The organism is Vulcanisaeta sp. JCM 16161 (assembly GCF_001316285.1).
On record NZ_BBDO01000004.1, the window covers coordinates 1 to 222,213 of the forward strand.

General features: G+C 46.1%; 268 protein-coding genes, 6 tRNA genes and 56 pseudogenes (1 of these 330 only partly in view). 186 read left to right on the plus strand and 144 right to left on the minus strand.

The features are described from left to right. From JCM16161_RS15865 to JCM16161_RS05460, 8 genes and pseudogenes are all read right to left on the minus strand, one after another. Nucleotides 1–503: pseudogene (locus JCM16161_RS15865) on the minus strand (replication factor C large subunit); the annotation flags it as partial. Between the two features lie 48 nt (nt 504–551). Then, nucleotides 552–869 carry an AAA family ATPase gene (locus JCM16161_RS15870; RefSeq protein ID WP_243669601.1) on the minus strand — a complete coding sequence of 106 codons (318 nt, stop codon included), beginning with the start codon at nt 867–869 and terminating at the stop codon, nt 552–554. Further along, nucleotides 841–1,008: a hypothetical protein gene (locus JCM16161_RS15875; RefSeq protein WP_243669602.1), complete on the minus strand. Its 168-nt coding sequence runs from the start codon at nt 1,006–1,008 to the stop codon at nt 841–843. The genes JCM16161_RS15870 and JCM16161_RS15875 overlap by 29 nt, the downstream gene beginning before the upstream one ends. A 6-nt stretch (nt 1,009–1,014) precedes the next feature. Next, nucleotides 1,015–2,035, minus strand: a pseudogene (locus tag JCM16161_RS05440) (replication factor C small subunit). Nucleotides 2,036–2,243: 208 nt separating this feature from the next. Then, entirely contained in the window at nt 2,244–2,915 is a 672-nt protein-coding gene (locus tag JCM16161_RS05445) for a 30S ribosomal protein S7 (RefSeq protein WP_243669603.1), read from the minus strand. Nucleotides 2,916–2,993: 78 nt separating this feature from the next. Continuing rightward, nucleotides 2,994–4,156: pseudogene (locus JCM16161_RS05450) on the minus strand (RtcB family protein); the annotation flags it as partial. Between the two features lie 62 nt (nt 4,157–4,218). Further along, on the minus strand, nt 4,219–4,407 hold the full coding sequence (locus JCM16161_RS05455; RefSeq protein WP_054855234.1) for a hypothetical protein: 189 nt from the start codon (nt 4,405–4,407) through the stop codon (nt 4,219–4,221). After that, the gene (locus JCM16161_RS05460) at nt 4,404–5,861 is read right to left on the minus strand and encodes an RtcB family protein (RefSeq protein ID WP_243669604.1); all 1,458 of its coding nucleotides are present in this window, start codon (nt 5,859–5,861) and stop codon (nt 4,404–4,406) included. The genes JCM16161_RS05455 and JCM16161_RS05460 overlap by 4 nt, the downstream gene beginning before the upstream one ends. Nucleotides 5,862–6,076: 215 nt before the next feature. On the opposite strand from JCM16161_RS05460, the gene JCM16161_RS05465 reads away from it, so the two are divergent. The 9 genes and pseudogenes from JCM16161_RS05465 to JCM16161_RS05500 all read left to right on the plus strand — a co-directional run bounded on the left by JCM16161_RS05465 (nt 6,077) and on the right by JCM16161_RS05500 (nt 12,947). Further along, nucleotides 6,077–6,622 (plus strand): hypothetical protein, encoded by a 546-nt coding sequence (locus JCM16161_RS05465; RefSeq protein WP_243669605.1) that lies wholly within the window; start codon nt 6,077–6,079, stop codon nt 6,620–6,622. Next, entirely contained in the window at nt 6,597–7,265 is a 669-nt protein-coding gene (locus JCM16161_RS05470) for a hypothetical protein (protein WP_054855237.1), read from the plus strand. Before JCM16161_RS05465 ends, JCM16161_RS05470 begins: the two co-directional genes overlap by 26 nt. 160 nt (nt 7,266–7,425) lie before the next feature. Next, nucleotides 7,426–7,869, plus strand: a complete 444-nt coding sequence (locus tag JCM16161_RS05475) for a hypothetical protein (RefSeq protein ID WP_054855238.1) — start codon at nt 7,426–7,428, stop codon at nt 7,867–7,869. After that, entirely contained in the window at nt 7,866–8,582 is a 717-nt protein-coding gene (locus JCM16161_RS05480; protein WP_054855239.1) for a hypothetical protein, read from the plus strand. Before JCM16161_RS05475 ends, JCM16161_RS05480 begins: the two co-directional genes overlap by 4 nt. An 80-nt stretch (nt 8,583–8,662) precedes the next feature. Continuing rightward, the gene (locus JCM16161_RS05485; protein WP_054855240.1) at nt 8,663–9,097 is read left to right on the plus strand and encodes a hypothetical protein; all 435 of its coding nucleotides are present in this window, start codon (nt 8,663–8,665) and stop codon (nt 9,095–9,097) included. Nucleotides 9,098–9,282: 185 nt separating this feature from the next. Beyond that, a pseudogene (gene gatE, locus JCM16161_RS05490) lies at nt 9,283–10,916 on the plus strand (Glu-tRNA(Gln) amidotransferase subunit GatE); the annotation flags it as partial. 95 nt (nt 10,917–11,011) lie between these two features. Beyond that, entirely contained in the window at nt 11,012–11,152 is a 141-nt protein-coding gene (locus JCM16161_RS15880) for a hypothetical protein (protein WP_243669607.1), read from the plus strand. Between the two features lie 242 nt (nt 11,153–11,394). Next, nucleotides 11,395–12,448: pseudogene (locus JCM16161_RS05495) on the plus strand (acetyl-CoA C-acetyltransferase). 64 nt (nt 12,449–12,512) lie between these two features. Then, the gene (locus tag JCM16161_RS05500; protein WP_054855241.1) at nt 12,513–12,947 is read left to right on the plus strand and encodes a helix-turn-helix domain-containing protein; all 435 of its coding nucleotides are present in this window, start codon (nt 12,513–12,515) and stop codon (nt 12,945–12,947) included. A 42-nt stretch (nt 12,948–12,989) separates the two neighbouring features. Here JCM16161_RS05500 and JCM16161_RS05505 read toward each other — a convergent pair whose 3' ends face one another. Further along, nucleotides 12,990–13,853 carry a KaiC domain-containing protein gene (locus JCM16161_RS05505; protein WP_054855242.1) on the minus strand — a complete coding sequence of 288 codons (864 nt, stop codon included), beginning with the start codon at nt 13,851–13,853 and terminating at the stop codon, nt 12,990–12,992. 87 nt (nt 13,854–13,940) lie between these two features. On the opposite strand from JCM16161_RS05505, the gene JCM16161_RS05510 reads away from it, so the two are divergent. Together JCM16161_RS05510 and sixA are read left to right on the plus strand one after the other, a co-directional pair. Continuing rightward, a tRNA-Gly gene (locus JCM16161_RS05510) sits at nt 13,941–14,017 on the plus strand. 88 nt (nt 14,018–14,105) lie between these two features. Continuing rightward, nucleotides 14,106–14,567, plus strand: coding sequence for a phosphohistidine phosphatase SixA (gene sixA, locus JCM16161_RS05515; RefSeq protein WP_054855243.1), 462 nt, complete (start codon nt 14,106–14,108; stop codon nt 14,565–14,567). Here the strand turns inward: sixA and JCM16161_RS15885 are convergent. Further along, nucleotides 14,564–14,764 carry a DUF1922 domain-containing protein gene (locus tag JCM16161_RS15885; protein WP_243669609.1) on the minus strand — a complete coding sequence of 67 codons (201 nt, stop codon included), beginning with the start codon at nt 14,762–14,764 and terminating at the stop codon, nt 14,564–14,566. The genes sixA and JCM16161_RS15885 overlap by 4 nt on opposite strands. A gap of 185 nt (nt 14,765–14,949) precedes the next feature. Between JCM16161_RS15885 and JCM16161_RS05520 the strand changes: the two genes are divergently transcribed. After that, the gene (locus JCM16161_RS05520) at nt 14,950–15,579 is read left to right on the plus strand and encodes a hypothetical protein (protein WP_243669611.1); all 630 of its coding nucleotides are present in this window, start codon (nt 14,950–14,952) and stop codon (nt 15,577–15,579) included. Nucleotides 15,580–15,614: 35 nt separating this feature from the next. After that, nucleotides 15,615–18,823, plus strand: a pseudogene (locus JCM16161_RS05530) (ribonucleoside-diphosphate reductase). A gap of 27 nt (nt 18,824–18,850) precedes the next feature. Here the strand turns inward: JCM16161_RS05530 and rgy are convergent. From rgy to JCM16161_RS15910, 5 genes and pseudogenes are all read right to left on the minus strand, one after another. Further along, complete coding sequence (gene rgy / locus JCM16161_RS15890; RefSeq protein WP_243669613.1) at nt 18,851–20,257, minus strand: reverse gyrase; 1,407 nt, start codon at nt 20,255–20,257, stop codon at nt 18,851–18,853. Next, a complete protein-coding gene (locus tag JCM16161_RS15895) occupies nt 20,254–20,541 on the minus strand; it encodes a hypothetical protein (RefSeq protein WP_243669615.1) in 288 nt (95 codons plus the stop codon). Before JCM16161_RS15895 ends, rgy begins: the two co-directional genes overlap by 4 nt. Continuing rightward, nucleotides 20,498–21,661, minus strand: coding sequence for a toprim domain-containing protein (locus tag JCM16161_RS15900; RefSeq protein ID WP_243669617.1), 1,164 nt, complete (start codon nt 21,659–21,661; stop codon nt 20,498–20,500). Before JCM16161_RS15900 ends, JCM16161_RS15895 begins: the two co-directional genes overlap by 44 nt. 85 nt (nt 21,662–21,746) lie before the next feature. Further along, nucleotides 21,747–22,520: a DEAD/DEAH box helicase gene (locus tag JCM16161_RS15905; RefSeq protein ID WP_243670173.1), complete on the minus strand. Its 774-nt coding sequence runs from the start codon at nt 22,518–22,520 to the stop codon at nt 21,747–21,749. Nucleotides 22,521–22,569: 49 nt separating this feature from the next. Then, nucleotides 22,570–22,643 (minus strand): annotated as a pseudogene (locus JCM16161_RS15910) (hypothetical protein); the annotation flags it as partial. 101 nt (nt 22,644–22,744) lie between these two features. On the opposite strand from JCM16161_RS15910, the gene JCM16161_RS15915 reads away from it, so the two are divergent. From JCM16161_RS15915 to JCM16161_RS05545, 3 genes are all read left to right on the plus strand, one after another. Beyond that, complete coding sequence (locus tag JCM16161_RS15915) at nt 22,745–22,888, plus strand: hypothetical protein (RefSeq protein ID WP_243669619.1); 144 nt, start codon at nt 22,745–22,747, stop codon at nt 22,886–22,888. Further along, nucleotides 22,864–23,250, plus strand: a complete 387-nt coding sequence (locus JCM16161_RS05540) for a hypothetical protein (protein ID WP_243669621.1) — start codon at nt 22,864–22,866, stop codon at nt 23,248–23,250. Before JCM16161_RS15915 ends, JCM16161_RS05540 begins: the two co-directional genes overlap by 25 nt. 119 nt (nt 23,251–23,369) lie before the next feature. Then, the gene (locus JCM16161_RS05545; protein WP_054855248.1) at nt 23,370–23,705 is read left to right on the plus strand and encodes a hypothetical protein; all 336 of its coding nucleotides are present in this window, start codon (nt 23,370–23,372) and stop codon (nt 23,703–23,705) included. Here JCM16161_RS05545 and JCM16161_RS05550 read toward each other — a convergent pair. Both JCM16161_RS05550 and JCM16161_RS05555 read right to left on the minus strand, forming a co-directional pair. Continuing rightward, the gene (locus JCM16161_RS05550) at nt 23,693–24,037 is read right to left on the minus strand and encodes a hypothetical protein (RefSeq protein ID WP_054855249.1); all 345 of its coding nucleotides are present in this window, start codon (nt 24,035–24,037) and stop codon (nt 23,693–23,695) included. The two genes, JCM16161_RS05545 and JCM16161_RS05550, sit on opposite strands and share 13 nt — an antisense overlap. A 69-nt stretch (nt 24,038–24,106) precedes the next feature. Further along, a pseudogene (locus JCM16161_RS05555) lies at nt 24,107–24,852 on the minus strand (serine protein kinase RIO). A 445-nt stretch (nt 24,853–25,297) separates the two neighbouring features. Between JCM16161_RS05555 and JCM16161_RS05560 the strand changes: the two are divergent. Beyond that, nucleotides 25,298–25,941 (plus strand): annotated as a pseudogene (locus tag JCM16161_RS05560) (electron transfer flavoprotein subunit alpha/FixB family protein). After that, nucleotides 25,941–26,621 (plus strand): electron transfer flavoprotein subunit beta/FixA family protein, encoded by a 681-nt coding sequence (locus tag JCM16161_RS05565; RefSeq protein WP_243669623.1) that lies wholly within the window; start codon nt 25,941–25,943, stop codon nt 26,619–26,621. Before JCM16161_RS05560 ends, JCM16161_RS05565 begins: the two are co-directional and overlap by 1 nt. Before the next feature lie 113 nt (nt 26,622–26,734). Here the strand turns inward: JCM16161_RS05565 and JCM16161_RS05570 are convergent, their stop codons facing one another. Further along, the gene (locus JCM16161_RS05570) at nt 26,735–27,052 is read right to left on the minus strand and encodes a translation initiation factor aIF-1A (RefSeq protein WP_054855250.1); all 318 of its coding nucleotides are present in this window, start codon (nt 27,050–27,052) and stop codon (nt 26,735–26,737) included. A gap of 44 nt (nt 27,053–27,096) precedes the next feature. After that, nucleotides 27,097–28,030, minus strand: a pseudogene (locus JCM16161_RS05575) (60S ribosomal export protein NMD3). A 165-nt stretch (nt 28,031–28,195) separates the two neighbouring features. On the opposite strand from JCM16161_RS05575, the pseudogene JCM16161_RS15920 reads away from it, so the two are divergent. The 5 genes and pseudogenes from JCM16161_RS15920 to JCM16161_RS15940 form a co-directional block, all read left to right on the plus strand. Continuing rightward, nucleotides 28,196–28,650: pseudogene (locus JCM16161_RS15920) on the plus strand (trypsin-like peptidase domain-containing protein); the annotation flags it as partial. A gap of 144 nt (nt 28,651–28,794) precedes the next feature. Beyond that, on the plus strand, nt 28,795–29,040 hold the full coding sequence (locus JCM16161_RS15925) for a PDZ domain-containing protein (protein ID WP_243670175.1): 246 nt from the start codon (nt 28,795–28,797) through the stop codon (nt 29,038–29,040). Between the two features lie 37 nt (nt 29,041–29,077). Then, complete coding sequence (locus JCM16161_RS15930) at nt 29,078–29,392, plus strand: hypothetical protein (protein ID WP_243669625.1); 315 nt, start codon at nt 29,078–29,080, stop codon at nt 29,390–29,392. 88 nt (nt 29,393–29,480) lie between these two features. After that, a complete protein-coding gene (locus JCM16161_RS15935; RefSeq protein ID WP_243669628.1) occupies nt 29,481–29,987 on the plus strand; it encodes an alkaline phosphatase family protein in 507 nt (168 codons plus the stop codon). A 23-nt stretch (nt 29,988–30,010) separates the two neighbouring features. Beyond that, nucleotides 30,011–30,169 carry a hypothetical protein gene (locus JCM16161_RS15940; protein WP_243669630.1) on the plus strand — a complete coding sequence of 53 codons (159 nt, stop codon included), beginning with the start codon at nt 30,011–30,013 and terminating at the stop codon, nt 30,167–30,169. 67 nt (nt 30,170–30,236) lie between these two features. On the opposite strand, the gene JCM16161_RS05590 is transcribed toward JCM16161_RS15940, so the two are convergent. The 10 genes and pseudogenes from JCM16161_RS05590 to JCM16161_RS15965 form a co-directional block, all read right to left on the minus strand. Further along, nucleotides 30,237–31,577 (minus strand): signal recognition particle protein Srp54, encoded by a 1,341-nt coding sequence (locus JCM16161_RS05590; RefSeq protein ID WP_054855251.1) that lies wholly within the window; start codon nt 31,575–31,577, stop codon nt 30,237–30,239. 33 nt (nt 31,578–31,610) lie between these two features. After that, nucleotides 31,611–32,558 carry a recombinase RecA gene (locus tag JCM16161_RS05595; RefSeq protein ID WP_054855379.1) on the minus strand — a complete coding sequence of 316 codons (948 nt, stop codon included), beginning with the start codon at nt 32,556–32,558 and terminating at the stop codon, nt 31,611–31,613. Nucleotides 32,559–32,713: 155 nt separating this feature from the next. After that, a pseudogene (locus JCM16161_RS05600) lies at nt 32,714–34,301 on the minus strand (PINc/VapC family ATPase). 69 nt (nt 34,302–34,370) lie between these two features. Beyond that, a complete protein-coding gene (locus JCM16161_RS15945) occupies nt 34,371–34,625 on the minus strand; it encodes a hypothetical protein (RefSeq protein ID WP_243669632.1) in 255 nt (84 codons plus the stop codon). Nucleotides 34,626–34,784: 159 nt separating this feature from the next. Next, complete coding sequence (locus tag JCM16161_RS15950; RefSeq protein ID WP_243669634.1) at nt 34,785–35,039, minus strand: hypothetical protein; 255 nt, start codon at nt 35,037–35,039, stop codon at nt 34,785–34,787. Then, entirely contained in the window at nt 35,018–35,359 is a 342-nt protein-coding gene (locus JCM16161_RS15955) for a hypothetical protein (protein ID WP_243669636.1), read from the minus strand. The genes JCM16161_RS15950 and JCM16161_RS15955 overlap by 22 nt, the downstream gene beginning before the upstream one ends. An 82-nt stretch (nt 35,360–35,441) precedes the next feature. Next, a complete protein-coding gene (locus JCM16161_RS05610; RefSeq protein WP_243669638.1) occupies nt 35,442–36,647 on the minus strand; it encodes an MFS transporter in 1,206 nt (401 codons plus the stop codon). Between the two features lie 170 nt (nt 36,648–36,817). Then, complete coding sequence (locus tag JCM16161_RS05615; RefSeq protein WP_054855253.1) at nt 36,818–37,069, minus strand: hypothetical protein; 252 nt, start codon at nt 37,067–37,069, stop codon at nt 36,818–36,820. A gap of 139 nt (nt 37,070–37,208) precedes the next feature. Next, nucleotides 37,209–37,784: a hypothetical protein gene (locus tag JCM16161_RS15960; protein ID WP_243669639.1), complete on the minus strand. Its 576-nt coding sequence runs from the start codon at nt 37,782–37,784 to the stop codon at nt 37,209–37,211. A gap of 91 nt (nt 37,785–37,875) precedes the next feature. Next, nucleotides 37,876–38,745, minus strand: coding sequence for a hypothetical protein (locus JCM16161_RS15965; protein WP_243669641.1), 870 nt, complete (start codon nt 38,743–38,745; stop codon nt 37,876–37,878). A 116-nt stretch (nt 38,746–38,861) separates the two neighbouring features. Here JCM16161_RS15965 and JCM16161_RS15970 point away from each other — a divergent pair, with 116 nt between their 5' ends. The 4 genes from JCM16161_RS15970 (at nt 38,862) to JCM16161_RS15985 (ending at nt 42,211) form a co-directional block, all read left to right on the plus strand. Then, nucleotides 38,862–40,496: a hypothetical protein gene (locus tag JCM16161_RS15970; RefSeq protein ID WP_243669643.1), complete on the plus strand. Its 1,635-nt coding sequence runs from the start codon at nt 38,862–38,864 to the stop codon at nt 40,494–40,496. Continuing rightward, nucleotides 40,466–41,170, plus strand: coding sequence for a hypothetical protein (locus tag JCM16161_RS15975; protein ID WP_243669645.1), 705 nt, complete (start codon nt 40,466–40,468; stop codon nt 41,168–41,170). Before JCM16161_RS15970 ends, JCM16161_RS15975 begins: the two co-directional genes overlap by 31 nt. A 145-nt stretch (nt 41,171–41,315) precedes the next feature. After that, entirely contained in the window at nt 41,316–42,056 is a 741-nt protein-coding gene (locus JCM16161_RS15980) for a hypothetical protein (protein WP_243669647.1), read from the plus strand. 11 nt (nt 42,057–42,067) lie between these two features. Then, nucleotides 42,068–42,211, plus strand: a complete 144-nt coding sequence (locus JCM16161_RS15985; protein WP_243669649.1) for a hypothetical protein — start codon at nt 42,068–42,070, stop codon at nt 42,209–42,211. Here the strand turns inward: JCM16161_RS15985 and JCM16161_RS15990 are convergent. From JCM16161_RS15990 to JCM16161_RS05640, 7 genes and pseudogenes are all read right to left on the minus strand, one after another. Beyond that, on the minus strand, nt 42,197–42,358 hold the full coding sequence (locus JCM16161_RS15990; protein ID WP_243669651.1) for a hypothetical protein: 162 nt from the start codon (nt 42,356–42,358) through the stop codon (nt 42,197–42,199). The two genes, JCM16161_RS15985 and JCM16161_RS15990, sit on opposite strands and share 15 nt — an antisense overlap. 2 nt (nt 42,359–42,360) lie before the next feature. Next, on the minus strand, nt 42,361–42,606 hold the full coding sequence (locus JCM16161_RS15995) for a hypothetical protein (protein ID WP_243669653.1): 246 nt from the start codon (nt 42,604–42,606) through the stop codon (nt 42,361–42,363). A 91-nt stretch (nt 42,607–42,697) separates the two neighbouring features. Further along, nucleotides 42,698–42,952: a hypothetical protein gene (locus JCM16161_RS16000; protein ID WP_243669655.1), complete on the minus strand. Its 255-nt coding sequence runs from the start codon at nt 42,950–42,952 to the stop codon at nt 42,698–42,700. An 18-nt stretch (nt 42,953–42,970) separates the two neighbouring features. Next, complete coding sequence (locus JCM16161_RS16005; RefSeq protein ID WP_243669657.1) at nt 42,971–43,294, minus strand: ABC transporter permease; 324 nt, start codon at nt 43,292–43,294, stop codon at nt 42,971–42,973. Then, nucleotides 43,267–43,500: a hypothetical protein gene (locus tag JCM16161_RS16010; RefSeq protein ID WP_243669659.1), complete on the minus strand. Its 234-nt coding sequence runs from the start codon at nt 43,498–43,500 to the stop codon at nt 43,267–43,269. Before JCM16161_RS16010 ends, JCM16161_RS16005 begins: the two co-directional genes overlap by 28 nt. Continuing rightward, a complete protein-coding gene (locus JCM16161_RS16015) occupies nt 43,437–43,748 on the minus strand; it encodes a hypothetical protein (RefSeq protein ID WP_243669661.1) in 312 nt (103 codons plus the stop codon). The genes JCM16161_RS16010 and JCM16161_RS16015 overlap by 64 nt, the downstream gene beginning before the upstream one ends. After that, nucleotides 43,726–44,657 (minus strand): annotated as a pseudogene (locus JCM16161_RS05640) (ABC transporter ATP-binding protein). The gene JCM16161_RS16015 and the pseudogene JCM16161_RS05640 overlap by 23 nt, the downstream one beginning before the upstream one ends. A gap of 185 nt (nt 44,658–44,842) precedes the next feature. Here JCM16161_RS05640 and JCM16161_RS16020 point away from each other — a divergent pair. The 3 genes from JCM16161_RS16020 to aspS all read left to right on the plus strand — a co-directional run bounded on the left by JCM16161_RS16020 (nt 44,843) and on the right by aspS (nt 46,630). After that, the gene (locus JCM16161_RS16020; protein WP_243669663.1) at nt 44,843–44,998 is read left to right on the plus strand and encodes a hypothetical protein; all 156 of its coding nucleotides are present in this window, start codon (nt 44,843–44,845) and stop codon (nt 44,996–44,998) included. 92 nt (nt 44,999–45,090) lie between these two features. After that, nucleotides 45,091–45,291, plus strand: coding sequence for a hypothetical protein (locus JCM16161_RS16025; RefSeq protein WP_243669665.1), 201 nt, complete (start codon nt 45,091–45,093; stop codon nt 45,289–45,291). Between the two features lie 37 nt (nt 45,292–45,328). Then, complete coding sequence (gene aspS / locus JCM16161_RS05650) at nt 45,329–46,630, plus strand: aspartate--tRNA(Asn) ligase (RefSeq protein WP_054855254.1); 1,302 nt, start codon at nt 45,329–45,331, stop codon at nt 46,628–46,630. Here the strand turns inward: aspS and JCM16161_RS05655 are convergent, their stop codons facing one another. From JCM16161_RS05655 to JCM16161_RS05690, 10 genes and pseudogenes are all read right to left on the minus strand, one after another. Next, nucleotides 46,631–47,104 carry a hypothetical protein gene (locus tag JCM16161_RS05655; RefSeq protein ID WP_054855255.1) on the minus strand — a complete coding sequence of 158 codons (474 nt, stop codon included), beginning with the start codon at nt 47,102–47,104 and terminating at the stop codon, nt 46,631–46,633. After that, nucleotides 47,101–47,544, minus strand: coding sequence for a hypothetical protein (locus JCM16161_RS05660; RefSeq protein WP_054855256.1), 444 nt, complete (start codon nt 47,542–47,544; stop codon nt 47,101–47,103). Before JCM16161_RS05660 ends, JCM16161_RS05655 begins: the two co-directional genes overlap by 4 nt. A gap of 248 nt (nt 47,545–47,792) precedes the next feature. Next, complete coding sequence (locus JCM16161_RS05665; RefSeq protein ID WP_243669667.1) at nt 47,793–49,139, minus strand: sugar porter family MFS transporter; 1,347 nt, start codon at nt 49,137–49,139, stop codon at nt 47,793–47,795. A gap of 158 nt (nt 49,140–49,297) precedes the next feature. Beyond that, a pseudogene (locus tag JCM16161_RS05670) lies at nt 49,298–49,937 on the minus strand (50S ribosomal protein L18). 58 nt (nt 49,938–49,995) lie between these two features. After that, a pseudogene (locus JCM16161_RS05675) lies at nt 49,996–50,444 on the minus strand (50S ribosomal protein L19e). A gap of 78 nt (nt 50,445–50,522) precedes the next feature. Further along, nucleotides 50,523–51,083 carry a zinc-binding dehydrogenase gene (locus JCM16161_RS16030; protein ID WP_243670184.1) on the minus strand — a complete coding sequence of 187 codons (561 nt, stop codon included), beginning with the start codon at nt 51,081–51,083 and terminating at the stop codon, nt 50,523–50,525. Between the two features lie 123 nt (nt 51,084–51,206). Continuing rightward, nucleotides 51,207–51,487 (minus strand): annotated as a pseudogene (locus tag JCM16161_RS16035) (alcohol dehydrogenase catalytic domain-containing protein); the annotation flags it as partial. Nucleotides 51,488–51,581: 94 nt separating this feature from the next. Next, complete coding sequence (locus JCM16161_RS16040) at nt 51,582–51,728, minus strand: hypothetical protein (RefSeq protein WP_243669669.1); 147 nt, start codon at nt 51,726–51,728, stop codon at nt 51,582–51,584. A gap of 4 nt (nt 51,729–51,732) precedes the next feature. Continuing rightward, entirely contained in the window at nt 51,733–52,422 is a 690-nt protein-coding gene (locus JCM16161_RS05685; protein WP_243669671.1) for a sulfite exporter TauE/SafE family protein, read from the minus strand. A gap of 617 nt (nt 52,423–53,039) precedes the next feature. Continuing rightward, a complete protein-coding gene (locus tag JCM16161_RS05690; RefSeq protein ID WP_054855259.1) occupies nt 53,040–53,918 on the minus strand; it encodes a fumarate hydratase in 879 nt (292 codons plus the stop codon). Nucleotides 53,919–54,028: 110 nt separating this feature from the next. On the opposite strand from JCM16161_RS05690, the gene JCM16161_RS05695 reads away from it, so the two are divergent. Next, nucleotides 54,029–54,652: a FumA C-terminus/TtdB family hydratase beta subunit gene (locus JCM16161_RS05695; protein ID WP_054855380.1), complete on the plus strand. Its 624-nt coding sequence runs from the start codon at nt 54,029–54,031 to the stop codon at nt 54,650–54,652. A gap of 28 nt (nt 54,653–54,680) precedes the next feature. On the opposite strand, the gene JCM16161_RS05700 is transcribed toward JCM16161_RS05695, so the two are convergent. Together JCM16161_RS05700 and JCM16161_RS05705 are read right to left on the minus strand one after the other, a co-directional pair. Continuing rightward, nucleotides 54,681–55,025, minus strand: a complete 345-nt coding sequence (locus JCM16161_RS05700) for a CBS domain-containing protein (RefSeq protein ID WP_243670187.1) — start codon at nt 55,023–55,025, stop codon at nt 54,681–54,683. A 25-nt stretch (nt 55,026–55,050) separates the two neighbouring features. Then, the gene (locus JCM16161_RS05705; protein WP_054855261.1) at nt 55,051–55,368 is read right to left on the minus strand and encodes a CBS domain-containing protein; all 318 of its coding nucleotides are present in this window, start codon (nt 55,366–55,368) and stop codon (nt 55,051–55,053) included. Between the two features lie 178 nt (nt 55,369–55,546). On the opposite strand from JCM16161_RS05705, the gene JCM16161_RS16045 reads away from it, so the two are divergent. The 4 genes and pseudogenes from JCM16161_RS16045 (at nt 55,547) to JCM16161_RS16055 (ending at nt 57,832) form a co-directional block, all read left to right on the plus strand. Beyond that, nucleotides 55,547–55,828 carry a hypothetical protein gene (locus tag JCM16161_RS16045; protein ID WP_243669673.1) on the plus strand — a complete coding sequence of 94 codons (282 nt, stop codon included), beginning with the start codon at nt 55,547–55,549 and terminating at the stop codon, nt 55,826–55,828. Beyond that, nucleotides 55,822–57,047: pseudogene (locus JCM16161_RS05710) on the plus strand (aldehyde dehydrogenase family protein). Before JCM16161_RS16045 ends, JCM16161_RS05710 begins: the two are co-directional and overlap by 7 nt. A gap of 96 nt (nt 57,048–57,143) precedes the next feature. Next, a complete protein-coding gene (locus JCM16161_RS16050) occupies nt 57,144–57,422 on the plus strand; it encodes a hypothetical protein (RefSeq protein ID WP_243669676.1) in 279 nt (92 codons plus the stop codon). Nucleotides 57,423–57,430: 8 nt separating this feature from the next. Next, entirely contained in the window at nt 57,431–57,832 is a 402-nt protein-coding gene (locus tag JCM16161_RS16055) for a hypothetical protein (protein WP_243669678.1), read from the plus strand. Between the two features lie 21 nt (nt 57,833–57,853). Here JCM16161_RS16055 and JCM16161_RS16060 read toward each other — a convergent pair whose 3' ends face one another. From JCM16161_RS16060 to JCM16161_RS05730, 4 genes and pseudogenes are all read right to left on the minus strand, one after another. Then, entirely contained in the window at nt 57,854–58,036 is a 183-nt protein-coding gene (locus JCM16161_RS16060) for a hypothetical protein (protein ID WP_243669680.1), read from the minus strand. Further along, on the minus strand, nt 58,020–58,637 hold the full coding sequence (locus JCM16161_RS05720; RefSeq protein WP_054855262.1) for a hypothetical protein: 618 nt from the start codon (nt 58,635–58,637) through the stop codon (nt 58,020–58,022). Before JCM16161_RS05720 ends, JCM16161_RS16060 begins: the two co-directional genes overlap by 17 nt. Before the next feature lie 17 nt (nt 58,638–58,654). Further along, complete coding sequence (locus JCM16161_RS05725) at nt 58,655–59,566, minus strand: hypothetical protein (RefSeq protein ID WP_054855263.1); 912 nt, start codon at nt 59,564–59,566, stop codon at nt 58,655–58,657. Then, nucleotides 59,559–60,357: pseudogene (locus tag JCM16161_RS05730) on the minus strand (50S ribosome-binding GTPase). The gene JCM16161_RS05725 and the pseudogene JCM16161_RS05730 overlap by 8 nt, the downstream one beginning before the upstream one ends. A gap of 60 nt (nt 60,358–60,417) precedes the next feature. Between JCM16161_RS05730 and JCM16161_RS16065 the strand changes: the two are divergent. The 3 genes from JCM16161_RS16065 to JCM16161_RS05740 all read left to right on the plus strand — a co-directional run bounded on the left by JCM16161_RS16065 (nt 60,418) and on the right by JCM16161_RS05740 (nt 61,756). Next, complete coding sequence (locus JCM16161_RS16065; protein WP_243669682.1) at nt 60,418–60,636, plus strand: hypothetical protein; 219 nt, start codon at nt 60,418–60,420, stop codon at nt 60,634–60,636. Beyond that, a complete protein-coding gene (locus tag JCM16161_RS05735) occupies nt 60,609–61,046 on the plus strand; it encodes a V-type ATP synthase subunit D (protein ID WP_243669684.1) in 438 nt (145 codons plus the stop codon). The genes JCM16161_RS16065 and JCM16161_RS05735 overlap by 28 nt, the downstream gene beginning before the upstream one ends. Nucleotides 61,047–61,186: 140 nt before the next feature. Then, on the plus strand, nt 61,187–61,756 hold the full coding sequence (locus JCM16161_RS05740) for a stage II sporulation protein M (protein WP_054855264.1): 570 nt from the start codon (nt 61,187–61,189) through the stop codon (nt 61,754–61,756). Between the two features lie 4 nt (nt 61,757–61,760). Here JCM16161_RS05740 and JCM16161_RS05745 read toward each other — a convergent pair whose 3' ends face one another. Continuing rightward, nucleotides 61,761–61,955, minus strand: coding sequence for a hypothetical protein (locus JCM16161_RS05745; protein ID WP_054855265.1), 195 nt, complete (start codon nt 61,953–61,955; stop codon nt 61,761–61,763). Next, entirely contained in the window at nt 61,955–62,623 is a 669-nt protein-coding gene (locus JCM16161_RS05750; protein WP_054855266.1) for a hypothetical protein, read from the minus strand. Before JCM16161_RS05750 ends, JCM16161_RS05745 begins: the two co-directional genes overlap by 1 nt. A 95-nt stretch (nt 62,624–62,718) precedes the next feature. Here JCM16161_RS05750 and JCM16161_RS16070 point away from each other — a divergent pair, with 95 nt between their 5' ends. Next, entirely contained in the window at nt 62,719–62,931 is a 213-nt protein-coding gene (locus tag JCM16161_RS16070) for a zinc finger domain-containing protein (protein WP_243669687.1), read from the plus strand. A gap of 20 nt (nt 62,932–62,951) precedes the next feature. Here the strand turns inward: JCM16161_RS16070 and JCM16161_RS05755 are convergent, their stop codons facing one another. Continuing rightward, nucleotides 62,952–63,335 (minus strand): cytidine deaminase, encoded by a 384-nt coding sequence (locus JCM16161_RS05755; RefSeq protein WP_054855267.1) that lies wholly within the window; start codon nt 63,333–63,335, stop codon nt 62,952–62,954. Between the two features lie 66 nt (nt 63,336–63,401). Between JCM16161_RS05755 and JCM16161_RS05760 the strand changes: the two genes are divergently transcribed. Beyond that, nucleotides 63,402–64,058: a TrkA family potassium uptake protein gene (locus tag JCM16161_RS05760; protein WP_054855268.1), complete on the plus strand. Its 657-nt coding sequence runs from the start codon at nt 63,402–63,404 to the stop codon at nt 64,056–64,058. Here JCM16161_RS05760 and JCM16161_RS05765 read toward each other — a convergent pair whose 3' ends face one another. The 3 genes and pseudogenes from JCM16161_RS05765 to JCM16161_RS05775 form a co-directional block, all read right to left on the minus strand. Further along, a complete protein-coding gene (locus JCM16161_RS05765) occupies nt 64,059–64,904 on the minus strand; it encodes a mechanosensitive ion channel family protein (RefSeq protein WP_243669689.1) in 846 nt (281 codons plus the stop codon). Between the two features lie 19 nt (nt 64,905–64,923). Beyond that, a pseudogene (locus JCM16161_RS05770) lies at nt 64,924–65,357 on the minus strand (universal stress protein). A gap of 35 nt (nt 65,358–65,392) precedes the next feature. Continuing rightward, the gene (locus tag JCM16161_RS05775) at nt 65,393–66,142 is read right to left on the minus strand and encodes a Dna2/Cas4 domain-containing protein (protein WP_054855270.1); all 750 of its coding nucleotides are present in this window, start codon (nt 66,140–66,142) and stop codon (nt 65,393–65,395) included. A 93-nt stretch (nt 66,143–66,235) separates the two neighbouring features. Here JCM16161_RS05775 and JCM16161_RS05780 point away from each other — a divergent pair. The 4 genes and pseudogenes from JCM16161_RS05780 to JCM16161_RS05795 all read left to right on the plus strand — a co-directional run bounded on the left by JCM16161_RS05780 (nt 66,236) and on the right by JCM16161_RS05795 (nt 69,627). Next, nucleotides 66,236–67,218 (plus strand): annotated as a pseudogene (locus JCM16161_RS05780) (ROK family protein). Between the two features lie 32 nt (nt 67,219–67,250). Beyond that, nucleotides 67,251–68,552, plus strand: a complete 1,302-nt coding sequence (locus JCM16161_RS05785; protein WP_054855271.1) for an NAD(P)/FAD-dependent oxidoreductase — start codon at nt 67,251–67,253, stop codon at nt 68,550–68,552. Nucleotides 68,553–68,556: 4 nt separating this feature from the next. Continuing rightward, nucleotides 68,557–68,921, plus strand: a pseudogene (gene pth2 / locus JCM16161_RS05790) (peptidyl-tRNA hydrolase Pth2). A 4-nt stretch (nt 68,922–68,925) separates the two neighbouring features. Next, on the plus strand, nt 68,926–69,627 hold the full coding sequence (locus tag JCM16161_RS05795; protein WP_243669691.1) for a class I SAM-dependent methyltransferase: 702 nt from the start codon (nt 68,926–68,928) through the stop codon (nt 69,625–69,627). 2 nt (nt 69,628–69,629) lie between these two features. Here JCM16161_RS05795 and JCM16161_RS16075 read toward each other — a convergent pair whose 3' ends face one another. The 3 genes and pseudogenes from JCM16161_RS16075 to JCM16161_RS16085 all read right to left on the minus strand — a co-directional run. Continuing rightward, nucleotides 69,630–70,181, minus strand: coding sequence for an aldehyde ferredoxin oxidoreductase C-terminal domain-containing protein (locus JCM16161_RS16075; protein WP_243670189.1), 552 nt, complete (start codon nt 70,179–70,181; stop codon nt 69,630–69,632). Next, complete coding sequence (locus JCM16161_RS16080; RefSeq protein WP_243670191.1) at nt 70,133–70,702, minus strand: aldehyde ferredoxin oxidoreductase C-terminal domain-containing protein; 570 nt, start codon at nt 70,700–70,702, stop codon at nt 70,133–70,135. The genes JCM16161_RS16075 and JCM16161_RS16080 overlap by 49 nt, the downstream gene beginning before the upstream one ends. Nucleotides 70,703–70,855: 153 nt before the next feature. After that, a pseudogene (locus JCM16161_RS16085) lies at nt 70,856–71,403 on the minus strand (aldehyde ferredoxin oxidoreductase); the annotation flags it as partial. A gap of 96 nt (nt 71,404–71,499) precedes the next feature. Between JCM16161_RS16085 and JCM16161_RS05805 the strand changes: the two are divergent. Beyond that, nucleotides 71,500–72,306: an enoyl-CoA hydratase/isomerase family protein gene (locus JCM16161_RS05805; RefSeq protein ID WP_243669693.1), complete on the plus strand. Its 807-nt coding sequence runs from the start codon at nt 71,500–71,502 to the stop codon at nt 72,304–72,306. Between the two features lie 75 nt (nt 72,307–72,381). On the opposite strand, the gene JCM16161_RS05810 is transcribed toward JCM16161_RS05805, so the two are convergent. Beyond that, nucleotides 72,382–72,669 carry a hypothetical protein gene (locus JCM16161_RS05810; RefSeq protein ID WP_054855273.1) on the minus strand — a complete coding sequence of 96 codons (288 nt, stop codon included), beginning with the start codon at nt 72,667–72,669 and terminating at the stop codon, nt 72,382–72,384. Nucleotides 72,670–72,731: 62 nt separating this feature from the next. Here JCM16161_RS05810 and rpl12p point away from each other — a divergent pair, with 62 nt between their 5' ends. Beyond that, complete coding sequence (gene rpl12p, locus JCM16161_RS05815; RefSeq protein WP_054855274.1) at nt 72,732–73,070, plus strand: 50S ribosomal protein P1; 339 nt, start codon at nt 72,732–72,734, stop codon at nt 73,068–73,070. A gap of 35 nt (nt 73,071–73,105) precedes the next feature. Here rpl12p and JCM16161_RS05820 read toward each other — a convergent pair whose 3' ends face one another. After that, nucleotides 73,106–73,984: a DUF2208 family protein gene (locus JCM16161_RS05820; protein WP_054855275.1), complete on the minus strand. Its 879-nt coding sequence runs from the start codon at nt 73,982–73,984 to the stop codon at nt 73,106–73,108. 97 nt (nt 73,985–74,081) lie between these two features. On the opposite strand from JCM16161_RS05820, the gene JCM16161_RS05825 reads away from it, so the two are divergent. The 7 genes from JCM16161_RS05825 (at nt 74,082) to JCM16161_RS05840 (ending at nt 77,424) form a co-directional block, all read left to right on the plus strand. Beyond that, nucleotides 74,082–74,792 carry a hypothetical protein gene (locus tag JCM16161_RS05825; RefSeq protein ID WP_054855276.1) on the plus strand — a complete coding sequence of 237 codons (711 nt, stop codon included), beginning with the start codon at nt 74,082–74,084 and terminating at the stop codon, nt 74,790–74,792. A 125-nt stretch (nt 74,793–74,917) separates the two neighbouring features. Beyond that, the gene (locus JCM16161_RS16090; RefSeq protein ID WP_243669696.1) at nt 74,918–75,172 is read left to right on the plus strand and encodes a hypothetical protein; all 255 of its coding nucleotides are present in this window, start codon (nt 74,918–74,920) and stop codon (nt 75,170–75,172) included. After that, entirely contained in the window at nt 75,160–75,570 is a 411-nt protein-coding gene (locus JCM16161_RS16095) for a site-2 protease family protein (protein WP_243669698.1), read from the plus strand. The genes JCM16161_RS16090 and JCM16161_RS16095 overlap by 13 nt, the downstream gene beginning before the upstream one ends. A 10-nt stretch (nt 75,571–75,580) precedes the next feature. Continuing rightward, nucleotides 75,581–75,766 carry a hypothetical protein gene (locus JCM16161_RS16100; RefSeq protein ID WP_243669700.1) on the plus strand — a complete coding sequence of 62 codons (186 nt, stop codon included), beginning with the start codon at nt 75,581–75,583 and terminating at the stop codon, nt 75,764–75,766. A 17-nt stretch (nt 75,767–75,783) separates the two neighbouring features. Further along, on the plus strand, nt 75,784–76,032 hold the full coding sequence (locus JCM16161_RS16105; protein WP_243669702.1) for a site-2 protease family protein: 249 nt from the start codon (nt 75,784–75,786) through the stop codon (nt 76,030–76,032). A gap of 46 nt (nt 76,033–76,078) precedes the next feature. Next, nucleotides 76,079–76,576, plus strand: coding sequence for a hypothetical protein (locus JCM16161_RS05835; protein ID WP_054855277.1), 498 nt, complete (start codon nt 76,079–76,081; stop codon nt 76,574–76,576). A 2-nt stretch (nt 76,577–76,578) separates the two neighbouring features. Beyond that, nucleotides 76,579–77,424: an N-glycosylase/DNA lyase gene (locus JCM16161_RS05840; RefSeq protein ID WP_054855278.1), complete on the plus strand. Its 846-nt coding sequence runs from the start codon at nt 76,579–76,581 to the stop codon at nt 77,422–77,424. Here JCM16161_RS05840 and JCM16161_RS05845 read toward each other — a convergent pair. The 4 genes from JCM16161_RS05845 to JCM16161_RS05855 all read right to left on the minus strand — a co-directional run bounded on the left by JCM16161_RS05845 (nt 77,391) and on the right by JCM16161_RS05855 (nt 78,830). Next, nucleotides 77,391–77,687 carry a hypothetical protein gene (locus tag JCM16161_RS05845; protein WP_243669705.1) on the minus strand — a complete coding sequence of 99 codons (297 nt, stop codon included), beginning with the start codon at nt 77,685–77,687 and terminating at the stop codon, nt 77,391–77,393. The genes JCM16161_RS05840 and JCM16161_RS05845 overlap by 34 nt on opposite strands. Continuing rightward, a complete protein-coding gene (locus JCM16161_RS16110; RefSeq protein ID WP_243669707.1) occupies nt 77,677–77,874 on the minus strand; it encodes a DUF126 domain-containing protein in 198 nt (65 codons plus the stop codon). Before JCM16161_RS16110 ends, JCM16161_RS05845 begins: the two co-directional genes overlap by 11 nt. Beyond that, nucleotides 77,862–78,065, minus strand: a complete 204-nt coding sequence (locus tag JCM16161_RS16115; RefSeq protein WP_243669708.1) for a DUF126 domain-containing protein — start codon at nt 78,063–78,065, stop codon at nt 77,862–77,864. The genes JCM16161_RS16110 and JCM16161_RS16115 overlap by 13 nt, the downstream gene beginning before the upstream one ends. Nucleotides 78,066–78,137: 72 nt before the next feature. Beyond that, nucleotides 78,138–78,830 carry a peroxiredoxin gene (locus JCM16161_RS05855; RefSeq protein WP_054855280.1) on the minus strand — a complete coding sequence of 231 codons (693 nt, stop codon included), beginning with the start codon at nt 78,828–78,830 and terminating at the stop codon, nt 78,138–78,140. 193 nt (nt 78,831–79,023) lie between these two features. Here JCM16161_RS05855 and JCM16161_RS16120 point away from each other — a divergent pair, with 193 nt between their 5' ends. The 5 genes from JCM16161_RS16120 (at nt 79,024) to JCM16161_RS05865 (ending at nt 80,657) form a co-directional block, all read left to right on the plus strand. Continuing rightward, on the plus strand, nt 79,024–79,341 hold the full coding sequence (locus JCM16161_RS16120) for a hypothetical protein (RefSeq protein ID WP_243669710.1): 318 nt from the start codon (nt 79,024–79,026) through the stop codon (nt 79,339–79,341). Continuing rightward, nucleotides 79,314–79,808 carry a hypothetical protein gene (locus JCM16161_RS16125; RefSeq protein WP_243669712.1) on the plus strand — a complete coding sequence of 165 codons (495 nt, stop codon included), beginning with the start codon at nt 79,314–79,316 and terminating at the stop codon, nt 79,806–79,808. The genes JCM16161_RS16120 and JCM16161_RS16125 overlap by 28 nt, the downstream gene beginning before the upstream one ends. Nucleotides 79,809–79,951: 143 nt before the next feature. Continuing rightward, nucleotides 79,952–80,182, plus strand: a complete 231-nt coding sequence (locus JCM16161_RS16130; protein ID WP_243669714.1) for a twin-arginine translocase TatA/TatE family subunit — start codon at nt 79,952–79,954, stop codon at nt 80,180–80,182. Next, nucleotides 80,176–80,343 carry a hypothetical protein gene (locus JCM16161_RS16135; RefSeq protein WP_243669716.1) on the plus strand — a complete coding sequence of 56 codons (168 nt, stop codon included), beginning with the start codon at nt 80,176–80,178 and terminating at the stop codon, nt 80,341–80,343. The genes JCM16161_RS16130 and JCM16161_RS16135 overlap by 7 nt, the downstream gene beginning before the upstream one ends. Before the next feature lie 20 nt (nt 80,344–80,363). Further along, the gene (locus JCM16161_RS05865) at nt 80,364–80,657 is read left to right on the plus strand and encodes a DNA replication protein DnaD (RefSeq protein WP_243669718.1); all 294 of its coding nucleotides are present in this window, start codon (nt 80,364–80,366) and stop codon (nt 80,655–80,657) included. Between the two features lie 237 nt (nt 80,658–80,894). On the opposite strand, the gene JCM16161_RS16140 is transcribed toward JCM16161_RS05865, so the two are convergent. Continuing rightward, complete coding sequence (locus JCM16161_RS16140; RefSeq protein ID WP_243669720.1) at nt 80,895–81,083, minus strand: LysR family transcriptional regulator; 189 nt, start codon at nt 81,081–81,083, stop codon at nt 80,895–80,897. A gap of 146 nt (nt 81,084–81,229) precedes the next feature. Between JCM16161_RS16140 and JCM16161_RS05875 the strand changes: the two are divergent. From JCM16161_RS05875 to JCM16161_RS05890, 5 genes and pseudogenes are all read left to right on the plus strand, one after another. Then, nucleotides 81,230–82,098, plus strand: a pseudogene (locus JCM16161_RS05875) (twin-arginine translocase subunit TatC). Between the two features lie 113 nt (nt 82,099–82,211). Continuing rightward, on the plus strand, nt 82,212–82,595 hold the full coding sequence (locus JCM16161_RS05880; RefSeq protein ID WP_054855281.1) for a HEPN domain-containing protein: 384 nt from the start codon (nt 82,212–82,214) through the stop codon (nt 82,593–82,595). Then, complete coding sequence (locus JCM16161_RS16145; RefSeq protein WP_243669722.1) at nt 82,571–82,714, plus strand: hypothetical protein; 144 nt, start codon at nt 82,571–82,573, stop codon at nt 82,712–82,714. The genes JCM16161_RS05880 and JCM16161_RS16145 overlap by 25 nt, the downstream gene beginning before the upstream one ends. Further along, the gene (locus JCM16161_RS05885; protein ID WP_054855282.1) at nt 82,711–82,932 is read left to right on the plus strand and encodes a hypothetical protein; all 222 of its coding nucleotides are present in this window, start codon (nt 82,711–82,713) and stop codon (nt 82,930–82,932) included. The genes JCM16161_RS16145 and JCM16161_RS05885 overlap by 4 nt, the downstream gene beginning before the upstream one ends. A gap of 46 nt (nt 82,933–82,978) precedes the next feature. Then, nucleotides 82,979–83,456, plus strand: a pseudogene (locus JCM16161_RS05890) (PaREP1 family protein). A 49-nt stretch (nt 83,457–83,505) separates the two neighbouring features. On the opposite strand, the pseudogene JCM16161_RS05895 reads toward JCM16161_RS05890, so the two are convergent. Both JCM16161_RS05895 and JCM16161_RS05900 read right to left on the minus strand, forming a co-directional pair. Then, nucleotides 83,506–83,954: pseudogene (locus JCM16161_RS05895) on the minus strand (Aa3-type terminal oxidase). A 66-nt stretch (nt 83,955–84,020) separates the two neighbouring features. Beyond that, entirely contained in the window at nt 84,021–84,536 is a 516-nt protein-coding gene (locus JCM16161_RS05900) for a TQO small subunit DoxD (protein ID WP_054855283.1), read from the minus strand. A gap of 409 nt (nt 84,537–84,945) precedes the next feature. Between JCM16161_RS05900 and JCM16161_RS05905 the strand changes: the two genes are divergently transcribed. The 19 genes from JCM16161_RS05905 (at nt 84,946) to JCM16161_RS05955 (ending at nt 96,693) form a co-directional block, all read left to right on the plus strand. Next, nucleotides 84,946–85,620 carry a hypothetical protein gene (locus tag JCM16161_RS05905; RefSeq protein ID WP_243669724.1) on the plus strand — a complete coding sequence of 225 codons (675 nt, stop codon included), beginning with the start codon at nt 84,946–84,948 and terminating at the stop codon, nt 85,618–85,620. A gap of 74 nt (nt 85,621–85,694) precedes the next feature. Next, a complete protein-coding gene (locus JCM16161_RS05910; RefSeq protein WP_243669726.1) occupies nt 85,695–86,246 on the plus strand; it encodes a hypothetical protein in 552 nt (183 codons plus the stop codon). Next, nucleotides 86,243–86,467 (plus strand): hypothetical protein, encoded by a 225-nt coding sequence (locus JCM16161_RS05915; RefSeq protein ID WP_054855286.1) that lies wholly within the window; start codon nt 86,243–86,245, stop codon nt 86,465–86,467. The genes JCM16161_RS05910 and JCM16161_RS05915 overlap by 4 nt, the downstream gene beginning before the upstream one ends. Nucleotides 86,468–86,551: 84 nt before the next feature. Further along, a complete protein-coding gene (nrfD, locus tag JCM16161_RS05920; RefSeq protein WP_054855287.1) occupies nt 86,552–87,607 on the plus strand; it encodes a polysulfide reductase NrfD in 1,056 nt (351 codons plus the stop codon). 52 nt (nt 87,608–87,659) lie between these two features. Further along, on the plus strand, nt 87,660–89,123 hold the full coding sequence (locus tag JCM16161_RS16150; protein ID WP_243669728.1) for a hypothetical protein: 1,464 nt from the start codon (nt 87,660–87,662) through the stop codon (nt 89,121–89,123). Next, a complete protein-coding gene (locus JCM16161_RS16155; RefSeq protein WP_243669730.1) occupies nt 89,120–90,127 on the plus strand; it encodes a hypothetical protein in 1,008 nt (335 codons plus the stop codon). Before JCM16161_RS16150 ends, JCM16161_RS16155 begins: the two co-directional genes overlap by 4 nt. Beyond that, complete coding sequence (locus JCM16161_RS16160; protein ID WP_243669732.1) at nt 90,040–90,531, plus strand: hypothetical protein; 492 nt, start codon at nt 90,040–90,042, stop codon at nt 90,529–90,531. The genes JCM16161_RS16155 and JCM16161_RS16160 overlap by 88 nt, the downstream gene beginning before the upstream one ends. After that, nucleotides 90,435–91,001, plus strand: a complete 567-nt coding sequence (locus JCM16161_RS16165; RefSeq protein ID WP_243669734.1) for a hypothetical protein — start codon at nt 90,435–90,437, stop codon at nt 90,999–91,001. Before JCM16161_RS16160 ends, JCM16161_RS16165 begins: the two co-directional genes overlap by 97 nt. After that, the gene (locus tag JCM16161_RS16170) at nt 90,989–91,507 is read left to right on the plus strand and encodes a hypothetical protein (RefSeq protein ID WP_243669736.1); all 519 of its coding nucleotides are present in this window, start codon (nt 90,989–90,991) and stop codon (nt 91,505–91,507) included. The genes JCM16161_RS16165 and JCM16161_RS16170 overlap by 13 nt, the downstream gene beginning before the upstream one ends. Then, nucleotides 91,455–92,192 (plus strand): 4Fe-4S dicluster domain-containing protein, encoded by a 738-nt coding sequence (locus JCM16161_RS05930; RefSeq protein ID WP_243669738.1) that lies wholly within the window; start codon nt 91,455–91,457, stop codon nt 92,190–92,192. The genes JCM16161_RS16170 and JCM16161_RS05930 overlap by 53 nt, the downstream gene beginning before the upstream one ends. After that, nucleotides 92,167–92,859, plus strand: a complete 693-nt coding sequence (locus JCM16161_RS05935; protein WP_243669741.1) for a molecular chaperone TorD family protein — start codon at nt 92,167–92,169, stop codon at nt 92,857–92,859. Before JCM16161_RS05930 ends, JCM16161_RS05935 begins: the two co-directional genes overlap by 26 nt. Further along, on the plus strand, nt 92,846–94,183 hold the full coding sequence (locus JCM16161_RS05940) for a 4Fe-4S binding protein (RefSeq protein WP_054855289.1): 1,338 nt from the start codon (nt 92,846–92,848) through the stop codon (nt 94,181–94,183). Before JCM16161_RS05935 ends, JCM16161_RS05940 begins: the two co-directional genes overlap by 14 nt. Before the next feature lie 220 nt (nt 94,184–94,403). Beyond that, nucleotides 94,404–94,850, plus strand: coding sequence for a hypothetical protein (locus tag JCM16161_RS16175; RefSeq protein ID WP_243669743.1), 447 nt, complete (start codon nt 94,404–94,406; stop codon nt 94,848–94,850). Next, nucleotides 94,823–95,203: a hypothetical protein gene (locus JCM16161_RS16180; protein WP_243669745.1), complete on the plus strand. Its 381-nt coding sequence runs from the start codon at nt 94,823–94,825 to the stop codon at nt 95,201–95,203. Before JCM16161_RS16175 ends, JCM16161_RS16180 begins: the two co-directional genes overlap by 28 nt. Then, entirely contained in the window at nt 95,194–95,343 is a 150-nt protein-coding gene (locus JCM16161_RS16185) for a hypothetical protein (RefSeq protein WP_243669747.1), read from the plus strand. Before JCM16161_RS16180 ends, JCM16161_RS16185 begins: the two co-directional genes overlap by 10 nt. Further along, the gene (locus JCM16161_RS16190) at nt 95,322–95,525 is read left to right on the plus strand and encodes a hypothetical protein (RefSeq protein WP_243669749.1); all 204 of its coding nucleotides are present in this window, start codon (nt 95,322–95,324) and stop codon (nt 95,523–95,525) included. The genes JCM16161_RS16185 and JCM16161_RS16190 overlap by 22 nt, the downstream gene beginning before the upstream one ends. Next, nucleotides 95,522–95,842 (plus strand): hypothetical protein, encoded by a 321-nt coding sequence (locus JCM16161_RS16195; protein WP_243669751.1) that lies wholly within the window; start codon nt 95,522–95,524, stop codon nt 95,840–95,842. Before JCM16161_RS16190 ends, JCM16161_RS16195 begins: the two co-directional genes overlap by 4 nt. A 244-nt stretch (nt 95,843–96,086) precedes the next feature. Then, complete coding sequence (locus JCM16161_RS05950) at nt 96,087–96,485, plus strand: ArsR family transcriptional regulator (RefSeq protein ID WP_243669754.1); 399 nt, start codon at nt 96,087–96,089, stop codon at nt 96,483–96,485. Then, nucleotides 96,412–96,693 carry a hypothetical protein gene (locus tag JCM16161_RS05955; RefSeq protein WP_054855290.1) on the plus strand — a complete coding sequence of 94 codons (282 nt, stop codon included), beginning with the start codon at nt 96,412–96,414 and terminating at the stop codon, nt 96,691–96,693. Before JCM16161_RS05950 ends, JCM16161_RS05955 begins: the two co-directional genes overlap by 74 nt. A 287-nt stretch (nt 96,694–96,980) precedes the next feature. Here the strand turns inward: JCM16161_RS05955 and JCM16161_RS05960 are convergent. Beyond that, nucleotides 96,981–97,774 (minus strand): annotated as a pseudogene (locus tag JCM16161_RS05960) (BtpA/SgcQ family protein). A 49-nt stretch (nt 97,775–97,823) separates the two neighbouring features. Continuing rightward, the gene (locus tag JCM16161_RS05965) at nt 97,824–98,306 is read right to left on the minus strand and encodes a cob(I)yrinic acid a,c-diamide adenosyltransferase (RefSeq protein WP_054855291.1); all 483 of its coding nucleotides are present in this window, start codon (nt 98,304–98,306) and stop codon (nt 97,824–97,826) included. Between the two features lie 253 nt (nt 98,307–98,559). Between JCM16161_RS05965 and JCM16161_RS16200 the strand changes: the two genes are divergently transcribed. From JCM16161_RS16200 to JCM16161_RS05985, 5 genes and pseudogenes are all read left to right on the plus strand, one after another. Next, nucleotides 98,560–98,787 carry a hypothetical protein gene (locus tag JCM16161_RS16200; protein WP_243669756.1) on the plus strand — a complete coding sequence of 76 codons (228 nt, stop codon included), beginning with the start codon at nt 98,560–98,562 and terminating at the stop codon, nt 98,785–98,787. A 109-nt stretch (nt 98,788–98,896) separates the two neighbouring features. Further along, entirely contained in the window at nt 98,897–99,226 is a 330-nt protein-coding gene (locus tag JCM16161_RS05975; protein WP_054855292.1) for a F420H(2):quinone oxidoreductase, read from the plus strand. Nucleotides 99,227–99,251: 25 nt separating this feature from the next. Next, the gene (locus JCM16161_RS16205; RefSeq protein ID WP_243669758.1) at nt 99,252–99,848 is read left to right on the plus strand and encodes a hypothetical protein; all 597 of its coding nucleotides are present in this window, start codon (nt 99,252–99,254) and stop codon (nt 99,846–99,848) included. Continuing rightward, a pseudogene (locus tag JCM16161_RS16210) lies at nt 99,791–100,524 on the plus strand (hypothetical protein). The gene JCM16161_RS16205 and the pseudogene JCM16161_RS16210 overlap by 58 nt, the downstream one beginning before the upstream one ends. Before the next feature lie 37 nt (nt 100,525–100,561). Beyond that, nucleotides 100,562–101,131 carry a hypothetical protein gene (locus tag JCM16161_RS05985; RefSeq protein ID WP_054855293.1) on the plus strand — a complete coding sequence of 190 codons (570 nt, stop codon included), beginning with the start codon at nt 100,562–100,564 and terminating at the stop codon, nt 101,129–101,131. A gap of 4 nt (nt 101,132–101,135) precedes the next feature. Here the strand turns inward: JCM16161_RS05985 and JCM16161_RS05990 are convergent, their stop codons facing one another. Next, entirely contained in the window at nt 101,136–101,717 is a 582-nt protein-coding gene (locus JCM16161_RS05990; RefSeq protein ID WP_054855294.1) for a thioredoxin domain-containing protein, read from the minus strand. Between the two features lie 117 nt (nt 101,718–101,834). Beyond that, nucleotides 101,835–102,224, minus strand: a complete 390-nt coding sequence (locus JCM16161_RS05995) for a hypothetical protein (RefSeq protein WP_054855295.1) — start codon at nt 102,222–102,224, stop codon at nt 101,835–101,837. A 215-nt stretch (nt 102,225–102,439) separates the two neighbouring features. Between JCM16161_RS05995 and JCM16161_RS06000 the strand changes: the two genes are divergently transcribed. Genes JCM16161_RS06000 through JCM16161_RS06010 form a run of 3 tightly spaced genes read left to right on the plus strand, consistent with a single transcriptional unit; the run spans nt 102,440 to nt 103,671 of the window. Further along, nucleotides 102,440–103,054, plus strand: a complete 615-nt coding sequence (locus JCM16161_RS06000) for a hypothetical protein (protein ID WP_054855296.1) — start codon at nt 102,440–102,442, stop codon at nt 103,052–103,054. A 36-nt stretch (nt 103,055–103,090) separates the two neighbouring features. Continuing rightward, on the plus strand, nt 103,091–103,453 hold the full coding sequence (locus JCM16161_RS06005) for a hypothetical protein (RefSeq protein ID WP_243669760.1): 363 nt from the start codon (nt 103,091–103,093) through the stop codon (nt 103,451–103,453). Between the two features lie 23 nt (nt 103,454–103,476). Next, nucleotides 103,477–103,671 (plus strand): hypothetical protein, encoded by a 195-nt coding sequence (locus JCM16161_RS06010; protein WP_054855298.1) that lies wholly within the window; start codon nt 103,477–103,479, stop codon nt 103,669–103,671. Between the two features lie 138 nt (nt 103,672–103,809). Here the strand turns inward: JCM16161_RS06010 and JCM16161_RS06015 are convergent. Continuing rightward, a tRNA-Arg gene (locus tag JCM16161_RS06015) sits at nt 103,810–103,887 on the minus strand. Between the two features lie 82 nt (nt 103,888–103,969). Between JCM16161_RS06015 and JCM16161_RS06020 the strand changes: the two are divergent. Beyond that, nucleotides 103,970–104,850: pseudogene (locus JCM16161_RS06020) on the plus strand (dihydrodipicolinate synthase family protein). Here JCM16161_RS06020 and JCM16161_RS06025 read toward each other — a convergent pair. Next, nucleotides 104,851–106,729, minus strand: a pseudogene (locus JCM16161_RS06025) (aldehyde ferredoxin oxidoreductase). Between the two features lie 131 nt (nt 106,730–106,860). On the opposite strand from JCM16161_RS06025, the pseudogene JCM16161_RS06030 reads away from it, so the two are divergent. Next, nucleotides 106,861–107,244: pseudogene (locus tag JCM16161_RS06030) on the plus strand (CBS domain-containing protein). Between the two features lie 123 nt (nt 107,245–107,367). Here the strand turns inward: JCM16161_RS06030 and JCM16161_RS06035 are convergent. Then, nucleotides 107,368–107,553, minus strand: coding sequence for a hypothetical protein (locus JCM16161_RS06035; RefSeq protein ID WP_054841934.1), 186 nt, complete (start codon nt 107,551–107,553; stop codon nt 107,368–107,370). Between the two features lie 286 nt (nt 107,554–107,839). Here JCM16161_RS06035 and JCM16161_RS06040 point away from each other — a divergent pair, with 286 nt between their 5' ends. Both JCM16161_RS06040 and JCM16161_RS06045 read left to right on the plus strand, forming a co-directional pair. Next, nucleotides 107,840–108,796 (plus strand): MBL fold metallo-hydrolase, encoded by a 957-nt coding sequence (locus JCM16161_RS06040; RefSeq protein WP_243669762.1) that lies wholly within the window; start codon nt 107,840–107,842, stop codon nt 108,794–108,796. A gap of 96 nt (nt 108,797–108,892) precedes the next feature. After that, nucleotides 108,893–109,699, plus strand: a complete 807-nt coding sequence (locus JCM16161_RS06045; RefSeq protein WP_054855383.1) for an SAM-dependent chlorinase/fluorinase — start codon at nt 108,893–108,895, stop codon at nt 109,697–109,699. On the opposite strand, the gene JCM16161_RS16215 is transcribed toward JCM16161_RS06045, so the two are convergent. Both JCM16161_RS16215 and JCM16161_RS16220 read right to left on the minus strand, forming a co-directional pair. Continuing rightward, on the minus strand, nt 109,692–110,012 hold the full coding sequence (locus tag JCM16161_RS16215) for an MGMT family protein (RefSeq protein ID WP_243669765.1): 321 nt from the start codon (nt 110,010–110,012) through the stop codon (nt 109,692–109,694). The genes JCM16161_RS06045 and JCM16161_RS16215 overlap by 8 nt on opposite strands. Continuing rightward, entirely contained in the window at nt 109,967–110,242 is a 276-nt protein-coding gene (locus JCM16161_RS16220; RefSeq protein WP_243669767.1) for a hypothetical protein, read from the minus strand. Before JCM16161_RS16220 ends, JCM16161_RS16215 begins: the two co-directional genes overlap by 46 nt. 51 nt (nt 110,243–110,293) lie before the next feature. On the opposite strand from JCM16161_RS16220, the gene JCM16161_RS06055 reads away from it, so the two are divergent. The 22 genes and pseudogenes from JCM16161_RS06055 (at nt 110,294) to JCM16161_RS06125 (ending at nt 123,337) form a co-directional block, all read left to right on the plus strand. Beyond that, nucleotides 110,294–110,575, plus strand: a complete 282-nt coding sequence (locus tag JCM16161_RS06055; RefSeq protein WP_054855299.1) for a MoaD/ThiS family protein — start codon at nt 110,294–110,296, stop codon at nt 110,573–110,575. 5 nt (nt 110,576–110,580) lie between these two features. After that, nucleotides 110,581–111,102, plus strand: coding sequence for a hypothetical protein (locus JCM16161_RS06060; RefSeq protein WP_054855384.1), 522 nt, complete (start codon nt 110,581–110,583; stop codon nt 111,100–111,102). Nucleotides 111,103–111,156: 54 nt separating this feature from the next. Beyond that, nucleotides 111,157–112,360 (plus strand): annotated as a pseudogene (locus JCM16161_RS06065) (nicotinate phosphoribosyltransferase). 369 nt (nt 112,361–112,729) lie between these two features. Then, nucleotides 112,730–113,281, plus strand: coding sequence for a THUMP domain-containing protein (locus JCM16161_RS06070; protein WP_243669769.1), 552 nt, complete (start codon nt 112,730–112,732; stop codon nt 113,279–113,281). Nucleotides 113,282–113,334: 53 nt separating this feature from the next. Continuing rightward, nucleotides 113,335–114,171, plus strand: coding sequence for an NAD(P)-dependent oxidoreductase (locus tag JCM16161_RS06075; RefSeq protein ID WP_054855300.1), 837 nt, complete (start codon nt 113,335–113,337; stop codon nt 114,169–114,171). Between the two features lie 22 nt (nt 114,172–114,193). Further along, the gene (locus JCM16161_RS06080) at nt 114,194–114,514 is read left to right on the plus strand and encodes a 50S ribosomal protein L31e (protein ID WP_054855301.1); all 321 of its coding nucleotides are present in this window, start codon (nt 114,194–114,196) and stop codon (nt 114,512–114,514) included. 67 nt (nt 114,515–114,581) lie between these two features. Then, nucleotides 114,582–115,763: an ATP-binding protein gene (locus JCM16161_RS16225; RefSeq protein ID WP_243669771.1), complete on the plus strand. Its 1,182-nt coding sequence runs from the start codon at nt 114,582–114,584 to the stop codon at nt 115,761–115,763. An 8-nt stretch (nt 115,764–115,771) separates the two neighbouring features. Next, on the plus strand, nt 115,772–116,281 hold the full coding sequence (locus tag JCM16161_RS16230; RefSeq protein ID WP_243669773.1) for an ATP-binding protein: 510 nt from the start codon (nt 115,772–115,774) through the stop codon (nt 116,279–116,281). A gap of 206 nt (nt 116,282–116,487) precedes the next feature. After that, nucleotides 116,488–116,867: pseudogene (locus JCM16161_RS16235) on the plus strand (AAA family ATPase); the annotation flags it as partial. Between the two features lie 132 nt (nt 116,868–116,999). Beyond that, entirely contained in the window at nt 117,000–117,095 is a 96-nt protein-coding gene (locus JCM16161_RS16240; RefSeq protein ID WP_243670199.1) for a hypothetical protein, read from the plus strand. Further along, entirely contained in the window at nt 117,089–117,226 is a 138-nt protein-coding gene (locus tag JCM16161_RS16245) for a hypothetical protein (RefSeq protein ID WP_243669776.1), read from the plus strand. The genes JCM16161_RS16240 and JCM16161_RS16245 overlap by 7 nt, the downstream gene beginning before the upstream one ends. A gap of 75 nt (nt 117,227–117,301) precedes the next feature. Continuing rightward, nucleotides 117,302–118,132 carry a hypothetical protein gene (locus tag JCM16161_RS06090; protein ID WP_054855302.1) on the plus strand — a complete coding sequence of 277 codons (831 nt, stop codon included), beginning with the start codon at nt 117,302–117,304 and terminating at the stop codon, nt 118,130–118,132. Further along, the gene (locus JCM16161_RS06095; RefSeq protein WP_243669778.1) at nt 118,132–118,911 is read left to right on the plus strand and encodes a hypothetical protein; all 780 of its coding nucleotides are present in this window, start codon (nt 118,132–118,134) and stop codon (nt 118,909–118,911) included. The genes JCM16161_RS06090 and JCM16161_RS06095 overlap by 1 nt, the downstream gene beginning before the upstream one ends. Then, nucleotides 118,911–119,057 (plus strand): hypothetical protein, encoded by a 147-nt coding sequence (locus JCM16161_RS16250; protein ID WP_243669779.1) that lies wholly within the window; start codon nt 118,911–118,913, stop codon nt 119,055–119,057. The genes JCM16161_RS06095 and JCM16161_RS16250 overlap by 1 nt, the downstream gene beginning before the upstream one ends. 49 nt (nt 119,058–119,106) lie before the next feature. Next, nucleotides 119,107–119,566 (plus strand): annotated as a pseudogene (gene ribC / locus JCM16161_RS06100) (riboflavin synthase). Between the two features lie 31 nt (nt 119,567–119,597). Further along, nucleotides 119,598–120,143 carry a hypothetical protein gene (locus JCM16161_RS06105; RefSeq protein ID WP_054855303.1) on the plus strand — a complete coding sequence of 182 codons (546 nt, stop codon included), beginning with the start codon at nt 119,598–119,600 and terminating at the stop codon, nt 120,141–120,143. A gap of 6 nt (nt 120,144–120,149) precedes the next feature. Continuing rightward, on the plus strand, nt 120,150–120,347 hold the full coding sequence (locus JCM16161_RS16255) for a hypothetical protein (RefSeq protein WP_243669780.1): 198 nt from the start codon (nt 120,150–120,152) through the stop codon (nt 120,345–120,347). 71 nt (nt 120,348–120,418) lie between these two features. Continuing rightward, a pseudogene (locus JCM16161_RS16260) lies at nt 120,419–121,185 on the plus strand (glycoside hydrolase family 57 protein). Nucleotides 121,186–121,205: 20 nt separating this feature from the next. Next, nucleotides 121,206–121,361, plus strand: coding sequence for a hypothetical protein (locus JCM16161_RS16265; protein WP_243669782.1), 156 nt, complete (start codon nt 121,206–121,208; stop codon nt 121,359–121,361). 18 nt (nt 121,362–121,379) lie between these two features. After that, nucleotides 121,380–121,862 carry a hypothetical protein gene (locus JCM16161_RS06115; RefSeq protein ID WP_243669783.1) on the plus strand — a complete coding sequence of 161 codons (483 nt, stop codon included), beginning with the start codon at nt 121,380–121,382 and terminating at the stop codon, nt 121,860–121,862. Nucleotides 121,863–121,952: 90 nt separating this feature from the next. Then, a complete protein-coding gene (locus tag JCM16161_RS06120) occupies nt 121,953–123,146 on the plus strand; it encodes an ORC1-type DNA replication protein (RefSeq protein ID WP_054855304.1) in 1,194 nt (397 codons plus the stop codon). Then, the gene (locus JCM16161_RS06125) at nt 123,143–123,337 is read left to right on the plus strand and encodes an ArsR family transcriptional regulator (protein WP_054855305.1); all 195 of its coding nucleotides are present in this window, start codon (nt 123,143–123,145) and stop codon (nt 123,335–123,337) included. Before JCM16161_RS06120 ends, JCM16161_RS06125 begins: the two co-directional genes overlap by 4 nt. 35 nt (nt 123,338–123,372) lie before the next feature. Here JCM16161_RS06125 and JCM16161_RS06130 read toward each other — a convergent pair whose 3' ends face one another. Then, complete coding sequence (locus tag JCM16161_RS06130; RefSeq protein WP_243669785.1) at nt 123,373–124,257, minus strand: CoA ester lyase; 885 nt, start codon at nt 124,255–124,257, stop codon at nt 123,373–123,375. Between the two features lie 20 nt (nt 124,258–124,277). After that, entirely contained in the window at nt 124,278–125,144 is an 867-nt protein-coding gene (locus JCM16161_RS06135) for an alcohol dehydrogenase catalytic domain-containing protein (protein ID WP_243669787.1), read from the minus strand. A 285-nt stretch (nt 125,145–125,429) separates the two neighbouring features. On the opposite strand from JCM16161_RS06135, the pseudogene JCM16161_RS06140 reads away from it, so the two are divergent. Further along, a pseudogene (locus tag JCM16161_RS06140) lies at nt 125,430–126,427 on the plus strand (polyprenol monophosphomannose synthase). 45 nt (nt 126,428–126,472) lie between these two features. Further along, entirely contained in the window at nt 126,473–127,525 is a 1,053-nt protein-coding gene (locus JCM16161_RS06145) for an RNA methyltransferase (RefSeq protein ID WP_054855306.1), read from the plus strand. Nucleotides 127,526–127,555: 30 nt separating this feature from the next. Here JCM16161_RS06145 and JCM16161_RS06150 read toward each other — a convergent pair whose 3' ends face one another. The 9 genes and pseudogenes from JCM16161_RS06150 to JCM16161_RS06185 form a co-directional block, all read right to left on the minus strand. Beyond that, nucleotides 127,556–128,170, minus strand: a complete 615-nt coding sequence (locus JCM16161_RS06150; protein WP_243669789.1) for a DUF2192 domain-containing protein — start codon at nt 128,168–128,170, stop codon at nt 127,556–127,558. Continuing rightward, complete coding sequence (locus JCM16161_RS16270; protein ID WP_243669790.1) at nt 128,163–128,330, minus strand: DUF2192 domain-containing protein; 168 nt, start codon at nt 128,328–128,330, stop codon at nt 128,163–128,165. The genes JCM16161_RS06150 and JCM16161_RS16270 overlap by 8 nt, the downstream gene beginning before the upstream one ends. 66 nt (nt 128,331–128,396) lie before the next feature. Then, nucleotides 128,397–128,909 (minus strand): annotated as a pseudogene (locus JCM16161_RS06155) (50S ribosomal protein L16). A 79-nt stretch (nt 128,910–128,988) separates the two neighbouring features. Continuing rightward, on the minus strand, nt 128,989–129,267 hold the full coding sequence (locus tag JCM16161_RS06160) for a winged helix-turn-helix domain-containing protein (RefSeq protein WP_243669791.1): 279 nt from the start codon (nt 129,265–129,267) through the stop codon (nt 128,989–128,991). Continuing rightward, complete coding sequence (locus JCM16161_RS16275) at nt 129,242–129,442, minus strand: hypothetical protein (RefSeq protein WP_243669793.1); 201 nt, start codon at nt 129,440–129,442, stop codon at nt 129,242–129,244. The genes JCM16161_RS06160 and JCM16161_RS16275 overlap by 26 nt, the downstream gene beginning before the upstream one ends. 324 nt (nt 129,443–129,766) lie before the next feature. Beyond that, complete coding sequence (locus tag JCM16161_RS16280; RefSeq protein ID WP_243669795.1) at nt 129,767–129,913, minus strand: hypothetical protein; 147 nt, start codon at nt 129,911–129,913, stop codon at nt 129,767–129,769. A 341-nt stretch (nt 129,914–130,254) separates the two neighbouring features. Continuing rightward, nucleotides 130,255–130,512, minus strand: a complete 258-nt coding sequence (locus tag JCM16161_RS06175; RefSeq protein WP_054855309.1) for a hypothetical protein — start codon at nt 130,510–130,512, stop codon at nt 130,255–130,257. Nucleotides 130,513–130,568: 56 nt separating this feature from the next. After that, nucleotides 130,569–131,009: a nascent polypeptide-associated complex protein gene (locus tag JCM16161_RS06180; RefSeq protein ID WP_054855310.1), complete on the minus strand. Its 441-nt coding sequence runs from the start codon at nt 131,007–131,009 to the stop codon at nt 130,569–130,571. 51 nt (nt 131,010–131,060) lie between these two features. Then, nucleotides 131,061–131,993 carry a thioredoxin domain-containing protein gene (locus JCM16161_RS06185; protein WP_054855311.1) on the minus strand — a complete coding sequence of 311 codons (933 nt, stop codon included), beginning with the start codon at nt 131,991–131,993 and terminating at the stop codon, nt 131,061–131,063. Between the two features lie 96 nt (nt 131,994–132,089). Between JCM16161_RS06185 and JCM16161_RS06190 the strand changes: the two genes are divergently transcribed. Continuing rightward, nucleotides 132,090–132,515, plus strand: coding sequence for a hypothetical protein (locus JCM16161_RS06190; RefSeq protein ID WP_054855312.1), 426 nt, complete (start codon nt 132,090–132,092; stop codon nt 132,513–132,515). Nucleotides 132,516–132,572: 57 nt separating this feature from the next. On the opposite strand, the pseudogene JCM16161_RS16285 reads toward JCM16161_RS06190, so the two are convergent. From JCM16161_RS16285 to rpl18a, 12 genes and pseudogenes are all read right to left on the minus strand, one after another. Further along, a pseudogene (locus tag JCM16161_RS16285) lies at nt 132,573–132,800 on the minus strand (hypothetical protein); the annotation flags it as partial. Nucleotides 132,801–132,820: 20 nt separating this feature from the next. Next, entirely contained in the window at nt 132,821–135,247 is a 2,427-nt protein-coding gene (alaS, locus tag JCM16161_RS06195) for an alanine--tRNA ligase (RefSeq protein ID WP_243669797.1), read from the minus strand. A 63-nt stretch (nt 135,248–135,310) separates the two neighbouring features. Further along, nucleotides 135,311–136,201 (minus strand): MBL fold metallo-hydrolase, encoded by an 891-nt coding sequence (locus tag JCM16161_RS06200; RefSeq protein WP_243669799.1) that lies wholly within the window; start codon nt 136,199–136,201, stop codon nt 135,311–135,313. A gap of 236 nt (nt 136,202–136,437) precedes the next feature. Continuing rightward, nucleotides 136,438–136,941: a hypothetical protein gene (locus tag JCM16161_RS16290; protein WP_243669800.1), complete on the minus strand. Its 504-nt coding sequence runs from the start codon at nt 136,939–136,941 to the stop codon at nt 136,438–136,440. Beyond that, nucleotides 136,941–137,375: a 50S ribosomal protein L10 gene (rplJ, locus tag JCM16161_RS16295; protein ID WP_243669802.1), complete on the minus strand. Its 435-nt coding sequence runs from the start codon at nt 137,373–137,375 to the stop codon at nt 136,941–136,943. Before rplJ ends, JCM16161_RS16290 begins: the two co-directional genes overlap by 1 nt. 119 nt (nt 137,376–137,494) lie before the next feature. Beyond that, on the minus strand, nt 137,495–138,154 hold the full coding sequence (locus JCM16161_RS06210) for a 50S ribosomal protein L1 (protein WP_054855314.1): 660 nt from the start codon (nt 138,152–138,154) through the stop codon (nt 137,495–137,497). Nucleotides 138,155–138,235: 81 nt separating this feature from the next. Next, complete coding sequence (locus JCM16161_RS06215; RefSeq protein ID WP_054855315.1) at nt 138,236–138,754, minus strand: 50S ribosomal protein L11; 519 nt, start codon at nt 138,752–138,754, stop codon at nt 138,236–138,238. A gap of 42 nt (nt 138,755–138,796) precedes the next feature. Then, nucleotides 138,797–139,240: a transcription elongation factor Spt5 gene (locus JCM16161_RS06220; protein WP_243669804.1), complete on the minus strand. Its 444-nt coding sequence runs from the start codon at nt 139,238–139,240 to the stop codon at nt 138,797–138,799. A gap of 87 nt (nt 139,241–139,327) precedes the next feature. Continuing rightward, the gene (locus tag JCM16161_RS06225) at nt 139,328–139,597 is read right to left on the minus strand and encodes a hypothetical protein (RefSeq protein ID WP_243669806.1); all 270 of its coding nucleotides are present in this window, start codon (nt 139,595–139,597) and stop codon (nt 139,328–139,330) included. Nucleotides 139,598–139,679: 82 nt separating this feature from the next. Beyond that, nucleotides 139,680–140,596 (minus strand): annotated as a pseudogene (gene ftsY, locus JCM16161_RS06230) (signal recognition particle-docking protein FtsY). Between the two features lie 10 nt (nt 140,597–140,606). Further along, nucleotides 140,607–141,068 (minus strand): prefoldin subunit alpha, encoded by a 462-nt coding sequence (gene pfdA / locus JCM16161_RS06235; protein ID WP_054855316.1) that lies wholly within the window; start codon nt 141,066–141,068, stop codon nt 140,607–140,609. An 8-nt stretch (nt 141,069–141,076) separates the two neighbouring features. Next, on the minus strand, nt 141,077–141,325 hold the full coding sequence (rpl18a, locus tag JCM16161_RS06240; protein ID WP_243669808.1) for a 50S ribosomal protein L18Ae: 249 nt from the start codon (nt 141,323–141,325) through the stop codon (nt 141,077–141,079). 83 nt (nt 141,326–141,408) lie between these two features. On the opposite strand from rpl18a, the gene JCM16161_RS06245 reads away from it, so the two are divergent. The 6 genes from JCM16161_RS06245 to JCM16161_RS16320 all read left to right on the plus strand — a co-directional run bounded on the left by JCM16161_RS06245 (nt 141,409) and on the right by JCM16161_RS16320 (nt 143,696). Then, a complete protein-coding gene (locus JCM16161_RS06245) occupies nt 141,409–141,843 on the plus strand; it encodes a multiprotein bridging factor aMBF1 (protein ID WP_243670238.1) in 435 nt (144 codons plus the stop codon). 157 nt (nt 141,844–142,000) lie between these two features. Beyond that, nucleotides 142,001–142,426 carry a hypothetical protein gene (locus tag JCM16161_RS16300; protein WP_243669810.1) on the plus strand — a complete coding sequence of 142 codons (426 nt, stop codon included), beginning with the start codon at nt 142,001–142,003 and terminating at the stop codon, nt 142,424–142,426. After that, on the plus strand, nt 142,411–142,941 hold the full coding sequence (locus JCM16161_RS16305) for a 50S ribosome-binding GTPase (protein ID WP_243669812.1): 531 nt from the start codon (nt 142,411–142,413) through the stop codon (nt 142,939–142,941). Before JCM16161_RS16300 ends, JCM16161_RS16305 begins: the two co-directional genes overlap by 16 nt. Before the next feature lie 26 nt (nt 142,942–142,967). Next, nucleotides 142,968–143,126 carry a hypothetical protein gene (locus JCM16161_RS16310; protein ID WP_243669814.1) on the plus strand — a complete coding sequence of 53 codons (159 nt, stop codon included), beginning with the start codon at nt 142,968–142,970 and terminating at the stop codon, nt 143,124–143,126. A gap of 10 nt (nt 143,127–143,136) precedes the next feature. After that, nucleotides 143,137–143,292 carry a hypothetical protein gene (locus tag JCM16161_RS16315; RefSeq protein WP_243669816.1) on the plus strand — a complete coding sequence of 52 codons (156 nt, stop codon included), beginning with the start codon at nt 143,137–143,139 and terminating at the stop codon, nt 143,290–143,292. 44 nt (nt 143,293–143,336) lie between these two features. Next, nucleotides 143,337–143,696 carry a hypothetical protein gene (locus JCM16161_RS16320; protein WP_243669819.1) on the plus strand — a complete coding sequence of 120 codons (360 nt, stop codon included), beginning with the start codon at nt 143,337–143,339 and terminating at the stop codon, nt 143,694–143,696. A 6-nt stretch (nt 143,697–143,702) separates the two neighbouring features. On the opposite strand, the pseudogene JCM16161_RS06260 reads toward JCM16161_RS16320, so the two are convergent. The 3 genes and pseudogenes from JCM16161_RS06260 to JCM16161_RS06270 all read right to left on the minus strand — a co-directional run bounded on the left by JCM16161_RS06260 (nt 143,703) and on the right by JCM16161_RS06270 (nt 146,048). Further along, nucleotides 143,703–145,051 (minus strand): annotated as a pseudogene (locus JCM16161_RS06260) (FAD-dependent oxidoreductase). A 46-nt stretch (nt 145,052–145,097) separates the two neighbouring features. After that, nucleotides 145,098–145,451, minus strand: coding sequence for a hypothetical protein (locus JCM16161_RS06265; protein WP_054855317.1), 354 nt, complete (start codon nt 145,449–145,451; stop codon nt 145,098–145,100). 246 nt (nt 145,452–145,697) lie between these two features. After that, nucleotides 145,698–146,048: a hypothetical protein gene (locus JCM16161_RS06270; RefSeq protein WP_054855318.1), complete on the minus strand. Its 351-nt coding sequence runs from the start codon at nt 146,046–146,048 to the stop codon at nt 145,698–145,700. Between the two features lie 117 nt (nt 146,049–146,165). Between JCM16161_RS06270 and JCM16161_RS06275 the strand changes: the two genes are divergently transcribed. Next, nucleotides 146,166–146,909 carry a gamma-glutamyltransferase gene (locus JCM16161_RS06275; protein ID WP_243669821.1) on the plus strand — a complete coding sequence of 248 codons (744 nt, stop codon included), beginning with the start codon at nt 146,166–146,168 and terminating at the stop codon, nt 146,907–146,909. Nucleotides 146,910–146,911: 2 nt separating this feature from the next. Then, nucleotides 146,912–147,067 carry a gamma-glutamyltransferase gene (locus tag JCM16161_RS16325; protein ID WP_243669823.1) on the plus strand — a complete coding sequence of 52 codons (156 nt, stop codon included), beginning with the start codon at nt 146,912–146,914 and terminating at the stop codon, nt 147,065–147,067. Nucleotides 147,068–147,157: 90 nt separating this feature from the next. On the opposite strand, the gene JCM16161_RS16330 is transcribed toward JCM16161_RS16325, so the two are convergent. The 3 genes from JCM16161_RS16330 to JCM16161_RS16340 are packed head-to-tail and all read right to left on the minus strand — an operon-like array spanning nt 147,158 to nt 148,642. Beyond that, a complete protein-coding gene (locus JCM16161_RS16330; RefSeq protein ID WP_243669825.1) occupies nt 147,158–147,859 on the minus strand; it encodes a hypothetical protein in 702 nt (233 codons plus the stop codon). Beyond that, nucleotides 147,787–148,371, minus strand: coding sequence for a hypothetical protein (locus tag JCM16161_RS16335; protein ID WP_243669827.1), 585 nt, complete (start codon nt 148,369–148,371; stop codon nt 147,787–147,789). The genes JCM16161_RS16330 and JCM16161_RS16335 overlap by 73 nt, the downstream gene beginning before the upstream one ends. Next, the gene (locus JCM16161_RS16340; protein ID WP_243669829.1) at nt 148,331–148,642 is read right to left on the minus strand and encodes a hypothetical protein; all 312 of its coding nucleotides are present in this window, start codon (nt 148,640–148,642) and stop codon (nt 148,331–148,333) included. Before JCM16161_RS16340 ends, JCM16161_RS16335 begins: the two co-directional genes overlap by 41 nt. 213 nt (nt 148,643–148,855) lie before the next feature. Here JCM16161_RS16340 and JCM16161_RS06285 point away from each other — a divergent pair, with 213 nt between their 5' ends. The 14 genes and pseudogenes from JCM16161_RS06285 to JCM16161_RS06340 all read left to right on the plus strand — a co-directional run bounded on the left by JCM16161_RS06285 (nt 148,856) and on the right by JCM16161_RS06340 (nt 161,389). Then, complete coding sequence (locus tag JCM16161_RS06285) at nt 148,856–149,200, plus strand: hypothetical protein (RefSeq protein ID WP_054855319.1); 345 nt, start codon at nt 148,856–148,858, stop codon at nt 149,198–149,200. 325 nt (nt 149,201–149,525) lie between these two features. After that, nucleotides 149,526–150,131, plus strand: coding sequence for a gamma-glutamyltransferase (locus tag JCM16161_RS06290; protein ID WP_243669831.1), 606 nt, complete (start codon nt 149,526–149,528; stop codon nt 150,129–150,131). Nucleotides 150,132–150,200: 69 nt separating this feature from the next. After that, nucleotides 150,201–151,283: an ABC transporter substrate-binding protein gene (locus JCM16161_RS06295; protein WP_054855320.1), complete on the plus strand. Its 1,083-nt coding sequence runs from the start codon at nt 150,201–150,203 to the stop codon at nt 151,281–151,283. Beyond that, nucleotides 151,280–152,212, plus strand: coding sequence for an iron ABC transporter permease (locus tag JCM16161_RS06300; RefSeq protein ID WP_243669852.1), 933 nt, complete (start codon nt 151,280–151,282; stop codon nt 152,210–152,212). Before JCM16161_RS06295 ends, JCM16161_RS06300 begins: the two co-directional genes overlap by 4 nt. A 60-nt stretch (nt 152,213–152,272) precedes the next feature. Further along, nucleotides 152,273–153,049 carry an ABC transporter ATP-binding protein gene (locus JCM16161_RS06305; RefSeq protein WP_054855321.1) on the plus strand — a complete coding sequence of 259 codons (777 nt, stop codon included), beginning with the start codon at nt 152,273–152,275 and terminating at the stop codon, nt 153,047–153,049. Nucleotides 153,050–153,117: 68 nt separating this feature from the next. After that, nucleotides 153,118–154,956, plus strand: coding sequence for an aldehyde ferredoxin oxidoreductase family protein (locus JCM16161_RS06310; RefSeq protein ID WP_054855322.1), 1,839 nt, complete (start codon nt 153,118–153,120; stop codon nt 154,954–154,956). A 188-nt stretch (nt 154,957–155,144) separates the two neighbouring features. Further along, complete coding sequence (locus JCM16161_RS06315) at nt 155,145–155,576, plus strand: hypothetical protein (protein WP_243669860.1); 432 nt, start codon at nt 155,145–155,147, stop codon at nt 155,574–155,576. A gap of 68 nt (nt 155,577–155,644) precedes the next feature. Then, nucleotides 155,645–155,968: a hypothetical protein gene (locus JCM16161_RS16345; protein ID WP_243669862.1), complete on the plus strand. Its 324-nt coding sequence runs from the start codon at nt 155,645–155,647 to the stop codon at nt 155,966–155,968. Next, a pseudogene (locus JCM16161_RS06320) lies at nt 155,860–157,167 on the plus strand (methylmalonyl-CoA mutase family protein). The gene JCM16161_RS16345 and the pseudogene JCM16161_RS06320 overlap by 109 nt, the downstream one beginning before the upstream one ends. Before the next feature lies 1 nt (nt 157,168). Then, complete coding sequence (locus tag JCM16161_RS16350; protein WP_243669871.1) at nt 157,169–157,330, plus strand: hypothetical protein; 162 nt, start codon at nt 157,169–157,171, stop codon at nt 157,328–157,330. A 20-nt stretch (nt 157,331–157,350) separates the two neighbouring features. Then, complete coding sequence (locus tag JCM16161_RS06325) at nt 157,351–157,746, plus strand: cobalamin B12-binding domain-containing protein (protein ID WP_054855323.1); 396 nt, start codon at nt 157,351–157,353, stop codon at nt 157,744–157,746. Next, nucleotides 157,743–159,047 (plus strand): methylmalonyl Co-A mutase-associated GTPase MeaB, encoded by a 1,305-nt coding sequence (meaB, locus tag JCM16161_RS06330; RefSeq protein WP_054855324.1) that lies wholly within the window; start codon nt 157,743–157,745, stop codon nt 159,045–159,047. The genes JCM16161_RS06325 and meaB overlap by 4 nt, the downstream gene beginning before the upstream one ends. Nucleotides 159,048–159,161: 114 nt before the next feature. After that, a pseudogene (locus tag JCM16161_RS06335) lies at nt 159,162–160,863 on the plus strand (DUF2070 family protein). Nucleotides 160,864–160,921: 58 nt separating this feature from the next. Next, nucleotides 160,922–161,389 (plus strand): DUF2153 family protein, encoded by a 468-nt coding sequence (locus tag JCM16161_RS06340; protein ID WP_054855325.1) that lies wholly within the window; start codon nt 160,922–160,924, stop codon nt 161,387–161,389. Nucleotides 161,390–161,406: 17 nt separating this feature from the next. Here the strand turns inward: JCM16161_RS06340 and JCM16161_RS06345 are convergent, their stop codons facing one another. Next, nucleotides 161,407–161,778 carry a BlaI/MecI/CopY family transcriptional regulator gene (locus JCM16161_RS06345; RefSeq protein ID WP_243669879.1) on the minus strand — a complete coding sequence of 124 codons (372 nt, stop codon included), beginning with the start codon at nt 161,776–161,778 and terminating at the stop codon, nt 161,407–161,409. A gap of 41 nt (nt 161,779–161,819) precedes the next feature. Beyond that, entirely contained in the window at nt 161,820–162,665 is an 846-nt protein-coding gene (locus JCM16161_RS06350; protein ID WP_054855327.1) for a class I SAM-dependent methyltransferase family protein, read from the minus strand. Nucleotides 162,666–162,759: 94 nt separating this feature from the next. Between JCM16161_RS06350 and JCM16161_RS06355 the strand changes: the two are divergent. The 4 genes and pseudogenes from JCM16161_RS06355 (at nt 162,760) to JCM16161_RS06370 (ending at nt 166,288) form a co-directional block, all read left to right on the plus strand. Beyond that, nucleotides 162,760–164,189 (plus strand): annotated as a pseudogene (locus JCM16161_RS06355) (V-type ATP synthase subunit B). A gap of 99 nt (nt 164,190–164,288) precedes the next feature. After that, nucleotides 164,289–164,501: a ribbon-helix-helix domain-containing protein gene (locus JCM16161_RS06360; protein ID WP_013335185.1), complete on the plus strand. Its 213-nt coding sequence runs from the start codon at nt 164,289–164,291 to the stop codon at nt 164,499–164,501. A 150-nt stretch (nt 164,502–164,651) separates the two neighbouring features. After that, nucleotides 164,652–165,225 (plus strand): annotated as a pseudogene (locus tag JCM16161_RS06365) (UbiX family flavin prenyltransferase). Between the two features lie 46 nt (nt 165,226–165,271). Continuing rightward, nucleotides 165,272–166,288, plus strand: coding sequence for a TIGR00269 family protein (locus tag JCM16161_RS06370; RefSeq protein ID WP_054855328.1), 1,017 nt, complete (start codon nt 165,272–165,274; stop codon nt 166,286–166,288). Here the strand turns inward: JCM16161_RS06370 and JCM16161_RS06375 are convergent. Then, nucleotides 166,243–166,932, minus strand: a complete 690-nt coding sequence (locus JCM16161_RS06375) for an ACT domain-containing protein (RefSeq protein ID WP_054855329.1) — start codon at nt 166,930–166,932, stop codon at nt 166,243–166,245. The two genes, JCM16161_RS06370 and JCM16161_RS06375, sit on opposite strands and share 46 nt — an antisense overlap. Before the next feature lie 147 nt (nt 166,933–167,079). Here JCM16161_RS06375 and JCM16161_RS06380 point away from each other — a divergent pair. Further along, nucleotides 167,080–169,509, plus strand: a pseudogene (locus tag JCM16161_RS06380) (valine--tRNA ligase). Here JCM16161_RS06380 and JCM16161_RS06385 read toward each other — a convergent pair. Together JCM16161_RS06385 and JCM16161_RS06390 are read right to left on the minus strand one after the other, a co-directional pair. Next, nucleotides 169,486–169,896: an MFS transporter gene (locus JCM16161_RS06385; protein ID WP_054855330.1), complete on the minus strand. Its 411-nt coding sequence runs from the start codon at nt 169,894–169,896 to the stop codon at nt 169,486–169,488. The pseudogene JCM16161_RS06380 and the gene JCM16161_RS06385 overlap by 24 nt on opposite strands. 163 nt (nt 169,897–170,059) lie before the next feature. Beyond that, the gene (locus JCM16161_RS06390) at nt 170,060–170,626 is read right to left on the minus strand and encodes an MFS transporter (protein WP_054855331.1); all 567 of its coding nucleotides are present in this window, start codon (nt 170,624–170,626) and stop codon (nt 170,060–170,062) included. 56 nt (nt 170,627–170,682) lie between these two features. On the opposite strand from JCM16161_RS06390, the gene JCM16161_RS06395 reads away from it, so the two are divergent. The 17 genes and pseudogenes from JCM16161_RS06395 (at nt 170,683) to JCM16161_RS16370 (ending at nt 184,545) form a co-directional block, all read left to right on the plus strand. Further along, nucleotides 170,683–170,961 carry an elongation factor 1-beta gene (locus JCM16161_RS06395; protein ID WP_054855332.1) on the plus strand — a complete coding sequence of 93 codons (279 nt, stop codon included), beginning with the start codon at nt 170,683–170,685 and terminating at the stop codon, nt 170,959–170,961. 81 nt (nt 170,962–171,042) lie between these two features. Beyond that, nucleotides 171,043–173,251: pseudogene (locus JCM16161_RS06400) on the plus strand (CDC48 family AAA ATPase). A gap of 85 nt (nt 173,252–173,336) precedes the next feature. Further along, nucleotides 173,337–173,531: a hypothetical protein gene (locus JCM16161_RS06405; RefSeq protein ID WP_243669887.1), complete on the plus strand. Its 195-nt coding sequence runs from the start codon at nt 173,337–173,339 to the stop codon at nt 173,529–173,531. 47 nt (nt 173,532–173,578) lie between these two features. Next, nucleotides 173,579–174,627, plus strand: a pseudogene (gene fen / locus JCM16161_RS06410) (flap endonuclease-1). 57 nt (nt 174,628–174,684) lie between these two features. Further along, nucleotides 174,685–175,871 (plus strand): annotated as a pseudogene (gene nuoH, locus JCM16161_RS06415) (NADH-quinone oxidoreductase subunit NuoH). A 161-nt stretch (nt 175,872–176,032) separates the two neighbouring features. Continuing rightward, nucleotides 176,033–176,188: a hypothetical protein gene (locus JCM16161_RS06420; protein WP_243669889.1), complete on the plus strand. Its 156-nt coding sequence runs from the start codon at nt 176,033–176,035 to the stop codon at nt 176,186–176,188. Nucleotides 176,189–176,384: 196 nt separating this feature from the next. After that, nucleotides 176,385–176,681 (plus strand): hypothetical protein, encoded by a 297-nt coding sequence (locus JCM16161_RS06425; protein ID WP_243669891.1) that lies wholly within the window; start codon nt 176,385–176,387, stop codon nt 176,679–176,681. Between the two features lie 28 nt (nt 176,682–176,709). Beyond that, entirely contained in the window at nt 176,710–177,054 is a 345-nt protein-coding gene (locus JCM16161_RS06430) for a hypothetical protein (protein ID WP_243669893.1), read from the plus strand. 26 nt (nt 177,055–177,080) lie between these two features. Then, nucleotides 177,081–177,158, plus strand: a tRNA-Glu gene (locus tag JCM16161_RS06435). Nucleotides 177,159–177,333: 175 nt separating this feature from the next. Beyond that, nucleotides 177,334–178,296, plus strand: coding sequence for an APC family permease (locus JCM16161_RS16355; protein WP_243669907.1), 963 nt, complete (start codon nt 177,334–177,336; stop codon nt 178,294–178,296). Nucleotides 178,297–178,334: 38 nt separating this feature from the next. After that, on the plus strand, nt 178,335–179,135 hold the full coding sequence (locus tag JCM16161_RS16360) for a hypothetical protein (protein WP_243669909.1): 801 nt from the start codon (nt 178,335–178,337) through the stop codon (nt 179,133–179,135). Nucleotides 179,136–179,518: 383 nt separating this feature from the next. Next, nucleotides 179,519–181,405, plus strand: a complete 1,887-nt coding sequence (locus tag JCM16161_RS06445; RefSeq protein WP_054855336.1) for an APC family permease — start codon at nt 179,519–179,521, stop codon at nt 181,403–181,405. A 61-nt stretch (nt 181,406–181,466) separates the two neighbouring features. Further along, a complete protein-coding gene (locus tag JCM16161_RS06450; protein WP_243669917.1) occupies nt 181,467–182,621 on the plus strand; it encodes a dihydrolipoyl dehydrogenase in 1,155 nt (384 codons plus the stop codon). A gap of 77 nt (nt 182,622–182,698) precedes the next feature. Further along, nucleotides 182,699–182,917: a hypothetical protein gene (locus JCM16161_RS16365; protein WP_243669919.1), complete on the plus strand. Its 219-nt coding sequence runs from the start codon at nt 182,699–182,701 to the stop codon at nt 182,915–182,917. A 106-nt stretch (nt 182,918–183,023) separates the two neighbouring features. Then, nucleotides 183,024–183,353, plus strand: coding sequence for a DUF2175 domain-containing protein (locus JCM16161_RS06455; RefSeq protein ID WP_054855337.1), 330 nt, complete (start codon nt 183,024–183,026; stop codon nt 183,351–183,353). Between the two features lie 56 nt (nt 183,354–183,409). Continuing rightward, on the plus strand, nt 183,410–184,369 hold the full coding sequence (locus JCM16161_RS06460) for a MoxR family ATPase (protein ID WP_243669921.1): 960 nt from the start codon (nt 183,410–183,412) through the stop codon (nt 184,367–184,369). After that, the gene (locus tag JCM16161_RS16370) at nt 184,366–184,545 is read left to right on the plus strand and encodes a hypothetical protein (protein ID WP_243669923.1); all 180 of its coding nucleotides are present in this window, start codon (nt 184,366–184,368) and stop codon (nt 184,543–184,545) included. Before JCM16161_RS06460 ends, JCM16161_RS16370 begins: the two co-directional genes overlap by 4 nt. 7 nt (nt 184,546–184,552) lie before the next feature. On the opposite strand, the gene JCM16161_RS06465 is transcribed toward JCM16161_RS16370, so the two are convergent. From JCM16161_RS06465 to JCM16161_RS06475, 3 genes are read right to left on the minus strand one after another with little or no spacing between them, the layout of a single operon-like run. Further along, nucleotides 184,553–184,882, minus strand: a complete 330-nt coding sequence (locus JCM16161_RS06465) for a hypothetical protein (protein WP_054855338.1) — start codon at nt 184,880–184,882, stop codon at nt 184,553–184,555. Nucleotides 184,883–184,917: 35 nt separating this feature from the next. Further along, entirely contained in the window at nt 184,918–186,102 is a 1,185-nt protein-coding gene (locus JCM16161_RS06470; RefSeq protein WP_054855339.1) for a glycosyltransferase family 2 protein, read from the minus strand. A 32-nt stretch (nt 186,103–186,134) separates the two neighbouring features. Next, nucleotides 186,135–187,013 (minus strand): NAD(P)-dependent oxidoreductase, encoded by an 879-nt coding sequence (locus JCM16161_RS06475; protein WP_054855340.1) that lies wholly within the window; start codon nt 187,011–187,013, stop codon nt 186,135–186,137. Between the two features lie 261 nt (nt 187,014–187,274). Between JCM16161_RS06475 and JCM16161_RS16375 the strand changes: the two genes are divergently transcribed. From JCM16161_RS16375 to JCM16161_RS06485, 4 genes and pseudogenes are all read left to right on the plus strand, one after another. Then, complete coding sequence (locus JCM16161_RS16375; RefSeq protein ID WP_243669925.1) at nt 187,275–187,442, plus strand: hypothetical protein; 168 nt, start codon at nt 187,275–187,277, stop codon at nt 187,440–187,442. 31 nt (nt 187,443–187,473) lie between these two features. Continuing rightward, a pseudogene (locus tag JCM16161_RS16380) lies at nt 187,474–188,444 on the plus strand (MFS transporter). A gap of 110 nt (nt 188,445–188,554) precedes the next feature. Then, entirely contained in the window at nt 188,555–188,782 is a 228-nt protein-coding gene (locus JCM16161_RS16385; protein ID WP_243669928.1) for a hypothetical protein, read from the plus strand. 66 nt (nt 188,783–188,848) lie between these two features. Further along, nucleotides 188,849–188,942 (plus strand) — tRNA-Val (locus JCM16161_RS06485). An 808-nt stretch (nt 188,943–189,750) separates the two neighbouring features. On the opposite strand, the gene JCM16161_RS16390 is transcribed toward JCM16161_RS06485, so the two are convergent. Continuing rightward, nucleotides 189,751–189,848, minus strand: a tRNA-Ile gene (locus JCM16161_RS16390). Nucleotides 189,849–189,944: 96 nt separating this feature from the next. Between JCM16161_RS16390 and JCM16161_RS06495 the strand changes: the two genes are divergently transcribed. Both JCM16161_RS06495 and JCM16161_RS16395 read left to right on the plus strand, forming a co-directional pair. Continuing rightward, entirely contained in the window at nt 189,945–190,577 is a 633-nt protein-coding gene (locus tag JCM16161_RS06495; protein ID WP_243670245.1) for a mechanosensitive ion channel family protein, read from the plus strand. Then, nucleotides 190,577–190,873: a hypothetical protein gene (locus JCM16161_RS16395; RefSeq protein WP_243669941.1), complete on the plus strand. Its 297-nt coding sequence runs from the start codon at nt 190,577–190,579 to the stop codon at nt 190,871–190,873. Before JCM16161_RS06495 ends, JCM16161_RS16395 begins: the two co-directional genes overlap by 1 nt. A gap of 31 nt (nt 190,874–190,904) precedes the next feature. On the opposite strand, the gene JCM16161_RS06500 is transcribed toward JCM16161_RS16395, so the two are convergent. Then, entirely contained in the window at nt 190,905–192,761 is a 1,857-nt protein-coding gene (locus JCM16161_RS06500) for an aldehyde ferredoxin oxidoreductase family protein (RefSeq protein ID WP_054855342.1), read from the minus strand. Between the two features lie 202 nt (nt 192,762–192,963). On the opposite strand from JCM16161_RS06500, the gene JCM16161_RS06505 reads away from it, so the two are divergent. Then, nucleotides 192,964–193,428 (plus strand): dual specificity protein phosphatase family protein, encoded by a 465-nt coding sequence (locus JCM16161_RS06505; RefSeq protein ID WP_243669943.1) that lies wholly within the window; start codon nt 192,964–192,966, stop codon nt 193,426–193,428. Here JCM16161_RS06505 and JCM16161_RS16400 read toward each other — a convergent pair. From JCM16161_RS16400 to JCM16161_RS16410, 3 genes are all read right to left on the minus strand, one after another. Continuing rightward, nucleotides 193,415–193,678 (minus strand): hypothetical protein, encoded by a 264-nt coding sequence (locus JCM16161_RS16400; protein WP_243669945.1) that lies wholly within the window; start codon nt 193,676–193,678, stop codon nt 193,415–193,417. The genes JCM16161_RS06505 and JCM16161_RS16400 overlap by 14 nt on opposite strands. Then, nucleotides 193,678–194,154: a hypothetical protein gene (locus JCM16161_RS16405; protein WP_243669954.1), complete on the minus strand. Its 477-nt coding sequence runs from the start codon at nt 194,152–194,154 to the stop codon at nt 193,678–193,680. Before JCM16161_RS16405 ends, JCM16161_RS16400 begins: the two co-directional genes overlap by 1 nt. A gap of 267 nt (nt 194,155–194,421) precedes the next feature. Beyond that, nucleotides 194,422–194,736: a hypothetical protein gene (locus tag JCM16161_RS16410; protein WP_243669957.1), complete on the minus strand. Its 315-nt coding sequence runs from the start codon at nt 194,734–194,736 to the stop codon at nt 194,422–194,424. Nucleotides 194,737–194,817: 81 nt separating this feature from the next. Between JCM16161_RS16410 and JCM16161_RS16415 the strand changes: the two genes are divergently transcribed. From JCM16161_RS16415 to JCM16161_RS16430, 4 genes and pseudogenes are all read left to right on the plus strand, one after another. Next, nucleotides 194,818–195,357, plus strand: coding sequence for a hypothetical protein (locus JCM16161_RS16415; RefSeq protein WP_243669959.1), 540 nt, complete (start codon nt 194,818–194,820; stop codon nt 195,355–195,357). Next, a pseudogene (locus tag JCM16161_RS16420) lies at nt 195,342–195,811 on the plus strand (hypothetical protein). The gene JCM16161_RS16415 and the pseudogene JCM16161_RS16420 overlap by 16 nt, the downstream one beginning before the upstream one ends. 56 nt (nt 195,812–195,867) lie before the next feature. Beyond that, the gene (locus tag JCM16161_RS16425) at nt 195,868–197,040 is read left to right on the plus strand and encodes a DUF460 domain-containing protein (protein WP_243669967.1); all 1,173 of its coding nucleotides are present in this window, start codon (nt 195,868–195,870) and stop codon (nt 197,038–197,040) included. Between the two features lie 137 nt (nt 197,041–197,177). Next, entirely contained in the window at nt 197,178–197,825 is a 648-nt protein-coding gene (locus tag JCM16161_RS16430) for a hypothetical protein (RefSeq protein ID WP_243669970.1), read from the plus strand. Here the strand turns inward: JCM16161_RS16430 and JCM16161_RS06525 are convergent. The 11 genes and pseudogenes from JCM16161_RS06525 to JCM16161_RS06565 all read right to left on the minus strand — a co-directional run bounded on the left by JCM16161_RS06525 (nt 197,817) and on the right by JCM16161_RS06565 (nt 203,842). Continuing rightward, a pseudogene (locus JCM16161_RS06525) lies at nt 197,817–199,051 on the minus strand (methionine adenosyltransferase). The gene JCM16161_RS16430 and the pseudogene JCM16161_RS06525 overlap by 9 nt on opposite strands. Continuing rightward, the gene (locus tag JCM16161_RS06530; RefSeq protein ID WP_243669972.1) at nt 199,051–199,269 is read right to left on the minus strand and encodes a small nuclear ribonucleoprotein (Sm); all 219 of its coding nucleotides are present in this window, start codon (nt 199,267–199,269) and stop codon (nt 199,051–199,053) included. Before JCM16161_RS06530 ends, JCM16161_RS06525 begins: the two are co-directional and overlap by 1 nt. Nucleotides 199,270–199,392: 123 nt before the next feature. Further along, nucleotides 199,393–199,599 (minus strand): DNA-directed RNA polymerase subunit N, encoded by a 207-nt coding sequence (locus tag JCM16161_RS06535; protein ID WP_054841978.1) that lies wholly within the window; start codon nt 199,597–199,599, stop codon nt 199,393–199,395. 60 nt (nt 199,600–199,659) lie between these two features. Beyond that, nucleotides 199,660–200,135: pseudogene (locus JCM16161_RS06540) on the minus strand (30S ribosomal protein S9). Next, a complete protein-coding gene (locus JCM16161_RS06545) occupies nt 200,132–200,698 on the minus strand; it encodes a 50S ribosomal protein L13 (protein WP_054855390.1) in 567 nt (188 codons plus the stop codon). Before JCM16161_RS06545 ends, JCM16161_RS06540 begins: the two are co-directional and overlap by 4 nt. Before the next feature lie 10 nt (nt 200,699–200,708). Further along, a pseudogene (locus JCM16161_RS06550) lies at nt 200,709–201,076 on the minus strand (50S ribosomal protein L18e). Between the two features lie 57 nt (nt 201,077–201,133). Next, nucleotides 201,134–202,041, minus strand: a pseudogene (locus JCM16161_RS06555) (DNA-directed RNA polymerase subunit D). Nucleotides 202,042–202,093: 52 nt separating this feature from the next. After that, nucleotides 202,094–202,288 carry a hypothetical protein gene (locus tag JCM16161_RS16435; protein WP_243669980.1) on the minus strand — a complete coding sequence of 65 codons (195 nt, stop codon included), beginning with the start codon at nt 202,286–202,288 and terminating at the stop codon, nt 202,094–202,096. A 35-nt stretch (nt 202,289–202,323) separates the two neighbouring features. Next, nucleotides 202,324–203,004 carry a hypothetical protein gene (locus tag JCM16161_RS16440; RefSeq protein WP_243669989.1) on the minus strand — a complete coding sequence of 227 codons (681 nt, stop codon included), beginning with the start codon at nt 203,002–203,004 and terminating at the stop codon, nt 202,324–202,326. A 23-nt stretch (nt 203,005–203,027) separates the two neighbouring features. Beyond that, nucleotides 203,028–203,612, minus strand: coding sequence for a hypothetical protein (locus tag JCM16161_RS16445; protein WP_243669991.1), 585 nt, complete (start codon nt 203,610–203,612; stop codon nt 203,028–203,030). A gap of 5 nt (nt 203,613–203,617) precedes the next feature. Then, complete coding sequence (locus JCM16161_RS06565) at nt 203,618–203,842, minus strand: DUF3311 domain-containing protein (RefSeq protein WP_243670021.1); 225 nt, start codon at nt 203,840–203,842, stop codon at nt 203,618–203,620. A gap of 89 nt (nt 203,843–203,931) precedes the next feature. Between JCM16161_RS06565 and JCM16161_RS06570 the strand changes: the two genes are divergently transcribed. Then, entirely contained in the window at nt 203,932–204,504 is a 573-nt protein-coding gene (locus JCM16161_RS06570) for a metallophosphoesterase family protein (protein WP_054855392.1), read from the plus strand. 89 nt (nt 204,505–204,593) lie between these two features. Here the strand turns inward: JCM16161_RS06570 and JCM16161_RS06575 are convergent, their stop codons facing one another. Next, nucleotides 204,594–204,773: a hypothetical protein gene (locus JCM16161_RS06575; RefSeq protein WP_243670023.1), complete on the minus strand. Its 180-nt coding sequence runs from the start codon at nt 204,771–204,773 to the stop codon at nt 204,594–204,596. An 85-nt stretch (nt 204,774–204,858) separates the two neighbouring features. After that, a complete protein-coding gene (locus JCM16161_RS06580) occupies nt 204,859–205,857 on the minus strand; it encodes a hypothetical protein (protein ID WP_054855344.1) in 999 nt (332 codons plus the stop codon). Between the two features lie 103 nt (nt 205,858–205,960). Here JCM16161_RS06580 and JCM16161_RS06585 point away from each other — a divergent pair, with 103 nt between their 5' ends. Further along, the gene (locus tag JCM16161_RS06585; RefSeq protein ID WP_054855345.1) at nt 205,961–206,752 is read left to right on the plus strand and encodes an SDR family oxidoreductase; all 792 of its coding nucleotides are present in this window, start codon (nt 205,961–205,963) and stop codon (nt 206,750–206,752) included. Between the two features lie 29 nt (nt 206,753–206,781). Here the strand turns inward: JCM16161_RS06585 and JCM16161_RS06590 are convergent, their stop codons facing one another. The 3 genes from JCM16161_RS06590 to JCM16161_RS06600 form a co-directional block, all read right to left on the minus strand. Then, the gene (locus tag JCM16161_RS06590; protein ID WP_054855346.1) at nt 206,782–207,597 is read right to left on the minus strand and encodes a proteasome assembly chaperone family protein; all 816 of its coding nucleotides are present in this window, start codon (nt 207,595–207,597) and stop codon (nt 206,782–206,784) included. A 24-nt stretch (nt 207,598–207,621) separates the two neighbouring features. Then, nucleotides 207,622–208,278, minus strand: coding sequence for a xanthine dehydrogenase family protein molybdopterin-binding subunit (locus tag JCM16161_RS06595; RefSeq protein ID WP_054855347.1), 657 nt, complete (start codon nt 208,276–208,278; stop codon nt 207,622–207,624). 121 nt (nt 208,279–208,399) lie between these two features. Beyond that, nucleotides 208,400–208,732 (minus strand): hypothetical protein, encoded by a 333-nt coding sequence (locus JCM16161_RS06600; RefSeq protein ID WP_054855348.1) that lies wholly within the window; start codon nt 208,730–208,732, stop codon nt 208,400–208,402. Between the two features lie 330 nt (nt 208,733–209,062). On the opposite strand from JCM16161_RS06600, the gene JCM16161_RS06605 reads away from it, so the two are divergent. The 4 genes from JCM16161_RS06605 (at nt 209,063) to JCM16161_RS06615 (ending at nt 212,132) form a co-directional block, all read left to right on the plus strand. After that, nucleotides 209,063–209,662: a gamma carbonic anhydrase family protein gene (locus JCM16161_RS06605; protein ID WP_243670035.1), complete on the plus strand. Its 600-nt coding sequence runs from the start codon at nt 209,063–209,065 to the stop codon at nt 209,660–209,662. Next, the gene (locus JCM16161_RS06610; RefSeq protein WP_054855349.1) at nt 209,586–210,668 is read left to right on the plus strand and encodes a glycosyltransferase; all 1,083 of its coding nucleotides are present in this window, start codon (nt 209,586–209,588) and stop codon (nt 210,666–210,668) included. The genes JCM16161_RS06605 and JCM16161_RS06610 overlap by 77 nt, the downstream gene beginning before the upstream one ends. Before the next feature lie 43 nt (nt 210,669–210,711). Then, entirely contained in the window at nt 210,712–211,107 is a 396-nt protein-coding gene (locus JCM16161_RS16450; protein ID WP_243670037.1) for a hypothetical protein, read from the plus strand. 74 nt (nt 211,108–211,181) lie between these two features. After that, on the plus strand, nt 211,182–212,132 hold the full coding sequence (locus JCM16161_RS06615; RefSeq protein ID WP_243670038.1) for a hypothetical protein: 951 nt from the start codon (nt 211,182–211,184) through the stop codon (nt 212,130–212,132). Nucleotides 212,133–212,140: 8 nt separating this feature from the next. On the opposite strand, the gene JCM16161_RS06620 is transcribed toward JCM16161_RS06615, so the two are convergent. The 4 genes from JCM16161_RS06620 to JCM16161_RS16460 form a co-directional block, all read right to left on the minus strand. After that, nucleotides 212,141–213,250: a M42 family metallopeptidase gene (locus JCM16161_RS06620; RefSeq protein WP_054855350.1), complete on the minus strand. Its 1,110-nt coding sequence runs from the start codon at nt 213,248–213,250 to the stop codon at nt 212,141–212,143. Between the two features lie 64 nt (nt 213,251–213,314). After that, nucleotides 213,315–213,782, minus strand: coding sequence for an ERAP1-like C-terminal domain-containing protein (locus JCM16161_RS16455; protein ID WP_243670050.1), 468 nt, complete (start codon nt 213,780–213,782; stop codon nt 213,315–213,317). A gap of 8 nt (nt 213,783–213,790) precedes the next feature. Then, a complete protein-coding gene (locus JCM16161_RS06625; protein WP_243670258.1) occupies nt 213,791–215,320 on the minus strand; it encodes a M1 family metallopeptidase in 1,530 nt (509 codons plus the stop codon). A 38-nt stretch (nt 215,321–215,358) separates the two neighbouring features. Then, entirely contained in the window at nt 215,359–215,658 is a 300-nt protein-coding gene (locus tag JCM16161_RS16460; protein WP_243670052.1) for a hypothetical protein, read from the minus strand. Nucleotides 215,659–215,843: 185 nt separating this feature from the next. On the opposite strand from JCM16161_RS16460, the gene JCM16161_RS06630 reads away from it, so the two are divergent. The 3 genes and pseudogenes from JCM16161_RS06630 to JCM16161_RS06640 all read left to right on the plus strand — a co-directional run bounded on the left by JCM16161_RS06630 (nt 215,844) and on the right by JCM16161_RS06640 (nt 218,133). Further along, nucleotides 215,844–217,178 carry an AAA family ATPase gene (locus tag JCM16161_RS06630; RefSeq protein WP_054855351.1) on the plus strand — a complete coding sequence of 445 codons (1,335 nt, stop codon included), beginning with the start codon at nt 215,844–215,846 and terminating at the stop codon, nt 217,176–217,178. Between the two features lie 51 nt (nt 217,179–217,229). Continuing rightward, nucleotides 217,230–217,571 carry a hypothetical protein gene (locus tag JCM16161_RS06635; protein WP_054855352.1) on the plus strand — a complete coding sequence of 114 codons (342 nt, stop codon included), beginning with the start codon at nt 217,230–217,232 and terminating at the stop codon, nt 217,569–217,571. A 72-nt stretch (nt 217,572–217,643) separates the two neighbouring features. Next, nucleotides 217,644–218,133 (plus strand): annotated as a pseudogene (locus JCM16161_RS06640) (PaREP1 family protein). Between the two features lie 287 nt (nt 218,134–218,420). On the opposite strand, the gene JCM16161_RS06645 reads toward JCM16161_RS06640, so the two are convergent. Beyond that, nucleotides 218,421–218,520, minus strand: a tRNA-Ser gene (locus tag JCM16161_RS06645). Between the two features lie 106 nt (nt 218,521–218,626). On the opposite strand from JCM16161_RS06645, the gene JCM16161_RS06650 reads away from it, so the two are divergent. Further along, the gene (locus JCM16161_RS06650; protein ID WP_054855353.1) at nt 218,627–218,929 is read left to right on the plus strand and encodes an ATPase; all 303 of its coding nucleotides are present in this window, start codon (nt 218,627–218,629) and stop codon (nt 218,927–218,929) included. A gap of 45 nt (nt 218,930–218,974) precedes the next feature. On the opposite strand, the gene JCM16161_RS06655 is transcribed toward JCM16161_RS06650, so the two are convergent. Further along, nucleotides 218,975–220,315 (minus strand): M20/M25/M40 family metallo-hydrolase, encoded by a 1,341-nt coding sequence (locus tag JCM16161_RS06655; RefSeq protein ID WP_243670054.1) that lies wholly within the window; start codon nt 220,313–220,315, stop codon nt 218,975–218,977. 44 nt (nt 220,316–220,359) lie between these two features. On the opposite strand from JCM16161_RS06655, the pseudogene JCM16161_RS16465 reads away from it, so the two are divergent. Next, a pseudogene (locus tag JCM16161_RS16465) lies at nt 220,360–221,050 on the plus strand (MFS transporter); the annotation flags it as partial. Between the two features lie 30 nt (nt 221,051–221,080). Further along, the gene (locus tag JCM16161_RS16470; RefSeq protein ID WP_243670260.1) at nt 221,081–221,653 is read left to right on the plus strand and encodes an MFS transporter; all 573 of its coding nucleotides are present in this window, start codon (nt 221,081–221,083) and stop codon (nt 221,651–221,653) included. A gap of 73 nt (nt 221,654–221,726) precedes the next feature. Here the strand turns inward: JCM16161_RS16470 and JCM16161_RS06670 are convergent. Continuing rightward, nucleotides 221,727–222,213 (minus strand): annotated as a pseudogene (locus JCM16161_RS06670) (RAD55 family ATPase) (it continues 264 nt past the right edge of the window).

A 222,213-nucleotide genomic window follows, 5' to 3' on the forward strand; every position in this document is an offset into this window, starting at 1 on the left:
GGGAATGACAACCTAACGAATCGAGCCAATGGAGGTTTATTACGCACCAGCGCTACCCCAGCTGTCATTAATTCAAGCATGTACGGCATTAACTCCCACTCCTGTGTCTTCATAATCCTACCCCTGACCACATCAGAGAGTGATAGGTTATCGAGAGCCTCACTAACAGCCTCAACAGACTTTGCGTATACAGACGGTATATTATCCAAAGCCCACGGATAATAACTCTCCCAGTCAAAGCTTGGTAGGAAGGTGACCGACCTAGCCTCCTCAAACCTCCTCGCGTGGAATACCTTATCGAGGATCTTAAACATGTCGAACTGATGAGCCCTCTCAGTGACTGTGACATCATCCTTTGTCAGGACCTTCTTACCCTCAGCAGACGCCTGTAGATCATTTATTGCAGCCCTAACATCACCGCCTGATGACTCAGCAATAAGCTTAAGCGCATCCTCCTCGCACTTAATGCCTTCGGCGTTGCAAATCCTCCTTAGTATAGTCATTATATCATCCTCGTCGAGAGGTTTTAGCTGAATAACCTCGGCTTCATCTCAGTTCCCTAAACTTGGATCCCACGGGTTATTAGCGGTCATTATGATTGGCCATGTCGACTCCCTAATCAACTCCACAATAGCTGCCAACCCACCCTTATCCTCCCTGACATTAAGTCCATCAACCTCATCAAAGAGTATGATCCTACCCCTGAAACCGAATAGGGAACCCATCTTCATTGAGCTGCCAATTACCTGCCTAATCCTCTCGCCAGTCCTAACATCACTTGCGTTTAACTCAAGAACCTCATAACCCTTCTCATTGGCCAATGCATAGGCAAGCGTCGTCTTACCAATCCCTGGAGGGCCAACGAGCATTACGGCTTTTTTTACTGGGCTTACCTTTCTCCCAACTGTTTATCCAATCAAGTAGTGCCTTCTTAGCCTCCTCCTGGTCAACAACCTCGGAGAGTTTCCTTGGGCGATACTTCTCAACCCAGGGAATCCTCCTTGACAATTAAAGTCACCTCTTCCTGGCAGGTGCCTTAGTCTCCTTACCAACCTCCTTACCGGTTACCAATCCATACTTCTTACCAATCAACATCAACCTAGCCAGAAAGGCTGAGAGCTGTATCTCCTCATCAGAGCCTCAGTAAGCCTATAATCAATGTCAGCCGCAGCCTCTGCAATCTCGACCTTAGCCTCATCAGGTACGTTAATGGCCCCACTCATTATTTGCCTCTGTATTACCCTCAGTATCTCCGTACCAGATACACCATGTTCATACATTAAGGTCCTCAACTATCCCTCGCCTTGACAAAATCACCACTAAATACCGTACTCACTAGGTCAATTATATCCTTAGGCTCTATGTAACCCACCGTCTTATAAATGACCTCAGGCGTTATCTCCTTAGCTGTCGCCGCGGCGGCCTGTAATGTGTTTATTGCTTTTCTCATGTCTCCCTGGCTTATGTCCCATATTGCCTCGAGTGCGTCGTCCGTGACCTTAACACCCTCCCTCGAAGCAATCTCCCTAAGCCTACCAAGAACAGCATCCTTAGGGAGCGGTGAGAACCTAAACATGGCGCAACGTGACTGTATTGGGTCAATGATCCTGGAAACATAGTTGGCAATGAGTATGAACCTAGTCACGTTAGCGTACATCTCCATCATCCTCCTAAGGGCCTGCTGTGCGTCAGAGGTCATGTTGTCTGCCTCATCAAGGATAATCAATTTATATGGTGCCTTACCCATCGGTGCCGTCCTCGCAAACTCCTTAACCCTCTCCCTAATGGTGGTTATACCTCTTTCGTCGCTTGCATTGAGTTCGAGAACATTCTCACGCCAAGCATCACCATAAAGCTCACGGGCAATCGCAAGAGCCATCGTAGTCTTACCAGTACCAGGCGGCCCGTAAAATAACATGTGGGGCATATTGCCGGTCTTCAGGAACTGCTTAACCCTCTCCTTGACCTCCTCCTGGTCAATAATATCGTCAATCCTCGTAGGGCGATACTTCTCAACCCAAATTAATTCTGCGATTGACATTACGGTATTAATGAATTAAATTGGTTAAATAAGTATTCCTCCTGAGTAGTTTGGAATGATTAGTAGGTATTATTGATCATGAGTATGCTTAGGTAAACCCTGCGGTAGTATTCATTAAATTCCTTGATCTGAAGCTGAAATGTTAAGGATGAGGAATCGGAAATGCTGAAAGTCAATTAATAAATAATGGCTGGGCTAAGCCTTACCTTGCGCTGGCGGCTATCCTCTCCATCTCATCCTTCTTCCTAATTGCGTATGACTTCTGATCATTCTGAGAAGCAGCTATTATCTCATCAGCCAGGCATTCCTCGATAGGCTTAGGATTATTGAAGGAGCACTGCCTTGCACCCTCTGTTATCCACCTAATGGCTAGGTCGAGTCTCCTCAGTGGTGAAACGTCAACGGATACTGGGTATGCGATACCGCCGTAAACAACCCTCGTAATCTCCTCCCTTGGCGCCGCATTTACTATGGCATCCACAAAGACCTGTATTGGGTTTTGCCCTGTCTTCAGGTGTATTATCTCGAAGGCCCTCTTAACAATGTTGTAGGCCTTGTGCTTCTTACCAGCATTCCTACCTGGATGCATTAATTGGTTCATTAACCTCTCAATGGCCGGTATCTTTGCCTTACCAAACTTCCTCTTCTGATATCTACCACTCGTGTGGGGCAGGTACATGGGCTTAAGGCATAGGTACCTCCTGAGGCCTGGGTCCTTAACGACGACGTTGTCAAAGGCCCACTTACCGAATAACTTAATCGGCTCACCATCAAGTGTCTTCAAATCCCTTGGACACTCCTCAATTATTGTTACACCACCAACTTGGTAAGTAACCGTTTCCTTAGACAGTGTAATTCCTTGATCGCTACTCATTACGCAGGATAAGAAGTAAGTGCCTTTTTAAAGATTTGCCGCATGGCCCAGTCAAACGTGGGTAGGGTATGTTTTTACTTATCCCTTAACGACACCAATGGGTACATGCCTTGAAACCCTCTTAGCCATCCCAGTTAACTCAGCTACCTCGCGACCTTATCAACGTTCTTATACGCCTCAGGCGCCTCCTCAGATATTATTTCGCTCTCCGCGGACCTAACAATTATACCCCTACTCTCCAGGGCACTCCTAACCTTATTCGGCGGTAGCATCCTAACGGCGGCTGACCTACTCAGCGTCCTCCCTGCCCCGTGTGGTGCTGTGCCGAAGGTTACCTGGAATGAGGTTGGCAGTCCAATTAATACGTATGATGCCGTACCCATGCTACCGGGTATTAAGACGGGCTGCCCAATATCCCTATACTTAGGCGGTATTTCAGGCCTACCTGCTGGGAACGACCTGGTAGCTCCCTTCCTATGCACGAGGACTCTCCTAACATGACCCTCATCATCAATCACGTGATCCTCAATCTTGGCAATGTTATGCGCAACGTCGTAGACAATCTCAAGACCAAGCTTGTCAGGGTCCTTACCAAAGACCCTCCTGAAGGCTTCCCTAACCCAGTGCGTAATTATCTGCCTATTGGTCCATGCATAGTTAGCTGCGGCCTTCATCGCGGCTAGGTAGTCCTGGGCCTCCTTGGTGGTGAGGGGCATTGCCGCCAACTCCCTATCCGGCAGGAACAAACCCCACTGCTTCATCTTATTCTCAGCAACCCTTATGTAGTCAGTCGCAACCTGATGTCCAAGACCCCTACTACCGGTGTGTATCAGAACCATTACCTGGCCCTCCTGCTCAATACCAAGCCTCTTGGCCAGGTCTGCGTCGAATATCTTATTAACGACCTGTATCTCAATGAAGTGATTACCGCTACCCGTCGTGCCCAGCTCGTCCTTGCCCCTCTCCTTAGCCCTCTGACTAACCTTACTCGAGTCAGCACCCTCATAATGCCCAAACTCCTCGATGAAGTCCTTATCATCGCCCCAGCCATAACCCTTAGACAAAGCCCAATCAACACCCTCATCAAGCACCTTATCCAAGTCACCAAAGGACAGCCTAAGAAGCCCAGTCTCACCAACACCGGCAGGTACCAACTTAAATATTGTGTCCACAAGCTCCCTAAGCTTAGGCCTAACATCCTTCTCCGTCAAATTCGTCCTAAGGAGCCTCACGCCGCAATTAGATACCACAAATCCCTCGGCAATGAAATCATGGGACTCATCATCTATTGTTAAGTCATAAACTAAGCCATCAAAGGTTCCTCCCTCACCTCCTCAACTACATCCCATACAATGTCACCATCAACTCTATCCCTATACCAATCCTCAAACGTGGGGAAATTCTTAGGAACCCTTGGCCTATCAACTCCATCCTCATAAATACTACGTTCAATGAACCTCTCATTAACATACTCAGACACGAGCAGGGTCACGATGTCTGACTTAGCATAACCACTCCTGCCATGGCAATGGCCAATTGCCTAGCCTCACTACGTAAGTTTATTATTTTCTCCTTAAGCCTGAGCCATACTATCGCGGCATTGGCTAGTCTCCTCCTCTCTGGGTTATACTCATAGCCTATCCTGCCCCACAGCCTTATTAGGTTCTCAGGCGTTGATGATATGTATAGGCGGAGCCATACCCTATCGTTGCTTGGGTATATTTTCTGTATCGAGTTGGTCTCGATACCGAATTCACGGAGCATCTTGGCTATGTCATTTAGGAAATCATAACCACTCCTCTCAAGCTCCCTCACCTTAGATATGGTCACGTGTGGCTGCTCAAAGTTATAGCCATTAATTGTGATTGGCTTACTCATTTCAGCGCCAAAGTACCCCGCCAGGAAGAGCCTCTTCATCCATAGTGGCAGCTCCATTACCCAGCTGGGGACTCTGAATGGTATGTGCGTCTTCTTACCCGGCGGTGCGCCCAACGCTATTAATAACGCCTTGAAGCTCCTTGACGATACATGAAGCGCGCATTCATGGCCCTCGGTCTCCTTACCATTTATTCTAACTCTCCTAACTCTGCAGTATATGTTTGCCTTGTAGCCAAGCTCCTCTATATCCCTCCTCATTTCCTCAAGGCCCTCCCTCGAACCGTAAAATGCCGTGATCTTACCCCTCACTCCATTGAATGATCCATCGCCTATAAAGTACCCAAGTAACTTAAGTAGTATGGGTAATTTCGGATTCCTCGTTGTTAATGGAAGTAAGCCCCTCTTACTTAACTCCCTGGCTATTACTTCAGGGAATTCATTACCGCTTAAGATAACCTTATTGGGCGGTTCCTCGTAAGGTACGCCCTCAAATGGGTATAAAGCCACCCTATCGCCCACCCTCAACTCACCAGCATTTACCATACCCCTAGGCGTCAACACTGGATGATCAGAGGATGCCTTAAGTAAATACCCACTTTCTGTTCTTATAACCATGAGCTTATTCTCTCTCCTCCATAGGAATAGCTTAATCTTCGTGGGCTTAGGCACCTTAGTACTCCTGTCTATGGAGATCAACTCTCCACCCTTAATTAATGACTCAATAGGGACTACGTAGCCAAACCTCGTGAGAACCTTAGTACCGGGCGGTAAGCAATTGATGTCATAGCCAATCCCTCCTGGACTAACCACGCCTTGTTCCATGTCCATTGCGGCGACGCCGCCCACTGGGAATCCATAGCCCTGGTGGGCATCCGGCAGCGCTATGCTGTACTTGTAAATACCGGGTAGGCATGCGACATTAGCCGCCTGCTCCAGCGTCATGTCTGTCTTCATCTTCTCAAGCAGTGTCTCATCAGCGAATATCCTAGCTGGCACCTTCATACACGGCTTATACCCCTTCGGTATCTCCCAAACATAATCACTTATTTTCTTCAATGGTGGTACCATGATTAAGCCATAATTCATTAATGGGTTAATAAAACTTCACTCTATATCCAGTTAGGTTAATAGCACGTATTTAGTGCATAGTCTTTAATAATATAAATTTTCATTATAAATTATAGTTAAAATTAAAAATTATTTGATAAGTTCCGATTAAAAAAGTTAAAAATATTTTAGGAATATTAAGATTATGATAATGCCACATTGGTAATTAGTAGGGCTTGCCGACTTTCGACACGGTATATATTAATGTAATTAATGCCCAGAACTCGGACCTAGACTTTGGAATGGTTATTAGGGTTCGTCTTCATAGGGACAGTATTGAGAGTGTTAAGTCCCTGCTTAGGAAATTCGCCGAGGTGTTGAGAGGTGATGGTAGGTTCTCCTTCCATATGAGGTCAATATCGAGGTTGGGCGGTCCAAATGATGATAGGATTCACCCAGTTGATGATGGTGTTGTTGAGGAGGTTAGGGAGTACGCAAGGTCGCTTGGGTTGAAACTCCTTGAGTTGTCATTACCCTACATATGCTACGCATCGTGGCTTAACTCACTCGTGATAATGCCCGATGGAACGTTGAGTAAGTGTACGGTTAGACTCTACGAGAATATTAATAGGGTCGGCAAGCTAAACGATGATGGAACCCTAACGATTGATGAGAATAAGTTGCTATGGTGGGCCAGGGGCATCATAAACAATGACTTAAAAGCGGCGGCATGCCCAGCATTCAGTAAGGAGGGCTATGAAGCTATTAAGTGGCTTATTTAATAGGTACTGTGGCGTTTTAGGTATTAGGGATGCGGCTATGCTCATCTACTCTAACATGCTTAACAATGCCGCATATGATGTTATGCGGTTCGTGTTAGCTATACTGGGCTTCGACACCATGAATATTTTCGGCGTCGCCCTAGTCTACATATCCTACGCATTGTCATCAATGGCGCAATTACTCGGCGGTGTGATAATTGATGTACTTGGTCGTGAGAGGAGAGCATTGGTGGTGAGCAATTTCCTAATGGCCTTACTATACATAGTCGCCTCCATCGTATTGTTCATAATGGAGATCAATGCTTTAAGCCTCATGCTTGCACTTGTGATCATCATTATTGGCGTAAGTATGTATTGGGCGATGGGGACCATGAGGGGTGCATTGATTAAAGTCCTGCTAAATAATGATGCCGAGAAAATAAGGCTGTACGCGTCATTGAATAATATGTTGAGATCTTTAACCTCAGTGATTTTAGCGGTAATTTCAGGATACTTACTATTCCTGAACATATACACTGCTAGGTACTTAATCCTTTCATCAGCCACCCTCTCTATAATGGCTTTAATTCCTTTAACTCTAATGAGGCACCACGTAGAATCGTGGATAAATCTAGTACCCAGGCTATTAGGCAGGCTTCATTAAATTTGGTGAATTATTTAAGCGTAATACCGGCTTCAGGGCTGTAATCCTCACTATGCTCATTACCTTTTTATTAATAATATCGCTTGATGTTCTGGTTTATAGTGTATTATCCATCTAATATAATGTTGCCTTACTTGCAGGTATCGGTAGTATATTTACTATGACCGGCGCTGCACTTGGTTCAGCACTAGCGCCCAGATTTAGGATTGGTAAGCTAAGCTCAGTCAACAACATCATGATTATAGCCTTAATTATTGGTCTCAGCTTCGGCATAATACCCATGACGATAAAAAGCATTATGATCGCCGTACCACTACTGTTCATAATAAATTTAGCATATAATGTATTTATCAATGCATTCTTCACGAATATTGGGAGTATCCTCATTTACGTGATCCCACGCGGTGAGTTCGGCATTGTTGACTCATCCGCATGGACCTTATTCACGGTATCGCAGATAGTGAGCGCCATCATTTGGACCTTCATAGGCACAGCCATCGGCGCCCCTAGGGCAATGTTGATCGCGATGGTTATGGGCATAATAACACTCCTAATATTAAACTTAAATTACGGCAAGGTAAGTTTCGATAGTGAAGAACTATGACTAAACCACTAAACGGCCTATTTAGTAAGTACCGAAGTATCCTAAACATTAGGGATGTCTCTTTACTTATTTACTCCAACGTGATTAATAACATTGTGTATAGTGTTTCACAGTTTGTGTTATCAATCTTAGGCTTTGATACCATGAGTGTCTTTGGCGTTGCTCTTGTCTATGTGCTTTACGCATTATCGTCAATGGCGCGATTATTTAGTGGCGTGGTAATTGACATATTTGGTCGTGAGAAGAGAGTGTTAGTGATTAGTAATGCCTTAATAGCTATGCTTTTCCTAATTGCCTTCCTCATATTAATTATAATGGGGATTAATGCCCTGAGCCTTGTGTTAGTACTTATAGTTATTGTCATTGGCGTGAGCCTGTACACGATGATGGGAACCATAAGGAGTGCGTTGGTTAAGGATTTACTAGGTAATGATAATGAGAAGATAACACTGTATACGTCATTAAACAATACATTGAGGTCAATAATTTCGGTATTCTCAACGGTGGTCTCAGGCTACCTACTATTCCTAAGTATTCACATCGCTAAATATTTGATCCTATCCTCAGCCATACTCTCCATAGTTGCCTTAACCCCATTAATTCTCATGAGGTATCACGGTAGAGTCACGGATGGGTTCAGTGCCCAAGTCATTAGGCGGGGCTTTGCTAGGTTTGGGGAGTTGTTTAAGGGGAATATTGCTTCAGAGCCATAATCTTAACGGTAACGGTCACCTACCTATTAATAATATCTCTTGACGTACTGAGCTACAGCATATTATCCCTATATTACAACGTGGCCTTACTTGCAGGTATTGATAGCTTATTCGGCTACGCTGGTGCAACGATAGGTTCCATACTCACGCCTAGGTTTAGGGTTAGTAAGTTAAGGGTTATTTATGTAATCTTAACCACAGCGTTAATAATTGGTTTGGGCTTCGGTATAATACCCATGTTAATTAGGAGCTTAGTTGTTGCCGTACCGCTGCTATTCATGGTTAACCTCATCTATAACATATTCATTAATGCATTCTTCACGGCGGTTATGAGCATTCTTATTTCCGTGGTTCCACGTGGTGAATTTGGTATTGTTTATTCATCACGTGGGTATTATTCACGCATCACAGATTGTGAGTGCCGTTATCTGGGCCTTCATAGGCTCGGTCATTGGTGCGCCAAGGGCCTTAATAATTGCCATGGCAATGGGCATAACGGCATCCCTCGTATTTAATACGGTTTACAGCAAGGTAAGTCTTAGGGAAGGGAAAGATGGGGAGAAATGAGAACGAGTTCTAAAACAACGAATAAGTAAAGGCTTAGGGAAACTCGAAATAACGCATGTTGGAGAGTGGTATGGTGCTGTAACAGCGTTAAGTAATTAAATGGGTATGGTTTTTAGTCATGGGTATTATGCCGATTGATTATAGGACTGTTGGGCTTAAGGTTGGTTTGGAGATTCATGTTCAATTAAATACTGGTAGGAAGCTGTTCTGTAATTGCCCGCCGGTCGTTAGGAATGACGAGCCTCACTTCAGGGTTGTTAGGAGGTTGAGGCCAAGCATGAGTGAGCTTGGTGAGGTTGATCCGGCGGCTATTTGGGAGTTTAGGAAGCATAGGACCTTCGTTTATGAGGGTTATTACGACACCACATGCCTTGTGGAGCTCGATGAGGAGCCACCGCACGACCCAGACCCTGAGTCTCTCGAGGTTGCTTGGCCGTCGCCATGATGTTCAATGCCAAGATATTCGATGAGGTTTACGTGATGAGGAAGACGGTGATTGATGGGTCCAACACCTCGGGTTTCCAGAGGACCATGTTAATAGCCCATAATGGTTTAGCCAAGTTCTTTGATTATAAGGTCCCAATACAGACGATAGCCCTTGAGGAGGATGCGGCTAGGAAGATTGAGGAGAAGGGTGACACGGTTGTTTATAGGCTTGATAGGCTTGGTATACCGCTTATTGAGATATCCACGGGAATACTCACCTACAGTCCTCAGGAGGTTATGGAGGTGGCTTACTACATCGGCCACAGCATTAAGATGACCGGTAAGGCAAAGAGGGGTCTTGGCACTGTTAGGCAGGACGTCAATGTGTCCATTGAGGGTGGTGCTAAGACGGAGATTAAGGGCGTGCCCGACCTCAGCCTCATACCCAAGGTCATCGAGTACGAGGTTCAGCGTCAATTAAACCTACTGGCTATTCGTGACGAATTGATCAAGAGGGGTGTGAGGGAGGATTGGTTTGTTAAGGACTTCGTGGACGTCACCGACATATTCTCATCAACGAAATCCAACCTAATCAAGAAGGTACTTGATGGCGGTGGTAAGGTCATAGCCATAAAGACGCCAGGACTAAGGGGTATACTAGGTAAGGAGGTTCAACCAAATAGGAGGTTTGGCACAGAGCTAGCTGATAGGGTCAGGGTTTGGACAAGCCTGTCCGGCTTAATTCATAGTGATGAATTGCCGGGCTATGGAATAACGGCTGAGGAGGTTTCCAAGGTATCCTCGAGACTTGGTGTTGACTCATTCATACTCCTGGCGGGTACATCAGATAGGGACCTAGTTGATGCCGTGGACGTGATTATCGATAGAATTAGGGAGGCATTGCATGGCGTTCCTGAGGAGACTAGGGCGGCGAACCCAGACGGCACGACTAGGTTCATGAGGCCCAGGCCCGGCGCTGCGAGGATGTACCCGGAGACTGACCTTAGGCCAATAAGGATTACCGAGGATATGCTGACCAGGGCTAAGGCGTTGGTACCTGAGCCATCGAGTCCAGGGTGGTAGGTATATTAGCTATGGCATGAGTAAGGAACTGGCTATGCAAGTGATTAAGTCACCGTTTTACGACTTAATTGATTACTTAATAAGTGAGTTTCAGGGCAGGGTGCCAGCCACCTTAATAGCGAACACCATCGTGAATACCATGAAGTCACTCCAAAGAGATGGCATTGACGTATCGGTAATAACGGAGGACCACCTTAAGGCGATATTTAATGAATATGCCAGGGTGTGATAACCAAGGAGGCGATACCCGACATAATAGCGGCATGGAGTAAGGAACCCGATAAGCCCATTGATGGCATAATTAATAAACTGGGGTTGAGAAGGATGAGCCCGAAGAGGTCAGGAAATACGTAATGGAGAGGGCATCCAAGCTCGGCATAAACGATAGGAGCAAGCTCATGAATACACTTATGAAGGAGTTAAGGGGTAAGGCCGACCCAAGCGATATAATGAGGGCAATAGATGAGTACTTAAAGAATTCTCAAAAGAGATAAACCGGCATAAACACCGTGATGCAGCATGTTCAGCATTTCCTCACTATATAATCTATATGCAAATAAGCAATATTAATTCGTTGAGTGCTTAAAGCATGATCAGGAATGGGTGAGGATAGGGAGGCATACGTAGTTTATTTCAAGAGGACTGCCTTCTCAAGGGTTAAGAGGAGGATCCGAAATTCGACGTGTTTTATGACATAAGTGGGCCAACCTTATTCTCAAAATTACTCGTTAAGGCCGTGCAAGACCTTGGTATAAAGCCTGAGCAGATTGATCACGTGATCGTTGGTAATGCGTTGCAGGGTGGTGATAACTGGAGTATGGGTGGTAGGATACCCGTATTCCTCGCAAAGTTCCCGGTTACGATACCTGCCATGGCCGTTGATATGCAGTGCGCCTCGTCGTTTGATGCAATTGGTATAGGCACGATGGAGATTTGGACTGGGCAGGCGGACATAGTCTTTGCCGGTGGTTATGAGCACATGTCCAGGGTTCCCATGTACAATAACCCATACATAGTCCCACACCTAGAGTTAGCCACGAACCCTGAGTATGCGATGTACGACATGGCGACGGGCTATGTAATGGGATTAACCGCCGAGAAGTTAGCTGCTCTTAAGAAGATAAGTAGGGAGGAGATGGATAGGTGGTCTTATAGAAGCCACATGCTCGCTACGAAGGCGTATGAGGAGGGCTACTTTAAGGATGAGATACTCCCGATAGAGGTCGTCAAGGATGGGCAGAAAATCGTAGTTGATAGGGACCTAAGCGTTAGGCCGAACACATCATTAGAGGCGTTGGCTAAGTTACCACCTGCCTTTAAACCTGGTGGTGTAATAACCGCGGGTAACTCGGCACCCCTCAACTCCGGTGCATCATTAGTTGTCCTAATGTCAGGTAGAATGGTTAAGGAACTAGGCCTAAAGCCACTGGCTAGGGTTGTGTCCCTTGGTTGGGCTGCCGTTGATCCATCAATAATGGGTGAGGGCCCAGTACCTGCGTCAAGGAGGGCGTTAGCTAAGGCTGGCTTAAGGTTGAGGATATCGATCTTTGGGAAATAAATGAGGCGTTCGCCGTGGTTACATTGAACGCAATTAAGGAATTGGGTATTGATGAAAATAAAGTTAACATTAAGGGAGGGGCTATAGCATCGGTCATCCACTTGGCGCAACTGGCGCTAGGTTAGTGGGTACCCTGGCCAGGCAGCTGCAGTTGACGGGCAAGGAGTATGGACTTGCAACGGCATGTGTTGGTGGTGGGCAGGGCTATGCAATAATTATTCAAAGAGCTTGAGTAGTTACGTTCAATTTAAATTGAAATAGATTTAAATTACAACCCTAGCATTATAAGGCATTGTATGTCTGAAATACCCCTTAAACCAATGGGTAAGGAGGATATTAGGAAACTTGAAAGTGCATTGCTCGTTATGTCCCTATTCTCACCAGAGACTCTGGAGGCGCTTAGGAATCCGCATGAAAGACTTACCTGGGTCGATAGTCTCTACACCGCAGCCGCAGCATTCGCCAGGGATAAGGCGGGTATGCCCATTTCGCAGATAGCAGATGAGATCGGAGTAACGGAGACCACCATACGTAAGCACCTCAGGGGCGAGACGAAGGCTGGTCAACTGGTGTTAAAGGCGTATGAAAGACTCTCTAAGGAGGGTTTCAAGATTGAATTACCAAGCGAGTTGGCCAGTGCCATGCCCACTGAGGATGTAGGTAAATTGAAAGAGAAGATAGAGAGGGTTAAGAGATTACTTAATGATGCATTAAGGGAGTTAAGTTCGTAATATTAACTGTGTAATTCCATAAATTTAAATTAAATGAACACATTACTCTTCCTCCTCTTCCTCGGTTTCGCGGCCCGTAACCTTAACCTCCTTGGCGGCCCTCTCGCTTTCCTCAACGGCCTTCCTCATCTCATCAACTTCTTCCTTAGGTAATGCTTGTATTGATGCGGAGGTCGCTGTCAGCTTTAGGTACTTGTCCCAATAAATGACGACTCCCTCATCAGTTATATCCATTGGGTGTCTAACCATTGAGATCTTCGTATCCCTCATCTTCCAAACAATTATTGACCTATACAACTTGCCATCTATCTCGTCGAGGTCGAGCCTTATAATACCATCGACAGCATGTTCAACACCAGGTCCGCCAAAACCACGTTCGCCAACCGATACCTGGCTTATGAAGAGCGCTGTCGTGCCTAGGCCAGCGATTACCCTCTTAAGGAGCATCACGGTTGACCTGGCAATCGATGGCTTAGTTAAGTAAAGCGTACTCACCGAGTCTATCGTCACTCTCTTAGCGCCCGTATCCTTAATTGCCTGCCTAAGTACATCAACGAGTTCGTGGACATTATCCACATCCTTAACAACATACTTCTCCCTCTGAGAAGCAGCGCCTATGCCTGCCGTGAATGCATCCACAATTGCGAACTTACCCTCCTTCTCGTACTTCGCTATATCCCAATTAAAGTGCTTAAAACTCCTTCTAACAGCGACTGGGTGTTCCTCGAGTGCCACGAAGACTCCAGCCTCACCCCTCACAAGCCCATTATAGAGGAATTGCTTACCCAGTATAGACTTCCCAGTGCCCGGTCCGCCAGAGATGAGAACCACGCTCCTCTCCGGAATACCACCATACAGTATCTCGTCAAGGCCCGGTACATAAGTCCTGACCCTAGGAACAGTCATTAGGTGGCGATTTACGATTCCACTTAAAAATCCTTATCCCGTGAATGACGGAAAACGCTTTTAAATAAGCAATGAATTACTCAAACCGCGGCCGTAGTCTAGCCTGGTCTAGGATGGCGGCCTTCCGAGCCGCAGAACCCGGGTTCGAATCCGCGGCCGCACCAACTTGCGTTAAATAATAAATATATGGATTTATTTCAATACTGGGTGAACATTTAGGATTATAAGTCTGAGTTATGCTTACCTTACCGTATGGTTGGTCTATACCTTGTTCAGCATGGTAAGGCGTTTGATGAGAAGGTAGATCCTGAGAGGAGGTTGACTCCTGAGGGTGTTGCTGAGACGGAAAGGATTGCTAAATACCTTAATAGTATTGGTATTATCGTTGCCGAGATCATCCATAGCGGTAAGGCTAGGGCTAGGCAGACGGCGGAGATCTTCGCTAAGTACCTTGGTGTTGATAATGTTAGGGAGGTTGATGGTTTAAACCCAAATGATGATCCCAGGATTTGGTTTGAAAGATTGTTGAGACTTGATCATGACTTAATGATCGTGGGTCACCTACCGCACCTCAGTCGCTTGGTCTCATTGTTAATTATAGGTAATCCTGACATTAAGATTGTTGAGTTTAGGTATTCTGGCGTATTAAGGCTTAGTAAGGCTGAAGGTAATTGGGTCATTAATTGGTTCATTACACCAGACGTGATACGCTAGGGCTTTCTTCTCAGTTCTCTTGGTGTTTTCAGTTTCAAAATTATCTCCCTAGCCTCTCTGCCATTCCTCGCCCTTGCAATTATTGATGCTTCCTCAATGCGCATTACGTAACCACAATATGGACATTGATGGGTCTTGACTGTGTCACGGGCGATGGAGTAGTTTCCACACTTTGGACATGCGACGATTAAATACATGGCTATGAATACTGATGAATTTTAGGAATAAATTGCTTTTGAGCTTAAGAATTTACAGCTGAGGTGAGTGAAAGCAATATATATTTCCTTCACTTAGGTTCGTGTTAACTTATTTTGTCCGCTGCCCCCTAATAAAAGTAATTTAAATTTCCTGTGTGCAATTAAGTACTGAAGCAGTAAATAAGGTGGTTGGGATAAAGGTCTTAAAGAGGAATGGAAGCACGGAGGACTTCCTAAGAGATAAGTTAGTCCGTTCTCTAAAGCTCGCTGGCGTTCCAGACCCCGACTTGGTAGTTAATGCTCTCGACATTAAAGGCATTGTGCCAAGTAGTGAGTTGTCAGATAGGGTTCAATTAATCATGCTTAACATGGTTACTGAGGACTTGAGGTGGCATGATGCGGCTAGGAATTACCTTCTCTGGAGTGTGTATAAGCAGGTTTGGGGTAAGGACGTTGTTAAGGCTATTAATGATGGTAGGGTTAAGTTTGAGGATGCGTATAGGGAGGGATTCAAGGCTTGGTTTAGGACAGGGCTTGAGCTTAGGATCTGGGACTCAGAGATGAGTGCCTGGTATGCCCAACACATTGATGAGTTGGCTAAGTACCTCGACCCAAGCAGGGACTTACTACTTACCTACAACGGCGTTAGGACGTTAATGAGTAGGTACCTACTGAAGAGGCTTGATGGCTCATTCTTCGAGGCACCCCAGTACCTATGGATGAGGACGGCGATGGGCGTGGCATACGCAGAGCTTAAGTACGGTGGCGACCCAATAACATGGGCCAGGAGGTTCTACGACCTGATGAGCAACTAAAGTTCATGCCCAACTCACCAACGCTTTACAACGCAATGACAAGGCTAGGGCAATTATCCGCGTGCTTCGTGGTACCAATTGATGATTGCCTATCCAGGGAAAGCGACACAAACAGGGAGGATCCAGAGTGTAACTTCGGAATAATGGATGCCCTGAGACTCGCTGCGTTAATATTCCAGTCAGGCGGTGGCGTAGGTTATAACTTCGGTAAGTTGAGGCCTGAGGGTGATATAGTTAGGAGTACGACTGGTATTGCCTCTGGGCCGCTTAGCTTCATGAAGCTCTTTGATACGTTGGTTGACACGATTAAGCAGGGTGGTAAGAGGCGTGGCGCCAGATGGGAATGCTGTTCTGGTGGCACCCTGACATTGAGAAGTTCATAACCTCGAAGAGCGGCGAGCTTAAGGACATACAACTACAGAACTTCAACATAAGCGTAACCATTGACGACTACTTCATGCAGAAGGTGCTTAGGGGTGAGGACATATACCTAATAAACCCGAGGGAGTGCCCATGCCTATTCAAGACCTGGGGTGAGGAGTTCGTAAAGTGCTATGAGAGCTGTGTCGAGGCCATAAAGGCCGGCAGGATAAGGATTTGGAGGAGGGTTAACGCTAAGGAGCTTTGGGACAAGATAGTCAAGTCAGCATGGGACAGCGGTGACCCAGGACTATGGAATAGGGACTTGGCTAATTACATAAATAATGAAAAATTACCAGGCGAGGTCATAAATGCCACTAACCCATGCGTTACCGGTGATACAAGGATACTGACTAAGAATGGTTACTTACGAATTGGTGAATTAGTTAAACAGGGAGTTAAGGAGACCGAATTAGTGGTGCCCAGCGAGACAATATTAATACATGCAGTGCCAAGCCATGACCATAGGGCAGTAAATGTCAGTGTACCTGCCGTTGTAAGGTCTAAGGTGTTTAGTCAGGGCATTAAACCAGTATATAGGGTGATTACTAAAGAGGGTTACGAATTAAAGGCGACCCCAGATCATAGGTTGATTGTTGCGACCAAAGAGCCGTGCGAAGAATGCGAAGATGCACCGCTTGAGGTGCAGCAAGTAATTAGGTTATCACTAGGTGATAAGGCGTATGATTACTGGATTGTTTGGAAGAGGGTTGATCAGCTAAGACCTAATGACCTAGTATACCTATCCAGAATGGACATAGATAGGCTTGGCAAGGACTTCGGTAGCAACAGTATTGGTGAGGACCTCGCATTTGCGCTGGGCTGGCTGGTCGGTGATGGATTCATGTATGAAAATGAGGAGAGACATAATGGGTATGTCGCGTGGTATTTCGACGCACAGAAAGAGGAGGATATTGCACAGATGATAATTGACATCTTAAGGAATAGATTCCCGCATGCGATAATTCATGTCTATTATGAAGGTAATGAAATAAAGGTCATGGCTACGTCAAAGGATGTACGAACATATTTTAAGAAAATAGCGCCTGAATTAGTAAATGCTGATTCGACGATGAGGGTTGTGCCGGAAATTGTTTACACGCTAAGGTCTAGTGAGATTAAGGCGTTTCTCAGGGGTTTATTTACGGCAGACGGTACTGTAGACGCGGATTCTGCAATAAGGTTAGCTTCAGCGTCCCTGAAATTACTTAAAGAGGTTCAGGAATTACTGCTTCTCTTTGGCATCATGTCCACGATATACGAGAACAGAGCTAGGAATGAGATGGCGAAAGCTAAACGTGAGTTCATATATAAGACCAAGTCTGGCGAAGTCAGAACTTATAAGCCAAATAATTATCACGAATTAGTAATAAGGAATTATAGTAGGAAGCTATTCATGGATAAGATAGGATTCGCCGACCCTGCCAAAAATGCCAAAGTTTCTCTCAAGAAGACTAAGGTAGATCCGCCCTTAGCAACGGTCAAGAAGATAGAGTACATAGGTGAGGATGAGGTCTTTGATACCACAGTACCTAACTATCATTACTACGTAGCTGGCGGATTTATAAGCCATAACTGTTCGGAGGAGAGCCTTTATGATTTCGAAAGTTGTAATTTGGGTAGTATTAATTTAGTGAAATATGTTCGTGAGGGTAAGGTTGACTGGGATTCCCTGGCGAGGGATGTTCAGTTGGCCGTTAGATTCCTTGATGATGTCATTGATGTTAATAAATTACCACATGAGAGACTCAGGAAGAGGGTGCTCGAAACTAGGAGAATCGGCCTTGGAGCCAATGGCCTTGCCGATACATTAATAGCCCTTGGCCTTAGGTACGACTCACCACAGGCATTGGCCGTTTCTAACGAATTGGCGAGCTTCATAGCCAGGATGGCCGTTAGAGCCAGCGTTGAGTTGGCTAAGGAGAAGGGTGTTTACCCGGCGTACAAGCATAGTGACTGGGCTGAGGGTGTATTACCATGGACAAAGCACAGGGAGAGACTTGAGAAGTTCTCAAGCACCATTGATAAGGAGGCGGTTAATGAGTACCTGAAGACGCTTGATATGGGTTATGATGATCCGAAGGTTAAGGCTATAATTGACGGTTCAACAACGGTGCTCAAGGGGTATAGGGCATTAGACAGTGATTTATCGATAGACGTGAGTACGATAGGCATTAGGAACGGTTCAATAATGAGCATAGCGCCTGAGGGTTCCAGGAGCTTGATTGCCGGCGTAAACTCAAGCATTGAGCCCCTCTTTGCCATTGCCTACATTAGGAACCTATCAATTGGTAAGCTCATCGAGTATAACTATACGGCGCTCAGGTTACTAATGCAGACAAAGACCCTTGATGAGCCGACGAGAAAGTTCGTTGAGGAGTACGGAATATTACCGAGGAATCACCCACTGGCTGACCTACTTAGGACCGCGCATGAGATCCACTGGAGATGGCATGTGTACATGCAGGTGACCTGGGCCAGGTGGAATGACTCGGGCGTTAGCAAGACAATAAATATGCCGAGCAACACGCCTATGGAGGATGTTGAGCAGGCCTATAGATTGGCCTGGCTACTCAATGCCTTTGGAATAACCGTGTATAGGGACAAGAGTAAGTCGGTCCAGGTAATATACACGGGCGTTAAGGGTACGGAGCTAAGCCAACCGTTGAGGTTAAGGAGGTTAAGGTTGAGGCAAAGCCTAAGGTTGAGGCCAAGGCCAGTTATACGTCTTTATCCGCACTTAAGGATAAGTTGGTTAGGATTAAGAGTAATGGTGGTGAGAGTATTGAGGAGGAGATGCAGGAGGAGCTTGGGGAACAGATGATCCGTATTGCAGGACAGGATCATGCGGTTAAGTTTGATTGATAATGCTTTCCTTAAGTATACCCTTACTCACTGCCTCATTAAATAACTCATTAAGTACATCCATGTAATCCCTCTCACCAACCTCAACATCATCCATGTGCTTCTCAACAATCCTAGTCCTCTCCTCACTAACTAAGTCACTAAACTCCTTGTTTTCCTCGGTCAAGAACCTATAGACCTGGCGACCAAGGTTCGTGGGCACTACGTACCTGGTCCTCCTACCAACGATCAATGCATAGCGCCTCTTCAGTATCACATCGACGATCTTCGCATAGGTACTAGGCCTACCAATACCTCTATCCTTCATCATGGCGATTATATCGCCTTCCCTAAGTGGTGGTGTCCTACTTACCTTCTTAATGTAATCAATACTTGTTATTTCATACTCACCTGGTGTAAGCTCCTGATACTCCCTACCCTCAATGTAGCTCCAAACCTTCGTGAACCCTGGCTCCAATACCTTAGATATCCTTTCCACCTCCTCCTCATACGCACTTACGCCATTAAGGTAAATACTTACTTTCAACTTCTCCTTCAAAACCCTGGCGTTCCTCATCTGGCTTGCCATGAACCTCCTAAATATTAGATCGTAAACCCTGATGTGATTTGCCGTAACCCTAATCGCCAATTGAAGCAGGCCCGTATTGAGTAGGTTCCTTAAGTCATCACTATCAATCGGTCTCGTTGGCCTTATACACTCATGCGCGCCGATCTCCTTACCACCCCAAGCCCTACCAACAAAGTAATCACTACCAATTCTTTCGCCTATGTATTCCTTAGCAATGCCAATACCCACCGTTGATACTCTCGTGCTGTCTGTTCTGTGGTATGTTATGAGCCCTGACTCGAATAATTCCTGGGCAATAGCCATTGTCTGTTCAACACTTAGGCCAAGTATGTTTGCTGAGTCCCTAAGTAAGGCATCTGTCGTGTATGGTGGTGCTGGGTTCAACTCCTCTTCCTCCTCACTCACCTTAGTTACCTTAACCTTTATCTCAATATCCGTTTGTTTATTCCTATGTATTGACCTGAGGGCTTTTATCAATTCCTCCTTATCCGGCGGTATGTTCAGCCTAACCTTTACACCATTGTTAAGAGTCATGGTCACTGAATATACCTTATCCCTCCTACTTTCGTCATACCTCTCTATTATCCAGCCAAGGACTGGCGTCTGGACCCTACCCGCTGACAGGGTCTTCCTACCAAACTTTTCCTGCACAATCTGGCTAAGTCCGAATCCAATCCACCTGTCCTCAATCCTCCTTACCAATTGGGCACCAACCATGCTGAGGCTTATGGTCCTTGGGTTAGTAATCGCATCAATAATAGCCTTCTTAGTAACCTCATGAAACTCAATCCTAACGATGTTACTAACATAGGGTCTCAGCATCATGTAAACATCCCAAGCAATCTTCTCGCCCTCGGCATCAGGTCCGTACCAATCATCACTTGGTCGACCTCAGTAGCAATGTCTCTTATAGCATTTACTATGTCCATGGCATCAATAAGCTTGACACCGTGGATTTTACAAACATCCACATCCTCGGTATACGTCTCTCCACCGACTGGGCATCTCTTTATTGTTCCGTAGATCGGTACGAAATTACTGCCGATCCTGAGTATTCCATAATAATCAAGGATCTTCCCTGCCTTTAGCTGGTGCGATTTCCTTGACATCGGCTGGACTAGCCGGTATTAAATCCCACATGTGACCCTTTGTGGCTGTTATTAATAGGTATAAGTTGCCTAGGGTGGCTTCGTAAATTATCAATGGGCCGACCTCCCTCCTAGTGGGTATGCCAAAGAAGCTCGCGATTGTTCTGGCCTTAGTTGGTGACTCAACGATTACAAGTGCGGTCCTTAATGGGTCCTTTTCGAGGAATTGATTGGGTATCTTCCCAAGCATTATATTCCTTATCAACTCTCTCTCATTCCTGATTTTTCTCATTAAATCATCAATATTGACGTCATTAATATCCTGGATCTTGACATCCTCAAGCCTATACCTTAGGTTCCTAACTAATCCATTAAACACCTTCTCATTATCCACTATTAACACCGACAGGCCCTGGGATACACCACCAACATAGAGCCTTGATGTTCTGCCACTACCTTGGATGTACGTAGTCACATCAGGAATAATCACATAGAGCTCACCGCCCCTATATTCAAGTCCAACCTCATTGGACTGCTCTATGGCCCTTCTAATATTAGGATCATCCAATAACTTACTTACCAGGTCCACGGCCTCCTTAATTACGTCGGCTGCGTATTTATCGAACCCACTCAATTCCTTATTCTCCTCAATAGCCCTCAACAAATTATTAATTTGCTCCTGATTAAGCGCCGTTAAATTCTTAAGTCTCGCAACCACCCTGTCAATGTCATTCCTCAGGTATTGAGGAACAACATTCCTAATGGTGAATAAAAACATTAAGTACCTTATTGGCGTAAATTCCTCGAGCCTCAACCTAAACCTCATACGTGGAACACCCACAAAGACCACATACGCTATTCTCTGCGGCAGGTCAATACCCCTAATCAGTGATGACCTGGATGTGGCGAGCCCAATTAATACGTCAACCTTACCCTCAACAAAGTCATTAAGTAATGACCTACTTGGTTTTAGGTAGGATGCAGCCTTAACACCGTTATTGTTTAATGCCTTGAGCAGATCATCAACAATGTCCCTGAGGTCTGGTGGTACATAGATTATTCCTCCACCACCTAACCTTCTCACTATGTCAATGGTCGTATTTATTAGGGAGTCCTTGGGCTTTACATAAACATCGACCACATTCCTAAGGCCTTCAGCCTACCGCCTGTTTCGAAACCAAGGAACTCCCTGAATAGGAATAACCTAGCCGTTCTTTTCATCCTAGTTAAAGCTCCTGAGCTATTAGTATGCCAATATTATTATTCTTAATGTAATTGGTCAGTTCTGTATTCAATTTTTTTAATCTCCTCCCTAAGCTTATTAATCTCCTCCTCACCGGCCCTAAACCTAATGGCTTCCTAAGCTTCTTCATCAGGTCAACCACGGTCAAAGCCTTATGAAGAGCCTCCTCACTAATGCCAAGCAGTAATAATAACCTATCAATATTCTTACTTGATGCCTTTAAGACACTATCAACGTCATCGACGAAAATCAATGAAAACCTATACTTACTGAGTAAGTCCATGTGCCTTGGTAAGAAGGCATTAGTTATTATTAATATGTCGAAGTTTCCATCCTCAATAGCCTTCATAGCCTCAGTCAACTCCTGCTTTGACAGTATTGAGGATGCCATGACAATCCTCACATTGGCTCCTATCTTACCCGCATAATCACTTAACCTCCTATGGACATCATAGGCCAAGGTCGATGTTGGAACGACGATCAGTACCTTTCCATTTCTCTTTAAGACCACGTATAATGACGCAATCATGCCAAAGGTTGTCTTACCACTTCCCGTTGGCGCAACTATTGCGAAGCTCTTACCCTTAATGATCCTCCTGGCCCACAGTCTCTGGGCGCCCCACATGTTGGTCCCAATTATTTTTCTGAACATGCCAGCGAACTCGTTGTACTCATTGACTAGGTTCTCCAACGACTTTAACCTATTTATAGTGCCGAGCTTTTCTAACATGTTCAGTACCTCAATAGTACTCGCCACCCTTTTCGGTACGTCAGGTAAACACTTATGGCATGGTAATCCAGAGGCTAATCTATCCGATGTTATATCCCCTCCGCAGTTTGGGCACGCTCTACGGTATATTACTAATGGTTGTTTCTCCATTTAATTCTTCATCACATTAGTTAAAACCCCTTAATAAATATTCGTTGCCAACGCGGATTCTTAATTGTTAGTGTTAAATATTGATATTACATTGGTATTGCTTGAGTAGTATGTCGGTTAATACGGGAGGTATTCAGGACTATGTACGATATGTATACATAATGTCGCTAGTGTCTGCCCTAGCCATGGCTATCGCGGTGGATTACGTATTGACTGAGTTGTGGATTTACGGCACTGCGACCTAACAATACTTGTGATAACGCCTGTGTTCATGTTCATGCTTTCAATGCTTATTATTTCGTCAATAACGATGATCAAACAATTAAGGGGTAGCTTTGGCAGGATGTCGTCTAAGGCTAAGGCACTCATGATAACTTACATAGCATTCTTCATGATAGCGCTAATCTACTTCACATACATATCAATAATTCATTACGCGGGTTTAGGACTCACGATTTCAGACCCGCAATTAATTGGAGATCACTATCTCGGCTTTGGGCTTGCTCTCTATGATGCTGGTTTATTAACTACTTCGTGGCAACTCATCGAGGATTTACTAAGTAATAAATTGTCATCATTATATAAGTTTTTTTATTATGATGTTTAGACCTCACTCAAACGATGAAGATGATACAATCATTATCAAATAAAATCCCCTCAATTGATATTGCGTGGGTTATGGAATAGCATGATTTTAAAAATAGGCATTATGAGAGACTAATGACTATGCGTATTGCCGGTTTAGTTGCTGATTTGCTCATGAGGACTTGCAATGCGAGTTCCGTGGAGAGGCAGTCATTTATTGATGGGTCCAGGTACATGATTAGGTTTAGCGATAATAATAACATGGAGGTTCACCTGGTGGATAAAGGCGAGAGACTCTTCGCGGAGTTCTGGATTAATACATATGCAACGCCCTTAATGATAATTGAGTACGTGTACACGGACATAAAACCATCAAGTATTTGTGAGGAGATATGCGAATTAATACGCATAATTAATGAGTCATTAATGAAGCAGGGTGAAAAGAGTAATAGAAATCAAGCCGTTCAACCAAGGTAATCGAGTATTCCACCCTTCCTACCCGTGGTTGTTACCTCCGTACCTGGTGATAAGTCGTTAGCTAATATCCTCACCAGGTCATTCCAATTGAGCGTATTCCTAATTGCCCAATCAATTAACTCCTGGGTATGATTACTTAGTATTGAAAGGAATTTCTGCCAATTAATGCCTATTCTCGCTAACTCCCTACCCCAATGGTCCCATAGGTACCTCGCAACCTCATTGCCGAACCATACTGAGAAGGAGTCACAACCAGGCCCAGTGCATACGCTCCTCCTCTTTACTATCCTATCCTTAATATCCTTAGGCTCAGGCGGCACTGGAAGTACCATTGGTATCTAGTACTACGCTAGAATGAGTATTATATTAAGCTACCGCCTATGTATTACGAGTTTAAAGCCTCAGCTTTGACCATTCACCACATCATCGATTATCCTCTTACCATTTATTAATAACCACCCATCCTCATCACTAGTCACATCACCCCCATACTCAAACCTACGTAGTAAGGCATTAAGTAGCGCCTTACCATTAAACACCTCAACATGCAACTCCTTACTGAAGTACCTATTAACGTTCTCAATATCCCTAAGTAGGAACTCAACGGCGTTCGGGTGATTCGCCTTCACGGCGCTCCCCCAATCAATAATTACTAACTCATTGCCAGTATTGACAATGTTAAACTCGCTTAAGTCCGCATGTATTATCCTGCCCAGAATAAACGCTCTCTCCACGTACTTAATTACCGTTAAGTAGCGGACTCGGGATCCTCTGGCGGCGCATCCTTAATTAACGGTGCTGGCACACCGCTAAGTCCGCCGTAACTTATGAACTCCATGACCAGGATATTCCTATTGAAGGTTATTGGCTTAGGCACCCTAACACCCGCATTATACGCATCACTTAGGTTACTGAACTCCTTCCTGCACCAATACTCAATGAGCTTCCTCGTATTAGTAATCTTAGCACCAGTGAACCGTGGATCGCCAAGCAAGTACTTATACCTACCCCTAATGAACTGGGCTGTGGACGTGTAGAAAATCTTAAGAGCTATGTCAGTACCATCAGGTGCCTTGGCCCATATGACCTTGGCCTCCTTACCCTGAGCCACGGGTCCGTAAACCTCCTCAACAACGTGCCTATTCATTAACTCCCTCAGGGCATTTATTGTGTATTGATTGAATACATCATCAACAGTCTTTAATTGGTCAATATCCTTTATCCTAAACCTCCTACTCTCCACTCTCTCCCGAATAATCCTATCAATGTCGTGACTACCCACTAAGGTAATGAATAGTGCAGTACTTTATATATCAGTTTGGTCCGTAGAAATCGTTTTGCCTACTCTCATGGAAAATATTCTAATGAATTCAAAAAAATAAGAATGAATTAAAATGCATGCAAAAAGTTAAAGTCAATAGGTATTATACGATTGAAGAAGAAAAAAAGATTTAAAAATATTTCTAATAAAAAAATAATTTAGGAAGTATGGCTTTAGTCCAGCAGGACGAGACCTGGTTCATGCGTAGGCTCGTTAACCTCCATAAAATGAAGATACCAGAAACTCCAGGGACTTAGCCGGCAGGCTAGCCGTGAGGTTTAGAACCTGCCTTAGTGCTCACGTAATCATGGTAGATATTGACGAGAAGGATAGGAGGTTAGTCACGGCGGTGCCGGGTTTCGGCGGCAATATCGTCGCTACGGTGGTCTGCACAGGAGGTAAGCCCGAAATGGCTACCGTGAGTCCAGGTACATACGAGGCCAAGCCAAGTGATAGGGAGGCTTCGGTGGTCATGGAGTCCGTACCTGAGGACTTAATAAAGAGGCGTAGGATCGACCTCGTGGAGAAGAAGACCTCACCAATGCCTGACCTATCAAGGGCTGAGAAGGTCGTCGTTGCGGGGCTTGGGACTGGGGGTGACCTGGAATTGATTAAGGAATTCGCAAGTCTCATCGGTGCTGCTGTTGGTGTTACTAGACCGCTCGCAGACATGGTATAATGCCCAGGGACTACCAGATAGGCACCACGGGCGTCTCATTGAGGGCTAAGACCGTGTTTGTATTTGGTGCCAGCGGCGCTCCGCACTTTGTCTATGGTATTAGGGACTGCGGTACGATAGTTGCGGTTAATACGGATAGGGAGGCACCAATATTTGAGAATTGTGATTACTGCGTCGTGGCTGACTTATTCGATGTGCTTAAGGCATTGATAAAGGAGTTGAGAGGTGGTAAATGATGGTCTCCCTCAAGAACATAATAGTCACGATGAAGGTAACGCCAAAGCCTGAGGAGATAAGGTTTGACCCAGTCACTAAGACTGTTGATAGGTCAAAGGCAACGAATGAGATAAACCCAGCCGATAAGAACGCCCTTGAACTTGCACTACAGCTCAAGGAGAAGTATGGCGGTAAGGTCGTTATACTTTCCATGGGACCACCATTCTGGGACCAGTTCATAAAGATGGGCATAGCCATGGGTGCCGATGACGCTGTCCTAATAAGCGACAGGGCCTTAGGTGGTTCTGACGCCTTTGTGACATCAAAGGTCCTCGCAGCCGCAATTAGGAAGATTGGTGATTACTCACTTGTAATTACTGGTGAGGAGAGTGAGGACGGTTCAACTGGCCAGGTACCACCTGGCATAGCCGAGTGGCTGGGGATTCCCGCGGTGACTTACGTCTCCCAGGTTATTGATGTGACTGAGGGCTCAATAATCGTTAAGAGGACCATCAAGGGAGGTTATGAGATAGTCAGGGTTAAGATGCCCGCGGTAATATCCGTGGAACTTGGCGTGAATACGCCCAGGTTCCCGGACTTTGAGAGGCTGCAGTGGCCCAGAGCCAGTTTAAGACGACGGTATGGAGTATTAAGGACCTCGGACTTACCGAGGATGAGGTTGGCTTTAAGGGTTCGTTGACTGCGGTTACTGAGCTGAAAGAGTTAAGACCACGTGAGCGTCTGCGTCAGTTCATCGAGGGTAGTCCTGAGGAGATAGCTAGAGAGCTCATTAAGAGGCTTGGCCTTAAATGATTACCCTGCCAGTTCGTCTAATTGGTTCAAAACATCTGCATAGCCACTTTGTCTTAATTCATTGACCTCATTTTTCTCGTACTTATATATTAAATCCGCCCTATTTGGTTCGAAGTCCCAGGGTGCAACTAGTATGTAATCGCCAACCCTAAGCCACATCTTCTTTCTATACTTACCCGGTATCCTCACGAGCCTAATCTTGCCATCCTGGCACACGGCCTTAGCCCTATCATCACCGACGAGCTCAATAACCTTAGCAAGCATTTCGCCCTCCCCGGGCAGTCGCACCTTACTTCCCTGCTGATTTTCCTTAGGCATCCACGATAGTGAATCTCATACCTTTATAAACCCAACCTTCATTGTCAGCACATATCATTGAGCACATACCTATCGCTACCAATCACAATCTCCAGAGCCTTCGAACCTTGGCTCTCAACACACCTGGCCTCATAACTTGGTACAGACACACTACCCTTAACAATGTCACCCAACCTAATATTAGCAATCTCCTTACTGCCTAACTCCATTAACTTAAACGTCCCCTGTGAGTAGGAAAGCACGTAGTAAGGCTTGTTGGAGTAAATAATTATTGAACCACGACTAAGAGGAACCAAAACAACACTAATACTTAATTTAGTAACTACCTTATCACCACGTCCCCTAACCACGCTCTGGCTTTCAGTTACCCTGCTCGGAACTGCCTTATGTATCTTATAAGCTATGGCCCTCGCCAAGCCCTGATCTGATAGCTTAATATCGAGACCATCACTCACGTCCTCAACCTTGAGGAAACCGCTTCGCTCATCCTTAATCGTCTCCCTTCTAACGATATCTAGTATCAACCTCTTCAATTGGCCGTTCATTGGTATGATGCTCCTAACCTGGACGACAGCCCTCTCCCTCTCATTAATCATATCCCTACACCTTGGGCACAGCTCCTCACTATACCTAACCCTGACCTGCACCTCCTCCTCATACTCATTAATTAATTCGTGAACAGTACCTCTAACCTTAACCACCGCAGTATTCAACCCATGCCTCAAGCTCAGGGTTTCGATGGATACGTTAGTGACCCTGCCCATGTACTCTATGGACTCGAGTATTAACTTCTCAATGACCCTTGGATCCCTCACCCACCTACCTGTAGAGTATTGCGCCACAGCTTGGGCACCTAACAATACCCACCACATCCCTCTTCACCCTCGCGAGTGGGTGAGTCTTCCTATAGCAGTCTGGGCATAATCCCTCAATCAATATGTCGGTCTCCCTACCGCATAATGCACATACCTTGCGCATTACTCAATAACGCCTTAAAATGGGTTAAATAAATCCTTTCCATCACCATAATACTTAATACACCAGCCGCACTAACTACTTGTGAGTAAGGACGTGGAATCAAGGATTATAGACATAGTTAATGAGATGAAATCCTCAGTCGTTAGTATAATAACAACGAGACTAATGGTTGATGAGTGGTTAAACGCAACGCCGGTCAGGGGGCTTGGCACGGGCTTCTTCATTGATAATAGGCATATAGTTACCGCGAACCACGTGGTTCAGGACGCGACTGAATTAGTCATAGTGACGCCAGAGGGTGATGAGTACGAGGGTGAATTATTAGGTAGGGATCCGAATTTGATGCAGCATTAATCAGGGTCGAGGGTGCCCGCTCAGTTAAATCCGTCAAGCTTGGAGACTCGGACAAGCTCAAGGTGGGGCAGATGGTCATAGCCATAGGCTATCCACTTGGCCTGCTTGGTGAGCCGACGGTTACCCTAGGGGTTGTTTCGGCAATTGGAAGGAGCATAAGGACTCCCATGGGTGTTCTTGAGGGCTTAATACAGACGGATGCTGCAATTAACCCAGGAAATTCGGGTGGTCCCTTGCTCAATCTTGACGGTGAGGTGGTTGGCATGAATACGGCAATAATAGCCGGAGCCCAGGGAATTGGTTTTGCCGTGCCAATAAACCTGGTTAAATTGACGATCGATGAAATCCTGAAGTTCGGTAGGGTTGTTAGGCCTAGGTTGGGTATATACGGTGTTGACCTGAGTAAGCCCATGGCTAAGTACTTCAGGCTGCCTGTGGAGAAGGGGGTGCTGGTGGTCGGTGTTCTGCCTGGTTCACCAGCTGATGATGCGGGTATTAGGCAGGGTGATGTAATTACGGCAATCGACGACGAGGAATTATCAAGTATCGTTCAATTAAAGGTGCACCTTGCCAGGAAGTTTATTGAGGGTAATAGGGTGTTTGATTTAACGGTGGTTAGGGGCAGGACAAGGTATAGGATTAAGGTCAGCATCTGAGCTATTACTCTAACAGGAATTATTAAAAATTAAGGTAATGCATTTTAGAACGATGAGTGGATTAGTGGCGCCGGATTACTCGGGCACGAGCATTCAAAATCTAGCCAACACATTACTGTCACACTTCGGTGCCGTGCCCAGGGGCTCTAAGCTGAAGCTTGACCTTGACCTTAATGACCGAGTGGTCTTAATACTGATTGATGGTCTTGGTTACCTAGATTTGTCAAATATAATGGGTAATTCATTACCAGTGAGCAGGCTGTATAGGATTACCTCGGTTTTCCCAACGACGACATCTACGGTATTAACGACATTATTCACGGGCTTAAGCCTGGTCAGCACGGTGTTCTAGGCCCCAACGTTTACATTAAGGAAATCGGAACAATAGTTAATACTTTATCCATGGGCCAGTAATTGGTGAGAGGGATGGACTTCATAAAATGGGTTATGACTTAAAGAGGCTTTTTCCAATAAGGTCGACAATATTTGAGGAATTGAGCAACATGGGTATAAGGAGTAGGGTATACGTTCCTAAGGGCCTATCCGGTGGCTTATCGAGGATAACCTACGCAGGCGCTGAGATTGTGGAGTACGTCACGCTATACGACGCAATAATAAATGCGTCAAAATTCCTGAGCGAGTATAGGGTTAGTTTCGTGCACATATATATAACCACGGTGGACTCTGCGGCGCATAAATATGGGCCGAGCTCCGAAGAATGCGGTGCCGTGATTAGGGAGACCGTTGACTCAGTGATTAGGATGGCTAAGAAGTACATGGCCGATGCCACGGTCTTAATAACGGCGGATCACGGTCATGATGAGGTCAAGAGCAATGTTAAGGCTAATGATGTGCAGGGACTACTGAAATTCCTGCATGTACCACCCTACGGCGATGCAGGGCTATATACTTCAAGCTTAATGATAAGTCGAGTGTTGATGAATTAGCCAGATTACTTAGTAAGTATAACGTGACTGGGCGCTTTCTAAGTAGGGATGAGGCGATTAACCTGGGCCTATTTGGTGAGGTGTCGAGTGATGTGATTGATAGGATTGGTGACGTGGTTTTTATACCGATAGTGGTTCAGCATTTATATACCTATACAGGCCGGATAACGAGGAGTTACTAACCCTCAGGGGTCAGCATGGTGGTTTAACTGAGAGGGAATTGTACATACCACTCATACAGCTATAGAATTACTCACCAACTAACCTGCCTAATCTTCTACGTGACTTCTTTATCTGATTAACCATCCTCTTCATTAACTGGTAATAATTAAGTAATTCCTTAACGTCCTTCGGAGTCACGCCAGCGCCTCTGGCTATCCTGCGTATCCTTGATGCGTTAATAATGTCTGGGTTTAATAATTCCTCCTTAGTCATTGAGTCGAGGATGTGCCTCCACCTCCTGAGCATTTCCTGGGCATTACTCATCTTCTCCTCATCAAGCATCACGGCCCTATACTGCATTGGTAACATACTCGTCGGTAATAGCTCAAGTATTTTACTTAGGGGTCCAAGTTTCATTATTGAGTCAATCTGTTTCTTAATGGTTAGTAAGTTTATCTTACCTTCCTCGATCTCCTCCATTATCTTGCTCTCCTCCTCGATAGCCCTTATCTTCTCAATTAATGCCTCGAGGTCGCCCATACCCAATAGTCTCGATACGTACTTATTGGCGTCAAAGACCTCGATCTCATCGATATCCTCACCAACGCCAATGAACTTAATCCTCGCGCCGCTTTTTATAACCGAGGTTAATGCACCACCAGCCTTTGCGGTGCTGTCCATCTTCGTTAAGAAAACGCTATGTATTGGTACGTACTTCATGAAGGCCTCGGTCTGCGCAGCCGCCTGTCGACCGACTGTGGCGTCTATCACCAACATGACTTCATCAGGCTTAGCCTCATCATAAATCGCCTTAGCCTCCCTCAGTAACTCCTCCTCATTCCTATGCCTACCCGCCGTATCGATTATTATTAAGTCAGCCCTATTCCTCTGCATGTATTCAAGACCGTGTCTCAATATGGCTATTGGGTCCTTGGAATTCTCCTCACCATAAAACAGTGCATTAACCCTCTCAGCCAATTGCCTAAGTTGATGATATGCGCCGGGCCTGTACGTGTCAGTCTCAATAAGCCCAACCCTCAGGTTCCTCTTGATGTAAAACCTAGCCAGTTTAGCCGCTGATGTAGTCTTACCACTACCCTCAACACCAATAAGCATTAATCTATACGGTCTCTTGCTAATGTTTACGTTTGGAGCCTCCTCACCACCAAGCGCCTTAACCAATTCCTGATATAGAAGGTATAGCAGGAATTCCTTACTTGTAATACCCTGAGGAGGTTTTTCCTGCCTAAACCTCTCCTCGATAGCCCTAGTTATTGATAGAACGACATCAGCACTAACATCGGCCTTAAGCAGTATTCTCTGGATCTCCCTCAGTACCTCCTTAAGCGTTGCCTCGTCTATGTAGTTCAGTCCCCTAATCCTATTAACCAGGTTCGTAAACGCCTCAACCAATGGGTTTGGCGCCACTGCAGTTTGTTCCTTGCTTAATCCCTTAAATAATTATTGCGGGTATTGCTGCGTCTCGTAGTACTGGGACGTGTAATACTGTTGCTGCGGGTAGTAATAATAGCCCTGCGGGTATTGCTGCCCACAGTAATAACTCCTATAATAATTAAGTGTGTTTTCATCATTCAGGGGACCAATAACGTAGATACCGCCCGGCCCTATTTCGTATATGAGCTTTATCGGCCTAATGGGCATCCACCTCATCTTCCTAATGAACATTATCCTGGCCAAGCACCCAAAGTCGCTATTGGCCATTGATATTTCCCTGAGGGATAGCATAATCACGCCGCTTGCGAGGTACTCCTCAACACCAAACCTACTAAGCTTATTCTCCTCACCCGTGGGTATCTCTGAGGTCATTATCGTGGTCACGTCCTTAAGCCTCTTGAGTTGAAACACGAGCTCCCTCAGGTATTCCCTAATCCAAATAACGTCCTGGTGGCTCATTATTATTAATGGCGCGATTGGGTCAATGACGAGTCTCTTAACATCATACTTCTTAACCTGCTCAATAATCATCTTAGCCAAATCCCTTGGGTCAAGGGTAATCTTCTCATCACGTGCGTAAATCCTAAAGTAGGTCCTGAAATCAGCCATTATTAACTTACCGCCCCTCTCATACGAGTCCAGGTCCCAACCAAGTGCGTCACGAACACCCCTCTTGACATCCTCAGACGGCTCGTCAACGGTCACGTACATGCCCACCTCACCAAGCTCGGCACCCGTTCTCAGGAATGTCAGACTAAATATTGTCTTCCCAGTACCTGCCTCACCAGCTATTAAGTAAACCTCGCCTCTCTTAAATCCACCACCTAATATGTACGTGTCCAGGTAATTAATACCGGTTAATGCCTTATCCTCATAGTAATAGTAATAATATGGGTATTGATCCTGTGGATATTGAATTGTTTGAGTATTATATGGGTATTGGTAATAGGTCATTGTGTCATTATAATAATTACCTGTTTGATAATTACCATAGTAATTATAATTATTATAATTTGAATAAGTATCCGAATCTGAAGCTGTTTGTCTCTTCATTGAATTCATATTATCCCGACAATAGTTATAAAAGTACTTATATATGTTGCGTTTCGTTAATGTTCCTTCGGCCTTACCTTAAGTTGAACATTAAACTTCTTCCTAATATTCTCAAGCTTAGGTAAACCTTTAGAAATAACGGCACCTATGTACGCATCAGGCACCTGAATCACCACAGACCCATCCTCACCCCTGACTATTGATATTTCCTCGGGCGGTACATACTTCCTCAAAACCCTAACAATCCTACTAATCAATCTCTTATCACCAACTGCCTGGCTTACCCTGCGTGACTTACCTATTGGCGTTACGAATATCTCCTCACCAAACACGTAGATTTCGTACTCAACCGTATCATTTATGAAGTCCTTAACAATAACCACGGGCCTAGCTAAGTCCTCCTCGCTCATGCCCTCGGGAACCTTAACAGTAAGCTCAAGACTATACACCTTCTGAACCTCACCATCCTTCATAAAGAGGACTGTATCTATTATTGACGGGAGCATGCCAAGCTCGGTCCTACCTATAAACCTCTGTATCGCGTCTATGGGGCTGGTTGCATGAACGACACCGACCATGCCGACACCGGCCAGCCTAAGGTCTATATATAATTGAAAGTCAGCAGTATCCCTCATTTCATCAAATATCGTGAAGTCAGGCCTGGACAATAACAATAGATCATGTATCTCCTCAGATGATGCGTAGGTCTTGGATATCTGCGTTATCTCGTTAGGCAGTATCATATCCCTGGGCGACTCCACGGTCTTAACAATCTTACCAAGCTCATGTAATACTCAGCCAATGCCTGGGCAAATGTTGTCTTACCAGCACCTGGTGGACCAGCTATCAATATTCCCTCGGCCTGCTTACTAAGTCTATCGAGAACCTTAGGATGAAGTGAATACTCATCGAGTCTCCTCTTAATTAACGGCTTGACGGCGGTTATTTCAATCCCATCAGACACGGGGGGTAGCGCAACGACAATCCTATACTCTCCATGCTGAATAATGAGTGAATTCTCCCTCCTGATCTCAACCCTAGTATTGCTATTGGCCATAAGCGACGCCGATATTAACTCCCTAACCATCCTCTCAAGATACTCCTTACTAAGTGGTTCATTACCAAGGGGTACCAATTGCCAATTCCCAGGCCTGCCCTTCTTGGCATAGGGTATTGAACCCTCCTTGAGGTGTACGGACATTGTGTCGTTATCAAAGAACCTCTCAATCTCCAGCTTATCTTTATGCTGCCCAATGAATAACGTTTCAATGCCCATAGCCCGTGAGATCTCGAAATTCATCTCATCACTGGTCACTAAGGTCGCGCCTAACTCCCTCGCCAGTTCTCTAACGATCTCGTCAACCGAGTGCTGGTCGGGCCTTGGTATTGACTTCGGGAGTATTGATACGTACTCAACCCTTATGTCCTCAAGACCGAGTTTATTTATTGAGTCTGTTATGTAATTCAATTCCCTAATACCTAACCAACCCAATGCGCCGCCAGCCCTGGCCTCATTCTCAAACTTCCTAATTATCTCGGTATGTATCAATAGCCTACCCTGATGTTACCCCTCAATATTGCCTCCTTTAGGCTTCCATCCAAGAACACCGATGTATCGGGAATGTAGATATTGCCTACCTGCATTCCGCTTATCGCTAAGTAATCGATATTAAGCACCCTTAATAAACACTTTTATCCATATTAACAAGCCAATTAATTGCTGTCCACGACAACGGCGCCATTAGTATCCAGCGCAGCCTTTAGTACAGAGCCTCCCGTAAGCTCAATCGCCTTCTCAACCTCAATCCTATCAGACAACGCTATCATACACCCACCACCGCCGGCACCCGTTAGTTTCGAACCAAGGGCACCCGCATTCCTGGCAGCGTAGACCAATTCATTTAATTGCCGAGTTGATACGCCGAGGGCATCAAGTAATCCATGATTAATGTTCATTAAAACACCCATTAACTCCAGGTCACCCTTCTCTAGGGCCTCCCTACCTTTCTAGTGATTAACCCTATAGTCCTTATTATCGGCTCTATCACATCCCTCATAATCTCATACTTCCTCCTGACCATAGCCACCAAGTCCTTAGTCGTGCTTACCCTGGCACGTACCCAATGATTAATGGAACATTAGTTCCAGCCTTACCGGCTCCATCACCGCATTATTACCCTCAGGCTTCACATACATTATACCGCCAAACGTGGCCATCGTCGTGTCCGTAGGGCTTGCCGAACCCTGGACATCCCTCTCAACTTGCCATGCAAGGCGTGCCAACTCACGCTTATCAATGTCATAACCCAACTCCCTTATGTACGCATACATCGTTGCAACCGCCACGGCGGCTGATGTGCCTAACCCAGCGCCGACGGGCATCTCCGATCGTATCTCAAGGTCAATACCAACCTTCTTATCAACGTACTCCATGGCCAACTCAATAGCCTCTTAACATAACTCAACGCGGAGATGACAGCGCCGTAATCCGTCCTAGCGATTATATCACCACCCTCGCTAATTGTTACGGAAATGCCGGTCAACTTTAAATCCCTCGCATTGATGTTTATCTTACCATCACTCCTCGCCCTTGCCGTGACATACACGTACTTATTAATGGCCATGGCCAGGGCTGGCTCCCCATAAACAACGGCGTGCTCCCCATACAGTATTACCTTACCAGGCGCTCTTACAACGACCACGTATGATTAGGGTAATTTAAGGGAAATAAATTCTTCCATCAAGCCATTTAGGTAATTTCTAGTCTTTACTCATAGTTATGCGTTAATTCATGTTTCCGGCGTAATTAATCCTCCTGCCTAAATTAATGATTATCATTAGAGTTAATGAGAGAACTAATGGTATTAGGAATAGGGACTCCGTAGTTACTCTATAGAGCTCACCCGTTACGTAGCTCCCAATGATCTGCCCGATTAATTGAAAAATAATTAGTAAACTCATTCCATGACCCCTTTGATTAATCCCAATTCTATTACCCAATTCACTCTGTATTGCTGTCATTATTAATTGAGTACCAATCTGAAGCATGAGTAGGTAACCTATGGTTGAGTATACATTCTCGATTAAGCCTATTGCGCTTCCTACGACATTGATAATTACGCCTAGAATAAGCAATTTACTCCTATACCTATCAACGTAAAATGCCAGGAATATGCCTATTAATATGTACGCGGCGTATGAAAGGGAGGTCAGGTAGCCCCAGTAAATCGTGCTTAACCCCAACTTATAGACTACGTATATTGACAATAACGTGTTTATGGGCATTACGGCAATGGACACAAGCAATGCTGATAAGTAGGTTATCAAAAGGTCATTGGGTAGATGAGCCACATTACCTAGTTGATAGTAGGAGTGTAGGAATTCTCTGAGGGATATCTTACTCGTTCTATTGCCCAAGGTCTCCTTAATTGTGAATTGCCTAATTACTGCGACTATTACGGAAATTATCGAAGATATTAAATACGCAAGCCTAATGCCGAGCAATCCATACTCATTAATTAAGAAGCCACCAATTGGTGGTAGAATTAACCAAGGTACTTGAGGTAATATTGAAGTAATCAGTATCCCGCTGGCATACCTCTCCCGTGGTAGCGAGTCTATCAGTATTGCGAGTAATGCAGGTTGGTAAAAGGCTGCAGCCATATTTAATGCATAGAATACCGCAAGTAATTGCCAATTAGGTGCTATAACCATTAGGAATGACGTTGCTGTTATTAACCAAGTTCCCATGACTATCGATGATCTACGACCCAACGTATCAGTTAAGTAACCCCCTGGTATTATCGTAATTAATTGCACAATAATTGACACTGAGTATGTTAGGCCTATGTCTACGGCGTTAGCACCAAGCATTTTTAGGTAAATCGAGAAGTAGGGTATTGTAATGGCATTACCAATTGCATAGAGTAGCCAGGTAAGTAGTAAAATCCCCACGTTACCCGTCACGTAGTATTTAATGTTCCTTTTCACGTCACGCAATTATAACACCTTTTTATCCGTAGGGTTATGTGTGGACTTTAAAAATGTCTAGGACGTGAAGGTCAGTTATTTTACCCATTCATCACTTACTCAAGAGACCGTCGTTTCATCACACGAAAATAAATAATTGCCTAAGCTTAAAAGACTTAAGGCCGTGGCTTTCATGGTAATACATAATAATGGTCCTTAATTAATTCCTTAACGACTTTCTCATTGGCATATATGGGTACTATTATTGGTAATGAGTATGGTGTTGGCACAATCATTAGATGGGGCATATTCCTGCTATTGTATTGATTAGGGATTGCATTAATCTCCGTATTACCTATTGAGTAATTGCTACCTATCGTCATCTTCCTTAATTGTGTTGGTAATATCCTTATGTTCCTAATTATTGATTTCACTCCCATCATACATTTTTCAGTAGTTATGGAGGATTTAAATGCCTTTATGGTGTGAAGGGTACACTTGCTATATAGCGAGTGTAGTGGAAAAATTACTACATATACTATATAATTCACGTAAAATTAAGTATATGTATTTAAAAATTTTTCACGATATTTTAACCCTAACTATCGCACCCCTCAAACACACCAATTGACAAATACCACAGCCAACACATGCCTTAGTATCAATAACAGGTTTCTTACTTAAATTAATGGCTGGGCAATTAGTCCTTAAGCAGTCACCGCAATTATCGCAATACTCATCAACAATGCTATACACGTATTTACCTAGAGAATTTACCGAAATACGTATTACAATTATGCCACGTGAATTAGCGATGCCCAGAGCATCCTGTAGCGAATTCAGGGGATTACTTGGATCGTAATTTACGACTCGATATTGAGCATAGACTTTAGATAGAACGTTTAAAGCATCAGTGCATTCATCATTAATTATTGGAATTATCATGAGATAATTATCATGATAAGTATTGACGATTTCACGGATTAGATCCTCCTGGTTTAATAATGAGCATGGATTAACCACCGCTATTAACCTGCCATGGCCATAGCCAGCCCTTAGAAATGCCATTAATGCCAATAATGGATTTACCACAAAATCAACTACTTGATCAAAACTCCTTGGTTCAAAGAATGTTGGGAGCATGTCGTAACTCGGCATTAACCCTTCATTATTAACTAGGTGCGCGTACGAAGGTCGATCACCATTATTGGTACCTCACCCTGTCTCCTATATTTTGAAAAAAAGCCACTCAATGAGCATTAATGGATCTCCTGGTCCTCGAAAAAAAGAGTTGCTGAATTGCTTTATTAATTAAATCGTTATACCACTTATTGATGTCATCAATCATAAGCCTATCAACGCCAACCTCCTTCATTAAGTAATCCCCCGGATCAACGACGTACTTTACATTAATGGGATCCCTGGGTAATGGATTTATATATAATGACAGCACCACTGAGTAATTACTGACTTTATCAAGGCGTTCCCTAATGAATGGCCACGCAGAGCCTGATACAAGAACTCCATCACCCTTACCAATAACGGTAATATTATCACGAGACCTAACCCTGACCTCCTCAGGAATTCCTCTACGGATATTACTCAACACTCGACTGAGCCCCCAGCGCATGGGCTCGCTCCAATTCTTATTAAACGTGGCCTCCCTACGCCTAACACCAATGCCGCTGAGACCCTCGCCTACGCTTAACCAAGGCCCTAACCTCACTACGTACGGTAGTTCAAGGGCCTCGCTGTAATCCCGGCTCTCCTTAATAGCCTTAACAAGGCTCTCCTGGTCCCAGGGCTCTAGGCATGGTAAACCCGTTAATTCACAGAACGGCCTTATGTCGTGAATATCATAAACAAATACCACGAGTGAGCCCCTAATCCTGGCAATGCTTAGTGAGCCTAGGGAATTTAGGAAGCCGAGATCGTCAATTAGTACCGCAACGTCCTTAAACATGCTTGAGAGAGTTTCGGCCTCGTTAATTGTGCCCTCAGGGTTTACTTTTATAGTGAATACCTTATTCATTAAGTAGGAACCCGTTATGAGTACGTCATTGAATGAGTTCCTTAACGCATCCGCAATTCCCAAAATGCTACTTCTTACATCATGCACTGATTTCGTTAATATATTGCGATTTAAAAAAATATTATTTTTTTGTAATGGAATTGAAAGGTTTTAATAACCCTAATATTTATTTATTAAATATTAAATATGGGTGTAAATAATAATTGGAGTTGGTATGCACCTCGGTGATTAGGAAATACGTAATCGCCGCATTAATAATCCTAGTCTTTATATCGATCAATGCTAGGGCATTAACGCCTGCCGTAAATAGTACGCACTTCTTAATATACGACCTAGCAAATGCAGGTTTATCATACGATCAAGCCCTAGATAATTACCTGGAGCAGGCATACTCGTTATATACCACAACCCTGGGGATGAAAATGGCACCGCCATGCAATGGAAGTCAATACACGGTGTACGTAGTCCCTCAGGCTCAGCAGGCAGGTGAGGCTGGAATAACCGAGTGGGAGTATGAGTATAACTCAAGCACCGGTCAAGTAATTAGTACGTGCATCGTTGAGATAAACATAAGCGCTGGCTTATCGAGTCAATGGCTTGAGCATACGGCTTATCATGAGCTTGTTCACGTATCGCAATGGGCATACATACAGTATACAACAATTCCACGATCGTATCCCTGGTATATAGAGGCTGATGCTGAGGGCACCGCGAGCTATTACACGGATCAATGCCCGCTTGCCCAGGACTACTTCCAGTATGGTCAATACGAGTATGACCCATACGACTACTCAGGAAAGCCGATAATAAACATGTATTATTACTCAGCCTTCATATACTGGCTAATAGCGAATGGTATTGGGCCAGCAACAATTGAGCAAAATGTATTCACTGGGAATAGCGTTGTTAATTCATGGCTTGATAACTACTATATTCAATACCTAACCTCAATAGTTCACGGACAAAACCTATGTGGTTCAACCTACTACCCAAGCTTCCAAACAATAAGTATAAGCGGCAGTACTTACTCACTCAGCGTTAGTCTTCAGGGCCTTAGCGCCCAGTATTATGAGGTTCAACTACCCGCCACAGGCACGATAGAGATTACGGCGAGTGGTGGTTCGGTCACTAGCAATATTGAACTTAACACCGCGTTCTCAATAACAAACACAACACTTTACATGGCCGTGGTCAACCCAACGACTAATAACGAAACAGTGGCATTAACGATTAGCTACACGCCAGGTATAATTGCTAGGATTGTTAATGGCACGTATAACGTAATGAAGGAATCACTAACGCTGGAGCTATACGTAACGTACGGAACAACGCCCATCACGGGCACGGTATACATTAATGGTACGTCAACAAGCGTAAATAACGGCTATGCGAGCATCACATTTACAGGAATTACCTGGGGAACCTACACGGTGAACATAACATACGAAAACTCGACAGCCCTCACGTACATCACGTTGACACAACCAACAATGTCATTAATAACATCATCCACACTCTACCTAACGAGTAATAGCTTCGGCTACCTACTCTTTTCAGTGAATAATCCAAACAATGTAACGTTAATCACGGAAACCATGATTTCCTCACCACCAAGTCCAGTAAATACGTATAAACCAATGATCTACTTCGAACCACCAAACGAGACACTAACCCTAAACCCAGGCACATCAATAATCAGGGTTTACTTCTTCACCAACGCCACCGTGTCAAGCGGTCAGGGAGACATTTACCTATACAATAGCCCAAGCACGGCAATAACCCTTGGATATAACGTGATACCTGCCAGGTGGGTATTTCAAATGCTACGTACTACATAAACGGTAATTACACGGTAGTTAACGCATACGTTAACAACATAGGAACAATACGATCCACGATAAGGGGTCTTACGGGGACTGTCTACGTTAATTATAGTACGTACGTAATAACGGCACTTAATATAAACATAACAAGCCCTACAATAAATCTTATACCGAGAATCATAGTATTAGCACCACGGTGGGCCTTAATTAATGCTACCATTAGTCTATCAACACCAAAGGCTTGCCAAGGATTTCCAGTGTTTTACGATGGGCAATTCTACGTAAACAATACATACATAGGTAATGTACTTGTTCCATGTAATGGCGAGGGTATTACCTGGAATGTAATAAACACAACCTATACGGGCTATCACGTTACCCTATCGATCACGAACACCACGATCATGGCGAGAGTAAATATTGTGCCCCCATCAATTAACGTGATCTATTACCTATGGAACATAACGGGCATGAGCGAGTACATAACCGTCAATTTAAGTATATACGGTCCTTATAAGTACGTGATTCTTGGCAGGGAGGTAGGCAACTCAACGCTACAGGTTAGGTACTCCCTACCCATAAATGACACGGTATTAACCATAAATACTGGGTTCAATAACATAACCATTCAGAGACCGGCGCCGTTAATAAGCCTGGAATCACCAGCAATAACCATCTACCGCAGGTAATTAACGTAATTATTAACGTCACAATGCCATCAACACTTACATATCAGGGTGCATTAGACACGTTCCTAAACGGCTCACTGTACTCATCAACTATCGTGAGATTGCCGCCGGGTAAGTCGACGCTTATTAATGTATTGATTAAGCCATGATGCCAAGCATGTACGTGGTTGATGTGGAATTTGGCGCGTGGTCATCAAGCAATATTACGGTAGCCAGTGTGGAATTGTATGGATTAAATGTGCAGGCAAGGCCGTTGGTAATTATTGGGCATGCCGAGGCAATAAATATAACACTCAATGATTATCCACCAATGGGATTACCCATCAACTTAACGTTGCAGGGCTGCATCAATGAGACCATGGTCGTCACGGCCAACGCATCATTAAGCCTAGGGTTCAGTAAGGAGTGCGCGTTGTTCATCAACGCATCAACGTACACGCTAACAAGCGAGGCTGTTAGTTACTGGGATTACCTGAACCTATGGGTCAACAACACGGTTGGTTACTACAATGGTTATCCATTAATACTTAACGAGACAATAACTGCATACGCAACCTTCCTAAACGGTTCCAAAGTGCCTGCCGTGGTCCTCATTAATGGGTCAGCGGCATTCACACCGCAGGCCCTGGGACCCATTACAATCACACTTAGCGTTAATTACCTTGGTATTGCCAATGAATCGTCATTAAGAGTCTACGTCATACCACCAACATACTTCGAAGCAGAGGATATACTTAAGGAATTGGGTAACCCGCAATTCCTAAACGCCACTATTAGTAATGCAATAATAAATGGTAACTGGGGCTTGGTTAATGAAATAGTTAATGAGTACCAGGAATCATCGAGCCTTACGACCCACTCACCCAGTTATCGAGGTACTTACTGATACAGGCCATTATGAGTGGTGATCTTAATAAGATAGGCCTTGTAAACATCATACTTAGGTATGAACTTCTCATCTACGTAGCTTTCATACTAATGATTGCGTTAATAATAGTGGCTGTTTATAGGATGGTTAGGGCCGGGTCACGTAAGGCCTAGCTTACCCTCCTCCCTTAAACGCCTATCGAATATTCTAACGAGAATTACCATGATGAGGAATAGGGATACTACCGTGATTACCGAGTAAAGTAACTGGTAAGTAATTGGTATGGGGAGTTCCAGGTAACCCAGGGCCGACTCACGCATTATTACGAATGGATAGCTATTGGTGAGTACTCATTTATCGCCATGACGTATTTACTGGCCTCACTGGGTATTAACCCGCCCAATGTGGGCATTAGGAACTGCATAATATCAGTAATAACCCAGTTAGACCTAAGCCTAATCACGAGCATCGCGTATATTGTCGATATGAAGAGGAGTTGTAGTGAGGCGAGTATAATAGATGCGGTAAGGAGTATAGGATCCTTAATACTGATGGCGAGGCCAAACAATATGTAGAAGCTTATTACGAGAGCTGCCAGGTCAAGTAATGTGTATATTGAGTAGCAATGCCCCAGCCAATCACGTGGATTAGTAAATCATTTACTGTGGCCATGACATTCTCGAGAATACCCTCATAACCCTCCTCAATAATGCCACTACCAAAACCCCACAACCAACTTGAGTATAGGCGAAGGCATATGCCGCCCAGAGGAATAATTGGAGGATGAATTTGCCCAGGGTGAGTACGCCAAAACCCCTGAGGGTTAGTATGAAGAATGCGAGCCATAGTGGTGCTGTTATGATATTTATCATTATTGATGATGGCCTGGAGAATAATAGGCGTAGCCCCTCCAAACCTCAACACCAAGCTCCCTAAACACCCCTGCTTCTAAATCCCTTTTCGAGCCTTGCATATGATGTCACCCCAAGTAATAGGTATACTATCGTTGCGGTGATTAGGTAGGTAATGAGGGTGAGGTTTTCATGGCCAATGCTTTCCAGGTACATGGAATAAAACGTGATGTACATGGGCAATGCATAGACTAATTCCTTAATCCACCAGGGCAGGACGTATATTGGGTATGTGGTACCCGAGAGTATTGTTAGTATTGGCGTTAATACGTTGGTCACGGAATCAGCATCATTAAGTCTCATGACCAAACCTGCTATTAATAATCCGATACCGTAAAGGGGCAATAATCCAATAAAGAGAAGCAAAAGGCTAGTGCCAACCTTACGGTCCCTATTAACCCATACTCTACGTAAAACAGCGGTAGGGATGCTATTGTGAAGGCGCCGACATTCACCACAATCATTACCAGGGACGTGCCGAGTAGGACTACGTACATGCTCGTTGGCGAGGCAAGCAGGAACTCAAGCCTACCACCCTTTTCTCCTCCCATAGGAACCTAGCCCCCGTCTGCATCATTATCATCGATAGCATCAGGACCTCAAACCCAATGAATTGCCTGATGAATACGCCGCTCGTTACCTTAACGAAGAATGAGGCTATGAAGGCCATACCACCGGCGATGAAGTATGGAAGAATGATTAATAGTGCCAAGCCGCCTGGCTCCCTGCTTATTATCTTCAACTCATTAATCATCACGGCAATTAATACATCCACCTTACCCAGCCTGCTTACCTTCATCGCCAATCACCCTAATGAAGGCCTCCTCCAGGGAAGGCTCATTAATCCTGATCCTACTTATTCTCAAACCCCTTGCCTCAGCATCGCTTATTACCCTACGAAGTGTCTCTGCAGGGTTTGTCGTCTCCTCACGGATGGTCTCCACACGACCATTGAGTTGGGTCTCAACCTCAACCACATACTTTAGCCCAAGCATGTCCTTTATGTCCCTCGGTGAGCCCTCGATGATCATCCTACCATTACTTATTATACCAACCCTATCGCAAACCTCCTCCACCTCCCAAAGGTTATGACTGGTAAAGAGTATTGCCTTACCCTCCCTTCTCAGTTTCCTTACCAAATCCCTTACCTCCCTTGCTGAGATTGGGTCTAAACCAATGGTTGGTTCATCGAGGAATAACACAGGCGGGTCATGAATTAACGCCCTGGCTATGGCAAGCCTAGCCTCATACCAAGTGAATACTCCTCATAGGGCCTATTCATTGCGTTCTCAAGACCAACAAGCTTCATTAACTCCCTAGCCCTGGTCTCCGCCGTTGACCTGCTCAATCCATAAAGTCTCCCAAAGTAAACAAGGTTTTCATACCCACTGAGTCTTGAGTAAAATCCCCTGTCTGGGTAAAGAACCAACCCTATAATGCCCCTAACAATGCTTGCTTCCCTAACTACGTCATGGCCGTCGATCATGGCGTATCCATCATCAGGAATTAACAGGGTGGCGAGTATCTTAACAGTGGTCGTCTTACCTGCGCCATTCGGGCCCAACAAACCGTACACCTCACCCCACCTAACCCTGAAGGAAACACCCCTCAGTGCCTCAACTACAATCTTCCTCCTCCTTACAAAGCCAACGCGTTCATAACTAATGAATCTCTTCCTAAGATTCGAAGCTATTACTGCATCGTTCACACAACCCTACTATAACAGCCCGAGTAATAAGGCTTTGCCAATCACCACATTGATGAAGGCTTTAATCACATGCACTGTCCAAAGGCATAAGGTTTATTAAGCCTGACATTTTTATGAGTGTCGAATGAAAATACCGTTTTGCACCTTCTGCGTCAAGACAAGGGTGTTCTGCGAAGTGCCAGTCTTTGCTTGACAGCGGAGAGTACTCCATGCTTGATGTTGATGTTAGTGACGCATTGCTGAACATAGCCACCGGTAAGATGGAGGAGATACTGAAGAATGTTGAGTACGTGAAGTCCTACGAGGTTGGCGATTTGATAATCGTGGTGCTTAAGGCATAAAGGCCATCCCCCGTGCAATAGTTCAGCAGATTGAGCATGATCTCGAGAGGGCATTAAATAAGAGGGTTAAGGTTGTTGAGAAGGGTGTTAATGTGAATGAACTAGCCACGCAATTGGCATCACCCGCCCGGATACTCACTGTATCAACGTCCTGGCTTCCTGATGGCACTACGGAGACCGTGGTCAGGATAACCAAGAGCGAGCTCAGGAGGTTGCCATTTAGACCGAGTGAGTTGGCAAAAGTTCTTAGTCAAATTAGCGGTACAAACATTAGGGTTGAGGTTACTAAGTAATCACAATTTTTAAATCCCCAAAATCTACAAGTTGGCCGTGAGTTTTCCAAGGAAGACTCACTGGACTAAAGACGTAACTCCCGAATTAGACGGTAGGGAGGTAGTTTTAACGGGCTGGGTTTGGGACATTAGGGACATCGGCAATATAAAGTTCATACTGCTAAGGGATAGGGAGGGCATCATACAATTGACAATAAAGAAGGGCATTGCGCCAGAGAGCGTTTTATCAACAGCACAGTCATTGGGTAGGGAAGATGCAATAGTCGTTAAGGGTGTCGTTAAGGCAAGTAAGATAGCTAAGGCAGGTGTTGAGGTCTTCCCAAGCGAGGTTCATGTCGTGGCCAAGTCAAAGGCGTTACCAATAGATATATGGGGCTCCGTGGAGACCGACCTGGATACAAGGCTGAAGTTCAGGTCCATCGACCTTAAGAGGCCCATTAATTCATTGATATTTAGAGTTGAAAGTGAGGTCACCCGCGCAATTCGCGATATTCTCTATAATCGCGGATTCATCGAGGTGTTCACGCCAAAGATAATAGTTACGAGTACGGAGGGTGGTGCCGAGTTATTTGCCGTGCAATACTTCGAGAGGGTCGCTTACCTAGCCCAGAGCCCGCAGCTGTATAAGGAGGAGCTAACGGCAAGCCTAGAGAGGGTCTTCGAGATAGCACCTGCCTATAGGGCTGAGAAGCATAACACGAATTACCACCTTAATGAGTTTATATCCGTGGATATCGAGGAGGCCTTCGCCAATTACATCGATGTCATGGACGTTCTCGAGGACGTAATAATCAACGTCTATGACAGAGTCAATAAAGTATTCGGCAATGAGTTAAGTAAATACGGCATAGAGATTGGGGTTCCTAAAAAGCCCTTTAGGAGGATTACGTATGATGAGGCACTGGACATACTAAGCAGGAGGGGCTTAAAGATTAATTGGGGTGATGACGTACCTAAGAACGGCTTAGAAATATTGAGTGAGGAGTTAGGCGAGCCATTCTTCATAATACACTTCCCAACGGACTTAAGGGCATTCTATACAAAGCCCCTTGATTCAGACCCAAAAATTAGTGAGTCATTCGACCTCGTTATAGGCGGCCTGGAGATAGCGTCAGGGAGTAGTAGAATTCACGTTAAGGAGCAGTTAATAGAGGCATTGAAGAAAAGGGGGCTTAATCCCGAGAGTTTCGAAAATCACCTAATGGTTTATGACTATGGAATGCCACCACACGCTGGATGGGGCATGGGACTTTACAGGCTAGTAATGGTGCTTCTAAGGAGGGATAACATTCGTGAGGTCGTGCTCTACCCAAGGGATAGGTTCAGGCTCGAGCCATAGCTATATCACCTTCCTCTTCCCAACCACCTTAATTACTAAGTGCGGATTCACGAGTATTACCTGGTTCCCAGACTCAATGTTTAATGAGGTGGTTTCCCTACCCGTTTTCACGAATTCATAGTGACTTATTAATTGCTGTTCCCTCAATGCGTTGTTTCTACTCAACTCGATATTAAGTGATAGTATTGAAACGGCCAGTAGTATCCAGGCAATCGGGTTAGTTGGTAATTGCTGTATCGGTAATGACGCGATTAACGAACTCATGGTCTCCACGGAGGACGTTAGTGAGGTCTCAACAGGACCTATTCGCTTAATTGATTCCGCATATAATGTGTAAGGTATTACATTACCGATCAATGCCAGTATTAATGGGTAATAGAGGTAATTAAGGCTTAGTGCTAATGTTAAGGGGCTCCGTATTGCTAAGTATGAGATCAGAAGGGTACCCAGTGATTGACCGAGTACGAAATTCATAATATCAATATCATTAATTCTCGTAAGGCTACTGTGTAGATGAGGTTCATAATCATGAGGAGCAATGCCACATACATGGAGTCGCCATAACCCTGGAATAGTAGGTATAGAGCTCCGAGCAGGGTGATTGACGATATTAAGTACCTAATATTAATGCTCCTATTATTAATGTAGTCAATTAGTATCAGCGGTATTATGTAGCTTGAACTTACGAGAGCCGTTAATCCACCAACACCGCCTGATAGCTCGGTATATAAGTAAACGATTACGTAGTTAATAGGCGATAATAGCAGGCCCTTAATTATTGATTTCTCATCATACCCATGAAGCATTAGTACCATGAGGAGCAATGCCGTGGAGAATAGGTAACTTAGGGTAATTAATTCATTGATGCGAAATAGCCGTAAGCTAAGTAGGTGATTGGGTACGAGACTCCCCACAGGGCCGAGGCGAGCATCGCCAGTGCTAAATACCGCCTGGCCATAGGGCCCACCAGGAATTCAAGATTATTATTAGAAGTGGAAGAGAGCAAAACTTTCACAGTACTTGATAATTAAAAATCTTTCTAAATCAATTTCTTAGAATTCCGTAAGTACCTCGGTAAATTATTCCATAGGATCTCATTGAGGTGTTTAATCAATGTTTTAGTTAATGGTGTGTTTCGGATTTTAAGAATATGTAGTTGTCATTACCTGCCATCTGCCGCCTTATCAAGTGCATGCACCGGTAATCCCCTGGTCTCAACACCAAATATGAACCATGCCAGTGCTGCTGAGAATCCCACCGCGTAGAGTATTAGGTTTGAAAGTAGGTATACGTACGTGTTTGCCGAGGCGAGTAGGTAGTAGATGAGGAGCACGTAAATAACCCATGCAATGAATCTAACAATACCAACCCAAGTAGCCCTATTCCTGGTTGGGTATAGCTCAGGCTCTAGGAGGACCCTAACCGCCCAGCCAAACTCGCTAAATACCATGTTTAGGAATAATAATACATAAAATATAACTAAGGATGATGCTAAACTACTTCCGCTCATTATGCCGTATATCATGAAGATGGGTATCATGGTCAATAATCCGCCCAGGAATGAGATTAGGGTGAAGACCTTCCTACTCAACTTATCAATGACTAACCCGATTAACCCCGCTATTGAGGCACCCACATTAGCCCACAATAGCACCTGTGTGGCCAATATCTCATTACTCGAGAATGGCAATGAGGGTAGGTAAACTATGTAGAAAGCCATTAACCCATAAGTAACTAATTGGGATATGCCAAGGAGTGATAATACCAATGTCCTGAACCACAGTGGTGGAAATCTAATGACTTGCCTAGGGCCTTCGGAGAGGGCGTATGATAAGCCGTACTCACCGGCTATCCTCTCGGCCTCACGAACCCTACCCCTAACGACTAGCCACCTAATTGATTCGGGCGTTATTAACCTAATGATCACCGCCACTATAAGGACGATTATCGCGGAGCCAATCATGGTCCAGGTGGCGGATAACTGGGTACCCCTCATCAACGCCAGCAGCAGTATTGCTGATGCTATGGCCGCGCCTATATTGTCGAAGTTCGTTATTAAGACGAGCATGGCGCCCCTATAATTATGCGGCATTAATTCAGTGGCTGCCGCAAGGGCTGGAGGTTCCTCACCACCAACGCCTATTTCGGCCAATATGTATGATATTATGAATGGTATGAAGGCCTCCGATGCCGGTATTACCTTTGATAGGAGTATTGATATGCCCATGCCTATTAACCCAATGGTATATAGAGTCATTGTGTAGACGTATATACCCCTCCTACCAACAATATCCGCCAACCTACCCATAAATACGTTGCCTATCATTAAGGAAATCGGCCCAAGGGCTACTGAGATGGGCACTAAGAACCTGGGTATGTACTTAGAGAAGTAGTATATCGACATGACACCACTCGTGGTTACGAACCCCCATATTAAGAACGTGAGCGAGTAGCTCACGAACATTATGTAGTGAATCCTCAATAATTTTATACCCTCAGGCGCGCTCATATCAATCACTCTGTTATTATTCATTAATAACATGTTTATTTTTAAAGATTACTCGAGAGTACTAATTACCTAACTAGCTCAGTGATGACTAATCAAAGCGCATTGTTGAGGTGGGTATTTTATGGGAAATAGAAAGAAACAACACAATAAATGCCTACCTATTCCTCCTCGGCTTCCTGGGGTATTTTTATGTTCAGTTTCTTAAACCAACCTGCATAATAATTCCTTATTTTATCCCTAACCTCCTCAAAGTGCTTCGGCAGGTCAACGGGGTCTAGGCCCTTGGCTAGGTACTGCGAGAACCGGGCCTTATACAGCGCCTCATTCTCGCCCCTAAGCTTCTCCGCATACTCAGCAATGTGCTTACCGCTTATCCTATCCTCATCAGGGAGTACCTCCTCACCATGAGGCACCTCAAGACCTGCATCAAGTGCGCCCTTAAGAACAGCGAAGACGCGGGCACCCTTGGTCGGCCTATGAAGCCAATATCAAGTATAGCCCTCTTAACACCCTTAAGCAATGCCTTATACCCAATTATTAAGCCCACCAGGTACGCACTTGGCGTATTCTTCAGACCACCCTTCCAGCCAAAACCCACCAGTTCCTTAGACGTGGCACTCACAACAACCTCATCGCCCATAACCCTAGGCACAATGACCTGGCAATTACGTACCTATTCGTCCTCCTAACAACAAGCCTAGGTAAACCACTCTTAATCATCTCCCTACGCTTGTAGTAATTCGTCTTACCCTCCCGCCTTCTTCTGAATTTTACTTTATAGCGGCTTGTCCTTGCCATGTTCGTAAACCCAAGAAGATAATTACTTAATAAGTATTTCTAGGGTAGAGGGATGCCTTTACCGCTGCTGCTTAAGGAGGTTATTACTAATTAGGTATGCCCTAAGCGACGCCACACTCTCGAATCTACCACCCTTAACCTGCAGGTAAAGGTCCCTCCAGGTCTTCGCATCAATCAAGCCCCTCCTCTTGAGCGAGTTTAGGTACCTCCTCAATGCCCTAACCCTACTAACCCAAGCCTCCTTCGGGTCAAGCCTAGCGTACTTACTACCCTTCCTACTACCAACGCCCCTCCTCCTACCCTTCCTCCTCTTCTCATGCAACTCACGCCACCTACCCCTACTAACGCCTTTGGCATACTCAGTGTATATCAAGCCCTCCTTAATCAAGGCCCTAACATCGGCTTAGTAGTAACCTCCTCAAGCCTATCAAGAGCCTCAGGGCTAATCCTAACCCTCGACTCACCAACACCTAAAATCTCAGCCGCTAATCTCTTAACGTCAACCATCACGAACATGTACTAGACACAGTATTTAAACATTTACCTAACTCATCAATGCACAAAAACAGCGACTACACCCACCTATTAAGGCATAAGTAAAATCTTACCAACCCTATCCTCACCCCTAAACATAGCATCAAATGCCTCCCTAACTTTCTCAAGCCTCATCTTCGAGTAAATAGGCGCCTTAATCCTGCGTTTACTGAGCAGGTCAAGCAACCTAATAAGCTCAATCCTAGTGCCACCTGTCGAACCTATTACAGCGACCTCCCTTGAGTAGAGTGATGGTAAATTGAGCGTAACGTCACTACCAGTTAAGGCGCCAGCCATCACCCACCTTCCATAGCGCGCAGCTAATTGGAAGCTTAGGTTCCAGGTGGCTTGACCAACGGCATCAACCACTAAATCAGCACTAAGCCCGTTACTCAACTCATTAACTAGGCCCTGGGCCTCCTCCGGCTTCACGACGTAGTCAGCCCTTAACCCCATTAATGCATCCCTAACCCTGTCCGCCCTACGGCTTACGGCAATGACAGTAGCACCGGCTAGTTTTGCGAATTGAATCGCGTAACTACCCACATTACCCGTGGCGCCAAAAACAACGACTAGCTCTCCGGGTCTTACGCCAGCCCTGTCGAAGACCATGTGCCAAGCCGTCAATGCTCCAACAGGTAGCGTCGCCGCTTCATCAAGACCAACTCCCCTGGGCACCCTTATTACGTTAGCCGCGGGTACTACGGCGTATTCCGCAAACCCGTCGTTGGTTACGACGCTATCAACCACCATTACACACAGCTCCTCATGACCCATTAGGCAGTACTTACAGGTGCCGTCAAACAATCTGTTATAAATCACAACCTCATCACCAACATTGATGCCTCTAACGTTAGAACCAACCCCTCAATCACGCCGGCGAACTCCGCACCAGGTATATACGGCATCGGTTTGCCGCCCCTATTGATTGTGAAGTAATCCACTGGGTTAACGCCTGCGAACTTAACCCTGACCAGGACCTCATTGGGACCAGGCTTTGGCACTTCAACATTCATTACCCGCAAATTCTCCATACCTGGTTTATCAAATACCGCGGTACGCATTAATTACTTCGTGGCCAATCCCAATTTAAATTAGCATGCGGCGTTTTCAAATTCTTGACACGTATAGCATTGAGTAAAGACCCATTATTACCGTGATTAGGGTAACCGTGAGTTTAATGTAACGTTCAGGTAGCCTCCTCTGGGTGATTGTACCTAAGTAAATGCCGACCATACCACCTAATCCCATGAACACTCCATTAATTATGTCGGGCGGATAACCAAGGTACGTATACGATATTACCCATCATCGATACTATAAACGTAACAATTAATGTTGAGCCCGAAATTACGTAGGCCAACAATCCCATGGGACCCATTAGTATTGGTGATAGTATCGATGCGCCGCCAATACCATACGCACTACCTATGATGCCAACCAATACCGTGATTATCACTAGTAATGGGATATTGACTTTATACGTATTGTCTTTGGTTGTGGTGATAATGAGCAATAACCTCCTGCGGTAGCACCGTAGTACCTCCTCGTAAATACGGATCTCCCTAATAAGTAGGGAACTTAGTATGAGTTCCATGGCAAGTGTAAGCAGTACAGAGCCCATGAAGTAGGAAAAGACATAACCACCGATTAAATAGTGTCTCCTCAGCCACGTTCCTAGCACAGCGCCGATTGATGAGCTCATAATCAGTATTAGGGTAAGTGACATTGCAGGTCTTCTTTCACGGACGTACCTATGAATACTTAATGGTATTGAGACTAGGTTATACATCAGGTTCGTACTGGTTATTACAGGGTTTGTGGTGTTAAGGATGTACGACTGTATTGGCAATAGTAGGTAAGCCCCTGATATTCCTCCCTGGGATGTTACGAAGGATATGACCAATGCTATAAAGAACAATTCAGTTGGTTTAAGTAAGTTAATACTCATGGGAATCTCAGAGTTTTATTAAGAGATGATGTCGTATTAAGGTTTGTTTTACGTGCAATTACAGACCTATTTTTAAGGAATGTATGGCTTTCCTCTTTCCTGCCAGTAAGTTTTTCTTCAATTTAGCACAACTTTAGTCTCCTTACCTCTCTTAGTCATTACATATGAGTACGCGGATAATACCATAATTACTCCCTGGCGGCGGCAATAACTGCCTGCTTATGCGGAAATAAGCAATCATCATTACCCGCAAATAATCAGCGCCTGTTCTACCATACTCATCAATTATTATTTCACCCTCATTTAACCTGGGCTTGGCTTTCAACCCCTCTAACTAAGTCTAAGCCCTTAATGCTCGTGAAGCCAGGTAATCCTGGACCTCATCCGTTGATAATGATCGACCCCAATATCCTCGCCAACAATCAGTGCTTTTAGTCCCTGTCTAGTGATGCGTAATACGGCGCTTAGCCTGCAATACTCGCACTTATTATTATAACGTCATATGTATTAGTCCTGCTACTCATCATAATCGTGCCCTAATACCGTGTTATGGATTCTTTTTACACGTTCGACAAAAATATTTATTAATATTTATTTTTTATTTGAAACCACGATAATCATAGGGGTTTAACCTCGTACTTGCCATCAGGGTATACGATAGCCCTGGCCCTTCTAGTTGCCCAGCAGGAGAAGACTATGCCTATTGCGAAGGTTGCTGGGTGCCTATAGGCGTACTCAATGTGTACGTCCAGCGCCGTCACCTTACCGCCAGTCCCATGGGCTCCAATGCCGAGCTTATTAATGGCGTTCAACAGTGCATCCTCGATCTTGGCAATGTCAGGATTACTATTCCTAGAGCCAACAGGCCTGAGTACCGCCGCCTTCTTGGCAAGTTTCGCTGCAACGTCTAGGTTGGGGCCAATGCCTATTCCCACAATGACTGGTGGGCATGGCATTGGGCCGGCATCTATCACGGCATTAAGGACGAGCTCGGGCAGTCTCTCCCAGGCATTGCCTGGCGGCACGACGAAAGCCTTACTGGGTAATTCGGTGCCGCCGCCCTTTGGCGTGTAGATCATTTCCAGGTAATCACCATCGAATAACTCAACATCGAAGACCGGTATTCCAATCCCGGTATTATCTCCCGGATTTCTCTCTGTTAGTGGGTCTACGGAGTTGGACCTGAGCGGTAATTCCTTCGTGACCTCCCTAACGGCCTCCGTGAGTATTGAGAATAACCTACTCCTGATGGGAAAGCCATCACCAAGCCTTATGAAGAATGTTGGTACACCGGTGTCTTGACACACCGCCGCTGTGTACTTTTGGGCAAGCTCTATATTCGTTAATATGGCATTCAATTGGACCTTGCTTGGTTCATGCACCTCAATCTTAACGGCATTCCTTAATGCATTAACGACATCCTCAGCCGGAGATACACTGGCCATTCTTATTATCGTCTTAGCGGCCTCCTTAACAACATCCTCGAGACTCGGCATAGGCATGAATCGCTTTACTTGTATTAAAACTTTAATCCCATGTTTGTTTATGGAAAATACTTAGGGGAATACTTAATTACACCTAACCTGAAATGATTCAGTTGGTGGGTATGGGTACGTACCACCTTAAGACACCGATATCAGATGATGACATTACTAAATTAAGGGTTGGTGATACAATATATGTAAGTGGCATTCTAATTAGTGCCAGGGATGCGGCTCATGTGAGAATGGTTGAGTTACTACACAGGGGCGAGAAATTACCTGTTGATCTCAGGGGTGGCGTTATTTACCACGCGGGGCCCGTGGCCCTTAAGCAGGGTGATACCTGGAGGATAGTGAGCATGGGACCAACAACCAGCGCTAGGATGGATGACTTTGAGCCGGAGATCATTGAGAAGCTGGGGGTTAAGTTGGTCATTGGTAAGGGCGGTATGGGCCCAAAGACCACAGAGGCCATGAAGAGGTATAAGGCGGCCTACGCAATATTCACCGGCGGCGCCGGCGTCCTGGCGGCACAGGCAATAAAGAGGGTTATTGATGTTCATTGGCTTGACCTGGGGATTGCCGAGGCAATGTGGGTTCTCGAGGTTGAGAATTTTGGCCCATTAACCGTGATAATCGACTCATACGGCAATAATTACTATGAGGACTTGAGGAGGAACGTTAGGAGTAAAGTACCTGATCTAAGTAAGGAGGTTGTTGATACAATAAAGGGTTTGATCAAGATTTAGGTGGGCATTATTATGGTGTAATTTAAACCTACTTGATTATGCTCCTAACAATGTCGTGCTCGGTGATTATACCCATTAACCTGCCGGCCTCAACGATTGGTAATGAACCAATATTATTCCTCCTCATTAACCTAACGGCGTCAAGCAATGAAGCCGCGCTATCGATCGTCACCGGATTATGACTCATTAACTTCGATACTGCAACGCCAAGGTCGACCTGACCCCTTAATTTATAGTACTTAACTACATACCTAAGTATGTCCTTAACCGTCATGATACCAAGCAGCTTGTCCTGGTCCGTAATTAATAAGTGCCTAATATTGTGCCTGACCATAACCTCCATGGCGGAGGTTAATGGGTCATCCTCACCAATCCTTACTGGATTCCTATTAGCAATCTCATGAACTATACCTCATGAACGATTGCTCGGGCATTTTATTTATTAAATCACGCTCAGTAATAATACCGACTAAGTCATTGTCTCTAAGCACGAGTGCGTGGTCAACACCATTATCAAGCATTCTCTTAATCACCGTCATATCATCATCACTGTACGACACCGTTAGAAACTTATCACTGCCATACTTGATTACGGGTTCCCTCAGGGCATTAACGCCATTGTTAATAATTCCATTAATTATGCCTAATGCCGTTAACACGGACCTAACGGAACCGCCCTCAGTAATTGGTAAGTGCCTAAAGCCGTGATCAACCATCAGCTGTACAGCAGCAGCTAACTCCCGATTAGTCTATGGTAAACACACTACTTGTCATTAACTCCTGCGCATTCATTAAGGGAAAACAGCGCTTCTCCAGTTAAGTATTTCTAATCATTGTCCTCAGGGTATTATTAAGCCCAGAAGGCTTATTTTAAGGCCATTAAGAGCATGGTTAATGCAAGCAATAACCATAAACATACTCGGTCCCGTAACATTGCCGGATCTCCCCAGGGAATTCCACGACACAATGACTAAGTTTGGTGTCTTCCGCGCCTTTATTGCTGGTTCGTGGATAGACTTCGGCAATTATATGCCGGTTAGGTCGCCAATAAATGGTGAGGTGATAGCTCAGGTGAATAAGTTAGGCGTGGATCACGTTAATTCAGCCATAGAGAGGCTTCACTATTCATGGCCGTCACTCAGGCGATACCAGCGCATAAGCGTGCCGACATGTTAATAAGGGTGGCGGACTTCATCGAGGAATACAAGCAGCTATTTAGGGATGTGCTAATCATTGAGGGTGGGAAGCCCATCAGCGAGGCTGAGGGTGAGGTTGAATCAACAATAACTAGGCTCAGGATGGTTCACCAGGACCTGGGTAGCTGTTAAACGTGGGTATTCCAGGCGAGTATGGGGTGGGCACCGAGAATAAGTATGCGATCGTCATTAGGGAGCCCATAGGCGTGGTCGCGGCGATCGCACCGTTCAACTACCCATTATTCACATCAATGGTTAAGATAGCCACGGCCCTTCTGGCCGGCAACCCCGTGATATTTAAACCATCGAGTTACACACCAATAACCGGCGTGTTAATAGCCAAGGCCATTGAGTATGCAGGACTCGGTAATTACTTCGCAATGGTTACAGGGCCGGGAGCAACGGTGGGTGACGCGATGGTCACACACCCACTGGTTAGGGCAATCACCCTGACCGGTAGCACGGAGACCGGGCTTAGGGTCATGAGGATGGCCGGCCTAAAGAAGCTGCAGCTCGAGCTTGGCGGTAAGGCGCCAGCCATCGTACTTGAGGATGCCGATTTAAAAGACGCGGCCAAGAAGATAGTTATGGGTTCATTAAGGCTCTCGGGCCAGCGTTGTGATGCGATTAGCAGGGTCATCGCCATTGACAGCATTGCCGATGAATTAATGGAGTACATTATTAAGGAGGTAAATGAGTGGGTTGTTGGTGATCCACGTGATCCAAAGGTTAGGGTTGGCCCACTCATTGATTCCAACGCTGTTGAGAGGGTTCACTCAATGATTGATGATGCATTAATGAAGGGTGGTAAGTTAATCTACGGTGGTAGGTATTGGCTTACATACCATGAACCGACGGTAGTCGATAACGTGAGTAGGAAGTCCAGGCTCGCGCTTGAGGAGACCTTCGGACCTGTAATACCCATTATAAGGGTTAGGTCGGTTGATGAGGCTATTGAGGTGGCTAACGAGGTCGTTTATGGGCTTGATGCCGCCGTGTTTGGGCGTGACGTGGGCACACTATGGAGGGTAGCGAGGTCTCTGGAGGTTGGTGAGGTCACGATAAATGACTTTCCAAGGCATGGGCTCGGCCTATTCCCATTCGGCGGCGTGAAGGAGTCCGGCTTCGGCCGTGAAGGTGTTGGGTTTAGTGTGGAGGATGTCACAGAGTTAAAGACCATAGTCATAACGTATGGCTAATCAGTCCCTGACCCATCATTCATTGTTTTCATCCGCCGCTGAAGTTTCATCACCCATAAAACACTATAAGTAGGTGTTAAAATACATTTGTTGAGGATGAGCTTAAGGGAGAGGCTTGTTAAGGCGTTAATGATAGTCTCTAAGGATGGTGTTTTTACGCGTGAGTCGCTTAAGTCGGTGTCCGGGCTTGGTGATTCCATAATTGATGAGTTCATAGGCTCATTGATTAATGATGGGGTTTTAGTTAGGGTTGGCGATGGTTATAAGTCGGTCATGCCGCCTCATAGGTTAATTAAGTACTTCGTGGATAGGGGTCTTTATGTTGATCTTGAGTCGATATCGAGGTACCTGCCTGGGATGAGTTTGAAGCCCTGATTAGGTTCTTGTTTGAGGAGTGGGGGTTTAGGGTTGTCAGTAGGCTTAGGGTTCCCGTAGCCGGCTCTAGGGTTGAGTTCGACGTAATAGCCTATAGGAGACCCTGGGTATTGTTGATAGAGGCTAAGCGTTGGAGAAGGGCCTCATCATCGATACGGCAGATAGTGAATAGGCACCTTGAGAAGGTTAGACTAGTCGCCAGGGCGCCTGAGGTTTTGATGGGTAGGATTGGCGTTAATTGGGGTGAGGCGCTGCTTATACCCGTGGTTATTACCTGGCATAGGGCGTCCACGGAGTTTATCGAAGGCGTGCCGGTGGTTAGTATTTACCAGGTTAACTCCTTCATTAATGAGCTTGACGGTATAATCGATAACATAAATGCATTTAGGGTATCCTGGAGCCATTTATGATGTTGATGGGTAATCATCAAGCTAATCCAGCACTTTACTGGGTCTGCTTTCCTCTGCGTGATGTGATTTTTGCGTAGCACTCAGGCATGCGTATACCTTGAACGTCATGCCCAATTCCTTAACTTCATAATCAACGATATAGTACTCCTTAACCCTCCTCAGGCAGAAGAAGCAAATTACGCCCTTATTACTGACTTTCCTCATTACTCTCAGACCGCTCCGTCTCCTCCTCACTCTTAAGCATGATGGTCATGCTCATTAATTGGTCAATGTCTGAGTACATGCCGTCCATGGCGGTCTTCTCACGGTAAAGCCAAGCACTCATCATGAGCAATACTGTGCTTATTAAGTAGGTTATTGATGAGAACCCAACATACGCATTGACGCCAACCAGCATCGACTGCGTGACTGGACCCTCGCTCAGGTAGATCTGGGTTGGTATGGGTAGTGAGAATACGAGGGCCACTATAAGCATTAGGATTATTCCGAAGAATAGTGGGTCTGAAACATCGATACTTTGATTCCTTTTAATCATTAGTAGGGCTATCGATATTATTATTCCCACGAATATGAATATTGGTGATAAATAATCAATAGTGTCTATGAATGATGAGTAACCCCTAATTGGTATTAGCGTTAGTGAACCATTGGTATCGCTAATTATTAATTTTAACCCAGGCGTTACATTCACAATATCGTTGAAACTGGGCATTGCTACATTGGTTATTGGTAATGCAACCCTTATATTAGACATTATGAGTATTATTATGCCAATAACTATGAATGCCAATACGATCTTTCTCATAATTATCGCCTAAAGGATTAATACTCTGTTTTAAGGTTTTCTCCATCAATTTCTAATTTCGCATCTGCGTCTCCGTACTTAATTCTACTCCTAATAACACCCTTAATATGATAAATCAACGTATAATCATTATTAACCCACCTATTTACAGCATCAAGCAGTGAATCGATAGGGTTCTTATTAAACAACGGTTCAAGCAACTTCCTATTAGTCTCCAAACGCCTAATTACGTTTGATGGATCAGCATAGAGGGTTAGGAAGTCATAAACCCTGGCCAGCGGTATCGCTGACAACTTAGTTGACCAATGCAGGGACAGGGGCACCCTATACATCTTAACCTTAAGCATTGTGTTACCGCCGATAATTACATCATTACCATATGCCTGGAATAGATCGAAGGACTTCAAGCTCCTATTCACGACCTCACCCACTAAATTAACGAAGGGTCTCATATAATCATCACTGACCTCCCTCGATAATGGCGCAATTACCTTAAAACCGTTCATGCCATCAAATATCACGGCATTATTCACTAAACCAACATACTCAAAGACAACACGTATCACAGTTACTATTAAGTCCATTAGCTCCAACCCCCTATCCAGTATCCAAACCTTCTTACCACCCTTAACATCTATTATGGCGATGTCAATACCCTTTGATAACGCCGTGCTCACGGATGCCATGAAATCAATACCACCAGCCTTAACATACCTAATCAACTCATCCTTATTATTAATGATTATCGGCAATTTACTACCATCCTCATGCTTAGCCCTGGTGATCAATGTCGCCGAATCATTAACCTGCCTAATAATGGCGGCTCTCCTATTTGCTAGGAAATTGATCATTAAATCACCAACAATGTCATAATACTTAAGTGGCCTAACGGATGACTTGGGCACCATTGGCACGAGCCTCCTAGGCATTGCTAATCACCCTAGGCCTATAGTAGTAAACTAATTTACCGAGTATCCAATCCCTAATCACCGCAATGGCGGCCTCCCTAATATTCACCTTACCACCCTTCAATAACAACCCCCTCCTTTTACCAACTAATTCCAGGAGCTCCATTGGATCCTCGGAATCAACGCCATACCTATCCATAAATGCCTTGGGGTTGAACGCCTTAATCCTCATTATTAACTTTACCGCTGGTAAGACGGGGTCCTCTAGCTTCGAGGGATCTATGGCGCCTTTAATAATAAGTAGGGCCTCGTCCTTAACCTCCTCCGGCGGTATAACGCCTGGCGTATCGATAACCACGAGCACTGCTTAGCCCTAACCACCTGCTCGCCAATGGTCCAACCAGGTATTGGGCTCGTCTCCGCAACATGCCTACCCTTTAGGTAATTTATTATTGTTGACTTACCTACGTTTGGGTAGCCAACCACGGAGACCCTAACGGGAAGCCTAGCCGCGTGCTGCTTAATACTGAGAATTAGCTTCCTAGTGCCCAACCTATTCTTAGCACTTATGAATACTGTGGGGTAATCCTGCTCAAGGTACTCCTTCCACTCCTTAAGCACATCAATAGGCACTAGGTCGGCCTTGTTAATCACTATTATTAACGGCTTACCCAACTTACCTAATAACTCCTCAACCCTCCTATTCCTAGTCTCCACGGATCCCTAGAATCAATAACCTCAAGTACCAAGTCACTTATCTCCAGAACATTCCTAACCCTCCTCCAAGCCTCAGCCTGGCTTACCCTACTCATTTATCAAGGCCTAAGTCCTTATGTAATAATGTTTAAAAATATAAAACGTTCCCTAACTACGTGGCCTTTGAGAGGCCAATACCGTCAAGGCTAACCCTATTGAGACTCAGAAATCAGGAGAGACTTTACAGGAGTATTAAGAAGACTGTTGAGGATGCTAGGAATGCGACGATACAGAGGATTAGGGCAATAATACCCAAGCTTGAGAGTGCCAGGAAGAGCGTTTATGAGGAGTTGGCAGGGTCTCTCTATTGCTTAAGGCCGCTATTTCGAGGATGAGTATTGAGGATTACGGCAAACTGAGTGAGGTTGTAAGGCCGTCGGTCGATGTGGAGTTTACGGATATAATAATGGAGGGGCTTAAGTTCAGGGGGCTTGAGTTTAAGGGCGTCTCAAGTCCTAATTACGGAATCTATGCAATACCGCCAGAACTCGATAGTGCCTTGTACGGGATCTACGGCAATTTTAGGGCTATTTCAGAAATGATGAATCTGGAGAGTTTATTCTACACATTGCTCGCTAGGGTTAGGGAGTACCAGAGGATGGTTAATGCCATAGACAACGTATTGCTGCCCAGGATCATCGAAAGTGCTAAGTTCGTTAGGCTTAAGCTTGATGAGGATGAGCGTGAGGAGTTCGTTAGAAGAATAGTGATTAATAGGCTTCTTGAGTCGTTAGGAAGGCGTTAATGGGTAAGTAAGGCTTAAGTACTTCATAGTGACTCCACGCTTAATGAAGACAGGAGGGATGCACCGAGCGGTGACGACGGATTTGAACGCGGATTCCCCAATCCCTCCTTACACCTTAAATAATTACCTAGTGGGGTACTATGGCAATCAACATTAAGAGGGTTGCCCTGGTATACATAATTGAGTTAGTTCTCCTGGTCCTACTATCAATAATTGGCTTTTACATTGGTCCACTATTCGTGAACCAATCAGTGATTAATTCCTTACGTAATCAATTAATAAGTACAGTCAATCTAGGCCCCAATTACATTTTCCTTCATAACCTGGAAATCGATACGTTAATGGCAATTCCCGTGGTTGGTCCATTATTCTTCGTACTCGCCCTAGTGATGACGGGCTTCGTACTTGGTGTATATGTCGCATATGCATTAAATTCGATAATAGGTCTCGTAATATCCCTATTCGTAACAATGTTCTTTCCTCACGGGATCGCAGAACTACTTGCATATGCCTTTTCCACAACAGGTTCATTAACCTTCACGAGGGACCTCATCAATTCATTACGCGGTGGTAGACGTATTAGTAAGGGCGATATAACGGCATTAATAATCTATTACCTAATATCGGTGGTACTACTTTATATAGCGGCAAATATTGAGTATTTCGAAATAACGGCGCTGAAGGGCTTGATAAGTAGTATGGTTAGTTAACCGCTTAGGTTTGATACAGGAACCTCTGGGTCATTAGATTCTGCACAAATATTGGTAACTGGATATTGTTAATGGTATTGTCGTAGGCCCCAGTCTTAGTATTATAACCTAACATGAATATTATCGGCGAGTTTATGGGCATCTCGTAAGTGAGTGGTGATGGCGTTAGGAATGGCGGTACGTAGTATAGGGTGAGCACTAGGCCGACCTCGCCTGGTACTTCATGACATACTGTTCATACCTACTCACACAGGATGTTGCATTTACGTTAATACCCATGCCATTAAGTATTGACTGCACTGAGGAAATGCTCGTTAGGTTCGCTATGTTACTAGCATTGGCCCCAATTATTGAACCAACCCTACTAAGGAATAGTAGGGCATTATACCTATTGGTTGAGTTGAAGTATAGGCAATAGGCCACCGATGCCACATTAAGTTCTGCGGTCGTTAAAGGTGATGCGGACATCGTGCCCATGTACGAGTAGACATTAAACGCAATTTCGTACTGAACAAGCCCCTTGCTCGAAGTGCTAATTATGTAATTGACATTATTAACAGTGAAATTCGTCGCGGGAGGCATGACTGGGTTATATAGTATTAATACCTTGATTGGGGCTGTGCTCGGTCCATAAACCAGGCTATAATTACTAAAACTACTATATATTAATGATGCATTATCCAGTTGGAAGTATGGAGGCCATATTACAATGCTAGACGTGCCGATGGGATACGTAATTTCCGTAACGCCACTATGCAACTTTGATGTTGGTGCGAAAATCCTTGCGAGTAGGAAGTACGTTAATACCGCGGCTAGTATAATCACTAGCACGAGTATCGCCATATCTATTACCTTATTAACGTCCATCTCGTTACCATAGGTGCCCGGATTTATTAAGGATTACTCACGCATTAATAACGTTATAGAAATGCTTAAATTAGTGATTGTTCCACGGATTCCCAATGGCATTACCCAGGGTTGAGAGGCCGAGACCAGTACTTCATGGACCAACCGTGCCGGTATGTACCTCATGCGGCAAGCCAATCAAACCATACGAGAGAGCAACCCACTTCCTATGCCCAAACTGCGGTAAGGCGGAGATCTGGAGATGCGAGCACTGCAGGAGGACGGGAAACCCATACAAATGCCCAGTCTGTGGTTTTGAAGGCCCATAACAATTGAATAAACCTCCCCCTTATTTCCTCCAGTCACTGAATGGTCTTGGAAACAACTCACTAAGACTATGTCTTATTACCTTATCTCCATGGACAATAATCACCTCTTCAACACCGAATTCGCTCATTACCTGAAGACAAGCCCCACACGGATAGATGGGCCTGTCTAGGTTTGATGTTAGTACTATTGTCTTTATTTTTCTCTCACCATTTGACACGGCATTGAATATGGCAACCCTCTCCGCGCATACCGTGAGCCCAAGGGACGCGTTCTCAACATTTACCCCCCTATACACCTTGCCGTCGGGCGTTACCGCCAGCGCGCTCACCTTAACCCCACTATACGGCGCATATGAGTGCTTCAACCCATCCTTAACAAGTTCTATCCATTCCCTTGGAATCACGGTGTGTGATTAAGTAATAATGAATTTAAATAGTTCCCACTTAAATTACGTGATTGGTGATTAATATTGAAGCTTGCCATAATAGTTGGGGCGAACAATGTGAGCATTAATGTGGCCAAAGCCCTCATGGATAGGTATGAAGTAGTTATTGTTGATTCGAATGATGAGGCATGCTCAAGGGCTTTCAAGATACTTAAGTCGTCAGCACTTGTTTATAGAGGTGATCCAGGTAGTGAGGATGTGCTTAGTGAGGTTGGTATTGATAAAGCCGAGGTGTTTTTGGCGTTGTCTGATAATGATGAATTGAATTACAAGGCATGCAATATAGCCAGGGGTAAGGGAGTTCCACTGGTGATTGCCAGGGTTAATAATAAGGACAACTTGGATTTATTTAGGGAGTTGAATGTTAACACGGTGATAGTTGAGGACCTAATATCAAAGAATGTGGAGGCTCTGGTCATGAATAGTATTGCGAGGTCTCTATTCACAGACACGGCAATAAACATAACATTCGCCGTGGTGAGGGTTAACGCCGATTCGCAATTAATAGGTAAACGCATTAGTGAGGTGGCCGAGAATTATGGCGTTGCAGTACCATACATAGTGGCATCAAGTGGTATTACAAAGCCAAGCAGTGACTACGTCATAGAGGGTAATGATGAATTGATTATTGTGGGTCCATCAGAGAATGTAAATAAGTTAATAAGCGAATTGAGTGAGTAGTCACTCATTGCTCCTGACGCTATACCTTCTACTAAGCTCCATTGACAGCTCAAATGCCTTATTGAGTATGGAGTACCTAACATCATCGATAGTCCTCAAGTCCTTATAGGTACCCCTAGCCATCAACTCCACGTACTTATCCTCAATACTCGCAACATCGACATGCGGATCCTCAATACCCAACTCCTCCATGTAGTCCGTGAGCTCCTTACGTAAGTCATCGATTAACAACCCATCCTTGGGCACCTTAAACGGTATTCTAATCTCAATACCCTCGGTTGGCGGCACCTTCCTAATCACATTCTTTAGTAGTAATGTGTATGGTACATATATTAATTCATTACGTGAGCTCCTAATTATCAAGCCCATTGATGATTGCTTAATTATATAGCCCTTAATCCCCATGACCTCAACGTGATCCCCAACGTCCAGTGAGTAATCCTTAATGAGCCTGGTGATCTTACCTGTGAAGTACTCCTCAATTATTGGTCTAGTACCCAGTATTAAAATTACGGCAAAAACAATGAGTAAGGCACCAACTATTAGGTATTGCTGATAAACGTAGGCTATCGCCGATAATATGGTCACTATGAGCATTATCCTAAAGATGAACTTCGCATTCTCAACATCGCCCTTCCTCGAAAGCTTAACGAAGGCCCTAACCAACTTATCAAATACGTAATCAAGCACGAAGTATATGGCCACGGCAACCACAATAACGATAAGGGCGGTCCAAACCCAACTAGGGATTAAATTACCCACTCCACCAGTCCCATTAATGCCTCCCGTACCAACACCAATTATTACTCCCATACCATCAATACAGATATGATTATGACTGACCATGTTTTAAGCCTAACCCAATTCAATGAACAACAAGCACAGGCCTATTGGCGTACCTAACGACCTTCTCGGACACGGAACCAAGCAGGAACCTAGTTAGTCCCTTCAACCCCCTAGAACCAACCACTATTAAATCAACATTTAGATTATTCGCAACATTTATTATTGTCTCAGCGGCATCAGTACCAACCTCAAGAAGCCCCTCAGCATTGACGCCCTGGCTCTTGGCGTGCTCGACAGCCTTATTTATTAAATCCCTACCCTGTTTCTCCATGGTATCGATTAGGGCAGGTACATCGATGAGTCAGGGGCTATGGCGATCTTACCCTCTTCAATCACATGAAGTATGTAGAGTTTCGCGTTAAAGGTCTTCGCGATACCTATAGCGTAATCCAACGCCTTATCCCCCGCCTTTGAACCGTCATAGCCAATCAATATCTTTGTTATTAGTGACATTGATTTTTCACTAAATAATTTATTAATAAGTATTATCAATCATTGCTAGCTTTATTAATATTAATAATGGATTTACTACCCCTATAAATCGCGTAAGTACTGCAAATGGGCCTTAACTCACACTTAACGCATAGGAGTGGGTCTGGCGGCTCCATGGGCCAGCCCTGGTAATTCTCAATCGCCTTGAGCTCCATTAAGACGTTTTGGTAATCCCTCCTCAACCTGTTTATGGGTAACGACTTAACATCCCTCATGGTCACCAGGTACGCCTCCCTAATGGTTATACCGGCCTCCTCGAGCATCAGCACGTAGGAAACAACCTGCTTGAGGTACCTCCTCTCCCTATCCTCATCTAGATTCCACGAACTCTTTAACTCAATCAATCCCCAAACCTCCTCACCATCAAACTCCCTCATGTAGACAATGTCTGCCCTGCCCGATGTATCCACGGTCTCTATACCACTCTCAACCTCCACGTGAACCCTGGGATTGGCTATCTTAAACCACTCCTGATAGAGGTCGTGGATCGCCCTACCCCTAGCCAAATTCCTTATACCCTCCATATTCGTTATTGTACCAAACCTAAGCTTTATCAGGGACTTTACAAAGCAATCATTGCTGAAGAAGGATGGCGTGGCCCTACCCGTGGGCTTATCTATGAGGAATAAGTCATCACCAATTACCTGGGCGTTCCTCAACATTTCGTTCACGTATTCCTCAGTCTTCCTCCTAATCTCATCCTCGTTCACCACATCGGCTATGGGCCTTATGACCAACTTAACCATAAGTGCGCAGAGCCATACTTAAAGCCCATTTATAAATCCATCAATTACGCCCAATTAATAACTTAAAAGTGCATGCCTCATCAAAGGCATAGTATGGTGTATGTGGGTGTTGACGTTGGAGCAACGTACATAAGGGTTGGGCTTGTTAATGAGGATGGAGACATCATTAATAAGGTAAAGACGAGACAACCAACGACAGGTGATGAGAATACCGTGGCGAGCATAATCATTAAGTCAATAAGGGACTTAACAGGTGGGCGTAGCATCGATGGTATTGGGATTGGGTCCATAGGCCCACTGGATCTTAAGGAGGGTATCGTTCCCTGGGCGCCGAACGCACCAATTAAGAGGTTTAAACTCGTGGAACCAATAATCAGGGAGTTCAGGGTACCGTGGTCCTAGGCAACGACGCAATGGCGGCTGTATGGGGTGAGTACCTATTCGGTATTGGTAAGGGCGTTAATAACCTTGTATACATAACCCTTAGCACCGGCATTGGCGCAGGCGTGATAGTTGATGGGCACCTACTCGTTGGTAAGGATGGTAATGCCCATGAGATCGGGCACATGGTCATTGACGTCAACTCAGAGATTCAATGTGGCTGCGGCGGTTATGGGCATTGGGAGGCCCTCGGCTCAGGCGCCAATATACCGAGGATCATTAAGGAATTCATTAGGGGGAGGTCGTATAGGTCAAGGCTGTATGAAAGGCTTGTCAGGGGTGAGTACGTAAGTACTGAGGAGGTGTTTCAAGCGTATTATGATGGAGATGAACTTGCCAGGGACTTCATAGACAATTACCTAATGAAGGTGCACGCGGCCGGCTTGGCTAGCGTGATGAATGCCTATGACCCAGAATTAATAGTGTTGGGAGGGTCTATGGCCCTCAACAATGCGGATTTATTTAGAAGAGGAATCGAGAAGTACCTAAAGAGGTACCTAGCGGTTAAGCCGGCACGCGTGGAGTTTACAAGGTTTGGTGATGACATAGGCATCCTAGGTGCTGCGGCGCTGGCAATAAAAGTGCCTGAATCCCTAAGGGTGTACGTTGATCAATACAGGAAGTTCCTAGGCTAAGTTATTAAAAATCGTTGGTATTCATATCCACTGTGGTCGATGTTATAATAATTGGCGCGGGGCATAATGGCTTGATCGCAAGCATAGTCCTAGCTAAGGCTGGGCTTGACGTTTTGGTCCTTGATCATGTGACCTGGCCTGGGGGTTTGGCTGGTTATCACGTTGTTGGCGGTGTTGAGGTGCCCATAGGGGCTTACGTGCTTGGCCTGATACCCAGTGACTTAATGAGTGAGTTGGGGATAGGCATTGAGCAGTATAAGCCGGAGCCTATCGCCGTTTATGTTAAGGATGACGAATTTGTTAGGTGGTGGAGGAGCCCTGAGGATAGGGTTCGCGAGTTCAATAGGTGGGGTCTCGGTGATAACCTAAGGGCCATGTGGGACAAGATAGTTAATTTCCACAGGGCATTGCGTAAATACCTATATAGGTTAAACCCACCGAGCAGGGATGAATTACTCAACGATCCAGTGCTGGGCGAGTTCATTAGGTTGAGGAGTTGGGAATTCCTTAGTCAGTACTTACCCAGGGAGTTTTGGGGCATGTTCATATTCGAGCCATACCTAGACCAGCCAGCCTTCATGGTTGGTTATTACAACCCCGACACTGATTGGTGGTTCCCCGCTAAGAATGGTGAGGTTGGTATGCAGGTCTTTGCCCGTGAACTATATAATGCAGCCCTTAGGGCTGGCGCTAAGGTGGTGCTTGGCTTGGGCGTTAAGAAGATCATTGTTGAGGGTGGTAGGGTTAGGGGCGTGTTGACTGATGATGGGAGGGTTATTGAGGCGAGAGCCGTGCTTTCCACGGCTAGTCCAATAAACACGTTAATTAACCTGGTCGGTGAGGAGTACTTCGATGAATACATAATTAATAGGCTAAGGAGTATACCTTTGGGAGGGGCGTCTAGACTGGTCATTGTTAGTAATGAGCCAATTAAATTAAGGGGTGAGTTGAGTAATTACAGGGACTCAATCCTCCAACTACCCTTTGGCGAGACGGTGGTGCGTGGTAATTACCTAATAGTCACGGGCTTACCAACCAGGGATGAGCTTAATGAGTATGTGAGCATTGATTGGTCAAGCATAAAGGCCTTTGAGTTAATAACACCGAGTGATTACGAGTCAATGTTTAGGTTGGCCGGCGGCAACCTCAATCACCTACCAATGACTGAGGAATACATGTTCAGTAATAGGCCCATACCCGGTTGGGGCTACTCAACGCCAATAAGGGGGTTATTCCTTGGCGGTGCTGGTACGTGGCCCGGCGGGCAGGTGACTGGGGTACCCGGCTACAACGCAGCGAGGAAAATACTCAGTGAATGGGGTTCATTGAGGTGATGCGATGTATAAGCAGGTCATCGTGGTTAGGGCCGATCTTGGGATGTCCTGCGGTAAGACCGCGGCCCAGGTTGCCATGGGGCTGTTGGGGCTGTGCTTAGGATCCTTGAGGATGGTAAGAGGGAATGGATTGAGTGGTTTAGGGCCTGGGAGTCCTCCGGCCAGAAGAAGGTTGTTTTAGTGGTTAATTCATTGGATGAGCTGCTCAGGCTTAAGGAGAAGGCCGAGAGACTAGGCCTACCAACGTTCCTAGTCGAGGATGCAGGTCTCACGGAGTTGCCGCCGGGCACCATTACCGTATTGGCGATTGGGCCTGGACCTGAGGATTTAATTAATAAGGTCACTGGTTCGTTGAGATTGCTAAGGTGATCATGTGAGCTTATCCCAATTCTTTAAAGACGTGATGAATAAGGTCTTCACATACTCAAATTATGAATTGGTAAATACCGTCATCACGCTCTTCCAACTGAGGAGACTTAGGTATTGGGCCTTTCAGGAGGTACTGCGTTCAATACGTGGCTGCAATGGTTACCTACTCGACCTTGGCGCTGGTGACGGTTCAATGACCAGGTTTGTAATAAATAACGGTCTCAGGCATAGGCCAATAATATTGCTTGACCCAGCAATTAGCGGCCTCAAGTCAATGGGTAATCTATACGCTGAGTTGGTTGATAGGGTTGTTGGTGTTGGTGAGTATTTACCACTCAGGCAGGGGTCTCTATGTGCTGTGTATACGTCATTTGCATTGAGACAATTCAGTAACAAGCCACTCGCACTACTTGAGGTACGTAGGGTTCTCAGGAGGGGTGGGTCATTAATAGTTCTCGAGTTCTGGAGACCCAATAATCCATTAACCTATGCCGTCTTACTGTTTTACCTAGTGTTCGCATTGCCGTTGCTGGTGTCTATCGTGGCGCCAAGGGAGGTTTGGGATTATGCCACGATGAGGATTACGGTTAGGGACATTGGGAGTATTTCATGGTTGAGGAGGTTAATTGAGGACTTGGTTGGTAACATCGCATCCTACAGGACATACCTAGGGATATTCCTACTAATAAGGGCTGTGAAGACCTAGTTTTAAGGCAGTATCTTTAACCTAACCAACGTATCCTGCCTAGGCCTACCAAACTCGTCATAACCCCTCAACTCGTAATACTTCCTAACCATGAAGGACCACTCCTCCTCAGAAACCACGTATTGCTTACCCTCATACTCAACAGGCTCCTTTAACCACCTCGGTGGTAGCCTGTCCTGCTCAATCGTGGTCCTATTCATGTACCTATGAAGCACAATAATCCTCTGGGCGGTCTCCCTCAACTCATCAACCGTGTAGTTAAAACCAGTTACGGCATTCATGACATCCCTAATGACGTCCCACGTATATATCGCCCTACCAAACTTACAAAGGAGCATTGAGTCATACAGCGCATTCCTCTCCTCAATATCCATCACAGCCCTAACCTTCTCCTCGCCAGTGGCGAACCTACCGCCGGCCTGGCCGGCGATATCGACGGCATAAGCACTGGACCACAGGTGATCGGCACCCCTCTCGGCAATGGCATTATTAAGTATCATACCCTTTAGAGTCCTTGGGTCGTAAGCGGCCGGTTCAAGGCCCTTAACATGAATCGCAAGGTCCTGAACCCCCAGCTTCTCGGCAATTGCTTGGTGCCCAATGCCGCCAATTCGCCAAGCCCACGCCTATACGCCGTATCAATTATTAAACGCCTAATACCCTCATAATCACCCCACTTAGGCGCGTCCTTAACTATGCCCCTTTCGCCGAGGTATATCAGGAAGGCTATTGTGTTTCCGAGACTTATCGTGTCAAAACCAAGTCTATCGGCGAGTTCGGCAAGGTCTATGAGCTTCTGTGGGTCATGAACCCCTGTCAAGCCCCCAAGGGCCATTGTGGTTTCATACTCGAGGTCATACTCACCATTACTTGACCTAACCACCTTATGGCAAGCCACTGGGCAGTAGAGGCAGGCACCATGCTTAATGAAGTACCTTGGCTTTAGCACCTTCTCCCACGATATGTCCTCCCAATTAGGCATGACCACCCTAGTCCAATAAATTGATGGGAAGAATCCCATGCCATTACCAGTATCTATAAGCCTTACAGTGCCACCCTGCCTATACGGTATCATGCCTGGGTTAGTGACGGCCTGCCTACCAAGGTTCCTAACCAAGTCCTGATAGGCCTTATCATCAGCCACATCCACGGTCTTGCTAATTGGTATGAAGGTTATGGCCTTCACGCCCTTACTACCCATGACAGCCCCAGCCCCAGTACGCCCAAACTGTCTCCAATCCTCATGGCCAATACATGCGTACGGCACCCTATTCTCACCCGCAGGCCCAATCGTTAGGACGGCAGAGTCCCTAAACTCCCTCTTAATCGCGTGTTCTGTTTCGACAGTGTCTAGACCCCATAACTCCCTGGCGTCCCTAAACTCAACCTTACCATCACTAATCACTAAATGAACGGGCCTTGAACTTACGCCGGTAATCACCACGCATCAACGCCTGCATACTTCATATACGCGCCAAGCGTCCCACCAACGGTTGAGTAGCTCCACCTATTCGTAAGCGGTGACTTAAATATGGCAGCGGCCCTGGTGGCTAGCGGCATCCTTGTCCCACCTAAAGGCCCCGTGGCTATTATCAACGGGTTCTCGGGGCCGTATGGATCAACGCCGTTAAGGTCCAGGTTTAAATCAAAGATTATCTTCAACCCCAATCCCCTGCCTCCTATGAACAGCCTAGCCACATTTTCATTAATGCCCTCAGCCCTCACCTCGTTATTACTCAAATTAATCCAGAGGATCCTACCTGCATAACCATGCATATTAACATGCCTCACTTAACAACTAATTAATAAGGACTTACTCAAACATGTTAATCCAGTACTTATTTAAAATCAGCGCCCCTTAACAAGAGGTTTGTGGAGAGGACCTACTCAGGCGGTGGTTGGTTGGTGAGGGTTAACAATGGCGTTGCCAAGGTCATAATAAATAGGCCGCCGCTGAACCTGATAACGCTTGAGATGAGGAGGGACCTGGGCAGGATAATAAATGAGTTAGAGCAGGACGGTAATGTGAGGGTCGTGATCTTCGAGGGCAGTGGGGATAGGGCATTTAGTGCGGGTGGTGATGTTACGGAGTTCCTAAGCACCACACCCAACGACTTAATTGACTGGGGCAAGACAATAGAGGCTGTGGAGAGCCTTAGCAAGCCTACGATAGCCCTCCTCAGGGGTTACGTACTTGGGGCGGGCACTGAATTGGCCCTTGCCTGCGACATTAGGATAGGCACGCCAGACGTGGAAATAGGACTTCCCGAGATAAGGCTTGGCATGGTGCCCGCGAGTGGCGGTTTAACCAGGATTATTAAGGCGCTCGGCCCGCTCCGTGCGAGGTATTACCTACTCCTTGGTAGGAGGATTAAGGCCGAGGAGGCACTACAGCTTGGCTTGCTCCATGAGATTGTTGAGCCAGCTAGGGCTTATGATAGGGTTATGGAGGTGGCTAAGGACCTAATGACGCTATCGCCGCTTACGATTAAGGCATTGAAGGAGGCCATTAAGCTAATCCAGGACTCGCCAATGGAGGTGGGTTTCGACATTGAGAGGAAGACCTTCGCACTACTACGATACAGCCAGGACTTCCAGGAAGGTATTAAGGCGTTTAAGGAGAAGAGGCAACCCAGGTTCCAGGCTTATAATGGCGAAAGATTATTAAATCAATATTAAATCATTTAATTACCACACAGAGACCCGACGAGCGGGCCGATGAAGGTCGTGGGTTACCCCGGCCATATTTCATACTTACTCATTACTTATGTAATCATTAAGGTCCTTAATTATTATCTTCAAATCACTCGTAACTTCATAGTCAATTCTCCTCACATTGCCATCACTAATCACGTATATCTGTGGTATCCTTATCATGCCATTGTCAATCCCGTACTTAACGATTAACCGCAGAGCCTCGGGGTTTCCGTAATCCCTCACCTCACAGTCAACGCCTGCCCTACTAAGCTGTGAACATAGTGTGCTTAATTGCTCCTTAAAGTAATCCCACTCCGCGGTTACTATGATTATCTTCTTCTGCATCTATGACTTATTGAATTAAGTAATGTTTTTAAAGCGGTTCTCAATTGACATGTCGAGGAGGTATGGAGTACGTATATGCAGCGTTACTACTGCACTACGGCAAACAACCCATTAATGAGGAGAACGTAATCAAGGTTTTACAGGCGGCTGGGATACAGGTTGATGAGGTTAGGGTCAAGGCGCTGGTGGCTGCCTTGAAGGAGGTGAATATTGACGAGGCAATAAAGACCGCGGTTGCAATGCCCGTAGCCGCCCCCACAACCACCACACAGGCAGGTGGCGCTGCGGCTGGTGGCGAGCAGAAGGCTGAGGCTAAGGCGGAGGAGAAGAAGGCCGAGGAAAAGAAGGAGGGCCCAAGTGAGGAGGAGATTGCCGCCGGCCTTGCAAGCCTATTTGGTTAAGGTTAAGTATCGTTAAACCCTCGATTCTATTAAAATCACCTAACACTACCCTCCTCAACCCTGAACAGGTTCTTTAGTGCCTTGTCCCATAAATCCCTCGGTGACTTGTGGTAAATCCTTATTTTCATGTATGGAAGACCACTCAATGGCTTCGAGAGCTGGAACTCGATGAACCTCCTCTTCTCATTAATTACTATCTGCCTGACGGTTATTGGCGACTTGAGTAGGTACATACCGTCAATGAGCATGGCATCTCTAAAAACTATTAATTCCTTGGTCACGGTGTATGGGTAGTCCGTAATCTGAACATTAGTGGTCATGAAGGGCATCCTCATCATCCTGAAGATGACGTACATGAGTACGAAGAAGACCCCAAAGTATATCAGGTAGTCAATGAAGTACGCATAGAATAGGTTTGCCTCCTGGATCGTTGGTGTGAACCAGGGCTTTAGGTAATAACCAATATTTACAGTGCTTGATATGTACTTCGCCAGTGTTATGAATGGTCCCGAGAGTACGTATGTGTAGAGTATGAGTAGGCCTATTAGAACGACCATTAGTATTATTAGGTTCTTCATCTGTGATTTCACGAACCTATTCGTCTCCTGTACATACTCGGGATCCTTCTCCATGGCCTTCATGAAGTCATCACGGGTCAACTTCTCAATGGCGCCCGACTTCGTTGACTTCATGTACTCCTCGATCTCCCTAAACCTAGCCCTGGTGCTCCTAATGCCTATGGCAAGAACTATGCCGAAGAATATCACCAGGTACGCAATTATTATTACCCAGGTTACAAACGTCTCATGCGCGACATTACCCCAGGCACCAACTATGGCGAAGACTAATACGAATGCTATAGGCCATACGTACCTAAGCACCCTACTCCAGGTACTACCTTGTTGTGTGTACATCTCGAAATCTCTAGAGCTTTAGTGCCCATTTAAAACTTACCGAATATTGTGGTGTGTGAGAAAAGATTTATTTCCTAATAGTTATTGCCTAATAGAAATGAATGCTAATAATGAGTTGGTTATGAACGTGATTTGCGATAATGAGACGAAGGCGCCAAACGTGGAGGAGGATAACTCGGTATCGCTACTCATTAATAATGAGTTGTTGATTGATACATGCTCAAGCGTTAATAAGTTGATCAATAATAGTAGGGTGTTGGGCATTGATATAAGGCCTAGATTGCTCATTATAACTACGCCAGTTAATCATCATTGGGGTGGTGTTGATGCCATTACCAATGCGTTGACCGTGGCCGTCCCAGTCGATAGTACAATGCATGGTTTTGAACTTAGGAATAAGCTTGAGGGGCTTGGCCTAGACGTGATTGAGGTTGGTGGTAGGGAGAGGATTAGGCTTGGCTTTGGTGATGTTGAGCTTATCAGGGTTGGTAATAGGAGGGTTGGTGAATTGCTCGTTTACTTCCCAAGCTATAAATTACTGGTTAGTGGTTGTGGGTTGAATCTATGGCTTATTAATGATGATGAAATAACGAGGTTCTTTAGGGAACTTGGTGTTAAATACTTCGTGGGTGGTTTAGGAGCCACGTCAATAAGCGAGTACCAGGGCGCATTGTTGAAGGATGTCATTAGGGGTTTAAGTGGTGTTTACCCGCTACATGGTACAGGCCCCAGGCTCAGGAAGGAGTTAGTAAGTAATTATAGGAATGTACATGACGTGGGTGCAGGGTCCATATTAAGGTTTAGGTGATGCCCCTTGCAATACCTAGGCTTATTAATAGTCATCGCCACTTGGTTTGTGATTGTCGGCATATTATACCTACTTAAGCACCTCGGCGTTAAGATACCCGTTAGGTTTACTATGGAGTATTCATAATGCTTAGGGATGAGGAGCTGGTAAAGGAGGTAATTGCACCATTAGGGAACCTATTGCGTAAGATCCCAAGTTGGTTGATTGTATTATTAACCGTGGGCCTATTCTCAATCTCTATGTTCATAATAGTGCCAATACCATTGTTAATCATGAGCATTAATGCATGGGGACTACCATCAATGCTTTACTTGATGTCTAAGAACCTGATCCTGATGATCATAGCCATGACCCATAGACTAAGCCAATGGAGGCTGTGAGGAGGGGGTTCACACCACTTGCTCCCTTGATACCTGGGGTCACCGTATCACTGTACACGTTCGTATACATAATAATAGCCATTGGGATTGGTATACTACTCCATGAATTGGCCCATGGCGCCGTATCCTCGAGGTACGGAATAAGGATAAAGTCCGGGGGCGCCTTCGCACTGCTCTTCCTCGCCTTCGGGGGCTTTGTTGAGATTGATGAGGAGGAATTAAGGAGTAAAGGCGTCCTCATTAGGCTTGCCGTTTATTCAAGCGGGGTCTTCATGAACATAGTCCTAGCCTACATAGCCGTAGCCCTAGTGGAACTGGCATTACTAAGCCCTCCATTAACACGCACGCTCCTAGGAACGACTATCGTGTATGTCGTGAACTCCACAGACTCAGCTTAGGAGTGGTTACGTGATAACGGCCGTCAATAATCAACCCGTGGCAAGTGTTTATTCATTAATATCGATATTAAGCTCAGTTAATTCGAGCAACGTCACACTAACTGTGTTTAACCCATCAAACGGCGCCATGTTTAATGAGGTACTAAGCACGGGTAACCTATCAATGGCGCTTCTCGGTTATTCAGCCTGTACATAAGACCATGGGGCATAGTCGTGGAGAGTAGGTCCTTCTACAACCTAATGTTCTGGATATACACATTAAACCTAACCCTGGCACTACTCAACGCCTTCCCAGCATACCCGCTAGATGGTGGTCAGTTCCTGGAGGCACTCCTCACCAAGGTGATTAAGGACCAGGCATTAAGGAGTAAGGTCATGATAGCGGTATCGATTATCCTTTGGTCACTAATAGGGCTTACGCTGTATTACACGTTGATAACCGGCTTATACAGGTTAATTTAGTTGAGTGCGTGATTCTTTAATAACTGCTTAACAGAGCCTCCTGACAATGAGCAGTAGTGAATCAGGGGTTCATGAGAATTTAAGGGCAAGGGTCAGGAGAGGGTTTATACTCGGCATAATCATTACGGCACTATTCTTCCCACTAGGTCTATCCCACTTTGGTGAGGCGTTTGCCCTGGAGCTTAGGGCCTATGGCTATGTGGTTTATAGGTCTGGGGAGGTAATTCACGTTAGTTACTTACCGCTTTACCTCTATATGTGGAGGGTTTCATCGTTGCTATTCCTTGCGTGGATAATAACCTACATAGCCTACATAATCAAACCATCGATAGTGCTCGACTCCTCAGGCGTTATTTATGGAGCCTTTTACGTAATAACTCACTACATCTACCTATTCACGATAGGCGCGCCGGTGATCATCTACCCATTCACCTATGTTTTAATCACGGTGGGCAAGCCCCTCCTCTACCTTGATTGGGGTCAGGTTATTGGCCTAGTGACTATTTGGAGGTATTACTCAATTCGTAGGTTAATGCGGGGTTAGTAATGAGCGGCGTTAAGGAGAAGATAGCAGGCGTACTACGTGAGCTTGGCATAAATTGGGTTAGGGACTTTGAGGAGAGGGATCCCCAATACCTCGCTGTGGCTGGGCTATGCCGTGCATTGGGGCATGATGTTGAAACGACGCTTAAGTTAACAATACTTAATGCCCTAATTAGTTATCAATTAACCGGTAAGGGTGAGGATCACTGGAATTACTTCGCTAATTACTTCATCGGAAACAAACCAGTTGATTTATGTAGGGATTTCATAAACTACGTGATTAATAGCAGGTACCTGGCTCGGTATAGGGAATCGAGGATAAGGAGGGTTCAGAACGTATGCCCACAAATGGCTGGGTTAAGCCTTGGTAATTACCTCAATGACCTAGAATCGCTGTGGAAATTACTTTCGAGAGTAACCAACGCGCGTGGTGATGAGAAGACGATAGTGTTTGCCGTTAAGATGGCCTATTACGTGGGCAGGGCCTGCGGGCTCGATATTTCCGTCCCAATGGATATACCAATACCCGTTGATTATAGGGTTACCGTAATAACAATATGCAGTGGTTTAATACCGGTCGTGGGTAGCCCCAATAACGTGGCTGACCTGGCCAGGGATTTAATGACTAGGCGTAGGGCCGAGATTCAGGGCGTGTGGAGCGAGATTGGTAGGCTTAGTGGTATACCACCGCTTAACCTCGATTCCGTGGTTTGGGTGCTCGGCGGCTTACTAATTAACTCCTCATTCAATATAGGCAGGGCAATTAATGAGGCGAGGGCCTTAGGCGCATATAATGAGAAGGTTCCTGAACTACTTCAGTTACTTGGTGGTCGCTGCATTGATAAGTAGGCGTTAATGACGACGTCCCTGGCCTCCCTATACACCTGTGACGGGCTCTTACTCGTTTTAAACCTACGTAGTAACTCGACCCTATCGCCATTAATCGCTATGTAGCCGCTCGAGACGAGCCTATTAAGTATCGCCCTAGCATATCCAGCGCCAAGCCAGTAACTCATCATCCTATAAACCTTCAGATACCTAAGCCTGGCCCTACCATTCCTCAACTCAAGCTCCTCAAGCAATAGCAATGCTAGCCTGGCCTCAGGACTCATCGACATAGACCTCACCCCTGTCCAGATCGACACGTGCCGTAACGCCGCTCTTAAGGTTTAGTATCTCCCTGGGTAAATTCGTCATTATTGGTATCTGTGCCATGATAGCCCCAATGATGAGCATCGCGTCAGCCTTAACACTGAGTATAGCCAGTGGGGCCCTACCGTACTTACTCAATTGGTACATGACGTAGGGACCACGGTTGATCCCCTCGAACTGGGTATCGCTAGTATCTTACTTGCAATACTGACGTTTATGGTCCTTATAATGCCGTTCTTTCCATCAACATCACCAAGGAAGGAGAGTGGTTCTCGGTAAACCACTAACTCACCACTAATGATGCCACTCCCGAATATGGTCTCCCCCTTAAACTTCATGCGAGTTCAGCATGGGTATGGAAGTAATTACCTTAATATGTTTTAAGGCACTAATTTAGGGAGTGCTTTTTATCACTCGATCCTAATTTTAATAATCCTCTTGGTCTCCTCAACCTCCTCCTTAGGCAGCTCCCTGTACGTCAACCACCAGGCGTAGCCTTTATACTGCTGGAGCCTCTTCGGAGCCTCCTCAATATTGTGCGGCGGTGGGTTCAGGACATTCTCGCCGATTAACTCGTTATATGGCCAGTTGGCTGGCATGACAACTCCATACTTATCAATTAGTTGTAGCGACCTAACAATCCTCAGGATCTCCGGTATATTCCTACCAAGCTCCAGTGGGTAGTATAGTATTGTCCTTATCGTCGCCTTATCATCAACTATATAGACAATCCTAACTGTGGCAGTGCCCGACTGGGCATGCAATCCTCCTAGGGCCTTTGAAACCTCACCCAGTGGATCAGCAATTATTGGGAATGGTATCTTAACGCCTAACGTCTTCTCAATCCACTGAACCCACTCAATATGGCTAATGTCACTATCCACGCTCAGGCCTATTAATTCCGTGTTCAGTTTCTTAAAGTCATCGTAGTGCTTCGCAAAGCTTACGAACTCCGTGGTACATACTGGCGTGAAGTCACCTGGATGGCTGAAGAGTACGAACCACTTGCCCTTGAAGGCATCCGGTAGCTTCATTGGTCCGTGAGTAGTCACTACATTTAACTCAGGGAATTTCTCCCCTATTGACGGGATTGTTATTGGCATACTACGAGCCAGTAAATGACCATGTATTTAAATGAGGTTTCTTTGTTATTTTGAATTTACTAGGCAAATAAATAAGCGATACATTGATGTTTATCCAATAAGCATGTGAATGGTGGGTCTATAGGAATCATTTAGAATACATGAATTAAATTACTTTAAATTAAATAATGATAGCGCTGAAAATAGTAGGGCTATGAGCAATGAGGGCATTGCATTACTAATAATGTATGTTTTCGTGGTATTTACTATAATATTACCATTAATATTCATACTAATTGGTGCCGGTTTAAGTTATGTTGGCGTTATTGATGTTTACGTGATTATTAACGACTATGCTGGAGCACTAATTGTTGTGGCTGCCCTATTAACGTTAGGTGCGGTATTGACCTATAAATATGGCCCTTCATTAGCGAGAAATCTCATGAGTGATCTAATTAGGTTTATAAATCCCACGGAGTACTTGATGTATTCATACACAGGAGGTTGGTTCAATTATACCTATCATTATTAATACCTGCAATAATTGTTTATCTAATCAATGCGGGGGTGATTAGGGTGATGGGCTTGTACAGCGCGGCATTTAATGGCTTCTTAATCGCTGGTTCATCTAATTTAGTGCTCATGATAATGGGTGTTATTAACCTGGTGCTAAGTACATGGTTGATAGTCAGTGTTTCCTACCTGCAATTAAGGATTGCCACGAGGCGCATAGTCAGTAGACTAGGTAGTGCGATTGGTAGTACCGTGGGCATTGCAGCATCCACAGGCACAGCCGCATTCGTGGGCTCTGCCTGCGGCTTAGGCGTCTGTACAGTGCCTATATCCGGTGTTTCTCCAATGGCTATGGTTTTTATGAGTATATTCGATATTAATGCCCTTGAACTAATTCATTACTCATCGATAGTCCTACTGCTCCTAATGCTAATTACCTCTATCCTGCTAGTGATTATTCATAAAAGTATGGTGAGGGGTTTATAACGGTCGTGAAATTAATTTCAACCCCACTTTTAATGATGAGCTAGGGCCTTTACCCACACATTCAATTTAATTTAAGAGGTCAGGTGGAAATTTTCACACAATTGTTAGCAAAGTTTTTAAGCAAACTCACGATCAGTCCTTTGATGGGCGTACTATTGTTTATTGATACTCAGACTTTGATTTTGATTATCATAGCCTTCATTGTCCTGATTATTTGGGGCCCGAGTAAGATTCCCCAGTTGGCTAGGAGCTTGGTCAGTCCATTAGGGAGTTTAAGCGTGGCGCCAGTGAGAGTGAGCCTGAGCCTGAGCTCATTGAGATTGCCAAGAAGCTTGGTATTGACCCCACGGGTAAGTCCAGGGATGAGTTGCTGACGGAGATAAATAATAGGCTTAGCCAGCAGAGGCCTGCCCCTGAGAAGCCCAGTGTTGACCCTAAGGTTCTGGAGATTGCCGAGAGGCTCGGCATAGACACCAGGGGTAAGAGTGAGGAGGATTTGATTAAGGAGATTAATTGGAGGTTGAGCAATAAGTAATTCCTTAAAGCCGCCTCGTGGTGACCCTTAAAATGGGTATTTACCTAATCCTTGACGAGCAGACGGGCCTACTCCTATTCCTATTCTTCCTAGTCCTACTGGCCTGGAAACCCGAGACACTGCCGAGGATAGCCAGGGAATTGGGCAAGTGGTACTACTGGGCGAGGAAATCCCTTGAGGACTTCATGAGGGAGATTAACGAACCAATCTACGAGGCCAGGAACACCGTGAATAATACGGTGATGGACATTAGGAGGACAGTAAACGAAGCCTTGGACCCAGACATCCTAAGGATAGCCAGGGCACTGGCATAGAGACCCAGGGAAAGACAAGGCAACAAATAATAAACGAAATACTAAAGAGATTATCAGGCAACGAAAATCAACCGTCATAATTAGTTAAGACCCCAAACCTCCGCGTTAACTCCTGCGACCATTTGTCTGCTACCTTATTCATTTCCTCCAGTATTTCTTCGTAGTACCTTAGTAGGGCTTGGCCCTCCGGCGTTAATTTTGCCCCGCCCCTCCCCCTGCCTCCCTTCCTGGCGTCGACTAGCTTAACGCTAGGGCCTTCTCCATCCTATCAATGTAATTCCAAACAAAGCGGTAGGACATGCCCAATTTACGGGCAGCACCACTCAGGGAACCAACCTCATTAATGGCCTTAAGAATCTCATAACCACCAGGACCAATAACATGCCTACCACCAACCTCAACCCAAACCCTAAACCTAACACTCACGGGCATACTAAGTTAACGTGTGCATTAAATACAAAACTTTATCCTTTTTGAAATAGGGAATTTCTGAGGATTAATGGGCTTGGCTACCTATTTATCATTTATGTGAAAAAGGGATTTTTACCCACATGCGCTCATTATAAGTAGTAATGAGTGAGGATAGGCCGCCCTATGATAGGGAGTTGCCTCTTTGGGAGCATATTCGTGAGCTTGGGGTTAGGCTTAGGAGGGCCTTGATCGTCTTCGCAATAGTCTTTATCGTGCTTTGGCTGCCAATGCCTGACGTGAGTAGTCACAACATTGCCAAGGTCGTCGTAGGCTTCTTCACAATGGAGTACAACCCAATAATAGCCTATATCTATAGGCACTACGTGTATAGCCTGGTTACGGCGCCCGCCAAGTCCGTGACCTGCGCCAGCAATTATGTTGTCAGTAACTCAACACAGCCCATTAGCATAATTTCGACAACGGTGCTCGGGCCATTCGTATTTAGCGTTGAGCTTAGCATGGTAATCGCCCTCCTCGTTACAATACCCGTGTTTGTTTACGAGATTTACCAATACGTCAAGCCAGCCCTATACCCACATGAGCTCAGGGCCGTTAAGAGGTATGTGTGGATCGCCACAGCACTCTTTTACCTAGCGTATTCATCGGTTATTACTTCGTATTCCCAGCCTTCCTGAGGATAAGCCTATTCTGGAGCTGCCTATTCGGCTTCGTGCACATGCTTACCGTGAGTGGTTTCCTGGACACATTCATAGCAACGCTATTCTTTGCGGGCTTCCTCTTCGAGACCCCCATAATAATGGCCCTACTTACGCAGGCGGGTTTGGTGACGCCGGACATGCTATCGAGGAATAGGCCATACATTTACTTCGGAGTCCTCGTGGCCATAGCCATAATAAACCCAGACCCAACATTAATAAGTACGCTGCTCTGGTTCATAATGTTCATAGCGCTATTCGAGGCAGGGTACATATGGAGCAAGACCATATACAAAAACATGCCCAAGATGTGAAGCCAGGACTTATTCCTTGCCATTGCTCACTTTAATTGCGGCATGGTCATGCGGCGTTATGAGATTACCAGGAATGGCATTTTTAAGCCCTGCACCTATTTACTTAATGGGTAATGGAGTACCAGAAATGGCTTGCCCAGGCAATTAGGGATTTACGTACGGCGAAGAACTCCCTCAACTCTGGAGACTACTACGCCTGCGCATTCTGGTCTCAGCAGGCCGTTGAGAAGACGCTCAATGCCTTGCTCATTTCGAGGGGTAAGGTGGTCAGGGACCATGACCTGGTGGAGCTTAGTTACGTAATTAGGGATGAACTTCACATCGATATTTCACGGATAATAGACCACCTTAGGGAGTTAACCACTCACTACACAACCTCCAGGTACCCTGATGCAGCCAATGGTTTACCATACGAGATATACACCGAGGGTAAGGCCAGGAGGGTTCTTGAGATGGCTAGGGAGGTGGTTGAATGGGTAAGGCAAAATCTGCAGTAGAGAGTCAGGTCATACTGCTCAGGAGGGCTTGGGAGTTCGTGAGTAGGGCGAGGTCTAAGATCGGCATTTCCGAGGTCTACGTCGTAGGTTCCAGGGCTAGGGTGATTACACGGACATGAGTGACATCGACTTAGTGATTATTAGTGATGATGTGAGGGGCATGGATCAGCTGGAGAGGAGGTTATTGCTTAAGGACTTCATCGAGCCTAGAATTGAATTCTTCATATACACTACTGAGGAGTGGAATGGTGAGGTTACGGCCTGGATAAGACAGCTTAAGCGTGAGGCTGTTAAGCTCGTTGACCTAATGAGGGCCTACGGCGTAAGCCCCGGATAAGTATTAAGAAGATTTATAATAGTGCTTATGAATTACGCCATGTAATATGGGCATACCTCAATCATTAATTGAGGCACTTAGGAAGAGGGGCCTTGACGTAGACTACGTAATTGATGTCCTAGCGTCAAAACTCGGGTTGGACCCATTAGATACTGCCAGGGCACACGCGGAATTGGCTTTGGTGGCGTTTGGTGAGGGCCTTAACTTCATTGATAGGGGCGATGTTGTTCAAAGTAGTGAGAAGCTGTATAAGGCGGTGGAGGAGGCTATCAAGGCATTGGCTATCGCCAAGAACCTCGACGAGGCCAGGGAAGCCCTAAATAAGGCAGGTGGACCGTAAGCCTACTGGACAATGCAGCGTCGAAGCTCGGTGACGTAGCCGAGAGGGCCTGGGCTGAGCCTATTTTCTCCATGTAAATGGATTCCACGAGGTGAGGATCGGCATTGACGAGGTCAGGAGGAGGGTTAAGTACATAGCTCCATTGATTGAGGAGCTTAAGAGGGAGGTTAGGGTTGGTACTTAATTGGAAATTGAAAATAAATTTTAACGTAAATTTAACCCGGGTTGGCGCATCATCCCGTGACTGTTACGTATACCTGGAACTTAATGCCATATGCCTCGTACTGTCCATCGGCATCATAGACCCTGACTATGTACGTGCCTGGGCTAAAGGTTATTGGGGCGTAGAGCTTAACAATGGCCGACTGGCCCAGTGGCACCACGAGGGCGAAGCGTCGGAGTGCACTAGGTGTCCTGGTAAGTCGTACTCATTTATGATGTTGCACTGCGGTATGCGGCCTAGGTATGTGGAGTTCCACTCATAGGCCACTGTGCCGTTTGGGTAAAGCACCTGCACGAGTACTATGAATCCACCGTAGGTGTCTGGACCGGCTATCCTAGTAATGTGTAGCATAAGTGTGCCGTTCTCGAATAATTGAGTGCCGGCCAGCGAGTATGCGGGTGTCTTTGAGTAATTGGTTAGGTGGGTGAATCCCTGGAAGTTTATTTGGTATAGGCCCATCGTTACTCCCGTTGCGATTATGAAGCCCAACAGGCTAGGGCGGTCGTCTTATCCATACTCACCACCTCACCATAGCGGTATATAGACCTTCCAAATCCTCAAACCCCTTGGGTATTTCTTGGCCAGGTACTGGTCAATTGATAACCACCTACTACCAGTGAACATGAACATTAATGCGGCAGCACCCTCAACAGCGGCTATCTGCCACTCATCAACGCATGTAGGTCCCAACCAACCACCGGCAGCCCCAATGCTCCATGCTAGAATAGCTATCACAAGCCCAGAAAGCCTCGTTAGGAAGCCAAGCATCATTAATAGTCCAAACAACCCCTCAACAGCGGTGAAGAGGAGTAGGAATAAATAGAGAAGGTGCGGATGCAGCAGCAACCACTCAAGCTGACCAACAACGGGCTGCCATGCATGCGGCAGGAACGTTATCAACTTACCACCAACATATGCGGTTGATGATGGATTAAGCTTGGCAGGCACATTAACAGTCCTCCTAAGAAAGGCCGAAAAGTACATCCAACCCAATGTAACCCTAAGTATTGGCAAATATCTCTCAACACTAGATACCTCCATAGTTCTTTCCATAGATTTGACTATTTCTGTCATATTTTATCGATATACCGCAAAGACATTACCCTATTAAGAATTAATTTCTAAAATATTAAGAGAAATAAAATGTACGATGCAGCAAAAATATCGTGGAAATAACGAGCATGTAAATAAATACATTATTATATTAATTCATGACTTTTTATAAATCATAAATTATCTGATTTATTGTAAAATTCTACTTTCTACCTTAAATCCTAACGTTCACTTTTACATGTATTCTACGCTTGTAATGTCATTCTTTTGACAATAAAGGTTAAAAATAGTGCATTTTTAGGTTATTTTTAGGTGGTTTAATATGAGTATTTATTACCTAGATAATTACCACATATTGCTGCTTCATACGCTTCTTTTTCATCTTGTTAAGGGCAAGGTGAGGCATTGCGATAAGAATCTTGATTCTCTTTACTATATATCAATGAGTACTGGTATGAGTATTGCGACGGCGTATAGGAAGGCTCTTGATCTGATGAATCTTGGCTTGATAGAGAGGGTTAGTAAGGGTCACTATGTAATAACTACCAAGGGTGTACTACTGCTTGCGCTGATGTACATAGGCAACGGCATTTCCGTAAATAGGGATGCCTTTGAGCTAGCTATCGATAAGTTGAGGGAGGATTGGGACCTTGAGGAGTTTGACCGTAATGAAATCATTAATTACTTAAAATTATTATATAAAGGAATTAGTAAATTAGGTCTGTCGCCATTAAGCATCAACATTGGTTCACTTGGTAAGTCAGTTTATTATATATTGCCCGAGAACATCAGTAACGGTAGAATCTCCCTAATACACTCAATAGCTGAGTACCTAGGTGTGAGTGAGAATGAGGTTCGGTCAGCCGAGAGGGTGATTGCTAAGGCATTGCTTGATTACTTACCAAGTGTCCGCTTAAAGGACGGCTGTAGGGCCGTTGTTACGTTAACTGGTGATCAATCCATCAAGGCTTCACCGACGATTCTAGCCATTAAATGTAGGATTAAAGGATATTCACTTAATAGTGATTGCCCTGTGGCTTTGTCATTAATTCGTAGGGCATTTAACGAGTAGTAACTTAGCATTTTCCCAAAATGCTTTAATATTAAGTCATGAATTTAAAATTATAAATGATACCTCACCTGCTAATGAGAGAGGATTCACTAGATTCAATGCACATGCTTATCCTTGAGACCCTCATTATATCGATGTTTCAATTAGCCTTGATGCAAAGGGGAATTAACACATTATCATTAACCTACCTATCCAAAACAACTGGGCTAAGCATAGCGACAATTTACAGGAAGGTGCTAGAGCTAATGTCAATGGGCCTCGTCGAGAAGGTCAATAGGGGGCAGTACGTCGTTACGACTAGGGGCGCCCTTCTATTGTCCGTAGCGTACTTAACGGGTTCCATCAAAGTTAATGATGCGGCATTTAAGTACGCAATCATTAAATTAAAGGAGGACTGGGGATTAGAGGATTTTAATGATGATGAGGTTAGGGAATACATATCACTATTGATTAGGGGATTGATTAGGCTGGGTAGGAAGATCGAGGACTTCTGCGCCAATAGCCTGAGTAGGACAGTCCTCGCTCTACTCCCCGACAACCTAAAGATTGGTTCGAAACCCCTGGACCTGGTAATATCAGAGACCTTAAACGTGCCCATAGAGCTTGTTAGGAGGCTGAGAGGGTGATTGCCAGGGCATTGCTTGAGCTATTACCGGTGGTTACCTTAGGTGATGGCTGTAAAGCAGCATTATTGATAGAGGAAGTCGCTGGAAAGCCAGTCTTAAGGCCGGTGGCGGTCAAGTGCAGGGTCAATGGTTACACACTACGCCCAAACTGCCCAATACTCTCGTCAATTATTAATAGGGATAACTTACTTAGAACTTTTCACCCATATGAAAATAGGTAATTCCTAAACACAGGTATAACTACGGTCGTTTATATCAAGTGAGAAAGCACCACTTATATCCAACACATAATTAGGCATTACTTGATGTCATCACCTTGGCCAGTTAGCTGGACAGGCTGGGGCCCATACATGCCGCCAGGATATCACATGATATGGGGCTGGAGAATAGCCGCTGCGGTCTTCCTAACAGCGCTTGGAAGCATGGCCATGTTGTTAGCCGCATTCTACGATGTAAGGATGAAAGCCGGCAGGATGGTGAAGATAAACATAACGGCAGGTTGGATATTCATACTCGCTGCCCTAGCCTTCTTCATAATAGACCTTGGAAGACCTGAGAGGGCTGGCAACATAATATTCATTGGCTACCCACATGGCAGGCTAGCCCAATCCTGGATGGACTGGGGTGTCTTATTCCTAAGTGGTATGGTTATTTGGGGCTTGATATATCTATTTTTCCTATATACACCGTCTATCGTAGTTTCGATCTTCAAAACCCGTGTTAGACTCGCACGTTTAGTGCTGGATTACCTAGTAATGCTTACGGGCATAGCAGCCACGATATATACAGCCTTTCTATTCGCCGCTGCTGGTGGTAAGTCCTTCTGGTGGAATGGGGCCTTGCCCATCTTATGGCTGTCATCCGGTCTCGGCTACGGTGCGGCGTGGTCGTTACTTGTGACGAGGTTCTTTGAGGTACCAACGAGGGTAAAGACCGATGGTGGTGCGGTGACCGCGTTCTCGGTCGAGGAGTTAAGAGACATACTACATGAACTCAGTTGGATAGACCTACTGGCAGTAGTGTTTGAGGCATTTTCCTGGGCCTTATTCCTAACCGTAGCTTACGCAAATCATTATGAGGCGAGGATACCACTAACTCAATTACTTCTTCAAACCTATGCACCGTACTTCTGGGGATTCGTAATAACCCTGGGCATCGCAATACCATTACTTCTTGAAATTGCGCTACTTAGGGTTGATCCACTGGGCAACTTTGCCAAGTGGGCAATACCGGTAATATTCATAGCCGTCATGGTCGGAGGTTACACGCTTAGGTACATAGTAATAGCCGTAGCTTACTATTACGCGCCATTTACACCATTAACACATGCATCGCCACAGTGGGGTCCGTGGTGGGGGTGATGGGCATGGAGACCGCCACAAAACTCGTACAGGAAAGGGAGGTTAAGAAGGAATGGTCATTAACCAGGAGGACTTCCTAAAGATTGCCGGTGTGACGGCCGCAGCAGCCGCATTCCTAGGCACGGTGGGTAGGGAGGCATTCATATTTGGGCAGGTGTTTAAGGAGAGTAAGTTAGCCCCTGAGGAGGTTGCGAGTGACGTAGTTGCGTTCACGACGTGCTACGGTTGTCTGGGTAGGTGCAATGTCGAGGTGATAATAAGTGGTAAGACGAAGCTGCCCAGGTACATAGCGGGTTCTATATTCACCAGGAACCAGGGAGCCACATGTGACATAGGGGCAACAACAATGCTCCACTACCTGAGCCCAGCAAGGCTGAGGTCTCCGCTTTTAAGGGTGCCCACCAGTGAGAGGTGTGAGGGTGACTTCGTGGAGATAACATACGACGACATGCTAGATATACTAGCCAATGGCGATGACGCATCATACCTGCAGGAGAGGGGTTGGAAGTACGGCTTCCTAGGACTTAAGAAGATTAGGGAGTGCTGTCCGTACAAGTTCGTCTACTTCACGGGCAGGGACCAGTACAACCCAACTGAGAACACGTGGTTCGCCGCAATGTTTGGTACGCCAAACCAGGCAGCGCACGGTGGCTTCTGCGCAGTGGCTGTGGCGTCAGGAGGCTCCTACGCAATGGGCGGTACCTGGTGGGAGTACGGTGGTTGGGACAGCGAATACACTAAGTTGCTGATCATTGCCGGCATGACGCAGGATCACTTCCCAACGATAACTAGGCGTGAGGTTATGAAGGTGATAACGAATGGTGGCGAGATAATATGGATGTCGCCCGAGAGAATTGGCAACTTTGCCCAAGTCGCAAACGAGTGGATACCGGTGATACCCGGTACTGACGGTATGGTTGTTTGGTCAGTAATTCACGAGCTATTCAAGATGAGGGAGCAGGGAATACACTCAATAGATGAGGACTACCTGAAGTGGTACACGAACGCGCCCTGGCTAGTGATAACCAACCCAGACGGTTCAATAATACCACCACAAGCCTCCAACGTCGGCCTATTCGCCAGGATGAAGAATAAGAATGGTGAATGGGTCCCAATAGTCATGGGTAGTGATGGTAACCTATACCCATTCACCGACATACCGTGGCAGAACGGCGTTGAACCAGTCCTTGAGTGGCAGGGCACGATAACAATACCCGTGGCCCCAGACAGCAACCAGACAATAACGCTTAATGTTAGGACAGTCTTCAGCATACTTAAGGAGATAGCCCTACAGGACAAGTGGAGCCCAGAGAATGTTGAGGCCACCTGGGGCACGCCGCCGGCCTATAAGATTAGGGAGCTCGCCCAGAAGATAGTTGACCTACTTAACCACGGTAGGGTCGTCATACCGGCCAAGTGGACCGACTACCTGGGTAGGCAGCACGACTACTACATAGGCACCCCATTCTCAGTATACATAATGAGGGGCATATCAGCCACAGTAATGGCTTCGTGACGGCGAGGGCATTCGCATTGTTACTAACACTGGTTGGTGCAGTCGACACGCCAGGAGGCTTCGCTTATAAACCACCAGCCCCATGGCCAGTACCCGACGGCGACTACTGGCCAGCCTACATAACACCGGCTCATCCAAGGATGAACATTACGCAGGAGGACTACAACTCCAACCCAAGCCTATACACTGGGCCAAATGGTGAGAAGTTAATCGGTGTCGTCGGTGGCGCAATGATTCAGGAGAGGATTCTCAACGATGGCACGGTCCAGATACTGAGTGTTGAGAAGGTTCCGTACCCCAAGGCCCTGCAGTTAACGACGAAGCCCATTGTGTATACGCCTGACCAGATGGTTGTTGATGAGAATGGGCACCCATTACTAATTGATAGGGGCTTCAGCTGGGAGTTCCCGCTATCTGTGCATAGGAATTACACTGCAGTTAATATTGATTCCGGCCTTGAGTGGCCTTACAGGATTGAGTTCCTGCTATGGCACATAACCAACCCATACTGGGACAACGCCTACGACCTAGATAAGGACCTAGGCCTACTTAGGATGAAGGACACTGACGGTAGGTACAGGATACCCTTCGTCGCCATAGTTGATACATTCTACGGAGGTTCAGTACCATGCGTCGACTTAGTTATACCTGACACAACATTCTTCGAGAGGTATGGTGAGCATAGCCTACTGGATAGGCCGGTGTCATCTGTTCATGGACCTGCGGACAACATTGAGTGGCCCATTTTACCGCCGCTGTTTAAGGAGGTTAGGCCGTGGAGTGATGGCGAGATACTGCTTGGTGAGAAGCTACAGTTACCGGGCTTCGTCACGGAGACTGGCGAGCCCATGTACCCGAACCTAATGTATGACTGGCTTTGGAAGTGGCAGTACGCGCAGGAGTCGGCGTGCTCTTCATGGCCAGGGGTAAGGACGGTACATCATGCTGCAAGGGCGAGCCAAACCCAGACCAGGTCAAGATGTATGTCTACCCAGGCTTCATAAACGCAGCCGCATACTCAAGCAACAATACATACCCAGCACCGCAGAAGATACCGGTAACCAATGGCGTATATCCACCGGGTGTATCGCCAGGTACGCAAACCGTTGGCCACGCCTTCGCCTATTACGAGCTGCCGCTGGAGATTAGGTACTATAGGCACGTTAACAAGGGTTACCTGGAGTGGGCCACGAGTGTCAGCCTAATGCCGTATCCGAAGCCCGTGATTATACCCATATACTCGGAGATAATTATGAAGTTCATACTGGCGGCCTACGGCCTGTGGAAGGGCATGAATGCTACTTCTACTACATGTACCAGAAGACCGGCGACCAGACATACCTACAGCTTGCCCAGAAGAATGCATCACCACCAAGCGATTGGTGGGGTAGCCACGTGGCCCAAATAATTAAGCAGTTCTACCACCCAATAGCTGTTTGGTACGAGCCACTGGACTGGATAGCGCCGGACGGCTCACCACCCGAGGAATACCCACTGGCCACTATTAACAGGAAGACCACGCCATGGTTCTACCACACCTGGGAGAACCACCACCCATGGCTAAGGCAGATAATACCGTACTCAGTGATTTGGATGAATCCGAAGACAGCGGCTCAGTACGGAATTAAGGACGGTGACTGGGTCGAGCTAACGAGCAGGGGTGGCGAAATCGCCAGGGGGCAGGTCAAGCTAACCGAGGCCATAGCACCGGGCGTGGTTGGTTACTGGAAGTCCAGGAACGCCAGGGCGGGAATGATGGCCCTGCCACCCAACGCCCTTGAGGTGACTAAGGGGTTCATGTTCAATGACATATACGTGTACACGAGGCCTATAGCCAGGGTGGTGTGCCCAACGACCAGTACACGGTGGACGGCCTGATAAAGGCAGTGCAGAGCGGCAACTACCCAACCCTGCAGTTCGACATATTCAGTGGTAAGACCGCCTGGGGTGACCTGAGGGTTAAGATCGTGAGGATCGCCAATGATAAGCCATACTCGGCCTGGGGCAATGCTGACCCAATCGTTAAGACACCGCCGAAGTTAATAGTCGGTAGTGAGGCCTGGAACATAAAGGTGTTCAACTACAATGCCTACAAGACGCCGCAGGAGATGGGTATTACGTGGTATGAGGTGAACAGTACGTGGCTTCAGTTCCAGGAGACGATTAGGCACTCCATGGGATACTCCTTCTCGAGCGCCACGACGCCGCCATCCAATTCAAACTCAAACTCGGGTACGGACCGAAAAATAGGAAGAATGGACGGGGGTGACCTGAATGGTCCAGCTAGCCATACTCACAGACCTGAGCAAGTGCTTTGGATGCAATGCATGCATGCTGGCGTGCAAGGAGTGGCACTCCAGCGGCTGCTACGGGCCGATGACTGACCTAAACCCATGGGGTCCAGAGCCTGGTAAGGCGCCATGGTCAGTATTCTTCATGAGGGTGCTGCAGGTAGAGGTTGGGGAGTTCCCGAACACGAAGACTTTCAGCGTACCAATCAGCTGCTTCCACTGCAGGAACCCGGCATGCGTTACGGTGTGCCCAACTGGAGCGATATACAAGAGGAAGGAGGATGGAGTCGTGGTGATTAATTATGAGGTATGCATTGGCTGTAGGTACTGCGAGAATGCATGCCCATACGGCAACATCATATTCGACCCAGTGGAGGGCGTTAGTAAGAAGTGTGTTATGGCCATTGATAGGGTATACGACGAGTCACTGCCGCTTTATGAAAGGATACCACCATGTGTTAGGAATTGCCCGGCCGGTGCCAGGATATTCGGTGATATGGATGACCCCAACAGCATAATATATAGGACTGCGATGAGGAAGGGCGCCGTGCCCATGGGCCCGGAGTACGGCACCGATCCGCCGAGCCTATACATAATGCCTGGCGTACAGACCAATGAATCGACCAGGATAGTGACTAATGAGGAGCCCGAGGAGTTCGCACTTAGGACCGGCGCCGCCGACTTACCTAAACTGCTTCAGAAGCTTAAGGGTGTTAAGCCAACCGGCGGTCACTGTGGTGGTGGTGTGGGTAATGCCCAGGGCCAGGCACGTGATTAATATGGGGGGTCTAGACCCACAGGCCTTAAAATCACTCGCCTTTTCCCGCTCTATTATTTACGACTTCCTGGCATCATCCTACATATACCCATATAGGCTTGGCGACTTTGAGAAGCTCATTAAGGCTAGGATTGGCAGGGTTAGGGATGTTGCCAAGGTCCTGGCGGGGCTCTACCCATCAATGAATGGCCTAATTAGGTTGCTAGACATTGCTGAGGGCATCAGTGATTATAATTCATTAACGCCAATACAGGTGGACTTTACAAGGGTTGACTACGGCGCAATACCCTACGAGGGCTACACCCACACTGGCTACCTGGATATGAACACGGAGATAACGCTCAAGAGGATATACGCTGACTATAACCTCGTCGTCAACAAGGAATTTAGGGACTTGAGGGGTGATCACATAGCCGTTGAGTTCGCATTCATGAGCTTCCTGGCGTATAAGGAGTATGATGATTGGAGCAACGCCATTAAGTATGTCGAGGAGGAGGACTACTTCATAAATAATCACCTAATTAATTGGGTCCCAGTATTCGTAAGCACCTCACTAAAGCTCGTGAGGACTGAGTACTTCAAGCTCCTCCTAAACTTCACGAGGGATTTCGTGGTCCAGGACAAGGAGGTTATCAAGATTGTGAGGGATGCATATGGTGGTGAGTGAGGAGGGTAGGTTATTAATCCTTGAGGACCCAAGCGATGAGGATTTGGCCAGGGCCAGGGAACACGACGGCCCCGTGATTATTGTGCTTAGGAAACTAAGTAGTGTTAATGTTCATGGCATACACCCAATGAACATTTACATACTCAAGTCACCTAGCGATGAGGAGCTTGAGGCTGTGAAGGCGCAGTTGATGGCTAGGAGGACAAGCACGAAGGAGGTGCCCATCGAGGGCCCCATCAACAGGAGGGAATTGTTGATGGGTAGGGTCACAAAGGTCGTTGAGAAAAACATACCGACATACTTCGAGAATGCCTGCAGGGCTAGGTTTGGCTGTAACGAGTGTGTTAATGCATGCCCCGTGAACGCGATATCCATCGTTAACAATAAGGTGGTTATTAATGAAAATGCATGTATTGAGTGCGGTCTATGCGTGTCCAAGTGCCCAACGGGCGCCCTGGCGATGGTTGGCGCTGACGATAATGAGTACGTAGCCCTACTCAACAAGTTAAATACCGTAAGGGGCATTAGGAGGGTGACGTTCACATGCCCATTAAACACCAGGGGGCCCAGGAAGGGCGAGTACATCTATAGGGTTCCATGTGTCGACGCAGTCAGTCCAGAGTGGGTGGCAATGGCGCTTGCGAAGTCCCTCGAGGTGGATATTGAATGCCCTGACCCCTCATGCAAATTAGGCGGTGCCGACTACGCCAAGAGATTAATCAACGCATTTACTGAATCCTTCAAGCTCGGCACCACTGAGGATGGTGCATTAACTACGGCAGGTGATGAGGCCGCGAGCGAGGGGATTATTTACATGGGTATTAGGCGTAACGACTATGTTAAGGCACTGACGAGGCTTCGGTCGAGGAGCACGGGGACGGCCAATGAGTTGCTCAAGATATTTAGTGTTCATGTTGATGACGTTAAGTGTTCATTCTGTGGGGTATGCTTTGCCAAGTGTCCCGAGAGGGCATTTGACGTTGGTAGGGATGGTAGTAAGACAGTGCTTAGGTTCAACAACCTTAAGTGCATTGGGTGCGGTTACTGCGCAAGGCTATGTCCCGAGAAGGCAATAACCGTTGATAGGGCTAAGGAGTTCCCAATGAGTGATAGTACTGACGTGGTCTACGATGAGGTGGTGACATGCAGGATGTGTGGTAAGCCATTCGACACGAGGAGGCACATAATGGCTACGAAGGTTAGGCTCGGCATCAAGGGGGACCCAGAATGGCTATACCTATGCCCAGACTGCAGGAGGTATTACACGGCTAAGAAGATGCTGGAGAACGCATTGGGTGTAAAGGGGGTAAAGAGTTACGTGTAATGATTGACCTTAACTTAAATTCTCATGGGTTCACCATTAATTCATTCACTATTTAGTGCATGGTCTGGTTCGTAAGGAATTAATGATTAGGTCGATTTAAGGTTAGTATGTGAGGGCTTATTAACCACTTAGTTTGTAACCATGCCTTCCTAGTTATATGGTGTTGGTAATTTAGGTAAGAATTTGTAAGAGATTGTGAAAAACAGAGTTAAATAAGACCGTGGGTGCACCGTTGATGAACACCAAAACAATAGGGCTGGTAATACTGGTGGTAATACTCGCGGTAGGGCTGGGGTACGTGGGTTATCTATACTCAACCACAGCGTCAATTGCCAGTAAGTACATGGTACTTCAAAACCAATACCAACAATTACAGAGTAAGTACCAGGCACTGGAGAGCGAGTACTCAAGCCTAATGGCAAATTATACGAACCTCCAGAATCAATACATGAGCCTACAAAGCCAGTACCAATCACTGGAGAGTATGTCTAACTCGAGCATGGGCATTATGCAGCCAGAGTTCATACCGGTTGGTGAGGCCACGGTCACCGTTAACGCGACACAGGGAGCCACGGTTAGGCTCGGCAATATAATAGCCGTAATTAGGCCAGGCACGTATGTGGAAACACCGAGTGGCAGGTGCTTGATACGTATCAATTCTCAATAATTGACTACATGCTGGAGAATGTCGGGTCAACACCAATGGAGATGGGTATGGGAGGCTCACCGCCAATTTATGCCTTTGCCTACGCCGTTAATGGGCAGGTATCGCCGGGGTACACATTCGTTAACCAGGAGGGTAAGCCGCAGGCAATAATAACCGTTGTTAGGATGCCGAGTACGTGGACCACCTGGACATGGCTTGGATTCACGGAGGAGCCCAACGGCACATTAATCGGCGGCCACTACGCCTTCCCAGACAACTGGGTGTATGTTGGCTCTGGCATATTCGTGAATTATCAATTCGTCAAGCCAGTGCCTGGGTATTCGTATACACCGGGATGCCGGCAATGTCGATGACCGTGTACACCACCGAGACTATGCCGAACAGTACCGAGGTAACGACGATGGAGCCCGAACTCGTCCCCATTAGCATAGGCACGATAACCGTGAATGCGACGCAGGGAGCGCCGTTGCAGTGGGTAACCTACTGGCGATAATACCGCCTGGCACCTACGTCAAGACACCGAGCGGCCAAATACTCAGTACCTACAACTTCAGCCTGGTGTATCAGGCCTTCTACAACTCGGTTTACCTAAATGAGAGTGGCACAATATACTGGCCGATCTTCTCCTACGCCTTTGCGGTGAATAATGAGATAAGCCAGGGTACACATTCGTGAATGCCTCTGGTTCCCCAACGCCTGTTATAACCATCGCCTTCCTACCGCCTCAAGCCTTCTACAACCCAAGTAGTATGATGATGCCCACGAAGGTCACGGCATCATGGACATGGCTAGGCTATGTGGAGTTACCGGACGGAACACTACTCGGTGGTAATTATGCCTTCGCGGACCCGTGGCTTGTGGGTGATGACTACATAGTGAATGTGGTATTTGTTAAGCCTGTTCCGTGGGTATTCGTGGCGCCAATACATGGCTTCACAAACACGACCAATAGCATGGCGTCAATGAGCCAGCCATCAGGAGGTTACTCATAGTGGGTATGCGGCGTTTAATTTAGTTAAAATAAAAACTATTACAATTATAATTCCTATGAATCATCTACCATGACTAAACACACATCCATGTTAGGCAACGCTATTACAGTGTTATTGCAATTTAGTCCCTAGTTTCTCATTAATACCCATAATTCAAATGCGCAACCACCTTATTAATTGGGTGCCCTACCATTCATTGATGCTTAAAACTTATAAATCATTGGCGGGGAATGCCACGTATCTAATGGTTGAGTATGAGAGGGATCTGAAGAAAATACTTATTTGGTTGCTTGGCGGTTCACGTGGAGGTTTAATGAGGCTGAAGATCCTATTACTGCTCAGGAGAAGGCCTATGAATCCTCACCAACTGGCTAAGGCGTTAAATGTGAATTATAGAACGGTGATTTATCACCTTGAGCTTCTTGAGAGGTATGAGCTTGTGAGTAGGTTGGATGTGGGTTATGGCGCGCCGTACTTCATCAGTGATAAACTTGAAAAGAGGTGGGACCTTATTAGGGATGTAATGAGGATAGTGGGCATTGATGAGGAGGACGTGGGGGTGATGAGCCATGACGCATTACCTGTGGTACATAGACATTGGCGCCGCGGCTGCCCAGACAGTAATCGTGGCATTGATATTTAGGAATTACCTGGGAGTTGGCTTTACGCGAATTGGTAAGATACTGCTCTCGGTAGCGGCAACACTCCTTATTGAGAGCGTATCAATGATAATGATATACTACATGTGGTTAAGTTGGGGCCTTGGGATGGAGGTTGCAGCACCAACACTATTAATCACCATTCTAAACCTGATTGTGACATCACTATTATATGTAATATCAAGGCTTTAACAAGGATTAGTACGGCGAATCCGGTGGCATCGTAATGAGTGGGTGCGTGAATCGTACCGGTTAAGATGAAGCTAAATTGATAGGCAATGATGTTGAATATACAAGGGCGGTCAATTCGAAGGCAGTGAGTGGCATGTCATGGATTATTTACTGGAGTTAGGTTTTGGGCCTGGTGATTATGGGGAGTTGAGGGTTGGGCAGGCAGAGTGGAGGTAAGATTAATCTTACCTCCACTCTTCCAGTCCAGGATTTGACAGGTAATACTCACTCCCTGGCGGTGGTTTTGTTCATGGCTTTGTCAGTGCCTTTACCGCGTTTACCATGTTCCTGGCCTTTGTGAGGTCTATTTGTCCTTCCTCGTCCTTTAGGTACGTGCCCACTATGAAGCCGTGGGCCTCCCTGTAGTCGTTTATGTTGTTTGGGTTTATGCCACTACCCACCAGTACCTTGGTGTTCACGGCCTTTATCACCCGCCTTAGCAACAATGGGTCTGGTGGTTCCCCGGTCCTTGAGCCTGTGACTATGAGTGCGTCTGCCAGGGCCCTCTCCACGCAGTCCCTCGCCACGTCCTCGACGGTCATCCTGTGTAGCGGGCTTGCGTGCTTAACAAATATGTCCGCGAGCACCGTGACCTTGGTGTTAAGCCTCGTCATTGCCTCGAGGACCTCCCTCGCCACGGGCTCTATCAACCCCTCGGCACTGACGATTGCCTCGCAGTAGGCGTTCGACCTGATGAAGGATGCGCCGGTCACAGCAGCTATGGCGACAGCCTCAGGGCCCGAGTTCCTCAGTAGGTTAATGCCCACTGGTATGTTCACGGACTTAACCACCTCCCTGGTTATTACTGCCATGGACGCTATGGTCTCCGGCTCCCTAACCCTAGCCTGAATGGGTAATCATTGAAGTTCTCCAGGATGACCGCGTCGAAGCCTGCCTCGTCAAGTACCCTGGCATTCCTAACGGCGAAATCCACGATGGTGCTTATGTCAAGCCCACCATACCTAATCGAGCCTGGTAATGGCGGTAAATGCACAACACCAATGAGTGTCGGCCTATCATCCCTAAACCTAAGTATTGGCATTGATTAGTGGCTAGGTGGGGAATTAAAGAGTATTACCATTCAAGGCCCCTTACACCGACCACGCCCCTATCGAAGTAATGCTCCTGGGCTCCATGATAGTTATCAAGTCGGCGACCTCCATGAACTCGCTGGGCGCGTCCCTACCCGTCAGGACAACATTGACCTCAGGCGGTAATGACCTAATACCACTGATTACCTCATTGGCTGTTAGGTAGCCATTGGCCACGGCATTATTAACCTCATCAAGAATTAGCAGGAAGGGCCTGACCTCCCTAGCCCTGTCCAGCGCCATCCTAAGGACATCCCTAGGCGTCAGGTGCTGGTCCGGGTCCAGTGAGTAAACATCTACATAATCACTGAGGAACCTCTTAATAGCTAGGTACTCACCAACGTACTCACCCCTGTAAATTAGCGTCTTCATCAAGTGCGCAATCACAACCCTATAGCCATGACCCACAGCCCTGAGGACTAGGCCCAGGGCCGCCGTGGTCTTCCCCTTACCATCACCAGTATAGAGCAGTATTAGCCCCATCACGGCGCCTTATGGGGTGGGATTAATTTGTATTACCGTGGTGGTTCCATCCCTCAGTAAACACTTGTAAAATGTCGATTGGTTATACTTAAAAACACGTGAGTTATGTCTTCCTTGCTATGGTTAGCACGTACATTGGTGCATTAATAACGCTTGGTGTTTTCGCCGTATTATCAGCCATAGGCGTAACCGTGACGAAGGACAACCTATACGCGCAATATACCTGGCAATAACGACTGGTCTCGTTGGCGCCGTGTATGGTCTTTTCGGAATAACCTACGGCTTCATACTGATATACCTAATATTCGTTGGTGCGACGATAACGATAACGATAGTCCTAGCGGCAACCTATAGGCGGGTTGAGTTCAGGGGTGGCGTGAGTAGGTCCTGGATATTACCAATGCTGCTATTCATAATTGCGGTAATCATTGCCTCGGTATTCACGAACTACGAGGTGGCGCCAGCCACCAGCAATCACTGATTAGCTTCGCATCAACGCCAGATGGACTACTGCTGATTGCATTATTGGCGTCGCTCCTAATGGCTATAATGATTGGATTAATAATGTATTACCTCGAGGTGAGCGGGAGATGGAGGTGAACGCGGCCATCATATACGGTTTCGCATCAATAATACTAATGATTGGTTACTACAGCGCATTGAGGGCTAACGACCTAATTAGAGTATTAATATCGCTTGAGCTCATGTTCAACGCAATATTCCTAGCCCTAATACCCCTCTTCGCCGTGGATGCCGTGGTCGCCCTCGGAATCCTCATAGTCACCATACTATCGTCATCCACGGAATTCATGACACTAATAACGGCGATAATGGCGATGGACAGGATTAGGAAGTCCGTTAGTGTTGAGGAGATTAAGGCCGGTGGTGAGCAGTATGCCGAGTCAAGGAGTAATACTTAAATCGCGTGGGCAGGGGTGATGTGAAGTGCCAATACCATACACATACATCCTCCTTGCATCAACAATAATAAGCGTGGTGGGCACAGCACCAACACTACTCAGTGAGACTGCTAGGAGGTACTCATGGATTGCGCCGTTAATATCGATGATTATCCTCCTCATTGCGCCGAACACGTACCTAATGGCCTACGTGGCATTCCTCGTGGTGATCGGCGTCCTAGGCATGGTCACGTTGATGAGGCTCAACTCACCAATAAGGGGTGTTGATTACATCCTCGTCTCCATAATGATAATAGCCACGGTGCTAGCCCTATACACGAGCAACCTAGCCCTAACACTGCTATCCCTCATGCTCGTCTCGGCACCTACGTATTTACTAATCCTGGTTGGCGACCCAAGCATTAGTATTGAGGTTGGTGTTAAGTACGTTGTCAACATGATAATAGCCACGGTACTATTCTTCGTGGGCGCGGTAATAATTAGCTCGGGGCCATCACTAATAACATACATAATAGCTTCTCCCTACTACTCCTCGGCCTATCCCTTGAGGTTGGCGTCGCCCCAATGCATGAGTGGGTCCCCGACGTATTCACGGCGGGCAACCCAATACCAGTCGCGATAATAGCCTCGATAGCCAAGATAGCGCCGTTCATCGTCGCCGTGAAGATAACGCTGACGACGATGGGCCTATACAGGGTACCGCCTTACTACCTGCCTACATAGCCAGCGCCTTCGCGGTGATATCGATGTTCCTAGGCAACATAGGCGCATTAACCAGTAGGGAGAGCCCGAGGGTCCTCGCCTACTCCTCAATAGCGAACATGGGCTACGTAATGGCCGCCTTCGCAGCAGCCATAATGGGCGCTCAGGGAATGGGCATAACCCTGGGCCTCGCACTGGCTGGTCTACTGCTTCAGTTATTCATGAACGCGGTTGGTAAGATGGGGTTCTTCAACACCGTATTCTCGAGAGGTAATAATGCGGTGAGTACCTGGTTGATATCCCTGGCCTTCATAGGCACGCCACCACTCCTGGGTTTCTGGTCGAAACTATACATAATACTAGCCCTGGTCTATGGGAACCTGGCGTGGCTGGCAATATTGCTGGTCATAAATTCCGTGATCTCCGTACCCTACTACGTAAGGCTCGCCAGGGATTTGGGGACTGGTTGGAAGGGTGGCTTGGCCGAGGCCTTGATAATAGTTTTCACAATACTCGTGCTTTCAACCACGATACCGCCATCCTGGCTCATACACCCAATAATGAACCTAATTAATTACCTGGCCCTAACACTATAACCGTACTACTTAAAACCATAAACTAATTAAAACATTGATGAGCATTGTCAGGGGAGTCTATGAGGGCCTCACGGCGGTGATTTACGGCCTCATACTAGACATAGCCCTGAAGGCACTACTCCTCATGGGCTTCACAGACCTCGTTTATGACGTGCTACAACTAATCATTGCAATCCTCTGGATTGGGATTGAGATGTTTGGTTGGGGCGGTGTCTGCATAATCAATAGGGGTTCGTGCAGGTTATCAACGATTTACAGGTACACCATGTTCATAGCGACACCACTAATGGCCTTCTCCTACCTATTCTACCTATATGGTGATGGGACGGCGGCAGCCGTCTTGTTCCTAATAGCCGTGAGCCTAATACTTGGTCTCTCGGTCTCCAGCTACGTGGGTGCGTACATGGTTAGTAACCAGTTCAGGAGTGGCGTGGGTAGGGTGGGCTCATTAATCTCGATAGTCGCGGTCATAATGTGGCTTGCCCTAATACCAAGGGTTATGGAGGTGGGCACGGCAATAAATGCCGTGGGCAACACCCTAATCCTAATAACCCTACTCCAGGTTAGGAGGAGGTACTCACCAACAGGTAGGCCCCGCCGTAGGTGAGCCCTTAGTACACATAAACGTCCTCGATAACCCTCATGAGCTTCGTAATGCCTGGGTAGCCAAATATGCCCTGACCAACGTTCTTGACAAGGTTGCCGATTATTATCGTTGGCGTGCCCGGCGCACCCAATTCCTTAGCCACGGACTTAGCCTCCATAACCCTCTGAAGCTCCTCATTAACGCAGTCACCGCCGGCCTCCGCAACCGCCTCCTCACCCTCCAACTTACCACTTAGGTACGCCTCGTAATGCCTCCTCAGGACCTCCAGGAAGACCATTGGATCCCTCCTGTAAATGCACCTGAACGCCGCGTGCAGCCTCTCAATACCCCTATGCACTGGGTAGTCAACGAAGTAGAGGGTTGCCTTACCACTCCTGTACAGCTCAACGAGGTAATCACCAGCCTCATCCTCAAGGAGGGCACAGCCTGGGCAGTGGAGGTCGTAGAAAAGAACAATGAGTAGCCTGGGGTTTTGAGCCCTAAACCCAAGCCCAACCCTCTCAACCCTATCCAAAACACCCCTAACGTCCTTTACCAACCACTCGTCAGGCATCAACCCGATTAATACGGCGACTCTTAAAAACATTAATCACCAATTCAGTGTCGATGGTCGTGGCATTGTTTTTAGGGGCTGAACGTCTTGGCCAGGCAGAGTGGAGGTAAGAATAGCCTTACAGCCACTCTGCAGGCCCAACACGATCAATTACTCAACAACCTGCTCGCCACCGCCCAACTCCCCAGTCTCCCCGCCCTCCTCCCTCTCGCTGAGTTCCAGGTATATCAACGCCTCAACCTCATCCTTATTACCCAGGCCTAGGCCCTCTATTACGGTCGTTGGTAGGCTCGCACCATACTGGGACTTATGTATCCTCCTGATGTTGCCCTCGTAGGCCATGTACCTATTATCCTTAAACAACCAAATCCTCACAGGCGCCCCATTCCTAAAGCCGAAGTACCTAACGGTGGTTGGCAGCGGTATGTAGGCATTAATCACCTTATACTCCTTATCACCAACCCTCCTGCTACTCTCATAAATCCTAACCCTAGCCCTAACCCAAACAGCATTACCAAAGCCAATATCCAGCACCGTCATACACAACAACTAGGTAAACCACCTTAAATCCCTGACCATCATACAGAGGCCGAGGCTTGGCCAGGCAGAGTGGAGGTAAGACTATTCTTACCTCCACTCTCCCAGTCCAGGCTTTGACACAGCACTAATAAATAGATGCCTCACCAATACTTTCACTGATGTTTCTATTTTTTATTAGAGTAAAGCTTATAAACCCCCTGGTTATTTCCGCCTTGATGTACATAGTCACTGGTTACACACGTGGTAAGTCCTCGAGGAGTTTTGAGGGTAGGTATAAGGACGTTGATGACGTTAGGGATGTCCATGAAACCCTAGCCATTAAGTTGAGGAGGGATTTGCAGTATTTCGTGGTTACGAATGATGATAAGGACCTGGTCCTGTGGACCTTCGACATACCTGGTTATGAGACCCACATATACTCGTTCATTAAGGAGACCGCAACACTAATGCTTTGCCCAAGGATCGACAACTCCACATACCTACTACCGGATGCATCAATGCTTGGCGACTTAACAAGCGCCCTATCACGCTATGAGTATAGGGATATGGTGTACTTCGTGAGGCCGTTGAGCAGGGAATTCGTGATAAGGGCCTTGAGGACTACGTACGACTCGGCAGTGGCGATTATAATGAAAATGCTAATGAGCGCCAGTAGGGCCAGGGGTAATGCGTTGAGGATGCTCATAGATAAGGTCGATTATGCCGAGGAATCAATAAATAGGGCATTGAGCATGTGGAGGAGTAAGGGTTACGACATTGATTCCTCAGGTATTGAGAGCGCGATAGGCAGTGTTAGGGAGGTGCTCAGGAGGAGGGTTGGTAGAAACTAACCGATAAAGTCATTAGTTAATCACTCAAAATAAGTGGTGAATGGAATAGATGGGAAGGCGATAAGGGCAGTGATTAAGGAATTAGGGAGTAGGTACCCGGGCAAGTCAAGGTCCTGGGTAAGGAGATCACTCAGGAGATTCCTAAACAACGATGTCAAGGCATTAGGTGGTGATGCGTGGGTCGTGAGGGGCGAGCCATCGATGGGCGACAGGCTGCCTCAGTACATCGTTAGATTCCTAAACGGCAGGTACACCTGCGACTGCCAAATGGGCGCCTGGGGCGCGAGTAGGGGATTGTGCACCCACATTGGCGCGGTCATCATAAGCCAATTATACGAGGAACTCACGAGGACCGTATACGCGGCGGTACTGAGGCTGAGTGCCTCGATAATGAATTAACCATACTAAGTAATGACAATGCCGTGATAAATAAGGTAGCCCAGGGCGGTTCAACGATATACGTGGTAAGGACTGGGCGGGAAGCTACGATAAGGGCCCTACTGGCATGCAACGATGAGATTAGGGAGTTGGTGATAAGCACGAGGCCCATGAAGAACTGGGAGGTCATGGAAATACTAAGGGGCGGGACCGTGCAATCTCACAACAACTCTTACTAGGGAGGGAATGCGAAATAATTTAATGCACAGCCACAGGGTAGCACCAAGCCAACTTCATGACCAAATTAAGAGACAATCAAGGAGCTTAAAGAACGTGGATTACCAACACATTACACAAAACACAATCATCAACCCGCGTGGCGGCCCCGCCGGGATTTGAACCCGGGTCCTACGGCTCCGCAGGCCGCCGCTCTATCCATGCTGAGCTACGGGGCCTGTTTATTGTTTTGTTCATTGGTTTTAAGTTCTTTGCTTTGTGGTGATCCTTATAAGTGGTTTGTGGTGTTTCCTAGTTTGTATGGGGTTTGGTGGTGCCGTGGCTGAGGTCTTCATACCACTTAATGCGGGTGGTGATGTTGATGAGGGTAGGGTTGGTGCAATGCTTGATTTCCTGCTTAGGCGTGGTGTTGAGGGTTTATACGTCGGTGGGTTTGGTGCTGAGGCCTTTGCCTTCACCACCGAGGAGAGGCTTGGTTTTTGAGGATGGTTGTTGATTATTTACGTGATAGGGTCCCCGTTTCGTTCCTGGTATCCGAGATGAGTATTAAGAGGGCTGTCGAGGTCGTTAGGGAGGTCGGTAAGGTCGACATTGACGTACTGACAATACCACAGCCATACCCACAGCAATTCGGTGAGAGGGGTATCCTTGACTACGTCTGTGCGCTGTCCAGGGAATTCGGCGGTGACGTCATGCTCTATAACGAGCCCGCCGTTGGGAATCCCCTGAGCCCGTCAATGGTCATTAAAATCCTCGATAAATGCCCAAACATTAAGTACCTGAAGGATAGCTCACATGACATGATAGGGCTACACACGGTATTATCGGCACACCCGGAGTTGAGGGTTATGGCTGGTAGTGATGGTTTGATATATGACATAATGCTCGCGGGAGGCGTGGGTGTCGTGTCGTTGGTGATAAATCCATTCCCCGAGTTAATTGTTAGGATTGTTAATGAAATAAGGAGTGGTAATTACGTGGAGGCAAGGAAGCTTCAGGAGTTCATAATAAGGGTTAGGAGTGTGCTGAAGGCGGGTGGTTTAAGTGGTGGTTATAGGTATGCGATGTCCCTGGTGGGTATTGACATTGGCAAGCCAAGGCCGCCCTATGAGGACCCAGACGAAAAGACTAAGGAGTTCATTAGGAGTTCATTGATTTCACTCGGCCTCATTAAGCAATGATTAGTGGGTTAGCCCAAGGCCTGAGTCTAGTGTTTCCTTAAACCTCCTCCACCAGTTAATATAGTCCTCATAATCCTCAAACCTCCACTCCTTGGAACCGACTTCCCTAGCCATTGTTGAGACCACGTCCCTAGCCCTCTCGCCCTCCCAGGGCCTGGGCTCCGCATTAGCCTTATTGAGTACTCAGCAATCTCTCTATAGAGGTCCTTATTGGGCTGCATGCCGGTAATCTCCACGTATAACCTCTCAAGCACCGGCTCAGCCAGCCCCTGTGGAACCTGCAAAGTCCGGCATCGTCAATAAGGGATTCGGCAATGGCCCTACTAAGTGATGACTTTGCAAAGTCCTCCGGGCCCATGAAAGTCGGTGTGTAGTTAGTCCAGTACCTGCCAAGTACGTACATCGGCGCGACCATTCCAGGGGCCCAGTATAGGTTTGGCGTCATGTAACCGTCATTTCCATAGGCCACATAAACCACCAAGTCCCTAAAGGACTTACCAACCCTCAGGACTCTATCGTGAAATACCTCGTCGAGCTTCCTAGCCGCCACCCTAATGCCATTCTCTGCGATCAACCTAAGCACCTCGCTCGACCTCTCGACAAAGCCCCTAATGACCTCACCAGCCAGCCTAGCGTTCTTCCTAGAATCAACCTCCGGGTTGAATTTCATCGGGTCGAACACGGGCTTATCGCTAAGCCCGGCCTCATCAGGCCTTAACAGCCCATGCTCGATGGCATCAAAAATCCAGGCAACCACGTATCCCATCTCAATCGCGTCTAGGCCGTACTGATCAATTAAGTCGACAAGTGGCACGGCCTCCTCAAATACGTAATTGCCAATGAATGGGCCCATGGCATGGAATGGTTCGTAATCCACCTTCTTACCACGCCAAACCTTCTTACAAACCACCGAGCACCCAAAGTCACCGCAGTTATACCAACTCTTGCTTTTAACAAAGACCTCGTCATTAAAGGGCTTCCAGAAAAGCCTTAGTATTGCCTCAACGTGTTGAATCCTAACCTCCCTGGGTAGGTATATGGACTTATAACCAAAGAGTGGCAGTAACTCGCGGTAGTGCGGGTAATTAACGCCAAATGTGCCTCCAGTGCCCATGCTAGGGTCAAACCTGTACTTAATCGTCTTCTCATCCATAACCTGCCTAAAGGGCTTCTTAAAGGACTCAATCATTATTCTATTTATGAAATCCATATCACTAACCCTGGCATACCTGGCCTTATTCGTCCCGCCAGCCACAATCCCAATGACGTTATGGCCCATTGCAAGGGCCGTGCCCGGCCCACCCCTAGCCGCGAAGTCCTCGGCCCCCAGTCTGAACTCACCCCTTATTGGGTTAACGTCGATGGACACTAGGGCGCCATTATACGTACTCAACGCCGCCGGCCCAACGACAACGGCCCTAGCATTATACTTAACGAAGAACTCCCTATAGGTGTCGAGTAGGTACTTCGTAAAGGCATAGGCGCGTGGTAATTACCATACTCAAAGACGGGGTCCATAAACTTCAACTCAATGCCATCACTCGATAGGAAGATTACCACTGGTCTCTTTGCCTTACCCGTTATCACCACGGCATCAATGCCTGCCCCCATGAACTTATACGCCGCACCACCCAGGCAGCCACGTGGAGGGTCTTCGTCATTGGGCTCTTGAACACCGCAATCAATCTGTGAAAACCCGGCATTTTACCGCCAATGAATGGCCCCATACCTATTACGAATGGGACATCCGGGTCAAGCGGGTCTAAGCCCCAGGTCTTTGCCTCATTATGCACCTTACGCCCAGGGTCACAGGTCCCTGCGCTGTTACGTCTTCGATGCTCCAGGAATTCGCATCAAGGTTTAGTCTAAGTACCTTCACGTGTATTACGTTTCCAAGCGCAATAATAGGTTTTCTTGAGTAATCTGTGAATAGGTAATACCTACTTAGTATGGGTATTCAGAGAAATACTTATTAACCCATTACACCCAGTTATACTCAGTAGACCCGGTATGAGGATCAAGGAATTAATTAGGGATGGCATCATATCCTGTAAATCCACCGACCAATAACCTGTGCCGTCGCGAAGATGTACATGCACAATGTCGGCAGTGTGCTTGTGATTGATGAGGATGAGAGACCGGTCGGTATATTCACCGAGAGGGACCTGGTCAGGGTTGTGGCTGAGGCATAAGCTTGACACGCCATTAATGAAGGTTATGAGTAGGAAATTAATAACTGCGAATGTCTCTGAATCCGTGATCTCAGCCGCGATGAAGATGATAGAGAATAACATAAGGCATTTACCGGTTGTCGAGGAGGGTAGGGCTGTTGGAATGGTGAGTATTAGGGACCTTGTAAGGGCATTAATGGCCCAGGAACTATCCTATCCCTGAAAATCAATCAGTAGCTGGTAAAAATAAGGACATAACTCACTCATTAAGTAAGTAGGATGATGATTTACGTCATGGAAAGGCATGGTTCATAATTTTGAAGGGGGAATTAACTAACGCGTTGCGTTACGCGGCCTTATACTTCCCATCAGTCTTTACTACCTTCCCATCCTTTATCAACCTAGTGAGCTGGGCCTTAACCACGTTAACCCTCTCCTCACCAACAGCCTTAGCAATTTCCTCGGCAGTGAACTCCTTACCCTTATTACTCGTGAGGTAGTCAAGTATCTTCTTCTTTATTCCCTCGACCATACAATGTAAATACTACTTCTTTAGGTTATAAAGATATTGCCTTTATATTTGTGAAGTATCAATCGTAATTTGCCCGGTCAATTAATGATATAATTAAATACACGAACATGACTAACTCCTGATTTATTCCCTGGACAATATCCTTATTTCCCCATAATTGCAATACTTAATTCCTTGATTCATGCAGGGATTCACTCATTATTACTCACCTGTAGAAAGAGTTTCTAATTTTTACATAACCTAGGCAACAACCTATTATACCAGTTTTCTCATTACCTTATCAGTAATGAGTAGGTTTAGGGCATATTATGATGATGGGATTGTGATTGAGTATGGGAATGACCGTTTCATAATCGACCCATTAAGAAAACCCAGTGGGTACTTCAATGCTGTGTTGATAACCCATGGGCATAGGGATCACATAAACCCAGGGGCTCTTCATAACGTTTCACCTCTTGTAATGAGCAGTGAGACTGCGGCCATAATTAGGGCGCGCGATGGTGATTACCTTAAGCACATAGCGATTGGTCCTGGATCTAGGCTTGTCATTAACGACGTGCTGATAGAGTCCTTTAATGCGGGTCACGTCATTGGTAGCTTATCCTACGTATTAGACTTTGGAGATTTAAGGGTCGGGGTCACCGGCGACTTTAATGTGGAACCGTCAATACTACTCGATGGAGCCAAGGGGCTTGACGTTGATGTACTGGTCATGGAGGCCACGTATGGCGACCCTGACTACGTATTCCCGAGCAGGCGTGATGTATATAATGAGTTGAGGGGCATTGTTGAGGATGGTATTAAGGATGGTATTGCGGTGCTCATGGGCCAACCACTTGGTCGTGGTCAGGAACTCGTCGTATTGCTCAGGGACTACCCAATCTACGTGGAGGCCGGCATTAAGGTAATTAACAATGCCCTTGGTTTAAGGCATGGTGTTGTGACCGGTGGATTACCACCTGCCGGTTCCGTTCTCATCACTGGTGTTCCCAGGGATATTACGCGTTTCATCAGGGTCTTGAGGAGTAGGTATGGGAAGGTTAGTATTACGGCGTTAAGTGGTATGTATGCTAAGCATTCAAGGGCGTTTCGATTAAGGCAGCTTGGCGTAAATGCAATACCACTCAGTAGTCATTCTGACTTTCCGGGGCTTGTGGACTTTGTATTGAGTAGTGGGGCTAGATTGGTATATACTGTTTATGGGAATGCCGCCAAGTTTGCGAAGTACTTAAGCATGAGTTAGGTATTATGGCTAGGCCATTACCCAAACGCGGCCAGTTAACTATGGATTACTTCCTATGATATAATACTTAAATTAATGAGGGTGTTTAATGCGTTGATGAGACCGATAATAACGTTACTCACGGACTTCGGTTATGAATCGTACTTCGTACCATCAATGAAGGGTGTGATACTCAGTCTAAATCCCAATGCCGTGATAATGGACATAACGCATGCAATACCCCAGTTCAATGTGTACAAGGCCGCATTCACGCTATGGGCGTCATACAAGTACTTCCCCAGGGGCACGATACACGTGGTTGTTGTTGACCCTGGTGTTGGCACTTCAAGGAGGGCGATCGCTATTAAAACAAGGAATTACTACTTCGTTGGGCCTGACAACGGTGTGTTAATGATGGCTGCCGAGGATGATGGTGTAGTCGACATTAGGGCCATTGAGAATAGGGATTTCATGAGGCCCGTGGTGTCGAGTACGTTCCATGGTCGTGACGTATTCGCGCCTGTCGCGGCCTACCTAAGCCTTGGTCTCGACATATCAATGCTCGGGCCTAGGGTTACGGACCCTGTTAAGCTCCAGGGTACTACAAATAAGGTCTCCAGGGGCTTTGCCAGCTCAGCCATAATATACATTGATCACTTCGGCAATGCATACACGGGCATTAGGGAGGGTGATCTTGGGATTCTCGGTCTTGAGTATGGCGATGAATTGCGTGTTGTAATACCGAGGAGAAATGCGGATATTAGGGTTAAGTTCCTTAGAAGTTATGGCTATGCAGGCGAGGGTGAGGCGCTGGCTCTCATCAATAGTGAGGGTTTCCTCGAACTCTCGATAAATAGGGGTAGTTTCGCACAAAGGTTTGGTGTTGAGGAGGGTGACGAGGTTGAGATCTCCGTTGTTAAATGAGCGCGTTGCTTGACGTGTAATTAAGTAATTCCCTGAAGTTCCTCATTAGTGTCGCGTCGTCAATTACGTAATGCCTAGGTACCTTACCATTAATCACCTTCACGCCCTCCAACTCCAATAACTTAAGTTTGACGTTAATATCACCCGCCGAGTAACCGCCCAGTGAGCCATCGCTCTTAATGACCCTATGGCACGGAACAATTACAGGAAGCCTATTGGCACTGGCCAACTTACCAATGGCTCTAGGGCTTGTATTCAACAGCCTGGCTAATTGGGCATAGGTCGCAACCCTACCCCTTGGTATTGAGAGCATGGCCACCTGGGCCAAACCAAGCAGGCCCGGCTCAACTCTAGGTACTTAATTATCTCACGCGGCTCCACCAAGCCCATTATATACTTAAGTAGTACTTCATTGATTTGGCCTATGGCGCTTTCCCGAATCCCATCAACACCGACCCTAACCCTAACCTCCCGAATTCTATCACCATAAATACACACCTCTAGGGCACCAACCTCCCTAAGCAGTAATGTTGCACAACGCATTTAATTTCAATTATTTAGGAGACCTTAAAAACCCTGTTCCGAGTCGTCCCTGTGGTTGTGAGGGTTAGGTTAGTCGGTGTTTTAAGGGCGCTGGCCCTCGGTAAGGAGTACGTAGAGCTTAGTGAAGTTGCTACGGTTAGGGATGTTATTAATGGGCTTAAGTCAATAAATGAGAAGTTGTTCAGGAGGGTTTTTGATCAATCTAGGGGCGAGTTGGCGCCTGATATTTATGTTGCCGTTAATGATGTGGACATAAGGCTACTTAAGGGCCTTGACACGCCTGTTAAGGATGGTGATGAGGTTTTAATACTGGCTTACATACATGGCGGTTGATAATCATGAGTTATGTAATTAAGTTGAATAGCGATATTGGTGAGTTGAGGATTTGGCTTGCCACCGTGATACTGCCGAGGCCCGTTAATGATGATGTGCTGGGTAGGGTTAAGTCCATAGTGAGTGAATGCCCCAATTCATTGGTAGTGGTGGCGCCTGCGAGTAAGGTGCTAGGTCCGTGGCACATGATATATCCTGCATACCTAAGCCTCAGGGATTCCGTAAGGGGCTTATCGAGGTTTAGGGACCCCGGGCTTGGGGCATTAACCTACATGGCAGGCACGACACAGTTAAGGAAGGGTTTAAGCGTCATGAATCCGGTCGGTAATAATCAATTATCTATCATAGTAATGGGCGTAAATGATTGTACGTATGATCTTGTGAGTAAGGTAATTGACGTACTCAAGGATCCCATGGGGGATTTGGTAATTGGTGTTGGTTGTAATAGGGCTTATGACGGCTTGTTTGTGTCCATTGATGATTTTATGAATGCGTTAATTAATAAGTATATTAGTGAGTTCACGTGATTGCGGCAATTCTTGCAGTTAATAATTTATAATTCCAGCGGGGTTCGGAGGTTGATGGATAGGCTATTTTATACGGCTAGGGATGAGGAGATAATTAATGGTGAGGCCACGGATATATACTTCATAAGGACTGTCGAGGTTCTTAAGGCGGCGGGTCTTGATAAGGTTAGGGTTAGGGCTGAGTTTCATGTTGTTAATTTGCCGAGGAATTACAGGTGGGCTGTGTTTGCTGGTTTGAAGGAGGTTGTTAATCTCACGGTTGCTAAGGAATTGCCAATAACGATCTACGCAATGCCCGAGGGCACGCTCTTCAGGCCAATGAGCCATAATGGTTGTTGAGGGTAATTACGCGGATTTCGCGGTCTACGAAACAACGTTCCTGGGAATACTTAGGCATTACAGCTCGGTGGCTAGTAAGGCGGCTAGGATTAAGAAGCTCGCCGGTGATAAGTCATGTATATTCTTTGGCGCCAGGGTTGTGCACCCAGCTATACAGCCGATGGTTGATAGGGCATCCTACATAGGCGGTTGTGATGGTGTGGCGGGCGTGGTAGGGGCTAGGTTAATAGGCATTAAGCCAAGTGGTACGATGCCCCACGCATTGATGATAGTGTTTAGGCACGTAACTGGCGACCATACACTTGCCTGGGCCTGGTTCGATAAGGTGATGCCCAGTGATGTGCCGAGGATAGTACTCGTGGATACGTTCTTTGATGAACGTGAGGAGTCTATGATGGCCGCTAAACTACTTGGTAATAAGCTATATGGTGTTAGATTAGATACACCGAGCAGTAGGCGTGGTAATATGGAGGCCATTGCCCGTGAGGTTAGGTGGACCCTTGACCTGGCCGGTTATAGGAATGTGAAGATCCTCATTAGTGGTGGTGTTGATGAGGATGACGTGGTTAGGCTCAGGGATGTTGCCGACATGTTCGGTGTTGGTACATCAATAGCCTTCCCACCGAGTGTCGACATTAGTATGGACATAGTGGAGGCTTATGATGAGAAGGGTGGGCGTTGGGTTCCAATAACGAAGCGCGGTAAATTACCTGGCTTTAAGCAGGTCTATAGGTGTAGGGGTACCCTAGATGACCAGGTGGTTCCATGGGATGCCGAGCCGGCACCATGCCCAGATGGTTCTAAGCCCACGCCCCTGCTTAGGAAGTTCGTTGATAATGGTAGAATGGTTGAACCAATACCCAGTGACCAGGAGATTAGGAGTTATGTACTTGAGCAGTTGAAATATGCTGAAATGTAGCTCGGTGTGTATTTAGTAATTGAAAATAAAACAACAATGAGAACCTCCAGCGGTTTTTGTGCCAAAGAATAGGTTATTTTTTCTATTTTAAGGAAAAAATCACTACCAAACTCACAACTCCTCCTCCCACTCCTCCTCAAATTCCTCCCACTCTTCCTCCTCCTCACCTTCCCACTCCTCCTCTTCCATAACTAGGTTGTTCATGCTCGATCAATGATGACTTAAAAGAATTCTTAAAAAGCATTACCTATCTGATAATTCATATGTATTATCAAGCAATAATTGTTCATTATTTGCGCCTTTATGGTGAATCTCCCTGGTGATTTCATGAGGTAGGTGTGGTTTATAAAAGGTTGGGGTGAGGAAGTAGTGGGGGTTAATGTGGATTTTAACTTGGTCGTGTCTACAGGGAGGAGGTTAGAGGGTCGTTGCGCTGATGAGCTTAGGTACATTGGTGACTTAGTCGGTATGAGGATTGCCCAGACATCCTTCACGGGCTTTGACGGGTTAATAACGGGTTACGTGGATGGCGATCCCGTGGAATTCACCAGGAAGTTAAAGGAGCTCGTTAGTAGTGGTCGTTATGTACCGCGGTTCGTACTTAAGGTCGTGCCCGTAATGAGGACCGTGAAGACGAATATTGAGGAAATCAGTAAGGCCGCGGTTGAGTTGGCCAGTAGGTACCTGGGACCTAATGAAACCTACAAGGTTGAGGTTAGGAAGAGGGGTGTTGATCTTGATAGGATGGAGATTATTGATTCAATAGCTTCGAAAATAAGTAATAAGGTTAGGCTTGAGAACCCGGATAAGGTTATCCAGGTTGAGGTCTTCCCGTCAAGGACTGGAATTAGCGTCATTAAGGAGGATGACATTTTCTCCCTCATGAAGATAAGCGTTAATACACAGCAGGGTGGTGAGTAATTCATTAATCAATTAACCATAATCCTTTAATTACTTCACGGAACTTTAAATCAATGGATGTAACAGTCATTGGAACAGGGAGGATGGGTAGTGCATTGGTTAAGAGATTAGCCGGGCAGGGCTTTAATGTCTATGCATGGAATAGAACCAAGGATAAACTGAAGGACCTACCTGCGAAGGCCATCGATGATATTTCACAGGCCCGGGGGGTTACCTTCATATTTGTTTCTGATGACGAGGCATTGAACGCTGTTAAGGGCGTTGGCGGTGACGTGATTGTGCTATCAGGGACCTACAGCATTAGCGCCGTTACCGCATTTAACGTTAGGTTCACGGGCATGGGCAAGGGATTACTTGCGGCTCCGGTTGTTGGGGGTCCCGGCGATGTTGAAAACGGAACCGCGATATACCTGGTCGGTGGGCCTGAGGCGACGTATCAAAGGGTTAGGGAGGTGTTTGATAGGTTGGGTGTCGTGATTAGGTTACCGACGGCTGAGTCGGCAATGGCGCTTAAACTCGCCTATAACGCGTTCCTAATAGGTACGATGGCGTTGCTCGGCGAATACGTGGTGCTTGGCAGGACTTATGGCGTTGACGATGACACATTGAGAACCTTACTATTTAAGACTGTGTTTAAGGATGTGGCGGAGAAATACCTTGACAGAATGCTTAAGCCTAAATCACCGCCATCATTCACATTGGCCCTGGCGGCTAAGGATGTGCACTACGCCGTTAAGTCAGCGGGCGATGCCAAGACCCCATTGGTTGTTTCCTCAGCCGTTAAGTCCCTATACGAGTTATTAGCTACCCTTGGCTTTGGCAATGAGGATTACGTTAGGGCCGGACTGCTCGAGCTTATTGGCGGTTTAGGGAAAAATAATGCTTATTAAGTCCACAGTTTAATCGTGCTTGATGAGCGAGAGCGCCAAGGTTGAGGTTGAGAGGGTTTACGTAATTAACCTTAGGAGGACCAGGGAGGTTTCAAGGACCAAGAGGTCCCCATACGCCGTTAGGTTGATTAGAAGATTCGTGGCCAGGCACATGAAGGTTGACCCTGAGAAGGTTAGGATTGATAATAGCGTTAATGAGTTTGTCTGGTCAAGGGGCATTAAGAAGCCTCCGAGGAGGATTGAGGTGAAGGTTACTAAGTATAGCGATGGTACTGTTAAGGTCACGTTGAACGTTCCTGAGAAGACCGAGGGAAAGGCTGAGGCCAAGGCGGAGTCGAAGTGAATTGGCCTTAATTCACGATTCCTGAATTAGCCGATTCTTTTTAAAGGGCTTTTTATCCCTCATTAACGTGGTCAGTAACAGGACGTTGCAATTAATGTCTAGGCTTTTCACGGCAATTCTATACCTAGCAATCTCCCTAATAGCGTTTGTCATTGATTTCCCGTTCTACCCAGTACCGGTTGCGCTTCTAATCATAGCCGTTACCACCGCACTGGCCTACTCAGGGCATGTTAAGCTCGGCTTCGCAATAATGACAATACTCCTAATACCGGCACTGCTCTATGTCTATAAATACGCGGCGCTCGGTGTACTGCTCCTCATATTAATCCTGCTCATAATGATTAGGGTCTTTGATTGGTTGGGTGTTGGTGTTGGCATGCTTGCTTGGGAGTTTTCAATAATGCCTAACCCACTCCATGTCCTCTCGGTACCCCTAATACTGACTTCGCCAAGCCTGACGATTGGGGTTACGAAGAGAGTGACGCCTCTCAAGTCGTTGATAACGTTCTTAATACTCTACATACCAACACTACTACTGCTAAATGCTAATAATGCCGTTATTCCATGGTTCGGCTATGTAAACATGAACCTAGCACCACTGCAATCGCTCACGGCTAATTCAATAATGAGCGCGTTGGGGGGCATGGACGTGGGGCTTTACGGGGTGTCCCAGGCAATTAGTAGGGTCTTTACCTGGACCAGCACCTACGTATTACCGCCCGTGATGGCGTTGACGGCGTATATAGCGTACGCAATATCGAGTAGGTTAAGGTCTCACGATAATAGGGTGGTTAGGTTCCTCGCACCAGCCATTGGCACGATGAGCGCCTACGCATTAATGACCTACCTACTATTCTATATGAACCCATACTTCGGGCTTTATCAGGGCATTGACGTAAATACATTAATGCAGGGCTTATTACCGGCCCTGGTCATAAGCCTCGCCATACTACCATTAATAATGCACTTCAGGCTTGTTGAGATTAAGTTTGAACAGGAGGAGAAGCAGTCAGTGGTTGCCCTTGAGCGTGGCTACCAACTGATCCTCAATAAAGATGACCTGAAGTCGCTAGCTAATGAGTGGGATAACGTGGTTGGACTTGATGACATTAAGAATGAAATAGAGACCTCGGTAATAACGCCACTTAGGGACGTTAAGTTATCCCAGAAGTACGGCTTAATGCCAATACATGGAGTACTACTCTTTGGCCCTCCTGGTGTTGGTAAGACAATGCTTGCCAGGCGATAGCCGGTAAGTTGGGTTGGACAACGATAATAATGAACCTCGGCGAATTACTCAGCAAGTACTATGGTGAGAGTGAGAATAGGCTGACTGAGCTTTTCAAGGCCGCCAGGAACTACGCGCCATCTGTAATAATAATTGATGAGTTTGATGCCATTGGTAAGGCCAGGACTAGGTACGTGAGCGATGACGTGACGCCAAGACTACTAAACATACTGCTTAGTGAGATGGACGGGATAACCAAGAGTAATGAGAATATCCTGGTTATCGGAACAACAAACCAGCCGGACCTGCTAGACCCTGCCCTGCTCAGGCCTGGCCGATTTGATAAGGTGATTTACGTGCCGCCGCCCAATGAGGAGACGAGGGCTAGAATGTTCGAGGCAATGCTAAAGGGTAAGCCTGTTCAGGGACCGATTGACTATGCGAAGCTTGCTAAGATGACTGATAGGTTCACGGGCGCTGACATAATGAATGTGGTTAGGACGGCGGTGCTTGAGTCATTAAAGGATGGTAAGCCATAACCCAGGGTAAGCTTGAGGAGATAATCAATAGGTATAAGCCGAGCCTAACCTACGACTTACTAGAGAAGTACGAGGCCTTTAGGCTTCAGTATAGTAGGTTGAGGACTTATGGCAAGGCCCAGGTCGGTATTCCAGAGGTCACCTGGAATGACGTTGGTGATCTTGAGGAGGTTAAGGAGGTCATTAATAAGTATGTAATAGCCACGATGCAGAGGAGGGATATACTTGAGAAGCTGGGTATTGAGCCTATACATGGCATTTTACTCTTCGGCCCTCCCGGTGTCGGTAAGACGCTCGTTGCGAAGGCAACAGCCAACATGCTCAAGGCAAACTTCATAGAGCTCAATGGCGCTGAGTTGGCTAGGGTTGGGCCTGAGAGGGCCGCTGCGGTGGTTAAGGACGTGTTTAACATGGCCCGTGATAATGCCCCAGCCATAATATTCATTGACGAGGTAGACTCTGTCGCACCACCCAGGGATTCGCCCATGGGCAGTGTTTGGTCTAATGTCATTGCCCAATTACTGACAGAGATGGATGGGTTGAGAGGCTTAACAACGTAATCGTTATAGCCGCCACAAACAGGCCCTGGTTCATCGACCCAGCACTCCTTAGGCCTGGTAGGTTTGATAAGGTTATCTATATACCGCCACCAAATAGGGATGCTAGGCGTGAGATAATTAGGATTCACATTAAAAATGCCGAGGTTGAGGAGGGGGTTATTGATTGGGTTGCGGAGGTTACCGAGGGCTATAGCGGTGCTGACCTGGCGGCATTGGTTAGGGAGGCTAAGATGAGGCTCTGGATAGGGTGTTGAGTGGTGATAATAAGGTTAGGATTACTAGGGAGGATTTTGAGTACGCACTTGGTAGGGTTCACCCATCATTGAATAAGGAGTTGCTTAGTCAGTATGAGGATTTCGTGAGGAGGGTCAACTTAATGGTTTAGTCGGTATTTCCATCCCTGTAATATGAAGATTATTGTAGGCTTAGTAATTTAAAGGGTACTCTCCACATTATCGTCATGAGTCAAAAACCTGAAGCATTGAAGAACGTAATCGAGGAAGCGATGAAATTGGTAAAGGAGGGGTATTCCCTAACGAGTATTGTGAAGGAGGTTACCGAGGCGATTAATAAGAATGTTGGATTAAGCAAGGTGATATTCAATGAGATAAGGGAGTCCATGGTTAAGATAAGCCCCGGCAATGTACCGGTAGGCCTATTCACACAGTGTGCGTTGATACCGAGTTACTACCTGACCGGTAAGACGCCGAGTATTGATTGGGGGGACGTGACAATGCACCTACTGGGTAAGATGATACATAGCCTCGCCATTGCCGAGATAAAGAATAGGCTTGGTAATAAGTGCATAGAGGGTGTTGAGGTCATGTACACGTATAATGCCTGGACCATGAGGGGTAAGCCAGACCTTGACTGCGGTAATTACTACCTGGAGTTTAAGACGATAATGGGTAGGGTCACAAAGGCTAGGTTATTCCACGACCTAATACAGGCGGGTTTCTACTCGGCGGCGGGCAATAAGAACACGTACATACTATACCTGGTGCTCGGTGACGGTGTTTTACGGAACATAGTGCCCATCGAGGTCATTCCCGAGGTTGGTTACCCAGTTATTTATGCCTTTAAGCTTTGGGTGAAGGCGGTGGAGGGTGGCGATATTGGTGCATTAACTGTTAAGACGACATCATGTAAGGTTTGCAGGTTTAGGGATATATGTATAATGAGGACTAGGAACCCTCACGAGGTCTTCCTACCGGGTAAGGAATTACTTGATAATTATCTCGACTATGTAAAGCATGAGGTTTCGAAGGCAGGGGTCAAGGTGGTTGGTTGATGAGCCTTGAGGAAATAACAGACCTTGCGAATTACCTACTGAATAAGTTGCAACTTAGGGATACTCACTTTGTAACATCAATAGCTAAGTGCTCATTACTGTCGCTGAGGAGGGACGTTAGTATAATGGATGAGGCATATAGTGAGTACTTACCGAGGGTCTTAACGGTATGCGCCACGGAGAAGCACGTGATTAGGGTTGAGGATTTAACTATTGAATTACCAAGGCTCCTTAGGTGCGGTGAGTCGTTAGTATTACCGAAGCTAATGCTCCTCAAGGACAATGCTAAGTCCCACATAGTCGAGGCATTACTTGTGGCTGCACTGCTTAATACCGAGATTCAACTACACTACCTATCTAAAAACATCAGTGGTGATATTGAGGAGGGCTTGGCAATAGCAATAAAGCCAGAGTGGGGTAAGGAATTGCTTAACGCAGTCCTTAACTCGTTGAGGAATAGGGAGGTCGGCGTTAAGACCATGAACTGCGCGGCATGCCCATTAAGGGATGTGTGCCCATTCAGTAAGTTGGGTGATAAGGTTGTGCTTCCGGACGAGACTGCGAAGATCGTAGATGAACTTTATAGTAAGTTAATTACTGAACCAGTCATAGCACAGAGGGAACAGGGCACTGGGGCTTTAACGCCGCCAAGCACGTCGGATAAGGAGGGCATTAGGAATTACCTGAAGCAAATAGCTAATTGGGCGCGTTCTCATGGTAGGACGTGGGTTAGTGTTGCCGTTGGTAAGTGCCGGTGTGTGGTAGAGAGGGTACGCTAGTGATTAGGATAACTAGTGGTGGTGAGAAGATTCTTTATAGGCATGGTTCCTCAACCTGCACAGTAGGCACCATAGATGAGTCGATAGACAGGATAAGCATTGACAGGTTCTTAGAGATTGAGGGTGGTGAGGCAGAGACTAGGTGAGTTATTATTGCGTTAATTGTTATAAGGCGGTTATCTAAGCATTGCATTAATGACGTTAAGGATTGGTATTGTCGACACCACCTTCGCTAGGGTCGACATGGCTAAGTACGCAATTGAGGAGTTGAGGAATAATGAGCTCCGTGGTGATAGAGCGAATAACCGTGCCCGGCTTCAAGAATACTCCCTGGGCCGCTAAGCAACTCATTAATAGGGGTGTTGACGCAGTCATGGTGTTTGGCTGGATTGGTCCGAGCCTGACGGATAAGATAACGTATGCGGTAGCCTCGATGGGACTTATAATGCTTCAGATTGAGTATGATAAGCCGATAATAGACGTGACGGTTCACGAGGACGAGGCGCACGATGAGAAGGAGTTGTTTGACATAGCTGTTGATAGGTCAAGGAAGCATGCCAGGAATTTACTATTAATGCTTAGGGGCGAGTTGACGAGGTGGGCCGGTATGGGTCTTAGGCAGGGTCGGCCGGACGTTGGGCCGATCATTAGGTAAAAGCTTTTAATGCCATGCATATGTCATCGTTGTGAGCTCATCCATTGAGCTTGTGAGGAAGATATTCGATGAGTTGGTGGCAAGTAATTTACTTGTTAATGTTAAGGGCAGGAAGGATCCGCTGGTTTCTGAATACGTCATTAAGTACGGCGATAAGTGCCCCAGCATTGCCAGTATTGACGAGGATGTGAGCATGGATAGGGAGTTAACCTGGTATCAAGTATTAACTATGGGAATTGGCTTAAAGCTCAGCATAAATAGGGTCGGCTTAAGCCTGGGCTCAGGTGATGGTTACATAAGGATCACATTAAGGCTTATGAATGGTGATAGGTTGAAGGCGTCTGAGGAGCTCATAATGACCTGTGGAGAGATTAAGGACTCCATTTATGGTAAGTCAATTGTGGATTTATTCATTAACCTGGACGTTATCTCGAGGGTTTTAAATACCGTGAAGGAAAGAAGAAAGTTAAGTGATGATTATATTGATGAATTACTGAAATTCCTAAGTAATGCTAAGTCGAGGATTGAGCAGGACATAAGAAGATTAGTCAGTGCCTATCAATGGTTCGAGGAGTGATGGGTGATGGTTAGGAAATTAATACTATTCCTCGAGATGCATCAACCAAGGAGGTTGAGGTATGGCGTGCTCGATAAGTTATGTGATTTAAGGGGTGATGAGGTTGAGGAGTCAACGATAAATTCCATAATATTCAATGATGAGGTGAATAGGGAGATACTTAATAGGGTTGCTGATAAGTCGTACGTACCAACCTTGAGTTAATGAGGGATTTGGCCAATGATGGTTTTAAGGCGGCTATATCGATATCCGGTTCATTAATTGATCAATTACTGATGTGGAGACCCGAGGTTATTGATCTATTAAGGGATTTGGTGAGGAGGGGCATTATTGAGTTGGTTGCTGAGCCCTATCACCATTCCCTGGCATCATTCATTAGTGGGGATTTATTCCTCGAGGAGTTGAGGGATCATGTTGAGATGAATAGGTCATTATTTGGTCAGGCACCCGTTGTCTTCGAGAATACGGAGTTTCTCTATAGGAATGATTGGGGTGTGTTGATGGAGAAGGCAGGTGCGTCGGTGGTTCTCACGGAGGGGTTGATTGGGTACTCGGTTGGAGAAGCCCTACGTACTTATACGGCGCACCTAATTCGAGAATTAGGCTATTACTTAGGCATTACCGGTTGTCCGATGACATAGGCTTTAGGTTCAGTAATAGGTCTTGGGATCAATGGCCATTAACCGCTGATAAGTACATGGCCTGGGTCAGGGCAACTCCGGGAGACTTTGTCCTGGTTGGTCTGGATTTTGAGACATTCGGTGAGCATCACTGGCGTGAGAGTGGGATATTCGACTTCCTTACGTGGCTCCCAAAGGAAGCACGTAGAGCAGATGTTGAGTTCATACACCCATCATCATTGGCGAATGATGAGCCCATTGACTATTTAGACATACCATCAGTGATATCCTGGGCCGATGTCGAGAAGGACGACAGCGCATGGCAGGGAAATGACCTTCAAAGAATAGCCCTTAATCACGTGGTCTCCATAGGCAATTTAATGAGGCGCATGGCCTTGAAAAGACGTGGAAATACCTACTAACGAGTGATCATTATTACTACATGTCGATGAAGCACGGACCAAGTGGTGAGGTCCATAACTACTTTAATCCCTATAACTCGGCATTTACGGCGTTTAAGACAGTCGAGGACATCGTCGTTGGTATTACCTGCGCCCTCGCCAATGCGGGTAAGGTTAGGTCTCATGTAATTAAGTAGGTCATGTAAATGGGCATTATGGTGAATAAGGTATTAATTACCGTTAAGTCGTCCTTTGAGTATGGCGTAAGGCAGGACATTAGGGATTATTTGTTCTTCTTTGATAGGGGCGTGAATGTTAGGGCTACGGAATTCAGGGGCGTCTTAATAGTGGAGACTAATAGGGATTCTAGGTATGTGGCTAATCTTCTAATTAATGCGCCAATACCCGAGAGTGTCCTTACTTCGATAGTCCCGATTATTTATGAGGGAATTTACAATACTATTAATGATTTAATGGTTGTTGTTCGTAAGTACGTAAGTAGTGATTGCAGGGCCTACGTTGTTAAGTGTAGGTTGCGTGGGTCATCAATTAGTAATAGTAATTGTGAGAATGCGATTATTAATATGTTAAGGAGCCTCGGCTTTCACGCGATGTATAGGGGTGATTCTGACTGCGCGGTTGTTGTTGAAGGTTTGGGTAATTGGTTTGGCATTTATGTTGGGCTAGGTCGTTTGTGAGGGTTTAGTGAAAGTTTCAGTAAACCCTAGGTCAAGGCTTATATAGTAACCAAAAACTATTTTTTTACCTCTCTACTAAAGAAATAGTAAATGCCGAGGATTTTTAAGAACGAGGCTGCATTAACGCCGGAATATATACCAAGTAAGTTACCGCATAGGGAGGAGCAATTGAAGCAGCTTGAGACGTACTTTAGCGGTTTCCTCGAGAATCCAGGCTCTATGTATCCAAAGGTCGTGCTCATTGGTAGACCCGGCAGCGGTAAGACGGTGACGAGTAGGAAGTTTGGGAGTTACGTGGTGAGGTCGAGTGAGAAGGTTAGGTATGTCCACGTGTCCTGCTTCCTCAATAGAACACTAAGTTCGGTGCTAAAGGACATTGGTGTTCAATTAAACATTGCAATACCAAAGAGGGGATTCTCAACTGAGGAGTTGCTTAAGATGCTTTTAGACATGGTTAAGGAGAAGGACATGTACGCGGTGGTGGCCCTTGACGACGTATTCCACTTGGTCAATAATAGTGGCCCACATGCACTGGGCACCTTGATAAGGCTTGGTGAGGAGTACGTAAGTAGGGGCGATAAGTATAGGTTTGGCTTAATCCTAATTAGCCAAGACCTGACCTTTAGGGACCAACTCGATAGAAGCTCACAGAGTGCGCTTGGTAATGCCGTGATTAAGTTCGAGCCATACACCAAGGATCAGATATTCGAAATACTCCTGGCAAGGGCTCAGGAGGCCCTGATTGATGGTGTGTATGATGAGGAGATACTGGAGATGATCGCGGATGTGGCTGGGGTTGATGAGCAGTCATTGGATGAGCATAGGGGTGATGCCAGGTATGCCATTGACATACTGTGGAGGGCCTCAAAGCTCGCTGAGATGAAGGGCGCGGATAGGATCTTACCTGAGCATGTTAGGGAGGCCATAAAGAATACACTTAGAGGTATTAGGAGTGATGAGTTGAGGATGCTGCCGCTTCATGAGAAGATATTCCTGCTAGCCATTGTTAGGAGTTTAATGAAGAATCCTAACTCGCCATACATACCCTTTGGGACTGCCGAGGATGAGTATCAAATGCTCTGTGAGCAGTATGGTCAGGAACCCAGGAAGCACACTCAGCTGTGGGAGTACCTTAGGGACTTGAATACGAAGGGCTTTGTTGAGACTAGAACATCGAGTAAGGGTATGAGGGGTAGGACGACATTAATCTCAATACCATCGGAGCCCCTGGAAACACTGGAGGAGGAGTTGGAAAAGATCATTAGGGGTGAGTTGGGTACGTGAGTATTGACTTCATAGAAGACCTATTCTCATCGAGGATTAGGGTTAGGGTGCTTAGGGCCTTGATTAGGTATAAGGAAGTTAATATAACGAAGCTCTCCAGGGAATTGGGCGTTAATTATAAGGTGATTGAGTATCACATAGAGGCCCTTAAGAGACTTGGCATTGCGAGGAGAAGAGGTTTGGTAGGATAAGGATAATAAGGGTTAGTGAGGGTGACCCACGGGTTTTAGCGATTGAGCGCTTCTTCACAGAGCTTGAGCAGGCATTTGCTAACCAAGCTGGTTCGCAAAATCGAGGATCCTCTTAGCCAACTTATAATGCACATAATCAACCAACTGGCCCTCAAGCTTATTGCCCCACGGCCCTCCTTAACGGCCTTCTCATAGGCCTCAACAACCCTCCTGGCCCAATTAATCTCCTCCTCACTCGGTGAGAATACTTCATTAGCCACTGGTATCTGGCTTGGATGAATGACCTGCTTACCAATGAATCCCATGGACTTAGCCTCAATGCACTCCCTCCTAAAGCCCTCAATATCCTTAATATCGAAGAACACCTTATCGATTGGGTCAACGCCATAAGCCCTCGCCGCGGAGACAACGACGGTCTTAAGGACTTGGTTTTGCTCGTAAGTCTTCACCACGCCACCAACCGAAAGCGCGAAGTCGGCTGCTCCATAGGATACTGCGGTAATGCCCTCACTCCTGACGATATCCTCGACCCTAAGCAACCCCTTGGCAGTCTCTATGAGTGGTTCTATTTCCCTGCCCGTAGCCTTATAAACAAAGCTCAGATCGAACTCAGCCTTTGGAATCACAATGCACTTAACGACATCGATCTTGTACACAGTATCAATGTCTGCATAGAAGAAGGGTGTCTTTGGGTCATTAACCCTAACGCAGACCTCCTTACCCTTCCAATCAAGTTGCGGTAGTAATTCTCTTATTAACTTACGTGCTGCTTCCTTACCGTCAATTGGCACGGCATCCTCGAGATCAATAATCACGGAGTCAGGCCTTAACTCAAGGGCTGCCTTCCTAATCATGTGCTCATTATTACCTGGAACAAATAATTGGGACCTCCTCAAAACCACAGGAGATGCTGAATTCATTCATTATTAATTTTTACTCATTAAAACACCAAAACAGCCCTACCCAAAACCCTCTGGTTCACTAAATCATTATATGCCTGGTTAACATCCTTAAAGCTATAAACCCTATAAATAGGCTTAATAACACCCCTATGAAGAAGGTCAACGGCCTCAAGAACCTCCCTTCTCGTATATGCGGCAGAACCAACTATCCTATGCTCCCTCATTACAGTGAGTGCGGGTCTCGTTAACCTAATCTCCTCGCCCTCTGTATTGCCTATCAACACCAACGTTCCCTCACGCCTTAACGCCCTGAGACTCTCGTTTATCGTGGCCGCACCCACTATCTCCAGGGCAACATCAACATCCCTAACCCTTCTTGAGAACTCCCTGTCAGTAATGACTTCATCTGAGTACTTAGCCACAAAATCCGCCTTGCCAGGCGATGTTACAGATATTACATACGCGCCAATACTCTTCAGATACTGAATAGTGTGTATACCGACACCGCCCCCAGCCCCTGTCACCAGGACCCTGGTGCCTGGGCCAACATTACCTAACTTACTAGCGTGTATTGCTGTCGCCAGCGGACATACTGCTGCGGCGTACTTAACGTAGTCGTTATCCGGTAGCTCAAATACGTTACTCCTCGGTGCTATTACGGCCTCTGCGTAACCGCCTGGTCTGCCCTCACCGAAGAATTGAAGGTTGACGCATAGGTTCTCCTTACCAGCCCTGCAGTATGGGCATGTACCGTCAGTAATGGCTCCAAATATGCCGACGGCCTTTCCATTAAGCTCACCAAATATTTCATGCCCAAGAACTAGGGGAGGCCTTAAATTCCTGAAGCCGCCTCTCCAAATGACCAGGTCACGGCCGCAGATACCCTCGGCCCTTACCTTCACCACAACATCGTTGGGCCCAGGCTCGCCAATGTCGTACTCCTCAATACTGAAGGCTTATTGAATTCCCTCAACACTGCCGCCAATACTCGCATTACTGATGTGCGGGAGTGGACTGATTATTAAACTAACTAATACATATTTTATTTAGGACTTAGTGCTAACTCCCTTCAGTCAACTCTTTTCTGTCAAAGTAATACTTATTTCCTCAGCCCTACTTTATATTACGTGGATACATGCGTCGTATTGCCCACGATAAACGAGGCCGATAACCTAAGGATATTACTGCCAATGCTAAGGAATTACCTAATTGATTATGATTGGTTCGTCGTGGTTGTTGATGATGGTAGCACTGACGGTACCCAGGACGTTGTCACGGAGTTTGCCAGGGCAACAGGTAGGGCGGAACTTATCGAGAGAGGTGCTAGGCTTGGCCTGGGTAGCGCTATTAAGACCGGCATGAGGGCATGCTAGATAGGGGTGCCAAATCAATCGTTGTCATGGATGCTGACCTGCAGCACCCACCTGACGTTGTACCCAACCTTGTTAATGCCGTGCTTAGGGATGGTGTGGACTTGGCAATAGCCAGTAGGTATGTTAGGGGTGGTGGTATTGTTGGTTGGTCATTCAGGAGACTCGCCATTAGTAAGGGGGCTACGTACATGGCTAGGTTATTAATGCCCTGGACCCGCAGTATCAAGGATCCAATCAGCGGATTCTTCGCCGTGAATGCGGGCAGGTTAAGGGATGTGATCGACCTTCTCAGTGATTCCTCGGGTTATAAATTAATCCTAGAGTTGCTGACGCTGTTTCATGCTAAGTATGGCGATTCACTTAGGATTGTTGAGGCGCCGTACGTATTTAGGAATAGGGTTTATGGTGTAAGTAAGTTGAATGCTCATGAACTGATTAATTATTCATTACTCGTACTTAAACTAAGTAATTACTCAGTGCTTAAGTACTTGTTATCCTTAATCGTAGGCTCAGTCGTTGGTTATGTGTTCTTTAATGCATTATCGAGCATAAACCCAGTGGCTGGTAACCTAATATCCATAGAGCTATCCTTAATCACTGTTATCACGATTTATCAATTACTAATGGGAATTAAACCGCAATTACGGTACTACGCCAAGTACCACCTGGTTAAGTACGTTGCTGTGGCTGTGAAGTTAGTTCTTTACATGACGTCAACGCCCGTTCTAATCGTGCTGGCAATATCAGGCCTAATACAGTTATTAATGACGCTTAGGATAATACCGATAAGTCCGGCGGTAATGCACGTGTTATGAATTATGAAAGACCTTTTAACCTAATTACCTCACTGCGATTCATGAATGAGAGTGCTTCTAACGACGGTACCTGGAATTGAGGATATCGTGATTAATGAAATTAGGGAATCGTTTAAGGGTAGGGTTATTACAACTGAGGTGTTTGGTTCTTCTAACGTAACCGGTAAGGTACTGGCAAACATTAATGACGTGACTATTAGCGAGCTAAAGGCGTTAGGTACCGTAGAGCACGTAATAATGGTCCTAGACATAAGGAATGTTGGTAGGGATATAGGGAGTTTGAGGAACTGCATTTGGCAATTAAGGCTTAATGAAATACTTAACTACTACACGCCAAACACCACGATTGGTATAATGGCCGATAGGACTGGGGATCATGAATTCAGGAGCCCAGAAGCTGCAGCGCTACTTGGTGAGAGGATTTCTGAATTTTTAATGTCCATGGGCATTAGACCACTCTTTAACCTTGACAATGCAGACCTCATTTTGAGGCTCATAATCGACCAAGACAGGTGCGTATTGGGCCTATCAATAACCCGTAAGCCTCTCAGGAATAGACCGTATAGGAGGTTTAATCACCCAGCGGCGATAAACCCCATACTGGCTAATGCAATGTTTAGATTATTAAACCCTGAATCATCATCGAGGATTTGTGACGTCACCTGTGGTAGTGGTACGATTGTTATTGAGGGCGCTTTAATGAGAAGGGACACGGCCTTTCTATGCGCAGATATTGATTATGGCTACGTCAATGGCGCGTCAATAAATGCTAGGGAGGCCGGGGTAGATCATTTAATCGATTTCGTAGTCATGGACTCAACGAGGCCGGCTATTAGGGATAACGCATGTGCATACGCTATCTTTAATCCTCCATTTGGGATTCGTGTCGAACCACTTAAGGGGATAACGAGCTTCTACGATTCGTTATTTAGGGCGCTGAAGGACGTTCTTAGGGATGGTTCGAGCATGGTCTTCATCACGGTTAGGAAGTCCCTGGTTAGGAAGTTACTCGTTAAGTATGGGTTTAGGGTAATGAGCGAGAGGGTTGTCGAGCAGGGTGGGGTTTGGAGTTCAATTTTTAACGTTGTTAAGGAATGAGGAATAGATTGTTTTGATTTTAAGGAAGCCCTACTGAGCCTTTGGTATGAATGACCTCTGATCCTCATTTGGGAATAACCTATCAAGGACCTTCCTAGGCACCTTATACACCCTGAGGGCTATCTCCCTAATTAACTTGTCATGAGGCACGCACTTGGTTAGATTAAGCCTAAGGCAATGCGTATACTTCATTATCTTCTTCTCCTCAATCTTCTTAATATTGCCAAGCGCTATGTCCTCGGCGACTCTAAAGGCTACGTAGAACCTCACATACCTCATGAACTTACCCGCTAGGTCTGGAAATGCCGTACTCAGCGCCTTATACGTGCCCACGAAGTCCTCCTCAGGGAAGAACCTCATTATGGTGCCAGTGAATACATACCTCAAAAGCCTAAACCCCCTCTCCTCAGTCCTAGGTCCCAGCGTCTCATTATCGACCATCTTCCTAAATTGCTCAGTATCGTTATTATCGTTTAATTGGAAGTTCCTAGCCTTAAGAAAGCCGTAGATCTCGTCGCACGCGATCTCAACGTTGAATAAACCCTTAAAGGCATTGGTTAATTCCCCATCTAATAAGCCAAGTCCGTACTTACCGATTATGTATATCGTGGCTATCTCCTTATCGTAAATCCTAACCTTACTCAAGCCCCTGAAGCTCAATACCCTTCTGCTTATATACGATGTAAACTAACTCCTCAAGCTGATTCCTAGTGCTTACCTCATTCCTCATTATCTTACTCCATATCTCCGTCGCAGCCTCAATACGGCCCTTATACAGCTGCCTAACATCTAAGCCACTACTCATATTAGCAATTCACCTACTCTAACACAACCGAAAAACCAGCGCCTTATAATCCTTGTGCTTCAGGGCCTATGACTGGGCGGCGGCCTTAACCTGCTGAGCCTGCTTCGGTAGATTATTATCCTCATTGGAAGCGGTAACTTAGACGAGGCCCTCCTGAGGGCCTCCTTCGCATGCGCCAGGTTCTTACCCTCAATCTCGAGGTGTATTATGATTGTGCCAGGCTGAGGATCCTCGCGGCTCTACCCGACGGAACGCCAAATGCCAATCTCATACCCTGCTGAAGACGGTCTGCACCAGCCATGGCCAACATTTTATTCTCCCTAATCACGTGAAATGGATAAACATTTATCTTGAGGTAGAAGTTGGGGTCACCAACGTACTTAGATAGGTACTTATACGCCATCTGTCTGGCGGCCTCAAGCGCATTAGCCTTATCTGCCCAGCCTCCTCAGCAACAAGCTCAGCCACATAATCAAACCTAACCCTCTCCTTAGGCTTGGTATTGCCAAGCTCAAACCTAGGTATTTGAACATATGGAGCACCTGCTATGTACTCAGTCCTCGTGTAAGGCCTCTTCAGTCTCCTATAACAACGACCAGCCTAAGCGGCATGGTGGCGTCGAATTACTGGGAAGCATGGGTATTTAAACACTACGCCCCTAGATCCTGCTAATCCTCAACGAACCAACATACTTCTTGATCCATGAAACAAGTTCGTCGTACGTTCTCTCGCCATCCCTCGTGAGCTTCACAAAACCATCACCGTCAATAAGGACTAGGTTCCTCTCAATCATCCAATTAAGGTATCTCTCTAACTTATCATAAGATAAACCGCAGGCCGTGGCTAACCTAGTCCTCTTCATAGGCCCATTATTGACCAGGGCCTCAATAATGCGTGCCAATACGTATAGGTCAGGCCTGAATTCCCTGGAGTTCATGGTAAATCCACCTAAGCTCAATGATTAAGCCGCCCAGGGACCATAGCCTTTTAGCGTCGTTGGATAGGTCATCCCATTCAATGGCTAGTGCAATTACGAGGTCAATTATTACGGCCATGGCTATTGTATACCACGTCCAGGAAGTATAGCCTAGGAACATTATCAATACCGACACCGCCATGAAAATGAGTAGAAAAAGGAGTATTGATAATGCTAATAACTTGACTATAATTACTAGGCATAACCAATCCTAGCCCTATTAATTTTATACTCAATATCATCAAAATCCAGTGTCGATAGAATCTCGAGAATGCCGGAAACACCCAACTGCATTTTTCATCCCAATCACCATAAGCACTTACATTCTTTATCAATTTATCAATACGCGTATAGACGTAATACGGCACTATTATTAACACCGCAATTATGGTGAGTATACCAAGCCCTGATGGCAATAGCGTTATTTCCTGGGCCATTACTATGTATGTTATAATGGACATTATGTACGCCCCAGCATCACGGCAATTATTATCAATGCGTTAGTTAAGATCCTCGGTAATTCATTAAGAACATTATTAACACCTTCAATGCGAATAAGCGCGTCCCTAAGCATCATAAGCTTAGCCTTAGCATCTTCAATGCTCATATTACAAACACCACCTTGCTTACCTGGACCACGACCACTATATTATTACTACTATTGGTTGTTACCAATAGGTAAGTGCCGTTCCACAGGGTGATATGTTACTAAAGAACTGTGAGATAAGTGATGTCGTGTTTAATGGCATTAAATACATTGATTTGAGGCTAAATGTCGTTTCATAAATTACGAGGGGATTACTTAGGCTATTTAATGAATACGGCATCACCGAGGCATTGGGTAATGGAATAACTCCGGCGCACTCAGGATATGCCATATAGTTACTTGGCGTAAATAGAAACGTAAACCTAATGGTACTATTGGGTTCTAGAGTCACTCTTGTGCCATTACCAAGATATATCATTAATGGTACATTTGTTTGATGGATTAGTTATGGTCACTATTACCTTGGCATACGCATTATGAATGACGAGTATCGACAATATGAATCCCGTGGTTGAATTTACGGTAAATATGCCCGCTGGAATAGCATACGTATTGATTTCTATGTTTTGCCAATTTAGTATTATTATGGCTATCTCGGTGAGTACGACTATTAATAATGCTATGATTAATAATCGATCCAACACCTTACGCCTACCCATTATGGATATTACGGTTATTAATTAATAAATTAAACTCCCTCAGGGAGAGTAACCATTTACTTAGAACCTTTCTGTGATTGTACCCTTATTATCGCCTCGGCAATGTCGCCATTAGTCTCCTTCAACGCCTTAATCGCCTCCTCCCTAGTGCAACCAGTCTCCTCCATGACGAGCTTAATATCGTCCTCGCTCGGTTCATACTGCTGTGCAGCCTTTGTGGTGGTTTGTTGGGGTTGTTGTATTATTAATGATGGCCTCGGCTGTGGCGCTGTCTGTTGTGGCTTGGTGACTTTAACGTCGGAGTCGCTGGCCTGTACCTGGTATATTGATAATCCCTGTATCCTCATCCTTGCGACCACGGGCTTATTAATCTCGATGGTCGACCCATCGCCTAAGTAAATAACCACCTTCGTGACGTTACTCACCTCCTCAAGGTTAAGGTCCTGAATGCCAAATCGCTTAAGTAGTCTCCTGACCTCCCTTGGGTTTATGCCCACGATACCTTAATGCAAATGGGTGTATTTAAACAATTTTTACGCCCTGTATTGCTACCCGCAGTATGGTCCTAGCATCTGCGCAATTGTTGGTGATGAGCATCCATAACCAAGTACGTGGGTCGGGAAGTACTGAATCACGTAATACACATAGCCGCTATTAATCATAGCCTCAAGGGATCTACCATACTCAACCTGGAATATGGCGCAGTATGGGCACTCAGGGTCTAGGAACTCAATAACCGTTATATTCGCGTTTGGATTGCCAATCCTTAAACCAGAGGAGATCAACTCGCCTATGAGTGACACCTGGGTTGAGTTTGCCCTAAATCCATAGCCAAGCTCCTGGCCTTGATAGGTAAATACTGTTATGTTACCCCTCAGGGCATCATTGATTGCGTTAAAGACGTATGGGGATGCGCCGGCTAACACATATGTTATATTGTTTGCCCTGTCATAGACTATGAATAATGGTGTACCGAGTAAATTACCTGGTATGTTGAGTGTGTAGGCTATCGTGTTTATATTATTTAATGCACCAATTACTGTATTCACAAGGTCCTGGTCACTCTCACTCACTGCGCAATTAGTATAGTGGCTTGCTAAGTATTGATACTGGGCGATTGGGTACACCAGCAGGTACGTAGTATTACCTGTCTCCTCATAGTCGTATATGTAACTGTACGATATTGTGTATATGCTATTCACGGCACTCAACGTGGCATTTGCACCGTACTTATTATAAATGCATACAAGGTTAAGCCAATTCTCGACACCCCTCTCAAATGCCGTTGTGATTAACGATAATTGCGAGGATGCGGAGGACTGGGATGATGAGCTGGATGAAGAGCTTGATTGACTTTGGGAAGTGCTTGTTTTTATTGGTGGCTTAAGCGCGAGGAAGTAAATTAATACCGCGGCTAGTGCTACGGCAAGTACTATGACGGCTACTAGGAGCATCCTATTTATGTTTGCGCTGTTCGACATAATCCCTAATCAATGATTGAATTAAGTTAAAAACCTTACTAACATTCCGTAGACTCCTAAGAAAGCATTATAATTACTCAATAGAGTAATGTTGTAATGGCAATTCGATTAAGGATTAAGTTATCATCGATTATGGGTAAGACGACGGTAACAAAGGCTTTAGTGACCACGGGCTACGAGACCCAGGAACCGGAGGTGTTAATACCGAGGAGTATTGCCGAGGATTTAAACCTACTACCCAAATTACCCAGTGGTTCTGAGGTTAGGAATTACGTATTGGCTGATGGGACGGTGACTAGGTTAATACTAATTCCTAATGCGGTTCAGGTCTGGGTTCTTGAGAATGATAGGGAGGTTGGCGGCATTATGGCCCATGCCGCAGTTAGTGAGCGTGCTGATGAGGTGCTGCTGAGCGATAAGTTGGTTAGTAAGTTGGGCATTGTTTTGCTGGATATTGGTGAGGGTATTTGGTGTTTTAGGGATGAGGTTGGGAAGATGGTTAGGAGGAGCTATAGACCCTAGGAACGCCTTAACAGCGTTTATGAATGCGTCCACCGATGGCTTGCCCTGGGTGAATCCCTGCCCGTAGGTTGTTGATCCACCACCCTTACCATTAACGCTTGAGTTGAGCCTTGCCATTAAGTCCCTAACACTCACGTGCCTCGCGGTTTCGGGGCTTAGGTAAACCATGTACTCGGTACCATTACCAACCCTATTAATTATTAATAGCACCGTATTGGGCCTGGCACTTAGGTATTCCTTGGCAAATTCCTGTATGTAACTCCTATCCTCATTCTCATACTCCATGTATGTAAATCCAATACCATTTATTGAGACCTCCCTACCCATGGCTTCTGCAACATCACCTCTAATAGCTTCCTAGTCAATGCCTTAATCCTACCCTCCATCTTGCCCACATCGTTGAGTAGCTCCTTAACGCCCTTAACCACGTCCTCCCTACCCCTACCAATTAATTCGGATACCTCGTTAATGGAGTCCTCGAGAGACTCCACGTAATTTAGTGCATGCCTGCCCGTGGTGAATATGAACCTAACGACACCCTCCTGAATCTTCTCAACCTTAACGATCTTAATCATACCAATCTCACCGGTATTGCCTACGTGCATGCCACCGCAAGCCTCAACGTCGTATGGACTATCGTCCGGGCCCACCTGGACAATCCTCAACTTAGCCCCGGGCACCGCGCCTCCCTGGTATATGTACACGCCGAATTTAGACTCGGCCTCAGTCCTGCCTAACCACCTAATAATCACTGGATAGTTGGCAACAACCATCTGGTTGGCCAACTCCTCAATCTTCCTAATCTCGTCCCTACTGGGCAGCTTGTAATGCGTAACATCAAGCCTACTGAAGGGTATATTCTTCTCAGCACCCGCCTGCCAAACATGCCTACCAAGGACGCGCCTAATGCTCTGAAGGAGTATGTGCGTTGCCGTGTGCATCCTCATTAGGTCAAGCCTACGGGTTGCATCAACTACGCCCTCCACCGTCTCGCCCTCCATTGGTGGTTCGCCCTCAATGACGTGAACAATGACAGGCCCAACCCTCTGGACGTCGATCACCCTCGCCTCACCCCTACTATGCTTGATAATGCCGTGGTCAGCCACCTGCCCACCACCCTCTGGGTAAAATGCCGTTTGGTCAAGGACCACGTACTTACCCCTAATGACCCTAAGAACCTTGGCGCTGAATTGGAATAGCCTCATGTTCTCATAGAATAACTCCCTAGTCTGCGGTAGGTCCTGAACCTCCACTGGGTTCACATCAACCTTAGGCTTCTCCTCACCAACCTGCCTTTGATACCTGGCGGCTAACCTTGAATAGAAGTCATCAGGTACTGCGATGCTTAGCCCAAGCCTTGATGATGCCACCTCACGCACTATCTCGGGTGGTAGCCCCTGTGAGTCATAGAGCATCATTAAGTCGTCAATCGTGAGCTCCCTCTTGCCGGTCCTCCTCTCCCTATCCCTAACGACTCTATCAATAATGCTTGGCGCCTGCCTAAGTAATTCCCTGAACTTCTTTTCTTCGAGATCGACCAACTCAAGTATTGTCTGCCTCTCCTCATAAACCTCTGGGTAATCATCCCTTAGGAACTCAAGCTCCATGTTCATGATTTCCGTGAGCGGCATCTCAATACCTGCAACATACATGCTCCTAAGCATCCTCCTAAGCAATAACCTGCCCAGATAACCAACACCGGAATTACTCGGTATCACGCCATCAGCCATCATCCAGGACAGGGTCCTACCGTGATCACTAAGTATGTATAGGGTCTCCTGGGCCTTAAGTATGTTCCTAACCTCGTTAATATCCATACCAACCTTACTCGATATGTATTCATAGGCCTTCTCGATACTTGTAACCTCAGGGTCAAGCTGGCCGAAGTAAGTCGCCATGTGCATTAGCATTTCATCACTTGGTCTGGGAAGACCCAACTTACTCCTTAACTTCTCAATGAATGAGCCAAAGACCGCGTCATAGACCGTGGGCTTACCCGTGAGTAGCCAGTAAATTCTCTCAAGACCGTAGCCAGTATCCACGATCTTCATGGGCATCTCCACGTACTTACCATTAACGGTCCTATAATGCATGAAGACAAGTGTGGCTATTTCTAGGCCGCCCACGAGAACCTCAAGGCACTCACCCGCATTACCACCACCCTCCCAAATGTTCTCCTTATACGTGATTTCGTCATCCCTGAGGCCGAGCTCCTTCGTGAAAAACTCATGCGCGTACTCAACAGTCTCGTCAATCCAGTAGATGTACTTATCGGGGTAATTAAAGGCGTGGTGAGCCATCATTTCAAAGCCTGTTAAATGCCTACCGCTACGGCCAACCTTATCGATATCCGTAAACCTAATACTAGGTTGCGAGAGGGTCAGTGGATTTGCCGGTGGTGGTACAATGCCCTCCGTGACCCATGGCTGGAAGTCATAAATTGAGGCACCAACTAAGTAAACATCAGACCTCCAACGCGCAACCACTGGATACCTCTTAATCCTAACATGGCCATGTCTCTCAAAGAAGTTCAGGAACCTCTCCCTAACATCCCTAATGGACTCAGGCCTAAATTTACCGGGTGGGTTGCCTATGAATAGGTATGGTGTGCAGGGTTGATCACCGCAGGATTCCTGGTCCTTATTTAGCGTCCAGAAGTAGTGCTTACAGTATGGGCATTGCCTCCTATAAAACCTCATCCTATCGAATAACCTCGTCCTCAATTCCTCCATAACTTAACGATAAATAAAAATGGGATTATTTTTATATTTTGTTCCTGTCGCAATTAAAATTCACTATTTACGCTTTGTCTCAAGGTCTCGGAAATACTTATACAGGCCATCAATGGCCATTCCAAACAGGTGATAATGAGCTCTCATGTTCCTAAGCCTGTCATAAACTCTCTTAAGGTCTTGATCCCTCTCCACAAGCATTCTCTCAAGGTCACTAGTGCTCAATCCCTCCCTAACAGCCTCCTCAGCGGTCCTACCCCAAACATCCAATTGCCTAAGGTGCCTATTTAGTAGGTCCATGGCGTTGGGAACGAGTAAGTGATGTGTATAGGCTATATACCTTGGATTCCTAGCAATTAGCTTCTTGACGCTGTCCACGTACATGTCGAACCTAAGGGGTTCCATCGTCGTTGGTATTATGTAGTCGAGGTCCTTAACATAGATGCCCGCTGCATCCCCAACAATGAGTATATTCCAGGGCTCGACAATGAAGGATTGGTGATGACTTGCGTGACCCGGCGTGTGTATTACCTCCACTGTGACATCGCCGATTGTTACCCTATCACCATCCTTAGTCTCCCTGGCATTCTTGCTGGGCACCTCAAGTGGTCTGCCATAAAGCTCGCCGAGCCAGCCCATGGCGTCCCTAGCCGGTATCCAAATAATGTCTGGGTTTGGTAAAACCTTCGAACCCCTTGGGTGAACATAAACCTCAATATTTGGGTTAAGCTCTGTTAACGCTCCAGTGCCACCGTAATGGTCAATGTGAACATGCGTGATGAATGCATGGGTGACATTACCTGGTAACTGCCTCAAGGCATTCTTTAGGTCATTGCTTGATACCGCGGGCCCTCCCTCAAACACTATTAATCCCCTGCCAGTATTTATTGCATATACTGAAACCAAGTTACTGAATCCGCCTGGCTCCAGGTCCACTTGGTATACTTTGTCCATTACCTCAATTACCCGCACCATAACTAGTCTGTAGATAATTCACTTAATAAGTTGTATGTTATATATGATAATTACAATATATAAACAGGGCATGTAGGGTATTGCCGCTATATTTTTACGAGCCAAAGAGACTGGAGAATCCAGCCGCGATTTCCTCCTCACTCGGGCCCTCCTTCTTTTCCTCAGTAGTCTCCTCCTTCTTTTCCTCAGCCTTCTTCTCCTCCGCCTTTGTCTCCTCAGTCCTTACCTGCTGCGGTTGTTGAGTAACCTGAAGCCCAAGTTCGGGGGCTTTCGGCGCTATTACTGAGCAAGGGCGTTGGCTTCCGCCACGCTTTAGCCAGTATGTATTGGGCGGTCTCCGGCGTCATGTACCTGGCATTAACGGCTAGGTTCAAGGCCTCCATGTGAGCCTTTGCAATGGACACCCTGAGGACCTCAGGTGTTGGGTATGCAGTATTAACTGCCAGGTTAAATGCGTACTTAACGGCGTCCTCAATCATAGACCTATACGTGCCGGCATCCAGCTTTAGATTGTCAACGGCTATTACGTACTTGCCCTTTAGTATTGCCGCCTTTATCTTTAGGGTCTCGAATATGGGCTTTATATTCAATTTCTTCAGGATCTCGGCCGCATCCTCATTAATCTTATCACCCCTCTTAACAACCACCGTATCCTTAACAATCCAAATCTTACCGTCCTGGACCTTGATCGGTATCTTTAACTTACCGAACTTACTCATTATTGGTCCTGGCTCATGTTAGTATTGCCTGCGGGTGCCACTAGGTCAAATGGTGCAATGTCGCCCGGCATTGCCTCCCTCCTAACTCCCGTACTCCAAATCCACCTGGCTAGCTCGAATGGATTCTCATTCGAGAATATTAACAGGTTTTCACCAGTGAATAGCTTCTCAATGTCCTCAGTGACACTACCCATCAACTGCCTAAGTGCTATTAGCACAAGGGTGTTCTTCGCCTTAATAACCCTGGCACCCCTCCTTCTAAGCCAGAACCTATATTCCTGGAGAACCCTGTTTGAGGTCCCATGAATGTCTATTACGAATACGGTCCCATAATTACTGAATAACTCCTTCAATTCATTAACAATCCTAACCTTCTTCTCCGGATAGGGCTTCATCCTAACATACGTGCGCTTAAATACTGGTTGCGAAGCCATACCAGCAAGAACCGCTCAAGTAATGCACTTAATTAATTTTTCTTCCAATGAGGATGAGACAATGAGGAATACGTGAGTAATTAATGCATGAAAGCCCAGCCAATGGTCACGGTTAAATCCTATTTAGATGATAATGGTGAAAACGTAATGGGCGGTCCCATGGTCAACTTAACACTAACGTCACCCAACTGCTCAGGCCTTACCCTCTTAAGTATTTCGTCTAGCACGGTCGCTATGTTCTCAGCAACGTGCTTTGGATCCATGTCCTCAGTGCCGACCTTACACATAACCTGCGGTTGGTCCTTAACCCTAACCCTGACACTCCTCTTTAACCTATCAATCACAGCCTTTATGTCCGCGTTTGGTTGGACAACCTCAGGCATCTTATTCCTAGGACCGAGTATTTGCCCCATCACCCTACCGATGAGCACCATCAGGTCTGGGGTGGCCACGAAATAGTCATAGGAATTAGCCAACTTCCTAATCTCCTTCTTGTTACCGGCGAGCTTCTCAATGTCCTCCCTCGTAAGTATTGCATCTGCCTTAGCCTCCTTGGCCGCCAATACCATGGCGCCAGTGGCCATCACACAGACCTTTGGCTCCTTACCCTGCAATGGATGCGGCAATGCGACAGTTATGTTGAACCTATTGGCCTGGTTCTTAACGTCAAAGTCCCTAAACCTAACTATTAATTCATACGTCTGCTTAAACCTCCTCCTCTTTGCCTTTGTCTTTGCCTCCGTGACAGCCTTAATTATTGCGTCAAGGTTTAGGCTCATAATCGCGTATTGGAGGGAGAAGCCCCTTATTAAAGCATTTTTCCCACTAATGCTGTGTTTTAATAGGTCGTTTATTAATCCCTATAACCTACCCTCCTGCCTCAGCATCTCCTCATACTTAGTTATTAAGTTATTGAATGAACCTGCATCCAACTCCTTAAGCACCTGCTTCGGGTCCTTACCGTTGATTGTAACGCCAATGCTTCTACAGACACTTATTACCTGCTTTAGGGCGTTCTTGAAGTTCCTACTCCTTAACTCCTCCCACTTTATGTAGGCTATCTCCGCAAGTTTCTCAATACTTATGTCACCAATTAACTCCTTAACTGCCTGATGAGCGCCTGTGTCTTTACCAATGGCCTTCATTATAAGGTCGGTTATTGGCGGTAGCTCAGGCTTTACGTCGAAATTCTTCGTATCCTCATCAATCTCAATCTCGACGAACACATTATTAATGCCGTAGTTAGCCAGTATCTTCGTCTTCTTATTAATCTCCTCAGTGACCTTACTAACATCGACACCATACTGACTCAATTGCTGGACCGTGGGTCCACCCGCCTTACCCGGCGCAACCGCTACCTTAACTACCCTCTTTGCCATATCGTAGGACCTGCCTAATGTAGGTATTTAACGTTTTTGCTATTATTGCTTACCTTCAATCTTCCTAACACCCTTAATATTCACGATTATGGGCATCGTACTTGATGAATCAAGGAGCTCCAGGTAAACCTGACCCCTCTGCCTATCGATGTCCACGACCTTGCCCCTATAGCCCTTAAACGGCTCAACGATTATCTCAACAACATCGCCGACATTAATCTCCACGGGCTTCGCTAAGCTATTCACTATCTCGTCAACGCTCATGACACCCCTAACCATGCCTCTATAATGCTTAATGCCGGTGGCTAAGTCCTGGATTTCGTAGGGCATCGAACCCTCAACAAACACAAACCCCTTAAGTGCCGGTAGCACCACTATTGCTGTTATCTTAACCTTATCAAGACCTTTATGCTCAGCCCTTGCCTTGAGCATGAAGGCCACGTTATACTCCTGATTACCAACAGCCCTGAGGCATATACTCTGCAACTTAATGCCTGCTCAGTACTGCCCATTGCCTCTTCCCTAACTTAATGAGTTAATAAAACTTGCCCAACAATGGGCTTACCCTAGGGCCTACCTACGGCCGAGACCCCTCGTGCTTAGTATAACGAGTATGAGCATTACGGCCAATATTATGACTATTGTAAGCACAACAATTAGGTTGAGCGGGTATGGCAGGCTAAAGTTGGCACTACTAGTTAGGTACTGCTGAGCTACGCTAAATAGGAATGAGTAGACACCAAGTATTGCGACTATCAATGAACCCAACTTAAGGATTATCATGTAATTACTCCTAGTCGGCTTCTTGGCAACTCTGAATATCCAGGCGAGGTACTTAACCAATTCATTATCTTCTTACCTAAACCCTCACTGCTCATTGCATGGATTATGACCGGCTGTGATTATAAAATTTTCTAATCATTCGTTATAGGAGCAGTTGCCTGAAGAATTCCATCTTATTAAATGGTCTTAGGTCGTCATATCCCTGTCCAATCCCAAGGAAGTAAATGGGCTTCTTGAGCTCATAGAGGAATGTCAATATAGCACCACCCTTTGGGTATGCATCGACCTTGGTGACTATTAACCCATCAATTCTCACGTACTTACTATAGTACTTAGCAATGTCAAGGGCCTCATTACCGAGTAGTGCGTCGGCTATGAATATTGACAGGTCCGGCTTACTAACCCTCTGAATCTTGCTTAATTCATTCATTAGGTTTATGTCGGTGTGCATCCTACCGGCGGTGTCGATCATTACGTAATCGATACCCTTAACCTTAGCATGGCTTATTGCGTCATACGCTACTGCGGCTGGGTCCGAACCATAATTATGCTTTATAACCCTAACACCAAGCTTGGTCGCATGACCCTCCAACTGCTCAATGGCCCCAGCCTATAGGTGTCTGCGGCAGCCCAAACAGCCGTATAACCCTTCTTCATTAATTGATGGGTTATTTTGGCTATTGTCGTGGTCTTCCCATAACCGTTGGGGCCCAGGAATAGGAGGACCACGGGCCTCTTCACCTGAAGTATTCTTATTACCTCGCTCATGAAGTCTACGTCGGGTACGTCATTAAATAACCTATTCATTACGTCGAGAATTCCATTTCTAATTACTGACTCCTTATCGCCAAACCTGGGCACCTTAAGGCCCCTTAGGTAATTAATTATTGCATTACATATTGCGTCCGCCACGTCGACGGCGACGTCGGATTCCACGAGTTGCATGAATAATTCATCGTGAATCTCATTTAGCTTATCATCACTTAACTCGGTCGTTGTTATCGAATTAACTATTGTATTAGTTAATGACTTAAACGCGTTCTTTAACCTATCAAACATTAGGTAACACCTATTGTCTAGATTGCTGCTGTTGTTGCCTAATGGCCGCACTTATGTATAGGAGGAAGTTATCGATATCCGTTATTCTCTTCGCTATATCCGCTGACTGCGCATCGAGTTTTGACCTTAGGTCCTCAAACTCCTTAATTCTTTCATCAATGTAGTTTATGGCGTATGATATGTCCATCTCGATTACGAAATTCGCGCCCACGCTGACCAGGACCTTCTCGCCCTGCGCCGGCGATGCCTTAATGAAGACTCCCCCACCGACTCCTGCGTATGTGTCTTGAACCACGCCCTTGCTCAATAGTGTTAGCATGTCCTTGGCGCTCCTTAACTCATTAATTGACTGCGTTACCAATGCGAGGTTCTGCCTAACGACATCGAGTAACGCAGCTAATGAGTTTCTCTCCTCAATTAGTCTCTCAATGTCCTCCCTCGTTATTACTATCCTCTGTGGTTGCTGGGACATTGATTACCTCACCACTTAATCAATGATTCCATGGATAGCAATTGCAGTATTTCAGTGCGTTTAATCTCATCCTTACTAATTTCCTTAACATCCTCAATCCTAATCATACTCCTCTTCAACTTATGCCTACTCCCCAATTCGCTGTATGCTGCCTCCACGGCCTCGCTTGGTTTCGTAGCCGGTAACTCAAGTGAGAACTTTTGCCACTGCATTCCAATCCTCATACGTCCCGTGACTCTATAAATCCTAACCGACACGTGATGCGTCTACGCATGAAATATTTAATCTTTTCCCAATATGTTTTTAAAGGAGAAATACCAATATTAACCAGGTGATTTACATGGTCCTTACGTGTGACGTCTGTGGTGCGCCAATCGAGGGCGAGCCCGTCATTGTGGAGATAGATGGTGCGGTATTGACGCTATGCCAAAGGTGCGCTCGTAAATACATCAATGTTAAGGGTGTCAAGGTGATTAAAGGCCCATCACAGGTACAAGCAACGCAGCATCCGGTTACTGTTGTTAAGTATGAATCTAGGAGGGGGGTTACGTATAGGGTTAGTAGGCCTAGGGTCAATGTTGATAAGTATGAGGTTGTTGAGAACTATGCCGAGTTGATTAGGGAGGCTAGGGAGAGCCTTGGCATGAGTAGGGATGTTCTGGCCAAGGTGATTGGTGTTAAGGAGAGCATACTGAGGAGGATTGAGGATGGCCAGTTAATACCTGATGTTGAGCTTGCTAGGAGCTTGAGAAGGCGCTTGGTATTAGCCTATTGAGGGAGTCGGAGGACGTTGGTTCAGAGGTTCAGAAGCCCGTTAGTAAGTCGTTAACGCTGGGTGACGTGGTGACTCTTCGTGAGAGGAACAGGGGTAAGTAATGCTCTCGATGTATTGCGGCAATAGCTTTAAATAACGAGTGATTATAGAATGCGTAGTGAGTAATAATAGGGCTAGGGCTTTACTGCTCGTAGCCGATGATGTTGGGGAAAATAGAATTAGGGAATTCCAGCTACTGAGTGAGGCTGGTGGTTATGATGTTCTTGATACCGTCATACAGAGGAGAAAGCCCGACACGCGTTATTACCTAGGCATTGGTAAGTTGGGTGAGGTTGAGTCGCTTGTTAAGTCGCTTAGGCCTGACGTGGTTATTACGTATCATCAACTGAACCCAATACAGTACGTTAACCTTGAACGTAGATTAAGGACTAAGATTATGGATAGAATACTACTGATCCTCGAGATTTTTGAAAGGAGGGCCGGTAGTAAGGAGGCTAAGCTTCAGATTGAGTTGACGAGACTTAGGCTTGAGATTCCAATGGTTAGGGAGTTCATTAGGCTTGCAAGATGGGTGAGCAAATAGGTTTCTATGGCGGTGGTGAGTACGCCATCGAGGCCTATTATAGGCATATGATGAGGAGGATTGCCCACATAAGGAGGGAGTTAAATGCCATTAAGAGGAGGAGGGAAATGCTCGTGGTCAGGAGGAAGGATTATGGCTTACCACAGGTCGCACTCACCGGCTACACATCAGCAGGTAAAACCACACTCTTTAATAGGTTGGCCAGGGAGAGTAAGTATGTCGATGGCAAGCCATTCGCGACACTCGACACATACTCAAGGCTTGTTAATTTTAATGGACTAAACGCTATATTGACGGATACCATAGGGTTCATTGATGATTTACCGCCATTGCTCATTGAGTCATTCTACGCAACAATTGCGGAGGTCCTTAACGCGGATCTCGTGCTTTTCATGATAGACGTAAGTGATGATTACCAGGAGTTCTCGAGGAAGTTTATGAGCTCCATAAAGATATTCAATGATTTAGGGATACCCAGGACTAGGTACTGCCTGTCCTCAATAAGGTTGATTTAACGGATGGCGCTGATATCAATGATAAGGTGGGCCTCGTTGAGGGTGAATTTGGTAGTTACGTATTGATATCCGCAAAGACCGGCGTGGGTATTGATGATTTAAGGAATGCCGTGAGGAGTAGGTTGGAGCCGCTAATGGTCGATAAGAGGTATGGTAATAGTAAGAATTTTAACCCAATAGGTTAGTCATTCATTGATGGTCGAGGACCTGGAGACATCATTATTCCTTGAATATGCGAGGAGGAGGATAGCCTTTGAGTATGATAATGAGGAGATGGGTGAATTGGCCGTTAAGATATTGAAGACGTTGAGCGAGAGGAATGAGGCAATACCTGATGAAACCCTAGCCTAATCCTAGGCATAAGTGCTACGGAGATCAGGAGAATACTGCACGTAATGCATAGGGCGGGCCTTGTTGGTCTTGCCCGTGAATCCACGGATCAGTACAGGTATGAGTATAAGTGGTTTATTAATAGGGACTTCATTAGGAAATTCCTAATACAGCATATAAATAATGTTGCGTCTAAGCTCATGCATAGAATAAATACGCTAGGTTCAACAACGCTATACATATGCCCAACGTGCTTTAGGGGCTACACACTTGATGAGGCCTATGAGTATGACTTTAAATGCCCAAGGGATGACACGGAGCTTGTTCAGGTAGACGTGCCCTCGGAGTTGGCATTCCTAACCAACGTGATTAAGAACTACGTAGGGAGGATAAGGAATGATTTTAACGCATTTAGTGATTGTTAATTAACCTTAGTACTTACCCTTAGACAGCACCCTTGCTGCCGTGATTAATGGGTGCCATATGGGAGCCGTCGGCGGTGAGTATGATAAATCCGCAAAGAAGAAGTCATCAATCGTCGCCCCCTTACCTATTAATGCGGCGGCTATGTCTATGTAACCCGCGACTATTTTGTCAGGACCTATCACCTGAACCCCAAGGACCCTGCCACTTGGCTCGTCCATAATCATCTTAATATTGACCTGAACACCACCTGGGTAGTAATGGGCCGTGGTCCTGGCCCTAATCGTAGCAGACACGGGCTTAAACCCCTCCTCCCTTGCCTGCTTTTCTGTGAGCCCAGTCCTAGCCACGTATAGATTGAACACTTTAGTCACGGCTGTGCCTAGCACACCTGGGAATTTTAGGAACCTACCCTTAACCGCGTTGGCGCCGGCCACCTGCCCCATCTTATTAGCTGGTGGTGCCAATGCAACGTACATTCTCTTCCCAGTAATTAGGCTCCAGGTTTCAGCCACATCACCAGCCGCATAAACATTCGGCACTGACGTCTCCATATACTCATTAACCAGACAGCCCCAGTCTCACCAAGCTTCGCGCCGGCCTTAACCGCGAGATCCACGTCTGGCTTAACGCCAACGCCCATAACCACCTTATCAACGTTATACTCGCCCTTCTCCGTAATGACCTTACTCACGTGGCCATTAACGCCCTTGAAGCCAACAACCTTCTCATTAAGGTGCAATTCAACCCCATTCTTAGTTAATTCCTCGTGTATTAACTTGGCCATGTCCTCATCGAATGTCGTTGGTAGTACATGAGGCATCATTTCGAATAGGAGAACCCTCTTACCAAGATTCTTAAGTGCCTCGGCCACCTCAAGGCCTATGTAACCACCACCAACCACGGCAACAGTACTCGCCCTCTCAACCTCCTCCTTCAGTCTCGGCGCCTCGTGCGGAAGCCTAAGCGTTAATATGCCATTTAGGTCATGGCCCTCCACAGGGAGCGTTATTGCTTTGCGCCGGTGGCTATTATGAGTACATCCCACTGGTACTTAACAGTTTCATTACCCTCCCTGGCATACACGACCTGGTTCTTAGTATCCACATCGAATACCTCAGCGTTTATCTTAACCGTTATCCTCCTTTCCTTAGCGAACTCCTCCGGCGTGTATATTGCGAGGTCCTGGGCCTCCTTAACCACACCGCCTATGTAATAAGGTATTCCACAGGGCGCATGGCTTATGAATAAGCCTTATCAAGCATTACAATCTCGGCCTCGGGATCAAGCTCCTAGCCCTAGCGGCTGCAGATGCGCCAGCAGCGCCGCCGCCGATTATTACAACGCGTTTACCCATATAACCTCCAGGACTATTACGACTTAATTAGTTTTTCCATGTATAATCATTTGCAATCACCGTTTAGTCTCATTAATAATTCATTAATTATCTTCCTAGCAGTTAATGCGTGTCTCCTCTTAATGGGATAATGAATTGTTAATTCGGCATTACTTATCTTATCCGCACTTCCATACTTAATGCATTTAGCCACGTACCTACTTACGTGAGGTGTTAATGTCCAGGCAATCAATTCATGAATAACCCCATCATCAACGACACTGGGTATCCTCTTCGTCATCAGCATGAACGTTGATGCAACTAGGTACTTCTTATCTAATACGTAGTGGAGGTACTCGTGAACTGCGGTATCAATTACATTGCTTATATCGTTTAACGTAAGATCTCTCTTGGAAATCACATCCGTTGACCTAAGTAGGTCCCATATTGATATCGCGATTACCTCATTCCTATCGATGGATAAGATCTTCCCATAAACGGTTGGGTTATGGGTAAGTATTATTCTTGCATGTCGGTATCGAATATTCTACTCATTATTGTTAATGATTTCGTTATTAATTGAAAGTAGGTATCAGCATTACTCCTCGCACTGCTTACTCTACCATCAATATAGTATTCGCAGTCATCACTGCACGTAATCAGTAATTTAATAACTTAATTTAATAACTAATGATGAGTTTGCCCTAATGGCTATGATGTACGTACGACCATACCTCCCCCTCATGCTTTCTATGGTTACGTACTTATTAATGTCATAATCCTTAGTGAGTGATTCCATGGTATCCCTAGTAATTACTACGTACTCCTTACCGTAGGGCATGAAATTAGGATTAGCAGAACCTAGAAAGTTTAGGATTAGGTCGAGGGTAGATAATGCAATTCTTAACCTAACGCGTTGTCCATTAAGTAATAGCGTTAATGTATTTATAGATTTTAAGTTGCTTAGGAAATCATTATGAAGCCTTCCAACGTAGTTCCATGATAAGTCAACCAACATATTTAATTATCACTGATGCAAAAATAATTCCTATTTATCCGTAATTTAAATGATTCCTTTAATGCATTAATTATCCCCGCGCAATACTATAAAATTCCTAGGCGGTGTAATTAACACGTGCCATTACCAATAATGGGTGGTGTTAAGTCTCCCTGGATCACCGAATTAGGTGGTGTTGCCTCTGAACATCCCGTGGCCAGTAGGTTGGGCGTTGATGTGCTTAACCTAGGTGGTAATGCCGTTGATGCCGCAGTAACAACATCACTTGCGCTAGCCCTTACACAGCCTCACTTAGGCGGTTTAGGCGGGGATTTCTTCGCTATGTTATATATAGCCAGGGAGGGGAGGGTTTATTTCATAAACGCCGGTGGTTGGGCACCTAGGAAATTAAGTAGAGAGTTACTGCTGCAAAGGGGGTTGAATGCAGTACCAATGAGGGGTCCACTATCGCCCGTGGTCCCTGGGTTATTGGCGGGGCTTCATGCGATGTGGAGGCGATTTGGAACTGATGAGTGGAGATCCCTAGTAAGGCCTGTGGTTGAGGTTGCAAGGAGGGGTTTCCCAGCAAGTCCAAGCTTTGTTAAGGCCGTAGAATCACTTAGGAGTGAGATTGCCAATAATAATGACTTCAGATCAGTATATCCAATAAATGCTAGGCCCTGGGATGTGATTAGGATAGAACCGTTGGTTAAGACCTTTGAATTGATAATGGAGCACGGGCCCGACATACTCTATCGGGGAGAGGTTGGTGAGGCTCTTGTGAATTATGTTCAGTCCGTTGGTGGTGTTATGGAAATGAGTGATTTAATGGAGTATGAGCCGGAGTGGCGTGACCCACTTAGCATTAGTTATAAGGGTTAACCGTGTATGAATCACCGCCTAATACCCAGGGCATAACCACATTAATGATATTGAAACTTCTTGAGGAATTGAAGGTAAACGTCAACGCGTGGTCACGCAGTAGGATTGAGACGTACTTAAGCATTTACAGAATTGCCTATGAGCTTAGGGACTCGTAGAGACTATTAAGGCTTTGATTGAGGACCTGAGCCCATTGCACAATGCCAAAAAGCTTGAGCAGTAATTTTTGTTGTTATTAGTTGTTGTTTTTATTGGGCCCGTGGGCTTTGGGCGGGGCAGCCTAACTTCTTCATTGCCCTGGCTATTGACCTTGCCCTCCTCTCCTCGCCCTTATTTATTGCCTCCTCGTGCATCCTCCTCAACACCTCGCAGACTTTGGTGACGAGCTCTGGGTGCTTCCTAATTACGTCCATGCCCATGTAGACCACGCACCTATCACCCTGCCTACTCAGCTCAACCTCTTCATAACCAGCGCCCTTCAACCTCTCCAAGACGGCCCTGGCGTCCTCATAATCCTTACGCCTAACCTTCAATACTACATAACCATTATTGTCCACGCCGATGGTCATCCTTATGCCGGCAACCTCAACCATCGATTTACCCTTCGGCTTGGGCTCCATGCCCGCCAATGCCACTAAACGCCTAGGCTTCTCGGCATCGGGCAGTTGGACCAAGTCCTCAACCAAAGTCTTAATCGCCGAGTCGCCAAGCATTTTCTTGGCTAGTTCAACGGCTTTTGAGGACTTGACCGTATGCGCCATCCTATACCCATCATCTCTCCTCTTGAACCCCATGCTCTCTAGTCTCTCGATTAAGCCGCCCCACAACTCTAGCTTTGAATGGCCCATAGTGAGCCTAACCCACTTCCACTTAATGTTTACATCGCCATCGCCGAGCACTGTGTACAGTGTGAATGTTGGGAATTCCTCATTGTCGAGCCTGCTAGCCACTTCGGCGACCTCGGCTTATTCTTAAACACGCCTCTGTGGTCAAGAGCCCTTAAATGCCAAGTAACGCCCACATCGTTATCGTTAAGGCCCAAGTTATCTATGCATATGTAATTCCTCCCAGGCCACGCAATTAGCCATGCAATGGCCTGCCATAGCTGGCTAGTGGTCATTATTGGGTAGCCGTACTCGATTGAGCCATCAGTTAGCAAAAGCCCGCACTGCATTGCCCTCAACTTACCATCACCGAATAGCTTAGGTACAACCACATGAACGCCCTTGAGACCAGTGAGCGAGACCCACATCGTTATGCTCTCCGTCTTGGCGACCCTGGCTACCTCAATCGTCAAGTTCTTCGTGTATAAATGAACCATGAACGACTTATCCTTATCGAATGGTTCACCGCTAATGACTACCCTTGCCTTGCCACTCCTTAGTTTATTGATTAGCTCCTCGAGCTCTTTTCGATACTCCTTAAGCCACTTTTCCCTTGCCCGCTTTAATAGCCTCAGCATTTCCTTGCCTATGTTGAGCATTGCCCTCCTCAGGTTGGTTATGCCTCGTCATTGCTTTCCCTAATCTTTGCCTTAATCTTTGGCAGCCAGTTGCTAGGGCATTAATTGCGTTGTCGAACGGCGTTGCCGAATCGCTGAGCAACACGCCTCCGTGCCTCTCGACCCTGCTTAGGAACTCGTTGATTAGTCTCATGGTTTCCTCAACGACCTTTGGGTCGTCGACGGGCTCGCTGCACCTTAGGCGTTTAGAGCCTTTGCCTTGACTCCCCAACAAATCCTTAGAGCCATGATGCATCCATAGGGTTAATCCTCAATGGAGCTAATAAGCCACTACCAAATTAGTGCTGAATTGGCTTAGGTAAGTAATTGAAAGAGAAGCCGTAGCCCACGTCAATGCGGTCTACACGCATTGCGGGGTTGCCCAAGCAAGGCAATGAGGTACATGGTCGAGCCGTCGATGGTCGGTGATTGAGCTGCGGTGCCGATGAGTGATGGGGTGCTCACGCAGTTGGCGGAGAGCCGCCTCATGAGCGAGGAGGAAGTCGAAAAGGCGCTGGGGAGTGAGGATTTCCTAAAGGCGATAATCATAAACTACTCGGGCTGTAGCCTAGGCGATGACTTATTGAAAGACTTCGCCTTTGAAGCCCCGAACTCCAGAGGCTACGCACTGCCTGCCAGGATGATTGGCGAAAGGCTGAGGGAGAACAACTGCGTGATTACTGATGCCGAGGCACTGTTTGAGAAAGCCAAAGAGGATACAGCTATCCTCTTCCGCCCCTACCTATCCAACGATACACAAGCCCTTCTTCATTTTGAATACGGAATATAGGCAACCAACACACCAAAACCACACCCTCCACAAATCTTATTCTCCCAAACCCCAGGCACCGAAGAACAAAAATCAATACATTGCCGATGTATGTAAGAAAGAAGAAGTTTATACATGCCCCATCACATGATACATTATTTTAGCTGAAAATAAGCATTACCTAAAACCCTGAGATAGGTATATTTAGTGGTATAACTGTGATGCATTGATGAGCGAATTAGATAAGAGAGTTTATGAACTACATAATAAGGCGAAGAGCGAGTTCGGCAAGTGCTACGATGTTGATGAGACTTTAGAAAGTTGAGGTGACCCAAGGTTTGTTGATGTGCCTATTGATAAGCTCCTTGACCCGGAGTTCCTGCTGTCAACGTATAAATCAGGGGTTAGTAGGCGATTAGGTGGTTCTGGCGATACCACGTATTTCGTGGTTGTGGATAGGGAGGGTAATGTCGTGAGTGCCATCCAAAGCCTATATCAGCACTTTGGTTCTTTAATTACCGAGCCAAGGTACGGGATCACGCTTAATGATAGGGCCTCGGACTTCTCAATGGATGGGCCAAACGTATTAATGCCCAGGAAGAGACCGCTCCATACATTAAGTACTGTAATAATTACCGAGGATGGAGAACCAAAATACGCACTTGGAACCTCCGGGGCTCATTTCAGACCACAGCAACATACGTTATTTATAACGAACATGGTTGATTACGGTTTAAGCCCCGTGGAAGCAATCGACGCGCCTAGATTCCTATGGGATAGGAAGTCATTAATCATTGAGGAGGGTTACGAAACAGCGGGCCTGACAGAGCCGCACCAAGTAATTAGGTACCCAGGACGAACAGGCGTGGCGAGTATAGCGGCGTTCCTGGGCAACGGCAGAAAACTGCTCTACGCCGACATACGTGGGGATGGGTTGGCCCTCGGTCAATAAATCCCTTATGCGTTTTAGGATGTCTGTATAGAGAAATACTTATAAATAGGATGCCTATCCTATCACCGTATGCCGAAGGGCATCTCAAAGGCGTTAATCGTAGGAGTTGCTGTAATTATCGCAGCAATAGTCATAGCCGCATACTACGTAGTCCAAGTCAATACATCAAGACCTGTTAAATCGGGCATAAGCGTTAACTACCCAATAACGGTGGTTGACTACCTCGGCCGTAATGTCACGATAAACTCACAACCAAGTACCATAGGTACTGTAAGTCCTGACTGTACGCAGATAATATACACGCTCGGCTTCGGCGACAGGGTAGTCCTAATCGATGTTTATTCCGAGCAATTACTCAAGTACTTAAATGTTACGGTGCCGAGCAACGCCACCGTTATTAACTCAATATATGGATCACCACCAATAGAGCCAATAATAACCGCACACCCATCACTACTCTGCGCAGATGCTGGTTTCCAGCCGCAGTTAGTTCAAAGTATTGGTACGTTAAGTGCGGCCAACATTACCGTGATATTCATAGGCGGTACTGATAATACGAATATAACGGGCATAGAAAGCGATGTAATGCTGATGGCTAAGGCGCTTGGGGTTCCGGGCAAGGGTGAGGAGGTGATTAGTCGTATGAATAATGTAATCAATTACGTAGAAAGTAAGGTCTCCAATGAACCTAAGGTAACGGTAGCCTATGTATCGTGGTATAACCCAATTTATGTTGCAGGTAATTCATCGTTTATTGGTTACTACATTAACTTAGCTGGTGGTTATGATCCATTCAGCGGTATGTACCCCACGGTTAGCCCCAGTCAATTAATCGCCATTAATCCTGACTACATAATTACTGACAACTTCATGGGCAATTACACGGCGACACTCCAGTCAATACTCTCGATTCCTGGGATAAACAGTACGAACGCCGTTAGGGAGGGTCACGTTTATGTACTTGGTTATTTTGCCGAGAGCCTCATCGAGGAGCCGGGGCCTCTTTCCGTCTATGGAGCCCTACTACTTGCTATGATACTACACCCCAGCGCCTTCGGTCTTAATTCAACTGCCATACCGCATTACATAAGTGCTCAATGGGTTAATCAGTATGTTAAGCCTAACCTAAACATTACATTAGGTAATGGGTGATTAAGACGGTTAGCAATTCTGTCGTAAAATTCATGTGGGTCTTCATTCCATTATTACTGGTGGGTATAATCCTGAATGTACTCATTGGCGAAGTTATGATCCCATTAAGGGTGTTGTTCGACCCATCAAATACGTATAGGGTCATAATAATGGACATTAGGTTGCCTGAGGCCCTGGCATGTATTGTGGTTGGCGCTAACCTGGCCGTTGCTGGCGCCGTCATGCAGGCCGTGTTTAGAAATCCGCTTGCTGAGCCTTACGTAACTGGTACGGCTTCTGGAGCATTGTTTGGTGCGTTGTTGGGCCTATTAGTATACGTATTGTTCAGGGCCTCACTGCCCTCACCAACGATATTAATGCCGATTCTAGCATTTCTAGGTGCCTTACTCGCTACGGCGATTGTCGTGGCTTTTGGCAGGGGTTATTGGCTATCCCTCATACTGGCGGGCATCGCCGTTTCAATACTATTCTCCTCGATTGTGATGATCCTAGATACGTACTTATTGACAATAATCCCAACATTACCTGCCGTTGTTTATCTACTATTTGGTACGGTGAGTGGCGTTAATTGGGGTGAGGATGTTGTGATGCTTAGCGTGAGCCTGCCGATCCTAGCGTACATAGCTGTGAGCGGTCATGAGATTAACCTGCTAATGATGAGTGATGAGGTTGCCCAAGCCGGTGGTGTAAGTCCTAGGGCATTCCGTAATTTATTAATAATATTGACTGGGTTATTAACCGCGGTGGCTGTCTCATTCACAGGTATAATAGGTTTCGTGGGCCTAATGACTCCTCACATAACTCGATTATTAATATCGAGTTCCGATAATTCAAGGGTCATACCGCTATCGATTATTTCAGGCTCCACAATAATGCTATATGCGAATGTCATTAGTAAGGTGTTGATTCCTGCGTTGTTATGCCTATAACGGCTATAACAAGCCTCTTCGGCGTTCCCATATTGTTGGTATTACTCAGGGGCGGTCGCAATGAGTGATTACGTGGTTAGGTTCGTGAATGCCAGGGTTGGTTATGATGAACCAATCATTAGGGATATCGCGCTTGGTATACCAAGGTCAAGCCTAACGACAATACTTGGGCCCAATGGGTCTGGGAAGACCACGTTACTTAGGGCCATAATAAGGTATGCAAGGGTCTTTGGCGGTTACATCTACATAGACAGTAAGAACATTGATGAAATACCGATTAGGGATTTGCCGAAGTACGTATCGTACTCACCAGCCGAGATATACTCACAAATGGCTTTGACAGTGCTAGATGTGGTTATGAGTTCACGAAATGGCGGTGGTTGGGTGAGTAAGGATGAGGCTATTGCCGCCCTTAGGTACCTAGGTATAGATGGTATTGCAAATAGGAGGTTTGATGAACTGAGTACTGGCCAGAAGAGGCTTGTTTTGATAGCGAGGGCTTTGGCATCGAAGGCGCCGTTGTTATTAATGGATGAACCAACGTCAAACCTAGACCTTGGTAATAAGTATAGGGTTATTCATACATTGAGGAGAATTGTTTATGATAGGGGGGTTACGGTGGTAGCCGCTGGTCATGACATTGACCTGGCGCTGGCCAGTGATTGGGTTGTGGCGTTAAAGAATGGTGAGGTGATGGCGATGGGTACCCCGGAGGATATAATTAATGGTAAGGTTTTAAGCGAGTTGTACGGCATTGATGTGGAGGTTTTTGATGTGGATGGGCGCAGGCTTATTTATGTTCGTGATAAATTCATGAAACAGCCCTTAACTCATTAGTCATATTTATTTTATTTTGGGATACTAAGAAAAATTTATTTAATGCATTGTCCTAGGTAGTCGACGTTATGTTCGGATGGGGTGGGCATGTATTAAGGATTGATCTATCTAGGAGAAGGTTTGTTGTTCAATCGCTCGACCCATCGCTTGCGCAGGGCTATATTGGCGGTAGGGGTTTTGCAATAAAGACTTTATGGGATGAGTTACCACCAGGTGTTGACCCGTTAAGTCCATTAAATAAGTTGATATTGGCCGTTGGTCCATTAACGGCATTACCAATACCTAATAGCGGTAAATTGCTTGTGGCGGCTAAAAGCCCGTTAACTGGCGGTTATGGTGATGGTAATATTGGCTCATGGCTTGCAATTCACATGAGGAGGGCAGGCCTTGACATGATAATAATCGAGGGCAAGGCCGAGAAACCCACATACCTATATATTGAGAATAAGGGCGATGAGTTTAGGGTCGACTTTAACAGTGCGGAGGATTTGTGGGGCCTTGACACATTCACCACGGAGGATAGGTTGAGGAAGATCCATGGTAGTGACGTTGGCATGATACTAATAGGGCCTGCCGGTGAGAGACTCGTGAGATTTGCAACCATTGTTGCGCAGAAGGGTCGTAGTGGTGGTAGGCCCGGCATTGGGGCGGTTATGGGTAGTAAGAACCTAAAGGCAGTGGTTATGAGGGGACATGGTGATGTTAAGGTCGCGGATCCAATGCTTAGGAAGATAGGTGTTGATGCTATAGTGGCAACGAAGTCTAAGCCCAACTACCCATTCTGGATGAGGCAAGGTACGACATCAACTGTCGAGTGGGCTCAGGAAGCCAGTGTACTACCTACGTATAACTATACGGAGGGCCAATTCGATGAATACGAGAAGATAGGTGGTTTCTCTGTTGAGAGAAATAAGGTCATGACTAGGTCATGCCCACAGTGCGTGATGGCGTGTGGCCACGTGGTTAGGGATGCGGAGGGTGAACTTGCTGAGTTAGATTATGAAAATATTGCGATGCTCGGTAGCAACCTAGGTATTGGTGACTTAGCTAAGGTGGCTCATCTTAATAGGATTGCGGACATGATGGGTATGGACACGATAAGCCTGGGCTCAAGCCTAGGCTTCGCGATGGAGGCAACGGAGAAGAAACTGCTTAGGGATGGTATTGAGTGGGGTGATTATAAGAGGGCTGCTGAGGTCGCCATGGACATAGCGCTACAGAGGTCTGAACTAGGTAAGTTGCTTGGTAAGGGCGTTAGGGCAGCATCAATGGAGTTGGGGCCTGAGGCCACGGAATTTGCAATGCATGTTAAGGGTCTCGAGATAAGCGCTTATGACTGTCATGCGGCCCCTGGAATGGCCCTGGCATTCTCCACGAGCCCCATTGGCGCTCATCATAAGGATGCCTGGCTCATATCCTGGGAGGTTCAAAGAGGTAGGTTTGACTATACCAGGGAGAAGGTTGAGAAGTTGATTGAGATGCAGGACATCAGGGGTGGCCTATTCGAAACGATAGTGACGTGTAGGTTCCCATGGGTTGAGGTTGGCCTTGAACTTGATTGGTACTTCCGCCTGTTCAAGGCTGCCACCGGCATGGACATGAACATGGAAGTACTAAGCACTATAAATAATAGGATTTATACACTAATTAGGGCGTTCTGGATCAGGGAGTACGGCCATTGGGATAGAGCCTATGACACGCCACCAGCCAAGTGGTTCAAGAGACCGTTAAGTAAGGGCCCACTCAAGGGCGCTAAGCTTGATTATGACGGTTATCAGAGAATGCTTAGTTGGTATTACGAGTTAAGGGGTTGGGATGAGAGGGGCATACCGAGGAAGGATACCCTAAAGCGTTTAGGGCTTGACTTCGTCATTCCACAACTTGAGTCCAGGGTTAACCTTAATTAAAATGAATTAAATTTATATAATGATTGTGTGTGATTGCTAGTAATGAATGGTGAGTGTCGTTTACCTTTGTTTGCGGATTGTAAAGAGGTTGATGATAGTATTAAGTGCCCTGGCGATAGTGGTTATAGCGTCATACCATTGTTTGGTAAGAGGGTTAGGGTACGTAAGGACTCGGCACCAATAAGCTCATGGGTTGTTTGGATGAATTATCAAATACTGCAAACAATGTTAGGCTTAACTTTAGTGGTAATGACGTTGGTAGGATCGCGGCTATGGTCATGGCCCTATCCATGCAGTTAAATGCTTATCTGGTTCAGGGTAGTGATGATAGGTTGGCCAGGGTTAAAAACGTGGAGGAACTATTAATGTCCAAAATCGCTGAATTATGCCGTGGATTCAAGGGGCCTCTTGGCTGGATAATAGCCACCACGCCTGAGCTCCAGGCGCTTGACACCATGAGGGTTAAATTAAGGGAATGCGGTAGGATTGCTGCGTCAATGCTTGATGATTACCCATTATCAGTCAACATAATCGGTGTTATGAACCATGCTGATAAATTAATTGCCCAGGCCATGTATTGCTGGGTGGTCGTGTGTTTAGGTCAGTTGATGATGCTGTGAATTATCTACTAAGTAATGCCACGGGATAAAGACAGATTTATTAGCTAATAATTATTTGTAAATTATTAATGGAGAGTACGGATAGGATTAAGGAAAAGTATGATGAGTGGGTTAGAGAATTCCTATTACCAACTCTTAAGAAATTACCTGAATGGAGGAAGTTCGCAACGTCGTTCGGGATTGACGTGAAGGCATTATACACGCCACTGGATATTAAGGGTGATTACTTGGACAAGTTGGGATTCCCTGGTGAGTACCCATTTACTAGGGTATATACCCAAGCATGTATAGGTCTAGGCTTTGGACGTTCAGGGAATACTCAGGCTTTGGTTCGCCTGAGGATACGAATAGGAGGTATAAGTTCCTCATATCGCAGGGACAGACGGGTCTGAGCGTTGCCTTTGACCTACCGACGCAATTGGGCCTTGATCCTGACCATGAGCTTGCATATCCCGAGGTTGGTAAGGTCGGTGTTTCAATTCCTGAGGTCGTTTCCATGTCAATCCTCTTCGATGGTATTGACATTGGTAAGATAACCACGTCATTCACGATAAACGCCACCGCGGCGGAGATACTGTCCATGTACATAACAGTCGCTGAGAGCAGGGGTATTGATAAGGCGGTTCTTGATGGGACTATTCAGAATGACATACTCAAGGAGTTCATAGCAAGGAACCTATACATATACCCACCACTCCACTCAATGAGGTATACGACGGACATAATAGCCTACACCTCTAAGAATCTACAAGTGGCACCCAATAAGCATTAGTGGTTATCACTTCAGGGAGGCAGGAGCCACCGCGGTCCAGGAACTCGCCTTCACATTGGCTGACGCCATTGAGTATACCAACTGGGTTATTAATAGGTGGAAGATGAGTGTTGATGATTTTGCACCAGGGCTATCTTTCTTCTTCGCGGCGACGACGAATCTCTTCGAGGAGGTTGCGAAGTTCAGAGCTGCCCGTAGACTCTATGCGAGGATTATGAAGGAGAGGTTCGGCGCTAAGAAGCTCGAGTCCATGAAGCTCAAGTTCCATGTACAAACATCGGGAGCTGCATTAACGGCTCAACAGCCTGAGGTTAACATCATTAGGACGACAATACAGGCATTAGCGCGGTACTCGGTGGTGCTCAGTCACTCCATGTTAATGCCTATGACGAGGCATTGGCACTGCCTACGGAGAAGTCCGTGAAGCTTGCTTTGAGGGTTCAGCAGGTAATAGCCTATGAGAGTGGGGTTATTGATTCGATAGATCCGCTGGGTGGTTCATACTATATTGAGTGGCTTACGGACACGATTGAGGAAGAGACTATGAAAATAATTGACTATATTGACAGGCTTGGCGGTATGACTAAGGCCGTGGAGATTGGCTACCCACAGAGGGCCATCGCCGAGTCCGCGTATCAGTACCAGAAGATGGTTGAGGAGGGTAAGATAGCCGTGATCGGTGTGAACATGTTTAGGGAAGAGGAGGAGCTTCACATAGAGCTTCATAAGGTCGACCCAGTGTCTAGAGAGAGAAGTATTAGGCGTGTTAGGGAAGTTAGGGAAAGCGCGATAGGGAGGCTGGGAGAGGGCCCTCAATGAGTTGAGGAGGGCAGCCGATAAGGAGGATGAGAATATATTCCCGTACATACTAAATGCCGTTAAGGCAAGGCAACGGTTGGCGAGATATCAGGCGTATTACGTGATGTTTGGGGTGAGTATAAACCACCATCTATTTACTAAGGAAAAGATTTTTAGGGTATGATGCACGTTTAGTGATGAGGTATGCCTAGGCCCAAGATAATTATTGCCAAACTTGGCCTTGACGGGCATGATAGGGGCGCTAAGGTCATTGCCAGGGCATTGGCTGAGGCTGGGTTTGAGGTTGTCTACACCGGTATTAGGCAGACGCCCAGCCAAGTTGTTGAGACGGCGATTCAGGAGGATGCGAAGTTGATAGGTATTAGCATATTATCGGGCTCGCACATGGAGCTTGTGGGCGAGTTAATGAGGATTATGAGGGAGAGGGGCGTGAACATACCCGTGCTAGTCGGTGGGATAATACCACCTGAGGATAGAGATGCACTGCTGAAAATGGGTGTTGCGGGCGTTTATGGACCCGGCACACCACTCAGGGAGATTATAGAGATTGTGAAGAAGCTCGTGGGTGTGACACAATGAGCGTAAGCATTAATGAATTAATTGAAAGGGCACGTAATTGGGACAAATCAGCCATAGCTAGATTAATTACGCTGGCTGAGGAGGGCGTTGAAATACCACTGAGTATTCAACGCAGGAGCCATGTAATTGGCATAACCGGGCCGCCGGGCTCAGGCAAAAGCACATTAATCTATGCAATGGCTAGGAAGATACCCCAGGACAAGAAGATTGCTATTTTAACGATAGATCCATCAAGCCCATTCACGGGCGGTTCTTTCATGGGCAATAGGATTAGGATGCAGGAACTTACTTCAAGGCCGAATATATACATTAGAAGCATGGCGACCAGGGGTATTCGTGGAGGGCTTAATTACGCGACCATAGCCGCAGTGAACATACTTGAGTATGCAGGTGCGGATTACATACTCATCGAAACCGTTGGTGCCGGTCAGTCCGACACCGATGTTAAGTACGTGGCCGACACAATACTTGTCCTAGTACCACCCCTCTCTGGTGATGAGATTCAAGCGCTTAAGAGTGGTCTTATGGAGATTGGGGATATCTACATTGTTTCAAAGTCTGACAATCAAGCATCCGAATCTACGTATAGGGATTTGTTGGCCATGGTTGATATGATGAGGGAGGTTAAGGGTGATTCCTGGAGACCTGCCGTGATTAAGGTGTCCGGTTTATATGGCTATGGCGTTGATGAATTGCTTAGGCTCATTGATGATAGGTTCAGGGAGTTGATCAGTAATGGTAAGCTGAATGAGACCCTAACCAACAGGAGATTACTCGAAATGAGGCTTTACGCCTATGACCTTCTTGAGAAAAGGCTTAGTGAAGGCGAGGAACTTGAGAATGAGGTTGTTAGCGGTAAATTATCACCACAGGAGGCTGCAAGGAGGTTATTAGGTATGGGGATGCCGAGACTTGGCCACGTAGCCATTGCGGTTAAGGACCTAAATAGTGCCGTTGAGAAGTTTAGGAAGTTGGGACTTAGGGTTAGCGATCCAATAATTGTTGAGGAGCAGGGAGTTAAAGTCGTAATGGTGTGGCTTGGTAATACCAGGATTGAGCTGCTCGAACCGCTTGGTCCGAGTTCCACGGTAGCCAAGTTCCTGGAAAATAGGGGTGAGGGTATCCATCACATAGCCCTTGAGGTTGATGACTTGGAGGAATTCATTAGGAGGGCTCAGGATGCAGGTCTCACACTTACTGGTAAGCCGAGCAGGGGGGCCGAGGGCATAGTCACCTTCATACATCCAAAAAGCCTTAATGGTGTCCTCCTTGAGTTGGTTCAACGTAAGGCCCTTCAATGAGTGATCTTTAAATAATCTAGAGGTGCGGGCTCAGCTTGCGTGAAAAAGAGTAGGTCATTTGAGCGCGGCTATACGATAGTGTTCAGGGGAGGGGATTCAATAAAGTACTCATTAATGATACTAACCATCGTAGTGCCCTACCTAATGAGCCTATATACGCATGAGCCGTTAATAACGTACTTTAAGTCATTAATTATTTACGGCATAATGTTCCTATCCGTTCTCACAACCCTTAGGGCCATGGTTTTCATACAGTCATACAGGGGCTTTGGCACAACATTATCATTATTTAGTACGGCGCTGGCGGTAATGGTAGACCTTCTAATAACGTTAATTACCCATAAGTTCGTGGTTGGTTTCGGCGCACTATCCTTTGTTTTACCATTAAGTGCCATGATAATGGTGCTAAGGGGGCTTGAGCATAATGGGAATTCAATGAAGAAGTACATTCCATACCCACTCTATACCCTGCCCAGCGTCTTCATTATACAGCTGCTCTCATACTTCCTAATTGGTACGATAGACCTGGTAAAGTACGCAATTTTAGACTTAACATTTTACATATTCTCCTTCCTATTTATCTATTACGTTATTTTTAAGTTCGAGGCGTCGTACGGCGGTGTTGACGTACTCAGGTTGTTTAGTTCATACCTCTATACGGCGCTCTTTGAGTACTCAGAGCCTTTGAGAGGGAGTTGAGCAGGAGATCCGTGGTTAGGGATGTTAAGGTGCACCTATTCATGTTAAGTCGCGACGGTAATAACTACGTAGTGACCATACCTGAGTTGCACGCAGGCCCAATAGCCAAGGTGGGTGGTGGTTACCTAATTAGTGATCTCGTCGGTGAATTGAGCCGTTACGTAAACCCCGTGGTTTACATGCATGGCGTTGGTAGCATGAGTTAGATCCTGCAACGAGGTTGATGTGCGTAGGGTTGTTAGGGCTGTTGCTGCTAAGGTTAGGGAGTCATTAAATGGAAATTACGCGAATAATGAGTGCATTGGGAGAATGCCGATTCAAGTACAAAGCCGTAATTTCAGGGTAACGCACGTGCCACTGTGCGGGAAGTCTCTCGTGATCATAAGCCGACTAATTAAGTCCAGTGATGATATTCCTCTTAATGTTTACGAGGAATTGAGAAGAAGAACAAAGCTTGAATGGGACGATATAATATTAGTCGATGCTCAGAATTACTACTCCGATGATAATACATGGGATGAGAACGATATTAATGAGTTAGCTCATTATTAAACAGGATTAGAGAATTAGAGAGGCATAGGCTTGAGATCAAGTCATGCATTAATCACGTGCCCAAGTACGCCTTTGGCCTATTCAATTTGAGATTGGTGATAATGGATTAATAACATGGGGTCTGGACATAAATGGTAAGAGGGTTTTATTAGTGATATTTGATGGTAATAACTTAAGGAGGGAGTTAGCCGATGCAATAATTAGTGAGTTTCGGAATTACTTCGACATTGTGGAGGTCCTAACAACGGATAATCATCAGTACACGGGTATTGCTAGGTTCACAAGGAGTAGGGGGTATAAGATCGTTGGTGACTCGGTAAGCCATGAATTGATAATGAGGAATGTGAGGAGGAGTGTTAAGCGTTGTCTTGGCAATCTTGTGTCGACTCATGTAATGTATTACCCGGTTATCGTTGAGGGTGTTAGGTTAATTGGTGATTCGTTTAATAACATGGTGAAGGCTGCGGAGAGGGGTGTTATGGATTGGAAGAAGCACTTTACCGTGTTGATAATACTTCCTATACTGACGATGATAATCCTCGGGGTAATACTCGGTATTCTTTAGAACTTAATAAATACAAAAGGTTTAATAGAGAGGTCTACGTAATTAATCAGGAAGGGATATGGGTTCTGAGGATCTAAAAAGGCAGGCAATTAGGGCTCACATAGCTGGGTTAATAACTAGGCTTGAGAATTGGGTTAAGGATCAGAAGAAGTTCATGGATGAGTTGCAGAAATACGGTGATTACATAGTCACCCAGGACAGGCTCTCATTATTACTATCGGCGCAGGCAATGCTATATTACATAGAGAGGACGCTTAAGGACTTCGAGTCCTGGCTGAACAACCCAATGATAACCTCAATAATGCCCATAGACATGCTCAAGGAGTTGGAGGAGAGGCTTAGGGACATTGCAATTGAGTTTGTTAAGCTTGACATAGATCACACGAGTAGGTATGTGGACATACTTAAGAAGATGGAGAATGAGAACGAGATACCAGACATACTAAGGCTCTACATTGAGCAGAGAGGTATTGTGCCGCAGAGGGGTCAGCAGGGAGAGCAGGGCGAGGTACCGAGATTCATGTAAATAAAATAATCCTCCTATTATTTCTCACTAATTTCATTTAAATAATCCCTAATTATCTGGATGGCGTCCCTACCGAACATCTTAATAATTAGGCCAATATGCTCCCTAATGATCTCGCTCTTAACTTCATATGGTATTGACAATTCATAGACAAACTGCCTAACATTATTAATTACCTTCTCACGCTTATTAATGAATCCCCTAGTGTATAATCTACTCAGTACTGTGAGCACGGTCGTGTACGCCGTCTTCCTACCCCTCTTAGTCAACTCCTCCCATATCGTCATTGCGGTAGCCTCCTTAAGCTCATTAAGTATGCCAATAACCTCAGCCTCAAGTGGTCCAATCATTAATAGAAGTCTTCTTCTACGCTCGCTTTGCTCCATCATATGAGTTTACACGTGTAGTTTTATAAACCTAACACACAGGTCTAAAACTTACCAACTTTAATATCTAGCCTAACCTTATACACATATGGAGCATAATCTCTAACAATCCTCCTATTAACGACCTGGCACTCATAACCCAACTCACCGCAGTAATTCCTAACCAGGTTCTCGGCTTCCCCGTATGGGTTCTCCTCGGTGCCCAGGTGATAGAAATGAATAATACCGCCATCCTTAACACTCATCAATGATTGCTTAAGGAACCTATGGGCGCCCAGAGGCAGGGTAAGTATGACCCTATCAACACCGTGGAATAGCCCCATTAACTTTGCGGCATCACCAAGGAGTGGCAATACCTTACCCTCAAGCCTATTCAACTTAATATTATCGAGCATGTAGTAATACGCGTACTCATTAAGCTCGATGGCAATAACCAACCTAACCAATGGCTGTCTCTTCAATATTGTAATTGCGTAGGGACCAACGCCAGCGAATGGGTATAGAATGACCTCATTGGGCATTACCTGCCTGGCTATATCCTCCCTATCGCCCTGGTCCCTAGGAGAGAAATAGGCCTTTGTGGGGTCCACCTTGATCAGGTAATTATTTTCCTTATGAATGACCTCTGTGGGTCCGGGGACCAAGACCTCATACTTATATAGCCTAAATTCACCCTCCCTTGCCCCGATCCTTCTCAACACAGCTTTAACATGCCTATTTAACCTAACTATTGCATCGCCAATTATGAACTTATAATTCTCAAGCTCGGGTGGTATTTCAATAATTGCGACAGCGCCTGACCTAGAGCCAACTATGTCAAAGCTCCTTGGCACTCTGTCCCAGAGCTCCTTGGGTATTAATGGCCTAACGACATCCTTAAGTGTTGGCACTACCTAGCAGTTAGGTGTGGAAGCCTTAAATTGATTTAGTCCACGTATTCGTGTAGAATAAAAATTAATAAGTGCTGTGAAACTCTGTAAATCGATGAGCAAGATAATAGAGTCTGTACCTGGCATTGTGTCTTACAGTACGGTTAGGGAGGTTAAGGGACCATTAATCGTTATTGAGAAGACCAGGGGCGTTGCCTATAATGAGATTGGCGAGGTCATAGGGCCTGATGGTGAGCCTAGAATGGTTCAGGTGGTCGAGGTTGGTGATAATTACGCGGTTGCCCAGGTACTAACTGGTACGCTTGGCTTACCCGCCAAGGGTAGTACCGTGAGGTTTTACGGGAGGACTCTTAGAATGCCGGTTAGTGAGGATTTGCTGGGTAGGGTTCTTGATGGTAAGGGGCAACCAAGGGATGGACTGCCATTACCACCTGCTGAGGAGTACCTGGACATAAATGGTGAGCCACTTAATCCATATGCCAGGGAATACCCTGAGGAGCCGATAGAGACCGGTGTTAGTGCAATTGATGGGTTAAACACAATGGTTAGGGGTCAGAAGCTACCAATATTTAGCGGCACTGGATTGCCGCATAACATGCTCGCGGCGCAGGTGGCTAGGCAGGCAACGGTTAGGGGTCATGAGGAGGAGTTCGCAATAATCTTCGCAGCGATGGGCCTCAAGTCCGAGGAGGCTTTGTTCTTCCTCAATGAGTTTAGGAGGACTGGTGCGTTAAGGAGGCTCGTCATGGTCCTAAACCTAGCAAGTGACCCAATTGCTGAGAGGATATTGACGCCGAGGACTGCGTTGACAATCGCCGAGTACCTGGCATGGTATAGGGACTACCACGTACTAGTGATCCTAACAGACATGACGAACTACGCAGAGGCTCTTAGGGAGTTGTCATCATCGAAGGGTGAATTACCCGGTAGGCGTGGTTACCCGGGCTACATGTACACGGACTTCGCAACCATCTATGAGAGGACCGGTAGGGCTAAGGGTAAGAAGGGCAGTATTACCCAGTTCCCAATACTCACGATGCCGCATGATGACATAACACACCCAATACCGGACCTGACTGGTTACATAACCGAGGGGCAATTAGTACTTAGCAGGTCGCTGTGGGGTAAGGGCATTTACCCACCGTTTGATGTGATTATGAGCCTGTCAAGGCTTATGAAGGACGCTGTTGGTGAGGGTAAGACAAGGGATGACCATAAGTACGTGGCTAACCAATTGATAGCGGCGTACTCGAGGGCGTTAGATGTTAGAAATCTAGCCTATTGGTTGGTGAGACCAACCTGAGCTGGCGTGAGAGGAGGTATCTCAGGTTCGCTGAGCAGTTTGAGCGTAGGTTCATTAATCAGGGGTATTATGAGAGGAGGACCTTTGAGCAGACACTTGATATTGCCTGGGATGTTATTAGTGTATTACCTGAGGATGAGTTAACGAACGTACCGCCAGACATATCCAAGAGGTATTATAGGCGCTCGATTTTTGAGTCCATAAAGGACGTGGGTGCGTAAAATTAGTACTTTGTAAATAATGTTAAGCTTCTCGATCGAAGATACTTACATAGTTCACGACAGAGAATCTTAATAAATCCTGTAATTATCTAATTCTCCATGCCAAAGACCAAGGCGAAGGAGAAGATGGTGTTAATAAGCGTGCACATACCAAAGCAAATGCTGGAGGAGCTTGATGAATTCGTGAAGCAGGGAATATTCCCAAGCAGAAGCGAAGCGATTAGGATAGCAATAAGGGATCTGCTCTATAGGGAGAATTCGAGGAGCAAGACTCAGAATGTGGAGGACCTAATACTATTACCTGGTAGGTAATGATAAATATGCCTATGGTGATGCCAATAAAAATAATTAAGTGCAATGATCAATTACTTCTTTTAAAATAATTTTATATAAAATTATATATTATACATAGTTAATGCACTTAAGCATTAACGTTATTTATGGGCACTATTTATTAATGATGTGAGGAGAATAGTTGTGGGTATAACGGGGGCGAGCGGTGTTATTTATGGTGTGAGATTTCTAGAGATGGTTAGGAAATACGCGACTGACTCGGAGGTACACCTTGTTGTGAGTAATACGGCAATTGACATATTGAGGTATGAGGTTGGTATTGGCAAGGAGTCATTGTCGAAACTTGCCAATAAGGTTTATGGCGAGGATGAACTGAGTGCGCCAATAGCCAGTGGGTCGTTTAGACATGATGGTATGGTAATTATTCCCTGCTCTATGAAGACCCTGGCATCCATAGCCCATGGAATAACGGATAACCTAATCACCAGGCAGCCGATGTAACGCTGAAGGAAAGGAGGAAGCTAATCCTAGTCATTAGGGAGACACCACTTAACCTAATACATATTAAGAATATGGAATTAGTTACCTTGCAGGCGCCATAGTTATGCCGGCAGCCCCAGCCTTCTATAATAAGCCTAGGACCATTGATGACATGGTTAATTTCGTGGTTGGTAGGGTCCTTGACCTGTTGGGTATTGAGAATGACCTTTATAGGAGATGGAGTGGTTATTCTGAGGAATAGCATAGTAATTTAAGAGTGGGTTTGTTAAAACGATGCCAATAGGATTATGGATGTGCCGATGTGCACGAGGTGCGGTAGGAGACCAGCAAATTACTATAGGGTATCCAGTGGCGAGAAGCTCTGCCTCAATTGCCTATTTAAGTCTATTGAGGATACGGTGCTTTGGACTATCAGGAGATATCGGCTAATAAGTGATGGTGATAAGGTGGGCATTGCGATAAGTGGTGGTAAGGATAGCCTAACCCTAATGTACTTATTGGGTAAGTTTAGGAGGCAGGGCAAGATACCGAGAAATACCGAGTTAATCGCGTTTAGCATTAATGAGGGCCACCCATACAGCTGCTTCTATAGGATGGCTAGGGTTGATTATGTTCAGAAATTGAGTGAGGAGTTCAGCATACCCTACAGGGTATACACCTTTAAGGAGTTATTCGGCGTAACAGCTACTGATATAGCGCATGGGCTGTGGTCCAGGGGCATTAATGTGCACATGTGTACGATAGATGGTGTATTAAGGCGTAGAGCAATGAACATGATCGGTCGTCAACTTGGTTTAACGAAGATAGCCACTGGGCATAACCTAGATGATGAAGCCCAGACGGTGTTACTTAACGTGCTTAGTAATGACTTAGATAGATTCGCGTGGTTCGGTCCCAGGCCGGAAATTGATAGGGAGGGTTTCATACCAAGGATTAAACCCCTTCGTTTCGTTAGGGAGGAGGAGATTGCCATATATGCTTATTACCACGGGATACCACTGATGGAGCTTGAGTGCCCCTTCGTATATAGTAACCCTAGGTATGAGCTCAAGTTCACACTAGCCCGTTGGGAGAGGGATAACCCAAACGTTAAGTATTCCCTGGTATCCTTCGGCGATTCACTGGCAAACCTAATGAGTGAGAAGGCTGTGAATGTGCCGCTAAAAAGGTGTAGGTACTGTGGTGAACCAACATCAGGCGAGGTGTGTAGGGTTTGCGAACTAATGAGTAGGGCCGGCCTATTAGAGAAGTACCTGAGTCATTTAAGGACCTTGAAGCTTATGGATACGCAGTCCCCCTCGTAATTCTTACCTACAGCTTCAACACTGCTCTTTAAGGTCTGTGATAGGAATCCCGTGTAATACTCAATCATCAACTCCTCCATTACATGCTTATCATTAAGTTCAGAACAGGACTTAATCGTAATGGTTCCATTCCTCTCAATAAGCGTTACCTTACCCAATCCCCTGAACTGCCCCATCTTAATGAGTTCGCTAAGGTTACTGTTACGTAGGAGTGATGCGTCGTAGATCCCCAAATCCCTAATTATCCTTCTAAACTCCGGGCTTGTTAATAAGTCCTTAACCCTCTCAAGTTCAATCACTAATACCTGCTTATCCCTAAACGTGGGCATTATCATAGATGGTACCATGAAAGCCTCCTTCTCAACAATCCTATACCTAACCCACTCAACGAAGGAGAACTTCTTCAATTCCTTCTCCAGGTCATTTAATGATGTGTCCATGTTCGTGAGGTCAACGACGAAGTGCAGTAGTAATTGCGTTCTGTTGACCGATATATTGAGTATGTTTATTCCATGGTCTGCGAATACGTTGGATAATGCCGCAAGTATGCCTGGTCTATCTGCGGTGAACTTAATCAGGAATTCACCAAGTACCTTATCCTTACCCTCAAACGACATTGCAAAATCCCTGTACAATACCTCCACAAGCAACCCCAAGAAGTCATGGTTTAAAAACTTATTTGCTATGGAACTAACGGGAAGTATTTAACGTGCGTTCACGTATTATTGCGCAACATGGATGAGTTATCTTTTAAAGTTGCTCTTAAGTTAGGTGTTGGGACCTTTATTGGTATGGAGTATAAACCAAGACTTCAGGAGAAGAGATGGGACATATCAAGGGAGTTAGAGCTACTCAAGAAATGGGAGGAGGAAGGCTTATTTGAGGTTAGGATTGATGAGGGAAAACCAACGTTGGTGATCGATACGCCGCCGCCATACCCATCAGGGAGACCGCACATTGGTGGCATAGCGCACTATGCCCAGATTGACATGATCGCCAGGTTCTTTAGAATGAGAGGTTACAACGTAGTATTTCCATTCTACGCTGATAGGAATGGATTACCAGTTGAGGTTCAGGTTGAGAGGACGTATGGTATAAACATGTATGAGGTGCCTAGGGAGAGGTTCCTTGAGTTGTGTAGGAAGTTCCTTGACGAGTATGAGGGCGAGTTCGTGAGCATCTTCAGGCGTTGGGGTGGCTCATTTAGTTATTGGAGGAATGGCACTGATAGTGAGGAGTATAGGAGGATTACCCAGGAGACGTTCATTAATCTGTGGAATAGGGGATTGATTTATGAGGCAAGTAGGCCGACCCTGTGGTGTCCAAGATGCAGGACTGCGCTGGCGGAGGCTGAGGTTGAGTATAGGGAGGAGGACTCATACCTAAACTACATTAAGTTTAGGGTTAAGGAGACCGGCGAGGACATAATCATAGCGACAACAAGGCCGGAGCTACTGCCGGCCACGGTCGCCGTGGCCTTCAACCCAAATGATAATAGGTATAAAAGGTTAGAGGCTTACACGCCATTGTTCCTCCATTAAATCAAGAGGTTCCCATCGTGTCGCACCCATCGGTTAAGCCAGACTTCGGTACGGGCCTTGAGATGATAAGCACATTTGGTGATACCAGGGATTTGATGGTTGTTAATGAGTTGAAACTACCCATGAAGATTGTGGTTAACCCAGACGGTACGTTGAATGAGTTGGCAGGTAAATATAAGGGTCTGAATGTTAGGGAGGCTCGGGAGGTGATAATTAAGGATCTTCAGGAGGCGGGCCTGCTCGTTAAGAGGGAGCCTCTTAGGCATACAATACCGATTTGCTGGAGGTGTAAGACACCAATAGAGATAATAGTGACTAAGGAGTATTTCCTGAGACAGCTTCAGTTTAAGGATGAGTTGGTAAGGCTCGTGCAGAACGAAATGGTTATTAAACCACCTGAGTATGCGCAGACGCTTATTAATTGGATTAAGTCCCTTGAGTTTGATTGGCCAATATCTAGGCGTAGGTATTACGGCACGGAAATACCCATCTGGTACTGCGTTGATGAGGAGGGTAATGCGAAGCCCATTGTTCCAAAGCCAGGCAAGTATTATAGGCCGTGGAAGGATGAGCCACCGCCCGAGGTTAAGGAGCAGTGCCCAAGCGGTAAGTTGGTTGGTGAGGATAGGGTGTTGGATACCTGGTTTGATTCATCAATATCCTGGATATACGCCACGGGCTACACCAAGCCTGACATAAGGGTCTTCGAGAAGGTTTACCCACACAGCATACTCAGGCCCCAGGGCTATGACATAATCAGAACCTGGCTGTACTACTCGGTTGTCAGGGCATACCTACTCTATGGCAAGCCACCCTTTAAGTACGTCAGGATAAGCGGGATGGGGCTTGACGAGAAGGGTGAGGCTATGCACAAGTCTAAGGGTAACATAATAGACCCGATACCACCAGTGGAGAAGTACGGTGCGGACGCGGCCAGGTTCTGGGCTGCGGCGTCGGCCAAGCTTGGTAGTGACTATAGGTATAGTGAGCAATTAATAAGGACTGGGCACGACTTCGCAATTAAGCTATGGAATATTGCCAGGTTCGTCTCGTCATTCCCAGAGGTCAATGATGACTACGAATTAACGCCCCTAGACCTAATGATACTGGCTAAGTTGAATGAGGTCGTTAGGACATCCTTAAGCGCGTACAATGAGTTTGATGTTTACGTACCCGCTAACACGCTTTATGACTTCACGTGGCACGTCTTTGCCGATCATTACCTTGAGGCTGTCAAGTCGAGGGCCTATAATAGGGATGGCATATTCACGGAGAGGCAGCAGAGGGGTGCCTGGTTCACGTTATATAAGGTCCTAAAGACGGTGCTTAAGCTTCTTGCGCCCATAATGCCCTTTGTGACGGACCAAATATGGAGGAGCTTGTACGGTGAGTCAATACATAGGCAGTTGATTGAGGATCCAGACCCGAGATTCGATAATAAGGAATACCTTAACATGCTTGAGCCGTTCATAGGATTTAACAGGGCGATATGGACGTATAAGAATAAGGCTGGTTTAAGCCTTAATGAGCATTGATGGGGTCATATATGCTCCTGAGGTCCTTAAGCCCCTGGAGCTTGAGCTGAAGGCCATGCATAAGATCAGGGAGATTAGGTTTGGGAGGCCTACTGGGAGTTATGAGGTGCTTGATGAGTCATTACCGGTGTACCTCGTTAAGTAATGGGTATTTTTCATAAAATAACAATGCCGCCCCAATAATTATCAATACTACTGATACTACGCCTATAATTAATAATGTCTCTGGAAAGTCGTAATATTGAAGTAGGAAGCCTATCACGTAGGGTGATATTGAACCACCTAATTGGCTCATGAAATTAAGAAATCCAGTGGTTGCCCCAATATTCTGCGTAAGCCTTGAAATCGCAATTGACGGTGCCGCATAGAAACCATAGAAGAAACCTAACAGCAGCATTAGGAGTGCTAGTAGGTATATAATTGATAACCTAGGTATTACTGAGACGATTATAGCCAATAATAGTGAGGAGGAAATACTCGGTAGCGCATAGCCTACCCTATCACCTAGGTATCCACCAACCACGGCGCCCACGGACCCCATTATAGAGGCTAGGAAGCATAAAAGCCGCTAAGTGATGGCGCAACCTTAAGTACGTGAACAACGTAGTAGGTTGACCAACTTAGAAAGCCGAGGTATGAGAAGCCCGAGGACAATCTAATGAAGCCCATGCCCACAATCCTCAAGTCATTAGGACCTATATAAATGGCGCCACTGACTTTACCGCGCTCGGTACCCTAGCCACTGGCATTATTGATGAGGCGACAATTATCGAAAATACTATGAAGGGGGTGAATTTATTTATCGAGAATAATAATGGCGATACCATTATTGAGATCGATGATGCCAGGAAGAACATGCTCTGGTAAATACCTGCGCCAAGACCTCCCCTGCCATAGTTTGATAAGACCATACTTATCAGGGCCACGTATGTTATCGCAAGCAATGAGCCCATGACGAACTGAACAATTAGTAATAGGTAATACTGACTAATGATGATTGGGTAGAGGATGTTGATTATTGAGATTAGTATTAATACGTAGAGGACGACTTTATACCCATACTTATCGACTATTAAGCCGCCAATTACCTGGAATATTGTGTAGCCTATCCAGAGTGATGAGACTATTAAGCCCCCCATCACGGTATTGACACCACTCGAGCCAATTAGGTATGGTAATAGTGATGGTATGGAGAACCTCACGAGTACGACAGAGAAGAAGGCTAATGATGCAACTAATACTATTATTAGTCCTTTTTCCATTCATATTACCGTCTATAGAAGGGTTAATAAATGCTTAATTTTACCACGACAGTACTATGGCGGAGGTATACCTCGTTTACAGGATAACGCCGAGTAAATCGGATGTTAATTACGAGGAGTTAAAGAATGAGATAAGGAAGGCCCTTGAGCCCAAGTATAAGGTTGATAAGGTTGAGGAGGAGGACATAGGCTTTGGTATTAAGGCGCTCAGGGTCTACATAAGAATGCCCGAAGAGTCGGAGGAGCACTCGAGTGATGAGGTTGAGAATATACTAAGTGGTATTGAGGGTATTGGCAGTATCGAGCTTGAGTACTTCACTAGGCTCGGCTTCTAATGCTCTGAATCAAATATAGGTCAGTGAAAACTAATAACGCAATAAGTTTTTTAATTCTACGGAGTAATAGGGTGTAGGAGTATGATGGAGGGTAGTCATGCTGATGAGTGGATTGAATTGATTGTTAAGGAGGCGAAGCAGAGGGATGCCCAGAGACCCATTGTTAGGGTTGACCCTGAGGTTATGAGGAATTACGGCATTGAGCCAGGCATGATACTACTCATTGAGGGCAAGAGGAGGACAGCCGCTAAGGTCTGGTATGGGCTTCCTGAGGATGAGGGTAAGGGCATCATTAGGATGAATGCCATTATTAGGAAGAATGCCAACGTGGAGATTGATCAGAAGGTTAGGGTTAAGAAGGTTGAGGCGAAGAGGGCGAGCACGGTAAAGCTGGCTCCGGTGAATATGACGATAAGCGTTGACCAGAACTTTGTTCAGTATACTAAGCAGAAGCTTAGGGACTACGTACTGATGGAGGGCGACCTAGTGCAGATACAGGTGCTTGGTCAACCACTGACATTCCAGGTGGTGCAGGCCAAGCCTAATGACGCGCCCGTGCTAATTGACGAGGATACCAACCTAATGATTTATGAGAAGCCCGTGGAGAACGTAAACATACCAAGGGTTACTTGGGAGGACATTGGTGACTTAAAGGAGGCTAAGGAGAAGATCAGGGAGCTCGTTGAGTTGCCGCTTAAGCACCCTGAGATCTTTGAATACCTGGGTATTGAGCCTCCTAAGGGCGTTCTCTTGATTGGTCCTCCAGGCACTGGTAAGACATTACTAGCCAAGGCGGTTGCCACCGAGACGAATGCGTACTTCATAGCCATTAACGGGCCTGAGATCGTCTCGAAGTATTATGGCGAGTCTGAGGCTAAGTTGAGGGAGATTTTTGAGGAGGCTAAGAAGAACGCCCCAGCCATAATCTTCATTGACGAGATTGATGCTATTGCGCCGAAGAGGGAGGAAGTAACTGGGGAGGTGGAGAAGAGGATTGTGGCGCAGTTATTAACGCTCATGGATGGTCTTCAGGAGAGAGGCCAGGTAATCGTAATCGGAGCAACCAACAGGCCGGAAGCCGTAGACCCAGCACTAAGAAGACCAGGAAGATTCGACAGAGAGATCTGGATTAATCCGCCGGACACGGAGGGTAGGTATGAAATACTCCAGGTGCACACGAGGAACATGCCGCTTGCTAAGGATGTTGACCTGAGGAAGCTCGCCGAAATAACCTATGGCTACACAGGCGCTGATATTGCGGCTCTGGCTAGGGAGGCTGCAATGAGGGCTTTGAGGAAGGCCCTTCAATCGGGTGTTTTGGATGTTAATAAGGAGGATGAGGAGATTAGGAAGGATCTTGAGAAGATTAAGGTCACGATGAATGACTTCCTAGAGGCCATGAGGGAGATAGTGCAGCGCGCTTAGGGAGATTCACATTGAGATTCCGAAGGTCAGGTGGAGCGATATTGGCGGCCTTGAGGAGGTTAAGCAGGAGCTTAGGGAGCCATTGAGTGGCCATTGAAGTATCCCGAGAGGTTTAGGAAGATGGGTATCAAGCCTCCTAAGGGTATTCTTCTTTTTGGTCCTCCTGGTACTGGTAAGACGCTTTTGGCTAAGGCTGTGGCTACTGAGTCGAATGCTAATTTCATTGCTGTTCGCGGACCTGAAATACTGAGTAAGTGGTTCGGAGAAAGCGAGAGGGCAATAAGGGAAATATTCAAAAAAAGCAAGAATGGCAGCACCATGCGTAATATTCTTCGACGAAATAGACGCAATAGCACCAGCAAGGGCTACGCCGAAGATTCGCCCGCAATGGATAGGATAGTTGCCCAGTTGTTGGCTGAGATGGATGGTGTGTCGAGACTTGACAATGTCGTCGTTATAGCGGCCACAAATAGGCCTGACATTGTAGATCCAGCTATTGAGGCCTGGCAGGTTCGATAGGATAATTTATGTACCACCACCAGACCTGAGGGCTAGGTTTGAGATTCTCAAGATACATACTAAGAACATGCCGCTTGCTAAGGATGTTGATTTAATGGAGTTGGCGAAAATGACCGAGGGATATACCGGTGCGGACATTGAGTTATTAGCTAGGGAGGCGGGTCTACTGGCAATGAGGGAGGTGAATGGTGCCGGTGAAGTATCGATGAAGCACTTCATTGAGGCTATGAAGAAGATTAAGCCATCAATAACGCCCGAGATGATTAAGTTCTATGAGGCTTGGTACGAGAGGATGAAGCAGACCCTGGCACGCGAGAGGCAGAGGGCGCCGACACTGTATGTGTGAGGGATTAAAAAAATAAAACACACTCTATTAGGCATTACATTGGTTTAAATCTATGAGGCGGCCTGTACCTGTTGAGGCATTAATAATGGATTTAATAAGGGATAAGGGCGATATGTGGTTTAATGACTTGATGCAGGCGTTGAGGGCTTGGTACCCCGACATTACGGAGAAGGAGGTGTTAACGGCATTAATGAGGCTCGAGCTCAGTAGGCTAATAATTGTTCAGAAGGTTGTTAGGAAGGATGGGGCTACGTACCACATAAGGATTGTTAAGGATTAAGGGAAAGAGATAAAGGTTGCCCTTACTAGATTAATTGGGTCACCTAAATGGGTGTTACTGAGCTTGGTAAGTTAATACCAGACAGTGTTAGAAAGGCCGTAGAATTTACGCAATTATCAAATAGGATAGTGGCGTTAGATGCGTATAACGCGCTCTATCAATTCCTAGCATCAATTAGGCAGCCAGATGGTACGCCACTCATGGACTCAAGGGGAAGGGTAACAAGTCACTTAAGCGGTTTGCTATATCGAACCATTAACTTCCTTGAGAATAAGATATGGCCCGTGTACGTGTTTGATGGTAAGCCACCTGAGGAGAAGACACTGGAGATCGCAAGGAGGAGGAAGGTTAGGGAGGAGGCCATGGATAAGTGGGTTAAGTTACTCGAGGAGGGTAAGAAGGAGGAGGCGAGGAAGTACGCGCAGAGGGCTTTGTTCCTAACTGATGATATGGTTGAGGATGCGAAGAAACTACTAAAGTTAATGGGCATACCCGTGGTCCAGGCAATGGCTGATGGCGAGGCGCAGGCAGCGTCATAGCTAGGGAAGGTAAGGCCTGGGCAGCGGGTAGTCAGGACTATGACTCATTACTGTTTGGTGCCCCCAGGCTTGTTAGGAACCTTGCAATAACCGGGCGTAGGAAGTTGCCGAATAAGGATGAGTATATCGAGATTAAGCCTGAGATAATCGAGCTCAACGAGGTTCTCAAGGCGCTGAAGCTTAGGGATAGGACGCAGTTAATAGACTTGGCAATCCTCCTGGGCACCGACCTAAACCCAGATGGTGTGCCGGGTATTGGGCCTCAGAGAGCCCTTAGGCTTATTCAAGAGTTTGGCAGCCTTGAGAAGTTGCTTCAGGGCCCCCTGAAGAATGCGCAATTCCCAACGGACCCACTGAAAATACGCGATTACTTCCTGAATCCGCCATACAACCCAAATTACAGGATAGAGTTTGGGCAGCCTGATGAGAGGGGTATAATTGAGTTCCTGGTTCATGAACATGACTTTAATGAGGAGAGAGTTAGGAATGCGATTGAAAGGCTTAAGAAGGCCATGGGCAAAAGGAGGGAGTCAACCCTAGACTCATTCTTTGGATAGTCTATTGGTGGGTTAAGCTTAAAATAATCAAGGTCCTTAACCATGCTGGGTATTTACATGAAGCCCATATTATCAATAATTGGTTCACCGCTTACCTGGGTATCGAGCATTATTTCATCCACAATTCAGCTACTCTATTCAATAATTCAATACATACTGACAAGGCCTGAGGTTAACATACCATTCCTATGGCCAATAATAAACTTCCTAAACCACGTACCCATAATAAACATAATAGTTCACCTAATACTCTGGAGGCCCATTTTCGACTTACTCATTGCGCCAGGCCTAATCTCGGTAACAATAGCCTTAATCTTCATAATTTGGTTTGAGAGGAAAATAACAGCTAAGGTGCAGTGGAGGATTGGGCCACTTGAGGTTTCAAGGAGAATAGGTGGTTTCCTACAGCCATTTGCCGACCTATTTAGGTATACGTTTCAGGAATTCGTGGTTCCCCTGCAGGCTGATAGGAATTACTTTGTTCATGCACCGGCAATAGTGTTCATACTATCAACACTCCCCGTATTCTTCATACCTATAGGGCCATGCAGACTAACGGCGTTGTTAATGGGATTTACGGAGTGTACACGGGGTATGACGTATTAATAGCGATAGCATTGGTAACATTATTTAACATAGGCATAATACTAATCGGCTGGGCCAGTAATGATAGATTCACGTACATAGGAACCGTGAGAGAGGCACTACTATACACTGGCTATGAGGTTATTCTCATTCTATCAGTAGTCTCAATACTCCTCATATATGGAACTGCCGACCCATTCAAGATAGTTAATTGGCAGGTGATGCATCTGCCGGGTATAATAATGAACCCACTGGCATTCCTGGCATTCCTAATAGCCACGCTCATGGCAACCTCAAGGTTCCCATTCGAAATACCTGAGGCAGATACGGAGATAGTCCTGGGGCCGTACACGGAGTATAGCGGTATTATCTATGGCTTGGTAATGACAATGAGCTATGAAAAACTATACGTACTTAGTATGCTAATGGTTCTATTGTTCCTAGATGGTTGGGCGGGACCATACATACCACCACTTGGAGCCTTGTCATATGCAATATGGTTTGGCATAAAAACATACATTGTGATGATGATAATGGTATTCACGAGATCCGTATACGGCAGGTACAGGCCGGATCAGGCATTGAAAATGAGCTGGACGTCACTGCTCGGGTTAGTAATGGCTGCCCTGGTGCTCTCCCTCGTAATTAAGGTTCTCTAATTATTTTAAATTTAAATAATGTTTGATTAATGTTGATTATCATAGGAATATTTTAGGGAAATGCTCATTAAGTCATTAAAAACATCTTCATCAATGGTCCAATTCATTAACAATTAGACTAACCACTAAATTAATAAGGAGGCTTTCCAGGACCCAAGACAATGGTCTTTTGCCCTGTTTGTGGTAAGGAATACGCAAACTCGAGTTCACTGCTGAAGCATGTTAAATTAAAGAGTAAGTACGACCCAATGCACATGGCCTTTTGGCTTGAGTTTCAGAAATACATAAATACCCCAAGGAGGATTGGGCGATGCTGACAAAGACCGATCTCTTCAGGGAGTTTCTACGGGAGAAGGGACTTCTTTAAAACTATTAATCAGCACTACATCACTAACTTAACTAATAACCTAATTAATAACGTATTACCACTAATCCCGTGGTTAAGAAAAGAACTAGGATGTTATTCAGGAAGCACTTGATTACCAATTAAATTGGCCTATTAAGCTAAGGGAATTGTCAATAAGGCTTCAGGACAAATCGTATAAAATAGCTCAGGAGGCAATTAGGCTATATGTTGATGGACTATTAAGTAGGGATGCCGTTATGGAGATAATAAGATTAAGCGGAGTCTCATTGAGTAGGTATGTAAATCCTAGGAAGTACCTGGCTTATGATGGTGATGACGAGGTAGTCGAGGATACGGAGGATGTGGTGATTAATGAGCTTGAGGAGGCGGAGGATGAGGTTAAGGAGGTTGAGGAGGAATACGTTGGTCAAAGGGTGATTAGGAGGTTGATGGGCAATGATTGATTACTTAATACGGAAGTATGGGAGGTATATGGGAGGGATAGATTATGAGAAGGTGCTTAATGACCTAATGAGTGAGGAGGATAGACTTAGGGAAATAGAAAGGAAGTTAATAGGCATTGAGACAGGGCCGCAGATAAATTACGAGAAAATGAAGGAACTCGAGAGGAGGCAATTAATACTCAAGTACATAGAATTGAAGAACCAGGAGAGAGATATGCTTGAGTTAATTAAGGAATTGAAAATAAGAGGATACACAAAAACAGAAATAACAAAGGCAATAAAAAGACTAAGGAAGATAAGAAGACAAATACGCATAATAAGGCAAGAGCTAAAACTAATCAATGAAGAACCACAAATGCAACAAAAGGCTTAAAAACCGACGTATTTAATGACTAACGAGCCCCGGTCGTATAGCCCGGTCAAGTATGCGGGCCTCTCGAGCCCGTGACCCGGGTTCAAATCCCGGCCGGGGCACCACGGTCTTCGTTCTCAATATCAATGAAAATTCACATTATTCTTTCATGACTATTATTTTTCTTAAACCTTAACTTATTATATTTGGAGTGATTATAATGATTCCTTTTTATTTTTCAATTTTTTATTTTCATTAAAAGAGATAAAACTTTTATTTTCATGTGTAAATAGGGATATAATGGGTTCGTCACAATCCCAGGTTAGGCTTAGGAGGGCCTTAACCATGACTGACTACTTCATGTTATCGTTCACAGGTATGGTTGGTAGTGGTTGGTTGTTCGCCGCACTTGGCGCTGCTGGTGCCATGGGTCCAGCATCACTCTTATCTTGGGTAATAGCCGGTATATTCTTTATATTCATGATATTCCCCTTTGCAGAACTCGGTGGTCTCTTCCCATTCAGTGGCTCCCTGGCTAGGTACAACCATTACAGTCATGGCGTAATTAGTAATTACCTACTGGCCTGGGCATATACACTAGGTGCCATTACCACAGTCAGTGTTGAGGCCGTAGCAATTGTTGAGTACGCCAGTTACTACGTACCGCAATTCTGGAATTCAACACTAGGCGTATTAACGCCACTTGGTCTAGTCGTTGCTGCAGCATTAATACTCCTTTTCTTCGCAATTCAACTAATTGGTGTTAATATTTACGGTTGGTTCAATAGGATAATAACTGCCTGGAAAATTCTCATACCTGGCCTAACAATAATACTACTAATTGCCCTATACTTCCACCCAGATTACGTAATTGGTAAGTTACCAGGTGGTTTCGCACCATACGGCTACTCAGCTGTATTCGCAGGTATGATTACCACAGGTATTGTCTGGGCATACCAGGGATTCAGACAGGGCCTTGAGTATGCTGGTGAGGGTAAGAATCCGCAAAGGGATGTACCATTAGGATCAATACTGGCATTAATAGCGGCTATAGTACTTTATATCCTACTTGAGGTTGCGTTTATAGGGGCCGTTAATTGGGAGGCGGCTGGCGTGAAGCCTGGCGATTGGCAAGACCTTGCATCAAGTAGTTGGCAGGCTCACCCATTCGCTAGCGAGGCAATGGCTACCGGGATACCAATACTAATGGGTCTCGCTATATTGCTCCTCATTGATGCTGCAGTATCTCCCGCGGCACATTAGCTGTTTATGTCGGAACTAGCGGTAGGAACTTATATGGCATGTCCAGGATTGGTTACATACCGGAGTTCTTCTCACAATTACACAGGAAGTTCCAAACACCCTGGATAGCCCTCATAGTCGCTACAGTATTAGGCATAGCTTTCATGGCACCATTTCCAACGTGGTACGCAATAATGTCTTATTCGGCGGTAATGACGGTGTATGGTTATTTGCAGGTTGGTATAACCAATCACGCCCTCAGGAAGATAGCCCCTGACCTAAGGAGACCATTTAACCCGCCGGCTTGGTACATATTCTACCCGCTCAGCTTCATTGTTGCATCATTGCTTATTTATTGGTCTGGTTGGTCGTACGTTAATGCGATAATAGCCGGTGTAGTGCTTGGACTCCCACTATTGTTACTTGGCCCATATAGGTCAGAGCTTAAATTAACACGTACTTCATCGGCAGTGTTTGCGGTGGTTTATTGGTTGATATCATCATTATTAATCGCCGGTTGGTACCTGAACTGGTTTGCTGGTCTGGGCGTAATTGGCTCCTTCGCTGTTTACTGGACGCTAATCTCCCTGGTTCAAATATTGAGCTTGCTCTATCTATGGTTTAGGTCAAGACATCCTGATGTTAAGGCCGCCTTCTGGGTACCAATATATAATGTATTATTGGGCATAGTATCATACATAGGTTCCCTCGGTCCATTATCAACACCGTTAATACCATACCCATGGGACTACGTAACATTCGCAATACTAAGCCTAATAGTCTACTTCATAGCCGTAAACCTAGCCTACGAAACAAAAGACCTAAAACAAATAAAGGAGAAGGGATTACCAATAGAATAATATGGAATAATAAAGTATATAGGTACGGCACCTTAAAATTCCCCTTTAATCATTTTTTTATAAATCAAACAATAATTATCGCTTTATTATTTTGTTAAAAAAATATGCTATAGAAACATAATTTCTATACCTATTTTTAGCCATTATTATTTTATTTATAATATGATAATTATTGAAATAACCTATTGATATTGTCAATTATTTGACATTCTATGCATTAGGATTTTTTTATTGAGTTTCTTTACCGTGTTTTTCATTATTTTCTATTTTTAATTCTCGTTATCTATATATTAGTACGTAGAAGAAATAAAAAATGTTTATCATGCTTTTTGCATATTCTATAAGGAGGAAACACTTTAAAAGGTTGTTATGAAGGTATTTTCATGGCGAACCCACCTGAGGCAGGGCCTGAGGTTGGGGAAAAGGCAGCGGTTCAAAGCGATAAGCAGTTGAGGAGGGCCTTGAGTCAATGGGATATTGCGTTCTTGGTCATTGGCGCAATGATCGGTAGTGGTTGGTTATTTGGTTCACTTGGTGCAGCCGCTACGGCAGGTCCTGCAGCCATTCTTTCCTGGTTAATAGCCGGTTTCCTAATGATATTCATAGCATTGACCTACGCAGAGATCGGTGGTATGTTACCTAAGAGTGGTGGTATTGTTAGGTACCCACAGTATACCCATGGCGGCTTCGCATCGTTCATAATGGGTTGGGCATACTTCCTAAGCGCAGTAACTGTTGCACCGTCTGAAGCCATAGCCGCTGTGACCTATATGTCGAGTTATCTACCGCAGTTAATGTCCAATGGATTACTAACGCCACTAGGCACCTTAGTGGCTGCTGTGTTGGTTGTGTTTTTCTTCCTGCTTAATTGGTATGGTGTTCATGTTATGGGTAAGACGAATACTGGCGTTGGTTGGTGGAAACTAATAATACCATCACTAACCTTCATCCTACTAATGGCACTCGCAATGCACACGGTTAATTTCTCAGGGCTGGCCGGCGGCTTTATACCCTATGGCTGGTCCGCGGTCTTCCTAGCAATACCAACCACGGGCATAGCCTACGCCTACCTAGGCTTTAGGCAGGGCATCGACTATAGTGGTGAGGCTAGGAAGGCTACCGACGTTGTTTGGGGTACAATACTCGGCTATGTAATTGTAATGTTCATATACGTAATGCTCCAGGTATCATTCGTAGGCGCGGTTAATTGGAGTGCGGCTAAGGTCAGCCCAGGTAATTGGCAGGCGTTATCATCCTCGGTGTTAAGTAGCGGCCCATTCTACGAGATAATGGCCACAAGTGGCATAGCAATACTAGCTGGCTTTGCCATAGTCCTACTAATTGATGCCATAGTCTCGCCATCAGGCACGGGCTGGATATACATAGGCACAACGGCGAGGACCATATACGGCATGGCCGCTGATGGCCACCTACCATCAGCATTCCTGAGGTTAAATAGGTATAAGGTCCCGCTATGGCCGACGATCGCTGCCTTGGTGCTTGGATTACTATTCCTACTCCCATTCCCAACCTGGTTCGCAATATCATCGTTCATAACAACGACGACGGTGTTCACATACATAATTAGTGGTCCGTCATTAATGACCCTCAGGAGAACAGCACCAAATGCCAATAGGCCAATTAAGTTGCCCGCGGCTTCCGTAATAGGCGCGATAGCCACGATAGCCGCCTTCCTAATTGTCTACTGGTCAACCTTCTACTACCTATGGTTTGCAATAGCCCTAATACTCGCTGGCTTGCCACTATTCTATATGTACACAATGGTTAATAGGTATGGGGCAAGCAGGGTTGCCGGCATAGTCTCTGGTATAGTGTATTGGATCGTGCTTATTGTGGCCACGTACTACTTAATATACCTACCATTCGCAGCACCAACTGGTTGGCCTGCCTCATCCCCAGTCACAATGCTTAAGTTGCAGCCAACGCACATAATCGACTTCGTAACTTACGTAGTAATAATGGCGGCGGCGACAGTCGGGTTTACACTATATGTCGCCTCAACGGCTAAGGACCGCGAGACTGCGATGAAGCATGTGAGGGCTGGTTGGTGGGTTGTGGCAACGATATTTGCCGCATTTGTACTATCGTTTTTGGGCTCCTTTAGCGTCTTTGAGACACCTATAATACCATTCCCATGGGATACTGTAATAGCCGCACTAGTAGCCCTTGGACTATACCTCTATGGCTCCTACAGCGGAATTCTCACCGAGGATTTAGTCGTGGCGTTAAGGGAGCTTGGTGGCGTCTAAACTTAAAAAGTCAAATTTCTGACTTTAAAACAAATAAATCTGGTCTTTTTATGCCATATTCGTGCCAGGAAAATACCCAGTATTTCCACCTACGGATAGCGAGTTTGAGGATCCACCAAAAATGGATAAATATGATGTTGTTGTGATAGGTGGTGGCGGTGGTGGTTATCACGGAGCCTTTGAGTTGAGTAAGGGTGGCCTTAAGGTTTTGATGGTTGATGATAAGGGTAACCTAGGTGGTAACTGCCTATATGAGGGTTGTATACCGTCTAAGGCCGTTTACATGACGATATACCTAATGGAGAAGATAAGGGGTATACTTAATAGTGTTGGTAATAAGGATATAAATGCGGTTAGGGTTCTTTGGGAGAACGCTATTGATCATAAGGATAATGTCCAGTACATTAGGTATCTACAGCACATTAGGGAGATTAAGGAGCATGAGAATGTGGATTTCGTTAAGGGTATTGCGGAGGTAATTGATGAGCATAGGGTTAGGGTTATGGCTATCGATGGTTCCTGGAGTAAGGATGTTGAGGCAAGGCAATTATTAATAGCGACCGGGTCTGTGCCCATTAGGATACCCGTACCTGGTGCTGACCTGGCCATTGGTAGTCAGGAATTGTTCGGCTATAAGACGAGTTATAGGAAGTTGCCCAATGACGTCGTAATAATTGGCGGTGGATACATAGGTGTTGAGGTTGCCTCGGTCCTTGGCACCATGGGTATTAAGGCAACGATAGTCGAGATGCTGCCTAGGATACTGGCCGGTTGGGATAATGACATTGTTTCTAAGATTGAGGAGAGGCTTAGGTCTAAGGGAGTTGAAATTCTCACGAACTCGAAGGTCGTAGGCATTAGAAGTGAAGGTGGGCAGAAGATCGTCGAGTTTGAGAGACCGGATGGTAGTAGGGGCTACGTGGCTGGTTCCGAGGTTATAATGGCGGTTGGTAGGAAGCCATATGTTGAGGGCCTTGACAAGCTAGGCATTGTTGAGAAGGGGCATGTTGAGGTTGACTCATCAATGAAGACAAAGTCACCAAACATATACGCGGCAGGTGACGTATTAGGCAAGTACATGCTCTACCACGCTGCGGTTAAAGAGTCCGTGGTAGCAGCATGGAATATACTCCATGGAAAGCCAATCTACGAGATAAACTTCAACTCAATACCAATGACAATATTCACAGAGCCTGAGGCGGCATGGTTGGTTTAAGTGAGGATGCTGCTAAGGCAGGGGCATTAACTACGTAACTGTTTCATACCCACTCGAGGATGATGCATATGCAAATAATGGGTGTTAGGGAGGGTTGGATTAAACTGATTATTGAGAAGGAGAGCCAGAGAATTATTGGTGGTGTTGTTTATGGTGAGGCAGCATCAATGATAATTAATGAAATAGCGCTTGCCGTGGCCGTTAATGCCCGCGTTAAGGACATCGCATTACTGGCTCATCAGCACCCAACCATATTTGAGTCAATCGATAGGGCGGCCATCAGGTTCTCACTGTAATTATATATTCATAACTATTTATAATTATTTAAAAGAATAATTACATATTCATTTAATTTAGAAACCAACTAAGGGAAATTAAGCCGTGGATATACCAATGCCTCATATGAGCAGGAAGGTTTGGAAATGCTACAGGTGTGGTGAGGAGATTGTTGAGGGAATGAAGTTCACATTCACTAGGCAGGGTCCAATTCATTGGGAGTGCTTTAGGGCTGAGGTTAGGGATAAGTTTAATGGCAGTATTCCTGAGGATGTAAATGTTATACTTGAGTTGCTTGATTATTTTGCGGATGGCATTGTTAAAATTAAGGAGTTTGAGGCAAGGGCGTCATCTAATGACTTAAGGCAGGCGCTTATGGCTAAGAGGAAGGTTATTGAGGGTGAGATGGCTAAACTAATGAGTGATTTAAATAGGATTCTTTACGGCAGTACTTAATCATATCTTAGTATTTATGAGGAACGTTTAAATTCTAGTATTTAACGTATTATGTCGTGAGTGAGAACTACTTTGATAGGATTAGGAGCGTTTATATAAAGCTGAATAACATGTTCTTTAAGTATGAGAATGAGGTCCTTGGCGCATTAATGGCTACCTTATCCAGGGAAAACTACCTATTAGTTGGTCCACCGGGTACCGCAAAAACAACTCTGGTATATGCGCTATCCAAGTTACTAAATGCCAAGTGGTTTTATAGGCAGTTGACGAAGTTCACGGATCTCGAGGAAATCCTCGGCCCAATAAACATTGCTAAGCTACTTGATGGTAAGGTGGAGAGGATATACGCAAACTCAATTGTAGAGAGTGAGTTTGCGTTACTTGATGAGATATTCAACGCCTCAAGCGCAATACTGAATACCCTGCTATCAATACTCAATGAGAGGGTTGTGTATGATGGTGAGAAGGTCGTTCCAGTGAAGACTTGGACCGTATTTGGTGCGAGTAATAGGATTCCCGACGAGGAGGAGCTGCAGGCACTGTATGATAGGTTCCCACTCAGGGTCTTCACGGAGTGGGTTAGCCCTGATGATACTGAGCCATTGATAATAAAGGGTTGGGAGTTGAGGATGGACCTGGAGAGGATGGAGCCCCTGGCCACGATGGATGACGTGCAAGCTGTCAATAAGATAATTACGCAGTACGTTTACGAGCACATAAAGGACATATCCAAGGTCATAAGCCCAATTATAGCCAACTATGTTGAGCACATACCAATTAGCAACAGGACTAGGGTTAAGGTGCCCATGTACGTGGCCACGTACCTAATGCTTCATGGTATAGACATTGGCCGTGTCGAATTAAGTCCATCACTGCTGAGGGTGGGTACGATAAAGGTACTTAGGTACCTTGTTGGTAATAAGGATCAATTGAATGAGTATAACTCCTTCGCAACAGTCCACATGCCAGAGGACCTACTAAGGCTTAGTGAGCTACTTAGTGAGCTAAGGCCTTGATAAATAATGAGGTTTATGATGAGGCCAGGCAGAGGATTAGGGATGCCAGGGAATTACTGAGCCAGATAAGGAGTAGGTGGGATGCCGTAATGGCTAAGTTATATACCGATGAAATAAATGAGTTAGAAGACTTGCTAAAGAAGTTGGAAGAGGCACTGAGTGAGAGTAAGCGATAATCGTCATTTATCTACGCAGTTGAAGTATATCGCGTATAATAGATACCACCGCATTCATAAGCTTGGGCGGCGCATTGTATAACCGCATATCCGTTAACACATCACTCATTAACTCACTAAGCCCCTCAACGATAACGTTAGAGGCGCCTAACTCCCTCAACTCCTGGCTCAACACCCTAAGGTATATGTATGAAACCACAAAAAAACCTAGTCCTGAAATCATCGGCCTCGCTCGGTGGGCAGTTAAACTCCTTAATGGGATCCTCCTGCAGGCCTCATCAACATCAATGCCCAAATCCCTTAAATAATTAATTAGTAATTGTGGTTCCCTGACCATGGCCCAAAAGGATTCGCGAACATTAACCACAGAAGTCACCTAAGGGGTCTCTCCTTCATTAGTCTTGCGGCATCCACCACCGTGAATACGCGGCCCCTCCAATTAATCGATTTGGTGAGCATTGCCTTAACTATTGCAAGCCAGGAAAAGTAGACATTCAGTATTGAGGTTAGTGCCAGGAGTATTGAGTACCTCCTCGTTACATTGGCGCCGTAGAATTCACCGAGCGCCCTAATATTGCTTATCCTTACATAATCCTTGACTACGCCGAGAATGAAGGGTAAAAGCCCAAGGGCGAGGAACCACGTATTAATGAGTGAGAGGAGTATGGCAATGGGTAGTGTAATGACGTATAATGTGTAGGACGCTGCGTATAGCATGAATCCCTTAAACCCATAAACCCTGACATACCATAGTTGCCTAACGGACCAGTCAAATGCGTCCCTAATGCCTACGTCCTCAAGCGTTAAGACCAGGGATTCAGGGATAAAGTCTATGGCAAGGCCCTCCCTATGTACGAAGTGCGTAATTACATAATCATCACTTAGATAGTAAGGCAGGTAGTCACGAACACCCCATTTATCCAATATCCACCTCCAAATCGCCGTAGAACCACCCCAGGTAAACCTAGCCACTGGGTTCTGCATTGCCGTGATGCCAATCATGTTAAAGCTAGCCCTCAGTAACGACCCGAGACTAAGCCTCTTAAGTGGCAGGTAAAACCTGTAGGTTGTGGCTGCGCCAGAGCCGTTAATCAATGATGAGACCAGGTTCTTAAGCCAGTACCTATGAACAAACACATCGCTATCAACAAATGCCACAACATCGCTGGCCACGTGATTCAGGGCAAAGGCCAAGGCCTCACCCTTACTGCGACCACCCCTATTAATTAGTACCGAGGCATCGGCATTAAACTCCCTAATTACGTCCTTAATAATGCCGTATGCAGGATCATCCTCACTATCGAGTACGAAGATGTAGCTCCTACGGCCAGGGTAATCCTGATTCAAAACACTAGCAATGTTATTCCTGAGGTTCTGATCCAGCCCTCTCACGGGCATTATCACGGTAACCCAGGGATAATTACCATTGGCTAACTTATTGGTTTTCTTTCTGTTCCTCCAGTACCTCACCTCGAAGTAAAGGGATAGTGATGACGATAGTATTGACGCAGTAATTATTAACGCGCCAATGATCACCAATATTAATGATGATGTCATTAATGAGGATTATGGTGACGATTTTTAAGCTATTACTGCTTAACTAACACCTTCAACACGGCTGCAAAGTCCTCCTCGGAAAGCCCCATCTTCTCAGCCATCCTATAGAACTGAAGGGCCAGGGAAGCCATTGGTATTGGGATACCGCGTATTGAGGCTTCTCTATTAACTATGTCTAGGTCCTTACGCATGTGCTTAAGGGCGAACTGGACAGAGTAATCACCACTAAGCATTTTGGGAACCTTTAGCTCAGACGTCGGTGACCTGGCACTCGATAACTTAGTCAATACATCTAGAATGACGGAATCGCTAAGGCCAAAGGCCCTACCCAACTGAACAACCTCAGCCAGTGCAACGACGTATGAACCAAGCAATGCATTGTTTATTAATTTCGCATAGAGTCCATAACCGTTCGGTCCCACATGGACTATGGTCTTAGCCGTATATTGTAGGACCTCCTTAGCCCTATTAAATGCCTCGTCAGAACCACCGACAAGCACCACTATTTCCTTCCTCTCAACGGCTATGGACGTACCAATCACAGGCGCGTCAACCATATCACCACCCCGGGACCTAACGGTATTGGCAAGCTCTATTGAAATACTCGGCGATATCGTGGACATGTCTATAACTAGGGAGCCAGGTCTTAAGCCATTTATCACGCCATCATTACCCGCGATAACGCTTCTAACAGCCTCATCATCACTTAACATAGTGATTACCACATCGGAGGCCCTGGCAAGCTCACTCGGCGTCTTAAACGCCTTAGCACCAAACTCCCTACTAAACCTCAGGGCCTTATCAAACGTCCTATTATACACCCCAACCAATAAACCCGCGTCCCTAAGATTCTTCGCTATTCTCCATCCCATTACACCGAGGCCCGCCAACCCAACCCTAACGTTGGTCATACCATATCCAGCGTTACTCCTTGGTTTAAATAACAATCTCGGGCTGTAATAACCCGTGCATGGAGTAAGTGATTTATAGTTTCTAAGTCATAAGCATGACCTGATGCGGTATAAATGGGTTGTCCTGTCTAATACCACTATTGGTACATTACTCGCATTCATGAATAACACGATAGTCATAATTTCACTACCAGCATATTCAATGGGATTAGGATAAACCCGCTAAGCCCAAGCGCATTTCAATACCTTTTATGGGTTTTAATGGGCTATAGCCTAGTCACCGCGTCACTCCTAGTCACGCTGGGTAGGTTAAGTGATATGTACGGTAGAGTGAGACTTTACAACCTTGGCTTCCTAATATTCACTGTAGCTCAGTACTACTACACCAAACACCGGCTACTTAGGCGCGCTGGAGATCATAATCTTTAGGTTGGTCCAGGCCGTGGGCGGCGCATTCCTAATGGTTAATAGCGCTGCCCTACTGACGGATGCATTTCCACCCAATGAACGGGGCTTCGCACTAGGCACTAATCAGGTGGCTGGCTTGGCAAGTGGTCTTGTTGGGTTAATAATCGGTGGTATATTAGCGACCTATGACTGGAGGTATGTATTCCTCGTATCGGTGCCCTTCGGGGTCTTCGGTACCGTGTGGAGTTACCTAAGGCTCAGGGAGATTAGGAAACCAATTAGGGAGGAGATTAATTGGCTAGGTAACCTAACATTCGTCATTGGATTAACCCTAATCCTACTTGCACTTACCTACGGACTTGCACCCTACGGCTCATCACCACTGGGTTGGAACAGCCCATTAGTACTATCCTCCTTCGCACTGGATTTCGCATTCCTAGCCCTATTCCCATTCATTGAGGTGAGGGTTAAGGCACCCATGTTCAGGCTTGAGTTATTTCGAATTAGGATGTTCACGGCAGCCACAATAGCGACAACCCTCAGGTTTCTAGCCTATGGAAGCCTAATGATAATGCTAACCCTTTGGTTACAGGCCATTTGGTTGCCGCTTCATGGCGTGCCCTATGCAGATACACCGCTTTGGGCCGGTATATACCTAATACCACTAATGCTGGGCTTCTTATTAACCGGCCCGGTGAGTGGTTGGTTCTCGGATAGGTATGGGCCAGGTTATTGGCTACCCTCGGCATGGTCATAATGGGCATTGGATTCCTAATCCTAGCCTCAATGCCCTACAACTTCCAGTATTGGGTGTTCGCTCCAGTCATCTTCATGATTGGTGTTGGCAATGGCATTTTCTCATCACCAAATACCGCCTCAATAATGAACAGCATACCGCCGCAACACAGGGGTGCCGCGAATGGCATGAGAACTACGCTTCGAAACACAGCGCAGGCGATAAGCTTTGCCCTGGCATTCACAATAGTCATACTGGCCTTCACGAATTACCTACACAGGCACTGACTAATGCGCTGTCTAGTGCGGGGGCCACGGCATTAATACCGTACATAACCAGGATACCACCGACAGTTGCCCTATTCGCGGCATTCCTGGGTTATGACCCAATAAGGACCATGCTACTGATGATACCGCAAAACATAATAAACGATACACCACAGCAGGCAATAAACACAATAACTAGGCTAACCTGGTTCCCAAATGCCATAGCTCCAGCATTCATGGACTCACTACACATCCTCTTCTATATAAGCTCAGCCTTAGCCTTCACGGCAGCAATAGCATCAGCATTGAGAGGGCAGGTATACATATACGAGGAGGAAAAACAACATGTAAATAGGTAAAGCCTACGCCCTTACATTAGGCAACGGACAAAAAAACTTAAATTCCTCATGAAGCCAATGCACCTCGGGCCCGTAGTCTAGCCTGGTTAGGATGTCCGCCTTACGAGCGGGAGTCGCGTAAGCGCCGAGGTCCCGGGTTCAAATCCCGGCGGGCCCACCACGCGGATTGTTGGTGTTTTTGTTTGTTTTTATTGTGTCTGTTGGCTCTGGGTGGGCAATTCAGTCTTGTCATTGCCTTTGCTCTCCTTTCCTTGCCCTTATTTATCGCCTCCTCGAGCATTCTCCTTAGGACCTCACAGACCTTCCTCGCGAGCTCTTGGTCCTTCTCGATTACGTACATGCCCATGTAGACCTCGAAATCACCGCCACCTAATAGAAATACTGTGTAAGGCGGCATTTTATCAGGGTCTCTTGGGAATATTGGAAATGCCCAACAGCTAACCGGATCGTGCTCTCACTTACCAACGTAGTTGGTATTACCTAGATGCACAGACCCTTCGGGTGGTGGTTCAGATCTCTGGGTCTTACCCTGGCAATATATTTATAGTAATTGAAGGCTCTATCGGTGAATGAAACTGCAAGGTTTAGGAGGGTTAAAGCTAATAAGTCCTGGGTCTGCTCATAAGAGTCCATTATGACTGGGTACTCACCTAAATCAGTTCTTCTGGATCTTATGGATAATTCAATTATACCCCCATAATCATACATCAATGTATTGAGAGAAAGCTCGGAATCGCATAGTCTAAAGGAACCTTCAAGAACTTTAGATGTGCACTCCCCACCATTAATAAACCCCCACAGTTAATGACCCATAAGGCAAACCCATGTCTTACCCATGTCAGTCCTGAATTATTAAATACAACGTCTTTCCTTATACGTATCGCACGCCGTGATTCACGTAAGGTACACACCCTTAGCGAAACAATATAGCCTACTCTAACTAAGTAGGGAATAAGAATCGGTGATCGTGGTGGGCCCGCGGGATTTGAACCCGGGACCTCCCGGTTATCAGCCGTACGCGGGGCACATGCCCCAGGGCGCTCCAACCTGGCTGAGCTACGGGCCCTCGTATTAATGCCCTATTCGTGTTTTTATGCTTTTCTTCCCTGCTCATCATGTGAATAACCTTTATTATTTTGATTCTCACCTATCATTATTGGGTATGAGTGGTAATGCCGGTGTTGGTATTGGTAGGCTTATTGTTAGGTTGTTGCTTGAGTGGATTTTACTTGCGATAATTGGTGTTCTAGTCTATGTTTTATACATAAATATTGTCTTTTACTTAATACCCGCTAATTGGAAGAGCATTCTTCTAGCTTATGACAGTGTTGTTAGGTCCGTGATAATCGTCACGATAGGCGCAGTCCTTGTTTGGGATACGGGGAGGAGGATCAGCGATTACATCAGTGGGTATGATAGGGTTAGGGGTACAGTGCTTAAGTTCGTGCTTGATACCGTGCTCATAGTGGCGATATTAATAGCCTTGGCCGTGACCTTTGAGAAATTTGGCCTATCCGTAGCCGCCTTCTCAGGTACTGCCGTTGGTATCATCGTCGGTCTTGCGGCTCAGCAGACCTTATCAAATGTTATCGCGGGCATAGTCATCATAATGACCGGTAGGTACAAACCTGGTGATAGGGTTACGATTGTTAATTGGAGGTATGGCATAACAAGGGTTATGTACCCGCATGAGGGATTGCCCAATGGTTTCACAGGGATCATTAGGAATATCACCTTGATGTTCACCGAGGTCGTTAGCGACAGTGGCTGGGTGTATACCGTGCTAATTACGTAATGCTTGATGCCTTAATAATACATAGGGACGTTGCGCCATTTAAGCGTATTAGGGCTAGGATTGATGTACCGTCAAGTATTGATCCCTGGGTTTTTGAGGAGAGGATTAAGGAAGCGCTTAGGGATGGTAGGATAAAGAGCGTTAGGGTTAAGGTTGGCGAGACTTGGCAAAGCACGAATATTTACCAGGCAATAATTGAGGTTTTGGCTGATGGTAGGGCTGATGGCGAGGAGATAAAGGATTTAGTGCTTAGGGAGGCTGTGAGGATTAGGAATGAGTTAGGTAAACAACAGTGATTTTTATCTACGTTTTTCACTTTAAACGCGCTTATAGGAGGTACTCGAACTCCTCAAGCCCCAGCCTCTTCAGCGTGTCCCTTGTCGGCTTACCATCAACCCAACCCCTAAGCTTATAGTACACCTTTATACCCTCATCAAACATCTTAGCCGCTGAATGGCCCTTGGCAGGTCCATCAGGTATTGGCTCCCTCATCCTAGGCGGTAACTCATCCTTAACCCACTTACCCTCCCTAACCCAATGCAGTCTCTCTACATTGAATATCCTCTCACCGATTGTGAGCACGTCCTGTGGCGTTAAGTCCCAGCCAAAGGCCGCGTTGTATAGGTCCGCGAAGTCCTTCTCAGTGTCTATGTTGGGCATTAGGTTCTCGAACTTGCAGAATATGGTTGAATCAACAACCGCGAATAGGTCCTGGTTCCACTTAACAAGTCTCGCCTGCTTCTCAATGCACTCCTGCGTCTCGCAGAATGGGTCAACCTTCTCAGGCACGCCGAACACCTCCCAAGTCGGTGTATAAGCCTCTAGGTGGTCACCACCCCTATTGGCCGTGTAGTAGGCTATTGCGAAGCCCTTTAATGCTCTTGGGTCATAGGCAGGTAGTCCCTGACCCCTTGAACCAGAGAATAATTGTGGCATGCCATACTTAACGGCTAATCTATAGTCACCCTCCGCTAGATCATCGCCAATACCATCCCTATAAGCAATCTTGTATATTAGGTATTCAAGGGCGCCTGGATCACCCCAGTCAACATCTAGGTTAAGCTTACCATTCTTCGCCAATTCAACCGCCATAGCCAGCGTATTGCCTAGGCTTATTGTGTCAAGACCAAGTTCATTGGCCAACTTCTGGTACTTGAGGTCGGCCTCTGGGTCAGTTAGGCCAATGTTTGGGCCAAGGGCCCAGGTATTCTCATACTCCTGCTTAACGTACTTCTCAGTAACAGAGAACTTGAATGGGCCAGACTTAACAATGGGCATTTGCGTACAGCCTATTGGGCAGTTGTAGCAGCCATGAACCTCGGTTGGGTAGTGGTCCTTTATGTACTCCTCACTGACTGGGGTAACGTCCTTAAGCTTTCCGGTGCCGCCAAAGTTGTAGTGGGGCAGTGCCCCTATTGATTGTATTATGTTCATTAGCACATTCGTGCCGTACTTATGAAGGACCTTTGTTGTGTCGTGAGTGGCTATCCTCTTGACAATGTCTGTGTTGACCTTCATGAACCTAGCCTTATCAACGAGTTCCTTGCTTAAGTCCCTCGTACCCCATACCAGGATACCCTTGAGTAGCTTACTACCCATTACGGCGCCAACGCCACCCCTACCCGCGAACCTCTCGTAATCACTAAACCTAATGCCAGAGATCTTAACTAGGTTCTCACCTGCTGGTCCAATCACCGCAACGCCAGCCTTGGTCTCATCTGGTGGGAACCCATTCTCCTCAAGGATAATCTTCGTAGAAGCCCCAGTCCACTTACCCCAAATGTGCTTTGCAGGCTTTAACTTCGGTTCTCCATCCTTAATAACCAGGTAAACTGGTTCATCAGCCTTGCCCTCGATTATTAAGCCATCATACCCGGACTTCCTGAGCCAGTAGGAGAAGTTACCACCAGCATTTGAGTGTGTGTAAACTCCATTTAATGGTGACCTGGTGGTTACGTTAATCCTGCTTGAGGATATTGTTGCAATGCCACTTAATGGTCCCGAGAATATGAATAATTTATTACTTGGGTCAAGTGGATCAATACCCCTTGGTATTTCCTTGAGAGCCAAGTATGCGGCCAATCCCCTACCGCCAAGGAACTTCTTCAGAAGGTCCTCCTTAATAACCTCCTCGGTGAAGTGCTCTCTTGATAAGTCGACTCGCAGTATTCTGAAAACCGTCATAGGTAAATCAATTAGGTGGTGATATTTAAGTGCGTTGTTATCGATAATTCAATAATATTCAGTTAATTATATTCAAATACATCAGAATCGCTTAATTATGTAAAATTGATTATCACCTCAGGGATAAGCATTAAAATTCTGGGATCATCTATGAATGCTGAAGTGCAATGGTGAAATTCCCGTATTGGGTGATTGAGGTGCATTGGCTGGTTCATCAATGCCTCTTGATGAGGATACGGTGGCCATGTGGCATAGGATGAGGATTAGGGCCGTGGTAATACTCGTTGAGGAGTGGGAGTTCGCCATGGAGGGTTGGGACTTCCTTGAGTACGTAAATACGCTGAGGAGGTTCGGCATGGATTACATTCATGTCCCAACGAGGGATGGCTATGCACCGCCTGAGGACGTTCTTTATAATATCGTTACCTGGATCGATAAGAATATAATGAGTGGTAAGCCCGTCCTTGTTCACTGCCACGCAGGTATTGGTAGGTCGCCAACCGTGATAGCGGCATACTTAATGTATAGGAGGGGTTTGAGTGCCGATGATGCCATCGAGGTTGTTGGAAGGTATAACGATGAGTTGTCAATAACGAATGAGCAGTACCTGACTCTTATTGCTTTTGAGCATTATTTACGAAATATCAAGAACATTAGTACTCCTTAGTCCTTATCAGTGAGCCGAGGATAACCAGCAACGCCCCAATAATCATCATCACTGAGCCGTATATGGCAAGTGTCGTTGGAGCGCTTGGTGATGACTCTAGGAGTAGTACTACGGCCATTGTGGATAATGGGCCTATTGATGCGTTTAAATTCCATCCAAAGGCCACGGCACTCCACCTAACCTCTGTTGGAAATATTGACGTGAAGTAAAGCGTCTGTGGCGCAGCGGCTAGGCCAAAGAGTATACCCATTAATAGGCTTGCGTATGTTGATAATGGCTTAACGTGAATGCCAGATAAACAATGAATGGACTCAACACCAATAGGAGTATTGATGGCGCAATGAAGGATTTCCTAAGACCCAACGCCCTTATTAGGAAGCCACTTAGTAATTCACCAATTACAGCCCCTATACCGCCATACATGCCAAGCACCAGGGCCCAGGTATATGCCTTATTAGCAGGTAGCTGAAGCTTTGGGGCAATTATCCTCGGCATTACGTATGCCCAGTAACCTGACCCACCGTAATAGTATATGGTTAATCCAAGGTTAATCAGTATTAGTGCTATGAATGGTACCCAGTAGCGGGATAGAACAACGCCCAGGGGCACCTTCACCACACCCCTAGACCTAACCTGCTCAATCCACTCAAGGGATTCCGAGCCCCAGAGCCTAATTATTAGGGCTATTAGGCCGGTATGGCGCCGGTTATGAAGAGTATCCTCCAACCATACACATTAAAGGCCTGGTGCATTGCTGATTTGGTGCTTAGGGTTACGAATGAGGTTAGGAACACGGCCCAGGAAAGCCCGGAGTACATAACGCCATTTATGTAAGGCCTAATGTTCCTAGGCGTTAACTCAAGGGCCAGGAAGCACCACCGCCAGCCTCGCCTCCAAGCCCAACACCCTGTAGGATCCTCATTAGGTATAGAAGGATTGGTGCGAGAACCCCCGCTGTGTAGTACGTGGGTAGTAAACCTATCGCGAGTGTTGCTAGCCTACGAGTGCTGCGTCCGATATTGTTGCTAGTCTCCTTCCGTGTACATCACCAACCCACCCAAATATTACTGCGCCGATTGGCCTAACGAAGTACGTCGTTGCGAAGGCGCCCCAGGTCTCTATCGCGCTTACTATGGCCACCTTTGATGGGAAGAAGTACATCTCGAGTATTGGCGCTAATGATGCGAAGAGTATGATATCGTAATACTCAAGGCCCCAGACAAGCATTGTGCTGATGGCGGCAAGTAGGCTTTGCCTAAGTGTTAATTGTTTAGGTGCGTATCCAAACACGTTAACGCCCTCTGGCACTATTTAATATGCTTTTCCTTAAATTCATGTGGTAGTTTGATTTAAATTGGGCGTATTAGCTCTGGCAATTGTGGTGATTAATTGAGTATTAAGAGTCTCGTTGATGCGTATGACCAACTGGATTCATTTGACCTGAGGATACTTAGGGTTATTGAGATTGGCCATAGGAAGTTTGAGTATGTCCCACTCGAGGTCATTGTCGATTGGAGCAAGAGGTCTGAGGAATTGGTTGGTAAGTCGCTGAGGAAGCTTAATGCCCTCGGTATGGTGATTAGGTACAGGGGTAATTACACGGGTTATAGACTCACGTTCATGGGCTACGACGCATTAGCACTGCATACCCTGGCCAAGAGGGGCATTATTGAGAGGGTTAGTCCAACGCCCATAGGTGTTGGTAAGGAGTCTGACGTGTATGCCGGTGACGCGGTTGGTGATGGTAAGGTCGTGCTCAAGTTCCATAGACTTGGAAGAACGAGTTTCAGGCAGATTAGGAGGTTTAGGGCCTGGATTGGGAATAGGAGACACATAACCTGGCTCTATGAGTCGAGCTCTCGGCACACGCGGAGTATAAGGCATTGGTCCTTGCCTATAACGCCGGGATTAACGTGCCTAGGCCAATAACCGTTAATAGGCATACCGTGGTCATGGCCTACATAAACGGTGCGCAGTTATCCGAGGTTGGGGATGTGGATAGCCCTGAGGATTTGTATTGGGGTATCATTGAGAGTGTTAAGAAGTTATTTGCCGATGTCGGCATAGTGCATGGTGACCTAAGCGAGTTCAACATAATGATTGACTTAGATAGTGGTGAGTCCTTCATCATTGATTGGCCGCAGTGGTTCCTAGGAATGCGCCCGGCGCGTTAGATATGCTGCGCAGGGATATTATGAACGTGACTAGGTACTTCATGAAGAGGTTTAGGCTTAATGTGGATGTTGATGAGGTCTATAATTACGTGGTTGGTAATGTGGAGGTTAGGGAGGAGAGTCTTGAGGAGGCTCTTGAGGAGTTGCTCGGTAGTGAGGGATTGAGTGAGCTCATGGGTTCAGAGAAGGAGGAGTTTGAGGATGCGTAGCAGGTCGTGAATAAACAAATTTAAGTAGGAAGGTTGATAATGATTCTTGCTAGGTAATGCTTATTGAGGAGTTGAGTTCGGGGCCGATAATTGGGATTGACATTAATGGCAGGAGGTTTTCATACGCGGTATTCAGTAATGGTGAGGTAATAGAGAAGGGAGTTATTGATCCTCAGGACTTAATAAAAATGGTTAAGAAGGTTAGGCCCAAGGCCATAGCCATCGACAACATCGGTGAGTTAATGGAGTTGAATCCCTCAATTATTAAAAGACTCGGTAGGCTACCATTCAATGTCTACTTAATCCAGGTAACGAAGGTCAAGCCTGATACTGATGAGGCGATGGAGTACCTCGTTAATAAGTACTTTGGATTAAATGTGGCTAAGCTCGACCCTGACTCAACGGCGGAGTACCTCGCAAGGCTCTGCGCAATGGGTGTTGGGTCTATTGTTAAGGTTTATGAACCTGAAACTAAGATTGTGGTTAAGGCCGCCATCTCAACAACGCCAGGCGGCATGAGTAGGAATAGGTTCGAGAGGAATATCGCCCACAGGATTAGGTACCTGGCTAAGGAGATTAAGGAGAGGTTGGAGAGTAATGGCCTTGATTATGACATGTTCATAACGCCGGAAAGTGAGGGCTTGAGGTCCGTAGTATTCATTGTATATGCAGATAGGAGTGTTGTTAGGTCCGTGATTAAGCCACGTAAGAGTATGGATGTTAAGGTAATAATCGAATCTGTGCCAACGGACTCAATAAAGTTTGTAGGTTTAACGGAGCAGGAGGGTACGGAAAGCGTAAGCGTTGCTAAGGATAGGAAGTTAATCGTTGGTATTGACCCAGGCATAGTCACTGGTGTCGCCGTCCTTGATTTAAGCGGTAATGTACTAACACTACAGAGCGGTAAGAACCTGAGTAGGAGGCATGTGCTCAGGATCGTGTATCAATACGGTACCCCCGTCCTAATCGCCGTGGATACTGCCAAGCCCTCAGACTACGCTAAGAAGTTGGCCGCTATGGTGGGTGCGGTAATTTATTACCCAGACAGGGACTTGAGCATTGCCGAGAAGAGTGAGATTGCCATTAAGATCTCTCGCGAGCAGGGGATCGCCGTTAAGGATCCGCACATGAGGGATGCCCTGGCGGCGGCCTATAAGGCATTTACTCAGTTAAAGCCTAAGCTTGATAGGGTTGAGGAGGAGGTTAGGAGGCATATGCCAGGGCTGTAGATGAGGCGAAGGCGCTCGTTATTAAGGGTGCATCGATAAAGCAGGCCATTGATGAGATTAGTAGGAGAATTGAGGTTCAGCCTCAGCAGGAGGTTAGGCTTGTAAGCTCTGAAAAATGCGAGTGTGAATGCGATAGGTTGCGGGAGGAGTATGAAAACACCATAAGGATTTTGAATGCAGAGATTGAGAGATTGAACAAGCTATATAACGAGACTAAGGAGAAGCTTGAGGAGTTGATTAATAATTACGATATTGAGGTTAGGAGGGACCAAGTCGTTAGGTCGTTATACGCTAGGATTGACATGCTTGAAGGCGATATTGAGAAGTATAAGCTTAGGATTAAGGAGCTTGAGGATAATATGAGGAATTTAATGAGTAACTTCCTTGAGTACTTAAGGGGTAATAAGTACGTGTTGATAAGGTATTCCGAGAGGCTCGACCTTAATTCGGTGTCTCAAATACATAATTCCATCCTTGTAATGAGTATTGGTGAGTTAATGAACGTGGGTATTGATAAGCTAATTAGTATTGGCATTAATTCCGTGATACTCATTGACGTTAATGAAAGGAGCATGCTGAGACCAATATGGAAGAGGGGCTTGAGGGTTATACCGATTAACATGGTTTATAATGGTCCATTGAGTGACGTATTATTTATTGATAGGTCTGTGATTAATAATGCAATTGAGTCCCTTGGTAGGGAATTCCTTAGCGCCCTTGATGAGGATCAGTTAAGAAAGATGATTAATGAGTATAGGCGTTTGAGGAGTGGTATGTTAGAATAATGACACCTTACTCTTAACGACTAGCTCGGTCAGCGATGTTATGTTATCAAGCTCCTCATTAACTATGCCATCGATCTCATTCCTAATCTCACCACTTAATGTAACGCCAGGCTCTGGGAGAACCTCCACATTAGCGACTAATGGCTCACTTATTGGCTTACCAATCTGGCTCAGTAAGTAGACGTAGACCTCCTTCAACCCCTTAACCTCGCCGTAAATTCTCTCGGCAATCTTATTGGCGAGCACGTTATAGAGCTTACCAATGTGACTAACTGGGTTCTTACCCGCTGTCGCCTCCATGGTCATTGGCCTCATTGGTGTTATTAAGCCATTGGCCTATTACCACGTCCAGTGGCTCCGTCATCGCCGTGTTCGGCGGAGGTTCCTGTAACCGTTAGGTAGAATATACCGTGTTCAGGCTTGTCCGCGGCATTCACCGTCACGTCAACGGTTAAGTTCGGCGCAATCTTAGCGGCTAAATCAAGCACCTTATTCTTGACCTCCTCCTTAACATTTAGGTAATGGTCCTTATCCTTAACGAGTGATGATATTATTGCAGAGGCGATGGTTAACTTAACGTCTTTACCGATCCTCAGGCCCATAACCTTAACATCCTCACCAACCTCAGGGAGCTTAGCCTTAAACTCCCTTGAATTAAGTAATCTTTCCGTCTCAAGCACAAGCCTCTCGGTATCCGTTAATGGCGCAAAGCCAACACCGATGGATGTGTCGTTAGCTAATGGAACCTTTGTTGCCTTAACACCGAGTTCATAAACACCCACGAGGTCCGTTGATCCCATGCCAACCCTATAATCAACGACCACGTGCTTATCAGGATCGAGGAACCTAAAGTTATTTCTAATCCAGTCCTTGATCGCCGTTATTATTATCGTGCCTATCGGCACCTTCTCAACGCCAGTTGCGGTCTTAACCTCGGTGGTTACCCTGCCTGCAACGAGTATGTATATTGGTTGAATAACATCACCACCGCCAAACCGTGGACTGGCTTGGCCGCCAACGACAAGCACCTTATCCACATTATGATGAAGTATAACTCCATACCTCTCCAGGTAGTAATTAGACAAAGCCTTACTGACGGCTTCGGCTGACGCGTCGGCTATGTAGTCCGGGTGGCCAAGGCCCTTCCTCTCCACAAGCTCTACGTTTAACTCTGAAACGGGTTTCCTATCAATTGTGTTTATTGTTATTGTCCTGGCCATGCCCATCACCCCATGGCCTCCTCAGACGTTATATATAGTATCTGCGTACCTCTAATTACTAACCTGCCATATTTAACAACGACATTCTCGCCCTTCTGGTCGAGTTCCTCACCCTCGTCAATTATTAGGTTCATGCAGTCGTCGTAATTCACGAGAATGCCCCTCAATACCTTATTATTCTTAAGTCTTATTGTTACGTGCTTACCAACCAGCTTTTGCAGCATTTTCATTGGTTGTTGAGGCCTTTCCATTAATCACGTGTCGAGAAAGCCTATATTTAAATCTTAGCACCCTCTAAGAGTGTTAAAAGTAACATTATCGGGGCTATGTATAGTATATACTTGGTATTATTCACTTTCAATTTTAGAATACTCAAGAACCCTATCAATAAGTTCAATATGGGCCAACAGGGTTCTCCTGCAGCAATAACGCGTAACACCTAAGTCATCAAGAACCTTCTCAGGATTCTCGCCATTGAGGACCCTCTGCTTAAATGGTTCCCATAAATGGCCAAGTGGGCGTCCACAGGTCCAGCACCTAATAGGTACAATCATTGAGTACGCAGTAATGAACCCCCTTTAAATTGTTTTTGTGATAATTATAATGATGAAGGATTACCTATACGCCTTCTGACGCTTACTCCTGGCATGCTTTAGGCCTGGCTTCTTGGGCTCGGTCCTCCTCGGGTCTCCCTTAATCATTGATGGGTCATAGGTCATGTAAAGCTCAAGCAACTTCGAGTTCTGGAAATACTCAACCAAGCCCCTGGCAATCGCCATCCTAACGGCAGTCGCCTGCCCCATGAAGCCTCCACCCTCACTGTAACGTCAATGTCCACCTTACCCGTTAACTCCTTACCGGCGAGTAGTAATGGCTCCATCATCCTCATTCTAGCCATCTCAATAGGCCAAATCTCAATTGGAATGCCATTAACCCTAACCCTGCCAATTCCAGGCCTAACCACTGCCTTGGCGATGGCGGTCTTCTTCTTACCAACGGCAATGACGACCCTAGCCCCGGCTACCTCCTGAACGGTGGCGTTAGGCACAGACCTGGGTAAGGCCGTTGACTCACCACCCTGCTCGCTCATGCACTACCACCCTTACTTTCAGCCTTTTTAAACTTCGCCATTTTAGATTCCCAAGCCTCCTTAGCCCTCTTCCAAGCCTCATACTGCCTAGGCTCTATGTGGCTCCAAAGCTCCTCAAGCGTCACATACTTAGCGCCAGGCCTAACCGACAGTAACGCGCCCTTAATCACCACCTTATCAACATTCATGTATTGCGGTGGAGTGCCCATGAAAACCCTAATCCTTCTATAAGCCTGCCTACCCCTGAACTCCTTCCTGGGAAGCATGCCCCTGATGACCCTCCTCAAAATCCTGTCGGGTTTCCTAGGTATCTTCGGACCAGCCTTCTCTGGGTTATAATGCGTCAACCACTCACTCATCCTCGTCTTATACCAATTAAGCACCATGTTGAAGTCCCCAGTAACGACTGCCTTCTCCGCGTTAACAATGACCACCCTCCTACCCTCAAGCGCCCACTTGGCCACTATTGATGCGAGCCTACCAACAACGTGGTTCGTAGCATCAACGACGATTTCACTTAGTTCAGGCGGGTTTCTCTCGACAATGATCACCTTACTGCTCATGGCCATCACCCTAAATTATTATTTTAACATTACTACCCCTATTATTCCTCCTAACAAGCTCAGGTATTGTGATGGCCTCAGCACCAGCCTCTTAATTGCCTCAAGGGCGCCCCTGGAGAATGACCAAGCCGCTATCGTGACCTTCTTACTCAATACGCCATAACCAAGCACCTTACCCGGCACAACAACCACGTCTCCGTCATTGGCAAGCCTATTTATCTTGCCGACATTAACCTCAACCCTACGCCTAGTGGGCTTCTCGAGTAGGTCAGCCACGTAATCCCAAATGGCGGCCTTATACTCATTAGCAGCGCGCCTAAGGAATCTAATCAGCATACGAAGCTCCACGTTAGTGGGACCCGTTGGATTTGGCGGCATGCGTGTTAACGCCAACGCAACCCTTTTTAAATAATTCGCAGCCGTAGGTACTAATCATCACTCCTCGCTTGGGCCTTCCTCAGTGCCGAATTCCTCACCAGTAACTTGTGCCGATTCCTCAGCAGCACCTCCAGTGGCCAATTCACCACTTGGTGCCTGCCCTCTTGATAGTTCAAGCTCCAGTTCATTAACGAATTCCTGGAACTTACCCTTAAGTATCCTAAAGCCCTCCCTAACCATATCCTCAACGGGCATGTTTCCGAAGCTCTCAACCCAAAACACGTACTTATTCTCGTCCCAATCCACCTTAATTGCTGGACACACTTGCTCGCAGGTCTTCCACTTGTTGAATGTGCACTTGAGCACGTCATTAACCACTATCGAGCCGTCATCCCTAATCTCGAGGGCACCGTTGCATACCTCAAGGCAAACCCTGCACTTATCATCGGCCTTACCAACAACACTAACCTTCGGGTAGTAGTAATAGGATGCTAAACCGGCTTGCCACTTGGCGTGGTTCCTAGCCTACCAAGCTTTGCGTAAGCCTCAAGCACTATCTTCTGGCCAGGCACCAACTTAACTATGGGTATGTCCTCGTACACCGGCCTAACCTCAGGATCGTCAGACTTCAAGTCCCTGCTGTAAACAACCATTGGCTCCTTAGCCTCAACATTGAGCTCAAACCTAACCTGGCACAGACTTGGGTCGACTAATTCCTGCTCGCACTCCTCAATCTTCGGTAGCTTCCTCAGGTCCGTCTTTATTGGTATCATGGAGAGCCTATGTGCGAGTACCTCGTCGTAAAGCACGGAGGTGTTATCCAGTATTATTACCTCGTCAATTGCCAGGACAGGCACGTCGGAAATGAGGACCCTACGTAATGAATTAACGATTGGTGGGGTAACCCCATCCACGACAGCCTTTAGGTATAGGTCTGACTTCTCAATAACCCTTACCAAGACCACGAAATGATTGGTTGTGATTTTGAGTAAATAAACATTTCTTGCCTCTATTGCATTAAGCCCTTCCTCTCCTGATAGCCATGGCTATGCCAGTACCAATGAGAACAATCAATAGGTTAATGGCAAGCGCTATAACGGCTATATACACGAAATGCCCAGCTATTGGATATAACGGAGACATCGCGGCGGGCTTATGCGGCGTTACGAATAAATAAACACCAAGTCCCAAACCAACAGCCCAACCGGTCATGAGGGAGTATTTATCGAGTTTATCCGTAATTAGGCCTAGGAATACGCTGGTAGGGTCTGCGTGATTATTATACCACCCAATAACTGAAGCCATATTGCGTATGTAGCGGGTACTATGAACACGAAACCCAATGCCAGGAACTTGAAGATGACCGAAGCCCACTTAGCTGCTCTCGTCTCTCCATGAGGTGTTATCCTTGGGTAAAGCGGCTTAATTATGTTCCTAACCAATAGGTTTGCCTGTGCCATTGCCATTATCGCCGCAGGTACGAGACCACCAACAAATACGCCTAGTAAAGCTAAAGCGGCTAACCACTCAGGTAGTGTTGTTACGGCAAGCGTCGGTATTACCAGGATACCCCTGCTGGATGGCGGGAATAGGCTCAATATCTTCATCGCCTCTGGGCTTCCATATATCAGTATACCGTACATTGCGAGTAATGCTAATGCAATTCCATATATGGGGAGTAACGCTGTGCTCATTGCCAGCTTCTTATCGCTTTCGGCGCTTAAGGCACCATTAACTGAGTGTGGGTATAGGTATAGTGCTAGGCTACTACCAACCCAAAGTGTTGTGTAGGTTATGAAGAACGGATCCTTAAGCGTGGAGACGCCCGTTGGTAATGCCTTAAGTGTTGCGGCATTAAATGCTGATGCAAAGCCACCAGGTATTGCGAAAGGCGCAGCAGCAAGTATGGCTATGACACCTAAGAACACGAGTGTGTCTTTAAAGACCGCCGTTAATGTGGCGCCCCTAAGCCACTGGTATAGGTAAATGCTGCCAATATTATAAAGGATATTGTTAATGCAACGTCACTAACAAACTTAACGTTCTTGACAATGCCAAGGAGCATTATTGTCAGTACAGCCTGCATACCAACTATTTGTAATGCTATATATGGAAACTCAGCAACGATACCTGTAATGGCTATAAAGCCGGCGAGCAATTTACTATTGAATCTTTCCTGAACGAAATCGGCAGCTGTAACATAACCCCTCAACCTACTCCATCTCCAGAGCGCTGGCATTGCGGCTGCGGCTAATGCGAATACCGTGGCTACGTATGGAACTGCGAAGAAGTAAAGGGCGCCGCTGGCAAATACTCCGGAGGGTACTGCAACGAATGTGTAGGCCGTGTATAGATCAGCGCCAACCAGGAACCATGCAAGGAACGTGCCTAATCTACGACCAGCCAACGCCCACTCATGCAGTTGACTAAGGTCACCTCTACGCCACCTAGCACCGTAAAAGCCCAGGAATACGAATATCACGAAGAACCCAAGGAATAAACCCCAGCCCAATGGACCAACTAATGGGCTCACCATGCTCATCACCTCTTACTGGGGTAAAGCAGTAGTACCGCGATTATGAAGAGTATCGATGATATTACTAACCATAGTGTCTGAAACCAATAGAAGAATGGAACACCACCTAACTCAGGTTGTACCGTGTTATATATTGGTAACAGCATGTATAGTATCCATGGTATTATAAATAGTATGCCGGCAACAACCTTACGCCAAGCCGCCACTCTTTTACTTACTTCCGCCGTCATATAATTAGTTATTAATACTATTGATTTTTAAGCAATACTTAAGGAGAAAACCTAATTTAGATTTCATAATTTGGTATTTAATAAATACTATGGGTGTTAAAATACTACATATATCTGATGTTCATGGTGATAGGTATTATGTAGATTCAATAGGTGGTGTTATGAAATATGTTAATGTGGTAGTCGTGAGTGGTGACTTTGAGGATCCTGAAGTGTTAGATACATTAAGTAGTTATGGCAGGCCTGTGTATGCGGTCATGGGCAACATGGATCCTTATGGCATTAGATCAAGGATTCAAAAATACCTAATTGAGGGACGCGTGGTATCTATTGAGTCATTTTACTTAGCTGGTTACCCAATCAATATAGAGGGCATTAAGGATCTTGGTCCTAGGTTAATACTCGTATCCCATTATCCACCCTATGGTACGAATGTAGATAAGGCTTGGAGTGGTGCACACATAGGTAGCAGGTCTATAAGAAAGTTAGTAGAGGATGTTAAACCGTTGGCAATTTTATGCGGTCATGTTCATGAATCCCGTGGTATAGATAGGTTGGGTAATACTGTTATTGTTAATCCTGGCCCCTTATTTAATGGCTATTACGCGATTGTGAGCATTAATGATGATGGTACAGTTAATGCTGAGTTGAATAAGTTATGACCCGCCCAGGCCATGGCCTGGGCGGGCCTTGGTGTGGGTGCATGCAGGGGCGCTGTTGATTACTTGGTAGGTTAATTTATTAGTATTGGTTAAGATCCCTGCCTAGCTGGCGAGAAGTGTAGTAGGTCATCATCCATAGTAATAATGCCTTTCTTCCTCAGTGACCACAGTATGTCCACTACGTATGGCCTCACCATGGTCTCCAGATCATCGCTTAGGTTTATGCCCCTCTTCCTGAGCTCCTCGATTACTGAGTCAACGAAGCCCAAGGTCTCGGTCTTACCCTGATACTACTTAACTTATTCATTGTTACCTCCTCAACGAGTTTTCTTAGGTCCTCCGGTATGTTTATACTCATTTAATGTTCACCCAGGTAAACTTCATGCAGACCTTATTTAAGGGGCACTCGTCGCACTTAAGTCGTGAGCAGTACTCATGCCCTATCCTAAACGCGCCCCTCTCGTAGATTATTGGGTCATTGCTTAACCTACCGGTTGCCCTAACGAGCCCCTTAACCTCATCAACCTTTATGGTAACCCCACCATCCTTATTAATTAATATCCTATTTAGTATCTTCATTGCATGGTCATTATTTAGCACTAGGAATGCGCCACTCCTCACGGTGACCATGGTACTATAGACGTCTGCTATCATGGTATAGCGTTTATAACCACCCCTCGAGATTACGCCCAGGGCTACTGGCAGGTTCGTTTCATGGGAAACCCACCTAATGAATGTCCTAATGGCTCTCTTCCTCCTCTCATTAGTCCTTAGTGGATAAAACATTGGTAACGCCTTCTCAAAATCAGCGATGTCGCGAAACTTCGGTATCCACCTAAGCAGTGTTGTTCCATAAGCCCTTGTTAACTTCCTCAAGCCATAGACGAAGCTATGAACGGCATTACTAACCTCCTGAATATCCTCACCCCCAATGCCCTCACCCTCGTAATCACTTAGTAACTTCATACTAATGTCATTTATTGATGAGTAATCAGGGTTTGAGAGTAGGTGGCTTATCCTATCGTAATTCCTACGCATTACTCTGTATATTAATTCATTCCTCAGGTTTCGGAATCCCATAAACAACACCGTGGTGAGTAATAGGTATCTAAGGAGTTCCTCAGCCCTGGGTACGTTTATGTATAACTGAATGAGAGAATTAATGTCAATCCTACCCCTATTCCTCGTTGTCTCCTGAATATATAATTCACGTATTCTCTGATATGGAACCATTAATTCATCCGGTAAGTTCTCAAATACGGCCTCCTTTGTTGATGATCCATATTCATTAATCGCCCTCACTATATCCTCATACCGATCCCTCCTTCTTAAATCAATTTCGAGAGAACTCATTGTCACTTACGTGAAGGCACTAAAATATAAATCTTGGCATTACATGTGTTATTAACGAATTAAGGGGTCATATTGAATAAGGGGTGATTCAAGATTAACCTGTATGGACCTGGGGTTAAGGGGTAAGGTTGCAATTGTGACGGCGTCAAGTAGGGGTATTGGTCTCGGAATAGCCAGGGTACTTGCTCAAGAGGGTGTCAGGGTCGTCATTAATGCTAGGCGTGAGGATGAGCTGGCCAGGGCTAAGGAAGTGATAGTCAAGGAGAGTGGTGCCGAGGTCCTTACCGTTAAGGCTGACTTAACGGTTAAGGATGATGTCGATAGGCTTGTCACGGAAGCCATGAATACCTTCGGTAATGTCGATATACTCGTCTTTAATGCGGGACCGCCAAAGCCAGGTACGTTCTCGCAACTAAGCGAGGATGATTGGGAGTACGCGACGAGACTACTACTCCTAAGTGCGGTGTGGCTCACGAAGCGAGTAGTCAATAACATGGTTAGTAGGGGTTGGGGTAGGTTGATCTATGTAACATCACTAACCCTCAGGCAGCCAATACCAAACCTGGTCCTTTCAAACACCGTCAGGCTTAGCCTAGCTGGTTTAGTTAAGTCGTTAGCTGTTGAGTATGGGCCATATGGGGTGACGGCTAATGGGGTAATGCAGGGCTACATAATGACTGAGAGAATAAACCAGCTGGCTCAGGAGGAGGCTAGGGCTAAGGGTATTAGCGTTGATGAGGTTATTAAGGCGTGGAGTAGGGAAATACCGGCCGGTAGGTATGGAAGGCCTGAGGAGATCGGTTACTTAGTGGCCTTTCTGGCAAGTGATAAGGCGGCGTATATAAATGGGTCGATGATACTCATCGACGGTGGTTATGTGAGGTGCGTATTTTAAACCCTGGAATTAAGCACCTTTAAATCAGATTAGTAATACACAGGTATTTCCTCCTTTGGAGGCTTCATGTATGCCTCAAGGTTCTTATCAATTAGGAACGCGTACTTACTTGCATGCTCGGCTAACTTATCCGTTGGTATCTCAAAACCAACAATCTTACTCAGCGCCCTTATTAGCTTGAGGGCTGCGGTTACGTCAGGTCCATACCTACCAATGGTTTGGTTTAGGATTGCGAGCACGTCCTTATGGCTCGATAACTTCCCACTCTCAATCAATCTATTAATCGCCGTCAACACCTTTGACTCAGCAAGTAGTAATACGCCGTTTATGTTCCTGGAAAGGACGGAGTCCAGGAACACGGCCTCTATACCCGTTATGGTAGCCTCATGAAGTGGTATTAAACCTAGTTGCTTATACTCATCAACATGCCCCTCCTCACTCACGAAGTATACATTATCACTCTCCTGCTCACCAAGGAGTGACGTTGATGTTAAGCACACGACCCTACTCACGGCATTATCCTCGGCCCAATCAAGTATCTTATCAACAAACTGCCTATAGAGCATTGGTGGAATTGGAACGTGCTGTCTAATTACCACAATTGCGTGCTCCCTGTCAAAGAATAACCTATAGGGTAGCTTTGCTGCCCCATCAATGACGGTGACAATGGGTATATGACCCCTCGGCTTTATTGAACCGATCTCCTCCATCTTGAGTGTCTCCACGAGGTACTCAATGGCCACTATAGAGGCCAGTGATGGTTCTGGGCACGCCATAATTAACGTGTTGCGTGGATCCCGCGGAATTGACTTGATCTTTATATCGAATGTCGCGGTTGCGGACATACCACGGCTTAATTAATGCCTGATTTAAATACCTTGTGCAAGAAGCTCTGGGTCAATGGGAACCCTATCAATCCTGACCCTACTACCCCTCCTCCTCAGTATGTCCTCCGCTGCGCTGGTCACGGCAGCCGCGGCAACGCCCATGGGCACCTCACCAATCCCCTTAACACCCATTGGAGTTACTGGTGATGGCGATGGGACCAGGTGAACCTCAATCTCCGGTATGTCCATGGAGTTTGGTAGCCCATAATCACCAAGGCTCAGCGTTAATAGGTTACCATCCTCATCATACCTGTAAGCCTCATAGAGCGCCAGTGAGATTCCTATCGTGGTACCACCCATTACCTGCTCCTTAACGAGTTCCTCATCTATTACATTACCTGGGTCGAGATAAACCACGTGCTTTATTGGCCTAAGCCTACCATCCTCATACCTAACAACGGCAATATCACATGCAAATGGATACGCAATGTATCTACCGATCTTCGCCTCTGCGGTGTACGTAAATGTAACCTCCTCATCACCAAGCTCGAGAATACTGACCCTCCTACCATCACTTGAGCGGAAGTAACCCCTATCATATGTGATATTACTACCAAGCACCCTAACCGCCTTATTATACAGCCTAGCCCTCAACTCCTCTACAGCCCCAAGCACGGCGCCGGCTGTGAACACCGCCATGCAGCTACCACCCGGTCCAAAGGCCTCTGGCTCTCATCACTTGGTAAGTACTCGTAGGTGACCCAATCCATTGGTACGTCGAGGAGTTGAGACACGAGCTTAACAGCTGTGTGCTTATACCCTAACCCTCATCACTGAGCCCAAGCCCCACGACTATCTTGCCATTCCTAATTCTCAGTTTAATACCCTCAGCGCTCCGTAATGTCGATGGGTCGGTCGAAACGGCAATACCAACGCCCGTATTCTCATCCTTCAGAGATAACAAGCCATTACGTGACAGACCAGGTTTAAGAGATTCATTCCTTAGGGCATCGTCTATGTTGCGCACGGGTTTTAACGGCTCATACTGCACATCAATGAGTTCGGCTAAATCCGCGGCCTTATAAGGATCATCAGCTATCACCAGGGCAATGGGCTCTCCCTGATAACGGGCCTTATCTACGGCTAATGGCAATGTCTCGAGACCAGCGCCTCCCTCTCCGTTAAGCCCAGCGTCCTTGCAATGAAATCCCTGCCGGTGAGCACCAATGCCCCCTCATTAATGGCCTTGGCCACGTCTATACTAATATTCTGGCGTGGGGATACGGACTCCTAACGAAAACTCCATACCTGCCCCTATACGGGTAATCATCTAGGAATCCACCCTTACCAAGTAATGCGTTTAGTACGTCAATCCTCGACATATGACCAAGGAATGACCAATGCCTTTTAAGTGTTTAAGCGGTATTACTTTACGTGGTGCGTGCCTTAATACTTTAAATAATCCGGTTTTTACGATTAAACTATGCCAATCGTGAGGGTTGGGGATAAGGTGCCGAGGATTGGTAGGAACGTCTTCATAGCGAGTACGGCCTACGTAATTGGCGATGTGGTTATTGGGGATAACGTGAGCATTTGGCCTCACGCTGTGATTAGGGGTGATGAAGATAGTATAGTGATTGGTAACGACTCGAATATTCAGGATGGCGCTGTAATACATACGGATGCGGGATTTCCAGCGAGGATTGGGCGTGGCGTCACCATCGGGCATAGGGCCATTGTACACGGCGCCACGGTGGAGGATGAGGTAATAATAGGCATGGGCGCCATAGTGCTTAATGGCGCGGTAATCGGTAGTGGGAGTATTGTGGGGCTGGCGCCGTTGTTACGCAGGGGACTAAGGTACCGCCTAACAGTATTGTTGTTGGTGTGCCCGCTAAGGTCATTAGGCAGGCCACGGATTCGGATAGGGAGTATATTAAGAATAATTATCAGGCCTACCTCAGGCTTGCAAGGATGTACATGGATAATGGGGTTAACCTATAACCATGCAGTGCATATCGCTAATAACCGATGGCGTCGATGGCGTAACAGGCCCGGTCAGGGTCGCATATCTACTGGGTAGTTTCCTAACTAAGGTGGGCTTTAACGTCAATGTCGTCTCACCATACGTGAGGGAGGAGGTGAGGAGGGATTTTGAATACGTTGGTATTAGGGTAAGGGACTTGGGAATTAAGCCCTTACTTCCTGGTCAATCCGGTCATCTCTCGATATGGCTGTTAAATGGCTTGAGGGGATTAGTTGATTATGGCGATGATTGCTTAACTATTAATCTATCCTTTGAGTTGCCAATACCATCAACGATATTCTATGCACAGGGCTATGTGGGTGACCTACTTAGGGATTTGAGTAGGGAATTCCCAATACACTATAGGTTGGGTTACCACATAGCCATACCGTTGATAGGTATTGCTGATTCCACATATCATAAAGCCCTCTCACACTCTAAATACGTAATAGCTAACTCGAGGTACTCCGCGGAATCCGTGATATCGAGAGGCGTGAAGGTTTGGGGCGTGATAAATCCACCAATTGATACCGATTTCTTTAAGCCAATGCCCAATCCTACCCAGGACTATGTAATAACGTATGTGGGTAAGGAAACACAGTTTAAGGTATTGAGGGCCATGGCTAATGCTGGGATTAAAATCGTGGCCTTCGGATCTAAGGTTCCCTGGCTACCACGCTGGTTCGTTAAGCATAGAAACATTGATTATAGGGGGAGGGTATCCGATGAGGAGTTGGTTAGGTTATACGCCAATGCCAGGTTCACGGTATTCCCATTCATACATGAACCATTTGGGTACGTACCTGTTGAGTCCATGGCCTGCGGTACCCCGGTACTTACCTACAATAGGCAGGGACCTGGGGAAACCGTGATCAATAACGAAACTGGTTGGTTGGTGAATAGCCCTGAGGAGCTCGTTAACTTAGCCGTAAAATTATGGGAGAGGGGGTATGATGAAGCAATGAGGATTAAGGCTAGGGATAGGGCCATGGCCTTCAGCATCGCTAGAATAATTAGTCAATGGTTAGGCGCGATTAACGGGTTCATCTATAGGGTTAGTTAAGAAGGATAAAAATAATAAGGAACTACCTACTGAGACTGAGGGAATGAGTGGTAAACTCACGTTTCATTTTGGGACTGATGGCGTACGTGGAGTAATTGATGAAGAATTTACGGAGTTCCTGGTCGCCGTGCTCGCCGAATCAACATTTCGTTACTGGTCACGTAAGTATGGGCTGCACAAGGTCTTTGTTAGCTTTGATGCGAGGAGGAAGTCCAGGGACTTTGCGCATATCGCAGCCGGTGTGGCTGCAAGCCACGGCTTAGATGTCGTGATGGTTAATAAACCCACACCAACCCCAACAGCTGCCTGGTTTGGTTCTCGATTTGGTTTCGACCTCACGATACAGATCACCGCCAGCCACAACCCACCAATATACAACGGATTCAAGGTAATAACAAGCAGGGGATCACCAGCCAGGAGGAGGACACAGACGAGATAGAGCGGCTCTACAGTAATGAGTATGAGGACATTAATAGGTCAGTCAAAACCCTCGAGCTGAGGCCAGTACCTACTGTGGATCCAGCCCCTGAGTACATCAACTACGTCTATGAGAATGTGACCAAGATGTTTAAGCCCAGGAGTAGGTTCAAGGTCATTATTGACCCGATCTACGCAACCTCGATCGGCTATACGAGTGAGGTTTTGAGAAAGCTTGGAATGGAGGTTACGGAGATACACAATAATTATGACTCAAGCTTCGGAGGTAGGGATCCAAATCCGGAGCCCCAGAACATCCCTGAGCTCATTCAGGAGGTTACCGCGGGTAAGTACGACATCGGCATATCGCATGACGGCGACTCCGATAGGATAGCACTTGTTGATAGGGTTCACGGTTACCTTAGCGCCAACGACATCCTGCCAATAGTCGTTGAGAGGTTGGCCTCGGCATCAATGATAAAGAGAGGTATTGTTAGGACTGTGTCCACGACCCACATCCTTGACAACATAGCCTCAAAGTACGGCTTTAAGGTTGTTGAGGTTCCGGTGGGCGTTAAGTACGTGGCCAGGGCCATACTGAGTGGTGAGGCTGACATGGGTGGTGAGGAGAGCGGAGGCCTAGTTTACTCATGGCACATACCTGATAAGGACGGCATATACACGGCATCCCTAATAATAGCCATGGCGTCCGAGTACGGAAGCCTAACGAACCTAATAAGCGACGTTAGGAGTAAGTACGGTAGGGCATACTTCAAGAGGGTTGACCTGGACATGAGGAATTCGAAGAAGTTCGTAAACGATAATAGGGAGTTACTGCTCAGGATGCTGAGTTCCCTGGGCCCAAACCCAAGGTTCATAACTATTGATGGTGTTAAGGTTGTGTTTAGTGATGGTTCCTGGATCCTAATCAGGGGTAGCGGCACAGAGCCTAAGTTGAGGATTTACAGCGAAGCCCTTAGTGCTGATAGGGTTGAGGAGTTGATAAATAATGCAATAGGCATTGTTAATCAATTATTAAGGCAATAAACACTAATTCACACCGAACCAGCTTTAATGGTCTTCTCCCTAAGGCTTTGAATCAGCTTCTCATCAGCTCTAGACAACGCCTCGGTCAGTAATCGAGCCGCGTTGAGCGCATCCTCAATACTTAGTAGTTCCACGGGGCTATGAACGTACCTAGTGGGTATCGATATTGTGGTTGCGGGTATACCATCCCTCCTAAAGGCGATTCCAAGGGCATCCGTCGTACCGCCAATCAACACCTCCAGTTGGTACGGTATTTTCAATTCATCAGCGATTGAAACCAAGAAATTGGTCAGCGTTGGGTGAGCAATGAATACATTACCCCTACCACCATCCATCACTTTAATGGCAGGCCCCTTACCAATCCTGGTCACAAACTCCCGCTCATTAACGCCAGGCACGTCAGCGGCGATTGTGGTATCAAGGGCAATCGCGAAGTCTGGGTAAACCCTGTCAGCAGCCACCTGTGCACCCCTAAGACCAACCTCCTCCTGAACTGTGGCCACGAAGTACACGGTAACCTCACTACTCCTTAACTGCCTCGCCGTCCACAACATCACAGCTACACCAACCCTATCGTCAAATGCCTTACCTGTGACAATGCCTCCATTAAGGACTTCGAAATCCCTATCGAGGACGGCCACGGAGCCAACCCTGATGCCTAGCTTCCTGACCTCCTCATCACTTGATGCACCAATGTCTATGAATAAGTCCTTGAGTTCAGGGGCTTCCCTCTCCTTGCCCGGCGGTGTAACGTGAGGCGGCCTACTGCCGATGACACCCCTGATTTTCCTACCATCAACGGTCCTAATGATGACTCTCTGACCGACCAGGGTCACCTCATTCCAACCACCAATGGCCCTGAACCGCAGGAAGCCATTCTTATCTATATTGTCAATTAGCAGGCCGATCTCGTCAATGTGGGCTGCGACCATGGCCTTTAGGTCCCTTCTCCTGCCATACTTAACACCAATCACGTTACCCCACCTATCAACCATTAACTCATCGACATAGGGCCCCAACTCCTTAATAACGAGGTCCCTAACCTCATCCTCAAAGCCGGAAGGCCCAAAGGCCTCGCTTAACCTCCTAAGCAGGTCTATGAATTCCTGCGATGCCATACATGATTAGATTCAGGGATCCTGTTTAAAGGGTAACCCTGTGATTTTAACGTTCTATTTATTGCTAAATACTACGTGACAAACGTGAATACGCACTTAAGAGTTCAAGACCCGCCCTAACCCCCATCTCGATGCCGGGTATGTTCAATCCCCTTAAAAACCTCTCCACCTCATCCTCCTGCCCAATGCCTATTAATGGTATTGAATACGTAATTACCCTGGACAACACGCCAGGATCCCCATAAGCCTCTATAAAGCGCTTATAATTATTCATAAACCATCTAAGGTTAAGATCGCGCACGTACGGGTTCCTAGAACCCACGGTGAAGAACTGAAGGTCCTGCCTCTTAACCTCACCGGATATTAGGAAGTCCAGAGACCTCTGGTACTCATCCCTATTGGTTATACTTAGCATGGCGGCCAGGACCTTATTCCTATCCTCATCGGTCGTTAATGACCTGTAGAGCTCCCTAAGGGTTTCAAACGGCCTATCGCCGACCACGGCATAGGCATTAACAACGGCCTGTCTCATGACAGGGCTTAAGCCTGGTAATCACTAATCAAGCCTGCTATTGACCTTGCGTAATCCTCATCAATAAGTGCGCGGCGAGAAAGTACCAATTCCCTAACATCATCCATGCCGGAAACACCCTCAAGTAAATTACTCTGCACCCTAAGATACTCGGTGAATACCTCCTTAACCGCTGACGGCTTTATTGAGTATAGAGTACCTAGTTGGGAGATTATAGTAGTCGTTAGTAGGTAATTAACTATGTCGCTCACGGACCTAACCAGGCCTAGGTACTCGCTCAAGCCAATGGATCCCTGGAGCAGGTGGGCATAGGCGTCATTTACCACGCTCCACCTCTCAAGGTGATTAGACGCGTTACTCAAGGCCCTTAACCAATCACCATACCTAACCCTGTAATAGCCACTACCATTAACGTTAAGGAACAGGGACTCCGATGAGCCGCTGAGCATTAATGTGTCATGTTCCATGAGCACGGTACCCACCGCGCCATTAAACCTGTAGACGATGGGTATTGGCCAGGAATCGGCGGTATTACCGCTGAGCATGAACCTTGACTGCCTAAGTGTGATGCCCTTGCCCGTATCCTCAATGACTATGACCGGGTGCCCTGGCTTATCAACCCAGGCCTTCATGACCCTCATCACGGGCTTACCACTAACCTCCTCAATACTGCCCCACAGATCGTCCTCAGTGGCGTTTGAGTATGCGTACTTCCTAAGGTAGTTACTAAGGCCTCTCCTGAAGTCCTCCTCACCCACGTAGTTCTCAAGCATTCTGAGCAGTGAGGCACCTTTACCATAGCTAATGTCGTCGAATATCTCGAAGGCCTCCTCCTCACTGTTAATAGGTACATGGACAGGGTGAGTACTCATTAGTGAGTCCCTGAGCATCGAGCCCGTGGTCTCATCAGCCAAAAACCTATACCAAACACCCCACTCCGGGAAGAGCTTATCCATTGCCTTGTAGCTCATGAATGTGGCGAAGGACTCATTAAGCCACAGGTCATCCCACCAACGCATGGTGACCAAATTACCGAACCACTGATGCGCAATCTCATGCGCCACAACCTCCGCAACCCTCCTCCTAGTCAACTCAGTACTGCCCTTACCCACGAGCAGTGCGGTCTCCCTAAACGTTATCGCGCCCCAGTTCTCCATGGCACCAGCCGCGAATTCCGGGACATGGATCAGGTGAAGCTTGGGTAGTGGGTATGGTATGCCGAAGTAATTACTGTAGAATTCAAGCACGCCCTTCGCAACATCAAGCGCGAACCTACCATCCTCAACCCTATCCCTAATCGGCGTGGCGAAGATCACATCAATACTACCGACCCTATCCCTGGACTCGAAGAACCTGCCAATGCCTAGGTAAAGCAGGTACGTGGACATCCTAGGGGTCTCCGCAAACTCAAACACCTTCCAGGGACCATCCCAATAAACCCTGACCGGCGGTGTGTTGAATATCACGTCATAATCACCATCAACCGAGACCCTAAACCTAAACCTAGCCTTGGCGGCTGGGTGGTCAACACAGGGTATGAAGTACCTGGCGCCCGTGGGCTCAAACTGCGTAGTTATTATGTAACCACCCCCATACGGAGCCTATAGATACCCAGTAATTTGTCGCTAACCCTACCCTCAAACACAACCCTAACAACGCCACCGACCGGCCCCCGAACCCTCAAAACCCTACCATCATAGGAATAATCAACGGGCCTACCATCAACATCGACAGCCCTTACCTTAAGATCAACTGCATTAAGCACCAGGTCACCCGCAGAATTAACGTGGACATCCACAACACCATCATAACTCAAATCCCCAAACCTAAACCTAAGGTCAACCACGTACAGCTCGATATTGACGCTAAACGACACGCATTACATGGGGTACACGCATTATTAAATATAACGCGGGCCGGTTCCAAAGAGAACAAAGGACTAACCTCCATCGTTAAAACCACCGATACTGACGGCTCCGAAAGCGCCTCCACCTCTCGCCTCTCCCACGCGAAAAATATATTTATCATAAAAATACAATTAATAATTCTAAAGGAAAGACAATGAGTAAGGAGCAGACAAGCGCAGAATTATATGTAAAGGACTTCTCGGTATTCGAGGAGGCGAAACTAACGCTAAAGCCACTCACAATACTGATAGGCGGAAACAGTGTGGGAAAGAGCCACCTACTATACCTGACCTGGCTATTGATGAGGCTTGAACCAAACGTCCCAGCCCTAGTCGAGGTAAATGAAAACTTACGTAACATGATAAAAGGCATAAAGGAAGCGGCATCTAAAGATAAAATAATAATTGATATTATTAAGGAAATAGTCCAGGGATACTCATATTTCCTGACCGAATCCTTTAAGAAAACCTTTGGAACAGGACCAGCAAGGCTTTCAAAGGACAAACAGCTGAGTGTGTCGGTGCAGGGATATAGTGGATGTAAAATTGAATTTAAACTCTCCGGGAATGAATTTGCCACTAATTATGTGGAATGCGAAGATTTATTTAATAATATTGAAATAAAAATAAATGAAGATTTCGAGTTTCCCGTCATTCGGCTTACAGAATGTGGTACTATTATAAATAGATTTATTGATATTGATAACGTTGTGTTCAATTATTTTGTATTAAATACAATTACGAAAGATGCTGTAAGTAGTTGTTTTAAGCCATGGTTGCTAGGTGATGACGATGTTGATTTCTTCATTGACGGTAGGGCGGGCCTCATCAGGTCTATCATGAAGCCTCAGATAAAGGTTGAGGGCCTCCTTGAGCCTGATGAGGTATTTAGGCTTAAGTATTTTAAGGCGATTGAGAAGGCGTATGAGGGTATTAAGGGTATTGATTTAATTAGGGATTTCCTTGAGGAGCTCGGCGTTAAGGACATTAGGGTGGAGTTTGAGAGGGGGTTATACGTGCCTTACATAGTTACGTGGAATGGTGCTAGCATCCCGCTTGATATATCGCCTTCTGGAGTTAGGGAATCGCTCTTGCCGTTACTGTCCCTAATCAATGAAAAGGGTAAGGTTGTGATTATTGAGGAACCAGAGGCCCACCTTCATCCAAGGGCCATTACCAGGTTGGCTAGGGTTATCGCCAGGGCCGTCAACATGGGTAAGCAAGTAATACTATCAACACACAATGATTACCTACTCTACGAGTTAAGCAATCTTATTGAGGCCAGTGAGCTTAGTGATGATGAGCTTAAGAGGCGTGGGTTGGGTAGGGGCGATGTATTGAGTCCGGATAGGGTCGCTGTGTACCTGGTCAGGGCTGAGCCGGGGAGGGATTACTCGGTCCTTGAGGAGGTTCCTGTAAGTGGTAATGGTATTGAGGAGGAGGAATTCAGTAAAGTGGCAACGGAGTTAGCCGAGGAATCCTCTCATTAGGGGTATGAAGATAAGGGAGAGTTAATTATGAAGTGTAAATGCGGAGATGCCATGAGACGCGCTAATTGTCGGTGCATAGACCTGGATGAGTATGTCAATAACGTCGCTAATCGTGGTGATAGACCACCACATGCGGATTACGCATTAATATGTGGTAATAGGGTCGTCATAGTCGAGGATGTTGATGGCAAGGCCGAGCTCAGGGATAAGGAGAAAGTTGAAACCAGTGAGTACTTACTAAGGGGGCACGGAGAGGTTGCCTCGACAATGCGTATTTATAATGTTATCCATGCCACGAAGGGAGCCGACTCCATGGTTGCGAAGGTATTCCGTAAGTACAGGATTTTCCTAGTAACCTGTTGTGATAAGTTACGTGAGTTGATTTCGCAATAGTTATGGTTTAAGCACTGGGCAAATGCTATAAATTTCCAATTGTTGAGTAGAAACGTTGTGGATCCACAGCAATTGAAATTAAGTAAGCCTTGGTTAAATGCTGAGGAGTATAGGAGAGGACGCATTTTGGAGGCCAGGTGTGAGGCTGAGCTCGCATTGAAATTCCTTGAGGCGGGCCTGTACAGGAATGCTGCCGGTAAGGCATTCCAGGCCTGGAAGGCCTTATTAGCCGCATTGGCCATAGGCCATGGCGATGAGCTAGCCAAGAGGTTTAAGGGGATTAGAAGAACTAGGGATGGTAAGAGGGTTAGTTTATCAGACTTCATAGTAGCGTTCATGCCCACGGGCTAATATGTTGGCTGTGGCCAAGGTCCTGGAACAACTAACAGATAAACCTCTCGTTGACTTAACAAACGCGGCAATAAACCTGCATGAATTTCGACATAACGGGCTTGATGAGACCGGCGTATTTAGTAGATACCCAACCATAGACTTGGTTATTGACGATATTAGGAGATTGGTTAATGGAGTTCAACAAATCCTGACATCAATTCAGGCGTAGTGTTAAGGGACCAGGAAGCCGAACGACCATGAACCACGACCCCAGTAAATTCATTAACAGTACCCACTAAGCAAGACCTAATCAATACGTATAATCATGTATTACGGCTATTAGAGCAATCCCACATAGGGTAAAGCACCTTTATCAGGTATGACGAACCTCGCCCGCGAAACACCAAGCCTAGCTAGGGTGATCATGCATGGACCTTAAGTTAGCTAGGTAATTTATTCCATAAGAACGCAAAACATGATGAACGTAAATTCGGCATAGCCAAGCAACAATCCACGTGGTGCCGGGGCGGGATTTGAACCCGGGCCCCCTTGCGGGGACGGACTATCTGCCCACGATAGCAGGCCCGCGCCTTGGACCTGGCTCGGCCACCCCGGCGGTTCTTGCTTTGGTTTTGTTTGTTTTAAGTTTTTTTTGTGCTGTGGGTTTCGTGGCTTCTTTATTGGAATAAAATTTTAATAATGTCTCATGTCTTGCTTCGTTGATGGTTAGTAGGGGAGTTGTTAGGGCCTTGGTAATTGCAATGTTGGTGCTTAGTCTCGCGGCTTTAATAGTTCATGCCCAGGCCACTGATCAGGCCCAGGTTGAGGCAGCCAGGGCTTTGGCTGCCGGTATTGGCTTTGGTCTTGCGGCCCTTGGCGCCGGCATTGGTATAGGGTTAACAGGCGCTGCTTCGGTTAGTGCGATGATTGAAAGGAGGGAGTTATTCGCGATGTACTTGTTATTTGTCGCATTGGCAGAGGCTATAGCGATCTACGGCTTCGTAGTATTCTTCCTACTAATCTAATCCAGGCACGCTCATTAGTTCAATATTCAAAATAACCACCTTTAATCATGAAGAAATTAATCGCCTAACCAATAATGAGTAGAACCTACTTGTTAATTCCAGGGACTTAACACTAACATACTCGTTAGGGCCATGTTCATTGCCGCCTATGGATCCAAAGTCTATTGTCTCAATGCCGAGTGGTGAGAAGTACCTTGCATCGCTTGCGCCAGCCATCTCCATGACTCTGGCCTCAAGGCCAAGTTCATTAAGTACCTCGCTGGCTAATTTAACAAGTCTCGAGTCGCGCGGAGTGTATAGGTAGCCCCCACCGCCCTCGCTCTCGACCCTAACCTCAATTCCCTGGAAATCCTCCCTTAATGCTTCGTTCATTGCCTCCTCAATGGCCTTGGTATCATCGGTCATGGCCCTGACATTAACCACGAACTCATGGTAATCACCGACAACCCTATACACGTTTGGTGTTGCCGTGATGCCATAAACGCTCTGAGCCTTGACCCTGGGCACAAACCTGGTCAACGGAAGTAGGGCCTTAATGAGTCTCGTGAGCCCCACATCAACCTCCTGCTGCGGACAGCCACTGCAGGGCTTAACCACGTCAGCCTCAACCCAGGTGGGCGTGACATTACTCTTGACAAAGCCTCCCTTAAGGCTGACTACGTATGCGTTGTTGAGCCATACGTATTGGGAAAGGGCGATGACTGGGTGCGTATCGACGCCGTTTATGAAGTAAGCGGCGTGGTACGGAGGCGTGACCTTATAATCAAGTTGGAACCTAATGGTTTCACTACGCCCGTTAACCACCGCCTTCTCAACCCTAGACCTAACCCTGGCGTTGAATATGGCCCTCCTCCTATTTATGATAACCATCGAGTGCCCATCGGCATTAATCACGTAGTTCGGCTTGAGACCATTACCCAGTAGGTAATCCCTCACGACCTTAGCCCCATTCTCACCACCAACCTCCTCATCGGTTGTGAATGCGACGATAACCGTGCCCCTGTCTATATTTACCAGGTCCTCTAACGCCTTAAGCACTGCGGCCGCATTACCCTTATCATCGAGCGCGCCACGGCCATAGGCAAGGTCACCCTCAATGGTTAGTTTAAGCGGATCGTACTTCCACTCACTACGTATAAACGGGACAACGTCGAGGTGCGCCAGAAGCAATACGCGGGGCTCGCCGGAACCAATGATACCAACTATGCTTCTATAACCATGGCTAACCAACACCCTGGTCTTCACACCAAGCCCATTTAATACGCCCTCCACGAAATCAATAACGCCGGGATCGGGCATTTTACCGTTCTCAGGGTCATTAACCGTATCGAACTCTATAAGAGCTCCTAAAAGATTTAATAAATCAATTTCCATCAATAAACTCATTTATGAGTTAAATTTAAAAGTTACTAAATAATTAACTAATAATGATGACAACCGGAAAAGATCTTGTTAAACTTGCATATGAGGCATCCTTGGCTTCATTTTTTGGTACGTTCCTTGAGTTTTATGATTTTACATTATTTGGTTATTTAGCCACGATAATAGGGCCATTGTTCTTTCCAAGTACTAATCCGACGACTACGTTATTATACTACTTTGCTGCGTTTGGGACAGGGTTCGTAATGAGGCCTATAGGTTCTTTGTTCTTTGGATGGCTAGGGGATAAATGGGGTAGAAGGAATACATTTATGATACCAATAATTCTTATGGCCTTTGCTTCATTATTTATGGGCCTGTTGCCAACATATCAAGAGGTTGGTGTTTGGGGCTGCACTTCTTGTAACCTTAAGATTATTGCAAGGCTTTTCATTAGGCGGTGAGTGGGGTGGTGGCATAACCATGGTTGCTGAACTTGCACCTAAGGAGAGGAGGGGATTTTTCGTGGGTATAGTTCAAATGGCACAAAGCGGTTTATTGACAACGGGTCTCTTGACCTTATTCTCCAGTACAATGTCTAAAGCAGCATTTGAAGCCTATGGATGGAGAATTCTCTTTATCATAGGTGTTATAATAGCAATAATTGGTTTCTATATAAGAATTAGACTAACTGAAACGCCAATATTTGACGAGGTCAGAAAACAGAAAAGGACCCTTAGAGTACCAGTGGCTCCCATAGTTACTAAAGGTCGTTATGTATCAATGTTATTGATGGCCTTATTCCTTGCTGGTGTTCCACTGTCGTATACGTATATTGTATATGGCGTTACTTATTTAACAAAGTACATTCATTTTGCTTATTCAGAGGCAACATTCATAACATTTATAGCTTCCGCTGTGTATTTAGTACTTACATTACCTTTTGCATATTTAACTGATATTATAGGCAGAAAGCCAATAGTGCTTGCTGGATTAATTGGTGAAGCAATATTAGTTTTTCCATTCTATTTCTTAATAGTTAAATATCCATTCTTTATTGTTGTGCTTACATTTTACATTATTGAGGAAACATTACATGCAATATATAACGGTGCTTATGGACAAATGCTTGCAGAAATCTTCCCGACGGTATCAAGATATACTGGTGTGGCCTTTTCTTATAATTTAGGCGTTGCAATTTTAGGTGGATTTACACCGTTCATAGTCACATACTTAATAGCTACGCTTAAAACACCACTAGCTCCAATTTATTGGTTGTTCCCATTAATTGTAATACCAATAATATTAGTGGCGTTACTTTATAAAGAAACAAAAGGTATAGATTTAAGTACATTTATAGAATAAATTATTTGTAAATAATAAAAAAAATTAAATCAAAAATATTTATTCTTCTTTATTTTATAAATTATAAAAATGCTTATTGACCACTCTGTACCTGGACGCCTAGGCTCTCCAGGGTGTTCTTCAGCATGTTCCTTATCTCATTGATGTCCACGGGAACTATTGTGCCCTTAGCCGTGGTGAAGTAGTACCAATTCATTGAATGTGAAACACCCTTCATCCTCTTAATCCTCATCCTCCTGACTGGTATGCCTAGGTTTGCCATATTCTCGTCAAACTCCATCTCGATTACTCCATCAAAGACGTACTCAATACTATTTAGTAGGTTGTCAATGTCCTCGGTCGTCACGTGGGCAACTATGAACGTCACCATGTTGTAAAGCCTAGACAGCGACTTTAATTGCTTGAGCAGGGCTACCAAGCCCTCGGTCGATGTTTATGAGGAGGTCATTTATGGAGTCAATTATTAATCCGCGGGCACCCCTCGAGTAAACGGCCTGGCTAACCTTACTAATTAACTGCCCAGGGTCCAACTCGGTGATTACGTCAATGACGTTTGGAGA

Bases quoted from the DNA above. Each gene is read 5' to 3' on its own strand.
- JCM16161_RS16270 (WP_243669790.1), bottom strand. From the start codon at position 128,330: ATGAGTAGTGGCTTAGATGTTAGGCAGCTGTATAAGGGCCGTATTGAG.
- JCM16161_RS06285 (WP_054855319.1), top strand. From the start codon at position 148,856: ATGAGTGATGGGGTGCTCACGCAGTTGGCGGAGAGCCGCCTCATGAGC.
- JCM16161_RS06175 (WP_054855309.1), bottom strand. From the start codon at position 130,512: ATGGGTAGGCGTAAGGTGTTGGATCGATTATTAATCATAGCATTATTA.
- JCM16161_RS05725 (WP_054855263.1), bottom strand. From the start codon at position 59,566: ATGCCTAGGAGGCTCGTGCCAATGGTGCCCAAGTCATCCGTTAGGCCA.
- JCM16161_RS05550 (WP_054855249.1), bottom strand. From the start codon at position 24,037: ATGGTACTTCCAGTGCCGCCTGAGCCTAAGGATATTAAGGATAGGATA.
- JCM16161_RS06500 (WP_054855342.1), bottom strand. From the start codon at position 192,761: ATGACGGTTTTCAGAATACTGCGAGTCGACTTATCAAGAGAGCACTTC.
- JCM16161_RS06655 (WP_243670054.1), bottom strand. From the start codon at position 220,315: ATGAGTTTATTGATGGAAATTGATTTATTAAATCTTTTAGGAGCTCTT.
- JCM16161_RS15985 (WP_243669649.1), top strand. From the start codon at position 42,068: ATGAGTGGTGATCTTAATAAGATAGGCCTTGTAAACATCATACTTAGG.
- JCM16161_RS05685 (WP_243669671.1), bottom strand. From the start codon at position 52,422: ATGAGTATTAACTTACTTAAACCAACTGAATTGTTCTTTATAGCATTG.
- JCM16161_RS05460 (WP_243669604.1), bottom strand. From the start codon at position 5,861: ATGGTACCACCATTGAAGAAAATAAGTGATTATGTTTGGGAGATACCG.
- JCM16161_RS15885 (WP_243669609.1), bottom strand. From the start codon at position 14,764: ATGTATTTAATCGTCGCATGTCCAAAGTGTGGAAACTACTCCATCGCC.
- JCM16161_RS16355 (WP_243669907.1), top strand. From the start codon at position 177,334: ATGGGTTCGTCACAATCCCAGGTTAGGCTTAGGAGGGCCTTAACCATG.
- JCM16161_RS06185 (WP_054855311.1), bottom strand. From the start codon at position 131,993: ATGTCGAACAGCGCAAACATAAATAGGATGCTCCTAGTAGCCGTCATA.
- JCM16161_RS06595 (WP_054855347.1), bottom strand. From the start codon at position 208,278: ATGGCGGTGTTCACAGCCGGCGCCGTGCTTGGGGCTGTAGAGGAGTTG.
- JCM16161_RS16360 (WP_243669909.1), top strand. From the start codon at position 178,335: ATGTCCAGGATTGGTTACATACCGGAGTTCTTCTCACAATTACACAGG.
- JCM16161_RS05935 (WP_243669741.1), top strand. From the start codon at position 92,167: ATGCCCAGGGCCAGGCACGTGATTAATATGGGGGGTCTAGACCCACAG.
- JCM16161_RS06635 (WP_054855352.1), top strand. From the start codon at position 217,230: ATGAGACGCGCTAATTGTCGGTGCATAGACCTGGATGAGTATGTCAAT.
- JCM16161_RS06585 (WP_054855345.1), top strand. From the start codon at position 205,961: ATGGACCTGGGGTTAAGGGGTAAGGTTGCAATTGTGACGGCGTCAAGT.
- JCM16161_RS16365 (WP_243669919.1), top strand. From the start codon at position 182,699: ATGGGTGTTAGGGAGGGTTGGATTAAACTGATTATTGAGAAGGAGAGC.
- JCM16161_RS16265 (WP_243669782.1), top strand. From the start codon at position 121,206: ATGTCGATGAAGCACGGACCAAGTGGTGAGGTCCATAACTACTTTAAT.
- JCM16161_RS05820 (WP_054855275.1), bottom strand. From the start codon at position 73,984: ATGTACACACAACAAGGTAGTACCTGGAGTAGGGTGCTTAGGTACGTA.
- JCM16161_RS16320 (WP_243669819.1), top strand. From the start codon at position 143,337: ATGCATAGGGCGGGCCTTGTTGGTCTTGCCCGTGAATCCACGGATCAG.
- JCM16161_RS05695 (WP_054855380.1), top strand. From the start codon at position 54,029: ATGGGTACGTACCACCTTAAGACACCGATATCAGATGATGACATTACT.
- JCM16161_RS06420 (WP_243669889.1), top strand. From the start codon at position 176,033: ATGGTCTTTTGCCCTGTTTGTGGTAAGGAATACGCAAACTCGAGTTCA.
- JCM16161_RS06200 (WP_243669799.1), bottom strand. From the start codon at position 136,201: ATGGACAAAGTATACCAAGTGGACCTGGAGCCAGGCGGATTCAGTAAC.
- alaS (WP_243669797.1), bottom strand. From the start codon at position 135,247: ATGGAGGAATTGAGGACGAGGTTATTCGATAGGATGAGGTTTTATAGG.
- JCM16161_RS06160 (WP_243669791.1), bottom strand. From the start codon at position 129,267: ATGAACTCCAGGGAATTCAGGCCTGACCTATACGTATTGGCACGCATT.
- JCM16161_RS05825 (WP_054855276.1), top strand. From the start codon at position 74,082: ATGAATGCTAATAATGAGTTGGTTATGAACGTGATTTGCGATAATGAG.
- JCM16161_RS16120 (WP_243669710.1), top strand. From the start codon at position 79,024: ATGAGCAATGAGGGCATTGCATTACTAATAATGTATGTTTTCGTGGTA.
- JCM16161_RS16280 (WP_243669795.1), bottom strand. From the start codon at position 129,913: ATGAGCATTGAAGATGCTAAGGCTAAGCTTATGATGCTTAGGGACGCG.
- meaB (WP_054855324.1), top strand. From the start codon at position 157,743: ATGAGCGTAAGCATTAATGAATTAATTGAAAGGGCACGTAATTGGGAC.
- JCM16161_RS05655 (WP_054855255.1), bottom strand. From the start codon at position 47,104: ATGAATTTCGTACTCGGTCAATCACTGGGTACCCTTCTGATCTCATAC.
- JCM16161_RS16110 (WP_243669707.1), bottom strand. From the start codon at position 77,874: ATGTACCAATTGAGTAAGTACGGTAGGGCCCCACTGGCTATACTCAGT.
- JCM16161_RS16345 (WP_243669862.1), top strand. From the start codon at position 155,645: ATGGAGAGTACGGATAGGATTAAGGAAAAGTATGATGAGTGGGTTAGA.
- JCM16161_RS06590 (WP_054855346.1), bottom strand. From the start codon at position 207,597: ATGTCCGCAACCGCGACATTCGATATAAAGATCAAGTCAATTCCGCGG.
- JCM16161_RS15880 (WP_243669607.1), top strand. From the start codon at position 11,012: ATGGAGAGGGCATCCAAGCTCGGCATAAACGATAGGAGCAAGCTCATG.
- JCM16161_RS06455 (WP_054855337.1), top strand. From the start codon at position 183,024: ATGAGCAGGAAGGTTTGGAAATGCTACAGGTGTGGTGAGGAGATTGTT.
- JCM16161_RS15950 (WP_243669634.1), bottom strand. From the start codon at position 35,039: ATGCCCGTCGGCGCTGGGTTAGGCACATCAGCCGCCGTGGCGGTTGCA.
- JCM16161_RS16400 (WP_243669945.1), bottom strand. From the start codon at position 193,678: ATGGGTATACTCTTTGGCCTAGCCGCTGCGCCACAGACGCTTTACTTC.
- JCM16161_RS15930 (WP_243669625.1), top strand. From the start codon at position 29,078: ATGCATTTTAGAACGATGAGTGGATTAGTGGCGCCGGATTACTCGGGC.
- JCM16161_RS06120 (WP_054855304.1), top strand. From the start codon at position 121,953: ATGCCGAGGATTTTTAAGAACGAGGCTGCATTAACGCCGGAATATATA.
- JCM16161_RS05705 (WP_054855261.1), bottom strand. From the start codon at position 55,368: ATGGTTGATCACGGCTTTAGGCACTTACCAATTACTGAGGGCGGTTCC.
- JCM16161_RS06405 (WP_243669887.1), top strand. From the start codon at position 173,337: ATGGATTTAATAAGGGATAAGGGCGATATGTGGTTTAATGACTTGATG.
- JCM16161_RS05835 (WP_054855277.1), top strand. From the start codon at position 76,079: ATGAGCAGTAGTGAATCAGGGGTTCATGAGAATTTAAGGGCAAGGGTC.
- JCM16161_RS05480 (WP_054855239.1), top strand. From the start codon at position 7,866: ATGACTAAACCACTAAACGGCCTATTTAGTAAGTACCGAAGTATCCTA.
- JCM16161_RS05570 (WP_054855250.1), bottom strand. From the start codon at position 27,052: ATGCCTAAGGAAAATCAGCAGGGAAGTAAGGTGCGACTGCCCGGGGAG.
- JCM16161_RS06315 (WP_243669860.1), top strand. From the start codon at position 155,145: ATGGGTTGTTTGGATGAATTATCAAATACTGCAAACAATGTTAGGCTT.
- pfdA (WP_054855316.1), bottom strand. From the start codon at position 141,068: ATGTCCCAGCAACCACAGAGGATAGTAATAACGAGGGAGGACATTGAG.
- JCM16161_RS06620 (WP_054855350.1), bottom strand. From the start codon at position 213,250: ATGGCATCGCAGGAATTCATAGACCTGCTTAGGAGGTTAAGCGAGGCC.
- JCM16161_RS05470 (WP_054855237.1), top strand. From the start codon at position 6,597: ATGAAGCTATTAAGTGGCTTATTTAATAGGTACTGTGGCGTTTTAGGT.
- JCM16161_RS05765 (WP_243669689.1), bottom strand. From the start codon at position 64,904: ATGGTCAGTCATAATCATATCTGTATTGATGGTATGGGAGTAATAATT.
- JCM16161_RS16050 (WP_243669676.1), top strand. From the start codon at position 57,144: ATGAGCTTAAGGGAGAGGCTTGTTAAGGCGTTAATGATAGTCTCTAAG.
- sixA (WP_054855243.1), top strand. From the start codon at position 14,106: ATGGTTGGTCTATACCTTGTTCAGCATGGTAAGGCGTTTGATGAGAAG.
- JCM16161_RS15945 (WP_243669632.1), bottom strand. From the start codon at position 34,625: ATGGGTGTTTTAATGAACATTAATCATGGATTACTTGATGCCCTCGGC.
- JCM16161_RS16160 (WP_243669732.1), top strand. From the start codon at position 90,040: ATGGCCAGGGGTAAGGACGGTACATCATGCTGCAAGGGCGAGCCAAAC.
- JCM16161_RS06115 (WP_243669783.1), top strand. From the start codon at position 121,380: ATGGTGAATAAGGTATTAATTACCGTTAAGTCGTCCTTTGAGTATGGC.
- JCM16161_RS05750 (WP_054855266.1), bottom strand. From the start codon at position 62,623: ATGGACGTTAATAAGGTAATAGATATGGCGATACTCGTGCTAGTGATT.
- JCM16161_RS06545 (WP_054855390.1), bottom strand. From the start codon at position 200,698: ATGAGCAGTAAGGTGATCATTGTCGAGAGAAACCCGCCTGAACTAAGT.
- JCM16161_RS16335 (WP_243669827.1), bottom strand. From the start codon at position 148,371: ATGCTGAGGCTATTAAAGCGGGCAAGGGAAAAGTGGCTTAAGGAGTAT.
- JCM16161_RS06145 (WP_054855306.1), top strand. From the start codon at position 126,473: ATGAGAGTGCTTCTAACGACGGTACCTGGAATTGAGGATATCGTGATT.
- JCM16161_RS16455 (WP_243670050.1), bottom strand. From the start codon at position 213,782: ATGAGACAGGCCGTTGTTAATGCCTATGCCGTGGTCGGCGATAGGCCG.
- JCM16161_RS06295 (WP_054855320.1), top strand. From the start codon at position 150,201: ATGCCGAAGGGCATCTCAAAGGCGTTAATCGTAGGAGTTGCTGTAATT.
- JCM16161_RS06095 (WP_243669778.1), top strand. From the start codon at position 118,132: ATGAGCCTTGAGGAAATAACAGACCTTGCGAATTACCTACTGAATAAG.
- nrfD (WP_054855287.1), top strand. From the start codon at position 86,552: ATGTCATCACCTTGGCCAGTTAGCTGGACAGGCTGGGGCCCATACATG.
- JCM16161_RS05720 (WP_054855262.1), bottom strand. From the start codon at position 58,637: ATGAGAAAGATCGTATTGGCATTCATAGTTATTGGCATAATAATACTC.
- JCM16161_RS16130 (WP_243669714.1), top strand. From the start codon at position 79,952: ATGGGCGTACTATTGTTTATTGATACTCAGACTTTGATTTTGATTATC.
- JCM16161_RS16095 (WP_243669698.1), top strand. From the start codon at position 75,160: ATGGAGGCTGTGAGGAGGGGGTTCACACCACTTGCTCCCTTGATACCT.
- JCM16161_RS05950 (WP_243669754.1), top strand. From the start codon at position 96,087: ATGGTTGAGTATGAGAGGGATCTGAAGAAAATACTTATTTGGTTGCTT.
- JCM16161_RS06370 (WP_054855328.1), top strand. From the start codon at position 165,272: ATGGATGTGCCGATGTGCACGAGGTGCGGTAGGAGACCAGCAAATTAC.
- JCM16161_RS16060 (WP_243669680.1), bottom strand. From the start codon at position 58,036: ATGAGGAAAGTCAGTAATAAGGGCGTAATTTGCTTCTTCTGCCTGAGG.
- JCM16161_RS05930 (WP_243669738.1), top strand. From the start codon at position 91,455: ATGCTGGCGTGCAAGGAGTGGCACTCCAGCGGCTGCTACGGGCCGATG.
- JCM16161_RS05840 (WP_054855278.1), top strand. From the start codon at position 76,579: ATGAGCGGCGTTAAGGAGAAGATAGCAGGCGTACTACGTGAGCTTGGC.
- JCM16161_RS06495 (WP_243670245.1), top strand. From the start codon at position 189,945: ATGAGTGGTAATGCCGGTGTTGGTATTGGTAGGCTTATTGTTAGGTTG.
- JCM16161_RS05995 (WP_054855295.1), bottom strand. From the start codon at position 102,224: ATGACGGTGCTGGATATTGGCTTTGGTAATGCTGTTTGGGTTAGGGCT.
- JCM16161_RS06475 (WP_054855340.1), bottom strand. From the start codon at position 187,013: ATGACCAACGTTAGGGTTGGGTTGGCGGGCCTCGGTGTAATGGGATGG.
- JCM16161_RS06215 (WP_054855315.1), bottom strand. From the start codon at position 138,754: ATGGCAAAGAGGGTAGTTAAGGTAGCGGTTGCGCCGGGTAAGGCGGGT.
- JCM16161_RS06270 (WP_054855318.1), bottom strand. From the start codon at position 146,048: ATGTTGGTTGACTTATCATGGAACTACGTTGGAAGGCTTCATAATGAT.
- JCM16161_RS05990 (WP_054855294.1), bottom strand. From the start codon at position 101,717: ATGTTTTTAAGAGTCGCCGTATTAATCGGGTTGATGCCTGACGAGTGG.
- rgy (WP_243669613.1), bottom strand. From the start codon at position 20,257: ATGATGCTGAGACCCTATGTTAGTAACATCGTTAGGATTGAGTTTCAT.
- JCM16161_RS06360 (WP_013335185.1), top strand. From the start codon at position 164,289: ATGCCAAAGACCAAGGCGAAGGAGAAGATGGTGTTAATAAGCGTGCAC.
- JCM16161_RS05615 (WP_054855253.1), bottom strand. From the start codon at position 37,069: ATGATGGGAGTGAAATCAATAATTAGGAACATAAGGATATTACCAACA.
- JCM16161_RS16165 (WP_243669734.1), top strand. From the start codon at position 90,435: ATGTACCAGAAGACCGGCGACCAGACATACCTACAGCTTGCCCAGAAG.
- JCM16161_RS06650 (WP_054855353.1), top strand. From the start codon at position 218,627: ATGGTTAGTAGGGGAGTTGTTAGGGCCTTGGTAATTGCAATGTTGGTG.
- JCM16161_RS16045 (WP_243669673.1), top strand. From the start codon at position 55,547: ATGCAAGCAATAACCATAAACATACTCGGTCCCGTAACATTGCCGGAT.
- JCM16161_RS06390 (WP_054855331.1), bottom strand. From the start codon at position 170,626: ATGGAAAAAGGACTAATAATAGTATTAGTTGCATCATTAGCCTTCTTC.
- JCM16161_RS06630 (WP_054855351.1), top strand. From the start codon at position 215,844: ATGAGTAAGGAGCAGACAAGCGCAGAATTATATGTAAAGGACTTCTCG.
- JCM16161_RS15935 (WP_243669628.1), top strand. From the start codon at position 29,481: ATGGGTTATGACTTAAAGAGGCTTTTTCCAATAAGGTCGACAATATTT.
- JCM16161_RS05940 (WP_054855289.1), top strand. From the start codon at position 92,846: ATGGTGGTGAGTGAGGAGGGTAGGTTATTAATCCTTGAGGACCCAAGC.
- JCM16161_RS06310 (WP_054855322.1), top strand. From the start codon at position 153,118: ATGTTCGGATGGGGTGGGCATGTATTAAGGATTGATCTATCTAGGAGA.
- JCM16161_RS05910 (WP_243669726.1), top strand. From the start codon at position 85,695: ATGAGAGAGGATTCACTAGATTCAATGCACATGCTTATCCTTGAGACC.
- JCM16161_RS16315 (WP_243669816.1), top strand. From the start codon at position 143,137: ATGGTCGAGGACCTGGAGACATCATTATTCCTTGAATATGCGAGGAGG.
- JCM16161_RS16255 (WP_243669780.1), top strand. From the start codon at position 120,150: ATGGTTAGGAAATTAATACTATTCCTCGAGATGCATCAACCAAGGAGG.
- JCM16161_RS16470 (WP_243670260.1), top strand. From the start codon at position 221,081: ATGGCCTTATTCCTTGCTGGTGTTCCACTGTCGTATACGTATATTGTA.
- JCM16161_RS05690 (WP_054855259.1), bottom strand. From the start codon at position 53,918: ATGCCGAGTCTCGAGGATGTTGTTAAGGAGGCCGCTAAGACGATAATA.
- JCM16161_RS16145 (WP_243669722.1), top strand. From the start codon at position 82,571: ATGGGTAAGGCAAAATCTGCAGTAGAGAGTCAGGTCATACTGCTCAGG.
- JCM16161_RS06430 (WP_243669893.1), top strand. From the start codon at position 176,710: ATGGGAGGGATAGATTATGAGAAGGTGCTTAATGACCTAATGAGTGAG.
- JCM16161_RS06060 (WP_054855384.1), top strand. From the start codon at position 110,581: ATGAGTTATGTAATTAAGTTGAATAGCGATATTGGTGAGTTGAGGATT.
- JCM16161_RS16435 (WP_243669980.1), bottom strand. From the start codon at position 202,288: ATGACCGGTTGGGCTGTTGGTTTGGGACTTGGTGTTTATTTATTCGTA.
- JCM16161_RS05545 (WP_054855248.1), top strand. From the start codon at position 23,370: ATGCGTATTGCCGGTTTAGTTGCTGATTTGCTCATGAGGACTTGCAAT.
- JCM16161_RS05985 (WP_054855293.1), top strand. From the start codon at position 100,562: ATGAGCATTGTCAGGGGAGTCTATGAGGGCCTCACGGCGGTGATTTAC.
- JCM16161_RS16150 (WP_243669728.1), top strand. From the start codon at position 87,660: ATGGTCATTAACCAGGAGGACTTCCTAAAGATTGCCGGTGTGACGGCC.
- JCM16161_RS06325 (WP_054855323.1), top strand. From the start codon at position 157,351: ATGCCTAGGCCCAAGATAATTATTGCCAAACTTGGCCTTGACGGGCAT.
- JCM16161_RS05855 (WP_054855280.1), bottom strand. From the start codon at position 78,830: ATGCCAATAACAATCCCGTCAATAGGGGAGAAATTCCCTGAGTTAAAT.
- JCM16161_RS06305 (WP_054855321.1), top strand. From the start codon at position 152,273: ATGAGTGATTACGTGGTTAGGTTCGTGAATGCCAGGGTTGGTTATGAT.
- JCM16161_RS05565 (WP_243669623.1), top strand. From the start codon at position 25,941: ATGGTCTCCCTCAAGAACATAATAGTCACGATGAAGGTAACGCCAAAG.
- JCM16161_RS06530 (WP_243669972.1), bottom strand. From the start codon at position 199,269: ATGCTGCAAAAGCTGGTTGGTAAGCACGTAACAATAAGACTTAAGAAT.
- JCM16161_RS05975 (WP_054855292.1), top strand. From the start codon at position 98,897: ATGGAGGTGAACGCGGCCATCATATACGGTTTCGCATCAATAATACTA.
- JCM16161_RS05595 (WP_054855379.1), bottom strand. From the start codon at position 32,558: ATGACCTATTACCAATACCCATATAATACTCAAACAATTCAATATCCA.
- JCM16161_RS16115 (WP_243669708.1), bottom strand. From the start codon at position 78,065: ATGAAGTTTAAGGGGGAGACCATATTCGGGAGTGGCATCATTAGTGGT.
- JCM16161_RS05665 (WP_243669667.1), bottom strand. From the start codon at position 49,139: ATGAGCGCGCCTGAGGGTATAAAATTATTGAGGATTCACTACATAATG.
- JCM16161_RS06210 (WP_054855314.1), bottom strand. From the start codon at position 138,154: ATGAGCCTAAACCTTGACGCAATAATTAAGGCTGTCACGGAGGCAAAG.
- JCM16161_RS16185 (WP_243669747.1), top strand. From the start codon at position 95,194: ATGTCGATGACCGTGTACACCACCGAGACTATGCCGAACAGTACCGAG.
- JCM16161_RS06535 (WP_054841978.1), bottom strand. From the start codon at position 199,599: ATGATTGTACCTATTAGGTGCTGGACCTGTGGACGCCCACTTGGCCAT.
- JCM16161_RS06445 (WP_054855336.1), top strand. From the start codon at position 179,519: ATGGCGAACCCACCTGAGGCAGGGCCTGAGGTTGGGGAAAAGGCAGCG.
- JCM16161_RS06075 (WP_054855300.1), top strand. From the start codon at position 113,335: ATGGATGTAACAGTCATTGGAACAGGGAGGATGGGTAGTGCATTGGTT.
- JCM16161_RS06080 (WP_054855301.1), top strand. From the start codon at position 114,194: ATGAGCGAGAGCGCCAAGGTTGAGGTTGAGAGGGTTTACGTAATTAAC.
- JCM16161_RS05955 (WP_054855290.1), top strand. From the start codon at position 96,412: ATGACGCATTACCTGTGGTACATAGACATTGGCGCCGCGGCTGCCCAG.
- JCM16161_RS06000 (WP_054855296.1), top strand. From the start codon at position 102,440: ATGTACATAGTCACTGGTTACACACGTGGTAAGTCCTCGAGGAGTTTT.
- JCM16161_RS16290 (WP_243669800.1), bottom strand. From the start codon at position 136,941: ATGAGTAAGTTCGGTAAGTTAAAGATACCGATCAAGGTCCAGGACGGT.
- JCM16161_RS16395 (WP_243669941.1), top strand. From the start codon at position 190,577: ATGCTTGATGCCTTAATAATACATAGGGACGTTGCGCCATTTAAGCGT.
- JCM16161_RS15960 (WP_243669639.1), bottom strand. From the start codon at position 37,784: ATGCCGAGTTACGACATGCTCCCAACATTCTTTGAACCAAGGAGTTTT.
- JCM16161_RS16030 (WP_243670184.1), bottom strand. From the start codon at position 51,083: ATGGTCTTCGACAGGGCTGGCGTAAGACCCGGAGAGCTAGTCGTTGTT.
- JCM16161_RS06465 (WP_054855338.1), bottom strand. From the start codon at position 184,882: ATGGTCAGGGAACCACAATTACTAATTAATTATTTAAGGGATTTGGGC.
- JCM16161_RS06045 (WP_054855383.1), top strand. From the start codon at position 108,893: ATGAGACCGATAATAACGTTACTCACGGACTTCGGTTATGAATCGTAC.
- JCM16161_RS16070 (WP_243669687.1), top strand. From the start codon at position 62,719: ATGGCATTACCCAGGGTTGAGAGGCCGAGACCAGTACTTCATGGACCA.
- JCM16161_RS06040 (WP_243669762.1), top strand. From the start codon at position 107,840: ATGAGTAGGTTTAGGGCATATTATGATGATGGGATTGTGATTGAGTAT.
- JCM16161_RS05880 (WP_054855281.1), top strand. From the start codon at position 82,212: ATGGAGTACCAGAAATGGCTTGCCCAGGCAATTAGGGATTTACGTACG.
- JCM16161_RS15895 (WP_243669615.1), bottom strand. From the start codon at position 20,541: ATGTCAAGGAAATCGCACCAGCTAAAGGCAGGGAAGATCCTTGATTAT.
- JCM16161_RS05500 (WP_054855241.1), top strand. From the start codon at position 12,513: ATGTCTGAAATACCCCTTAAACCAATGGGTAAGGAGGATATTAGGAAA.
- JCM16161_RS16375 (WP_243669925.1), top strand. From the start codon at position 187,275: ATGGGCTATAGCCTAGTCACCGCGTCACTCCTAGTCACGCTGGGTAGG.
- JCM16161_RS06245 (WP_243670238.1), top strand. From the start codon at position 141,409: ATGGTCCTTACGTGTGACGTCTGTGGTGCGCCAATCGAGGGCGAGCCC.
- JCM16161_RS06565 (WP_243670021.1), bottom strand. From the start codon at position 203,842: ATGACGGCGGAAGTAAGTAAAAGAGTGGCGGCTTGGCGTAAGGTTGTT.
- JCM16161_RS05445 (WP_243669603.1), bottom strand. From the start codon at position 2,915: ATGAGTAGCGATCAAGGAATTACACTGTCTAAGGAAACGGTTACTTAC.
- JCM16161_RS15980 (WP_243669647.1), top strand. From the start codon at position 41,316: ATGATGCCAAGCATGTACGTGGTTGATGTGGAATTTGGCGCGTGGTCA.
- JCM16161_RS15925 (WP_243670175.1), top strand. From the start codon at position 28,795: ATGGCTAAGTACTTCAGGCTGCCTGTGGAGAAGGGGGTGCTGGTGGTC.
- rplJ (WP_243669802.1), bottom strand. From the start codon at position 137,375: ATGGCTTCGCAACCAGTATTTAAGCGCACGTATGTTAGGATGAAGCCC.
- JCM16161_RS06395 (WP_054855332.1), top strand. From the start codon at position 170,683: ATGGCGGAGGTATACCTCGTTTACAGGATAACGCCGAGTAAATCGGAT.
- rpl12p (WP_054855274.1), top strand. From the start codon at position 72,732: ATGGAGTACGTATATGCAGCGTTACTACTGCACTACGGCAAACAACCC.
- JCM16161_RS16090 (WP_243669696.1), top strand. From the start codon at position 74,918: ATGCTTAGGGATGAGGAGCTGGTAAAGGAGGTAATTGCACCATTAGGG.
- JCM16161_RS15990 (WP_243669651.1), bottom strand. From the start codon at position 42,358: ATGCGTGAGTCGGCCCTGGGTTACCTGGAACTCCCCATACCAATTACT.
- JCM16161_RS16215 (WP_243669765.1), bottom strand. From the start codon at position 110,012: ATGCTCTCAATACCAAGGGGTAGGGTTGCGACCTATGCCCAATTAGCC.
- JCM16161_RS16015 (WP_243669661.1), bottom strand. From the start codon at position 43,748: ATGAAGGTAAGCAGGCTGGGTAAGGTGGATGTATTAATTGCCGTGATG.
- JCM16161_RS06130 (WP_243669785.1), bottom strand. From the start codon at position 124,257: ATGAATTCAGCATCTCCTGTGGTTTTGAGGAGGTCCCAATTATTTGTT.
- JCM16161_RS06340 (WP_054855325.1), top strand. From the start codon at position 160,922: ATGGGTTCTGAGGATCTAAAAAGGCAGGCAATTAGGGCTCACATAGCT.
- JCM16161_RS16445 (WP_243669991.1), bottom strand. From the start codon at position 203,612: ATGGTGAGCCCATTAGTTGGTCCATTGGGCTGGGGTTTATTCCTTGGG.
- JCM16161_RS15870 (WP_243669601.1), bottom strand. From the start codon at position 869: ATGCTCGTTGGCCCTCCAGGGATTGGTAAGACGACGCTTGCCTATGCA.
- JCM16161_RS06190 (WP_054855312.1), top strand. From the start codon at position 132,090: ATGGCAATTCGATTAAGGATTAAGTTATCATCGATTATGGGTAAGACG.
- JCM16161_RS06345 (WP_243669879.1), bottom strand. From the start codon at position 161,778: ATGATGGAGCAAAGCGAGCGTAGAAGAAGACTTCTATTAATGATTGGA.
- JCM16161_RS05900 (WP_054855283.1), bottom strand. From the start codon at position 84,536: ATGGAGGTATCTAGTGTTGAGAGATATTTGCCAATACTTAGGGTTACA.
- JCM16161_RS05810 (WP_054855273.1), bottom strand. From the start codon at position 72,669: ATGCAGAAGAAGATAATCATAGTAACCGCGGAGTGGGATTACTTTAAG.
- JCM16161_RS05505 (WP_054855242.1), bottom strand. From the start codon at position 13,853: ATGACTGTTCCTAGGGTCAGGACTTATGTACCGGGCCTTGACGAGATA.
- JCM16161_RS05475 (WP_054855238.1), top strand. From the start codon at position 7,426: ATGACCGGCGCTGCACTTGGTTCAGCACTAGCGCCCAGATTTAGGATT.
- JCM16161_RS16450 (WP_243670037.1), top strand. From the start codon at position 210,712: ATGAGTGGTAAACTCACGTTTCATTTTGGGACTGATGGCGTACGTGGA.
- JCM16161_RS05775 (WP_054855270.1), bottom strand. From the start codon at position 66,142: ATGGTTAAGTTGGTCATAAGGCCCATAGCCGATGTGGTGAACGAGGAT.
- JCM16161_RS05965 (WP_054855291.1), bottom strand. From the start codon at position 98,306: ATGGGGCTAATACTGCTCTATACTGGTGATGGTAAGGGGAAGACCACG.
- JCM16161_RS06605 (WP_243670035.1), top strand. From the start codon at position 209,063: ATGCCAATCGTGAGGGTTGGGGATAAGGTGCCGAGGATTGGTAGGAAC.
- JCM16161_RS06035 (WP_054841934.1), bottom strand. From the start codon at position 107,553: ATGGTCGAGGGAATAAAGAAGAAGATACTTGACTACCTCACGAGTAAT.
- JCM16161_RS16305 (WP_243669812.1), top strand. From the start codon at position 142,411: ATGGGTGAGCAAATAGGTTTCTATGGCGGTGGTGAGTACGCCATCGAG.
- JCM16161_RS06610 (WP_054855349.1), top strand. From the start codon at position 209,586: ATGCAGTGCATATCGCTAATAACCGATGGCGTCGATGGCGTAACAGGC.
- JCM16161_RS06090 (WP_054855302.1), top strand. From the start codon at position 117,302: ATGAGTCAAAAACCTGAAGCATTGAAGAACGTAATCGAGGAAGCGATG.
- JCM16161_RS16010 (WP_243669659.1), bottom strand. From the start codon at position 43,500: ATGGGAGGAGAAAAGGGTGGTAGGCTTGAGTTCCTGCTTGCCTCGCCA.
- JCM16161_RS16220 (WP_243669767.1), bottom strand. From the start codon at position 110,242: ATGCGTTGTGCAACATTACTGCTTAGGGAGGTTGGTGCCCTAGAGGTG.
- JCM16161_RS16080 (WP_243670191.1), bottom strand. From the start codon at position 70,702: ATGATACCGTATAGGCAGGGTGGCACTGTAAGGCTTATAGATACTGGT.
- JCM16161_RS06470 (WP_054855339.1), bottom strand. From the start codon at position 186,102: ATGACATCATCATTAATATTGGTGATCATTGGCGCGTTAATAATTACT.
- JCM16161_RS06580 (WP_054855344.1), bottom strand. From the start codon at position 205,857: ATGAGTTCTCTCGAAATTGATTTAAGAAGGAGGGATCGGTATGAGGAT.
- JCM16161_RS16425 (WP_243669967.1), top strand. From the start codon at position 195,868: ATGCTTATTGAGGAGTTGAGTTCGGGGCCGATAATTGGGATTGACATT.
- JCM16161_RS05740 (WP_054855264.1), top strand. From the start codon at position 61,187: ATGGCAATCAACATTAAGAGGGTTGCCCTGGTATACATAATTGAGTTA.
- JCM16161_RS16385 (WP_243669928.1), top strand. From the start codon at position 188,555: ATGCTACTGATGATACCGCAAAACATAATAAACGATACACCACAGCAG.
- JCM16161_RS05885 (WP_054855282.1), top strand. From the start codon at position 82,711: ATGAGTGACATCGACTTAGTGATTATTAGTGATGATGTGAGGGGCATG.
- JCM16161_RS05845 (WP_243669705.1), bottom strand. From the start codon at position 77,687: ATGAGTCCTGAGGCCAGGCTAGCATTGCTATTGCTTGAGGAGCTTGAG.
- JCM16161_RS06570 (WP_054855392.1), top strand. From the start codon at position 203,932: ATGGGTGTTAAAATACTACATATATCTGATGTTCATGGTGATAGGTAT.